This is a genomic window from Bradyrhizobium sp. HKCCYLS1011 (assembly GCF_051167795.1).
In the GTDB taxonomy this organism is placed as follows: Bacteria; Pseudomonadota; Alphaproteobacteria; order Rhizobiales; family Xanthobacteraceae; genus Bradyrhizobium.
Genome location: NZ_JBNPTT010000005.1, coordinates 336,474 through 567,159 on the forward strand (window position 1 = coordinate 336,474; position 230,686 = coordinate 567,159).

Annotated in this window: 189 protein-coding genes and 1 pseudogene (2 of these 190 only partly in view); 106 read left to right on the forward strand and 84 right to left on the reverse strand. The window is 63.7% G+C overall.

Features of this window, described 5'->3' with window-relative positions; genetic code table 11:
• Nucleotides 1-338: the 3' end of an ABC transporter ATP-binding protein gene (locus ACQR1W_RS18615; protein WP_434852151.1), read on the forward strand. The gene continues 1,507 nt to the left of window position 1, outside the view; only the last 338 of its 1,845 coding nucleotides appear in the window; its start codon lies off the left edge, out of view; its stop codon occupies nt 336-338.
• Here the strand turns inward: ACQR1W_RS18615 and ACQR1W_RS18620 are convergent.
• The 3 genes from ACQR1W_RS18620 to phnF all read right to left on the reverse strand — a co-directional run bounded on the left by ACQR1W_RS18620 (nt 281) and on the right by phnF (nt 3,661).
• Entirely contained in the window at nt 281-529 is a 249-nt protein-coding gene (locus tag ACQR1W_RS18620) for a hypothetical protein (protein WP_434852152.1), read from the reverse strand. The two genes, ACQR1W_RS18615 and ACQR1W_RS18620, sit on opposite strands and share 58 nt — an antisense overlap.
• 573 nt (nt 530-1,102) lie before the next feature.
• Nucleotides 1,103-2,161: a transporter substrate-binding domain-containing protein gene (locus tag ACQR1W_RS18625; protein ID WP_434852490.1), complete on the reverse strand. Its 1,059-nt coding sequence runs from the start codon at nt 2,159-2,161 to the stop codon at nt 1,103-1,105.
• Between the two features lie 735 nt (nt 2,162-2,896).
• Nucleotides 2,897-3,661 (reverse strand): phosphonate metabolism transcriptional regulator PhnF, encoded by a 765-nt coding sequence (gene phnF, locus ACQR1W_RS18630; protein WP_434852153.1) that lies wholly within the window; start codon nt 3,659-3,661, stop codon nt 2,897-2,899.
• Nucleotides 3,662-3,858: 197 nt separating this feature from the next.
• Between phnF and ACQR1W_RS18635 the strand changes: the two genes are divergently transcribed.
• From ACQR1W_RS18635 to ACQR1W_RS18660, 6 genes are read left to right on the forward strand one after another with little or no spacing between them, the layout of a single operon-like run.
• Nucleotides 3,859-5,058 (forward strand): ABC transporter ATP-binding protein, encoded by a 1,200-nt coding sequence (locus ACQR1W_RS18635; protein WP_434852154.1) that lies wholly within the window; start codon nt 3,859-3,861, stop codon nt 5,056-5,058.
• The gene (locus ACQR1W_RS18640; RefSeq protein WP_434852155.1) at nt 5,055-6,011 is read left to right on the forward strand and encodes a carbohydrate ABC transporter permease; all 957 of its coding nucleotides are present in this window, start codon (nt 5,055-5,057) and stop codon (nt 6,009-6,011) included. The genes ACQR1W_RS18635 and ACQR1W_RS18640 overlap by 4 nt, the downstream gene beginning before the upstream one ends.
• A complete protein-coding gene (locus tag ACQR1W_RS18645) occupies nt 6,008-6,850 on the forward strand; it encodes a carbohydrate ABC transporter permease (RefSeq protein WP_434852156.1) in 843 nt (280 codons plus the stop codon). Before ACQR1W_RS18640 ends, ACQR1W_RS18645 begins: the two co-directional genes overlap by 4 nt.
• Before the next feature lie 18 nt (nt 6,851-6,868).
• On the forward strand, nt 6,869-8,122 hold the full coding sequence (locus ACQR1W_RS18650) for an ABC transporter substrate-binding protein (RefSeq protein WP_434852157.1): 1,254 nt from the start codon (nt 6,869-6,871) through the stop codon (nt 8,120-8,122).
• A gap of 5 nt (nt 8,123-8,127) precedes the next feature.
• Entirely contained in the window at nt 8,128-8,940 is an 813-nt protein-coding gene (locus ACQR1W_RS18655; protein WP_434852158.1) for a class I SAM-dependent methyltransferase, read from the forward strand.
• Nucleotides 8,937-9,851, forward strand: coding sequence for a metallophosphoesterase family protein (locus ACQR1W_RS18660; protein WP_434852159.1), 915 nt, complete (start codon nt 8,937-8,939; stop codon nt 9,849-9,851). Before ACQR1W_RS18655 ends, ACQR1W_RS18660 begins: the two co-directional genes overlap by 4 nt.
• A gap of 821 nt (nt 9,852-10,672) precedes the next feature.
• Here ACQR1W_RS18660 and ACQR1W_RS18665 read toward each other — a convergent pair.
• Nucleotides 10,673-11,293 (reverse strand): response regulator transcription factor, encoded by a 621-nt coding sequence (locus ACQR1W_RS18665; RefSeq protein WP_434852160.1) that lies wholly within the window; start codon nt 11,291-11,293, stop codon nt 10,673-10,675.
• Between the two features lie 242 nt (nt 11,294-11,535).
• Between ACQR1W_RS18665 and ACQR1W_RS18670 the strand changes: the two genes are divergently transcribed.
• A complete protein-coding gene (locus tag ACQR1W_RS18670; protein ID WP_434852161.1) occupies nt 11,536-11,913 on the forward strand; it encodes a response regulator transcription factor in 378 nt (125 codons plus the stop codon).
• On the opposite strand, the gene ACQR1W_RS18675 is transcribed toward ACQR1W_RS18670, so the two are convergent.
• Nucleotides 11,908-14,562 carry a PAS domain S-box protein gene (locus tag ACQR1W_RS18675; RefSeq protein ID WP_434852162.1) on the reverse strand — a complete coding sequence of 885 codons (2,655 nt, stop codon included), beginning with the start codon at nt 14,560-14,562 and terminating at the stop codon, nt 11,908-11,910. The genes ACQR1W_RS18670 and ACQR1W_RS18675 overlap by 6 nt on opposite strands.
• 622 nt (nt 14,563-15,184) lie before the next feature.
• Between ACQR1W_RS18675 and ACQR1W_RS18680 the strand changes: the two genes are divergently transcribed.
• Nucleotides 15,185-16,363: a cytochrome d ubiquinol oxidase subunit II gene (locus ACQR1W_RS18680; RefSeq protein WP_434852163.1), complete on the forward strand. Its 1,179-nt coding sequence runs from the start codon at nt 15,185-15,187 to the stop codon at nt 16,361-16,363.
• Between the two features lie 114 nt (nt 16,364-16,477).
• A complete protein-coding gene (locus ACQR1W_RS18685) occupies nt 16,478-17,077 on the forward strand; it encodes an NYN domain-containing protein (RefSeq protein WP_434852164.1) in 600 nt (199 codons plus the stop codon).
• Between the two features lie 425 nt (nt 17,078-17,502).
• Here ACQR1W_RS18685 and ACQR1W_RS18690 read toward each other — a convergent pair whose 3' ends face one another.
• From ACQR1W_RS18690 to ACQR1W_RS18700, 3 genes are all read right to left on the reverse strand, one after another.
• The gene (locus ACQR1W_RS18690) at nt 17,503-17,931 is read right to left on the reverse strand and encodes a hypothetical protein (RefSeq protein WP_434852165.1); all 429 of its coding nucleotides are present in this window, start codon (nt 17,929-17,931) and stop codon (nt 17,503-17,505) included.
• 76 nt (nt 17,932-18,007) lie between these two features.
• Entirely contained in the window at nt 18,008-18,697 is a 690-nt protein-coding gene (locus tag ACQR1W_RS18695) for a response regulator (RefSeq protein WP_434852166.1), read from the reverse strand.
• The gene (locus ACQR1W_RS18700) at nt 18,694-20,094 is read right to left on the reverse strand and encodes a HAMP domain-containing sensor histidine kinase (protein WP_434852491.1); all 1,401 of its coding nucleotides are present in this window, start codon (nt 20,092-20,094) and stop codon (nt 18,694-18,696) included. Before ACQR1W_RS18700 ends, ACQR1W_RS18695 begins: the two co-directional genes overlap by 4 nt.
• Nucleotides 20,095-20,399: 305 nt before the next feature.
• Between ACQR1W_RS18700 and ACQR1W_RS18705 the strand changes: the two genes are divergently transcribed.
• The 11 genes from ACQR1W_RS18705 (at nt 20,400) to ACQR1W_RS18755 (ending at nt 32,683) form a co-directional block, all read left to right on the forward strand.
• Complete coding sequence (locus ACQR1W_RS18705) at nt 20,400-21,620, forward strand: DUF3047 domain-containing protein (protein ID WP_434852167.1); 1,221 nt, start codon at nt 20,400-20,402, stop codon at nt 21,618-21,620.
• Between the two features lie 873 nt (nt 21,621-22,493).
• Nucleotides 22,494-23,654 carry a transporter substrate-binding domain-containing protein gene (locus ACQR1W_RS18710; protein ID WP_434852168.1) on the forward strand — a complete coding sequence of 387 codons (1,161 nt, stop codon included), beginning with the start codon at nt 22,494-22,496 and terminating at the stop codon, nt 23,652-23,654.
• The gene (locus ACQR1W_RS18715; protein WP_434852169.1) at nt 23,651-24,316 is read left to right on the forward strand and encodes an ANTAR domain-containing response regulator; all 666 of its coding nucleotides are present in this window, start codon (nt 23,651-23,653) and stop codon (nt 24,314-24,316) included. The genes ACQR1W_RS18710 and ACQR1W_RS18715 overlap by 4 nt, the downstream gene beginning before the upstream one ends.
• Before the next feature lie 10 nt (nt 24,317-24,326).
• Entirely contained in the window at nt 24,327-25,565 is a 1,239-nt protein-coding gene (locus ACQR1W_RS18720) for an urea ABC transporter substrate-binding protein (protein WP_434852170.1), read from the forward strand.
• 98 nt (nt 25,566-25,663) lie between these two features.
• Nucleotides 25,664-26,536 (forward strand): ABC transporter permease subunit, encoded by an 873-nt coding sequence (locus tag ACQR1W_RS18725; protein ID WP_008969320.1) that lies wholly within the window; start codon nt 25,664-25,666, stop codon nt 26,534-26,536.
• A gap of 19 nt (nt 26,537-26,555) precedes the next feature.
• Nucleotides 26,556-27,611 (forward strand): branched-chain amino acid ABC transporter permease, encoded by a 1,056-nt coding sequence (locus ACQR1W_RS18730; protein WP_434852492.1) that lies wholly within the window; start codon nt 26,556-26,558, stop codon nt 27,609-27,611.
• Nucleotides 27,611-28,327 (forward strand): ABC transporter ATP-binding protein, encoded by a 717-nt coding sequence (locus tag ACQR1W_RS18735; RefSeq protein WP_008969318.1) that lies wholly within the window; start codon nt 27,611-27,613, stop codon nt 28,325-28,327. Before ACQR1W_RS18730 ends, ACQR1W_RS18735 begins: the two co-directional genes overlap by 1 nt.
• On the forward strand, nt 28,320-29,048 hold the full coding sequence (locus tag ACQR1W_RS18740) for an ABC transporter ATP-binding protein (RefSeq protein WP_434852171.1): 729 nt from the start codon (nt 28,320-28,322) through the stop codon (nt 29,046-29,048). Before ACQR1W_RS18735 ends, ACQR1W_RS18740 begins: the two co-directional genes overlap by 8 nt.
• Before the next feature lie 46 nt (nt 29,049-29,094).
• Nucleotides 29,095-30,084: an acetamidase/formamidase family protein gene (locus tag ACQR1W_RS18745; RefSeq protein WP_434852172.1), complete on the forward strand. Its 990-nt coding sequence runs from the start codon at nt 29,095-29,097 to the stop codon at nt 30,082-30,084.
• A gap of 13 nt (nt 30,085-30,097) precedes the next feature.
• Complete coding sequence (locus ACQR1W_RS18750) at nt 30,098-31,837, forward strand: nitrilase-related carbon-nitrogen hydrolase (RefSeq protein WP_434852173.1); 1,740 nt, start codon at nt 30,098-30,100, stop codon at nt 31,835-31,837.
• Between the two features lie 84 nt (nt 31,838-31,921).
• Nucleotides 31,922-32,683, forward strand: a complete 762-nt coding sequence (locus ACQR1W_RS18755) for an SDR family NAD(P)-dependent oxidoreductase (RefSeq protein WP_434852493.1) — start codon at nt 31,922-31,924, stop codon at nt 32,681-32,683.
• Between the two features lie 120 nt (nt 32,684-32,803).
• Here the strand turns inward: ACQR1W_RS18755 and ACQR1W_RS18760 are convergent, their stop codons facing one another.
• From ACQR1W_RS18760 to ACQR1W_RS18810, 11 genes are all read right to left on the reverse strand, one after another.
• Nucleotides 32,804-33,514, reverse strand: a complete 711-nt coding sequence (locus tag ACQR1W_RS18760; RefSeq protein ID WP_434852174.1) for a GntR family transcriptional regulator — start codon at nt 33,512-33,514, stop codon at nt 32,804-32,806.
• A 22-nt stretch (nt 33,515-33,536) separates the two neighbouring features.
• Nucleotides 33,537-34,277, reverse strand: coding sequence for an SDR family oxidoreductase (locus tag ACQR1W_RS18765; protein ID WP_434852175.1), 741 nt, complete (start codon nt 34,275-34,277; stop codon nt 33,537-33,539).
• 24 nt (nt 34,278-34,301) lie between these two features.
• Nucleotides 34,302-35,072 carry an SDR family oxidoreductase gene (locus ACQR1W_RS18770; RefSeq protein ID WP_434852176.1) on the reverse strand — a complete coding sequence of 257 codons (771 nt, stop codon included), beginning with the start codon at nt 35,070-35,072 and terminating at the stop codon, nt 34,302-34,304.
• Complete coding sequence (locus tag ACQR1W_RS18775) at nt 35,069-35,467, reverse strand: carboxymuconolactone decarboxylase family protein (RefSeq protein WP_434852177.1); 399 nt, start codon at nt 35,465-35,467, stop codon at nt 35,069-35,071. Before ACQR1W_RS18775 ends, ACQR1W_RS18770 begins: the two co-directional genes overlap by 4 nt.
• 29 nt (nt 35,468-35,496) lie before the next feature.
• The gene (locus ACQR1W_RS18780; RefSeq protein WP_434852178.1) at nt 35,497-36,732 is read right to left on the reverse strand and encodes an ABC transporter substrate-binding protein; all 1,236 of its coding nucleotides are present in this window, start codon (nt 36,730-36,732) and stop codon (nt 35,497-35,499) included.
• Nucleotides 36,733-36,765: 33 nt separating this feature from the next.
• A complete protein-coding gene (locus ACQR1W_RS18785) occupies nt 36,766-38,016 on the reverse strand; it encodes an ABC transporter substrate-binding protein (RefSeq protein WP_434852179.1) in 1,251 nt (416 codons plus the stop codon).
• Between the two features lie 34 nt (nt 38,017-38,050).
• Nucleotides 38,051-38,758: an ABC transporter ATP-binding protein gene (locus ACQR1W_RS18790; RefSeq protein ID WP_008969137.1), complete on the reverse strand. Its 708-nt coding sequence runs from the start codon at nt 38,756-38,758 to the stop codon at nt 38,051-38,053.
• Nucleotides 38,745-40,523 carry a branched-chain amino acid ABC transporter ATP-binding protein/permease gene (locus tag ACQR1W_RS18795; RefSeq protein WP_434852180.1) on the reverse strand — a complete coding sequence of 593 codons (1,779 nt, stop codon included), beginning with the start codon at nt 40,521-40,523 and terminating at the stop codon, nt 38,745-38,747. Before ACQR1W_RS18795 ends, ACQR1W_RS18790 begins: the two co-directional genes overlap by 14 nt.
• Entirely contained in the window at nt 40,520-41,455 is a 936-nt protein-coding gene (locus ACQR1W_RS18800) for a branched-chain amino acid ABC transporter permease (protein WP_434852181.1), read from the reverse strand. The genes ACQR1W_RS18795 and ACQR1W_RS18800 overlap by 4 nt, the downstream gene beginning before the upstream one ends.
• 112 nt (nt 41,456-41,567) lie before the next feature.
• Nucleotides 41,568-42,962, reverse strand: coding sequence for an MmgE/PrpD family protein (locus ACQR1W_RS18805; protein WP_434852182.1), 1,395 nt, complete (start codon nt 42,960-42,962; stop codon nt 41,568-41,570).
• A gap of 30 nt (nt 42,963-42,992) precedes the next feature.
• Nucleotides 42,993-43,886 carry an NAD(P)-dependent oxidoreductase gene (locus tag ACQR1W_RS18810; protein ID WP_434852183.1) on the reverse strand — a complete coding sequence of 298 codons (894 nt, stop codon included), beginning with the start codon at nt 43,884-43,886 and terminating at the stop codon, nt 42,993-42,995.
• A gap of 252 nt (nt 43,887-44,138) precedes the next feature.
• Here ACQR1W_RS18810 and ACQR1W_RS18815 point away from each other — a divergent pair, with 252 nt between their 5' ends.
• From ACQR1W_RS18815 to ACQR1W_RS18825, 3 genes are read left to right on the forward strand one after another with little or no spacing between them, the layout of a single operon-like run.
• On the forward strand, nt 44,139-45,488 hold the full coding sequence (locus tag ACQR1W_RS18815; RefSeq protein ID WP_434852184.1) for an MmgE/PrpD family protein: 1,350 nt from the start codon (nt 44,139-44,141) through the stop codon (nt 45,486-45,488).
• A 28-nt stretch (nt 45,489-45,516) separates the two neighbouring features.
• A complete protein-coding gene (locus ACQR1W_RS18820; protein WP_008969130.1) occupies nt 45,517-45,903 on the forward strand; it encodes a carboxymuconolactone decarboxylase family protein in 387 nt (128 codons plus the stop codon).
• Between the two features lie 28 nt (nt 45,904-45,931).
• Nucleotides 45,932-46,744: an N-acyl homoserine lactonase family protein gene (locus tag ACQR1W_RS18825; protein ID WP_434852185.1), complete on the forward strand. Its 813-nt coding sequence runs from the start codon at nt 45,932-45,934 to the stop codon at nt 46,742-46,744.
• Between the two features lie 229 nt (nt 46,745-46,973).
• Here the strand turns inward: ACQR1W_RS18825 and ACQR1W_RS18830 are convergent, their stop codons facing one another.
• From ACQR1W_RS18830 to ACQR1W_RS18865, 8 genes are all read right to left on the reverse strand, one after another.
• Nucleotides 46,974-47,540, reverse strand: a complete 567-nt coding sequence (locus ACQR1W_RS18830; RefSeq protein WP_434852186.1) for a hypothetical protein — start codon at nt 47,538-47,540, stop codon at nt 46,974-46,976.
• Nucleotides 47,541-47,961: 421 nt separating this feature from the next.
• Entirely contained in the window at nt 47,962-48,564 is a 603-nt protein-coding gene (locus ACQR1W_RS18835; protein WP_008969125.1) for a VOC family protein, read from the reverse strand.
• 82 nt (nt 48,565-48,646) lie between these two features.
• Nucleotides 48,647-49,501: an ATP-binding cassette domain-containing protein gene (locus ACQR1W_RS18840; RefSeq protein ID WP_434852187.1), complete on the reverse strand. Its 855-nt coding sequence runs from the start codon at nt 49,499-49,501 to the stop codon at nt 48,647-48,649.
• Nucleotides 49,498-50,373, reverse strand: coding sequence for an ABC transporter ATP-binding protein (locus ACQR1W_RS18845; RefSeq protein ID WP_434852188.1), 876 nt, complete (start codon nt 50,371-50,373; stop codon nt 49,498-49,500). Before ACQR1W_RS18845 ends, ACQR1W_RS18840 begins: the two co-directional genes overlap by 4 nt.
• Complete coding sequence (locus ACQR1W_RS18850; RefSeq protein WP_434852189.1) at nt 50,370-51,257, reverse strand: ABC transporter permease; 888 nt, start codon at nt 51,255-51,257, stop codon at nt 50,370-50,372. Before ACQR1W_RS18850 ends, ACQR1W_RS18845 begins: the two co-directional genes overlap by 4 nt.
• Complete coding sequence (locus tag ACQR1W_RS18855; RefSeq protein WP_434852190.1) at nt 51,250-52,257, reverse strand: ABC transporter permease; 1,008 nt, start codon at nt 52,255-52,257, stop codon at nt 51,250-51,252. Before ACQR1W_RS18855 ends, ACQR1W_RS18850 begins: the two co-directional genes overlap by 8 nt.
• 28 nt (nt 52,258-52,285) lie before the next feature.
• Nucleotides 52,286-53,830 (reverse strand): ABC transporter substrate-binding protein, encoded by a 1,545-nt coding sequence (locus ACQR1W_RS18860; RefSeq protein WP_434852191.1) that lies wholly within the window; start codon nt 53,828-53,830, stop codon nt 52,286-52,288.
• A 98-nt stretch (nt 53,831-53,928) separates the two neighbouring features.
• Nucleotides 53,929-55,161: a dienelactone hydrolase family protein gene (locus ACQR1W_RS18865; protein ID WP_434852192.1), complete on the reverse strand. Its 1,233-nt coding sequence runs from the start codon at nt 55,159-55,161 to the stop codon at nt 53,929-53,931.
• Between the two features lie 199 nt (nt 55,162-55,360).
• On the opposite strand from ACQR1W_RS18865, the gene ACQR1W_RS18870 reads away from it, so the two are divergent.
• From ACQR1W_RS18870 to ACQR1W_RS18915, 10 genes are all read left to right on the forward strand, one after another.
• Nucleotides 55,361-55,954, forward strand: coding sequence for a helix-turn-helix domain-containing protein (locus ACQR1W_RS18870; RefSeq protein ID WP_434852193.1), 594 nt, complete (start codon nt 55,361-55,363; stop codon nt 55,952-55,954).
• Nucleotides 55,955-56,178: 224 nt separating this feature from the next.
• On the forward strand, nt 56,179-56,928 hold the full coding sequence (locus ACQR1W_RS18875; RefSeq protein ID WP_434852194.1) for an IclR family transcriptional regulator: 750 nt from the start codon (nt 56,179-56,181) through the stop codon (nt 56,926-56,928).
• An 88-nt stretch (nt 56,929-57,016) separates the two neighbouring features.
• Nucleotides 57,017-57,964 carry an amidohydrolase family protein gene (locus tag ACQR1W_RS18880; protein ID WP_434852195.1) on the forward strand — a complete coding sequence of 316 codons (948 nt, stop codon included), beginning with the start codon at nt 57,017-57,019 and terminating at the stop codon, nt 57,962-57,964.
• Complete coding sequence (locus ACQR1W_RS18885; protein ID WP_434852196.1) at nt 57,961-58,884, forward strand: SMP-30/gluconolactonase/LRE family protein; 924 nt, start codon at nt 57,961-57,963, stop codon at nt 58,882-58,884. Before ACQR1W_RS18880 ends, ACQR1W_RS18885 begins: the two co-directional genes overlap by 4 nt.
• Before the next feature lie 203 nt (nt 58,885-59,087).
• Nucleotides 59,088-59,258: a hypothetical protein gene (locus tag ACQR1W_RS18890; RefSeq protein ID WP_434852197.1), complete on the forward strand. Its 171-nt coding sequence runs from the start codon at nt 59,088-59,090 to the stop codon at nt 59,256-59,258.
• 38 nt (nt 59,259-59,296) lie between these two features.
• Complete coding sequence (locus ACQR1W_RS18895; protein WP_434852198.1) at nt 59,297-60,661, forward strand: MFS transporter; 1,365 nt, start codon at nt 59,297-59,299, stop codon at nt 60,659-60,661.
• Nucleotides 60,662-60,663: 2 nt separating this feature from the next.
• A complete protein-coding gene (locus ACQR1W_RS18900) occupies nt 60,664-61,578 on the forward strand; it encodes a DUF1932 domain-containing protein (RefSeq protein WP_434852199.1) in 915 nt (304 codons plus the stop codon).
• Between the two features lie 43 nt (nt 61,579-61,621).
• Entirely contained in the window at nt 61,622-62,944 is a 1,323-nt protein-coding gene (locus ACQR1W_RS18905) for an MFS transporter (RefSeq protein WP_434852200.1), read from the forward strand.
• Nucleotides 62,941-63,900, forward strand: a complete 960-nt coding sequence (locus ACQR1W_RS18910) for an amidohydrolase family protein (protein WP_434852201.1) — start codon at nt 62,941-62,943, stop codon at nt 63,898-63,900. The genes ACQR1W_RS18905 and ACQR1W_RS18910 overlap by 4 nt, the downstream gene beginning before the upstream one ends.
• A gap of 74 nt (nt 63,901-63,974) precedes the next feature.
• On the forward strand, nt 63,975-64,652 hold the full coding sequence (locus tag ACQR1W_RS18915) for an RraA family protein (protein WP_434852202.1): 678 nt from the start codon (nt 63,975-63,977) through the stop codon (nt 64,650-64,652).
• Nucleotides 64,653-64,691: 39 nt separating this feature from the next.
• Here the strand turns inward: ACQR1W_RS18915 and ACQR1W_RS18920 are convergent, their stop codons facing one another.
• The 5 genes from ACQR1W_RS18920 to otnC form a co-directional block, all read right to left on the reverse strand.
• Nucleotides 64,692-65,594, reverse strand: a complete 903-nt coding sequence (locus tag ACQR1W_RS18920) for an ABC transporter permease (protein WP_434852203.1) — start codon at nt 65,592-65,594, stop codon at nt 64,692-64,694.
• Nucleotides 65,595-66,518: an ABC transporter permease gene (locus tag ACQR1W_RS18925; protein ID WP_434852494.1), complete on the reverse strand. Its 924-nt coding sequence runs from the start codon at nt 66,516-66,518 to the stop codon at nt 65,595-65,597. It abuts the gene before it with no gap.
• 119 nt (nt 66,519-66,637) lie between these two features.
• Nucleotides 66,638-67,930, reverse strand: coding sequence for an ABC transporter substrate-binding protein (locus ACQR1W_RS18930; RefSeq protein ID WP_434852204.1), 1,293 nt, complete (start codon nt 67,928-67,930; stop codon nt 66,638-66,640).
• A gap of 21 nt (nt 67,931-67,951) precedes the next feature.
• The gene (locus ACQR1W_RS18935) at nt 67,952-68,989 is read right to left on the reverse strand and encodes an ABC transporter ATP-binding protein (protein ID WP_434852205.1); all 1,038 of its coding nucleotides are present in this window, start codon (nt 68,987-68,989) and stop codon (nt 67,952-67,954) included.
• 376 nt (nt 68,990-69,365) lie between these two features.
• Nucleotides 69,366-70,028 (reverse strand): 3-oxo-tetronate 4-phosphate decarboxylase, encoded by a 663-nt coding sequence (gene otnC, locus ACQR1W_RS18940; protein WP_434852206.1) that lies wholly within the window; start codon nt 70,026-70,028, stop codon nt 69,366-69,368.
• A gap of 113 nt (nt 70,029-70,141) precedes the next feature.
• On the opposite strand from otnC, the gene ltnD reads away from it, so the two are divergent.
• The 8 genes from ltnD to ACQR1W_RS18980 all read left to right on the forward strand — a co-directional run bounded on the left by ltnD (nt 70,142) and on the right by ACQR1W_RS18980 (nt 83,683).
• A complete protein-coding gene (ltnD, locus tag ACQR1W_RS18945) occupies nt 70,142-71,053 on the forward strand; it encodes an L-threonate dehydrogenase (RefSeq protein ID WP_434852207.1) in 912 nt (303 codons plus the stop codon).
• Nucleotides 71,054-71,084: 31 nt separating this feature from the next.
• Nucleotides 71,085-71,867, forward strand: coding sequence for a 2-oxo-tetronate isomerase (gene otnI, locus ACQR1W_RS18950; protein ID WP_434852208.1), 783 nt, complete (start codon nt 71,085-71,087; stop codon nt 71,865-71,867).
• Nucleotides 71,864-73,138, forward strand: a complete 1,275-nt coding sequence (gene otnK, locus ACQR1W_RS18955; protein WP_434852209.1) for a 3-oxo-tetronate kinase — start codon at nt 71,864-71,866, stop codon at nt 73,136-73,138. Before otnI ends, otnK begins: the two co-directional genes overlap by 4 nt.
• Before the next feature lie 315 nt (nt 73,139-73,453).
• Nucleotides 73,454-75,145, forward strand: a complete 1,692-nt coding sequence (locus ACQR1W_RS18960) for a methyl-accepting chemotaxis protein (RefSeq protein ID WP_434852210.1) — start codon at nt 73,454-73,456, stop codon at nt 75,143-75,145.
• Between the two features lie 261 nt (nt 75,146-75,406).
• Nucleotides 75,407-77,098 (forward strand): methyl-accepting chemotaxis protein, encoded by a 1,692-nt coding sequence (locus ACQR1W_RS18965; RefSeq protein WP_434852211.1) that lies wholly within the window; start codon nt 75,407-75,409, stop codon nt 77,096-77,098.
• Between the two features lie 295 nt (nt 77,099-77,393).
• Complete coding sequence (locus ACQR1W_RS18970; RefSeq protein WP_434852212.1) at nt 77,394-79,079, forward strand: methyl-accepting chemotaxis protein; 1,686 nt, start codon at nt 77,394-77,396, stop codon at nt 79,077-79,079.
• A 235-nt stretch (nt 79,080-79,314) separates the two neighbouring features.
• Entirely contained in the window at nt 79,315-82,497 is a 3,183-nt protein-coding gene (locus tag ACQR1W_RS18975) for an efflux RND transporter permease subunit (RefSeq protein ID WP_434852213.1), read from the forward strand.
• On the forward strand, nt 82,487-83,683 hold the full coding sequence (locus ACQR1W_RS18980; protein ID WP_434852214.1) for an efflux RND transporter periplasmic adaptor subunit: 1,197 nt from the start codon (nt 82,487-82,489) through the stop codon (nt 83,681-83,683). The genes ACQR1W_RS18975 and ACQR1W_RS18980 overlap by 11 nt, the downstream gene beginning before the upstream one ends.
• A 218-nt stretch (nt 83,684-83,901) precedes the next feature.
• Here the strand turns inward: ACQR1W_RS18980 and ACQR1W_RS18985 are convergent, their stop codons facing one another.
• Entirely contained in the window at nt 83,902-84,480 is a 579-nt protein-coding gene (locus tag ACQR1W_RS18985) for a TetR/AcrR family transcriptional regulator (protein ID WP_434852215.1), read from the reverse strand.
• A gap of 289 nt (nt 84,481-84,769) precedes the next feature.
• Between ACQR1W_RS18985 and ACQR1W_RS18990 the strand changes: the two genes are divergently transcribed.
• From ACQR1W_RS18990 to ACQR1W_RS19010, 5 genes are all read left to right on the forward strand, one after another.
• Entirely contained in the window at nt 84,770-85,918 is a 1,149-nt protein-coding gene (locus tag ACQR1W_RS18990; protein ID WP_434852216.1) for an alpha/beta fold hydrolase, read from the forward strand.
• 416 nt (nt 85,919-86,334) lie between these two features.
• The gene (locus ACQR1W_RS18995; protein ID WP_434852217.1) at nt 86,335-88,527 is read left to right on the forward strand and encodes a methyl-accepting chemotaxis protein; all 2,193 of its coding nucleotides are present in this window, start codon (nt 86,335-86,337) and stop codon (nt 88,525-88,527) included.
• A gap of 514 nt (nt 88,528-89,041) precedes the next feature.
• Nucleotides 89,042-90,037, forward strand: a complete 996-nt coding sequence (locus ACQR1W_RS19000) for an MBL fold metallo-hydrolase (protein ID WP_434852218.1) — start codon at nt 89,042-89,044, stop codon at nt 90,035-90,037.
• 33 nt (nt 90,038-90,070) lie between these two features.
• The gene (locus tag ACQR1W_RS19005) at nt 90,071-91,222 is read left to right on the forward strand and encodes a J domain-containing protein (RefSeq protein WP_434852219.1); all 1,152 of its coding nucleotides are present in this window, start codon (nt 90,071-90,073) and stop codon (nt 91,220-91,222) included.
• Nucleotides 91,223-91,360: 138 nt separating this feature from the next.
• Nucleotides 91,361-91,699, forward strand: a complete 339-nt coding sequence (locus ACQR1W_RS19010; RefSeq protein ID WP_434852220.1) for a hypothetical protein — start codon at nt 91,361-91,363, stop codon at nt 91,697-91,699.
• A gap of 258 nt (nt 91,700-91,957) precedes the next feature.
• Here the strand turns inward: ACQR1W_RS19010 and ACQR1W_RS19015 are convergent, their stop codons facing one another.
• Nucleotides 91,958-93,469, reverse strand: a complete 1,512-nt coding sequence (locus tag ACQR1W_RS19015) for an acetyl-CoA acetyltransferase (RefSeq protein WP_434852221.1) — start codon at nt 93,467-93,469, stop codon at nt 91,958-91,960.
• A 175-nt stretch (nt 93,470-93,644) separates the two neighbouring features.
• Here ACQR1W_RS19015 and yghU point away from each other — a divergent pair, with 175 nt between their 5' ends.
• Nucleotides 93,645-94,526 carry a glutathione-dependent disulfide-bond oxidoreductase gene (yghU, locus tag ACQR1W_RS19020; RefSeq protein WP_434852222.1) on the forward strand — a complete coding sequence of 294 codons (882 nt, stop codon included), beginning with the start codon at nt 93,645-93,647 and terminating at the stop codon, nt 94,524-94,526.
• Between the two features lie 182 nt (nt 94,527-94,708).
• Here yghU and ACQR1W_RS19025 read toward each other — a convergent pair whose 3' ends face one another.
• A complete protein-coding gene (locus ACQR1W_RS19025) occupies nt 94,709-95,320 on the reverse strand; it encodes a flavin reductase family protein (protein ID WP_434852223.1) in 612 nt (203 codons plus the stop codon).
• Between the two features lie 177 nt (nt 95,321-95,497).
• Between ACQR1W_RS19025 and ACQR1W_RS19030 the strand changes: the two genes are divergently transcribed.
• Together ACQR1W_RS19030 and ACQR1W_RS19035 are read left to right on the forward strand one after the other, a co-directional pair.
• Complete coding sequence (locus tag ACQR1W_RS19030; RefSeq protein WP_434852224.1) at nt 95,498-95,785, forward strand: hypothetical protein; 288 nt, start codon at nt 95,498-95,500, stop codon at nt 95,783-95,785.
• A 154-nt stretch (nt 95,786-95,939) separates the two neighbouring features.
• Nucleotides 95,940-97,550, forward strand: coding sequence for an IS1182 family transposase (locus ACQR1W_RS19035; RefSeq protein ID WP_434852495.1), 1,611 nt, complete (start codon nt 95,940-95,942; stop codon nt 97,548-97,550).
• A 656-nt stretch (nt 97,551-98,206) separates the two neighbouring features.
• On the opposite strand, the gene ACQR1W_RS19040 is transcribed toward ACQR1W_RS19035, so the two are convergent.
• Both ACQR1W_RS19040 and ACQR1W_RS19045 read right to left on the reverse strand, forming a co-directional pair.
• The gene (locus ACQR1W_RS19040; RefSeq protein WP_434852225.1) at nt 98,207-99,049 is read right to left on the reverse strand and encodes an alpha/beta hydrolase; all 843 of its coding nucleotides are present in this window, start codon (nt 99,047-99,049) and stop codon (nt 98,207-98,209) included.
• A gap of 228 nt (nt 99,050-99,277) precedes the next feature.
• Nucleotides 99,278-100,057, reverse strand: coding sequence for an SDR family NAD(P)-dependent oxidoreductase (locus tag ACQR1W_RS19045; protein ID WP_434852226.1), 780 nt, complete (start codon nt 100,055-100,057; stop codon nt 99,278-99,280).
• A gap of 174 nt (nt 100,058-100,231) precedes the next feature.
• Here ACQR1W_RS19045 and ACQR1W_RS19050 point away from each other — a divergent pair, with 174 nt between their 5' ends.
• Genes ACQR1W_RS19050 through ACQR1W_RS19060 form a run of 3 tightly spaced genes read left to right on the forward strand, consistent with a single transcriptional unit; the run spans nt 100,232 to nt 102,459 of the window.
• Nucleotides 100,232-101,026, forward strand: a complete 795-nt coding sequence (locus ACQR1W_RS19050; protein WP_434852227.1) for an enoyl-CoA hydratase/isomerase — start codon at nt 100,232-100,234, stop codon at nt 101,024-101,026.
• Nucleotides 101,023-102,015 (forward strand): phosphotransferase family protein, encoded by a 993-nt coding sequence (locus tag ACQR1W_RS19055; RefSeq protein WP_434852228.1) that lies wholly within the window; start codon nt 101,023-101,025, stop codon nt 102,013-102,015. The genes ACQR1W_RS19050 and ACQR1W_RS19055 overlap by 4 nt, the downstream gene beginning before the upstream one ends.
• A gap of 57 nt (nt 102,016-102,072) precedes the next feature.
• Nucleotides 102,073-102,459, forward strand: coding sequence for a DUF6285 domain-containing protein (locus ACQR1W_RS19060; RefSeq protein WP_434852229.1), 387 nt, complete (start codon nt 102,073-102,075; stop codon nt 102,457-102,459).
• 241 nt (nt 102,460-102,700) lie between these two features.
• Here ACQR1W_RS19060 and ACQR1W_RS19065 read toward each other — a convergent pair whose 3' ends face one another.
• Nucleotides 102,701-103,480: an enoyl-CoA hydratase-related protein gene (locus tag ACQR1W_RS19065; RefSeq protein ID WP_434852230.1), complete on the reverse strand. Its 780-nt coding sequence runs from the start codon at nt 103,478-103,480 to the stop codon at nt 102,701-102,703.
• A 178-nt stretch (nt 103,481-103,658) separates the two neighbouring features.
• Here ACQR1W_RS19065 and ACQR1W_RS19070 point away from each other — a divergent pair, with 178 nt between their 5' ends.
• Complete coding sequence (locus ACQR1W_RS19070) at nt 103,659-104,936, forward strand: acyl-CoA dehydrogenase family protein (protein WP_434852231.1); 1,278 nt, start codon at nt 103,659-103,661, stop codon at nt 104,934-104,936.
• Between the two features lie 89 nt (nt 104,937-105,025).
• Here ACQR1W_RS19070 and ACQR1W_RS19075 read toward each other — a convergent pair whose 3' ends face one another.
• Nucleotides 105,026-106,627, reverse strand: a complete 1,602-nt coding sequence (locus tag ACQR1W_RS19075) for an esterase-like activity of phytase family protein (RefSeq protein WP_434852232.1) — start codon at nt 106,625-106,627, stop codon at nt 105,026-105,028.
• 297 nt (nt 106,628-106,924) lie between these two features.
• On the reverse strand, nt 106,925-107,800 hold the full coding sequence (locus tag ACQR1W_RS19080) for an SDR family oxidoreductase (protein ID WP_434852233.1): 876 nt from the start codon (nt 107,798-107,800) through the stop codon (nt 106,925-106,927).
• Between the two features lie 101 nt (nt 107,801-107,901).
• Between ACQR1W_RS19080 and ACQR1W_RS19085 the strand changes: the two genes are divergently transcribed.
• Nucleotides 107,902-108,714 (forward strand): crotonase/enoyl-CoA hydratase family protein, encoded by an 813-nt coding sequence (locus ACQR1W_RS19085; protein WP_434852234.1) that lies wholly within the window; start codon nt 107,902-107,904, stop codon nt 108,712-108,714.
• Nucleotides 108,715-108,819: 105 nt separating this feature from the next.
• Nucleotides 108,820-111,639 carry a phosphoenolpyruvate carboxylase gene (gene ppc, locus ACQR1W_RS19090; RefSeq protein ID WP_434852235.1) on the forward strand — a complete coding sequence of 940 codons (2,820 nt, stop codon included), beginning with the start codon at nt 108,820-108,822 and terminating at the stop codon, nt 111,637-111,639.
• 190 nt (nt 111,640-111,829) lie between these two features.
• Here the strand turns inward: ppc and ACQR1W_RS19095 are convergent, their stop codons facing one another.
• The 4 genes from ACQR1W_RS19095 to ACQR1W_RS19110 form a co-directional block, all read right to left on the reverse strand.
• Nucleotides 111,830-112,999 carry an SMP-30/gluconolactonase/LRE family protein gene (locus ACQR1W_RS19095; protein ID WP_008969084.1) on the reverse strand — a complete coding sequence of 390 codons (1,170 nt, stop codon included), beginning with the start codon at nt 112,997-112,999 and terminating at the stop codon, nt 111,830-111,832.
• Between the two features lie 141 nt (nt 113,000-113,140).
• Nucleotides 113,141-114,055: an SDR family oxidoreductase gene (locus ACQR1W_RS19100; RefSeq protein WP_434852236.1), complete on the reverse strand. Its 915-nt coding sequence runs from the start codon at nt 114,053-114,055 to the stop codon at nt 113,141-113,143.
• 99 nt (nt 114,056-114,154) lie between these two features.
• Nucleotides 114,155-115,294 carry a thiolase C-terminal domain-containing protein gene (locus ACQR1W_RS19105; protein WP_434852237.1) on the reverse strand — a complete coding sequence of 380 codons (1,140 nt, stop codon included), beginning with the start codon at nt 115,292-115,294 and terminating at the stop codon, nt 114,155-114,157.
• A gap of 5 nt (nt 115,295-115,299) precedes the next feature.
• On the reverse strand, nt 115,300-115,713 hold the full coding sequence (locus ACQR1W_RS19110) for a Zn-ribbon domain-containing OB-fold protein (protein WP_434852238.1): 414 nt from the start codon (nt 115,711-115,713) through the stop codon (nt 115,300-115,302).
• A 215-nt stretch (nt 115,714-115,928) separates the two neighbouring features.
• Between ACQR1W_RS19110 and ACQR1W_RS19115 the strand changes: the two genes are divergently transcribed.
• The 9 genes from ACQR1W_RS19115 (at nt 115,929) to ACQR1W_RS19155 (ending at nt 125,010) form a co-directional block, all read left to right on the forward strand.
• Nucleotides 115,929-117,176: an ABC transporter substrate-binding protein gene (locus ACQR1W_RS19115; RefSeq protein ID WP_434852239.1), complete on the forward strand. Its 1,248-nt coding sequence runs from the start codon at nt 115,929-115,931 to the stop codon at nt 117,174-117,176.
• Nucleotides 117,177-117,219: 43 nt separating this feature from the next.
• Complete coding sequence (locus ACQR1W_RS19120) at nt 117,220-118,146, forward strand: branched-chain amino acid ABC transporter permease (RefSeq protein WP_008969079.1); 927 nt, start codon at nt 117,220-117,222, stop codon at nt 118,144-118,146.
• Nucleotides 118,139-119,059: a branched-chain amino acid ABC transporter permease gene (locus ACQR1W_RS19125; protein WP_008969078.1), complete on the forward strand. Its 921-nt coding sequence runs from the start codon at nt 118,139-118,141 to the stop codon at nt 119,057-119,059. The genes ACQR1W_RS19120 and ACQR1W_RS19125 overlap by 8 nt, the downstream gene beginning before the upstream one ends.
• On the forward strand, nt 119,049-119,780 hold the full coding sequence (locus tag ACQR1W_RS19130) for an ABC transporter ATP-binding protein (RefSeq protein ID WP_434852240.1): 732 nt from the start codon (nt 119,049-119,051) through the stop codon (nt 119,778-119,780). Before ACQR1W_RS19125 ends, ACQR1W_RS19130 begins: the two co-directional genes overlap by 11 nt.
• Nucleotides 119,770-120,483, forward strand: a complete 714-nt coding sequence (locus ACQR1W_RS19135) for an ABC transporter ATP-binding protein (protein WP_434852241.1) — start codon at nt 119,770-119,772, stop codon at nt 120,481-120,483. Before ACQR1W_RS19130 ends, ACQR1W_RS19135 begins: the two co-directional genes overlap by 11 nt.
• Nucleotides 120,484-120,616: 133 nt before the next feature.
• On the forward strand, nt 120,617-121,969 hold the full coding sequence (locus ACQR1W_RS19140; RefSeq protein WP_434852242.1) for an amidase: 1,353 nt from the start codon (nt 120,617-120,619) through the stop codon (nt 121,967-121,969).
• A gap of 334 nt (nt 121,970-122,303) precedes the next feature.
• Nucleotides 122,304-123,044, forward strand: coding sequence for a 2OG-Fe(II) oxygenase (locus tag ACQR1W_RS19145; protein ID WP_434852243.1), 741 nt, complete (start codon nt 122,304-122,306; stop codon nt 123,042-123,044).
• Between the two features lie 6 nt (nt 123,045-123,050).
• Complete coding sequence (gene alkB, locus ACQR1W_RS19150; RefSeq protein ID WP_434852496.1) at nt 123,051-123,704, forward strand: DNA oxidative demethylase AlkB; 654 nt, start codon at nt 123,051-123,053, stop codon at nt 123,702-123,704.
• A gap of 79 nt (nt 123,705-123,783) precedes the next feature.
• Nucleotides 123,784-125,010, forward strand: a complete 1,227-nt coding sequence (locus ACQR1W_RS19155; RefSeq protein ID WP_434852244.1) for an MFS transporter — start codon at nt 123,784-123,786, stop codon at nt 125,008-125,010.
• Nucleotides 125,011-125,145: 135 nt separating this feature from the next.
• On the opposite strand, the gene ACQR1W_RS19160 is transcribed toward ACQR1W_RS19155, so the two are convergent.
• The 5 genes from ACQR1W_RS19160 to hpaH are packed head-to-tail and all read right to left on the reverse strand — an operon-like array spanning nt 125,146 to nt 130,438.
• On the reverse strand, nt 125,146-126,771 hold the full coding sequence (locus ACQR1W_RS19160) for a thiamine pyrophosphate-dependent enzyme (RefSeq protein ID WP_434852245.1): 1,626 nt from the start codon (nt 126,769-126,771) through the stop codon (nt 125,146-125,148).
• A gap of 21 nt (nt 126,772-126,792) precedes the next feature.
• Nucleotides 126,793-127,668, reverse strand: a complete 876-nt coding sequence (locus tag ACQR1W_RS19165; protein ID WP_434852246.1) for a fumarylacetoacetate hydrolase family protein — start codon at nt 127,666-127,668, stop codon at nt 126,793-126,795.
• A 10-nt stretch (nt 127,669-127,678) separates the two neighbouring features.
• Nucleotides 127,679-129,217, reverse strand: coding sequence for a 5-carboxymethyl-2-hydroxymuconate semialdehyde dehydrogenase (gene hpaE / locus ACQR1W_RS19170; RefSeq protein ID WP_434852247.1), 1,539 nt, complete (start codon nt 129,215-129,217; stop codon nt 127,679-127,681).
• Nucleotides 129,210-129,608: a 5-carboxymethyl-2-hydroxymuconate Delta-isomerase gene (locus tag ACQR1W_RS19175; RefSeq protein ID WP_434852497.1), complete on the reverse strand. Its 399-nt coding sequence runs from the start codon at nt 129,606-129,608 to the stop codon at nt 129,210-129,212. Before ACQR1W_RS19175 ends, hpaE begins: the two co-directional genes overlap by 8 nt.
• Before the next feature lie 23 nt (nt 129,609-129,631).
• The gene (gene hpaH / locus ACQR1W_RS19180) at nt 129,632-130,438 is read right to left on the reverse strand and encodes a 2-oxo-hept-4-ene-1,7-dioate hydratase (protein ID WP_434852248.1); all 807 of its coding nucleotides are present in this window, start codon (nt 130,436-130,438) and stop codon (nt 129,632-129,634) included.
• A gap of 114 nt (nt 130,439-130,552) precedes the next feature.
• On the opposite strand from hpaH, the gene hpaR reads away from it, so the two are divergent.
• From hpaR to ACQR1W_RS19220, 8 genes are all read left to right on the forward strand, one after another.
• Nucleotides 130,553-131,062 (forward strand): homoprotocatechuate degradation operon regulator HpaR, encoded by a 510-nt coding sequence (hpaR, locus tag ACQR1W_RS19185; protein WP_434852249.1) that lies wholly within the window; start codon nt 130,553-130,555, stop codon nt 131,060-131,062.
• A gap of 241 nt (nt 131,063-131,303) precedes the next feature.
• Nucleotides 131,304-132,449 (forward strand): ABC transporter substrate-binding protein, encoded by a 1,146-nt coding sequence (locus ACQR1W_RS19190; protein WP_434852250.1) that lies wholly within the window; start codon nt 131,304-131,306, stop codon nt 132,447-132,449.
• An 84-nt stretch (nt 132,450-132,533) separates the two neighbouring features.
• Nucleotides 132,534-133,409: a branched-chain amino acid ABC transporter permease gene (locus tag ACQR1W_RS19195; RefSeq protein ID WP_434852251.1), complete on the forward strand. Its 876-nt coding sequence runs from the start codon at nt 132,534-132,536 to the stop codon at nt 133,407-133,409.
• Nucleotides 133,406-135,187 (forward strand): branched-chain amino acid ABC transporter ATP-binding protein/permease, encoded by a 1,782-nt coding sequence (locus ACQR1W_RS19200; RefSeq protein ID WP_434852252.1) that lies wholly within the window; start codon nt 133,406-133,408, stop codon nt 135,185-135,187. The genes ACQR1W_RS19195 and ACQR1W_RS19200 overlap by 4 nt, the downstream gene beginning before the upstream one ends.
• Complete coding sequence (locus tag ACQR1W_RS19205) at nt 135,187-135,915, forward strand: ABC transporter ATP-binding protein (protein ID WP_434852253.1); 729 nt, start codon at nt 135,187-135,189, stop codon at nt 135,913-135,915. Before ACQR1W_RS19200 ends, ACQR1W_RS19205 begins: the two co-directional genes overlap by 1 nt.
• Nucleotides 135,916-135,933: 18 nt before the next feature.
• Nucleotides 135,934-137,019 carry a malate/lactate/ureidoglycolate dehydrogenase gene (locus ACQR1W_RS19210; RefSeq protein WP_434852254.1) on the forward strand — a complete coding sequence of 362 codons (1,086 nt, stop codon included), beginning with the start codon at nt 135,934-135,936 and terminating at the stop codon, nt 137,017-137,019.
• A 77-nt stretch (nt 137,020-137,096) separates the two neighbouring features.
• The gene (locus ACQR1W_RS19215; RefSeq protein WP_434852255.1) at nt 137,097-137,900 is read left to right on the forward strand and encodes an HpcH/HpaI aldolase family protein; all 804 of its coding nucleotides are present in this window, start codon (nt 137,097-137,099) and stop codon (nt 137,898-137,900) included.
• Nucleotides 137,901-138,012: 112 nt separating this feature from the next.
• Entirely contained in the window at nt 138,013-139,536 is a 1,524-nt protein-coding gene (locus tag ACQR1W_RS19220) for a UxaA family hydrolase (protein WP_434852256.1), read from the forward strand.
• A gap of 53 nt (nt 139,537-139,589) precedes the next feature.
• Here ACQR1W_RS19220 and ACQR1W_RS19225 read toward each other — a convergent pair whose 3' ends face one another.
• A complete protein-coding gene (locus ACQR1W_RS19225) occupies nt 139,590-139,784 on the reverse strand; it encodes a hypothetical protein (protein WP_008969057.1) in 195 nt (64 codons plus the stop codon).
• Nucleotides 139,785-140,366: 582 nt separating this feature from the next.
• Here ACQR1W_RS19225 and ACQR1W_RS19230 point away from each other — a divergent pair.
• The 4 genes from ACQR1W_RS19230 to ACQR1W_RS19245 all read left to right on the forward strand — a co-directional run bounded on the left by ACQR1W_RS19230 (nt 140,367) and on the right by ACQR1W_RS19245 (nt 147,634).
• Nucleotides 140,367-143,675, forward strand: a complete 3,309-nt coding sequence (locus ACQR1W_RS19230; protein ID WP_434852257.1) for a DUF2126 domain-containing protein — start codon at nt 140,367-140,369, stop codon at nt 143,673-143,675.
• Between the two features lie 30 nt (nt 143,676-143,705).
• Entirely contained in the window at nt 143,706-146,270 is a 2,565-nt protein-coding gene (locus ACQR1W_RS19235) for a circularly permuted type 2 ATP-grasp protein (RefSeq protein WP_434852258.1), read from the forward strand.
• Nucleotides 146,267-147,145: a transglutaminase family protein gene (locus ACQR1W_RS19240; protein ID WP_434852259.1), complete on the forward strand. Its 879-nt coding sequence runs from the start codon at nt 146,267-146,269 to the stop codon at nt 147,143-147,145. Before ACQR1W_RS19235 ends, ACQR1W_RS19240 begins: the two co-directional genes overlap by 4 nt.
• Nucleotides 147,146-147,253: 108 nt before the next feature.
• Entirely contained in the window at nt 147,254-147,634 is a 381-nt protein-coding gene (locus tag ACQR1W_RS19245; RefSeq protein WP_008969051.1) for a hypothetical protein, read from the forward strand.
• Between the two features lie 934 nt (nt 147,635-148,568).
• Here the strand turns inward: ACQR1W_RS19245 and ACQR1W_RS19250 are convergent.
• The 7 genes from ACQR1W_RS19250 to ACQR1W_RS19280 form a co-directional block, all read right to left on the reverse strand.
• Nucleotides 148,569-149,144: a methyltransferase family protein gene (locus tag ACQR1W_RS19250; protein ID WP_434852260.1), complete on the reverse strand. Its 576-nt coding sequence runs from the start codon at nt 149,142-149,144 to the stop codon at nt 148,569-148,571.
• Nucleotides 149,144-150,094, reverse strand: a complete 951-nt coding sequence (locus ACQR1W_RS19255) for an SMP-30/gluconolactonase/LRE family protein (protein WP_434852261.1) — start codon at nt 150,092-150,094, stop codon at nt 149,144-149,146. Before ACQR1W_RS19255 ends, ACQR1W_RS19250 begins: the two co-directional genes overlap by 1 nt.
• Nucleotides 150,054-152,120, reverse strand: coding sequence for a PQQ-dependent sugar dehydrogenase (locus ACQR1W_RS19260; protein WP_434852262.1), 2,067 nt, complete (start codon nt 152,118-152,120; stop codon nt 150,054-150,056). The genes ACQR1W_RS19255 and ACQR1W_RS19260 overlap by 41 nt, the downstream gene beginning before the upstream one ends.
• A gap of 138 nt (nt 152,121-152,258) precedes the next feature.
• Entirely contained in the window at nt 152,259-152,849 is a 591-nt protein-coding gene (locus tag ACQR1W_RS19265) for an RNA polymerase sigma factor (RefSeq protein ID WP_434852263.1), read from the reverse strand.
• A gap of 80 nt (nt 152,850-152,929) precedes the next feature.
• Entirely contained in the window at nt 152,930-153,580 is a 651-nt protein-coding gene (locus ACQR1W_RS19270) for a ChrR family anti-sigma-E factor (protein ID WP_434852264.1), read from the reverse strand.
• Nucleotides 153,577-154,122: a sigma-70 family RNA polymerase sigma factor gene (locus ACQR1W_RS19275; protein ID WP_434852265.1), complete on the reverse strand. Its 546-nt coding sequence runs from the start codon at nt 154,120-154,122 to the stop codon at nt 153,577-153,579. The genes ACQR1W_RS19270 and ACQR1W_RS19275 overlap by 4 nt, the downstream gene beginning before the upstream one ends.
• A gap of 246 nt (nt 154,123-154,368) precedes the next feature.
• Entirely contained in the window at nt 154,369-156,117 is a 1,749-nt protein-coding gene (locus tag ACQR1W_RS19280; RefSeq protein WP_434852266.1) for a methyl-accepting chemotaxis protein, read from the reverse strand.
• A gap of 339 nt (nt 156,118-156,456) precedes the next feature.
• Between ACQR1W_RS19280 and ACQR1W_RS19285 the strand changes: the two genes are divergently transcribed.
• The 4 genes from ACQR1W_RS19285 (at nt 156,457) to ACQR1W_RS19300 (ending at nt 163,011) form a co-directional block, all read left to right on the forward strand.
• Entirely contained in the window at nt 156,457-157,839 is a 1,383-nt protein-coding gene (locus ACQR1W_RS19285; protein WP_434852267.1) for an ethanolamine ammonia-lyase subunit EutB, read from the forward strand.
• Nucleotides 157,840-158,002: 163 nt separating this feature from the next.
• The gene (locus ACQR1W_RS19290) at nt 158,003-159,589 is read left to right on the forward strand and encodes a B12-binding domain-containing radical SAM protein (protein WP_434852268.1); all 1,587 of its coding nucleotides are present in this window, start codon (nt 158,003-158,005) and stop codon (nt 159,587-159,589) included.
• Between the two features lie 85 nt (nt 159,590-159,674).
• Nucleotides 159,675-160,409: an ethanolamine ammonia-lyase subunit EutC gene (gene eutC, locus ACQR1W_RS19295; protein ID WP_434852498.1), complete on the forward strand. Its 735-nt coding sequence runs from the start codon at nt 159,675-159,677 to the stop codon at nt 160,407-160,409.
• Nucleotides 160,410-160,653: 244 nt separating this feature from the next.
• Nucleotides 160,654-163,011: an efflux RND transporter permease subunit gene (locus tag ACQR1W_RS19300; RefSeq protein ID WP_008966625.1), complete on the forward strand. Its 2,358-nt coding sequence runs from the start codon at nt 160,654-160,656 to the stop codon at nt 163,009-163,011.
• Between the two features lie 110 nt (nt 163,012-163,121).
• Here ACQR1W_RS19300 and ACQR1W_RS19305 read toward each other — a convergent pair whose 3' ends face one another.
• The gene (locus tag ACQR1W_RS19305) at nt 163,122-163,619 is read right to left on the reverse strand and encodes a hypothetical protein (protein ID WP_008966624.1); all 498 of its coding nucleotides are present in this window, start codon (nt 163,617-163,619) and stop codon (nt 163,122-163,124) included.
• 413 nt (nt 163,620-164,032) lie between these two features.
• Here ACQR1W_RS19305 and ACQR1W_RS19310 point away from each other — a divergent pair, with 413 nt between their 5' ends.
• The 5 genes from ACQR1W_RS19310 to ACQR1W_RS19330 all read left to right on the forward strand — a co-directional run bounded on the left by ACQR1W_RS19310 (nt 164,033) and on the right by ACQR1W_RS19330 (nt 168,523).
• Entirely contained in the window at nt 164,033-164,272 is a 240-nt protein-coding gene (locus tag ACQR1W_RS19310; RefSeq protein WP_008966623.1) for a hypothetical protein, read from the forward strand.
• Between the two features lie 188 nt (nt 164,273-164,460).
• On the forward strand, nt 164,461-165,339 hold the full coding sequence (gene hpnC, locus ACQR1W_RS19315) for a squalene synthase HpnC (RefSeq protein WP_434852269.1): 879 nt from the start codon (nt 164,461-164,463) through the stop codon (nt 165,337-165,339).
• A complete protein-coding gene (hpnD, locus tag ACQR1W_RS19320) occupies nt 165,336-166,175 on the forward strand; it encodes a presqualene diphosphate synthase HpnD (protein ID WP_434852270.1) in 840 nt (279 codons plus the stop codon). The genes hpnC and hpnD overlap by 4 nt, the downstream gene beginning before the upstream one ends.
• Complete coding sequence (hpnE, locus tag ACQR1W_RS19325) at nt 166,175-167,437, forward strand: hydroxysqualene dehydroxylase HpnE (protein WP_434852271.1); 1,263 nt, start codon at nt 166,175-166,177, stop codon at nt 167,435-167,437. The genes hpnD and hpnE overlap by 1 nt, the downstream gene beginning before the upstream one ends.
• 321 nt (nt 167,438-167,758) lie before the next feature.
• Complete coding sequence (locus tag ACQR1W_RS19330) at nt 167,759-168,523, forward strand: phosphorylase (protein WP_434852272.1); 765 nt, start codon at nt 167,759-167,761, stop codon at nt 168,521-168,523.
• A gap of 28 nt (nt 168,524-168,551) precedes the next feature.
• On the opposite strand, the gene ACQR1W_RS19335 is transcribed toward ACQR1W_RS19330, so the two are convergent.
• From ACQR1W_RS19335 to ispH, 8 genes are all read right to left on the reverse strand, one after another.
• Complete coding sequence (locus ACQR1W_RS19335) at nt 168,552-169,289, reverse strand: energy transducer TonB (RefSeq protein WP_434852273.1); 738 nt, start codon at nt 169,287-169,289, stop codon at nt 168,552-168,554.
• 23 nt (nt 169,290-169,312) lie between these two features.
• Nucleotides 169,313-169,696 (reverse strand): ExbD/TolR family protein, encoded by a 384-nt coding sequence (locus ACQR1W_RS19340; protein ID WP_434852274.1) that lies wholly within the window; start codon nt 169,694-169,696, stop codon nt 169,313-169,315.
• Nucleotides 169,689-170,117: a TonB-system energizer ExbB gene (gene exbB, locus ACQR1W_RS19345; RefSeq protein ID WP_434852275.1), complete on the reverse strand. Its 429-nt coding sequence runs from the start codon at nt 170,115-170,117 to the stop codon at nt 169,689-169,691. The genes ACQR1W_RS19340 and exbB overlap by 8 nt, the downstream gene beginning before the upstream one ends.
• A gap of 30 nt (nt 170,118-170,147) precedes the next feature.
• Entirely contained in the window at nt 170,148-171,863 is a 1,716-nt protein-coding gene (locus ACQR1W_RS19350) for a ShlB/FhaC/HecB family hemolysin secretion/activation protein (RefSeq protein ID WP_434852276.1), read from the reverse strand.
• 61 nt (nt 171,864-171,924) lie between these two features.
• Nucleotides 171,925-175,278 (reverse strand): beta strand repeat-containing protein, encoded by a 3,354-nt coding sequence (locus tag ACQR1W_RS19355; protein WP_434852277.1) that lies wholly within the window; start codon nt 175,276-175,278, stop codon nt 171,925-171,927.
• A 275-nt stretch (nt 175,279-175,553) separates the two neighbouring features.
• Nucleotides 175,554-176,444 carry a molybdate ABC transporter substrate-binding protein gene (modA, locus tag ACQR1W_RS19360; protein WP_434852278.1) on the reverse strand — a complete coding sequence of 297 codons (891 nt, stop codon included), beginning with the start codon at nt 176,442-176,444 and terminating at the stop codon, nt 175,554-175,556.
• A 627-nt stretch (nt 176,445-177,071) separates the two neighbouring features.
• Nucleotides 177,072-178,232 (reverse strand): adenosyl-hopene transferase HpnH, encoded by a 1,161-nt coding sequence (gene hpnH, locus ACQR1W_RS19365; protein ID WP_008966617.1) that lies wholly within the window; start codon nt 178,230-178,232, stop codon nt 177,072-177,074.
• Nucleotides 178,233-178,266: 34 nt separating this feature from the next.
• Nucleotides 178,267-179,193: a 4-hydroxy-3-methylbut-2-enyl diphosphate reductase gene (ispH, locus tag ACQR1W_RS19370; RefSeq protein ID WP_008966616.1), complete on the reverse strand. Its 927-nt coding sequence runs from the start codon at nt 179,191-179,193 to the stop codon at nt 178,267-178,269.
• Between the two features lie 481 nt (nt 179,194-179,674).
• On the opposite strand from ispH, the gene ACQR1W_RS19375 reads away from it, so the two are divergent.
• Nucleotides 179,675-182,266 (forward strand): MMPL family transporter, encoded by a 2,592-nt coding sequence (locus ACQR1W_RS19375; protein WP_434852279.1) that lies wholly within the window; start codon nt 179,675-179,677, stop codon nt 182,264-182,266.
• A 60-nt stretch (nt 182,267-182,326) separates the two neighbouring features.
• On the opposite strand, the gene ACQR1W_RS19380 is transcribed toward ACQR1W_RS19375, so the two are convergent.
• Nucleotides 182,327-182,932: a DUF2147 domain-containing protein gene (locus ACQR1W_RS19380; protein WP_434852280.1), complete on the reverse strand. Its 606-nt coding sequence runs from the start codon at nt 182,930-182,932 to the stop codon at nt 182,327-182,329.
• Between the two features lie 101 nt (nt 182,933-183,033).
• Here ACQR1W_RS19380 and hpnO point away from each other — a divergent pair, with 101 nt between their 5' ends.
• On the forward strand, nt 183,034-184,425 hold the full coding sequence (gene hpnO / locus ACQR1W_RS19385; protein ID WP_035980407.1) for an aminobacteriohopanetriol synthase HpnO: 1,392 nt from the start codon (nt 183,034-183,036) through the stop codon (nt 184,423-184,425).
• Nucleotides 184,426-184,558: 133 nt separating this feature from the next.
• On the opposite strand, the gene ACQR1W_RS19390 is transcribed toward hpnO, so the two are convergent.
• The 4 genes from ACQR1W_RS19390 to ACQR1W_RS19405 all read right to left on the reverse strand — a co-directional run bounded on the left by ACQR1W_RS19390 (nt 184,559) and on the right by ACQR1W_RS19405 (nt 187,281).
• The gene (locus ACQR1W_RS19390) at nt 184,559-185,332 is read right to left on the reverse strand and encodes an anti-sigma factor family protein (protein WP_434852281.1); all 774 of its coding nucleotides are present in this window, start codon (nt 185,330-185,332) and stop codon (nt 184,559-184,561) included.
• Nucleotides 185,329-185,889 carry a sigma-70 family RNA polymerase sigma factor gene (locus tag ACQR1W_RS19395; protein ID WP_008966611.1) on the reverse strand — a complete coding sequence of 187 codons (561 nt, stop codon included), beginning with the start codon at nt 185,887-185,889 and terminating at the stop codon, nt 185,329-185,331. Before ACQR1W_RS19395 ends, ACQR1W_RS19390 begins: the two co-directional genes overlap by 4 nt.
• Nucleotides 185,890-185,980: 91 nt before the next feature.
• A complete protein-coding gene (locus tag ACQR1W_RS19400; RefSeq protein ID WP_434852282.1) occupies nt 185,981-186,313 on the reverse strand; it encodes a cupredoxin domain-containing protein in 333 nt (110 codons plus the stop codon).
• Nucleotides 186,314-186,327: 14 nt separating this feature from the next.
• Nucleotides 186,328-187,281, reverse strand: coding sequence for a metallophosphoesterase family protein (locus tag ACQR1W_RS19405; RefSeq protein WP_434852283.1), 954 nt, complete (start codon nt 187,279-187,281; stop codon nt 186,328-186,330).
• 522 nt (nt 187,282-187,803) lie between these two features.
• On the opposite strand from ACQR1W_RS19405, the gene ACQR1W_RS19410 reads away from it, so the two are divergent.
• A complete protein-coding gene (locus ACQR1W_RS19410) occupies nt 187,804-189,540 on the forward strand; it encodes an adenylate/guanylate cyclase domain-containing protein (protein ID WP_434852284.1) in 1,737 nt (578 codons plus the stop codon).
• A 149-nt stretch (nt 189,541-189,689) separates the two neighbouring features.
• Here ACQR1W_RS19410 and ACQR1W_RS19415 read toward each other — a convergent pair whose 3' ends face one another.
• Nucleotides 189,690-191,309 (reverse strand): GMC family oxidoreductase, encoded by a 1,620-nt coding sequence (locus tag ACQR1W_RS19415; protein WP_434852285.1) that lies wholly within the window; start codon nt 191,307-191,309, stop codon nt 189,690-189,692.
• Nucleotides 191,310-191,485: 176 nt separating this feature from the next.
• Between ACQR1W_RS19415 and ACQR1W_RS19420 the strand changes: the two genes are divergently transcribed.
• Nucleotides 191,486-192,655 (forward strand): M20 aminoacylase family protein, encoded by a 1,170-nt coding sequence (locus ACQR1W_RS19420; RefSeq protein ID WP_434852286.1) that lies wholly within the window; start codon nt 191,486-191,488, stop codon nt 192,653-192,655.
• Between the two features lie 88 nt (nt 192,656-192,743).
• Here the strand turns inward: ACQR1W_RS19420 and ACQR1W_RS19425 are convergent, their stop codons facing one another.
• From ACQR1W_RS19425 to ACQR1W_RS19435, 3 genes are all read right to left on the reverse strand, one after another.
• Complete coding sequence (locus ACQR1W_RS19425) at nt 192,744-194,366, reverse strand: inorganic phosphate transporter (RefSeq protein ID WP_434852287.1); 1,623 nt, start codon at nt 194,364-194,366, stop codon at nt 192,744-192,746.
• A 147-nt stretch (nt 194,367-194,513) separates the two neighbouring features.
• A complete protein-coding gene (locus tag ACQR1W_RS19430; protein ID WP_434852288.1) occupies nt 194,514-195,986 on the reverse strand; it encodes a UdgX family uracil-DNA binding protein in 1,473 nt (490 codons plus the stop codon).
• 111 nt (nt 195,987-196,097) lie between these two features.
• The gene (locus ACQR1W_RS19435; RefSeq protein WP_434852289.1) at nt 196,098-197,336 is read right to left on the reverse strand and encodes a putative DNA modification/repair radical SAM protein; all 1,239 of its coding nucleotides are present in this window, start codon (nt 197,334-197,336) and stop codon (nt 196,098-196,100) included.
• A gap of 176 nt (nt 197,337-197,512) precedes the next feature.
• Here ACQR1W_RS19435 and ACQR1W_RS19440 point away from each other — a divergent pair, with 176 nt between their 5' ends.
• From ACQR1W_RS19440 to ACQR1W_RS19460, 5 genes are all read left to right on the forward strand, one after another.
• Nucleotides 197,513-198,325 carry an ImuA family protein gene (locus tag ACQR1W_RS19440; RefSeq protein WP_434852290.1) on the forward strand — a complete coding sequence of 271 codons (813 nt, stop codon included), beginning with the start codon at nt 197,513-197,515 and terminating at the stop codon, nt 198,323-198,325.
• The gene (locus ACQR1W_RS19445; RefSeq protein WP_434852291.1) at nt 198,219-199,811 is read left to right on the forward strand and encodes a Y-family DNA polymerase; all 1,593 of its coding nucleotides are present in this window, start codon (nt 198,219-198,221) and stop codon (nt 199,809-199,811) included. Before ACQR1W_RS19440 ends, ACQR1W_RS19445 begins: the two co-directional genes overlap by 107 nt.
• A gap of 158 nt (nt 199,812-199,969) precedes the next feature.
• Nucleotides 199,970-203,542 (forward strand): error-prone DNA polymerase, encoded by a 3,573-nt coding sequence (locus ACQR1W_RS19450; RefSeq protein ID WP_434852292.1) that lies wholly within the window; start codon nt 199,970-199,972, stop codon nt 203,540-203,542.
• 162 nt (nt 203,543-203,704) lie between these two features.
• Nucleotides 203,705-205,219 carry an FAD-dependent monooxygenase gene (locus ACQR1W_RS19455; RefSeq protein WP_434852293.1) on the forward strand — a complete coding sequence of 505 codons (1,515 nt, stop codon included), beginning with the start codon at nt 203,705-203,707 and terminating at the stop codon, nt 205,217-205,219.
• 18 nt (nt 205,220-205,237) lie between these two features.
• Nucleotides 205,238-205,876, forward strand: coding sequence for a VOC family protein (locus ACQR1W_RS19460; protein ID WP_434852294.1), 639 nt, complete (start codon nt 205,238-205,240; stop codon nt 205,874-205,876).
• Nucleotides 205,877-205,903: 27 nt separating this feature from the next.
• Here the strand turns inward: ACQR1W_RS19460 and ACQR1W_RS19465 are convergent, their stop codons facing one another.
• Together ACQR1W_RS19465 and ACQR1W_RS19470 are read right to left on the reverse strand one after the other, a co-directional pair.
• Nucleotides 205,904-206,617 (reverse strand): hypothetical protein, encoded by a 714-nt coding sequence (locus ACQR1W_RS19465; protein ID WP_434852295.1) that lies wholly within the window; start codon nt 206,615-206,617, stop codon nt 205,904-205,906.
• A 445-nt stretch (nt 206,618-207,062) separates the two neighbouring features.
• Complete coding sequence (locus ACQR1W_RS19470) at nt 207,063-207,479, reverse strand: hypothetical protein (protein ID WP_434852296.1); 417 nt, start codon at nt 207,477-207,479, stop codon at nt 207,063-207,065.
• A 583-nt stretch (nt 207,480-208,062) separates the two neighbouring features.
• Here ACQR1W_RS19470 and ACQR1W_RS19475 point away from each other — a divergent pair.
• From ACQR1W_RS19475 to ACQR1W_RS19490, 4 genes are all read left to right on the forward strand, one after another.
• Nucleotides 208,063-209,313, forward strand: a complete 1,251-nt coding sequence (locus tag ACQR1W_RS19475) for an efflux RND transporter periplasmic adaptor subunit (protein ID WP_434852297.1) — start codon at nt 208,063-208,065, stop codon at nt 209,311-209,313.
• 42 nt (nt 209,314-209,355) lie between these two features.
• Entirely contained in the window at nt 209,356-212,478 is a 3,123-nt protein-coding gene (locus ACQR1W_RS19480) for an efflux RND transporter permease subunit (protein ID WP_008967332.1), read from the forward strand.
• Between the two features lie 117 nt (nt 212,479-212,595).
• Complete coding sequence (locus ACQR1W_RS19485) at nt 212,596-214,086, forward strand: hypothetical protein (RefSeq protein WP_434852298.1); 1,491 nt, start codon at nt 212,596-212,598, stop codon at nt 214,084-214,086.
• Between the two features lie 12 nt (nt 214,087-214,098).
• Entirely contained in the window at nt 214,099-214,995 is an 897-nt protein-coding gene (locus tag ACQR1W_RS19490; protein WP_434852299.1) for a hypothetical protein, read from the forward strand.
• A 128-nt stretch (nt 214,996-215,123) separates the two neighbouring features.
• Here the strand turns inward: ACQR1W_RS19490 and ACQR1W_RS19495 are convergent, their stop codons facing one another.
• A complete protein-coding gene (locus tag ACQR1W_RS19495; protein ID WP_434852300.1) occupies nt 215,124-216,773 on the reverse strand; it encodes a Na/Pi cotransporter family protein in 1,650 nt (549 codons plus the stop codon).
• Nucleotides 216,774-218,022: 1,249 nt separating this feature from the next.
• On the opposite strand from ACQR1W_RS19495, the gene ACQR1W_RS19500 reads away from it, so the two are divergent.
• Nucleotides 218,023-218,940, forward strand: coding sequence for an alpha/beta hydrolase (locus ACQR1W_RS19500; RefSeq protein ID WP_434852301.1), 918 nt, complete (start codon nt 218,023-218,025; stop codon nt 218,938-218,940).
• Nucleotides 218,941-219,045: 105 nt separating this feature from the next.
• Here the strand turns inward: ACQR1W_RS19500 and ACQR1W_RS19505 are convergent, their stop codons facing one another.
• The 5 genes and pseudogenes from ACQR1W_RS19505 to ACQR1W_RS19525 all read right to left on the reverse strand — a co-directional run bounded on the left by ACQR1W_RS19505 (nt 219,046) and on the right by ACQR1W_RS19525 (nt 223,700).
• Nucleotides 219,046-220,011 carry an amidohydrolase family protein gene (locus ACQR1W_RS19505; RefSeq protein ID WP_434852302.1) on the reverse strand — a complete coding sequence of 322 codons (966 nt, stop codon included), beginning with the start codon at nt 220,009-220,011 and terminating at the stop codon, nt 219,046-219,048.
• A 154-nt stretch (nt 220,012-220,165) separates the two neighbouring features.
• Nucleotides 220,166-220,694, reverse strand: a pseudogene (locus tag ACQR1W_RS19510) (hypothetical protein).
• A gap of 20 nt (nt 220,695-220,714) precedes the next feature.
• Nucleotides 220,715-222,064 (reverse strand): TolC family outer membrane protein, encoded by a 1,350-nt coding sequence (locus tag ACQR1W_RS19515; RefSeq protein WP_434852303.1) that lies wholly within the window; start codon nt 222,062-222,064, stop codon nt 220,715-220,717.
• Nucleotides 222,065-222,399: 335 nt separating this feature from the next.
• A complete protein-coding gene (locus ACQR1W_RS19520) occupies nt 222,400-223,179 on the reverse strand; it encodes an enoyl-CoA hydratase (RefSeq protein WP_434852304.1) in 780 nt (259 codons plus the stop codon).
• 107 nt (nt 223,180-223,286) lie between these two features.
• The gene (locus ACQR1W_RS19525; protein WP_434852305.1) at nt 223,287-223,700 is read right to left on the reverse strand and encodes a hypothetical protein; all 414 of its coding nucleotides are present in this window, start codon (nt 223,698-223,700) and stop codon (nt 223,287-223,289) included.
• Between the two features lie 412 nt (nt 223,701-224,112).
• Here ACQR1W_RS19525 and ACQR1W_RS19530 point away from each other — a divergent pair, with 412 nt between their 5' ends.
• Together ACQR1W_RS19530 and ACQR1W_RS19535 are read left to right on the forward strand one after the other, a co-directional pair.
• Nucleotides 224,113-224,679 carry a sigma-70 family RNA polymerase sigma factor gene (locus ACQR1W_RS19530; RefSeq protein WP_085967008.1) on the forward strand — a complete coding sequence of 189 codons (567 nt, stop codon included), beginning with the start codon at nt 224,113-224,115 and terminating at the stop codon, nt 224,677-224,679.
• Nucleotides 224,680-224,681: 2 nt separating this feature from the next.
• Entirely contained in the window at nt 224,682-225,320 is a 639-nt protein-coding gene (locus ACQR1W_RS19535) for an NrsF family protein (RefSeq protein ID WP_434852306.1), read from the forward strand.
• Here ACQR1W_RS19535 and ACQR1W_RS19540 read toward each other — a convergent pair.
• A complete protein-coding gene (locus ACQR1W_RS19540; RefSeq protein WP_434852307.1) occupies nt 225,314-226,438 on the reverse strand; it encodes a DUF2336 domain-containing protein in 1,125 nt (374 codons plus the stop codon). The two genes, ACQR1W_RS19535 and ACQR1W_RS19540, sit on opposite strands and share 7 nt — an antisense overlap.
• Nucleotides 226,439-226,954: 516 nt before the next feature.
• Between ACQR1W_RS19540 and ACQR1W_RS19545 the strand changes: the two genes are divergently transcribed.
• The 4 genes from ACQR1W_RS19545 to ACQR1W_RS19560 form a co-directional block, all read left to right on the forward strand.
• A complete protein-coding gene (locus ACQR1W_RS19545; protein ID WP_008971701.1) occupies nt 226,955-227,524 on the forward strand; it encodes a sigma-70 family RNA polymerase sigma factor in 570 nt (189 codons plus the stop codon).
• Nucleotides 227,521-228,237, forward strand: coding sequence for a hypothetical protein (locus ACQR1W_RS19550; RefSeq protein ID WP_434852308.1), 717 nt, complete (start codon nt 227,521-227,523; stop codon nt 228,235-228,237). Before ACQR1W_RS19545 ends, ACQR1W_RS19550 begins: the two co-directional genes overlap by 4 nt.
• Nucleotides 228,238-228,267: 30 nt before the next feature.
• Complete coding sequence (locus ACQR1W_RS19555) at nt 228,268-229,950, forward strand: S8 family serine peptidase (protein ID WP_434852309.1); 1,683 nt, start codon at nt 228,268-228,270, stop codon at nt 229,948-229,950.
• Between the two features lie 448 nt (nt 229,951-230,398).
• A protein-coding gene (locus tag ACQR1W_RS19560; protein ID WP_434852310.1) for a TIGR03809 family protein crosses the window boundary here: on the forward strand, nt 230,399-230,686 show its 5' portion. 258 nt of this gene lie beyond the right edge of the window; the window shows 288 of its 546 coding nt (coding positions 1-288); its start codon is at nt 230,399-230,401; its stop codon lies off the right edge, out of view.

The following is a 230,686-nucleotide window of genomic DNA, read 5'->3' on the forward strand; positions in this document are numbered from 1 at the left end:
TCGGCTATCTCTTCATCTCGCACGACATGGCCGTGGTGGAGCGGGTCAGCCATCGGGTCGCGGTGATGTATCTCGGGGAGATCGTCGAGATCGGGCCGCGCGACGCAGTGTTCCAGAACCCGCAGCACCCCTACACCAAACGCCTGCTGGCAGCCGTGCCGATCGCCGAACCGGCACGGCGTCGATTGAAGCGTCGGGTCTCGGACGAGGAGCTCATGAGCCCGGTGCGATCGCCTGATTACGCCCCGCCGGCGCGGCAGCACCGGGAGGTCTCGCCTGATCATGTTGTGACGGTCTGGGGCGAGGAGTGGGAGGGCAGGGAATCCGGTTCCGCGTGAGACCGGCGCTGTGCTGAAGCGAGCCTGCGCAACGGCATGTATTTTTCCACGATCTCTCGCGTGGCCTCGTCAATCCACTCGATCTGGTCAAACTCGGCGATTTCGTCGCGCAGCCTGCGAAAATCATCCGCGGACAAGGAGTGACCATCGGGGCGCAGCGGAGCTTCTTTGGGCCGGATGCGGTGGACCATGGACATCCTCCGACGCAGCCTAGATAACGACCCCGTGCAGCGGGGATGAAGCGCGGGGCCTGACAACAAGCTCCTGGGCACGGCCTGGATCTTGAAGATAACGTGACCCCCGCGCTTTCCATTCCTGACCTGTCGTACTCGGCTCCGTCTAATTCTTGCCGCACGATCTGAAATGAGAGCGCGTGAAATCGAAGTCAGGAAATCAACCTGCCGATCGGCAACTCAAGGGGGCACGACGCCCGGCATCGCCGTGCAGGACCAGATCGTTAGGAGGAATGCGCATGCAAGCTCGCGAGCATGTGGCCGACCCAGTGTCTAGTCACGAGACCGACGGTTTGCACCAAGCGCAATACGTGATTGGGCATACTGGTCGAGACGCCTTCATTGCCACCGAAGGACCGGACCAGCATCAAGCGAGACATGCTTCCGTACCCCGGGACCGGAACACATCGCCTGGGCGCAAAGCTGACGCGGTGGTCCGCGTTATCCTAACTCGAGTCCTTCACCAGCCGGATAGTAGTCTCAGCCTACGATCGCTGCCCACGTCGGGCCACTCGTGGAGCCCACGCCCGTTCAATTCATTGTCCGCCCGAGGTAACGGAACAAAACTTCCTTCCACGAGTCGGTCTCCTGCGTGTCAAGCAATACGACGTTGATCCGCTTGCGCAATGGGCTGTCGCGCCGCAATGCGATCGCGTAGTCCTGAGGCTCAAATGTCACCTCGCTGAGATCAGCTGTGAGTCCGCCTCGGCGGATCATCCATGCAAGAATAGGCCTGTCATAGACGAGGGCGTCGATCGAACCATTCTTTAGCGCGTCAAAGCCCTTTTGAGGTGAGATCACGGTCTTATACCTTATCCGCATTCCCATAAGGGCTTCCTCGGTCGCCGTTCCTTGCACGACTCCCACGCGTACGCTGGAAAGATCAGCGGCGCTGTTCACCATGCCGTGCAGCCGCTTCGTGGTGAGCGTCGAGGTGATACCGGCCGTGAAAACTGCGATTGCAATTACTGAGACCACCATCCAAATGACGGCCACCACTCGTCCGGCCAAAGTCATTGGAATCACGCTAGCGTCAGCGCGCTGCGTCATCGCATTGGCGGACCAGAACACTCCTGAGCTGAGTCCGCGTATCATCCCGCCGCCGAATCCTTCGTTGCTGCGACGCTCGAATAGCCAGATGAGAACCCCGGCGAGAAGAGCCAGGCCGAGTAGGGCGCCGATGGCCTGCAGAAAACTGTAGGATGTGATTGAATGAAAAACGGGTAGCCAGCTTGCGATACGGTCGCTCTGTACGGCTACGCCGGTCCCGGTGTGAAAATAGGGAGTCGTGAAATCCACCTTCCGCTCTCGCTCGGCTGTCACCGTGATAGCAGCTACGGCGACATCATATCGGCCCTCGTTCAGCCCATCGATCAGCGACTGAACGGTGTCGGTCTCTTCAAAGCGATATTGCAATCCCAGCTGGTTGGAGACTCGATTCCAAAGATCGATGCTGATGCCCGTCCATTTGCCACTTTGGTCTTTCATCGCGAAGGGAGGCGCCTCCTTTGTTCCCACAACTAATACCTGGGGTAATCCCATCGTCTCAGCTGAACTTCCGACAGTCTGCAGCGGCAAAGCGACCGCCAAGGCTATTGCGAAAAGCCCAGACTTGCACAGCCGTGGGATTGCAATGTGCCGATGCCGGCGCTGCCGATGATCAGAGTTCTTTGCCTCTGGCATCGGTGCGTGCCTGGCTAGTTTGCTGAGTTCCTCAGCCCGTCTGCGAAAATATCTTGGCGAGTGCATCCTTTCGATGTTCATGACAACGCTCCTAGCTGTCGTCCCTCCAGATTATAACAGCATGGCACGGCCACCAAAGGTTGCTATTCACGATTGGCAACACCGCCAGGCGGATACCGATTGGCCGATCTGAGACGGCCGTTTGTGGTCGGGCGCTTCGGCGCCGCGGTTGGGCACGGCTTTCGCAGCAGCGCGTAATCTTTGGCCGCGGCCGCACGGGTAGGGCCGAACAGGTGCCGCGCTGCTATCGAGCCATTCCACGAGTAGCGGTTCTATCGGAAGCGCAAGTGTCGCCACGCCTCTCCGCGGTTGGCAGCGTGATGCTTCTATACGCGATGCAGGCGCGTTTTGCGGGAAGATCTTGCGTTCGGCCTCCCGCTAATCGCAGGTCACAGAGTCCTCAAATCGGTTGAACCCCGCCGAACGCGCGCAGCACAACAGCATCCGAGAAATCTCCCAAGGAGGATAGCTGCGCTGGCGCTTGGGCGCTCAACGCCGTCAAGGTCCGCAGGACTATCATCGCTCATCACGAAGGATAGGGCGACGTAGTAGGTTTACGTCGGCCATTTGGGACTGAGGACGTCAGCCTTGCTTCTCGAAGCCTGACAGGTCTGCTTCGCCGTGCTTCACCACGAACTGAACACGTTCCCCTGCAAACCGAGTTTCGTGGTAGACGATCGGACGCCTGTCGCGATCGATGTCGACGCTTTCGACAGCAAGGATCGGCGTCACGACTGATTGTCGCAGATGCCGGACCTCCTCCTCAGAAGGGTTGCGCGCAATCACGCGGGTCATCTCGCGGGTATAATCGTGAACGTCGTAACGGGCGAGTGTCTTCGTGATCGACATGGTCTCGCGATACAACTCACCGAAGCCCTGAAACCGGCGGGCGGGAAGGTATGTGTCGCCAATGCTGATCGGGATGCCGTCCGCTTCGCCGATGACCCGAATAAAAATCGACATTTCCCCGTCGGCCATGGCCAGTGCCGAGCATGCCCGATCGTGAGCCTTGCGCTCGCTCACCTCCAGAAGCGTGCGGCTGGGCTCGCGACCCTGCAGGGCAACGTTGGTGCTGAAGCGCGTGCGCTCTCCGATCTCATAGTCGATCACGGCGGGGACGAGATAGGAGCCGCCACCCTTGCGCTTGAAGATGATCCCGCGCTGGACGAGGCCGGCGATGGCTTGACGTGCCGTATGGCGGTTGACGCCGAAGCGCTCGGCCAACTCGTGCTCGGACGGTAATCGTCCTGCACTGTCGAAGCGGCCGCCCCGAATATCCTGCAGCAGCTTGTGCTCAAGCCGCTTCCACAGGGGGTCTTGAGAGTCTGCCGACGGTTTGGGTCGCATCCGCACGTTCGCTCGAATCAGGATGGATCAGGCCTTGTAGCGATGATTCCCCAACAGGACCGGCACTGCCACAAGACGCCTGCTGAATCTTTGTTGGCATCAGCAGGTCTGAGTGTCATCCGCTTGTTGCAAAACCTGTCTAGACAGATTTTATCGCCAAGTCGAGAGGGACTTGAGCGCAGAGCGGAATATCAAGGATGGCAGCGATCAGCCTTGACAGGCTATCGAAAAGGTATGGCGGCAATCCCGTGCTGGATGCCGTTTCTCTCGATATCCAGGACGGGGAATTTCTCACGCTGCTCGGGCCGTCGGGCTGCGGAAAGTCCACGCTTCTGCGGGTCATCGCGGGTCTCGAGTCTCAGGATTCCGGTGGCGTCGCGATCGGCGGGCTTGCCGTCGACGGGCTGCGCCCGAAGCAGCGTGACGTCGCCATGGTCTTTCAGTCCTACGCGCTCTACCCGCACATGACGGTCGCGGCCAATATGGCGCTGCCGTTGAAGATGCGTCGGCTGACGCTGTTGCAGCGATTGCCAATCGTGGGCCGTCTTCTCGCGGGAACGCGAGCCGCGCTCCGTCAGATCGAGGAGGATGTGTGCCGAACGGCGGCCGCGCTCGAGATCGAGCATGTCCTTGACCGCAAGCCCGGTCAGCTCTCCGGCGGCCAACGCCAGCGTGTCGCGGTCGGCCGTGCGATGGTGCGCCGTCCGTCGGTATTCCTGATGGACGAGCCGCTCTCCAATCTCGATGCCAAGTTGCGCGTCACCATGCGCGCGGAAATCAAGGAGCTGCATCGCAGGCTCGGCATCACGTTTGTCTATGTCACGCATGACCAGGCCGAGGCGATGACACTCTCGGACCGCGTCGCCGTGATGCTCGACGGCAAGCTGCGGCAGGTCGGTCGACCCCTGGAGATCTACGCCGATCCGGCCGAGCGGCGCGTGGCCGAGTTCATCGGCTCGCCCAAGATCACCATGATCGAAGCTCGCGTCGGCGAGGGCGGGCAGGTTCATGTCGGCAGCCGTTTGCTTCCGATTGAAACGGCCCAGCCGCCGGGTAGCCCGGTTGTTCTCGGCATCCGGCCGGAAGCCTTCACGCTCGTGGCTCCGGGCGCGGAAGGGGAGTTGTTGGCCGGACGGGTGCGGTTCGTCGAACATCTGGGCTCCGATCTCTACATCCATCTCGAAGGAGCGGGACAGGCCGAACCTGTGATCGCGCGGCTCGATGCGGCGCAAGCGCCACATATCGGCATCGGCGAGCAGATCCATCTGGCGGTGCACGCCGAACGGATGTTGCTGTTTGCATCGGACGGACGGCGCATTCGCGCTGCTACCGACCGCCGACCTGTCGCCGTCGTCAGCGGCATGAGGGCCGTGGCCAGAGCCGAGTATGTGCGATGAGTGCGGTGAACGCTCCTTCATACGACGCGTCCTCGCGCCAGCCAGACGGTACACGACAGGTAAGGGCGCTCCCGAGGCGCAGGCCTGGCGAGGTGTTTGCAGCCGTCGCGCTCGCCGGTCCCGCGATGGCGCTGCTGCTCGTGCTCTTCATTCTGCCGGTGGTTGCGATCGTTGCCATCGCGGTGACTGACTGGCAGTTCGGCGCCAGGAGCTTGAACTTTATCGGCCTGGCGAATTTTAGGGCAATCTTCGCGGACGACATCTTTCTCGCTTCGCTGCGCAACACGGCCATCTATGTATCAATCGTGATGCCGGGCACCGTCCTCGGCGGCCTTGCCATCGCGCTGCTGATCGAGAGCGGTGATAGCCTGCGCGGCTTCTATCGCGCCGTCCACTTTCTGCCATTCATGGCCACGCTTGCGGCCATGGCGACCGTTTGGGAGGCGCTTCTTCATCCCACCATCGGCCTCGTCAACAACACGTTCGCGGCGGTCGGCTTGCCTACCGCCAACTGGCTGCGCGATGAGACGACGGTGCTGCCGGTGCTCGCCGTCATCGGCATCTGGCAGAATCTCGGCTTTGCCATGGTGCTGTTCCTCGCGGGCCTCAAGAGCATTCCGCAGGACCTCTATGACGCGGCCGACATCGACGGCGCCGACCAGTGGCTCGACCGGTTGATCACCGTGACCCTGCCGATGCTGGGTCCTATCGCCATGTTCGTCGTCGTTGTGGTGGCGCTCAGGGCCTTCGAAGCCTTCGATACTGTGCAGATCCTGACCCAGGGCGGCCCAGGCCATGCCTCCGAGCTGCTGCTCCATACCCTCTATCGGGAGAGCTTCGAATTCCTGCGAGCCGGCTATGGCGCCGCCATCACCGTGGTCTTTCTCGTCATCGCGATAACCCTTACGCTGATCCAGGCCCGCCTCATCGACAACAGGGTGCACTATCAATGAGCCGGGCCGATCATCGACTGTCGTGGCCGGTAGCGATGGCGCGTCATGCGTTGCTGCTTGCCGGCAGCGGGCTGATGCTCCTGCCATTCGTCTGGATGATCAGCCTGTCGCTGAAGCCTCCGGAAGAGATATTCCGAAGCTCCTTCTCGCTCCTGCCCCAGCACTGGTACGTAATCGAGAACTACGCGAAGGCACTGACGGCGGCGGCGCTGCCGCGCTACATGGCGAATGGCGTCCTCGTCTGCGCTTCGATCCTGGCGCTGCAGATCCTGATCTGCGCTCCCTGCGCCTATGCGGTCGCCAAGCTGGAATTCGCCGGTCGCGATCTCCTGTTCCGCCTCGTCCTGGTCGGCCTGCTGATTCCCCATCAGGTGCTGGCGGTGCCCCTCTTCATCCTCGGCTACCGCGTCGGCCTCCTCAACAGCTATGCCGCGCTGATCTTCCCCTTTGTCGTCTCCCCCTTCGGCATCTTCCTGTTCCGGCAGTTCTTCAGATTGATTCCCGATGAGATCGTCCATGCGGCGAGACTGGATGGTCTCTCCGAACTCGCGATCGTCTGGCGCATCATGCTGCCGATGGCGATGCCGGCCATCGTCGCCTTCTCGATCCTCTCCGTCGTCGCGCATTGGAACGACCTGTTCTGGCCCCTGATTGCGGTAAAGTCGCCGAAGCTGATGCCGCCGGCGCTCGGCGTCGTCATCTTCCGCGGCGGCGAGGCCAGCACCGAGTACGGCCCGCTGATGGCCGGAGCGGTGCTTGTGATCCTGCCGCTCGTGCTTGCCTTCATCGTCGCCCAGCGGTGGTTTATCGAGGGGCTGACCTCGGCTTCCCTGAAATAACGATCTGGCGGACGTGCGATGCGGACCTGTTTGGCGACCTTTGTTGTTTGCGGACTGATCGGATGGGCGACGAGCCTCGCCCACGCCACCAATCTACAGGTGCTCTATGCCTTCGACCGGACGACGGCTCAGGCGCATCAGGAGATCAAGGAGCGCTTTGAAAAGGAAAATCCTGATATCACCGTCGAGTTTCTCACCGCCGCGCAGAACTACGAAGACGCCTCGCAGAGCATCATCCGAAGCGCCATGATCGGCGACCTTCCGGACGTGACGTTTCAGGGACTCAATTTGTTACGCAGTCTGGTCGACCGCGACATCGCCGTTCCGCTCGATCCCTTCATCGCGCACGACGGTGGCGCGGGCAAGCTCGGCTACGATGCGGCCATGCTGCGGGCTGGAGGATTGAACGGCAAGACCTTTGGCATTCCCTTCGCGGTTTCGACGCCTCTCCTCTATCTGAATGCCGATCTGGTCAGAGCGGCCGGTGTCGACATCAACGCCTTCCCGACGCGTTGGCAGGATATCGTCGCACTCGGCGAGAAGATCGACGATCCCGGGCGGAACATCGTCGGCTTCTATTTCCAGTGGGACATCACCGGCAACTGGATGTTCCAGAGCCTGCTGTTCGCCAATGGCGGAAGCATGATGTCGCCGGATGAGAAGGCTATCGCCTTCGATCAGCCGCCGGGGAAGGCCGCGCTCGAAACGCTGGAGCTTTTCGCGAAGGCGAAGATGCCGAACCTGCCGACAAGCCAGTCGCGATCGGCATTCATGGCCGGCAGGATCGGCATCTTCGCCGACTCCAGCTCCAATCTTGGCACGGCGATACGACAGGTCGGCAAATCCTTCGAGCTGCGGACCTTGCGCTTTCCGCTTGGTGTGGCTGATGGACGGCTTCCGGCCGGGGGCAATCTCGCGGTCATGTTGACCAGGGATCCGCAGAAGCAGGCCGCGGCGTGGAAATATATCAGGTTTGCCACGGGCCCGGTCGGCCAGACCATCATGGCCCGACATACCGGCTATCTGCCGAGCAACAGCATCGCGATCAACACGCCCGAACTGCTCGGCGATTTCTACAAGGCCAATGCAAATTTTCAGGCCAACATCGCCCAGGTTCCGATCCTGACGGGTTGGTACGCCTTTCCGGGGCCGAACGCGGTCAAGATCATCGACGTGATCAAACGGCATACCGAGGCCGTGGTCACCGGCAAGAAGACCGCCGACGAGACGATGCCTGCTTTGACCGCCGATGTTCGCAAGCTACTGGAGTGATCGGGATGACGCAGGGCCACCTCAATCTGCAAAGCGAAAGCCCCTATGACGGGCTCGCCAATTGCTACGATCGCGCGCGGCCGCATTATCCGCCTGCCGCGCTTGCAATCTTATCGGCGCAAGCGGGTGACCTCGTGGCAGACGTCGGCGCCGGCACCGGCATCTTCAGCCGCCAACTGGCGCAAACGCTTTCTAAAGCTCGCGTCATCGGCGTCGAGCCCAGCGCGGATATGCGACGTGCAGCAGAAGCGGCCTCGCGCGACATCCCGAACCTGTCCTTCGTCGCTGGAGCCGCTGAAAACCTGCCATTCCCGGACCGCAGTCTCGCGCTCGTGACGGCAGCGACGGCGGCGCACTGGTTTGACCGGCCGGTGTTCTATGAGCAGGCGTTCCGATGCCTGCGCGAAGATGGCCAACTCGCGATCGTGCAGAATGTGCGGCGCTGGTGGGACAGTCCCTTTCTGGCCGCCTATGAGCAATTGCACGAAGACACGGTGCAAGGCTATCGGCGCAACACCTTTCCGGCTGGCAGCGGCCGCTATGCGACGCTGGATGTTGCGGACGAATTGCGGCGACTCGCACTCGCAAGCGACGTGCAGGAGCACGCTTTCGGCTGGCGGATGCCCATGGAACGCGACGTGTTCATTATCTTCAGTTTGTCGTCCACCATCACGCAACAGGCGATCCGCGAGATAGGCGAGACCGCTTATCTTTCTCGCCTCGCAGAGATACTGGATCGCTGGAACGGTTCCGGCTCCTTCGACGTGCTCTATGTCACGAAGCTGGTCGTGGCTTCGAAGGGAAGGCCATCGTCATGACGTCGCCGCTCGCATCACGCATCGTGCAGATTTCCGATACCCATCTGAGCCGCCGTCGTCCGTTCTTCCATCACAATTGGGAGCTGCTCGTCGACCTTCTGGCCGCGGAGGAATACGACCTCATCGTCTGCTCCGGCGACATGACGACCGACGGCTCCGATTTTGAGGACGAGCTCGCTTTCGCCGCAGAGCAATTCCGCCGGATCAAGCGAGGGGTCCTCTTCGTCCCAGGCAACCACGATATCGGAAACAGCCTGCCGGACGTCAGGGGCGGGGAGAGTGTCATCACGGCCGAGCGGCGCGAGGCCTTTATCCGCCATTTCGGCGCGGATTTCTGGGTACGGGAGTTCGGAACGTCATTGCGCCTTCTGGGGCTGAACTCGATGCTGTTCGGCAGCGGTCTGCCCGCCGAAGCCGAGCAGAACGAGATGATTCGAGCCGCAGCCAGCGCGAGGGACGGGCGGCGCCTCATGATCTTCCAGCACAAGCCGCTCTATCTCGCGAGCGCCACGGACGACAAGCCGACGCAAGGCTCGCTATATCCCGAGCATCGCAACCGGCTGCGCCAGATGTTGTCGACGGCCGGGGAGGTGACGATCTGCTCGGGACATATCCACGACTACAAGACCGATGTCTGGGACAACCTGCAGCAAATCTGGGCGCCGTCCACCGCTTTCGTGATCGATACATCGGGCCTGCTTTACCCGCGATATGGTGTCCGACGCGTCGGCTATCTGCGTCACGTCCTTGAGGGCGGTCGACTTGGCCAGGAATTCGTCGAACCCGATTGCTTCATCGGCATGGACCTCGGGAACTGGATGCGCGCGCCCGGCGGCTTCCACGCCCGCTACGCCAAGGAACCGCTGCGCGGCCTCGTACTCGAAGAGCGCGCCGCTTGCCGGACTGAATAGCGTCAAGGGATCCGGGAAGGACCGATTCCGTCGTGGGCAAAATCGGACGGGATTATTCGTCTAATTATGTTCAGGCGCAGGTTTGGAGAAGATATCGCAGGTTTGGTTCATGTGGGGAAAGCGGTAGCGCTCCAGCAACCCGAACCCCCGACGTTCTTGGAGTTTGTTCGAGGGGCTGCGAGCGAGCCGTTGAGACGCTCACGCTGCCCGTGTGCGGGAACACCCAATGTCGGTCATGTTCGCAGCGCGTCCTGAAGCGCTCGACGCATTTTTGGGAGCAGATTGCCGTCCCGCAGGAATAGTACCGGACGAGCCCGAATCGTCGGCCGCAGAACCTGCACGACTCGATAGCACCACGGCGATCGGAGCCTCGCATTGTATTGTCCATTTTGTCTCTCCTTTGGACGTCAGGCTGCGGGCGTTTTCGTCACGCGCTTTTCACTGGTCGGCCGCGTCGCAGAGTACGTCAATTCCGTCTCCGCCCTAGTGCCTCGGTGCTGATAAAAAAGCTGTGCCCGCTCAAAAATGAATCAGCACGGGGCGCTCATCATTGGCAACCGGTCCTCCGACGATCCCCGGAACCAGCATCCCTAGATCATTCGGTTCAACCGTGATGCAAGCTTTGCAACTTTATCCGCAGCAGTCGATTGCGCCCGGGTGCAGCGCAGCTGGCCGGTGGTTGAGGACCGTAAGCGAAGGTTTAGGGCGTAAAGCTGGTCAAGCGCGTGCACTGCCGGAGGAGATCAGAAACATAAGCGAAGGCTCAATCGGGCGGGCAGATGCAGAGCGGAAATGGTCTGGCCCGGCGCGGTGGTTGCTGGTCAATTTCCAAGCTTGAGTAAATCCGCCATACGGCTCAATTCCGGAAGCGAACGGGCCTTCATCTTGCGCATCAGGTTGCTTCGGTGAACTTTCACCGTCGATTCGGTGATGCCGATATCATTCGCGATCTGCTTGTTGAGACGGCCGGCCGTAGCCTGGATCATGATCTCTCGCTCCCGGTCACTGAGCTTCTCGAACCGGTCCCTGATCTCATGGAGCGCCTTCTCACTCTCGCGACGGGCGCGGTCGCGCTCGAGGCCGGTCGCGACCGCATCAAGAAGATCCTGATCACGAAACGGCTTGGTCAGGAACTCGATGGCGCCGTCCTTCATTGCCCGCACCGTCATCGGGATGTCGCCATGCGCAGTGATGAAGACGATGGGAAAATTCCTGTGGGCCGCCGCAAGTTCTCGCTGAAGATCGAACCCGCTCGGTCCCGGCATTCTCACGTCGACAACGAGGCAGGTCGGACCCTCGGGCTCGAGATTAGCGCTGAAAAAATCGGGTACAGACGAGAATTGACGAGCATTCAAGCCGACGGTCCGCAACAATCGGCCTACCGAGTCGCGAAACTCGGCATCATCGTCAATGATCAGGACACTGGGGCTTGTGTCCGGCATTCGCGGTACCCCAATCTGGAGAAAAGGTGTTACCTCTGCGTGCCAACAGGAGCCTAGTCGTATTCCATCGGGAAGAACAGCCCCATTCTGACCTGGTACGAAGGTTCGTTCGGCTAAGCCATGGCTTAGCAGCGTCACCATTGCTTTGTGGCAAAGCCCGGCAGAGACTTCCGGTTGCGCGCAAGGGCGCTGGCAGGGGCCCGGCGCGCGATGCGCTGGAAACTGCAATGCCGAGACCTGGATTGATCTCGATTGTCGACGATGACCAGCCCTTTCGCGAATCTCTGCGAAAGCTCGTCGGGCTGCTGGGCTACTCCGTCGAGGCGTTTCCGTCGGCTGCGAGCTTTCTGGCCTCAACCGTTCTCGCCAAAACGGCCTGCCTGGTCACCGATGTCAATATGCCTGACATGACCGGCGCTGAGCTCCATGCGCATCTGACCAATGCCGGCCGCAGGATTCCGACTATTCTGGTGACCGCGTACCCGGATGAAGTCGCAAGAACCCGCGCGCTCGCGAGCGGCGTGATCTGCTACCTCTGTAAGCCCGTGGACGACGATCAGCTAGAACGCTGTTTGCGTTCGGCACTCAATTCCGAGCAGCCGTCCGTGGACTATTCATGAGCCGGCTTCGGCCGCCGGCAAAGTCAGCCGGAACACGGCGCCGCGAGGGTGATTGGCCTCTGCCCAAAGTCGGCCGCCATGCGCATCGACGATCGATCTGCAGATCGACAGTCCCATTCCGATGCCGCTGGGCTTTGTGGTGTAGAACGCTTTGAAGATGTCCTGAAGTTGTTCCTGAGCAAGCCCTGGTCCGGAGTCACGCACCTCGACCAACAGACCGTCCGGCTCGCTGAAGTCGGTGCTGATCGATAACTGGCGTGATCCCTCCATTGAACTCATTGCCTCAGCCGCGTTCAGAAGAAGGTTGAGGATGACCTGTTGCACTTGGACGCGGTCACCCCAAAGGGCGGGCATCGGGTCCCTGAAGCTGGTCCGGACAGACACATGGTTCATGTCCACCACGTTTCGGGCCATCACGATCACCTCCGTGATCGCGTCATTGATCTCAAAGCGCTCCTTTCGAGGGGGCTTCTTTCTGATATGATCACGAATTCGCGCGACGATGTCTTTGGCCCTGTCGGCATCTCTGACAACACAGGCGAGTGCGTCCATCACTTCGGGGAGATTGGGCGGGTTCATGGCCAGGAAGCGCATTCCTGCACGAGCGTTATTGCGTGCGGTGGCGATCGGATGCAGGATTTCGTGGGCAAGCGAGGCCGTCAACTCTCCCATGATGCTCAGCCGATTGAGGTGCGCGAGATCGGCCTCCAACTCCCGCAGTCGCTGATGCTCCGCTTGTGCCCGTTTTCGCTCGGTCACATCGAGCGTGGTTCCGACAACTTCGACGAGATCTCCGGCAGCAGTATAAAAAGGGTGACCGATCGTTCGAAGGTGCTTGAGCGTGCCATCCGGAAGAACGATTCGGTACTCCATCGCAAAGTCGTGCCTTTCGCGCAATGCATTCTGGAGCTCTTGGCGGGCGTTGTCGCGATCGTCCGGATGCACTCTCTGCCACCAGGCGTCGCGGCTGGGAATTTCGTCTTCCGGATCGAATCCCCAGATCCTGTAGAGCTGTTCCGACCAATACAGAGAGCGTTCTTTGTTGAAAGCGAAAGCGCCGCTGTTGCTGAGCCTTTGCGCTTCGGCCAGATAGGCTTGGCTGCGTCGGAGAGCTTCCTCCGCTTTTTTTTGCTCCGTGATGTGACGCCCGACACCGCGGTAACCGACAAAACGTCCAGCTTCATCGAACACCGGCAGCCCGGACACGGACACGAAGCGTTTACCGCCGTCAGCTGTAGGACGAGCAAGCACGAAATCTCGAAAGGGCAGGTGAGCATCAAGCGTCTCGCGATGCTTGCGCCAAGCCTCCGCGTCAGGTTCGACGTAAGGAATTTCCCAGCGGGTCTTGCCGATCTCGGAGCCGGGGGCAGGGGCGTCCGTGAGCCTTTCGGTGAACTCCTGGCGAGTGAACCGATGCTGCGCGTCGCTTTCCCAATAGACATCGAACGAGAACTGAACGAGCGTACGAAACCGTTCTTCGCTAATGCGTAAGGCCTGCTCCGCGTGCTTGCGCTCCGTGATATCGCGCGCCACGCAGGAAAACCGATGTCCGCTCTCTTCAAAATGGCCGACGTGCGCCTCCACTGGGAAGGTGCTGCCGTCCTTGCGCCGATAGCGCGTCTCGAAAGTGACGGCTTCTCCGGCGACGACGCGGTCTTTGAGTCTCTCGATGGATGCCTCATCCAGCGCAACATCGAAGTCCCGCCGATGCATCCCGATCAGTTCTTGCCTTGTATAGCCAAGGTCTGCGCAGGCCTGGCGGTTCGCATCGATCACGGTCGACTGATCGTCAAGCAGGAAGAAGGCGTCGGTTGCGTGATCCACGAAGGTGCGGAAGCGCATCTCGCTCGCGCGGAGATCCTGCTTGGCCTGCCTCAGTTCGGTGATATCCTGCATCACGCCAAATTGACGGAGCGGGCGTCCCAAATCGTCCCAGCTGACGTCGCCCTGGCTGTGCACCAGGCGGAGCGAGCCGTCCGGACGAATGATCCGATATTCTATGTCGTAGCGCGGGCCCCCAGGTACGCGCGCCGCTGCTGCGGCCTCCGCTGCTCGCGAGCGGTCTTCGGGGTGGATCAGTTCCAGCCAGCGTCCATGCCATCCCGGCAGATCGACCCGTTGCACGCCGAAGATTCGGCAGGTCTCGTCCGAAAGTGAAACGCGGCGGGTCGCGAAGTCGCGCTCCCACCATCCGACATGTGCAATATGCTCGGCCTGGGCCAGATAAATCTCGCTTCGCCGCAAGGATTGCTGCGCTGCTTCGAGATCGGCGCGCTGCTCCGCCTGACGCAGGGCGCGCCAAGTCGCCGACACCAGGCGCGAGAGTCGCGTCTTCAGAACATAATCCGTTGCACCCCGTTTGAGCGCTTCGACTGCCGCGTCTTCACCGATGCTGCCAGAGACGAAGATGAACGGCACGTCGGGAGACCGGGCCAGCGCAAGCTCGAGCGCGGACAGCCCATCGAATGACGGCAAACTGTAATCGGCAAGGATCAGGTCGAAGCGAGTCCCGCCCAGAGCTGCGGCGAATTCTTCCCGCGTTCGAGCATGGGTAAGTTCAAAGGCAAATTGAGGGGTGAGAAGCTCCTGGATGAGCTTCGCATCGCCGGTATCGCTTTCAAGAAGCAGAATGTGAAGCGGCGACGTCACCGGTTCGACTACAAGAAATTAGATTCCAAGGCGCCATAGTATGTCCTGGAGCGCTGGATGTCACTCGCGGATCCAAGCCCAGAGCAGCAGAACTATGAGCAACACGGTCCAACCTGTCGGAGATAGTTCGAGAGATCGCCGATGTGCGGACGCTCTGAAAGGAGCCTGAGCGTCTGAGACCCCGTAGTTCTACTGGGTTTTGAGGAGGTGCGCGGGCCCGAAGCTCGCACTCCATCGTGCGCATCGCGTTCCGGGCCTGTTGCAAATTGTCCGCGGCTGGCCGGCACAGCCCCGCCCGATCGACAGCGTGAGCGCAGGTCCGAGGTAGATCGGCAGCGGGGTCAGACGATCTTCGGCGGCTGTCCGAAGCGGGCGACACACTAAGCCAAGGTTTACGAGCCGATCCCCTCGTTCAGTAGATTCCCGAGGTCGCATCAAAGAACAATCAGGACCGTGTCGCACGGCGATGGCGAAAATCTCGATCGCATCGTTCATGTCAGGACCAAACAAGTGTCGATGGAAACCGTCTCAGGCCCGGTTTGTGAGTAGCTGTCAACCAAATTTAGAGCCAAGGACCGAGCCCTGATCGGCGCAGGCGTGCGGGCTTGCAGGAGAGCAGCAGATGATCATGGTTTGGATTGCCGTGCTTGCGCTCAGTATCGTGACCTACGTATTGCTCGACGGTGTTGATCTTGGCATTGGAATCCTGATGGGACTGACGCCCAACGAGGGATGGCGGCAGCGGATGTTCAATGCCGTCGGCCCGCTTTGGGACGGCAATGAAGCATGGTTGATCGTTGCAGGCGCCGTGTTGTGGGGCGCGTTTCCGATCGTCTTTTCGACGTTGATCTCGGCTTTCCAGCTCCCGATATCGCTGATGCTGGCCTGCTTGATCGTGCGTCGCGTTGCCTGCGGATGCCGTTTCAAGATTGAAGCCGCCCGCTCGATCTGTGATGCGAGCTACTGCTGCAGCTCTCTCGTCGCGGCCTTCATGCAAGGTGCGATGGTTGGCGGCCTCGTCGAGGGACTTCCTTTGTCCAGCAGTGGCTACGTAGGCGGCGCGTTTGGCTGGATCAGTCCGTTCGCCGCGGTCTGCGGTATCGGTCTGTGTTTCGGTTATAGCCTGCTCGGCGCGGCCTGGATTTTCTATAAATCCGAAGGAGGTCTGCGGGACCAGGCGCGTCAGTTCGTCGAATATAGTGCCGGCGGGCTGCTGGCGTTCTTCACCTTTCTGTTCTTGTACGCCTTCGTGGGCGACATCAGGGTGATGAGCCGTTGGCTCGATCACACCTACCTCCTGGCCATACCGGCAACTGGTCCGGTCGCGTCGTTCCTGTTGTCGGCGACGATGCACTATCGCCGCGACGACCTGGCGTTGTACGCGGGCATGATGATCTTCGCAGTCGGGTTCGCGACCCTCGCGATCTCGTTCTGGCCCTACATGATTCCGTTCTCGATCACCATTGACGAGGGGGCTGCCGCGCCCGCGCGTCTTGCTGCGATGTCGTGGTTAGGCGTCTTCGCCCTGCCGCTGCTGGCGCTGTACACGGTCACCAGTCATTCCGTCTTCCGCGGTGTCGGCAGGCGCCGTCGGGCGAGGTCATCGAGCGAAAAGAGCCAGGATACGGAGAGGGGCTGTTCGCTGTTTGCGGTCTGCATCCCGCTCTTCCAGATCTCGGCAGGCGGAGCGCGGCACCGGACCGGCGAGCAAACGAAGGTTTACGACGGTGAGGTGGCTCACACTGGCACGAACGGCGCGCCGGACGGGGCGCGCCGCGTATCGGCGACGTCGGACTGCTAAGAACAAAAGGCATCTTCTATCGAACCAGGGGCACGCTCGCCTAAGCGCCGCCTGGGCGGCTGACAAAGAAACTGTTGCGTTGCCAATTTCCTTCCCCGGCACCAAGCGAGATCCATGAATACTCCCAAGATCGCGTTGTTCATCGATGGCGCCAATCTCCACGCCACAGCCAAGGCGCTTGGCTTTGACGTAGATTACAAGCGGTTGCTACAGGAGTTTCACAGCCGCGGCATGCTCCTGCGCGCGTTTTATTACACAACGATCGCAGAGGATCAGGATCACTGCTCGGTCCGACCCTTGGTGGACTGGCTCGACTACAACGGCTACACCGTCGTCACCAAGACTGCCAAGGAGTTCACGGACTCCAGCGGCCGCCGCAAGCGGACGGGGAGCATGGATGTCGAACTCGCAGTCGATGCCATGGAAATCGCCCGATGCATCGACCAGATGGTGCTCTTTTCCGGCGATGGTGATTTTCGCGCGCTGGTCGAGGCGGTCCAGCGCCGCGGTGTCCGCGTGACGGTCGTTTCCACAACGTCGAGCCAGCCATCGATGATAGCCGACGAACTGCGTCGCCAGGCCGACGTGTTCGTGGACCTCATGGAATTGCGGACCAAGGTCGCCCGTGAGGTGGTGGTTGAGCGGTCGACTCCGCCCGAGCCGCGCGCACGATCGGCCTTGGCTCCACTGCAACGGAGTCTCGGCGGCTCGTGACCCAGGCGGAGACGATACGCACCGTTTCATCAGGTAGGTCCAGGACCTCACGATCCAGGCCGCTTCCAGGCGTCCTGTATGCCACGCCCGATTATACCACGAGCGTCAGCCGCGTCTGGCATCTGCCCACATCATGGGAGTGTCGGGCGTTCCCGGCGTTCGCCGCGGATCAACTCAACGATGCCTTTTGATTGATCTGTCGCAATGCGACTTGCTCTTCCCAGAGCCGCAATTCTATGAAATTTCGCTCAATATCCGTGAGATAGGTCTTCAGTAATCGTTCGTAGCGGTTGATGTTGTTACGGTGACTTTGGCAACGTTGGCAGCACTCTACAAACGCCATCTTGATCCACCCTGTTATTCGTCCATTCGCACCATTGGCTTCTAATTTCCCTGAAGGCAGTCGTCGAAATGACCAGCGGCCTTCATTTACACGTATTAATACAGGGACTGATTAGTTGCGTCTGCCAGGAAGTGAGCATAGCGCTGCTGAAAAACAAGGTAAAAATGTGAAACTTTCGCGACAAAGATCGTGCAGATTCGTTTACTGCACCGAAATCGCGTGGTGCGAGTGCGAAAGCGAAAATGTCGAAGCTGAAACCGAAGATCATTTCGGCTGCAACCGAAGTTCCATTGTATGAGGTTCCCAAACGAAACTCTCTGCCATCGCCGTCGACACCAAGCTGGCCGAGCAGGGTGATGGGGTCGACGATCCGGTGGCGCCGAGCCGTTTGCTGATCTGCACGAGCAACTTGCCCGATGCCCCCGAAGCCGAATGGACGAGCGCCGTGGTAGCCGGTCCAAACCGGCCGAGATCGCAGGGGGGCAACCCGTGGGAACATCGCCGCCGACATCGACACCAGCGGCGAAAGCCTTCGGCCAGGCACAGCAACGTCGACACCTCGATTTCATCCGCGCTAGCAGGGAGGATCAGCCAGCCCGTGCCGTGCGCTGCACATGATCGACATCGAAACGGGCGTCGGCCATGCTGACGAGGCCCGCGCTGACGGCGAGCCAGACGAGATGCGCGTCGTTGTTTGCTCCGATCTTGCTCTTGATGGCGTAATGATGATTGCGGACCGTCTTTTGACTGAGATTGAGCAGGTCGGCGATCGCGTTGCTCGTCATTCCCGAGGCAAGCAGGCGCAGAATTTCTGTTTCGCGCGCGCCTAAGTGCTCCACCACGCTTCGCGGCCCGGCCAGCCGGTCGGCCGCGACGGCGCGCGCGATGTCCTCGCTCAAGAACCGTCCTCCGCCCGCGACGGTCCTCACCGCGCTCAGCAGGTCTTCCGGTTTGGTGCTCTTCGTCACGTATCCCGATGCGCCGGCCTCGAACGCCTTGAGCGCGAAAGCCGGGCCGGCGTGCATACTGAAAGCGAGCACCCGGGCGTCCCCGTCCCACTGCCGGATATGACGCACCGCCTCAAGGCCGCTGGCGCCGGGCAGGGCGATGTCCATGATCGCAACGTCTGGACGGTGGTCCTTGTAGGCGCAATAGGCCTGCATCGCGTCGTCGGCTTCGGCGCACACCTCAAATCCGGCCTGGCGCTCGAGCAGCCGGCGATAGCCTTCGCGGACCACAGGATGATCGTCGACGAGCAGGATGCGAACCGGGGTCATGGGCCGGCTCCGTGGAGGGCTTGCGCAGGCCCCGGTCCCATCAGCGGCATGACCGCCGACAGACGAAGGCCGCGGGCGGCCTTGCCGATCGACATGCTGCCGCCGCGGGCTGCGACCCTTTCCCGGATGCCGAGGATGCCATGGCCATGACGCGGATCGACGCACACCGCATCGCCGCCGCCATCGTCCTCCACCGTCAGGGCGATCGTTCCAGCGCCGACGGTAGCGCACTCGACGCTCAACGCCACCTCCGTCGGCGAGCCATGGCGCACCGCATTGGTCAGGCATTCCTGGGCGATGCGGTAGACGTCGATCGCCACTTGCTTCGGCAAGGCAGCTAGCTCGCCGATCACGTTCAGGCGAAACACTGCGCCGGCGGCCGCCCGCATGTTGTAGTCGCCTACGAGCTGCCGCAGGCTGGCTTCGAGCCCGATTTCCTCGACGTCCTGAGAACGCAGCCGCACCAGCGCGCTGCGTAGGTTCTCCATCATCTGGCGCTGGATGCGGGCGATGGCGCGGGCATCGTCGGCAAGGTCGGCGCGCGTGGGCGATGCACCGGCCTCGATGCTCGCCGCCAGTGCCGCCGTTGCCGTCAGGCATTGCCCGAACTCGTCGTGGAGATCCCGCGCCAGCGACCGGCGCTCCTCTTCCTGCACCTGGAACAGACGCGCGGTGAGCGCCGTGCGGGCCGCATTGGTGCGAGCCAGCGCAGCCGAGAGCTCGTTGACGGCGCGCGCGATCAGATTGAATTCGGCGGTGCGGAAGCCGGGCAGGCGCCAGCCGAGATCGCCCTGCTGCAGCCGGCGCAGCCCATCGATGATGGCGCGCGCCGGGATCAGCGCGTGTCCGATCGTCATCGCAGCGAACACGGCGATGGCTGCGGCCATCGCCGCGGCGACTCCGGTGACCACGGAAACCTGCCGCCATGCCAGCCGGAGCGCGGCCTCCGGCGCCGCCGCGGCGACGATGAAGCCGGCGTTCCAGTCGCGTACGGTCAAGGGCCGTCTCACTGGTGTTGGTGGGCCGAACAGCAGATCGAACGCGGCGGCAAACAGCCGCGGTGCCGGCGGCCCGAGCGCCTCGATCTGGCTACACAATTGCCGCGGCGCCTCGCCGGGCGAATCGAACGTGACGCAGTTTCCCGGCGAAACAACGCTCGCAATGGTCAGCGTCTGCCAGTCGGAAATCGGAAGGAGCATCTCCCGGCTCATGCCGTCGCGCCACAGCAGCTTCTGCCAGTAAAGGCTCTCCAGGCGCTGGCCGACCCGTTCTGCGGTAGCCGCGGCGTCGGCATCGATCGCGTGGTGCGCATCGATCATGACCCATGCCACCGCGATGCTAAGGCAGACGGCGACCACCGCAACGAGCCGTCCGATGAGGTGCAACAGGAGGTGCATGGTTGCGCTCCATATCCTCTGGTTACGCTCCGTGTTGGACTCGTCGATTTGGCGCCGATCTCCGCCTCGTTGGCAAGGGCGGAGATCGCGATCGGGCAAAATGCCCGGTCTCGCCGCGTGCCTCGTGAGGCGCGAACAAATCCGGGGCTGTATCGGATTGCGGCTGTCGGGGCAGCTGCCCACGCCAACCCGCTCCGTCACCCAGGGCACCATGCCCAGCCATATCGGGCAACGGTCTCAAGCCTTGCTGCGCCCGCTGCGCTAGGCCTCTGCGACGGCGCGAACGAATAGCCAGGGAGGCCCCGATGTGCGGATTGCTTGACCATGCCGGCTGCTCTCACGGTGCAGACGGACTCAATCGGCGTTACCTGCTGAAGCGGCTCGTGGCGCTGGGCCTGACGGTGCCGCTCGCGACCCTCGTCCTCGATCGCAGAGCAATGGCGGCGATCGGCTTTCTCGACCGCGCGGAGCTCGTTGATGGCGTGACGGCGCTCGTCGCCAGGGCCAAATCCCCCGAGCTCCGCGAGGCCCACGTCTTTGATCTCGTCGGCAGTGAGCTGCCGTGGAAGGATCTCGGGATCACCCTCGCCAAGGGGCAGGAGGTGACGTTCCTGATTGGCGGCCGGGTCTGGCTCGCCCGTGACCAGGACCTGTGGGTCGAGCCTGGGGTCGCGTTTCATGTCCGGACCCGGGGCACCCGCCCCATGTTCAATCCGATGAGTAACACCGGAACGATGACGGCGGCCGCCGACGGTCCGCTCGAAATGGCGCGCTCGCTCGTCGAGTTCAAGGATGCAGGCGGCGAGCTGGCAGTGCCGAAGGACGAGTACGCCAAGGCGGACGCGCACATCTATGGCGTCGCGCTCGTCTGGCGCGGCAGCGCAATCGCCGGCCTAACCAGCCTGCTCGGCCACGGCGACGTTGACGGCATCCTCGGCGCCGAGCTGGCGCGGATCCAGTCGCCTCGTAAGCTGCCCGCGGGCTGGCACAACTTCTTCATGCTGGGCGGCGGGCCGGTCATCTTCAATGACATCGGCAACGGGGCGATCTCCGTCGAGCCGCTGAAGAACGCGGGCATTCTGCAGCGTCCTGTCGGTATCGAGCTCAAGCCGCAGACCAAGCTGAGCTGGCGCTGGATCGTCGAGGAATTGCCGTCGCGGCTGCCGGAAAACCAGCTCACCTCGCACGACTATCTCTCGATCGCCGCGGAGTTTGATGACGGCCAGGACCTCACCTACTTCTGGAGCTCGAGCCTTCCGATCGGCACTGCGTTCCGCTGCCCGATCCCGCGCTGGACGCCGCTGGAGTCGCACATGGCGGTCCGCAGCGGTCTCGCCGATCTCGGCAAGTGGGTCAGTGACGAGCGCGACATTTATGCCGACTACAAGGAGCACATCGGTGGCGCAGCCAAGTCCGTCGTAAACGTGTGGCTGCTTGGTGTCTCTCTCTTCCAACGCCGCAGCGGCTCGTGTCGCTTCGCCAATATTCAAATCACCCAGCCAGGCGCTGAACCCCTGAAGCTCTAAGACATCGCGAGTGTGAATCGCGCTGCAAGGCTCTATGACATCAGCGACAGCGGCTGTTGCGCTCCACACCTATGCAGGCGAGGCGAGGGGCGGACCAGCTGCTGTGGCAAGCACGGGGCTTGCCAACCGTCCGAAAACACACCGTGCGTCAATGATCGATCTGCGCAGGACAAGTTGGCAAACTCGTTGAACCCTGAAGAATCGCTATGGTCCTGCTAGGGAGCGCCAGCCTTGATCTTGTCGTTCCCCAAACTCTCAAGCTTGCGAAAGCATAGGCTACGGCGAGAGTGTGTGGTGAGGGATGCGTCGGTTGGTTCGTCTCTTCAGATGTGGCGGGAGCGGTAGCTAGTATTCAGGCTCTTAAGTCAACTGGTGCACATATGGGCGAACTGATCCGATTTGTGCCAAAGTCTGAGCGCGACCGAGAGCGCCTCATTCGAGAAGCTCGCGCAATCTATGACAGCATCTTCCCGCCAGCTAATCCAACTGGCGAAAAGCAGAGAGATGCCCCGGAGAGTCCACCCTCGGCGGCGCTGGGACCGCCTCAGCTATGACGGCGGACGACGGCGATTAAAACATCATTACCTCGAGCTTCGAGGGGAGCTCGCTGCGGCATGCTGAAATTCAGCACTTCGCGCTATGCATAGTTTTGACGCATGGTGGTGCGATTTAATGCAGTTGTCGCTCTTAGAACAGTCTTGACAGATTGCTGGTTCTAGACGACCGTTGCAATACGCGTTGGGCAACGGTTGCCCGCTAACGCAATGAGTTCAGATCATTTCCAACACCGCGCCACTGAGGTGCGTTTGGTTGGTGGCGAGGGCGCCCTCGGCTTTACGGCCGGCGGGCGCTTTTTTCGTTTCGGGTTCAGGTATGGCGCGGAAGCAGCTTCGGATCGGTGTGATGTTCTCGACGACGGGGCCCTACAGCGTCGTCGCACGATCGATGCTGAATGGGGCACTGCTGGCGTTCCGCGAGGTCAATCAGTCTCAGGATGTCGTCGTGCTGGAGCCGGTCGTCGTCAACCCATCCGGCGATCTCACGCAATATCGCGAGCTCAGCCTCGACCTCCTGAAGGCAGGCATACGGCAAGTGGTCGGCTGTTATACCTCCTCGAGTCGGAAGGAGGTCATTCCCTGCTTTGAGAAGCACGACGGCCTGCTGTGGTACCCGTCGCACTATGAAGGCTTCGAAAGTTCCGACAACGTCATCTATACCGGCGCGGCTCCGAACCAGCACGTGCTGCCGCTGGTCGACTATCTCGTCTCCGGTGTCGGCAAGCGCGCTTTCTGCGTCGGCTCCAACTACATCTGGGCGTGGGAGAACAACCGGATATTCCGTGAGGCCTTGATCGCGCGGGGCGGGGCGGTTGTGGCCGAACGGTACCTCCCGGTCGGCGACACTGAGTTCGACCAGGTGATAGCTTCAATCCTGGAGCAGCGCCCGGACTTCGTGTTCAACAACCTGATCGGTACCAGTGCCTATGCGTTCTTCCGAAATTTCCGTGCGGCGTGCCGCAGCGCCGGTATCGACCAGGCCAACGAGATTCCGGTCGCAAGTTGCACATTGTCCGAGCCGGAACTTGGGGAAATCGGTTCCGACGCCGTCGACGGACACTTGTCGTCGAGCGTCTACTTTTCGTCGCTTAGAACGCCCGAAAACTTGCAGTTCATGCAGGCCTACTTGGAGAGTTTCCCGGACGGGCCGGTAGCATCGGCGGATGCGGAAGCGTCCTACATCGCGGTCAAGCTCCTGGCGGCAACGTTGGCGCAGGTCGGTAATGACGAAGCCCGCGCCGTGCGGGGAGCTGTCGCGAACCGGCGTCTGGCTGCGCCGCAAGGCGAAGTGAGGATCGATCCACAGACCTTCCACGCCTGGCTCACCCCGCGCATTGGACGTTCCTTGGCCAATGGTCAGTTCGAGCTGCTCCTGGAGGCGCGCCAGCCGATCGCGCCGGATCCCTATCTGGTTCAGTCCTCGCCGCGTTTTGCGACTGCGATGCATCCTCCATTGCTCCGAATGGTGAAGTCATGACCTTCCGACTGCTGCAGAACTTCAAGGGCAGCCGCGCGCTCGTGATTTCCCGGCTATCGGGACGGGAGAGCACGCTGGAGACGACGCTGGCCAAGCTCGGCGTGGCTTGCGAGTTTCCCGAGATTGCGGATGGTCGGGCACAAATCGATATCACGGCATTGTCGCCGGATCGCGATATTCTGTTCGTCGACGGCGATCTCGATGAGGCCATTGCGATCGATGTCGATCCTGCCTCGAAGCTGCCGCCGGTTCCGGTGATCGGGATTGTCGGTGTCGAGGCGCCGGGCCGGCTGAAGGCGCTGCTCAACCTCGGTGCGACCGCCTTCCTGCGCAAGCCGGTTCATGGGGGCGCGGTCTATACGGCGCTGTTCATGGGGATTAACCAGTTCCTCCTGCGCGCAGATGCGCACGCACGGTTGCTCGACCTCGAGGAACGTCGCCGCGGACGTCGCGCGGTGCTCCGCGCGACAATTCTCATGATGCGCGAGCAGGGCCTGGATGAAGACGCAGCCTATTCCCAGCTTCGTCGTGAGAGCATGCGCAGACGGCAGAGCTTGGAGCACTTCTGCGAGGAACTTCTGAGCAGATGGGCGAAGCCGCCCGACACCTCCGACCGCACGACCAGCATCACGCTGCAAGGCGGCAACAAGCAAGCGATGTAGGAGCATCATGATGACCAGATCTGTAGTGCGGGGGCTGCGTGCCGCAGCCCTCACGGGGACGCTTGTCCTTACGTCAGGCGCGTTCGCCGCGGAAAATCCGATCAAGCTCGGGGTGCTGGAGGACCAGTCCGGCGACTTCGCCGCGGCGACCATCGGCAAGGTCCATGCGATCCAGCTCGCGACCGACGAGATCAACAAGGCCGGCGGCATCATGGGCCGCCCCTTGGAGCTCGTGACCTACGATACCCAATCAGACAATACCCGCTACCAGGAGTTCATGCGGCGCGTGCTGCAGCGGGACAAGGTCGACGTGGTGTTTGCCGGCTTCTCCTCGGCGTCGCGGGAGGCTTACCGGCCGATCGTCGACCAGTTCAACGGTTTCGCGTTCTACAACAACCAGTATGAAGGCGGCGTCTGTGACGGACACATGATCGTCACCGGGGCGGTGCCGGAGCAGCAGTTCTCGACGCTCATTCCCTACATGATGCAGACCTACGGCAAAAAGGTCTACACGCTCGCCGCCGACTACAATTTCGGCCAGATCTCGGCCGAGTGGGTGCGCAAGATCGTCAAGGAGAACGGTGGCGAAATGGCGGGCGAAGAGTTCATCCCGCTCGGCGTGTCGCAGTTCTCGCAAAGCATCCAGAACATCCAGAAGGCCAAGCCGGACTTCGTCGTCACGCTGCTGGTCGGCACCGCGCAGGCCTCGTATTACGAGCAGGCAGCCGCGGCCAACGTCAACCTGCCGATGGCATCCTCAGTCAATGTCGGGCAGGGCTACGAGCACAAGCGCTTCAAGCCGCCGAGCCTGAAGGACATGTATGTCACCACCAACTACATCGAGGAAATCGACTCGCCGAAGAGCAAGGAGTTCTACGCCAAGTTCAAGGCCAAGTTTCCGAGCGAGCCCTATGTGAACCAGGAGGCCGAGAACTCCTATCTGGCGGTCTATCTGTACAAGCAGATGGTGGAGCGGGCGAAGTCGACCAAGCGCGATGAGATCCGCAAGGTGATCGCGCAAGGCGACGTCTGCATGGACGCGCCGGAGGGCAAAGTCTGCATCGACCCGAAGAGCCAGCACATGTCGCATACGATCTATCTTGCCAAGGTCGGCGCCGACCATTCGATCTCGTTCCCCAAGGTCTGGGAAGACATCAAGCCCTATTGGCTCGGCGAGGCCGGCTGCGACCTGACCAAGAAGGATCCGATGGCGCAATACACGCCGTCGAATCCGCCGCCGAAGCCCTGATCGGCGGAAGCATCGCCCCGGCGCCCCTCATGCCAGGGCGATGCTTGCATGCTGCGACGTCGTCGCCTCCCTTGACCCCCGCACAAACCGATCGAGACATGGATATCGCGACCCTGGCATTCTCCGCGCTCTATCAATTCGGCGACGCCTTCGCCTTCCTGGTGCTGTCGGCCTGCGGCCTCGCGGTCATCTTCGGCATGATGGGCGTGATCAATCTCGCGCATGGCGAGTTCATCATGTGCGGCGCCTATGTGACCGCAGCGACCGTGCATGCCGGGCTGCCGCTCCCGCTCGGCATTCTCTGCGGCACGCTGGTCGCCGCGCTGGTCGGCGTATTGGTCGAACTGCTGGTGATCCGGCATCTGTATGACCGTCCGCTTGATACCATCGTTGCCACCTGGGGGTTGAGCCTGATCGCCACGCAAGGCACGCTGATCTTGGTCGGGTCGACGATGGCCGGGGTCGGCACACCGTTCGGCAGCTTCCAGGTCGGCGCCTATTCCTATTCGGTCTATCGCATCGTGCTGTTCCTCGCAGCACTCGCGGTGCTCGGCGCGCTCTATGCGCTGTTCAATTGGACCCGCTTCGGCGTGCTGGCGCGCGCCACCATCCAGGTGCCGCACATGGCCGCTGCGCTGGGGGTCGACACCCGCCTGATCTACAGCCTCACGTTCGCCTGTGGGGCAGGGCTCGCCGGTCTCGCGGGTGGTCTCTATGCGCCGACCATGACCCTGGTGCCAACAATGGGCGCGACCTTCATCATGGAGGCGTTCGTCACCGTGGTCATCGGCGGTGCGGACGTGTTCCTCGGCACCGCGCCGGCCGGTGGCGTGCTCGCGGTGGTGAAATCGGCAATGACGTCCTGGCAGGGACAATTGTTCGGCCAGATCGGACTGCTGATCGCCGTCATCATCGTGGTCCGGGTGCTGCCCAAGGGCATCTCCGGCTTCGTCCTGCGCGAGCGGACCTGAGGAGGCGATCGTGAGTGCCATGGTCTCGCTGTTCCGCCGTCTCGAAGGTCCGCAGACCCTCGGTCGCGGTCGCGGCTTCTGGTCCCTGTTCGCACTGGTGCTGGCGGGCGCCGTTGCCTATCCGCTCTTCAGTGATGGTTACACGGTCGGCAACACGGTCTACTTCTTCGTCTGGGTGTTCATCGCGCTCAGCCTGAGCCTGATCTGGGGTTATGGCGGCTCGCTGTCCTTCGGCCAGACCGCCTTCTTCGGCATTGCGGGGTATGGCTACGGCATCCTGACCATCAACTTCGGTGCGGGCTATGGTTTCACCTGGGTCGCGCTGTTGCTCGCGATCGCTGTTGCGGCGCTGTTTGCGCTGCTGCTCGGCTATTTCATGTTCTTCGGCCGCATCGCCGGCGTGTTCCTGGGGATTGTCACCCTTGCGGTGACCCTGATGCTCGAGCGCTTCATGGCGCAGACGGCGGGTCCGGAGTGGCACATCGGCGCCGCGCGTCTGAATGGCTTCAACGGTATGAGCGCGATGCCGCCGCTGACGATTCCCTGGTTCGATGAGCCGATCGTGCTGTTTGCTGATGTCGGTCTCTATTACGTCGTGCTCGGCATGCTGGTTGTGGTCTATCTCGGTTTGCGCGTCCTGATGAACTCGTCGTTCGGCAATGTCATCGTCGCCATCCGCGAGAATCCCGAACGCGCGGAGATGCTGGGCTACGACATCAGGAAGTATCAGCTGATCACCTTCGTGATCGGCGCGGCGCTCGCCGGGCTGTCCGGCGTGCTCTACACGGTATGGGGCCAGTATATCACGCCCTCCAGCATGGGCATGACCGCAGCGGCGTTGCCGTTGATCTGGGTTGCGGTCGGCGGCCGCAGCGATCTCACCACCACGGTCATCGGCACGCTGGTGGTGCTATCTGGCTTCCAGGCGCTCACGATCTACGGCAGCCAATATGCGCTGGTGTTCATGGGCGTGCTGCTGGTTGCGACCGTCCTGGTCGCGCCCAACGGGCTGGTGCTCGGCATCATCAACTGGATCACTCGGCTCGCCAGGCGCCGCAAGCAGGAGGCGGCGTGATGGCGCTCCTGCAATTGCGTGACCTCAACAAGCATTTCGGTGGCCTGCACGTGACGAACTCCGTCAATCTCGTGCTGGAGCAGGGCGAGATCCATTGCCTGATCGGCCCGAACGGCGCCGGCAAGAGCACGCTGTTCCGGCTGATCCTCGGCGAGCATCAGCCCGGCAGCGGCCAGATCTGTTTCGCCGGAGAGGACATTACGGCGCTGAAGTCCTTCGCGCGAATCCGCCGCGGGCTGTCGGTCAAATTCCAGGTGCCGGGTGTGTTCAAGGGGCTCTCGGTGCGGCAGAATCTCGAGATCGCGTTGCAGAGCCGGCTTCATGGGGGCGAGCTCGTGCAGGAGATCGACCGGCTGCTTGCTTTTCTCGGGCTTGCCGCCGAGCAGGCGCAGACCGCTGGCAATCTCAGCCACGGCCAAAAGCAATGGCTGGAGATCGGCATGGCGATCGCGCTGAAGCCGCGCCTCTTACTGCTGGACGAGCCGACCGCCGGCATGTCGCCGGAGGAGACGCACATGACGGGTGAGATGGTGCGGCGGCTGAATGCGTTGGGCATGACCGTGCTTGCGATCGAGCACGACATGGCTTTCGTGCGCCAGGTCGCCCAGCGCGTCACGGTGCTACATCTCGGTCAGGTGTTCGCGCAGGGTTCGATCGACGAGATCGTGGCTGACGAACGCGTCGCGGCGATCTATCTGGGGCAGACCCATGCTTGAGGGTGCGCGCAAGGAAGTCATCCTCACTACGCTCGGCCTGCGCGCCGGCTATGGCGGCAAGCCGGTGCTGCAGGGATTGGAGATCGAGGTTCGCGAGGGCGAGATCGTTGCGGTGATCGGCCGCAACGGCGTCGGCAAGTCTACGCTGATGAAGAGCCTGATCGGTCTGGTGCCGGCGATGTCGGGGTCGATCGTCTATCGCGGCGAAGCGGTGGAATATCTGCCGGCGCACAAGCGGGCGCGGCTCGGAATGGGCTATGTGCCGCAGGGCCGTGACGTCTTTCCGCGACTGACTGTGGGCGAGAACATTGCGGTCGGCGCAGCCGTGAAACGCGGAGGGGTGCCCGAGCGGGGCAAGCAGCGCATCCTCGAAGCGTTTCCGATCCTGAGGGAGCGCTGGAACCAGCGCGCCGGCACCATGTCCGGCGGCCAGCAGCAGCAGCTTGCGATCGGCCGCGTCCTGATTGCTGATCCCCATCTGATCCTGCTGGACGAGCCATCGGAAGGCATCCAGCCCAACATTGTCCAGGACATCGCCCGTAACATGGTCGAGCTCAACCGCCAGACCGGCGTGACGATCATCCTGGTCGAACAGAATCTCGACATGATCCGCGCCATGGCGCAGCGTTGCTACGTCATGGACAAGGGTCGCATTACCGCGAGCCTCGCGCGCGAGGCTCTCGATGACGAGGTTGAGATGCGTCGTCATCTTGCAGTCTGATTTACCAAAGAGCCAGAACGAGAAGAGATCGAGAAGGAGCATGACAATGGCTTGGCAGACGGAGTCGATCATGGCGCGCAAGGGCGTGGCCAAGGGCGTGCGCGGTGCGCACCACGTGATCACCGAACGGGATCAAGGCAAGTACCATTATGTCTACGGCCCGTACGTCGATCCCATCCTGACCGTCGATCCGGGCGCTGTGGTCTCCGCCGAAACGCACGACGCATTCGAGGGCGCGATCAGGCATGAGACCGACAGCCCGTCGAAGATCCTCAACTTTCCATTCCTCAACCCGCAGAACGGCCCCGTATATGTCAATGGGGCGGAGAAGGGCGATACGCTTGCGGTCTATATCGAGAGCATCGTGCCTCGCGGGCCGCAGCCACGCGGCACCACCGTTGTCATGCCGGATTTCGGGGGCCTGGTCTCGACCGGCAATACGGCCTTGCTCAACCCTGCGCTGCCGGAAAGGGTCAAGAAGCTGGAGATCACGCTGGAAGGCGGCACCAAATGGAACGATAAGATCACGCTGCCCTATGAACCGTTCATCGGGACCATCGGCACCTCTCCGGAGATCGAGGCGATCTCTTCGCTGGTCCCGGACTATTATGGCGGCAACATGGATCTGCCGGACGTCGGCGTCGGCGCGGTGATCTACCTGCCGGTCAATACCAAAGGCGCGCTGCTCTATCTCGGCGACTGTCACGCCGCGCAGGGCGACGGCGAGCTTTGCGGTGTCGCCATCGAGCATCCGACCGTGACAACGGTTCAGGTCGATCTCATCAAGAACTGGACCATCGCCTGGCCGCGGCTGGAGACCAAGGATTTCATCATGACCATCGGCTCGGCGCGGCCGATGGAGGATGCCGCGCGGATCGCCTATCGCGAGCTGTGCCGGTGGATGGCGGCAGACTACGGGTTTGAAGAGATCGAGGCCTATATGCTGCTGACCCAGGCCGGACGCATCAGGCTCGGCAACATGGTCGATCCGAAATACACCCTCGGCGCTTCGATCAAGAAGTCGTTCCTGGTCTGACGGGAGCGGCGGGATGTCGTCGGAATACAAAGTTGCGGCGGTCCAGTTCGAACCTGTCATGTGCGAGAAGGAGCGCAACATCACGCGCCTGCTCGAACTATGCGAGCAGGCGGCCGCCGCAGGCGTGCGGCTGATTGTTACGCCTGAGATGGGGACGACCGGCTATTGCTGGCACGATCGCGCCGAGGTCGCGCCTTTCGTCGAGAAGATCCCAGGTTCGACCACGCATCGCTTCGCGGCATTCGCCCGCCGTCACAACTGCTACGTCGTGATTGGGATGCCTGAAGTCGATGACGACGACATCTATTACAATACGGCGGTGCTGATCGGTCCTGACGGCGTGATCGGCCGGCACCGCAAGACCCATCCGTATATTTCCGAGCCGAAATGGGCGGCTTCAGGCGATCTCCATAATCAGGTGTTCGAGACCGGGATCGGGCGTATCGCGCTCCTGATCTGCATGGACATCCACTTCCTCGAGACCGCGCGGCTGATGGCGCTCGGCGGTGCCGACATCATCTGCCACATCTCGAACTGGCTCGCCGAGCGGACCCCGGCACCTTACTGGATCAGCCGGGCGTTCGAGAACAGCTGCTATGTGATCGAGAGTAACCGCTGGGGGCTGGAGCGTACCGTGCAGTTCTCGGGCGGCAGCTGTGTCATCGCACCTGATGGCAGCATCGTCGCCGTGATCGACAAGGGCGACGGCATCGCTGCGGCCGAGGTCGATCTCGCGACAACACGCCAGAGACGTGTGCTCGGCGAAGCGGTGTTCGCCCAGCGACGGCCGGAGCTCTATGCGGAGCTGCTCACCAACACTTTTAGCTGGAACCCTCACGAGTTCTTCGGCCTTTATGGTCATCAGCCGTGGCCGGCGGGAAAGCGCTCGCGCGTGAGCGTCGCGCAATTTGCACCGAGGGCTGATGTCGACACGAACCTGGCCGAGATCGCTGTCCTCGCCCGCCAAGCCAAAGCTGACGGCGCCGAACTCGTGGTGTTTCCCGAACTCGCCGCAACTGGTCTGTCCGATCCGCCTGCCGCTGCGCAGCCCATCCCGGGACCCGTTACGGACCGATTGGCGGCCCTCGCGGCTGAGCTTGGGCTGTTCGTCGTGTGCGGCCTTGCGGAGCGTGCCGGCGATGATCTTTACAACAGCGCCTGTCTGGTGGCGCCGGACGGCGTTATTTCGGTGTATCGCAAGACGCATCCTGGTCACGAGGACCGGAGTTGGGCACGTGCCGGCGAGGGCTGGACGGTGGTCGATACGCCGCTTGGACGCATCGGCCTTTTGATCGGGCATGATGCGCTGTTTCCGGAAGCAGGGCGGGTGCTGGCGCTGCGCGGTTGTGATCTCATCGCGTGCCCCGCAGCCTTAACGGGCACTTTCACCGCGTCGCATGAGGGCACCATAGTGACGCAGCCTGCGCCGATCCCGACCGGCGCCGATCCCTATCACTGGCATCATTTCCGGGTGCGGGCAGGTGAGAACAATACATTCTTCGCGTTCGCCAATGTGCATGATCCGGAGCGCGGCTATCCCGGCTTGAGCGGCGTATTTGGCCCAGACACCTTCGCATTCCCGCGTCGGGAAGCCATCGTCGGCAACGGCGAGAGGATCGCGGCGGCGGAGATCGACACCGGCAATCTCGACAGTGTCTATCCGACCAATGTCGTCAGGCGGAAAGATCTCGTGGCCATGCGCATGCCTCACAGCTACCGAGACCTCGTGAGAACGCAGCCCGGTAATCGATGATATCGTTTGCAAGTTGTCGACGCGCGGAGTGACAACGACTCCGTTTGTCAGGGTTCGAAGACACCGAAACAAGAGGGGTTGATGATGGATCTGGGCCTGAAGGGAGCGAAAGCTCTGGTGACCGGTGCAACGAAGGGGATCGGCCGGGCAATCGCGGAAACGCTCGTGGCTGAGGGCGCCGATGTCGGCATTTGCGCGCGCAACGCAGCCGAGGTCGAAGCCACAGTGGCCAAATTGAAAACTGCCGGAGCGACGGCGGCCGGCAAGGCGCTCGACGTTGCCGACGGCCCAGCTTTGAAATCCTGGGTGACCGAGATGGCCGACGCGCTCGGCGGCATCGATATCGTCGTCGCCAGTGTGAGCGCGCTCGCGATCGGCCAGGACGACGAGAGCTGGAGCAAGGAATTTGCCACGGACATGATGGGCACGGTCCGGCTCGTCGACGCCGCCATGCCCTATCTCGAAAAGAGCAAGCAAGGCGCGATCGTGACGATTTCCAGCGTATCTGGACGCGAGATCGATTTCGCCGCCGGTCCCTATGGCACGTTCAAGGCGGCGATCATCCACTACACCCAAGGGCTCGCCTATCAGCTGGCGCCCAAGGGCATCCGAGCCAACACGGTCTCGCCGGGGAACACCTATTTCGAAGGTGGGGTGTGGAACAATATCAAGGACAACAACCCCGAGCTTTACAGCGCGGCGCTGGCGCTCAATCCGACCGGGCGCATGGGCACGCCGCAGGAGATGGCCAACGCGGCGGTCTTTCTGGCGAGCCGCGCCGCAAGCTTCATTTCCGGGACCAATGTCGTGGTCGACGGAGCCCTGACTCGAGGCGTGCAGTTTTGAGCTCGTTACGGTGCATGCGCCAATGTCAGTACTAGCAGATATGACGTTCGTCGATGTCAGGCGAGACAGGGTGATACGAGCGTGGGCGACGAACACATAATGAGTGTGAGTGCCAATCAATCAAGGATTGGCTATGTCGCTGGTCCCTTTCGACCGCTCGATCATGTCGAGCGCCGCCACCGCGGCCGCATTGATGTGATCGACGCAACATCGCTCGGCGAGATCGGGATCGCCGTTCTGGATCGCGCGCCAGATCGCGGTGACTTCGCGCAGGCTTTTGTTGATCCGCTTCGGCTGCGACATCGAGGTGATCCGCAGCAGTTGAATGCGGTCGTGCAGAGGCTTGAGCATGCGCTCGATGAAGGCGTTGCGGCAGCCGCCGATCAGCGCGGCGTAGAAGTCGGTCTTGGCCTGAAGGCATCCGACCAGGTCCTGCTTGGCCGCGGCCGCCTTCAGCCGTGTCAAAGCTTCCCCGATGCGGCGCGCCACCTCCGGATCATGAAGCCGGGCGCATTCGCGTCCCGCAAATCCTTCGAGAACCGCGCGCGCCGCGTAGAGCTGTCGTGCTTCCTCCAGGCTGATTGTCGAGACCACCGGGCCGCGATGCGGCACCGTCTTGACCAGCCCGTCAGCCTCCAGGGCGCGCAGCGCTTCGCGAATCGAGGGGCGGCTGACGCCCATCATCTCGCAGAGTTCGCGCTCGACAAGGCGCTGGCCCGGCTTGAGCGTGCCGGACATGATCGCCCCGCGCAGCTTTTGCGCGACCATCGCACGGACGGTCGGAACGTCCTCGATGCGGAGTGTCGACTGCAATTTGCCACGTCTTTCCATGTTCGGACCCTGGTTGGGAAATTCAGTACCGGTTTACAGGCAGAATCATCATTTCGGCAATTTGAACATGGGCGGGCTGGTCAAGGGCGAAGACGATCGAGCGTGCAATATCGGCAGGCTCGAGCGCCATCTTGAACTGGTCGAAATAGTCCTGTTCCTTCGACTTGTCGCCGCGATAGCGGGTGAGGATGATATTGGTCCGGGTCAGGCCGGGCTGGAGCTCGGTTACCCGGATCGCCGTTTCCGCCAGCTCGCCCCGGAGCGTTTCGGTGAACATGTGCACGCCCGCTTTGCTGGTGCTGTAGGCGGCCATGTCAGGGACGATCCGGACTGCATTGATGGAGCTGATGTTGACGACATGGCCGGCGTTGCGCCGGACCATGTCGGGCAGAATCGCGCGCGTCACACGCATCAAGCCGATCAGGTTGGTCTGGATAATGTTAGACCAGTCGTCGGCCGAGCCGACATCGAAGCGCGTTCGGCCGCCGATATCGTGGCCGGCATTGTTGATGAGGACGTCGACCGGCTTGAATGGCTTTGGAATCGCGTCCGGTAAGCGATCGACTGCCTGGGGATCGCTGACATCGAGCTGGATCGGAAACACGGCGCTGCCTGCTGTCGCCGCCAGCTCCTGAAGCGCCTTGGCATCGCGGTCGACCAGCACGACGCGGCGGCCGCTCTCCAGCAGGGCTTTGGTAATAGCGCGTCCCATGCCGCCGGCGGCGCCTGTCAGCAAGACAGTCTGACTCGATTGTTCAGGCATCGCTAAGCTCCTATTCCAATGCTTTCATGCGACCGACCAGCCGCCGTCGATGGGCAGGCTGGCCCCGGTGATGTCGTTTGCGGCCGGACCGCAGAGGAAGACTACGACGGCGGCAACAGCATCCATTCCGATGAAGCGCTGCGTGGGCTGGCGCTCGCCGAGATATTCGCGGGTCATGTCCTCGACCGGACGGCCGCTCCTCGACGCCATGGTTGCGATCTTGTTCAGGATCGCAGGCGTCGGCAGCGTACCGGGGCAGAGCGTGTTGCAGGTGATGCCGCTGCGCGCCGTCTCGATGGCGACGGCGCGGGTCATGCCCAGAATGGCCGTCTTGGTCGTGACGTAGTCGATCCGGTCCTCGACCGCGCGGTTCGAGTAGATCGAGCCGATGTTGATGATCCGGCCCCAACCGCGTTGCTTCATGGTCGGCAGGGCCAGGCGGATCAGATGAAATGGTGCCGAAAGGTTCACGGCCAGCGCCTGGTCCCAGTGCTCGGGAGCAAACTGCTCGACTGCCGCGAAATGCCGGACCACCGCATTGTTGACGAGGATGTCGATGGCCCCGCAGCGGTTCAGCAGGTCCGCCATCATGGCTTCGATGGCGTTGCGTTGAGAGAGATCGACGCCGGCCGCGATGACCTCGAGGCCGAAGCGGCTGCGCAGTGCATCCGCGGCTTGCTTCGGCGCAATGAGATCATGAAGGATGATATTGGCACCCGCGCTCGCCAAGCCTTCCGCAATGGCCAGTCCAAGGCCCGCAGTCGCACCGGTCACGAGTGCCCATTTGCCCTTCATCGCGGCGTCGCTTCGCTGTTCTTGTCGAGCTCTGCGAAGACTTCTTTCGCATTCCGGAACGCGTCCACGCCGGCCGGCACGCCGCAATAAATCGCGACCTGCATGAAGACCTCGCGGATCTCCTCGCGCGTTGCGCCGTTGGCAAGCGCGCCCCGGACATGGGTCTTCAGCTCATGCGGGCGGTTGAGCGCGCAGAGCATCGCCAGATTGAGGAAGCTGCGCGTCTTCCGCGTCAGCCCCTCACGTCCCCAGACGTAACCCCAGCAATATTCGGTGGTGAGGTCCTGCATCGGGCGGTTGAACTCGTCCGCGGACGCGATCGCTTTGTCGACGAATTCGCTGCCGAGCACGCTCTTGCGGATTTCGAGACCGCGTTCGTAGGTCGCCTTATCCATCTTGTTCTCCAATTCTCTTTGGGACGTTGTCAGCTCTTCGGCCAGAACGGCTGTGCCAGGGCAAGCTCGGGCGGGAACACGGTCACCGGGACGCCGGACTGCCACTGCACGATGGTCATCCCGGCGCCGACGCGCCGGCCTTTCTCGTCGAATTTGATCTCGCCCAGCGGATAATATTTGGAGGGGCCGCCATCCATGGTCCGCAGCGCTTCGCCCACGGCGACGCGATCAGCCTTGCCGGCCTTCTCCAGTGCGTCCTTGATCACCCACATGTCGCCATAGGTGGAGATCGCGTTCTGGGTCATCCACGGCTCCTTGTAGCGGGTCTTCAACTCGGCGATCAGGGCTTCATGGCCCTTGGCGCCCCAGCTGGCGACGCAGGTGAGCACACCCTGCAGCAGCTCGGGGCTCACCGTCTGCAGCATGTCCGGCTCGGCGATCGCGATGCCGAACGAGATGGTCGGCACCTTGCCCTGGCCGAGGCCGAACTCGTTCACCTTCTCCAGCAGCAGTTTTGCGTCCGAGATCACGGTCGGCAGGAAGAACAGCAGATCGGGCTTTGCCGAGCGGACCTTCTGGACCAGCGACGTCGCATCCGCCAGTGGAGGCGTGAAAGTCTCGTCGACGATCAGCTGCAACTGGTTCTCCGCCAGCAGGCCTTCGCGCATCGCCTTTGCTGAGGCAATCGAGGCCCCTGTGTTGTCGGTCAGGATCGCGACCGTCTTCGGCCGTTTGCCAGAGGCTGTCTCCGCCAGCTTGATGATCTGGGGCAACGCTTGCTTCGCCTGCGAACCCGCGGTGGCCGCGGTCTGGAACACGTATTTGAAGCCGCGATCCGTGATCAGGTCGGAATAGGAGAGCGTGAGGACGGGCAGGTTGGCGCGCTCGGTCACCTCAGTTACGGCGAGCGTGAACGAGGACAGATAGGCGCCGCTGGCCGCGACCAGGTCGGTCTCCTGCGCCACCATGCGCTGGGCGGCGTTCTTGGCCTTCTCCGTGGTATCGCCGGAATCGAGCACGACGAGCTTCAGCTTGGCGCCGCCGAGCGCCTTGATGCCGCCTTGCGCGTTGATGTGATCGACCGCCATCTCGGCGCCTTCGCGCATCACAGTCCCCGGGCGAGCGTAGAGTCCGGAGATCGGCACAAGCAGGCCGACCTTGATCTCGGCAGGCTGCTGTGCCCGGGCGCGGGCCGCGATCAGCGTGCCGGACGCGCCGGCCAGCAGCGTTCGCCTCGATATCGTGATCTTGCTCTTCGCAGTCATGACAATTTTCCTCCCTGAAAATCGCGCGACGTTTTAGGATTTTTTCGGCCAGAACGGCTCTGCCTGCGCGAGTTCGGGCGGATAAACGGTGACAGGCACGCCCGATTGCCATTGCACGATGACGACGCCGGCGCCGACGCGGCGGCCCTTCTCGTCGAATTTGAGTTGACCGCCTGGATAATATTTCGACGGGCCGGCATCCATGGTGCGGAAGGCTTCCGCGACCGCATTACGGTCGGCCTTGCCGGCCTTCTCCAATGCCTCCTTCATCAGCCACATGTCGCCATAGGTCGAGATGACGTTCTGCGTCATCCAGGGCTCCTTGTATTTGGCCTTGAGTTCAGTGATCAGGGCTTCGTGGCCTTTCGAACCCCAGTTGGCGACGATGGTCATGATGCCCTGCACGGTCTCCGGGCTCACGCTCTGGAGCATGTCGGGCTCGGCAATGGTGATGCTGAAGGACACCGTCGGGATCTTGCCCTGGCCGAGCCCGAACTCGCTGATCTTCTCTAGGCCGAGCTTGGCGTCGGACACCGCATTCGGCATGAACAGCAGCAGATCGGGCTTCGCGGAGCGAACCTTCTGAATCAGCGGTGTCGCGTCGGACAGCGGCGGAGTCCAGACTTCCTCGACCACGAGCTGCAGGCCTTCCTGTGCGAACAGTTTCTCCTTGAGCGCTTTGGCTGTGGCGACCGACGTTGCGGTGTTGTCCATCAGCATCGCCACGGTCTTCGGCTTCTTGCCCGATGCATTTTCGGCGAGCTTCATGAGCGTCGGCAGGCCGAGCTCGGACTGGCGGCTTGCGGTCGCGGCGGTCTGGAAGATGTATTTGAAGCCGCGGTCGGTCAGCAGGTCCGAATAGGACAGTGTCAGCATGGGAAGTTCGGCGCGTTCGGTCACCTCGGTCACGGCGAGCGTGAACGAAGAGAGATACGCGCCGGTGGCGGCGACGAGATCGGGCTCCTGCGCAACCATGCGCTGCGCCGCGTTTTTGGCCTTCTCGGTGGTGTCGCCGCAGTCGATCACGACCAGCTTCAGCTTGGCGCCACCGAGCGCCTTGACGCCGCCTTGCGCATTGATGTGGTCGAGGCCCAACTCGGCCCCCATCTTCATCACTTGGCCCGGGCGGGTGTAGATGCCCGAGAGCGGTACGATCAGTCCGACCTTGATCTCGCCAGGGGCCTGCGCGCGTGCAACGCCGGCAAGGCCCACGGCGGCGGCGCCGGACAGCACGGTCCGGCGGCTCAATCCTGTCGGTGTCACGCCTTTCGACGTCTTGTTCATTTTGTTTTCTCCCTGGTCTTTGTTTTTCCGTTCGTCACATTCCGAGATAGGCTTTTCGCACGCGATCGTCGGCGCGCAGCGTGTCGTTCGTGCCTTCGAGAACGACGTGTCCGGCTTCGAGGACGTAGCCGTGATCGGCGGATTCCAGCGCTTCCGCGACGCGCTGCTCGACCAGCAGCATGGTCAGCCCGGACTGGCGTCGGATCTCGATCAGCCGCTCGAAGATGAAGTCCGCGGTCGACGGCGCGAGCCCCATCGAGGGCTCGTCCAGCATCAGCAGCTTTGGCGAGGAGGCGAGGCCGCGGCCAATCGCGAGCATCTGCTGCTGGCCGCCGGACATCGTGCCGGCGAATTGATTGCGGCGCTCCTTCAGCACCGGCAGCCACTCGAAGATGCGCTCGATATTGGCCTGCCAATCGCGGCGGCCGCTTTCGGTCATTGCCCCCATTTCCAGGTTCTCCATCACCGTCAGTGACGGGAAGACCTGCCGGCCCTCGGGGACATGGGCGATGCCGAGATGGGCGCGCTGTGGCGGCGGGACGGCGAGCAAATCGACGCCATTGAACGAGATCGCTCCTCCGCTGGGCTTCACGATACCGGAGATCGTCTTGAACAGGGTGGTCTTGCCGGCGCCGTTGGGGCCGACGATCGCAACGAACTGGCCGGTGCCGACATTGATCGAGACGTCGTTCAGGACGGGTTTGGCCGAATATCCCGCGCTCAATCCCTCAATTCGCAGCATGGCCCACCCACTTCTTGCCGAGATAGGCCTCGATCACGCGGCTATCACGCGTCACCACCTCCGGGAGGCCCTCGGTGATCACGGCGCCGTGGTCGAGCACGAGGAAGCTGTCGACAAGGCGGACCATCGCCTGCATGGTGTGCTCGATGATGGCAATGGTCATGCCGTCGCGTGCAAGCTGCTGGATCACGGCGACGAGCTCGTCCGCCTCGCCATGGCCGAGGCCCGCGAGCGTCTCGTCAAGCAGCAGGATGCGCGGCTTGCCGGCGATCGCCCGGGCGAGCTCCATCAGTCGCAGTTCCTTGGTCGACAGCTCGCCGGCAACACGATCGGCGACGGCGGAAAGCCCGACACGGGCGACCGCATCCGCGGCAAGCTGGCGGGCTTCCTCGTCGGAGCGCGCGCGCACATAGGCGCCGATCACGACGTTGTCGAGGATCGACATCCGCAGGAACGGCCGCATCACCTGAAAGGTTCGGCCGATACCAGCCGCGCAGATCGTGTGTGGTCGCTGGCCGGACATGTTGCGGCCGTCGATCAGCACCTCGCCCTGGCTTGGCTTCAGGAAGCCGTTGAGAAGATTGAACAGCGTCGTCTTGCCAGCACCGTTCGGGCCGATGATGCCGAGGATCTCATTCCTGTGCAGCTTGAAACTGACGTCATGTACGGCCTTGAGGCCGCCGAAGGAGCGCGAGAGCCTGCGAACCTCGAGCACGATTTCGCCGGTCGGCGCGCGCTGCCGCCCGGCGGGCTTCAGTGCCGTGACGTTGGCGGCCGATCTTTCCGGGACAGTGGCGGCAGCCGCCTTGGGGGCGATCCGCTTGCGCGTGAGATCGCGCAGTTTCCAGAACAGCCCTTCCGGCGCCAACAGGATGACGCAGACAATGGCGAAGCCAAAGATCACGCCCTGAATGCCGGGGAAGCGCGCGCCGGCCTCGGCGTGCAGGATCTCGGCAAGCGGGATCAGGATCACCGAGCCGATGACCGGACCCCAGACCGTGCCAACACCGCCGAACATCGCGACCGTCAGCGCCTGTGCTGATACCAGCATGCCGAACACCGATTGCGGGGTCACGACCAGCAGCACTTGCGCGTAGAATCCGCCAATCGCGGCGGCGATCGCGCCGCTGAGCGTGATCGCGCGCAGCTTCCAGGCCAGCGTGTTGATGCCGGCTGCTTCGGCCGCAGCCTCGTTCTGCTTGATCGCGAGCAGCGCCATGCCGAATCGGGAGCGCTCAATCACCTGCGTCAGCACGATGGTGGCAAGCATGATGGCAAGTCCCAGCAGCGTGTAGAGGCGGGGATCGGTGAACTGCATATAGGCGATCGGCGCGTCGCGCTTGATCGGAAGCGTCACCTCCTGGAAGCCGAGCCACTCGAACACGTAGAGAATGGCGAGTGGGTAGGCGAGCATCGCCAGGGCAAAGTAGTGGCCCTGCAGGCGGAAGGTCGGAAATCCGATCAGCAGCCCGGCGATGCCGCCGAGCATGCCGGCGAGCGGGATCAGCAGCCAGGGAGAGATGTCGAAATAGATCTGGCCGAGCGCGGTCGCGTACGCGCCAATCCCGAAGAAGGCGGCGTGACCGAACGAGATCAGTCCGGTGTAGCCGCTGAGCAGATTCCAGGACAGACCGAACACCGCCCACACCGGCACCAGCGTCAGAATGAGCTGGTAGTAGGAGTTGGTGACGGTGAGCGAGATTCCCGCATAGGCAAGGGTGAAGAGGAGGGGCGGAAGGAAGGAACGCATCCGGAGCATGGTCATGTCCGCTCGACCATGCGCCCGAAGAAGCCTTGCGGGCGGAAGAAGATGATGAGGAGGAAGACAGCGAAGATCGCGGCGTTCTGCAATTGCGTCGGCAGGATCAGCGTCGACATCTGCTGCACGAGGCCGATCGTCATGCCGCCCCAGAAGGCGCCGATGATGCTGCCCATACCGCCAAGCACGACGCCAGCGTACATGACGATAACGTATTCAAGGCCGACGAAGGGATGGAATGGATAATTGGTGGCAAGCAGGCCGCCGGCAATTGCGGTGATGCCGGAGCCGAGGGCGAAGGCGGTGCGGTGCGCGCGGTCGACGTCGATCCCCATATAGGTCGCGGCGGTCGGATTGTCCGCGGCGGCGCGCAACGACTTTCCGATCCGCGTGCGCGTAATCAACAGCGAAAGCAGAATCATGATCGCCAGCGAGACGATCGCATCGATGCTGCGCGCCTTGTTGAGGAAGATGCTCATGTCGAAGAAGGGACCGAGCTCCCACGCTGAACTTGACAGCGGCGTGCGGATCGAGGCCAGCACTGAGCCGAAGACGATCAGGCCGCCATTCTGCAGGATCAGCGCGATGCCGAGCGTGAGGATGAGCTGGGCGTAGTGACCTTCGCCCTCGAGCGAGGCGGTGCGCGTGCCAGAAACGTGCGAGATCAGCGCCAGATGGACGAAATAGCCGAACACGGCGAGCACCGGTCCGGCCAGGAGAATGGCGACGAACGGACCGACCGTATTGCCGAACAACGCCTGGACACCGGCGGCGGTGAAGAGATAGAAGGCGACATACATGCCGAGCATCATGAAATCGCCATGGGCGAAGTTGATGACCCGCATGACGCCGAAGATGAGGCCCAGTCCGACGCACATCAGGCCGTAGACGGCTCCGATCAGAAGGCCCGCGGCGAGCGCTTGCAGAAATCCTTCCATCAGCCCCGCCTCCGCGCAACGGTCGTGCTGGCTTGCCAGCGATCGTTCACTGCTGACGATGCTCGGCTGGTCTCCCGGTCGACCATGTTTCCCCCGTAGTCCCTGGCATTTCTTATGATGCCGATCGCAAGGCCCGTTCCGGCGCGTCCAGACGACACTGCGCTGCGATCACGCTGACATCGCCGAGCCGTTCGCAATCCTCGATCAGCTGTTCGAGCCGGTGCGCCCGGTCGTCGCCGAGGACGCGGCTGGCGGCAGCGCGAAAACGCGCGCGAATATCTGAAGGCGTTGCGGCGATGACATCGGGCAGGACGTGCCTGATGGTCCGGCCGTCCCGCAAGTGCACGGTCACATCGGCGCCTTGCTTGCCCGGGAAGGCGGCGGTGAAGCCGGGATCTGCCCTGAGGTCGGTGACTGAGACGAGGCGGATGATGTCGGAATCGTCGAGCTCCGCGTAGTTCTCTTCTTCGATCTCGCCCCGCGCCAACGTCGCTGCGACGCTGAACGGAATGCTCATCTTGGCCTGGAGCGCGTTGCGATAGGGCCCCATCGAATCGCAGCCGGGATAGCAAACGGCGGCGTCGGGGGCACGAATGACGACGCGGTCGATCTCGTCGGTGTCCGCGATCTCGTGCGAGACACGGAGCGCCGCCTGTGCTGCGGTCTGCGCGAAATTGCAGGCCGGGACCGGCTTGTTGTAGACGGCCATGATCTCGCTCTGGCCGTCCGGAAAGAGCGTGATGCTGTCGGGTGCGGTCTGGCGCCGAAAGGCTGCGAACAGGCCGGCTTCACCCTCCAGGATCGTTTCCGAGCCGAAGGCGCCGGCCGCAGCGAGCCCGACCGCCTTGATCGCGTTGCTCGCCGCGAAGCCCGGGTGAAAATACATGTCGGAGCCGCCCGCATGCGGCCACTCGTTCAGTCCGCTGGAGGTATTGGCTGCGATCGCGATGGCGCTCGTTGCGGCGTCCTCGGACAGATCGAGCGCAAAGCTTCCCGCGAGCGCCGCGCCCGGCGGCGCCACGAGGCCGGTCGGGCGGTAGAGGCGCGCGAGGTCGGAGGTCAGGAGCGCGCGGCCGATCCGCGCACCGGTCTCGTAGCCGATGATGGCGGCAGCCAGCAGTTTCGTGCCGTGCAGCGGCGTCTGCTCCGACAATGCAAGCAGGGCCGGCCAGATCACGACGCCGTGGTGCGCGATGCTGGCTGCATGCATGTCTTCACGGACGAGACCGTGTCCCATGACTGCATTGGCGAAGGCGGCGTCGGCCGGCGAGGAGAGTTGCGAGGTTCCAATGATGGTTGCATCGCTGCCGGCCTGCGCAATTGCGATGGCTTGGCGGCTCCAGGGGTGATGGCCTGCCTCGAAGGCACACGACAAGAAGTCCAGCAGGCAAAGCTTTGTCTTGGTGATGACGTCAGGCCCGAAATCTCCGAAGTCGACGGCAAGTGCGCTCCGCGCCATCTGGCGTGCAAGCGATACCTTGCCGGAGCCGGTCGCGCCGATCGTCATCGCGAGTCTCTCTCCCAAAGGCTGGCGCGCTTAGCCGCGCATCTCGACCCCGGCCCATTCCTCGAGCACCTTGGCAATCGAGGTGAAATCGGATGAAGGGCCGTATTTGGCGTTGGTGATCGCGAGCATCTGCCGCACCACTGCGCCGCAGACCATCGGTACGCCCATGGCCTCGGCCTCGTCCACGCATAGCCGGACATCCTTGTAGGATAAGCCGGTCGTGAAACCGAAATCGAACGTGCCGGGCAGCACCGAGCGCGGGAATTTGTCTTCGGAAGCGCTGTTGCGGCCGCTGCTGGCGTTGATAATGTCGATCAGCACCTTCGCGTTGACGCCGCCCTTGACTCCCATCGCGACCGCCTCCGAGGTGATCACCAGCGCCGCGGCTGCCATCAGATTGTTGGCGAGCTTGGCAGTCTGTGCCACACCCGGCTTGTCGCCGGTGTAGAATAGCTTGCCGAAATTCTTCAGGATCGGCTGCACGGTGTCGTAGGTTGATTGCGGGCAGGAGACCATCACGGCCAGCGTGCCGTTGACCGCGCCCTTGATGCCGCCGCTCACGGGCGCATCGACCAGTGTCATCCCCTTGGCCTTCAGGCCTTCCGCAACCAGTTTCGCGGCGCCGGGACCCGAGGTCGACAAATCGATCATAATCTTCGCGCGGCTGCCGCTGCTGATGCCGTCCTTTCCGAGCGTGACCGCCTTGACGATGTCAGGTGTTGGCAGGCTTGCGAGCACGATGTCTGCGCGGGAAGCGACGTCCGCCGGCGAGGTGCCGAGCAGCGCACCGCGCTTGACCAGCGGCTGGGTCGCCTCGCTCTGCGTGTCGTACACGACGAGCGGATAGCCCGCATCCATCAATCGGCCCGCCATGGGACCGCCCATGCGGCCCGTGCCGACAAAGCCGAGCGTCTCTCCCGCCATCGTTCACTCCCTGTCGCGCGATCCCGTGATCGGGCGCGGCTTCTTCTCTTGTTCGTTGATCGTCTCTTCCGGCTGATCCCGTCGGCCACCGTCGTTGCGATCAGGGGCTCACTGCGCCAGCGGGCCGGATTGTTATGATTGTCAGACAAACTGTCAAGCATAACATTTAGGGTCGACAGTTTGCCGCAGATCGGCATAAGGTCCGGGAAAACGAGGAAGACGCCCCGCGTGCCGCAAGACCAGATTCCAAGCGTGAGCACGACGCTCGCCGATTTCGTGGCTGCTTCGTCATGGGCGGAAGTGGAGGCGCAAGCCCACCAGGCGCGGCGATCGATTCTCAATTTCTTCGCGACCACGCTCGGCTCCGCGCGAGATCCGGTGGTCACGGCTGCGATGCGGACCTTATCGCCGTTCAGCGGAGCCGCGACCGCGACGGTGATCGGCCATTCGGAGCGGCTCGACGCCTTGTGCGCGTCCTTTCTCAATGCCGTCGCGGCGAATCTTCTCGATTTCGACGACACCCATCCCGAGACGATCATTCATCCCGCCGCGCCGGTCGCTGCTCCCGTGCTGGCCCTGGCGGAGACGCGCGGGTTGTCGGGCCGCGACGTGCTGACCGCGTTCATCCTCGGTGGCGAGGTCACGTGTCGCATCGGCAACGCCGTCTCGCCGCATCACTATGCCCGCGGCTGGCACATCACTTCGACCTGCGGGATTTTCGGTGCGGCGGCGGCGTGCGCGAAACTATTGGGCTTGCCCGCGGAAGGGATCGCAAACGCCATGGGAATCGCGGCGAGCCAGTCGGCGGGCAACGTCGAGAACCTGCCGAGCGCCGCCAAGAATGTCAGCGTAGGCAATGCGGCCCGTAACGGATTGTTCGCCGCCTTGCTCGCGCAGCAGGGCTATGACGCCGCCCCTCGCGCTATCGAGGGCGCGCTCGGCTGGGCGCGCACCATGGGCGACGAGCCTGATCTTGCCCGCCTGCTCGACGGCCTCGGCAAGACCTGGGAGATCGCGAAGAACACCTACAAGCCTTATCCGGCTGGCATCGTGTTCCATTCGGTCATCGATGCGTGCCTCATCTTGCGCGAACGGATCGGCCGAAGGCTCGCCGAGATCGAGGAGGTGACCGTGCAAGGCTCGGCATTGCTGCTCGCGCGGGGCGATCGCGCCGTCAACAACGAGCGCGAGGCGCGTGTCAGCATCCATCACTGCGCGGCTTGCGGGCTCTTGCTGGGTGCGGCGGGCGTTGCCGAATTTACGCACGACACCGTGGTCCGGCCTGATGTCGCTCAATTTCGGAGCAAGGTGAAGGCGGAGCTCGACCCCGACTTGCCGGACGGCGCCGCGCGAGTCAGCTTGAGCCTGTCATCCGGTGAGATCTTCACCGAAACCGTGATCTCGCCCCGCGGCAGCCCTGCAGCGCCGCTCGCAGATCGCGACATCGAACAGAAGCTGCGTGAATGTGTGCGGACCGGCCGGAGCGATTGGGACGCAGACCGCGTCATCGAAGCGGTCTGGCGGCTCGATGCCTCGGATAACGCGGCCGAGCTCATGCAGTCGCTGCGACCAACGCCGCCAGACGATTTCACTCGCTCCTAAGCATATCTTCAGACCGGAAAGGACAACCATGAGCAAGACCGAACTGTTCGAAAAGGGCCTCCAAGTCCGCAAGGAAGTGCTCGGCGAGGACTACGTCAACAAGTCGATCGCCGGCGCCGACGAGTTCACGCGCACCATGGCGGAATGGTCGACGGAGTTCTGCTGGGGCGCGTTGTGGACGCGGCCCGGCGTCGACCGGCGTACGCGCTCGATCGTCAATCTGGCGATGCTCGGGGCGCTGAACCGGCCGCACGAACTGAAACTGCACGTCAAGGGCGCCTTGAAAAACGGACTGACCAAGGAGGAGATCAAGGAGATCCTGCTTCAGGTCGCCGTCTATTGCGGTGTTCCCGCCGGCATCGACGCATTCCGGAACGCCCGCGAGGCTTTCAACGAAGTCGACGCGGGTTCCTGAACACCGCGCCCGTTTGCTGGTGGAAGCGATGAGCGAGCCGGACTACGAGCTCTTTGCCATTCGTTACGCAACGCGTGAAGCGCAGCGGAGCGAGCATTTCATCGGTGGCGACCCGCATGACGGGCCGATGCCGATGGACTATTTCATATGGCTGGCACGGGGAGGCGGAAGCGTCTTCGTTATCGACACCGGTTTCAATGCTGCGATCGCCGAGCAGCGCAGGCGGACGTTCCTGCGCTGCCCGGTGGAGACGCTTCGCGCCTTCGATATCGACGCAGCTGACGTCAGGGATGTGATCCTCACGCATCTACACTATGACCACGTCGGGAATTTCGACCGGTTTCCGAATGCGCGATTTCATCTGCAGGAGCGCGAGCTCGCGTATGCCACCGGACGCTACATGCAGTATCCGAGGCTGTCGCATTCCTTCGAGGTCGAGGATGTCTGTGGGATCGTGCGCCTCAACTATGCGCGCCGCGTCTTGTTCTATGATGGCGACGCCGAGATTGCGCCGGGATTGACGGTCCATGCGGCCGGCGGGCATTCGGCCGGTCTACAATTCGTCCGCGTCAAGACCTGCCGGGGCTTTGTCGTACTCGCCTCCGACGTCAGTCATTTCTACGAGAACCTGACCAGCGAGCGTCCGTTCACGACCGCGTTTCATGTCGGCGACATGCTGGCGGGTTTCGACATGCTGCGGGCAGCCGCGCCTGATATGGATCACATCGTTCCAGGCCATGATCCGCTCGTCATGAAGCTCTATCCGTCACCAAGTCCGAACCTCAGCGGTGTCGCGGTTCGGCTCGATGTCGCGCCGTCCGAAGCCGCTCCTACCCGGTAGGACATCCAGCATGGCGGAGGATGCGATTCCAAACGTCGCTAGTCAGCTACTTGCTTCGGCGGACTATTGTCTACACGTGAGCCGCAGCTTTGGTGCCGTATGTGCCGGTCGCGGCCTTGTCAGCCATCTCGGTGAGCCCGACGCCGCGCAGAGCTGCCTGGCGCCGCCGTCGTCGTTCGAGGGAGCTAATAGGAGCCACCTGAGCCTCCGTTCGCGTTGTGGAAGGTGGCTAGATCGTCCCGCCGCCGGCGAAGATTTCGACGACCACGGCGCGATTGGCGGCCCTGTTCATCGCGGTCGTGTTGTCTTTCAGATACTCGTGGGGTGAAGCGGGCTTGACGGAGAAGACGCGAGAGCGGGCGCTTGGGCCGAACAGGTGAAAGACGTTCCTGGCCCGGCCCGTGCGCAGGAAGATGTTGTTCCGTTCGCCGCCGGTGCTGTCGCTGTATCCGACGATCTGGAACTGCAACGACTTGTCGGTCTCGAATCGGATGAGCTGCGCTGCCAGCAGCGGATCGCGCTTGGCGATGTTCTTGAGATGCCGCCAGTCGACGCCGAAATCCCAGATCACGAGATATTGGCAGGTGCCGACCGGCGGGACCAGACTGACGTCCGCACCGAGATGGCCGACTTCGGTGCGCGACGTCGCGACTTCATTGGCCTGGTAGGGAAAGACGTCGGCGCTGTGAACCTTGGCAAGCGCCAAGCACTGAAATTGCGGCGCCGCCATATTCGGCATCTGGTCCACCGGGCCCGGCGGTGTGTATTGCGGCAGTGGCTGCGGCGCGCGTCCCATGGCAATTTCTCCCGTTGCTGGCGTGGCCTGTCCAAAGCTGAGCACTGGTGGGAGCCTCGGCTCCCAGCACGGCTATGACCAGTAGTGACGCGAGCGGTCGGGGAAGTTCAAAGGCGAGGTGCGGGCGCCTCAACAGTCATTCCGGGGCGATGCGCAGCATCGAGCTATTGTTCCAATGCTGACGAATGGTTCTCTCGGTGTCATTCCGGGGCGCCCAAACAGCGAATCCAGAATTTCGCTCCCCAATCTCGAGAGTCCGGGCTCGCCGCTGATGCGGAGCCCCGGAATGACGGAATGAAGCGTCAGCGTCACAAGGCCAGTGGCTTGCGGGTGAATAGACGAAAGTTTGCGTCTGCGCCGTCGCAGTCGAGAGCGCTGTTGACTGTGATGCACGTACGATTGGCTTAGTCTGTGCGAGTGCTCATTTCATCGGATCGGTCGTCGACCACAGCACAGTCTTGGCACTCTTCTCATAGGCCATGCCCCTGGGATAACTGATCAGCTCCATTTGCATCCCCCACGGCGTCAGGAAATAGAGAATGGATTGTCCAGCCGCGGGCCCTTCGTTGACGGGGATCGGACCTTGCATGGTCGTGACGTTCTTCGATCGCAGATAATCCGCCGCCTTGGCGATATCATCGACATAGAGCGCGATGTGGTGGCCGCCGATGTCGCTGTTCTTCGGCAGCGTCTTGGCTTGATCGGGCGACCGGTACTGGAACAACTCGATATTCGAGCCATAGCCGCAGCGAATCATGCTGATCTCGTCGATCACCGCGCGTGGGTTTACGTTGACAACATCCTGCATGAACGTGCCCTTGTCGTCCGAGAACGGCCCGAATGACATGGCATGTGAGCAGCCGAGCACGTCGGTAAAGAAGGCGGTTGCCGCCTTCACGTCAGGTACGGTGATGCCGGTATGGTCGTGGCCGCGCAGACCCGGAATTGAATCGGCGGCAGCCGGCAAGACCGAGGGACCGAGCGACAGTACGGTGGAGGCTAGCAGCACTTTCAACCTGTTCATGATCGCATCCTTCTGCTTCGCAACAAACTCGACGTCCGACGTAGGGCTCAGCCTGGCGACGACTGACCCTTGATTGTCTCGGTCATGCGGCTGATCCTTGCGGCTGGGGAGTGACAACCGGCGAGGGATCGAGCCAACCTGGCTCGACATCGGGCAACGGGATCGCGGCGAGCAATTGCCGCGTATAGGCGTGCAGCGGCGCGCCGAACACCTTTGCGACGGGCCCATATTCGACGACCTCGCCATGGTGCAGGATCGCGACGTCGTCGCAGAGCACGCGCACCACCGAGAGATCATGACTGATGAACACCATGGTGAGGCCCAGCCGCGCACGCAGCTCCTTTAGCAACAGCAGGATGTGCGCCTGGGTCGAGACATCCAGTCCGGACACGATCTCGTCGGCAACGATGAAATCCGGCTCGAGCGCGAGCGCCCGGGCAATGCCGGCGCGCTGGCGCTGGCCGCCCGACAATTCATGCGGATAGCGATCGGCAAATTCGGCCGGCAAACCGACCAGGTCGAGCAGCGCCGCCGCGCGCTCCCGCTGATCCTGTCGTCCCCTCAGCCGGCCGTGCACGCCGAGGGGGCGCGTCAAGGTGGTGCCGAGCCGCAGCCGCGGATTGAGCGAAGATTGCGGATCCTGGAAAATCATCTGGATGCGCGCGCGGAGCCGGCTGAGTTCCGCCTCGTCGGGCCCGCCGATCTCGACACCGTCGAAATGGATGCCGCCGGACGTCGGCTTCAGGAGCCGCACCAGCAGGCGGCCGAGCGTGGTCTTGCCCGAGCCGGATTCGCCGACCAGGCCGAGCACCGAGCCGCGCGGCACGGCAAGATCGACGCCTCGGATCACCTCGCGCAGACGCGGCTTGCGAAACAGGCCGGTGCGCTCCGGATATCCAAAGCTCAGATTTCCGGTGCGGAGCAGGATGTCGTTCATGTCGGCCCCGCAATCGTCAGACGGTCAAGGCGGCGCGCCTCCGACCACAATTGCTCGATCAGCGCCGGAGGGACCGGACGCAGCGCCTCGGCCGGCCGGTCCGCGCGCGGGGTCGCCGCGAGCAGCGCGCGTGTATAGGCGTGGCGCGGTCGGGCCAGCACGTCCGCCGTCTCGCCGTCCTCGAGCACGCGGCCGCCATGGAGCACGGTCATGCTGCCGCAGATCTTTGCCACCACGCCGAGGTCGTGGGTGACGAACAGCACCGCGCTGCCGTGGCGCTGTCGCAATCGCTCGACGAGCTGCAGCACCTGACGCTGCACGGTGACATCGAGCGCCGTGGTCGGCTCGTCGGCGATCACGAGCGCGGGATCGCAGGCAAAGGCCATCGCAATCAGTACGCGCTGGCGCATGCCGCCCGAAATCTCATGGGGATAGAGCGAGAGCACCCGCGCAGGCTCGCGGATCGCGACCTCGGCGAGAAGCTCTGTCGCGCGCGCGAGCGCCACCCGCTTCGAGACGCCGAGATGATGGCGCAGCAAGTTGCCGATCTGCACACCCACGCGCTTGACCGGATTGAGCGAGGTCATCGGGTCCTGCGGGATCAACGCGATGCGGCGGCCGAGAAGCTTTCGCCGCTCCGTCTCGTGCATCGCCAGGAGATTTCGCCCCTCGAAGGTGATGCTGCCCGAGATGATCGTCGCGTTCGCCGGCAGCAGGCCGAGCACGGCGCGACCCAGCATCGATTTGCCGGCCCCGGATTCCCCGACAAGTCCACGGACCTCGCGCGGTTGCAGTGTGAGGCTCACGCCACGCAGCACGTTGGCCGCGCCGATTGCGACCCTCAGCCCGTCGATTTCGAGCGTGGCGGTCATGAGCGCTGCACCGGGTCGAGAGCAAGGCGGAGACCGTCGCCGAGCAGGTTGAAGCCGATCACGCTTGTGATGATGCAGCCGATCGGCAGCGCCATGATCCACGGCGCCTGATAGACGATCTGGCGGCCCTCGGCGATCATGCTGCCCCAGGTCGGCGTGTCGCCGGAGACCGAGATCCCGACGAAGGACAGGATCACCTCGACGAGGATGGCGATACCCATCTCGACGGCGAGCAGCGTGGCCAGGAGCGGAACGAGATTGGGCAGGATCTCCAGCCGCAGCAGTTTCGCGCGGCTCAAGCCGATCACGCGGGCCGCCGCAGCATAGTCGCGCGTCAACTGCACCATGGTCTCGGCGCGCACAACGCGCGCGAACCGGGTCCAGTCGACCACGACGATCGCGGCGATCACCGAGGTCAAGCCGGCGCCGATGACGGCCGCCAGCACGATCGAGAGCAGTACCGGCGGAAACGCCATCCAGACATCGATCAGGCGTGAGATCGCCTGATCGACCCAGCCGCCAAAACTGCCGGCGAACAGCCCGAGCGCCACGCCGATCAGCGCCGCCAGCGTCGCCGCGACCAGCGCCACCATCACCGCCGTGCGCGCCGAATAGATCAGCCGCGACAGCACGCAGCGGCCAAGGCTGTCGGTGCCGAGCAGATAGGCGCGATCGCCGCCGACGATCCAGGACGGCGGCAATTGCGCGGACATCAGGTCCTGCTCGAGCGGATCGTGCGGCGCGAGGACGGGCGCCAGCACCGCGACCAGCACCAGCAGCGCAACCACGACCGCGCCGACCCACAGCCGGGCGCCGCCGCGCTTCAACGCGGCGAGGAGGCGCGATCGGCGTACGACGGGAGAGGACAGCGCAAGGTCAGCCATGGCGCAGCCTCGGATCGAGCACGGTGACAATGAGATCGATGGCGAGGTTGAGCGCGATGAACAGCACCGCGAAGGTTAGCACGAGGCCCTGGATCAGCGGGAAGTCGCGGTTGATCACCGCGTCGATCGCCATGTTGCCGATGCCCTCGTAGGAGAAGATGCGCTCGACCAGGACGGTGCCGCCGAGCAGCAGCGTGACCTGGACGCCGCCGAGCGCGACGGTCGGGATCAGCGCGTTCGGCAGCACCTCATGCAGCAGGATGTCGGGCCGCGAATAGCCGCGGGCCCGCGCGATCTGGGCGTAATCCTGGTCCTCGGCCTCGGTGAGCGACGCTTTCAGGATACGCGCCACCAGCGCTGCGAACGGCAGCGCCAGCGCGAGTGCCGGCAGGATCATATGATGCAGCAGGGCTAAGGCGATCGCGAAACGGCCGGTGAGGAGGCTTTCGAGCAGATAGAAATTGCTGTGGAGATGGACATCGATCTGCGGATCGACGCGGCCGGAGATCGGCAGCCACGGCAGCAACACGCCGAAGGCGAGCAGCAGGATCAAGGCCCAGAGGAAATCGGGAATCGCAAGCAGCACACTGATGCCGCCATCGACCGCCCATTCTGCGCGCCGGCCGCGCAACAGGATCCCGGCAAGCGCAGTGAGAACACCCAACACGACGGCAATGAGGGTTGCCAGCAGCGCGAGCTCGATGGTGGCCGGCAGGCGCTCCAGCAAGAGCTCGAGAACGCCCTGATGCACGCTGATGGACCTGCCAAAGTCGCCTCTGGCGACCTGTCCCAGCCAAGTCGAAAACTGTTGCAGGATCGGCTGATCGAGCCCGTAGAGCGCGCGCAGCCGCGCGATGTCGGCTTCGGACGCGCCGGGCGGAATCATCATCGCGATGGGATCGCCCGGCACCACGCGCAACAGCACGAAGACGATCACCGCCACGCCGAATAGCGTGGGCGGCACGAGGACGAGTCGCCGGATGATCTCGTCCCATCGCATCGCTCGATCGCCCCCCTGGTTTCGCCGCTCAGGCCGGCGTGATGAGTTGCGGGAGGATCATGCCGTTGGACTGCGACACGACCTTCAGGCCCTTCTTGTGGATGATCGGCTGTACATACTGGAACAGCGGGATCACCTCGCCTTCCTCGGCGATGTATTTGTCGACCGCCTTGTAGCCGGCGATGCGCTTGGCCTCATCCTTTTCGCCCCACAGCGGCCCGATGCGCTCGACGAGGTCCTTGCCCTTCCAGGCACAATGCGGCGACGGACCGAACATCGCAAAGCCGGTCGAGGTCGAGGGATCGCCGATCGCATTGCCCCAGTTGTAGAAGGCGGCGGGCGCCAGCGCGTGGCGCGCGCGCAATTCGAAGTGCTTGGCGATCTCGTATATCTCGATATTGGCGTCGATGCCGACCTTGCGCCACATGCCGACGATCGCCTGGATCATCTCGTAATCCTTCGGCTTGAAGCCGCGCGTGGTCTGGATCGTGAACTTCACCGGCTTCTCCGGCGAATACCCGCTCTTGGCGAGCAGGCTTTTTGCAAGCTCGGGATCGTAGGACACTTTGATCGAGGGATCGAAGGCCGCATAGCCGGGCGCTTCCAGCGTCGAGATCGGCACGCCGTAACCCTTGAGAAGGCGGTCGACGATCGCCTTCTTGTCGATCGCGTGGTGGGCGGCGAGCCGCACGTTGCGGTCGAGCATCGGGTCGATGTCGGTGATGAAGATCATTGCGATGTCGGACACCGGCTTGGTCTGTCCCGCCAACCCCGGCTTGTCTTTCAGACGGTCGAACTCCTCGTAAGGAATCTCGAAGGTCAGGTCGGAGCCGCCGGACTCCATCTCGGCGACGCGGCTCGTCGGATCGGTGATGAACTTGAACACCACGGTCTCGAACGCCGGCTTGCCGCCCCAGTAGCCGGGATGCGCCTTCAGCCGCAGAAAGGCGTTGCGCTCGAAGGCATCGACCTTGTAGGGGCCAGATCCGATCGGCGCCTTCTCGAAGCCCTCCGCGCCGACCTTCTCGTAATAGGCCTTCGGCAGGATATAGCCGGTGAGAAACGCCATCCATTTGAACAGCGTCGGCTCGAATTCGAGCACGTCGCCGGTGATGGTGTTGCCGTCGATCTTGTAGTTGCCGACCTTGGACCAGACGAATTGGATCGGGTTGGCGCCTTTCGGATCGGCCGCGCGGGTGAGCGACCACACGACGTCCTCCGGCGTCACCGGCGAGCCGTCATGCCAGGTCGCGTCCTTGCGCAATTCCAGGGTGATCTTGCTGCGGTCCTCGTTCCAGCCCCACTTGGTCAGCAGACCCGACTTGAACGAGAGGTCCGCGGCCTGGCCGATATAGGGATCGAACACCGACTGGTAGATCGACTGGATGGTCGGATTGACCGCGGAGACGCCGATTGTCGGATCGAATGACGGCAGATTGACGTTGTAGGCGATGGTCAACGTACCCGGTGCCGCGGCATGCGCGGCACCGATGCCGGGAAGAGCTGAGGCGAAGGGCAGGGCGGCGGCACCGCCGGCGAGCTGCAGGATCGAACGGCGCGACAGGGAAGACATGCTTGTTACCCCTACGATATGAGCCAGGTACGATGAATCAGGTTTCGGCGAACATGTACGAAGACGGCGCCGGGTGCTGCGCCGTCAGTCGGTTCTGATTATTTGCCGGCGCTCTCGGACCAGCGCGCCATCAAGGTGTTCGATGGCAGCGCTTCATCGACCAGCTTCTTCGCCGTCTCGATGCCCGCGATCGGGAGCTTCGCAGGATCGAGCAGCCCGATCTGCGCCAGCACCGAGGCCTGATCCCAATAGATGTGCTCGTTGTAGAGCTTGTCGCCACGGAAGCGCACGATCGCCACCAGCGGTATCTCGACATATTTGCCGGTTGGCGGAACGCCCGGCAGCATCCAGTCGATCTCGATGTCGTGGGTGAAGCAGAACAGCATCTCGTCCACGATCCGATCGGCGCCGATGGTGCGCGAGATCGGCACGAGCTTGGTGTCCTGCGGCGTCTTGGGGATGAAATGGTGCTTATAGAAGCGCAGCAGGTCGCGATAGCCGACGCCGCCGGTCATGGTCGGGATGTGATTGACGTAAGGCTCTGCGACCATGGTGGTCATGGTCTCTTCCGCCGAGCGCGTGGCGAATTCGAGCTCGGTGTGCCGGTCCCACAGCGTCGAAAGGTCGTAGTGCGGACCCAGCGCCTTCCGGAACAGCGCGATCGAGCGCGAATGCGCCATCAAGGTCGCGGGCTTGTTGAAGCTCGCGCGCTCAGGCGCGGCAAACGCATGATCGCAGCCGGGGTAGAGATAGAATTCGACGTCGGAGCGCCCCTTGAACGCTGTCTTGATCTGCTCGCGTGCTTCGGCGGGCGCGAAGCGGTCGAGCTCGGCGAAGTGGAAGACCATCGGGCACTTCGCGTTGCCGGCTTCCGCCAGATCGGCCTCGATGCCGACGCCGTAATAGCTGACGGCGCAATCGACGTCGGTGCGGGCTGCGACGAGATAAGCGAGCTTGCCGCCGAGACAGAAGCCGAGCGCGCCGACCTTGCCCTTGCATTCGGGCCGGGCCCGCAGGACTTCTAATGCGTCGGCGGCATCCTTGATCGACTGATTGGCGTCGAAGCGCTGATAATAGCCCATCGCCTTGCCGAAATCGGCCTCGGTGTAGCCGAGCTCGATCCCGGGCTCCAGGCGCCAGAACAGGTCGGGCGCCAGCACGACATAGCCTTCTTCAGCATAGTAGTCGGCGACATCGCGCATCGATTTGTTGACGCCGAAGATCTCCTGCAACAGCAGGATGCCGGGACCAGAGCCCGAGGCGGGAACGGCGAGATAACCCCTGAAGCTGCCGCCATCCTTCGCGGCGATATCGATCCATTGTCCCGCCATGCGCGATCCCCCCTCGTCGTTGAGTCCTTGAGCTGCTTCCGTCCCTTGCGCGCGTCTGCGACGCGTCCCGCATGAGGTCAAGACCTTTGCCTTTTCATCATGCTTTCTTAATTGTATTTTTAATGTAAGAATCGAACTTGTAAATAGCATTGATTGGGCACGCCCTGCCCAGGTAGTGAGCGAGGGCGGTAACCAGGAGATGATTTTGAGGAAGACGAAGCCTGCGACGAAGAGAACCGGCGAAACGGCAAAGCCGAAGCAACAGCCGGCTACCGGCGAGCGACTGGGCTCCTGGCACCTGGCGCGCACCGAGACCGAGCGGCGACTTTCCGAATTCGAGTTTAGGCTGGAGCGCCTGGCGCAGGCCTACTACCGCTGGAAGGCCGCCTGCCTCGCGGCCGTCTGCGACGTGCCGCTGACCGGCGACGACGTCGCCGTGCTCAACGTCATCCGTATGGGCGACGAGCCGAAGCGGCTTTCCGAGATCGGCCAACTGCTTAACCGCGTCGATGTCCCGAATCTACAATACGCCACGCGAAAACTGGTGAAGGCCGCTCTGATCGAGACCGAAGGCTCGTCGTCGCGCAAGGAGACGCGCTACCGTGCGACCATGCATGGGCGCGAGGTTACCGAAGCCTATGCAAGCCTTCGCGCCGCGACGTTGCCGCCAATGCTCGAGTCCCTAGACGGCTGGTCGGAAAAATCGGAAGCAGCAGGCAGCCATCTCGAATTGGTGTCCGGCCTCTATACTCAGGCAGCCCAAGTCGCCATCACGCGGCGGCATCAGCCGTAAGGCTCCAAACAGGAGAATCTGCTTCACGGCAGCCGCCATGAACCGCATTGACCATCGCGGCGCTGGTAGCTCATGCCAATGGCTCGGTGACGAGCAAATACGCTGATGAGAGCTTCGAGCAGGCTCTCGTGCAATTCCTTGCCCTCCAACTCTCTGTACGCGCACCGTAGCCCTTCTACCTGCAGGAAGAATAACGTAAGAATCTGCAGGGAAGAGGTTTTGAGATGGCAAAGCAGACCGAGAAAAAGCAGCCTGCACTTAAAGGCGTATCAGCCGCCGAACGGGCGTTGGCAGTATTGACGGCGTTCCGTCGGGGTGACGGTGCCTTGAGCCTGGCGGAGTTGGCCGAGCGGACCGGCTTGGTCAAGAGCACGATCCTACGGCTGGCTTTGTCCCTGCAACAATACCGGCTGCTCGCGCGCTTGTCGGATGGCTCTTACCGGCTCGATGCGGAGACCTTGCGTCTCGGTACCGCCTATCAGCAGGCGTTTCGTCTTTCCGACCACGTCATGCCCGTGCTCGAGCAACTCGCGGCGAAGACCGGCGAGACGACCTCCTTCTACGTTCGCAATGGCGAAGAGAGGCTGTGTCTTTTCCGAGTAGAGAGTACCAATCGCATCCGGATGACCGTGCAGCCGGGTGACACCCGTCCGATGGACAAATCCGCGATCGCACAAACGCTCCGCCGGTACGCGTCCGGACCACCTGGGCCAGACGACGAACTGCCGCTCTTCACCTCCGGCATCACGGATCCGCATGCAGCCGCGCTCGCGATGCCTGTGTTCGGCATCGATGGGTCCCTGGTCGGCGCGCTGGCGATCTCGGGGCCGGTCAGCCGCCTCACGACCGCGCGGGCAGAGCAGATCAAGGGAGCGTTGGTGGAAGCCGCCACCAAGCTCACCTTGGCGTGCGGCGGAACCCCATCCTCAAGCACCGGAAAAGGCACGCGCAAGCGGTCCAGCGCGATCGCGTAAAACGAAACTTCGTTTCATTTTTATTGCCGAGGCTGGCTTCATCGGATTATATGCCTCCCCATAACAGACGATGGGGAGGACGAACGTCGTGGCAGCAGCAACGCTCACGCGCAGGACGGTTCTGGCTGGACTGAGCGCATCAGCTTTTCCCCACGCTCCCACGGCACGGGCGCAGGAGGTGCGCTGGTCAACTGGCTCCGAGAAGCCGCGCTTCGTTGCGCCGGCCGGTGCGACGGATTGCCATTTCCACACCTATGACAAGACCTATCCCACCATGAAGGGCGCAACTCTGCTGCCCGAGGACGCTTTGCCCGACGATTATCGGGCCCTGCAACGCCGGATCGGCACGACGCGGGGCGTGATCATCCAGCCGTCTACTTACGGGACTGACAACCGGCTTCAGATTGCATCGCGGCAGGCGCTCGGTGCAGAGAACTTTCGCGTGGTCGCTGTGGTGCCGGAGGATATATCGGATAGCGACCTGCGCCGGCTCGACGAACAAGGTGTTCGTGGTGTTCGTTTCAACCTCGGCTTTCCCGGTGTGCTGACCGTGGAGTCTCTCAAGTTGCTCGCTCCGCGGCTCGCCGATCTCGGCTGGCACTGTCAGATCAATATGCGCCCGAAGCAGATCGAGGACCACGCGGATTTGCTGGCTTCGCTGCCGGGGCGGCTCGTGTTTGACCATTTGGCACAGGTGCCGCAGCCGGCCGGCGTCGAGAGCGCTCCGTACAAGATCGTTCGCAGCTTGCTCGACCGCGGCAAGACCTGGGTGAAACTGTCAGGCCCGTACGTGTCGAGCAAGCAGGGCGCCCCGGGCTACGCGGATGCGGGGGCGATTGTTGCGGCCTACGTCAAGGCTGCGCCGGAACGGATGGTCTGGGGCAGTGACTGGCCGCACCCTTCGGAAAGGGACAACAAGCCAGATGATGCGCGCCTGTTCGATCTTTTCGCCGAATGGGCGGCAAGCCAAGCTTTCATGCGCATTCTCGCCGACAACCCTGCTGAACTCTACGGCTTTCCGCGAGTCAATCCATGACCTTCTTCAGCCCGCCACGCCGGATCGAGACCAGCATCTTCACGCGGCTTCCGGACCAGTTTCGCAAGCCGCGCCGCACCGCCTGGGCGGATGCCAACCAGGGCGGACGTGAGATCGACTCGTTTCTCGAAGGGCCTTCGTTCGATCGGCAGGGCCGGCTGTACATCACCGACATTCCCTATGGGCGCATCTTCCGTGTCAGCCCTGGGGGTGAATGGGAGCTCGTGTCCGAATACGATGGATGGCCGAACGGGCTGAAGATTCATGGCGATGGCCGTGTGTTCATCACCGACTACAAGCGCGGCATCATGTTGCTGGACCCAACCAGCGGCAACGTGACGCCGTTTCTCGAAACCGCCGCGAGCGAAAGCTTCAAGGGCGTGAACGACCTGATCTTTGGGCCATCGGGCAATCTCTACTTCACCGACCAGGGGCAGACCGGCATGCATGATCCCACCGGCCGGGTCTGGAAGCTCACACCCGACGGGCGGCTCACCTGCCTGCTCAACACGATCCCGAGTCCGAACGGCATCGTCGTCGACCAGGCCGAGAGCTTTCTGCTCGTCGCGGTGACACGGGCTAACCAGATCTGGCGCGTACCGCTGCCGGCCAGCGGCCTGACAACGAAAGTCGGGATATTTTCACATTTGCACGGCGGTCCCGGTGGCCCGGACGGACTTGCGCTGGATAGCGGCGGCAATCTGCTGATCTGTCATGCCGGCTTTGGCTCAATTTGGCGGCTCTCGCCTCTGGCTGAGCCGCTCGATCGTATCGTCTCCTGCGCCGATGTCGGCACGACCAATCTCGCCTTTGGAGGACCGGAGCGAAAGAGCCTCTTCATCACTGAAAGCCGGACCGGAACGTTGCTGCGCGCCGAGCTCGAGACATCGGGCATGCCGATGTTCTCGCACGCCGGTTAGTTCAGGGCCTGCCAGCAACGCCTGAGGACGGGCACATCGCTTCGTTCGGATCCGAGGAGGAGCAGGCTCCATTGCCGTTGCAGTGAAGCGCCTGGTCATAGGTGGCACCAAGGCTGCCGCCAAATCTCCTTCGAGCCCGCGCAAACGCAGTTCCGCGGTCAATTCGGTATGCAGCGGAGCGGGGGCCCGCATATCGGAAGCGCGTGGCAGCAAGTGTCTCTCCAGTTCTTCCGGACACCGTAACAGACGGTCAGCACTCCGTTTTTCCGTGGGAGCGCGCCATTCACGGCGGCGCAAGCGTCATTGATGCTTGTTCTAAAAATGAAACGCAGTTTCATAAAAAATTGCAACGCCGTTCTGTTTTTGCTATTTGACGCCATGGCCGGGGAAACACCGGCGTCGGAGGAAACCCATGGCCAATGTCACCGCCGCCTCGGCCGGCACCGGCTTCACACCGGAGCAGGAGAAGATCCTCTCGAAGGTGATGTGGCGGATCGTGCCCTTCCTGCTGCTCTGCTACGTCATCGCCTATCTCGACCGGGTGAATGTCGGCATCGCCAGCCTGACGATGAACCGCGATATCGGCATCTCGCCATCGGAATTCGGTTGGAGCGCTGGGCTGTTCTTCTTCGGCTATTTCCTGGCGGAAGTACCGAGCAATCTGGCCTTGCTGGCGATCGGCGCCCGCAGATGGATTGCCCGCATTCTGATCACCTGGGGCCTGATCTCGGCCGCAACTGCCTTCGTCGTCGGTCCGGTGAGCTTCGGCGTGATGCGCTTCCTGCTCGGGCTCGGTGAGGCGGGCTTCACGCCCGGCGTGTTCCTCTATTTTACCTACTGGTTTCCGGCGCGCATCCGGGGCACCGCGACCGCAGCTTTCCTGCTTGGCATTCCGATCGCGAACATCGTTGGCGCACCGATATCGAGTTCGCTGCTCACCCTCGACGGCCTGGGCGGCCTGCATGGCTGGCAGTGGCTGCTGGTCCTTGAAGGTCTGCCGGCGACACTGCTCGGATTTGTGTGCTTCTTCACGCTCACCGACAAACCCGAGCAGGCCAAGTGGCTGACCGCCGAGGAGCGGAACTGGCTCGCAAGCGTGCTGTCCGCGGAGCGCGCGGCAATTGCCGCCAAGCATTCGTCCCGGCTCAGGGATGTCTTCACCAATTGGCGCGTCCTCGTCTGTGCGACGGTCAACTTCTGCGCCATCATTGGCTCCATCGGCCTGGGCCTCTGGATGCCGCAAATAATCAAGGGTCTCGGCTTCGGTGTCGTTGCCGTCGGCTTCATCGCGGCCGTTCCCTACATCTGTGGCGGCATTGCCATGATGCTGTGGGCGCGGCTATCAGACAAAGGCGGTGAGCGGAGCTGGTTTGTGGCATCCGCGCTGCTCGTGGGCGCTGCGTCGCTGATCGTCTGCGGTTACGCGACATCGTCCGCGCCGGTTTCGATCATCGCACTCTGTGGCGCCGTGATCGGGATCATGTGCTACCAGTCCACCTTTTGGCCGATCCCGTCGAGCTTCCTGACCGGCAGCGCGGCCGCCGGCGGCCTCGCAATGATCGTCTCGATTGGAAACCTCGGCGGCTTTGTCGGCCCTTATCTCATCGGCGTGATCCGGCAGGCGACCGACAGCTTCTCCTGGGCCCTGATCTCGGTGGCCGCGTTTCTCACCCTGGCTGCCATCCTGATCCGCGTGGTCGGCGCCAGCCTGCAGCGACAGGCTGGGGCGGCAGACGGCCGCACCAGCCCGGTCGCAACTCTCTCGAAAGGAATCTGAAGATGGGCGAACGACGGCAATTTCGTCTCGGTCTGGTCGGCTATGGCGAGATCGGCAGCACGTTGGGCAAAGGCCTGCGCGACGCCGGGCTCGAGCAGATCTTCTGCTACGACAAATACGCTTTCGATGGTCCTTATGCCGATCTGATCCAAAGCCGCGCCAAGGCAGCGGGCGTCACGCTGGTCAGGTCCAACAAGGAATTGGCTGACGTCGCTGAGCTGATCTTCAGCGTCACGCCGGGCTCCGCCTCGCTCGAAAGCGCGACTGCGTTTGCAGCGGTCCTCAACGGTCGCCACACATTCCTCGACTTCGCTTCCGCCACACCGAAGGTGAAATACGGCGTGGCCGAGCGGCTCGCCAAGACGGGCGCCACGCTCGGCGACGGCTCCATCATGGGCACGCCGAAGAACGGCTATTCGATGCACATGCTGTCGAGCGGCCCCGCCGGGCAGCGCGTCATCGATCTGCTCGTGCCTTGGGGCATGAGCATCGAATACGCCGGCGAAAAGCTCGGAACGGCGTCGGGCATCAAGATCCTTCGTTCCGTCCTGATCAAGGGGATCGAGGCCTTGATCGACGAGACGCTGTTGGCAGCCCGATCCTATGGCCTGGACGAAACTGTGCTCGCTTCTGCGTCGAAGACGCTCACGCGCCCCTTCATGGACACGGTCGAAAGCCTGATTCCGTCCGGTGTCATCCATGCCAAGCGACGCACCGAAGAGGTCGAGATGGCTGCCGAAGCGGTCGAAGATGCCGGCGTCGAGCCGTTGATGGCGCGTGCGACGGTGGCGCGGCTCCGCTGGAAGGAGAACCTCGGCCTGAAGGAGCACTTCAAGGGCGTCGTTCCCGAAAACCACAAGATTGCGATCGACGCGATCGTCGCCAAGATGCAGGCAGGGGCAAAAGCGGCCGAGTAGAGCCCGCACGACGAGACAACACAAGACAACAGGGAGGAGAGACGTGACGGCCGCTCCAACAGACCTCGACCAGCTTGAGAAGGTGACGATGCGCCGGGTCATCCTGCGCCTCGTGCCGTTCCTGATGGTCTGCTATTTCTTCGCGCTGCTCGACCGCGTGAACGTCGGCTTCGCGGCATTGCAGATGAACAAGGATCTCGGGCTCACGCCCGCGATGTTCGGCTTTGCGGCCAGCCTGTTCTTTGTTTCCTACTTCCTGGTGGAAGTGCCGAGCAATCTTGCACTGCAAAGGTTCGGTGCCCGGCGTTGGATCGCCCGGATCATGATCACCTGGGGGCTGGTGACGGCCTGCATGGCGTTCGTGGTCGGACCGTACTCGCTCTATGCGATGCGCTTCATCCTCGGCGCGGCCGAGGCCGGCTTCTTCCCGGGCGCGATCCTCTATCTGACCTACTGGCTGCCATCGCAATATCGGGCGCGCATCCTGGCGACGTTCACAGTATCGATCCCGCTGGCCACCTTCCTTGGCTCACCGCTGTCGGTGGGATTGCTTGAGCTCGATGGCGCGCTTGGTCTGCGTGGATGGCAGTGGCTGTTCGTTCTGGAAGGACTGCCGACCGTTCTGCTGGGCTTTGCCTGCCTGTTCGTTCTGACTGACAAGCCCGCGCAGGCGTCATGGCTGACCCTCGACCAGCGCGAGTGGCTGACGGGACGCATGGAGGCGGAGGCGGCCGCGCGCAAGCCGGTCGGACATCTCTCGCTATGGCAGCTCGCCACCAACAAATATTTCCTGGTCATGGCTCTGGTCTGCTCCGGCGCCTCCGCCACCGGCAGCGTGCTGTCGGTGTGGCAGCCACAGTTGCTGAAGTCGTTTGGCCTGACCAACCTGCAGACCGGCTTTGTCAATGCAATCCCCTACGGCATCGCGACCGTGCTCATGGTCCTGTGGGGGCGTCATTCCGACAAGACCGGTGAGCGCCGCTGGCACACCGCCATTCCGCTCCTGCTCTCGGCAGGCGGATTCACCGCGTTGGGAATGACCGGGACTGCGGTCGTGCCGACGATTGTCATGGTCAGCTGCTGCCTCGTCGGCGCGTATGCCTTCAAGGGCCCGTTCTGGGCGCTATCGGCAAGCTGGCTCTCGGCAAGCACGCTCGCGGCGGGCCTTGCGGGGATCAACGCGATCTCCAACCTGATCGGCGGCGGCTTGATGGTCAACGTGGTCGGCATCGTCAAGGAATGGACCGGCAGCTTCGTGATCGGAATGATCCCGCTGGCGCTGCTTTGCGCGGTGAGTTCGGTTTGTGTCCTTATGCTTGGCCGCAGCGCGGCGCGCTCAACCAACATGGCGGCGGTGAAACCATGAGCGCGCGTAGCAGGATGCCGAAGCACGCCGTCAGCCGACGCAGCGTTCTCGCGGGGATGCTGGCTTTGAGCACGGGGGCGCGGGCCGCCGGAGTCGAGCAGGTGGTGCCCAACAGCACAGGATCGGCGCCGCCGCGCTTGGACGCGCCGACGGGCGCGTGCGACTGCCATCATCACATCTACGACGGAAGGTTTCCGGTCTCGCCGCATTGGCGCCAGGGCTTTCCGCCTGGAGCTGCCGTCGCCGACTATCGGCTGTTGCAGCGACGGCTTGGCACCCAGCGGAGCGTGGTCGTGCAGCCGTCGACCTATGGCATCGACAACCGCTGTCTGGTGGACGCGCTCGGCCAGCTCGGCGGCGCGTCGCGCGGCGTTGCCGTCGTCGACACTGAGGTCAAGGATGCCGAGCTGCGAACGCTTGCCGATGCCGGCGTGCGCGCCATCCGCGTCAATTTCGTTTCTCCCCAGACGTGGGGGACGACGACAGCCGAGATGCTGACGACGCTCGCGAAGCGGGTGAGCCCACTCGGCTGGCACGTTCAACTGCTGATGACAGGGGACCGGATCGTCACCCATGAGAGCGTGATCCGGTCGCTCCCGACCGAGGTCGTCATCGATCACCTCGGGCGCATCCCACAGCCGGATGGCATCAAGCATCCCGCGTTCGCCGTGGTCCGTCGCATGCTGGATGGAGGCCGCACCTGGGTGAAGGTCACCGAACCCTATGAGGACAGCAAGCTCGGACCGCCCTACGCGGATTCCAGCGATCTCGCGCGTGCCTACGTGCGGGCGGCGCCTGAGCGCATCTTGTGGGGCACGGACTGGCCGCATCCGACTCAGCGCGGCACCAAGCCGGATGATGCTCTCCTGCTCGATCTGCTCGCGGACTGGGCGCCGGACGAACGCACACGGCGGCGCATCCTTGTCGAAAACCCCGCACAGCTGTTCGGCTTCTAAGATCTCTCGGCGTTACCGGAACAAGAGCTAATACACACCCCTTCACTTTCTGAAACATGGAGAAGGATAAACGCATGTCGGTCGGGTTCAGAATTCAAAAGCGCCGGAGAAAAGTGGCGCCCGAGGTCGTTGAACGCTTTGCCAAGCTGCCGGTAGCAAACGTCAGTGACAGCATGTCCCGGATGACCGCAGCCGGTGCGCGGCTTCGGCCCAGGCATCAGTCCGGAGGGATGGCAGGCCCGGCACTGACCGTGAAGACACGGCCAGGAGACAACCTGATGATTCACAAGGCGATGGCAATGGCCGAACCCGGCGATGTCATCGTTGTCGATGCAGGGGGCGATCTCACCAACGCGCTCATCGGCGAGATGATGCTGATGCGAATCATCAAGAGTGGACTTGCGGGCATCGTCATCGATGGTGCGGTCCGGGACGCCAGCTTCATCCGAGGTCAGAAGTTTCCCGTTTTTGCGGCAGGTGTCACCCATCGCGGCCCTTACAAGAATGGGCCCGGCGAGATCAACGTTCCGATAGCGATCGATGGCATGGTGATCGAGCCAGGCGATCTCATCATCGGAGACGATGACGGGCTGCTCTGCGTACCGTTTGATGATGTGGACGAGGTATTAAAAGCTGCCACAGCGAAGTATCAGGCTGAGCAGAAGCAGATCGAGAACATCAAGGCGGGCACGCACGATGCGTCCTGGGTAGACAAGGCGCTGCGCGAGATGAATTGTGGAGGTCTGGATTGAACGTCGGGTTGTTCCGTCAAGATGACGGCTCAGCGCGGCCTACACCGTACCCTTGCCGGCGTCGGAGCCGTGGCGGCGCTGGCGGGCCTGCAGCACCAGGATCACGGACAGCGCCGCGAAGATGACGAGGAACGAGACCGCCGAGGTCAGCGTGCCGAGCGCGTAGATGTCGGGCTTGGTCACGGTCGTGGTCAGGCCCTGCAATTCCAGCGGCAGCGTGTTGACCGAGCCGATCGCCTGGCTCGAGCGCGCCAGCTCATCCCACGACAGCGTGAAGCCGAACAGGCCGATGCCGACCACCGACGGTGCGATGATCGGCAGCACGACGTAGCGAAACGTTTGCCAGGGCGTGGCGCCGAGGTCGCGCGCGGCCTCTTCGAGCCGGCCGTCGAAGCGATTGAAGATCGCGAACATGATCAGGAGCCCGAACGGCAGCGTCCAGGTCAGATGCGCCCCCAAGCCGGAGGTGAACAGCCCCATGCCGGTGGTCCAGCCGTCGGCCAGCCATCCGAGCCCGACATCGGCGCCGTGCTTGTTGATGAAGTCGTCGAGCAGGCGGAATTCCAGCGCGATGCCGAGCGAGGTGATGATCGAGGGCATGATCAGGCTTGCGATCGCGGTGTAGAACAGCGCCGACGAGCCACGAAACGGCTTTCGGAAGGCCATGCCGGCCGCCACCGAGAGCACGACAGTGACGACCATCACGACCAGGCCGAGCGCGAGCGAGCGCTTGAATGCCGCGCCGATGTCGACGATCCCGGCGCCGGAAAACACCTTGCCGAACCAGGTCAGGGACACTCCGTTCATCGGGAAGGTGAGGCCGCCGTCGGGGCCCTGGAACGACAGGATGTAGATCGCGATCATCGGCCCGTACAGGAACAGCACATAGGCCGCGAAGAACGCCGCCAGGATGTAGAAGGAGCGCGGCCGTTTGTCGCCCATCTACAGCTCCTTGCGCACGTCGACGATCCGCGTCAGCGCCGAGATGATCAGGATGGTGATGCCGAGCAGGATGACCGCGTTTGCCGCCGCCGCCGGAAACTGCAGCGCTGACAGCCTTGACTCGATGATCTTGCCGGCGGACGCGATCTGCTGGCCGCCCATCACGCCGACCGTGACGAAGTCGCCCATCACGATGGTGATCACGAAGATCGAGCCGATCACGATGCCGGGTTTGGACAGGGGAATGACGATGTTGACCAGGGTTTGCCAGCCGCTCGCGCCGGCGTCATAGGCGGCCTCGATCAGCCGCTTGTCGATGCGGATCATCGAATTGAAGATCGGCACCACCATGAAGAAGGTGAAGAGGTGCACCAGCGCCAGCACGACGGAGAATTCGGAGAACAGCAGCCATTCGACCGGCTGCGTGGTCAGGCCGCTGCCGATCAGGCCCTGGTTGACCAGCCCGTTGCGGCCGAGCAGCGGAATCCAAGCGATCATGCGGATCACGTTCGAGGTCCAGAACGGGATGGTGCAGAGCAGGGACAGCACGATCTGCCAAGTCTTCGAGCGGACGTGGAAGGCGAGGAAGTAGGCCACCCAGAAGCCGATGAAGAGCGTCAGCCCCCAGGTGAGCAGGCACAGCTTCAGCGTCTTCAGATAGGTCTTGAGGATGGTGCAGAGCTCTGGAAGCCCGGAGATGCAGCCCTCGAACGTATCGGTGTAGCCGCGTAGGCTGAACGCCGGGATCATCTCATATTCATTGTAGTCCCAGGCGCTGACGATGATGACGAGAACGAGCGGGAGCAGAAAAAACAGTGCAAACACCAGCATCATCGGACCGGCCTGCAGCCAGGCGATCGACCGCGCGGCAGCCTTGCGCAACCGACCGCCGGATGTCGCCTGGTCCGAACTGCAGGCGGTCATCGGTGCGAGCGGCGAGGTCAGATCGGCGGCCCCGGTGTCCTGCGTCATGAATGCGATCTTTGACTAATTTGCAAACCAGCGTGCCGCGCCTGATGGCGCGACACGCCTCTCGAGCATGATCAGGCCGCGATGAACTCGTTCCACTTGCGGACCATGTAGTCGTTCTCGTCCATCACGGCGTTCCAGCACACCACCGCGCCCATGCGGTCGTCATAGGAGCCGCCATCGCGCACCGCGCCGGCCTTTTCGAGCACGGTGCCGTCCGGCGCCTTGATGTCGGTCTGAGCCGGCTTGCCTTCCATCCAGTAGCCCCATTCGTCCGCGCTCATATTGGCCTTGGCGGTCGAGAGCACCGCGGAGTAGTAGCCCTGGCGGTTGAGATAGGCGCCAGCCCAGCCGGACAGATACCAGTTGACGAACTCGTAGGCCCAGTCGAGCTTCGGCCCGCCGGCAACGGCCTTCGAGACGCAGAAGCCGGACGCCCAGGAGCGGTAGCCTTCCTTGAGCGGCTGGAAGATGCAGGGGATGCCCATCGAACGCACCTTGGTCACCGCCGGCGACCACATCGACTGGATCACGGTCTCGCCCGAGGCCATCAGGTTGACGGACTCGTTGAAGTCCTTCCAGAAGGCGCGGAACTGGCCGGCCTTCTTGGCTTCGGTCAGGACTTTCATCGTGAGGTCGATCTCGGCCCGGGTCATGTTGCCCTTGTCGCCATATTTGTATTGGCCGGTGGCTTCGACCACCAGCGCGGCATCCATGATGCCGATCGAGGGGATGTTGAGGATCGAGGCCTTGCCCTTGAATTCGGGATTGAGCAGCTCGGCCCAGGAGTTGATCGGACGCTTGATCAGGTCGGGGCGGATGCCGAGCGTGTCGGCATTATAGACGGTCGGGATCAGCGTGATGTACTCGGTCGGCGTCGCCGAGAAGGTCTTCGAATTCGCTCCATCGAGATAGAGCACCTTCCACGGTGCTGTACCCTGGCCGCCGATCTTCTTGCCATTCGGCAATTCACCCTTGGTGAACACGGGCGTGATGTTGTCGAATTCCTTGATCTTCTTGGCGTCGAGCGGAAAGATGTTGCCGGACGGGACCAGCTTCTTCAGCGAGAAGTATTCGGTGTCGAGCACGTCGAACGAGTTCGGCTGGGTGATGACGCGCTTGGTCACGTCGTCGGTCGTCGCCGTGATGTATTCGATCTTGATGCCGGTGTCGGCGAGGCACTTCTTCGAGATCTCGTCGCCCTCATTCACGGCGGTGCCGAGATAGCGCAGCACCTTGGCGTCCGCGGCGTGAACGTAAGGGGCGCCGAGCAGGGTGCCCGAACCGGCGGCGAGGCCGGCGACGCCGGCTGCGCCCTTGAGCAACGTGCGGCGGCTGATGGTCTTCTTCTTGGTCCGATCGGTCATGGTCATCTCCATGGGGGATTATCAAGCGACAAGTTCAGGTGATGTGACGGTGGCGGGATCGCGCGGCGGCGTCAGCGGATCGGCGAGCGCGGGATTCCAGGTCGCGACCACGCGCTCGCCGATGTTGTAAGTCGTGCCGTCGAACTGATCATCGGTGAGCTGGGCGGAGATCTCGCGACCGCCGTCGGCGACGATGGCGACGAGCACATATGTGCCCTGATATTCGATCTTGCTGATCGTGCCCGCGACCTGCGGCCCGTCGATCGGCTGTCCCGGCTTTCTCAGGAGAATACGGTCGATCCGCACCGCATAGCTGGTGTCGCCGAGCGCAATCACATTGTGCCCGCCGATGAACTTCGCGGCGAATTCGGTGCGCGGATGGTTGAAGATCTCGCGCGGGCTGCCCTGCTGCTCGATCCGGCCGCCATTCATCAGCACCACGAGGTCGGACAGCGCCATCGCCTCGTCCTGGCCGTGGGTGACGTGGATGAAGGTCAGCCCCAGCTCGCGCTGCAGCCGCTTCAGCTCGGCGCGCATGCGCAGGCGCAGGAAAGGGTCCAACGCCGACAGCGGTTCGTCCAGCAGCAGCACCTGCGGCGAGGTGATCAGCGCCCGTGCCAGCGCGACGCGCTGCTGCTGGCCGCCGGAGAGCTGGGCGGGCAGCCGCGCCTCATAAGTCTGCATGTCGACGAGCTCGAGCAGCTTGCGCGCCTCAGCATGGCGCTCGGCCTTGGCCACGCCTTTCATCTTCAAGGCGAAGGCGACATTGTCGATCACCGATAGATGCGGAAACAGCGCATAGGATTGGAACATCATCGCGGTGCCGCGCCCTGCCGGCGGCAGATCGGTGACGTTCTTCGCGCCGACGATGATATCGCCTGCGGATACCGATTCATGGCCGGCGATCATCCGCAAGGTCGAGGTCTTGCCGCAGCCGGAGGGTCCGAGCAGGCAGCAGTAGGAGCCCGCTTGTATCCTCAGGTCGATCGCGTCGACGGCGGTGACGTGGCCGTACATTTTCGTCACCTTGACCAGTTCCAAGCTCGCGCCTGCCGCCATCCGTATTCCGCCCCTGTGATGGTGAGGCTGGAGGCGCGGCCGGCGATTCCTTGGCCACCGCGCTCCAACCGGCAAATATCTGCAACGGATATGCCAGCTGCCGCAGTGGAGGTGCTGGCGTGCCCCTCATGCACTCAGATCGGTCGTGTCCGCCAATAAGGTCCGGGGCAGCTCGTGAGGCTGCAGTTGCGCAAACCCGGCGCCCGTGCCGATCGTCAGCCCCGAGCAAAATTGACGCTGCCTTAATTCTAGGCAGTTTTCCTCATTTGAGGCAAACCTTTGCTGGCCTGCATGCAGGACGGTGCGTCAGGCGCTTCACCGCCTGCGTCGACATCATCGGCTGTCTTGCACCGCAGCGCGCGAAACTCCGTTCGCCTCACTCGTGGACGTGCGGTGCCGGCAGCGTCAGGCCGAAGGTCTTGACGAGGTCCGCCACCTGCTGCGGCGACAGATGGCGCGGGTTCAGTCCGCGCAGCAGCAGATAGAGTTTTGCGGTCTCCTCCAGCTCTTCCATCGCGAACACGGCGGCTTCCAGCGTGTCGCCGGAGACGACCGGCCCGTGATTGGCGAGCAGCACCGAGGCATATTGCCCGGCCAGGCCCTTGATCGCATCGGCCACCGCGGGATCGCCCGGCCGGTAATAGGGCAGGAGCGCGGTCTGGCCGCAGCGCATCAGATAATAAGGTGTCATCGGCGGTAGTGCCGCACACGGATCGATCTCGGGCAGCATCGTGAGCGCCACCGAATGGGTTGAATGCAGATGCACCACCGCGCGCGCTGCATCGCGGGTCTGATAGAGCGCGCTGTGCAGTGGCACTTCCTTGGTCGGCGCATCGCCGGATACGAGCTTGCCGTCGGCATCGAGCCGCGACAGCCGGGCCGGATCGAGAAAGCCGAGCGAGGCATTGGTCGGCGTCACCAGCCAGCCGCCATCATCGAGCCTCACGCTGATATTGCCCGACGATCCCGGCGTCAGCCCGCGCTCGAACAGCGAACGGCCGAAGCGGCAAATGGCCTCGCGTATCTCGGTATCGCCCATGCGTCTCCCTCATACCCTTTGTCTCACGCTTTGGCAGCGCGGCCAAGCCGTGATACCGAAAGGTGAGCCGGGGCAACCGGACGTGATCAGGAAACGCCTTAAGGATTTGCCGTATGTCATCGCCATCTCAAACGAAAGTCGCCGTGATCGGGCTCGGCTCGATGGGCTTTGGCATGGCCACCTCGCTGCGGCGCAAAGGCTTCGATGTGACCGGTTGCGACGTGTCGGCGGATGCGGTCGCGCGCTTCGTGGCCGAGGGCGGCAAGGGCGCGAAGACGCCGGCCGAAGCGGCTGAAGGTGCCGAGATCGTGGTCAGCGTCGTCGTCAATGCCGCGCAGACCGAGGCGATCCTGTTTCGTCCCAAAGGCGTCGCGGAGACGCTGCCCAAGGACGCCGTGTTCATCTCCTCCGCAACCATGGACCCCGAGGTCGCGCGCCGGCTTGCGCAGCAGCTCGAGGCCACGGGACGGCACTATCTCGATGCGCCGATCTCTGGCGGCGCGCAGCGCGCCGCTCAGGGCGAGCTGACCATTCTCGCCTCCGGCAGCGCGGCCGCCTTCGCCAAGGCGCGGCCGGCATTGGATGCGATGGCCGCAAAACTCTATGAGCTCGGCGATGCGCCGGGGCAGGGTGCCGCGTTTAAAATGATCAATCAATTGCTCGCCGGTGTGCATATCGCCGCGGCCTGCGAGGCCATCGCCTTCGCCGCCAAGCAAGGGCTCGACATCAGGAAGGTGTATGAGGTGATCACGGCCTCCGCCGGCAATTCCTGGATGTTCGAGAACCGCATGCCGCATGTGCTCGACGGCGACTATGCGCCGCGCAGCGCGGTCGAGATCTTCGTCAAGGATCTCGGTATCATCCAGGACATGGCGCGATCGGCGCGCTTCCCGGTGCCGGTCTCGGCTGCGGCCTTGCAGATGTTTTTGATGACGTCGGCCGCCGGCATGGGCCGCGACGATGATGCCTCGGTGGCGCGGATGTATGCGCAGGTCACCGGCACCAAGCTGCCGGGTGCCAAATAACGAGTGCCAAGTAAGCAGCAGGTCGAGTTCCATGCCCCGTTTCGCCGCTAACCTCACCATGATGTTCACCGAACATCCGTTCCTCGACCGCTTCGCGGCGGCCGCGAACGCCGGCTTCACCGCGGTGGAATTCCTGTTTCCCTATGCTCATCCCGCCGAGGACGTCGGCCGGCGGTTGCGCGACAACGGCCTGACGCAGGCGCTGTTCAACCTGCCGCCGGGCGACTGGGACGCCGGCGAGAAGGGCTTTGCGGCGCTGCCGGACCGCTTCGACGACCTCAAGGCGAGCCTGGAGACCGCGTTGCCCTATGCACAGGCGACCGGCGTCAAGCGCGTGCATCTGATGGCCGGGATCGCCAGCCGCGGCGACGCCAAGGCGGTCGAAGCCTTCTACAAATCAGTGGCCTGGGCGGCTGAGTTCTTCAGCCCCCACGGGCTCGACGTGGTGATCGAGCCGATCAATTCGCGCAACGTGCCCGGCTATTTCCTCAACGACTTCACCTTTGCGCGCGACCTGATCCGCGAGCTGAAGATTTCGAACCTGAAGCTGCAGTTCGACATCTATCACTGCCAGATCATCCATGGCGACGTGACGATGCGGCTGCGCGAGATGATGGACATCATCGGCCATGTCCAGATCGCCAGCATTCCGTCGCGCCACGAGCCCGATGATGAGGAGCTGAACTATCCGTTCCTGTTCGCTGAGCTCGACCGGCTCGGCTATGCCGGCTTTGTCGGCTGCGAATACAATCCGCGCGGGCGGACGGAGGAGGGCCTCGGCTGGTTCGCGCCGTATAAAGGAGTGAGGCCGTGACCATCAAACTCGGCTGCATCGCCGACGACTATACCGGCGCCTCCGACCTCGCCAACACGCTGACGCGTGCAGGGCTTCGCACCGTGCAGACCATCGGCGTGCCCGCCGACAATCTTGCGCTGCCCGAGGTCGATGCCGTCGTGGTCTCGCTCAAGAGCCGCTCGATCGAGGCTCATCTTGCGGTGGCCCGCTCGCGCGAGGCCGAGCGGTGGCTGCGCGGCCGCGGTGCCGATCACGTGCTGTTCAAGATCTGCTCCACCTTCGATTCCACCGACGCCGGCAATATCGGTCCGGTGATGGATGCGCTGCGGGCGGATTGCGGCGAGACAATCTTGCTGGTGACGCCGGCTTTCCCCGAAACCGGGCGCACCGTCTACCAGGGCCATCTGTTCGTAGGCCATGTGCCGCTGAACGAGAGCCCGTTGAAGGACCATCCGCTCAACCCGATGCACGACGCCAATCTGGTGCGGGTGTTGTCGCGTCAGAGTCGCACCAAGATCGGGCTGGTCGATCTCGCCACGGTGGTGCGCGGGCCGGAGGCGGTGCGCGACCGCCTGGCCGAGCTTGCCGGCCAGGGCGTCGGTGCCGCCATCATCGATGCGGTGTTCGATGCAGATCTCACGACGGTCGGCACCGTGGCGTTGACCCATCGCGTCTCGGTCGGCGCCTCCGGCATCGGGCTGGGGCTGGCGCGGGCGCTGGTCGAATCCGGTGGTGCGAACACGGGGACCGCCGATGCCGCAGATGGCGCGCCGGTCGGCGGACCGGCCGCGTGCCTGGCCGGCAGCTGCTCCCAGGCGACGCTTGGGCAGATCGCGCATGCCGAAAAGATCATGCCGGTGCTCCGCCTCGATCCCGAGCAGCTTGTCGCCGGCAAGGACGAAGTGCATCGCGCGCTCGCCTGGGCGGGGGAGTGCCTCGGTGATGGCCCGGTGCTGATTGCCTCGAGCGCGGCGCCTGACCAGGTCGCGGCAGTGCAGGCGCGCCATGGTCGCGACGCGGCGGGACATGCGATCGAACAGGCCATGGCCGATATCGCCGAGGGCCTCGTGCAGACCGGCGTGCGTCGGCTCGTCGTCGCCGGCGGTGAGACCTCCGGCGCCGTGGTCGATCGCCTGAAGATCCCCGCCTTCCTGGTCGGACCCGAAATCGCGCCCGGCGTGCCGGTGCTGCGCACCGTCGGAACGACGTCAGAGATGCTGCTCGCACTCAAGTCCGGCAATTTCGGCGGCCCGCACTTCTTCTTGGATGCGCTCGGGCTGATGCGGTAGCCCTTTGGGCCTGCGGGCGGCCGGTTTCGACGCCAAATGTCAGCGCGGGTCTTGCGGATCTGAGAAACTGGAGATTCCGGGTTGAGCCCTGACGGGCCGCTCCGGAAAGACGGCGCTCGTGGTGGAGAAAGATTAACGGCCTCCCGTCCGCTTAATTCGATTTAAATTGTTTTGGCTTTCCGTAGGACTACGGGGCGATTCTTGATTCACGTTTCAATTCTTGTGGTCGGAAACGTCTTGAACCGTCGGGTCGGACGTGTCGGCCACCGACGGCTGCTGCCTGCGCACCCAGCTTGAAAGTGAAGAGATATCGCCATGTTTGCCCAATATTCGATCCGTGCGAAGATCGTCACGGTCGTCGCCTTCCTGCTGCTTGCGGTGACCGGCACCGGACTGTTTGCCGTGAACAATATGCGCGCGATCAACGCGGCCACGGTCGATGTCGCGACCAACTGGCTGCCGAGCGTTCGCGTCCTTGGCGAGCTGCAGCAGGGCGTGGTCATGAACCGCAATATTGTGCGCGCTCATCTCCTGGCCGAGCAGCTGGAGGACAAGCTCAAGGTCGAGAAGGCGCTGAACGCGAATTTTGAGGAGATCGCCCGGACCATCCAGGCCTATCAGCCGCTGATCACCTCGCCGGAAGAGCGCGCGCTGTACAATGACTGGTCGCGGATCTGGGAGGACTATAAGCAGGGCGTGCAAGAGGTGCTGGCGCTGTCGCGCAAGGAGTCCGGCCAGGTCCCGCACGAGGCGAGCGAGCTCAACAGCAAGAAGGTCAACCGCCTGCTCACGGACGCTGATGTCATCCTCAAGCGGGACATCGAGCTGAACAACAAGGGGGCCGACAAGGCCTACAAGGATTCGGCTGACAACTATACGTCGACCCTGACGTGGGTCGCGGTCATCCTGGTCATGACCCTGATCGTCGGCATCGCGCTCAGCGTCTACCTGGTGCGGGACGTGTCCGCCGGCATTGCCTCGATCGTGAGCCCGATGCAGTCGCTCAGCGACGGCGATCTGTCGGCGGAGGTGCCGCACCGCGGCGAGAAGACCGAGATCGGCACGATGGCCGATGCCTTGCAGCTGTTCAAGGAAGCGCTGATCGCGAAGAAGGCCGCCGACGCAGCCGCAGCGCGTGACGCCGAAGACAAGATCGCGCGTGGCCACCGGGTCGACGACATCACCCGCAACTTCGAAGCGATGATCAGCGAGATCGTCAACACGGTGTCGTCGGCATCCTCCCAGCTCGAGAGCTCGGCCGGAACGCTGACGTCGACCGCGGAGCGGTCGAAGCAGCTCGCCACCGCGGTCTCCGCCGCATCGGAAGAGGCCACCACCAATGTGCAGTCGGTGGCGTCGGCCACCGAACAGATGGCGTCCTCGGTCACCGAGATCAGCCGCCAGGTGCAGGAGTCCGCGCGCATGGCCGGCGAAGCGGTCGGGCAGGCCCGGACCACCACAGGCCGGGTCAGCGAACTGTCGAAGGCCGCGACCCGCATCGGCGATGTCGTCGAGCTGATCAACACCATCGCCGGCCAGACCAATCTGTTGGCGCTGAACGCCACCATCGAGGCGGCGCGCGCCGGCGATGCCGGCCGCGGCTTTGCCGTGGTGGCATCCGAGGTGAAAGCGCTGGCCGAGCAGACCGCAAAGGCAACCGGCGAGATCGGCCAGCAGATCTCCGGCATTCAGGCCGCGACCCAGGAATCCGTGAACGCGATCCGGGACATCTCCTCCACGATCGAGAAGCTCTCGGAGATCTCGTCCACGATTGCTGCTGCTGTCGAGGAGCAGGGCGCGGCAACCCAGGAAATCTCGCGCAACGTTCAGCAGGCCGCGCAGGGCACGCAACAGGTGTCGTCCAACATCAGCGACGTCGAGCGCGGCGCCGCCGAGACCGGCTCGGCGTCGAGCCAGGTGTTCTCGGCCGCGCAAGCCTTGTCGGTCGAAAGCCAGCGGCTGCGGGTCGAGGTCGGCAAGTTCTTGGGTTCGGTTCGCGCCGCTTAGCCCGGCGGATTTGCCACCAAATTTCTGTCTCGCACGGAGGGAGCTTGGCTCGACGCCACAGCTCCCTCCGAGCTTTATGCGGGCACTGAGCTCGCACCGATCAGACTCAATCTCTGCGGGTATTCCGTAGTTGTACGGTGCGACAAGTTAACTCGGATTAAGCGTGCAGTGCGGTCTGATCGGGACGGAAGATTCTGTCCGCGCGCCCTCCGCACAGTTGCGGCGCGCCGTTGCAACGCCGCAAGCCGAAGAGATTTGCCCATGCTCGCCTCGATGTCGATCCGCGCCAAGATCATTACGGCCGTGGCGTTCCTGCTCGTTGTCATGACCGGCGTGGGCCTGCTCGCCCTGAAGAACATGCGGTCGATCAATGCCAATACGGTCGACATCACGACCAATTGGCTGCCAAGCGTGCGCGTGCTCGGTGAGCTGCGCGCCAATGCCATCACCTACCGCAACGTGGTCCGCGAGCACATGCTCGCCGAGACGCAGGACGAAAAGATCGCGCAGGAAAAGACCGCAGCGACCGTCAACGAGATGATCGCCAAGTCCCGGCAGAGCTACGAGCCGATGATCACGACGGCGGAGGAGCGGTCCATGTATACCGAATGGGCCCGGCTCTGGGGCGACTACCTCAAAGGCACCGAGCAGGTCATGGCGCTATCGCGTAAGGAGGCCGGGAAGATCGCACACGAGGCGCATGAGCTGAACCAGCAGACGGTCAACAAGATCGGGCTGCAGGCCGACGAGATCTTGAAGAAGGATATCGACGTCAACAATACGGGGGCGGACAAGGCCTCCACCGATGCTGCGGACACCTATTCGTCTTCCTTCATGCTGCTGGTCGTGATCATCGGCATTGCGGCAGTCGCAGGCATCGCGGTCGGCCTCTATATGGTGCAGGACGTCTCGAAGGGGATCGCGTCGATCGTGACGCCGATGCAGGCGCTGGGCCAGGGTGATCTTGCGGCCGAAGTGCCGCATCGCGGCGAGAAGACCGAAATGGGCGCGATGGCGGACGCGCTGCAGATCTTCAAGGACGCGTTGATTGCCAAGAAGGCCGCGGACGAGGCGGCGGCGCGCGACGCCGAAGCCAAGATCGAACGCGGCCGGCGCGTCGACGGCATCACGCGCGAATTCGAGGCGATGATCGGCGAGATCGTCAGCACGGTCTCCGCCGCGTCGACGCAGCTGGAGGCCTCCGCCGGCAAGCTGACCTCGACGGCCAACCGCTCTCAGCAGCTCGCCACCACCGTGGCCGCGGCTTCCGAAGAGGCGTCCGCCAATGTCCAGTCGGTTGCGACTGCGACCGAGGAGATGGCCTCCTCGGTCAACGAGATCAGCCGCCAGGTGCAGGAATCGGCGCGGATGGCGAGCGAGGCCGTGGGCCAGGCGCGCAGCACCACCGATCGCGTCAGCGAGCTGTCGCGGGCGGCGACGCGGATCGGCGATGTCGTCGAGCTCATCAACACCATCGCAGGCCAAACTAATCTGTTGGCGCTGAACGCCACCATCGAAGCGGCGCGTGCCGGCGAAGCCGGCCGCGGCTTCGCCGTCGTCGCCACCGAAGTGAAGGCGCTCGCCGAGCAGACCGCGAAGGCGACCGGCGAGATCGGACAGCAGATCTCCGGCATCCAGGCGGCCACGCATGAATCCGTCAGTGCGATCCGGGATATCTCCTCGACGATCGAGAAGCTGTCGGAGATCGCCTCGACCATCGCCGCCGCCGTCGAAGAGCAGGGCGCTGCCACCCAGGAAATTTCGCGCAACGTGCAGCAGGCTGCCCGCGGCACCCAGGACGTCTCGTCCAACATCACCGACGTGCAGCGCGGCGCGACCGAGACCGGATCAGCATCGTCGCAGGTGTTGTCGGCCGCCCAGACCCTGTCCGGCGACAGCACCCGTCTGCGCCAGGAGGTCAGCAAATTCCTGACCTCGGTGCGGGCGGCTTAGAACGGCGTCGGTCCGACAAGGGACCGCTATCCAATGGTTTCAAGGGAGCCCGGCGGCAGCCGCGGCTCCCTTCGCATTTAAATTTGTATTTGAACATGAGTTGTAGTTGCGGCTGCGTCGGCATGCGGCATCTGATCGATCCGTGATTTCCCGGCGCGGCAATTTAACGCGATACTAGCCAGCCTGTTAAATTCTTAGCCGCTCGCCGCCGAAAAAGACGGCACATGATTCGCGGTCCTGGCGATGCACGCATTTGTGCGGTTGCCGGCTGTGACTATCTTTCGAGGTCCTCAGAATGCGCAAAAATTTTCCCGTCACCACCGTCGAATATCCCGTCACTGACGAAACTCTTATCGTCTCGCAGACCGACGCCAAGGGAAAGCTCACGTTCTTCAACGACGACTTCATCGCGGCCGCCGGCTTTGCGCCGGCGGAACTGATGGGCCAGCCGCATAACATCATCCGCCATCCGGACATGCCGCCGGAGGCGTTCGAAAATCTCTGGAGCACGCTCAAGACCGGCAAGCCCTGGGTCGGCGCGGTGAAGAACCGGCGCAAGAACGGCGACTTCTATTGGGTGCTGGCGACGGCCTCGCCGATCCGGCAGAACGGGCAGGTGACGGGCTACACCTCGGTTCGCACCAAGCTGCCTGCCGACCAGCGCGCCGAGGCCGAACAGGTCTACGCGGCGATCCGCGAGAAGCGCTCGCACAACTACAAGATCGCGGCCGGCGTGATCCGTCGCCGCTCGATCTTCGATGTTTTCGAGATGTTCACGCGCACGCTCAACGCGCGCCTTCTGACGCTGCTTGCCGTGCAGACGGCGCTTATGCTCGCGATCGCGGGCAGCGCTCTGTTGGGTCCTGCGGGCGCCGTGGTACCGACGCTGGCACTGTTCGGCGCCGCCTTCGCCGGTTTGCTGGTGATGCAACTGCTCCAGGCGATCGGTGCGCCACTGCAGCATGTCAACGAGACGATGGGCAACATCGTGCAGGGCAAGCTTGATACCCGCATCAGGATCGAACGCGACGACGAAATCGGCGAGGTGCTGCGCAATCTGCAGAGTGTGCAGACCGTCGTCCGCTTCAGCAAGGAGGAGCTGAAGGCCTCCGAGCACCGCGCTGCTGTGCAGCGCCGCACCGAAATGACCAAATTGGCCGACACGTTCGAAAGCGCGGTCGGCGAGATCGTCGAGACCGTTTCCTCGGCCTCGACCGAACTGGAAGCATCGGCCACGACGCTGTCGTCGACCGCCGACCGCGGGCAGGAGCTGGCGAGCGTGGTCGCGTCGGCCTCCGAGGAGGCGTCCACCAATGTCCAGTCGGTGGCCTCCGCCAGCGAGGAGATGGCGTCCTCGATCCAGGAGATCGGCCGGCGCGTGCAGGAATCCGCCAAGATGGCAGGCGAGGCAGTTCATCAGGCCCGCGCCACCAACGATCGCGTCGGCGAGTTGTCGAAGGCTGCGACCCGCATCGGCGATGTCGTCGAGCTGATCAACACCATCGCCGGCCAGACCAACCTCTTGGCGCTGAATGCCACGATCGAGGCGGCGCGTGCCGGCGAAGCCGGACGCGGCTTCGCCGTGGTGGCCTCCGAGGTCAAGGCGCTCGCGGAGCAGACGGCGAAGGCGACCGGCGAGATCGGCCAGCAGATTTCGAGCATCCAGGCCGCAACGCAGGAATCGGTCAGCGCCATCCAGGCGATCAGCGTCACCATCGAGCGGCTGTCGGAAATCTCGTCGGCGATTGCGGCCGCGGTGGAGCAGCAGGGCGCGGCGACCCAGGAGATTTCCCGCAGCGTCCAGCAGGCGGCGATCGGCACCCAGGAGGTCTCCTCCAACATCACCGACGTCCAGCACGGCGCCACCGAAACGGGCTCGGCCTCGGTGCAGGTGCTGAGCGCCGCCAAATCCCTGTCCGACGAGAGCAACCGTCTCAAGCTGGAAGTGGACAAATTCCTGCATTCAGTGCGCGCCGCCTAAGGCCCGCATCGGCGGTCGCCCGCGAGCTTCTGGCTTCCGGTGACGGCGTTTCGGCATGGCTGCCCTTCGCGCAGCCATGCCGAAGCTCGTTGCAGGCCTTCGCGGGCGCCGGTCATGCAGAAGTGAGAGGGGAGCATTCCGCTGCCCTCTTTTCTATTTTGCTGCAGTTGCGCTAGATCAATGCGAATGCTTCCAAATGGGGTCCGCGCAGGTGTGGCCCGGAAAAGCTTGATCGATGATCGCACTGGTCCGCATCGCCCTGAGCCGGCCGTACACCTTTGTCGTGCTCGCGCTCCTCCTCCTGATCGTCGGGCCGCTGGCGGCGCTGCGTACCCCGACCGACATCTTTCCGGACATTCGCATTCCCGTAATCGGCGTGGTCTGGCAGTACACCGGCCTGCCGCCGGACCAGATGTCCGGCCGCATCACCACGCCGTTCCAGCGGGCGCTGACCACGACCGTCAACGACATCGAGCATATCGTCGCCAATTCCTATAACGGCTTCGGCATCATCAAGATCTTCTTCCAGCCGGGCGTCGATATCCGCACCGCGAACGCCCAGGTCACCGCGATCTCGCAGACGCTGCTGAAGCAGATGCCGCCGGGCGCGACGCCGCCTTTGATCTTAAACTACAGCGCCTCTACCGTACCGATCATCCAGGTGGCGCTGTCCGGCGAGGGGCTGACCGAGCAGAACCTCGCCGATATCGGCATCAACCAGCTGCGCACGCCGCTGGTCACGGTTCCCGGTGCGGCAATTCCGTATCCATTCGGCGGCAAGCAGCGCCAGGTGCAGATCGACCTCGATCCGATCGCGCTGCAGGCCCGCGCCCTGTCGGGCCAGGACGTCGCCAATGCGCTCGCCGCGCAAAACCTGATCACCCCGGTCGGCACCCAGAAGATCGGCGAGTTCGAGTACAACATCCAGCTCAACAACTCGCCTTTGAAGCTGGAGGATCTCGGCAACCTGCCGATCAAGGCCGTGAACGGGGCCATGGTCTATATCCGCGACGTCGCCAGCGTCCGCGACGGCAACCCGCCGCAGACCAACATCGTCCATGTGAACGGCAGCCGCTCGGTGCTGATGATGGTGCTGAAGGCCGGCGCCACCTCGACGCTCGACATCATCTCCGGCATCAAGCAGAAGGTGATCGACGTTCGCGATCAATTGCCCGACGCCTTGCGGATCGGCTTCATCGGCGACCAGTCGGTGTTCGTACGCTCCGCCATCTCGGGCGTTGCCTTCGAGGGCGTGATCGCCGCGCTGCTGACCAGCGTGATGATCCTGTTGTTCCTCGGCAGCTGGCGCTCGACCGTCATCATCGCGGTCTCGATCCCGCTGTCGGTGCTCGGCGCCATCATCATGCTGGCTGCGATCGGCGAGACGCTCAACATCATGACGCTCGGCGGGCTCGCGCTCGCGGTCGGCATCCTCGTCGACGACGCCACGGTGACGATCGAGAACATCAACTGGCACCTGGAGCAGGGCAAGGCTGTCGAGCCCGCGATCATGGACGGCGCCAACCAGATCGTGACACCGGCCTTCGTCTCGCTGCTCTGCATCTGCATCGTGTTCGTGCCGATGTTCTTCCTGACCGGTGTCGCCCGCTTCCTGTTCGTGCCGATGGCGGAAGCGGTGATGTTCGCGATGGTCTGGTCGTTCATCCTGTCGCGCACTTTGGTGCCGACCATGGCGAAATATCTCTTGAAGCCGCATGTCGCCCATAGCGAGCATGGGCCGGCGCCGACGCGCAATCCGTTCGCGCTGTTTCAGCGCGGCTTCGAGGCGCGGTTCGAGCGCATCCGTTCCGGCTATCGCGGGCTGTTGACACTGGCGATGCAGGGCCGCGCCCTGTTCCTGCTCGGCTTTCTCGGCTTCGTCGGCCTCTCATTCCTTCTGGTACCCTATCTCGGCCGCAACTTCTTCCCGTCGGTGGACGCCGGCGCGATCCTGATGCATGTGCGCACCCAGGTCGGCACCCGCATCGAGGAGAGCGCCAACCAGTTCGCCGACGTGCAGAAGGCAATCCGCAGGATCGTCCCGCCATCGGAGATCGAGACGCTCGCCGACAATATCGGCATGCCGATCTCCGGCATCAACATGACCTATAACAACACCGGCGTGATCGGCGCCCAGGACGGCGACATCCAGATCAAGCTGAAGGAGGGGCATCGCCCGACCGAGGAGTATGTCCAGGCGCTGCGCGAGCAGTTGCCGCGGCAGTTTCCCGGCATGAGCTTCGCGTTCCTCCCCGCGGACATCGTCAGCCAAATCCTCAATTTCGGCGCGCCGGCGCCGATCGATTTGCAGGTGCGCGGTGCCAATGTTGCGGCGAACTTCGCCTATGCCAACAAGCTGCTCGCCCGCATCAGACACATCCCGGGCATTGCGGACGCGCGTATCCAGCAATCGCCGAGCAATCCGACCTTCAACATCGATGTCGACCGCACCCGCGCGCAATATGTCGGCCTGACCGAGCGCGACGTCACCAACAGTCTCGTGGTCAACCTTGCCGGCTCCTCGCAGGTCGCGCCGACCTATTATCTCAATCCCGACAATGGCGTGTCCTACTCGATCGTGATGCAGACGCCGCAATTTGCGATCGACTCCTTGAGCAAGCTGGAGACCTTGCCGATCTCTGCGACCAATTCGCCGTCGGCGCCGATCCTGGGCGGCATCGCTGACATCAAGCGCTCGACCTCGAGCGCGGTGGTCTCGCAATACGACATCCAGTCGATGGTGCAGATCTACGCCACCACGCAGGGCCGCGACCTCGGCGCGGTCAGCAACGACGTGCGCGCCGTGATCGCCGACACCGCCAAGGAGGTGCCGAAGGGCTCCTCGGTAGTGCTGCTGGGCCAGGTGCAGACCATGAACAGCGCCTTCTCGGGGCTCCTGTTTGGCCTGCTCGGCGCGGTCGTGCTGATCTATCTCTTGATCGTCGTCAACTTCCAGTCCTGGTCCGATCCGTTCGTGATCATCACCGCGCTGCCGGCGGCGCTCGCCGGCATCGTCTGGATGCTGTTCGTCAGCCACACCACGCTGTCAGTGCCGGCGCTGACCGGGGCCATCATGTGCATGGGCGTCGCCACCGCGAACAGCGTGCTGGTGATCAGCTTCGCCCGCGAGCGCTACGAGGAGCTCGGCGATCCCGTGGCCGCCGCGATCGAGGCCGGCTTCGTCCGCTTCCGCCCGGTGCTGATGACGGCGCTCGCCATGATCATCGGCATGACGCCGATGGCGCTGGCGCTGGGCGAGGGCGGCGAGCAGAATGCGCCGCTCGGCCGCGCCGTGGTCGGCGGATTGATTTTCGCGACGTTCGCGACGTTGATGTTCGTTCCCGTCGTGTTCAGTTTGGTGCATAAGAAGCAGGCCGGCAAAGACGCCGCCGCATTGGAGACAGCGCATGTCCACTGAAACGCACGAGCCGGTCTCGCGCTTGAAGTTCGGCCTGTTCGCGCTGGTGGCGGGCGCCGGCCTGGTGTTTGCCGTGGTCACCGGCATCCGCGCCCGCGAGGACAGCGATGCCAAGCTGAAGGAATGGACCGACGACCAGGCGGTCCCGACGGTGGCGGTGACCAACCCCGATGCGAAGGTGCTGAACAATACGATCGATCTGCCGGGCCGGCTGGAAGCCTATTATCGTGCGCCGATCTTCGCCCGCGTCAGCGGCTATCTGAAGAGCTGGAGCGCCGATATCGGCACGCCGGTCAAGGCCGGGCAGGTGATCGCCGAGATCGAGGCGCCCGACCTCGATCAGCAGCTGTTGCAGGCGCGCGCCGACCTGACCAGCGCGCAGGCCTCAGCCGTGCTGTCGGAAGCGACATTGAACCGGCGCAAGACCCTGCTGGCCTCGAACTTCGTGTCGATGCAGGAGATCGACGAGCGCACCGCCGACCTCGACAACAAGAAGGCGGCGGTGAAGTCGGGTCAGGCCAATGTCGAGCGGCTGGAGGTGCTGGCCGGCTACAAGAAGATCACGGCTCCCTTCGGTGGCGTCGTCACGGCGCGCGATACCGATGTCGGCGCGCTGATCAATGCCGGTGGCGGCTCGACGCCGATGTTCGTGATCTCGGATATCAAGAAGCTGCGCGTCTATGTCAACGTGCCGCAGAACTACGTGCCGGCGGTGAAGATCGGCGCCAAGGCCACGATATCGGTGCCGGAATATCCGACGCGGAGCTTCGAGGCGACGGTGGAAGCCTCGGCCCAGGCCGTCGACGTCGCCTCCGGCACCACGCGGATGCAGCTCGGCCTCGATAATGCCAAGGGCGAGCTGATGCCAGGCGGCTATGCCAGCGTGAAGCTGAACCTGCAGCGCGACACCGTGCCGCTCTACATTCCCGCGAGCGCGCTGATGTTCGATCAGAACGGCCTGCGCGTGGCCACCGTCGGCGCGGACGACAAAGTGAAGTTCAAGACTGTGACGATCGCGCGCGACCTCGGCCGCAACATCGAGCTCGGCTCCGGGCTCACGGTGGACGACCGCGTCATCGTCGCGCCGCCTGATGGTCTGGCCGATGGCGATCCGGTCCACATCGCCGGACCCAAGAAGGACGCCAAGCCCGAGAAGGTCTCGGCCGCGCAGGACGGCAAGGGCTGATAGTAAAAGCTGACGTCGAGCCAGGCTCCGGCGTTGCCTCGTCTGGCGCGTTGTCGCCAGCGCAACGAGTGCGCTGTCAGCTAGGGCATGTACTCATTAGGCGGCCGGCCGACTGATGTCCGGTCAACCCCCGACAGCACCCAAGAGCGGACATTCTCCGAGGTCGCAGGGTGAGCCAAGAGCCGACATGAGTTGATCGCGACGGCGAACCGTCCCCGTCATTCCGGTGGTGAGCACCTTTGGCGGCTAACATCCGCCAGCGCCTCAAATACAGCAGGCGTGCGCTCCAAGCGGGCAATCGTTCGCGCGCCTTCGAGGGCGGCTACCAATGCGGCTGCGGTGGAGGATGCGCGCGCCGGAGCGAAGCCGCACCTCCTAAAATGCTCCGCAATAATCTCGGTCGAATCAACAAATCCGCGCGCGACCCGTTTGGTCAGCTCAGCGTCGAGCGCGGGCAGCTCATTCGCCAGATTCTGCATGAGACATCCGTACTGGAAATCAGAGGCGACCATTTCGGCGGCGAATGTGCCGAAGAGCTGATGAACAAAATTCAGAGCATCACCCGCCGTATTCGCGGAGATACTCCGCAATACCGCAATCCTACTCGCAACGTAATGATCGATTGCTTCTTCTGCGAGCTGTGCCTTGCCGCGTGGAAAGTGAAAATAGAACGACCCTTTCGGCGCACCGCTTTCTTCAATGATCTGGGTCAATCCGGTCGCAGTGTAGCCTTGGATGCGAAACAGCCGTTCGGCCGTGGCAATCGCGCGAGCGCGGGCGTCAGTCTTACGTGGCATGCCGTGAACCTAACACCTTTCGCTTGACGTTACTATGGCGATCGACATAGTATGGTGATCGCCATAGAACAGCGGGGATGTCCCTCTCCCCAGGCGGACTCAGCGTTTCGTCATGAATGATCCAGTGAGTTTCAAGCCATCGGCGTCCCGACGAGCCATCTTAGCGATGGGCGCGGCCGGCTTGGCTGCGGCTTCACTTCGACCGGCCCGCGCAAACCTCCTAGGAGGAACTGATTTGACCACATCAACGTATCGCGAGGGCACGCTTCCCAAGGAGGTCCGCTCGCGCATGATCCATGGGGTCAACGGCCTCGATGTCCATATTCTCGAGGCCGGTTACGAAAGCCCCGGCCGGCCGCTCGCGCTGCTTCTGCACGGCTTTCCGGATTTGGCTTACGGCTGGCGCGACCTGATCCCAATTTTGGCTGACGCCGGGTACCATGTCGTGGCGCCCGACCAGCGGGGTTTTGGCCGCACCACCGGTTGGGTGAACGGCTATGACGCCCCGCTAGAGCCCTTCAGCCTCCTGAACATGACGCGCGACGCCCTCGGGTTGGTTTCGGCGCTGGGGTATCGGCGCACGACGATGCTCGTTGGGCACGACTTCGGCTCGCCCGTGGCGGCCTATTGTGCGCTCGCTCGACCTGACGTCTTTCCGTCGGTGGTGCTGATGAGCGCACCGTTCCCCGGTCCGCCGGCGTTTCCGTTCAACATTGCGGAAAGCGAGGCATCGCCGCTTCAACCGAACACTGAAAATCAAAAGTTGGCGGCCGCGCTGGGGGCGCTCGATCCGCCCAGAGTGTACTACCAACAATATTTGAGCACACGGGAAGCGAACGATGACATGTGGCATCCCCTTCAAGGTCTACACGCGTTTCTTCGCGCGTTCTTCCACGTCAAGAGCGCCGACTGGCCGGGAAATAAGCCGCATCCGTTGAAGGCGCGAACCGCCATCGAACTTGCACAAATGCCCACCTATTACGTCATGGATCTCGGCAAGACGATGCCCCAGACCGTCGCTCCATTCCAACCTTCCGCCGCCGAGGTCCAATCCTGCAAATGGCTCACCGAGCCGGAACTTGGAGTGTACACGGAGGAGTATGGCCGCACTGGATTTCAAGGCGCCCTGCAGGCTTATCGCGTCTATTCCGATCCTGACCTAAACGCTGAGTTGGGCCTGTTTTCGGGCAAGACGATCGATGTCCCGTCGCTCTTCATCGGCGGGACGAGCGACTGGGGCACCTATGCGGCGCCGGGCGCGGTCGATCTTATGAGGACGAAGGCGACGACGAGGATGGCTGGCATCGAACTGATCGACGGCGCTGGTCACTGGATCCAACAGGAGCAGCCGGTTCGGCTCGGCACGCTCCTGCTCGCCTTCATCAAGGATGTCGGTGGGGCGGATCACTCCAGCGATTTTGGACTTGGTGGCCGTTAGCCCGGGTGACGCGACCGTTTTTTGTCTTGCCGATCACACAACCCGCCAACTTGCGTCGCGCCCATCCTGGCGCCTCGGGCGCGTCCCAACGTGTTGTAAGAAACGAGTCTGCTCTGGGTCAAACTCGTCGCGCCCGCAATCGAGTTGAGCGGCTCTTCAACAGGGTCAAGCAATGTCGGTGGCGACGCGTTACGACAAATCGGCGCTAATGAGGCCCGTGTCCTAGTCTTCGTCCGCGATGACGGCCGGGCGTCCTCTGCTGGCATGTAACAAGAGGCTCATGCGAGGCATTGGCGACAAGACCCGTAAGTTTAGCCCTCCGGCATGCTCCCAGCCGGGTTACTACGGAAGCTGAACTTTATAGTTTGGCAATGCAGCAAGAATAATTCCGTGCCCGATTTATGAGGGCCACCATCATGACGTTCTCGTTTGCTGCCATTCGATCCGTTCAACTCAAGATCGCAGCGATTTCAGGTCTGTGTCTTGTCGCAACGTCCTTGATACTGATCGGCTACAGCGTTTTTTCAACGCGTAGCATGAACCAATATGTCGCCGGCGAGGTGATGCAACTGGTCGATCGCCAGACCAAGGAAAGCCTTCTGAACCGGGCCTCGACCGAGGCCAATGCCATCAAGGCCGAGCTCGAAGTCGGCTTCGATGCCGCGCGCACCATGGCGCATGCGTTCGCGGTGCTGGCCGACGACAAGGATGGCCGCACCCCGAAAGACGCGCGCCGCAGCCAGTTGAGCGGGCTGCTTCGCAACGTGCTGCAGCACAATCCCGCCTTCAACGGCACCTATTCGGCATGGGAGCCGGATGCTCTCGACGGCAACGACACTGCGTTCAAGGGACGCAAGGAGCAGGGATCGGACAATACTGGCCGCTTTCTGCCCTATTGGACTCGGGATGCCGGCGGCAAGATCGATGTCCAGCCGCTCGTCGAATATGACAGCAACGATCGTCATCCCAATGGCCTGGTGAAGGGCGCGTGGTACATCAATCCGTCCACGACGGGGCGGGAGAATATTCTCGGTCCGCTGCCCTACATCGTCCAGGGCAAGCCGGTGTTCCTGGCCACGATGTCGGTCCCGGTCATGATCCAGGGCAAATTTCACGGCGTCGCCGGCGCCGACTACAATCTGGATTTCGTTCAGAAGCTTGCGGTCAAGATCAACGCCTCGCTCTTCGAGGGCAAAGGCAAGGTGGCGATCCTGAACGATACGGGCCTTGTGGTCGCCGACAGCGCCAATCAGGACGTGATCGGAAAGCCGGCATCGCAAGCCGATCCGCGCTGGAGCGAAAGTGCCGCGACCATTCGGGCAGGGAAGGCCGAGGTCCAGGACGATCCGAAGTTCGCCAATGTGGATGTCTATTCGCCGATCAAGCTGGGCTTGACTGATACGCCCTGGTCGGTGGTCATTTCGGTGCCGCGCGAGGTCGTTCTGGCATCGGCGCGTCAGCTCGACGCGACGCTCAGCGCCCGCGCGACATCGGGCGTGTTCTGGCAGATCGGGGTCGGTCTCGTGGTGATCGCCGCCGCGATCTTCCTGATTTCGATTGCCGCCCGCAGCGTGGCGCGGCCCATTCGCGATTGCGCGAACTTCGCCAACGGCATTGCCAAGGGGGATTTCAATCAAGAGCTCAAGATCGCGCAGGCCGATGAGGTGGGCGTCCTCGCCGACTCGCTGCGAACGATGCAGGGCGATCTGAAGCAAGGCATCGAGCAACGCGCCCAGGACCAGGCGAATGCGGACAAGGAGCGCCGTCGCGTCATGAACGACATGGCCGACAGCTTCGAGGCCTCGATCGGCGGTATCGTCGAGACCGTGTCCGCGGCCTCGGGCGCGCTCGAAGGCTCGGCCACGACGCTGAGCTCGACCGCAGAACGGGCCCAGCAATTGGCGGCAACCGTCGCCACCGCGTCGGAACACGCGTCGAGCAACGTGCAGTCGGTCGCATCCGCGGCCGAGGAGATGGCCTCGTCGATCAGCGAAATCAGCCGGCGGGTCCAGGAATCGGCGCGCATGGCGAACGAGGCCGTCGATCAGGCGCGCGCGACGACGGACCGTGTCAGCCAGCTGTCCAAGGCAGCCACCCGCATCGGCGACGTCGTCGAGCTGATCAATACGATCGCGGGCCAGACCAATCTCCTGGCACTCAATGCGACCATCGAGGCGGCGCGCGCCGGCGAAGCAGGCCGCGGGTTCGCCGTGGTGGCGTCCGAGGTGAAGGCGCTGGCCGAGCAGACTGCGAAGGCCACCGGCGAGATCGGTCAGCAGATCGGCAGCATCCAATCGGCAACCCAGGAATCGGTCGGCGCCATCCGGGAGATTTCCGGAACGATCGAACGGCTGTCGGAAATCTCGGCGGCGATTGCGGCTGCGGTCGAGCAGCAGGGCGCCGCGACCCAGGAGATCTCGCGCAATGTCCAGCAGGCCGCTCACGGCACCCAGGAGGTCTCCACGAACGTCGCCGACGTCAAGCGCGGCGCGACCGAGACCGGATCGGCCTCGTCTCAAGTGCTGTCGGCAGCCCAGATGCTTTCGGGCGACAGCGGCCGGTTGAAGCAGGAGGTCAGCAAATTCCTGAATTCGGTGCGGACGGCGTAGCACCGCCGCGCTGAACTCGCGGATTCACCCTCAGGTCAAAATCGTTCAGAGGGCTTCGGATCGAAGCGGCATTGACCGGTCATCAAGCGCTTGATGGCCGGGCGATCCATGTCTTGCACACGCTTGAAGGAAAAAGGCGGAGGCGCCGGCGTTCGGCCTCAACGGGCTCCCGCCAATAGACTGGCCATTCGGCCGCTGCCCCACGCACACGCTATGGTAGTCTCCGAAAAACACCATCGTGCGGTGTCCGGAGCTCGCGGGCGACCAATTGGCCTGGTCGCGCGGCTAATCAGAAAATCCCGCCGATTTGAAGGCGGTTGCGGCTTTGCCGCCCCAGAGGTGCAGTGAGATCGCAACGATCAACCTGCGCATGCATTTGCGCGGTACGTGCACACAGCCGGGAGGCAAGTTCGGCCGAGGGCCGCCGTGGCGCCATATTCCCCATTACGTTCACACAGACCTCGCGAGCGAGGCCTATTCGACTGACGGTCCAATATTCGTGGTGAATACGCTCATGACATATTCTCCGTCCCGGCGGACGCTGGTGCTGTCGGCGGCCACCGCCGCGGCCGCATTCGGGCTCGACGCAGAGCTTGCCGTCGTCGCGGCGCGGCCGCATCGCCGCACCGAGGATCCGGAGCGCGGCTTTTTCCGTGTCCGGATCGGTGAGGCCGAAGTCATCACACTCTATGATGGCATCTGGGAGAAGCCGCATGAAGCCGGCTTCATCAGCAATGCCAGCGTGAGCGAGACCAAACAGGCGCTCGCTGCCGCCGGGCTGCCGTCCGCCTTCGTCACCATTCCGATCGCGACCTATGTCGTCCGGTTCAAGGGCAAGACCGTGCTGTGCGATGCCGGCGGCGGCGGCCAGGTGCAGGGTTATAATCCCGACTCCATCTTCATCTCCGGTCGCATGCTCGGCAATCTGAAGGCCGCTGGCATCCAGCCGGGCGAGATCGACACGATCCTGGTCTCGCATTTCCATCCCGATCATATCTTCGGACTGCTTGGCGAGGACACCAATGCGCCGGTGTTTCCCAATGCCGAGATCATCGTCGCCGCGGCCGAATACAAATGGTGGACCGATCCGTCTTTGACCGGCCGGCTGCCGCCGGGGCGACAGCCACTGGCCCACCGCATCCAGACCGTGATCCCAAACTGGAAGAACGTCCTGCCGGTGGACGGCGAAGACGAAGTCGTTGCCGGCATCCGCTTCGTCAGCGTGCCCGGTCATACGCCGGGCCACACCGCCTTTCATCTCTCCTCCGGTTCGGAGCAGCTGATGATCTCGAACGATACCGCCTATCTGCCGGCGCTGTGCGCGCGGCATCCTGGCTGGCACGGCGCGTTCGATCAGGACGGGCCGCTCGCGGAAGCGAGCCGCCGCAAGCTGCTCGATCGCGTGGCGGCGGAGCAGATGCTGATCTGTGGGACCCATTTCCCCTGGCCCGGCTTCGGCCGGCTCACCCGTGACGGCGGCAGCTATGCGCTCGATATGCTCCACGCCTGACCCCACGCGGGTCCTGGGAGCAGGGGGCCGCGCATGGCCGTGAGGACGCATTATGAGATTCTCGGCGTCTCGCCATGTGCCGACGTCGAGATCATCAAGCAGGCCTTCCGCAAGGCGGTGAAGGCGCATCACCCGGACCTGCGCGGCGGCCCTGACGCTGCAGCCGACCGGCACGTCAAGATGATCATTGCGGCCTATCGGGTGCTGCGCGACCCCGATCTACGCGCCGAATACGACGCCCTTCTCGCCGAGGCACGCGATCGCGCGAGGTCCGAGCGATGGAATGCGATCTTCCAGTTCACTGCGATGACGGCGGTGCTGAGCGTGATCCTGATCGGGGTGGAGCTCCTGTTCTTGCCGGAAATCCACGGCTGGATGTCGACCGCCTCGCTCCGATCGATCGCGATGCGGATGCGGCCGCGCGCGCCCGAGCCCGCGCCTGCGCCCAAGCCTGCTGCTACGCCTGAGAGCCGTGCCGACACCGCGCCGGTTGCGACCGGTCGACCGGCCGGCTCGCCGATGGCATTTGACGCCGGCCCCGATGATCGCGACATTCCGCCGATTCCACCAGCTGCTGCCGCGGCGCATGGGGAGATCACGAGTCCCGCCGACGAGGAACAGACAGCCACAGTCGCCAGTCTCGATCACGGTCTTGATCTCAACCGCCGCGACGATCTCGATCGCGCGATCGCTGATTTCGACGCGGCCATCCGGCTCTGGCCCGACAATGCGCAAGCCTACCGTTATCGAGGCCGCATCTGGAGCCGCAAAGGCGACCTGGATCGCGCAATCGCCGATCTCAATGCGGCGATCCGGCTCGATCCCAAGAATCCGGGGCTGCTTCACGACCGCGGCCTGATCCGGCAGCAGCGGGGCGAGTTCGACGAAGCCCTGGTCGATCTCGACCACGCCGTGCGAATGAGCTTCAGCGATGCCGAGATCTATAGTGATCGCGCGGCGGTGTGGCTTGCGAAGGGAAGCTACGATCGCGCGCTGGCCGACCTGGATCAGGCGCTCAAGCTCAACCCGCAGCTTCTGAGCGCGGTGCGGCGCCGCGATGAGGCGCTCGAGCGCAAGCACGAACGCGACCACGCCAGCGAAAGCGGCAATGTCCCACCGGCGCTTCGCGATGATATCACCGGCGCGCTGCCGACCCCTCCGGCGCCGCCGAGCGGCACGCGCTGAGCGATCATCGGCGGCGAATCTGTTGATCGTGGCGGACCGAAGATCCAAGCCGCTCTTTCCGTCGTTCTGATCGGGCGAGGCGAGATCGAGGCGATGTCTGTGAAATGACGAGCTTCGGCCCCCGACGGAGCGGCGGTCATGAGCGTCTATATATCGGCCACCGGATTTCGCCCGAAGCGCGGAGCCGTCCGCTTCTTGCGCTTCTGGTGGCACACGTGGCGATCCCTGCGGCAGGCGCGTCGTGCCCCGGGGCTCATCGCGGTGATGCTGCGCCCGGTCGCTGGCTTCTATCACACCGTGACTGTCTGGAGGGATGAGGCCAGCATGCGCGCCTATGTGCGCAGCGGCGCGCATCGCCGGGCGATGATCGGATTTCGCGATCTCGGCAGCGGTCGAACGTTCGGATTTGTCTCCGATGACGATCCCGGCTGGGACGCCGCCTATGCCCGCTGGCAGCGCGAGGCGCGGGAAGTGTGAGTGCGTTCTGGCCCCGATTGTCTTGACGTGAGGCGATGATCTGCTTGCCGGGATGAGGGTTCACCCTCTCCCCCTGCGGGAGAGGGTGGCATGATGGCGCGAAGCGCGATCATGCCGGGTGAGGGGTCTGTCTCCGCAGGGACGAGGCTCCTGTGGAGCCAAACCCCGAGTGAGTATGAGGCTGACGTCGGCGTAGCCTCAAGGGGAGAGGGCGCAGTCATCGGCGCTGTGCATCTCAGACGCGAGCCGAAGCTGCCCCTACCTCGCTTGCCACTCCGGCACGCCGTCCTCCGCCATCATGATCTCGCCGCGCGTGCCCACCGGCGTGCGATCCATGTTCAGCAGAGCGGCGAGCGTGATCTTGTCCCGCGCGGGCACGCGGGCCAGCGTGCGTGCATTGGCTTCGGTGCGCAGCATCACCACGCCATGCTCGACTTCGCCATCGCGATCGTACAGCACCGTGTAGCTCTCGACCCGGCCTTGGCCTGAGGCCTCGGTGACGAACTCCGGCACGTCGCCACGGCTGCGATCGGCGACCGCCTGCACGCTCGTCTCCTGCGAGAGCGGTGCCTCTGGCGCCTGGCGCGACAGCACCAGCGCATGATGCTTGGTGACGAAGCCGCCCTGGCCATAGAGCAGACCACGCCTGGCACCGCCGCCGCGCAGCCGCCGCACCATCGCGCAGGCCGCATGCGTCATGTAGCTGTTGAGCGGCGCGCCGAAGAAGGTCAGACCACCGGTCACGGTCGGCTCGACGTCGGCACTCAGGCCGAGCGTTCGCCGCGCCATCTTCGGCACGCAGGGAAAGCAGCTGTAGAGCTCGATGACGTCGAACGCGTGCCCCTTGCCGCCGACCAGATCCATCGCCGCTTGCAGCACGGCATTCTGCGGATGACTTGCGGCGAACTGGTCGCGTGCGAGATAGTCCCGCGGGTCCTCGGCCGCGGCGCCGCCGAGCGGATAGATCATGCGCACGTCGGCAATGCCGGCCGCACGCGCGCGTGCCAGGCTGGTGAGGATCAGCGCCGCGCCCATGTTGACCATGGGATTGGCGACCATCAGCTTGGTATAGGGCCAGGCGATCGGGCGGTTCTCGGCCGAGGGCGTGATGATTTCGTCCGACGAAAAATGCCGCTTCAGCCATGCATTCGGGCTGTACGCCGCCACGGCCGAATAGCGCGACCACAACTCGCCGGATTCCTCCAGCGCCTGGCGCGGCGTCTGGCCCCAGGCCGCCGAGGTCGCGGCCTCGTAGAACGGGTAGACCGACACCGGGCGGAACACGCCGAGCTTGACTGCGAGTGGCTTCTGGAACGCAGCGCCGCGCTTCGGCTCCTCGACGTCATGCGCGAACGGCGTCCAGGGCAGGGCGAGCCCGGCGCGCTCGGCTTTGGTCGCCGTCGATTGCGCCTCGGCGCCGCAGACCACCGCCACCTCGCATTCGCCGCGCGCGATGCGTAAGCCCGCCTCGTGGAGGAAGCGGATCGGGCTCTCGCCGCCGACCGGGCCGTAGTGACAATGCGCCGGGTGAGCGCCAAGCCGCTGCGCCAGCAGCTTCTCCGGGTCGCGATAGCGCCAGCTCAGGAAATTGACCACGTCGAGCGAGCCGATGTCGTCCAGCAGTTTCGCCCCGGAATCGAGCTCGGCGCGCCGCACCGCCTGTTCGAGCAAGGCCAGCGGCTCGAGCCCGTCCATGAGATCCTTTGGCCGATCGACGATCTCGCCGACCCCGACGATGACGGGAATGCGTTCTGCGGGCAGTGAAGTCATGGCGTTTCCGAGGGTGCAGCCCATTGAGGGCCGTTATGTTCTGTGGGATCGTTCTGTCATCGCAACGCGGCGCAGGCAATGCAGAAATGCGCAACGCAGACGCGCAGGCTGGACTTCCGCTTGGCCCGCCCAGCGCATAGAACCGGCTTCGCGCCCGTGATGTTCGGAGGATGCCGTGTCTGACGAAACCGCCTATACGCCACCTAAGGTCTGGACCTGGAACAAGCCGAGCGGCGGCCAATTCGCCAGCATCAACCGTCCGATCGCAGGCCCGACGCATGAGAAGGAATTGCCGGTCGGCCGTCATCCTTTGCAGCTCTACTCGCTGGCAACGCCCAACGGCGTCAAGGTGACGGTGATGCTGGAGGAGCTGCTCGCGCTCGGCCATTCCGGTGCGGAATACGATGCCTGGCTGATCCGCATCAGTGAGGGCGACCAGTTCGGCTCGGGCTTCGTCGCGATCAATCCGAACTCGAAGATTCCGGCGCTGATGGATCGCAGCGGCGAGGTGCCGATCCGCGTGTTCGAATCGGGGTCGATCCTGGTCTATCTCGCCGAGAAGTTCGGCAATGCATTCCTGCCGACCGCGCCGGCGCAGCGCGCCGAATGCTTGTCCTGGCTGTTCTGGCAGATGGGGGCCGCGCCCTATCTCGGTGGCGGCTTCGGGCATTTCTACGCCTATGCGCCGAGCAAGATCGAATATGCGATCGACCGGTTCGCGATGGAGGTGAAGCGCCAGCTCGACGTGCTCGACCGGCGCCTGGCGGAGAGCGAATATCTCGCGGGCGCGGACTACACGATCGCCGACATCGCGGTGTGGCCGTGGTACGGCGCGCTCGCCAAGGGACTGATCTACGGGGCCGGCGAATTCCTGTCGGTCGATGACTACAAGAACGTGCAGCGCTGGACCGACCAGATCGCGCAACGGCCCGCGGTGAAGCGCGGCCGCATGGTCAACCGCGTCTTCGGCGATCCCAAGAACCAGCTGCACGAGCGGCACGACGCATCCGACTTCGAGACCAAGACGCAGGACAAGATCGGGGAGGAGACGAAGTGACCGTGTGACGGACGGACTGCCGGCAGGCACGCTGTCGTCCCGGCCTCGAGCCGGGACCCATACTCCGCGGCTTTCATGTTACGATGATTGGTCACTCCCGCCTTGCCGCCACGCTTGGCCGGTGGTTATGGGTCCCGGGTCGCGCTGCGCTTGCCCGGGACGACGGGGATGTTGACCTAGTCTCACCCTAATCCCTTCGCCGGCGGGAAATCCATCCGGTCGTTGGTGCGGCAATAGCGGTCGGCGAACATGCGCCCGACCGGGTGGAACAGCTCCATGTGGACCCGCATCTTCTCGCGGTCCCATAATTCGTCGCGGATGTGGAAGTTGACACCCTCACCGAACACCAGCTGGCGGTCGCCGTTGACGTCGATGATCTTCCAGGTCCTGCATTCCATTGCGAAGGGCGCCCCCGCAAGCCGCGGCACCAGCACCGTGCTGGAGGGCGCGAGTGTCAGCCCGAGATGATCGGGCTCGCTGACATCGGAGGGAAAGTCGCCGCCGGTGTCGTGCATCGCCTGCGCCAGCGGCTCGTCGGTGATGTGCACCACGAACTCGCCTGAGCGGCGAATGTTGACCAGCGTGTCCTTGGTGCGGCCGTCCGGGCGCAGGTTGATCGCGAACACGCAGAGCGGCGGATCCTCGCCGAGCACGTTGAAGAATGAGAATGGCGCCGCGTTGACGACGCCGGTCTCGCCCATGCTGGTGACCCAGGCGATCGGCCGCGGCAGGACGAAGGAGGTCAGGATCTTGTAGCGCTCGCGCGGGGACAGATCGGCGGGAAGATATTCCATGGACGGGTCCTGCTTGTTTGCTTGATCGCCGAGCGTAGTGCGACGCAGCGTGACCATAAAGCCGATAAAGCGGGCAGGAGCCGAGCGGAACGGGGCAGCTTTAATTTGCCGGTTGTCGGAACGCCGCGGCTGCCGCGACGTTCGAACTGCACAAAAATACTCGTTTGGAGGTACGCCATGAAAGCGATGGTCAGTGCAGTTGCGATCGCGTGTCTGCTGTCGGCAAGTGCGGCATCGGCGCAAAGCGGGGCTCAGAACAATCCGCCGAGCGCGCAGAATTCCGGCGCCGGTATCCAGGGCGCCCCGGGGAACAAGAACGGCCCGCCCACCGACAAGGGCACGGTCGGCTCCAGCTCGTCGATGAGCCGGCAGAACCCTGATGTCAGCGCGCAGGATCCGTCCAACATCAAGGGCATGCCCGGGAACAAGAATGGCCCCGCGGTGAAGTCGCCCTCAAAGAAGTGAGCTGCTGCACGGACGCGGTTTGTCTTGATCGTCATTCCGGGCTTGCGAACTCTCGCGCCCCGGAATGACGGCGAGCTTGGCCCAAGGCGTAAATGCTGCCTGTCGAGGCTGGGCAAGAACTGAGGATTGCCTGTACGATTCGGGATTATGACGAATCGTCCGTTCAAGAGCGGCGAGACAAGAGAGCCTGCTGCCGCCCCGGGTCGAGGATTATGTCGAACCGGACAACCCGGTTCGGGCGATCGAGGGCTACGTTTGTGCGCTCGATCTGGCCAAACTTGGTTTCCGGCACGCCAAACGGCGCGGATCAGGAGCCGGGCAGCCGCCGTACGATCCGGCGGATCTGTTGAAGCTCTATCTCTATGGCTATCTGAACCAGATCAGATCGTCGCGAAGGCTGGAACGGGAATCCAGCCGTAATCTGGAGCTGATCTGGCTGCTGAAGAACCTTAGGCCCGGCTATCGGACGATTGCGAACTTCCGCAAGGAGAACTGGGCTGCCCTGAAGGCTGCGAACCGCAGTTTCGTCCTATTACTGAAGGAGATCGGGCTGATCAGCGGAAGCGTAGTGGCGGTCGACGGCGCCCTCTTTCATGGCAATGCGAGCAAGGGGAGCATCTTCACGCAGAACAAGCTGACCAAGCAGATTGCCGAACTAGACAAGGAGATCGAGGCATACGGCAAGGCTCTCGAAGCCAATGATGCGGCCGAGGCCAAGCAGCGGAGCAGCGATGGCTCGGACAGTGGATCTGGTGGCGGCGACGTTGGCGAGAAGATGAAGCTTCTGATGGCGAGGCGCGAGCGGGCCAAGGCCGACCTCGAAGAGTTGAAGACGAGCGACAAGGGGCAGATTTCGAAGACCGATCCAAACGCAAGGCTTCTCAGCAAGGGCGACCAGACCATCGCGGGCTACAATGTGCAGAGCGTGGTCGACGACAAGCACATGCTCATCATTGCGAGCGAGGTCGTCAATCGCAGCGACGCAGGCCAGCTTCATAAAATGGCAAAGGCAGCAAAGGAGGCGCTGGGCGTCAAGACCCTGCAGATCTTGGCAGATGCCGGCTACTTCAACAGCGAGGACGTGAAGGCCTGTGAAGACGACGGAGTTACAGCCTATGTTCCAGTGCACGAAGGCAACGATAAGCTCAAGAACCAGGGCCGCTTCACCCGCAAGGATTTTACCTACGATGCCCGGAGCAACACCTACTGCTGCCCGGCCAAACAGCTGCTCCGTCCAACAAAGACGCCCGTGAAGAATGTGAGCGGTCGGATCGAGACACGCTATCTAGGCTCGAAGGCGACCTGCGGAGCTTGTTCACTCCAAGCTTCCTGCCTCGGTCCAAAAGCAAAGTACCGAACTGTGTTCCGCTGGGAGCACGAGATTGTTCTCGACCGCCTCCGTCAAAGGATGGCAAGCGAAGACGCCGGCAAACTGATGCGTCGTCGTTCAGCCATCGTTGAACACCCCTTCGGCACGCTCAAGTGCCGCGCGGGCTATCGCCACTTCCTTGTCCGCGGCTTCGACAAGGTTGGCGGTGAGTGGAGCCTCATGGCGCTTTCCTACAACTTCGCCCGCGTCATCAACATTCTCGGCTTCAACGGCTTCCTCGCCCGGATCGCTGAATGGGCTCTCGCAACTTTACGCGCCACTTCCCGCGAGGGCAGGAGCGCGTGGACTTTGATTTTGCTTCCACTGACCCGATTCCGGGCGAAAATCTCGTTATCGCTCGAAGTCGCACCGCGCCGAGCCCACCCAGCCTTGTAACTCACATTCTTGCCCAGCCTCGTCGGGCAAATCACTTCCGCTGCGAAGGGGGGCGGCCCGGCGTGGACGCGCCCCTTCGGATCTGAAATCGACGTGCGCGGAAAAACTTATTTGTCCAAATGCTTCAACCGGATCGCCTCACATACGCCGGTCAGCGAAAATATTTCAGTTTCGTTTTTTCGGAAATCGTGCTTAGTTTGCGCCATCCTGCCCCGATGAGAGGGGCGTACGCGCGGTCGTCACGATACGCGGGGCAGGGATGCGGTGGGCGCTTCGGGTTGCAGCGTGATGTCACGCGGACGAACAACTCGATGCGCACGGCGAAATCGTGTGGTCCTGGCGCCCCGGTGCTGGCGCCCAGCGCAACGCATTCCACGTTGTCGCTGACGCGACGAAGCTTCGCTTCGCGCGGATTGGGGGCAAGAAAGCCGGTCCCCAAGGAGAGCGCGTATAAGCTGTCAACCATCGCGCAGGGAATGCCGGATGTTCGGCTGAACCTGTGGTGACTGCCGCCTGCTTTCTCTGTTGCAGGCGGGCCATGGGCGAGGCCTGCGCCCGGCATTCCCTGCGCCCTCTCACTGTCGGGAGGGACTCGACCAGGACAACTCGGACGCCAGCAGCGCCGCGAGGAGGTGAACGCACATCTGCGTGTCACTTCACGGCAGCGCAGCTCCGCCGTTGTTGACAAGCAGGCTGTTGGGGTCGGTCGGCGCCGGCGCAAGGTCGCTCGACGAGTCGCCGCCAAGGAAGCTGTCGAGCGTCGCCTGGATCCGCTCCTTGACGGCGTCCGGACCGCGGTCACTCATCCAGGTGTGCTGGAAATGGGTCTTGACGATATCGATCCCGTCCTTCTTCGCCACTTGCGGCGTAGGCAGTACGCCGGGGTCGGTCTTGAACACGGGGTCGTCGGAGCGGAAGGACAGGATCTTGAGCTTGTCGCGGATCACGAAGGGAACGCGCAGATTGTCCAGCGTCACGACTTGCGACACCAGGTCCGGATGTTCCTTGGCGAAATACATCGCGGTATCGCCGCCGTTGGAATGGCCGACCAGGGTCAGATGCGCGTAGTCGGCATTCGGATGTTGCTTCTTCAACTCGCCCAGCACAAACAGGATGTTGGCCTCGCCTTTCTCGTAGACGGGGAGCCGTCCGACATAGGGCATGCCGACCTTGGTCACGAGCGGTGGATCGGTCGGCAAGTCCTGCTGGATGCTGGCGACGAGATAGCCGCGCGCGGCAAACACGTTGGCGAGGAACGAATACTCGGTGTTCCTGACCGTGTTGCCATTGCTGATGACGGCAACCGGCAGCCGCCAGATGCCGGCATCAGCCTTCATCTCATAATCCCTGCGCACGGCGACATCGACCGTCACCGGGCGTTGCCGCGCGGCGTCGTAGAGGTCGAGACTATCGTGTTCGATTCCCCATTTGCTCATCGCGACATAGCCCGCGACGGCCAAGGCAGACACGCACGCCAGAACCGTTATTCCCCGTTTCATCGCTTCCGTCCCGATCAACTTTTCGAGTTATCTAAAACGAAGCAACGCACGTTTCATCACCCTGTCGCAGAGACGTGGCCATTAAATTTCAGAAACGTGACAGAACGCCGCGGGAACGGAACCCTGTTCCACGCAAGGCGAGCTGAACGGCGGGAGCTTGCAGACATTGGTGCGCGCGACGAAGAGCCGCGATCCGCTCGCACTCCGCGCCGCGCGTCCAGGCTCCTCTCAGAAGGCCGTATAGCCGCCGTCGATCACGAAGCAATCCGCGGTGTGATAGGACGAGGCCTTGCTCATCAGGTACACCGCGATGCCACCGAAATCGGAGGGCTCGCCGAAGCGGCGCATCGGAATGCGCGGCATCACATTGGCGACGAACTTGTCGTTCGCCATCAGGCCTGCGGTCATGTCACTCTTGATCCAGCCCGGCAGGATCGCATTGGCGGTGATGCCATAGCGCGCCAGTTCGACAGCGAGCGCCCGGCACAGCGCGTTGATCGCGGCCTTGGTCGCGGCATAGTGCTCGTTGCGGGCGGTGCCGAACAGCGAAGCCAGGCTCGAGGTGGCCACCAGCCGGCCGAACGCGTCGCCATTTTGCGCGCGCTCGGTCATGTGCTTCGCGGCGGCCTGGAAGGCATGGAAGACGCCGTCGAGATTGGTCGAAAACATCGTGCGCCACTCCTCCTCGCTGCGCTCGATGAAGGATCTGCGACCGCCGCCGCCGATGCCGGCATTGGCAAAGCAGCCGTCAACGCGGCCGAACCGGTCGAGCGTCGCCTTCATCGCCTCGTTCACGGAGGCAGGATTGGTGACATCGCAGATGCGGGTATCGACCTTTCCGGGGGCGGCCGCCATGGAGCTGGCAGCAGCCTGGTTCTTCTCGGCATTGCGGCCCCAGATCGAAACGTTGCAGCCACTGGACGCAAGTGCCTGGGCGATGCCGAGGCCTATGCCCCCATTGCCGCCGGTGACGACGGCCACGCGGCCGGTGAGATCGAAAATGGTCATGGGCGTTTCCGTATGTTGTGCCGCGCAGCCGCTGTGCGCTTTTGGCAGATCCTTCCGATCCGGCAAGCATGGACAAGGCGCCTGCAAAAATCAAATATGTCACGACGACGCACGCCGCCGGTGAAATTTCCACGCCAAAGAATGCCGGCCTCGGCGAGCGCTTGAGAGGAAACCATGCAGTTCAAACACGTCACGCTGGATATTGAAGGATCGGTCGCCGTTCTGACGCTCGACCATCAGGAGGTCATGAACGCGGTCTCGATCGACATGCTCGGTGGCCTCGCCGAGGCGCTCGACGAGATCGAGGAGAGGAAGGCCGAGGTGCGCTGCCTGGTGCTCACCGGCGCCGGCCGCGCGTTCTGCACCGGCGCCAATCTGCAGGGCCGCAACGCGCAGGCCAAGCCGGGTCGCAGCAATGCTGGCGCGGCGCTGGAGACCGCGTTTCATCCGTTCCTGCGTCGGCTGCGCAACCTGCATTGCCCAATCGTCACCGCCGTGAACGGCCCCGCCGCCGGCGCCGGGATGAGCTTTGCGCTGATGGGCGACATGATCCTGTGCGCGAAGTCCGCCTACTTCCTGCAGGCGTTCCGCCGCATCGGCCTGGTGCCGGATTGTGGCTCGACCTGGCTGCTGCCGCGCCTCGTCGGCAAGGCGCGCGCGATCGAACTGTCGCTCATGGGCGAGAAGCTGCCGGCCGAGACGGCGCTGCAATGGGGGCTCGTCAACCGCGTCTACGACGACGGCGCGCTGATGGAGGAGGCGATGAAGCTCGCCCGTGAGCTCGCCAGCGGCCCGACGGTGGCGCTGTCGCTGATCCGCAGGCTCTATTGGGACAGTCCGGAGAACTCGTTCGAGGACCAGCTTAACCTGGAATTCCAGCTCCAGCGCGTCGCCGGGAGGACCGAGGATTTCAAGGAGGGCGTCGGCGCGTTTCTGGAAAAGCGTCCCGCCAAGTTTCGGGGCCAATGATCGAGGCGGCGCTGTCCCGTTGCGTCGCGCGATTCATGCCGGGTGCGACCGGCGTGACGGGGGCTGCAATGCTGTCGGGCGGCGCCAGCCAGGAGACCTGGCGCTTCGACATCGTTCATCCCGATGGTGCTATCGGCGCCATCCTGCGCCGCGCGCCGAAGGGCTACGGCGCAGCACCGGGACGCGCGGCGGGCCTCGACAACGAGGCGGCGCTGATGCAGCTGGCTTATGAGGCCGGCGTGCCGTCGCCGCGCGTGCTGCATCAGTTGACGCCGGACGACGAGCTCGGCACCGGCTTCATCATGCAGCGGATCGAAGGCGAGACCATCGCGCGCAAGATCCTGCGCGATGCTGATTTCGCCGATGTGCGGCCGCATCTGGCGCGGCAGCTCGGCGGCATCGCCGCGGGCATTCACGGCGTTGCCCGCGACAAACTGCCGACGAGCCTGCGCGAGATGAGCGCGACAAAGGAGATCGCCGAGCTCACGCGCGAATACCGCAGCTTCGGCTGGCCGCGGCCGGTGTTCGAGCTGGCGCTGCGCTGGCTGGCCGAGCACGATCCCGGTCCGCCCGCGGAGGTGACGTTGGTGCATGGCGATTTCCGCCACGGCAACCTGATCATCGGCCGGGATGGCGTCCGCGCCGTGCTCGACTGGGAGCTCGCCCATACCGGTGATCCCATGGAGGATCTCGGCTGGATCTGCGTCAACTCCTGGCGCTTCGGCGAGATCGACAAGCCGGTCGGAGGCTTCGGCGCGCGTGAAGACCTGTTTGCTGGTTACGAGGCGGCGGGCCGCAAGGTCGATCCTGCGCGGGTGATGTTCTGGGAGGTGATGGGCACGTTGCGCTGGGGCGTGATGTGCTGCGGCATGATGCAGCGCTTCCGCGAAGCGCCGGATCATTCGATGGAGCGCGCGATGATCGGCCGCCGCGCCTCGGAGACCGAGATCGATCTGCTGCGGCTGCTTGTGCCGAGGGGAGCGGCATGATCCCGAAAAGTAGATACCGGTTTTCGGAATCAGATCATCCCAAGAAGGGAGAGCCTCATGCAGGATGAACCGACACCGGCAGAACTGACCAAGGCCGTCGCCGATTTCCTGCGCAACGACATCGCGCCGCTGATCTCGGGCCATCAGGCGTTCAAGCTGCGCGTCGGCATCAACGCACTGGATCTGGTGGTGCGGCAGCTGACGTTGGCAGAGCAGGGCGAGTTCGCCGAGCTGGCACGGCTGAAGGCGTTGCTCGCCGCGGATGGGTCACTTTCCGACTTGAACCGCGCGCTCGCCGACAAGATCGCCAAGGGCGCCATGGATCTTTCAACGCCGGGCCTGAAGGAGCATCTCTGGCAGACCACGCTCGACAAGCTCGCCGTCGACCAGCCGAACTATACGTCCTACCGGCGCGAAGCGGGAAGGACGGATGGTGATGCCTAGTCCTCCGTCCTTGCGAGGCGCGTCAGCGAGCGGAGCATGTTGCGCACGCCGTTTCCTGTCGTCGTCCCGGCGAACGCCGGGACCCATACCGCGTGATGTCAGTTGGAGGAACGCTGGGAGAGACCGACCGTCAGCACGTCCGCCAGTGGCTATGGGTCCCGGCGTTCGCGGGGACGACAGACGAAAGTGGAGGGCGAGCGGACGTCCCATCACGATCATGCCGCGGAATGACAATGGATTGTTACTTCCCCACCCATTTCGGCGGGCGCTTCTCGGCAAAGGCTTTTGGCCCTTCGATATAGTCCTGCGAGTTGAGCATCGCCTGCACGGCGGGATAGTCGCGCTGCTCCATAACCGCCTGCTGCAGCGACACCGCGAGTCCCTTTTCGATCGCCTGCTTGGAGGCGCGGATCGACATCGGCGAGTTCTTGGCAATCATCTCGGCCCAGCGCATTGCGGCGGCCAGCGCCTCGCCCTGCGGCACCACCTCGTTGACGAAGCCGAGCTCGAGTCCTTCCTTCGCGCTGACATGGCGTGCGGTCAGGATCATGCCCATCGCGCGCTTGAGCCCGATCTGCCGCGGCAGCCGCTGCAGGCCGCCGGCGAGCGCGGCCAGCCCAACGCGCGGCTCGGGCAGGGCGAAGGTCGCGTTCTCCGAGGCGATGATCAGATCGCAAGCCAGCGCGATCTCGAAGCCGCCACCCATCGCCACGCCGTTGACCGCCGCGATCAGCGGCTTGTCGCAGTCGAAGCGCGAGGTCAGACCGGCGAAGCCGCCCTTGTCCCAGCCGCGCGCGCCGCCCGCCGCCTGCCATTTCAGATCGTTGCCGGCGCAGAAAGCCTTGTCGCCCTCGCCGGTGACGATCGCGACCCACTGCTCGGGATCGGCTGCGAACTGATCGAACACCTTGTTGAGCTCGTAATGCGCCTCGATATGCAGCGCGTTGTAGACCTCGGGCCGCGCCAAGGTGACGACCGTGATCGGGCCGTTGCGGGTGATCTTCGAATATTTCAGCTCCATCGGCGGTCCCTCCAGTTTTTCGTTGATGTGGAATGTTCGCGCGCGAGACTAGCGCAAGCTCAGCTCGCGCGCTGCCTCAAATACGCAGGGACGGCGCGCGTCGCAAGCAGACCGCCGATCACGGCGAGATGTGTCGCGCGTGCGGTACGACAAACAACAAAATGCCGGGAGAGATGCCATGGACTTTTCCTTGCCCCAGGAGCTCGTCGCCTATCTCGCCGAGCTCGATCGTTTCATCGATGCCGAGATCGAGCCTTTGGAGCAGGCCGACGACAACATCCGCTTCTTCGACCATCGCCGCGAATGGGCCCGCACCGATTTCGATAATGGCGGACTGCCGCGGCATGAGTGGGAGGCGCTGCTGCGCCAGGCCAAGGATCGCGCCGACCGAGCCGGCCACCTGCGCTTTGCGATCCCGAAGCGCTATGGCGGCAGGGATGGCTCGAACCTCTGGATGGCCGTGATCCGCGAGCACTTCGCCTCCAAGGGGCTCGGCCTGCACAACGATCTGCAGAACGAGCATTCGATCGTCGGCAATTTTCCTGTCGTCACCATGCTCGACCGCTATGGCAGCGAACGCCAGAAGGAGATGATCGACGGGACGATCACCGGCAAATACCGCATCACGTTCGGCCTGACCGAGCCACATCATGGCTCCGACGCCACGCATATGGAGACCAAGGCGGTGCCGGCGACCCGCGATAACACAAGGGGCTGGCTGATCAATGGCGAGAAGATGTGGACGACCGGTATGCATGTCGCCACGCATTGCGCGCTGTTCGCCCGCACTTCCGGCAATGACGGCGATGCCCGCGGCATCAGCTGTTTCCTGGTGCCGGCGAAGAGCGAGGGCGTGAAGGTCGAGGAATATCTCTGGACCTTCAACATGCCGACCGATCATCCGCGCGTCAGCTTTAACGACGTGTTCGTGCCTGAAGACGCCGTGTTCGGCGAGGTCGGGCGCGGTCTGTCGCTGGCGCAGTGCTTCGTGCATGAGAATCGCATTCGCCAGGCTGCGAGCTCGCTGGGGGCAGCTGTCTACTGCATCAATGAGAGTGTGAACTACGCACGCGAACGGAAACCCTTCGGCAAGGCGCTGGCCGAGAACCAGGCGATCCAATGGCCGCTGGTGGAACTCGCGACGCAGGCGGAAATGCTACGGCTTCTGATCCGCAAGACGGCCTGGCAAATGGATCAGATGACCCAGGCGGAGGTCGAGCACACGCTCTCCGACAAGGTCTCGATGTGTAACTACTGGGCCAACCGGCTCTGCTGCGAGGCCGCGGACCGCGCGATCCAGGTGCATGGCGGTATGGGCTATTCGCGGCACAAGCCGTTCGAGCACATCTACCGCCATCACCGCCGCTACCGTATCACCGAGGGCAGCGAAGAGATCCAGATGCGCAAGGTGGCGGGATTCCTGTTCGGCTATATGGGAGCGGGCAAGCGCGCGTGAGAGCTCGATCGATTCGTTGCGACGTGGCATCAGCAAAAACCGCCGGCCTTGGGCAGGCCGGCGGTCGGATCGCTGCACTTTCGGCGAGATCAGTGATGATCGTCGAAATCGAAGCCGAACCCGAAACCCGCAAAATGCTCGAACCGATTGGTCTGCGGACGCACATAGGTCGGCAGCGTCACGCGATACACCAGCACCAGCGTATCGACATTGGCGCCCGTGGCATCGGCGTAGGCTTGCCCGACCATATGGCCGTCCTGGGTGATGAAGTCGTTGTCGCTGCCGACGAACAGGAAGTAATCGTGCGGCGCCCTGGGATCGCCGACGGGCACCACCGCCATGCTTTCCCACTTTTCGTACAGGTCATTGCTGTCGTTCGGCGCGCCGTTGTGCAGGCCGAAGCGGTTCAGCTGGGTGTTGTCGTTGATATCGAGAAATTTCTGATAGGTTGCGGGCGTGATCGTGCTGAGGAGCGCGCCTTTCGGCGCGACCGGCGTAGTGGGGCTGTCATACGCGGTACCGGCGATGTTGGTCGCTCCGGAAATGTCGAGCAGGTCCACGCTGCGATAGACCGAACCGGCGCTCTTCGCTGTAAAGCCGCCACTGCTGTCGCGGGCGAGCACCAGGAACTGATGATCGTTGAGCGCAAGCAGCTCGCTCTGAGCCGCCGTGAGCAGGGTCGGCGTCGTCGTGGTCTGATCCTGATAATGCGGCAGTTGCACGACATATTCGCCGACCAGCTTGGGCTGGCGGTGGCGCAGGTCATAGGCCAGCAGACGGGTGTTGTTGCGGGTCAGCTTGATGGTCTTCGAGCTGGTCGCATCCAGGTCCTGGATCAGCGCACTCTGCAGCAGGATGAACAGGGTCTTGCGGTCGGGGCTCATGGCCAGACCTTCGAAGCCCTGATTGTTCTGCCGGCCCGAGACTGGATTGCCCTTGTCGTAGGTCGCGCCGATCGGCGGGCTATTGGCGGAGAAGTCCTCGATCAGGTTGCCCGAGCTATCGCGGCGCATCGGGATGAAGGCATCCGGCGGCCGGATCACGTTCAACAGCGCGCCGTGGTGATCATAGTGATAAACGTAGGCGCCGTACTCATCGCTGACCCAGTAGGTGCCGTCGCCGACATGCACCACGGCTTCGTTGTCGAGGCTGATGTTCTTGTTGGAGGCGATCGGCAGATCGGGGAAGATGAGATCCGCCGGCTGCACACCCGCCGGATCGAGGCCCGTAGTCTGCTGGCCACCCCAGCGATGAAACAGGATCGAGCCCTTGTAGTTCAGCTGCAGCTGGTTCTGGCTGGAGGTCGAGCCGGAATAGAGCGGATTGAGCGTGAGCTCGAAGCGATGCAGCCGGCCGCGGAAGTCGACCGTTCCTTGTGTATTCCAGCCGCGGTCCGGCAGCATGTACAAGGTGCCGCCATAGCTGCCGTCGCGATTCTTGTGCCAACTGTCGAGATTCATCGCCATGCCGGAGCCGAAGCCGCCGAGCGTGTCGCCGAACTGATCGATCGCATTCGACGGAACGCGGGCGACGCCGACCAGGCCCTTGTTGACGTAGGTCTGTCCCTGGAAAGTGACGGAGGAATCGGCGCAGGCGGCGCCGGTCATCAGCAGCAGCGCGGTCGCACCGGCTGCGAGAGACGTCCAGGCGTCATGGCGCGAAGCCCTCAGCGAAGAGAGATTTGTGATCATTTATGTCTATCCAATCTTGGGGCGCATAAAATTATGCCGACGAACGAAGCAGAAATGTCTTCTCGTCAGGGGAAGGAAGGAGACGATCGTCGAATTTCAGATGAATCCGAATTTGATGACACTGCGATGACGCGTCGCAGTTTCGCACGCGTGGTCAACAGCAGAGTGCAACGCTTCACTTGCGTCGCGGATCGTGCCGCGATGAGGCGATTGGCACCACAACCGAGGTCCGCGTTATCTCACCGTGGCCGCACAAACTGCGCTGCGATTGGCGCTGGCTTCGCTGGGGCGAGCGTGTCAGCTCGCGCGGGTCGCGCGATCCTTCTCGTTCTGCGCCTTGATCGAATCCTTCGCCTTGGCCCAGTCCTCGTCGGTCCAATCGCGCAGCTGATAGAAATTGCCGCCCATCGCCAGCGCTTGGCCGCCATCCATCGCGATCGTCTCGCCGTTGATCCAGTCGCAGCCGCCGGAGATCAGGAACACCGCGAGGTTCTGCAATTCCTCCATGGTGCCGACCCGGCCCATCGGGTTCATCGCCTTGGTTCGTGCGCCGGCCTCGTCGCCGGGCTTGATGCGCTTGCTCATGCCTTCCGTTGGGATTTCGCCGGGTGCGATCGTGTTCAGCCGAATGCCATAGCGGCCCCATTCGGCCGCAAGCGACATCGTCATGGCGTGGATCGCCGACTTGCTCATCGCCGACGGAACCACATAGGGCGAGCCGTTGCGCACCCAGGTGACCGTGATCGACACGACATTGCCGGGCTGCTTGGCTGCGATCCAGCGTCGGCCGACGGCGTGCGTCACGTAGAAGGTGCCGTGCATGACGATGTTCGCCACGGCATCGAAACCGCGCGGACTGAGGTCCTCGGTGCGCGAGATGAAATTGCCGGCGGCATTGTTGATGAGATCGGTGAGGCCGCCTTCGCGGAAGATGTTCTCGACCATCTCCTCGACGGCTTGGGCGCTTCTGATATCGACGCCGTGGCTGGTGACCTGGCCGCCATGGAGATCCATCAGCTCGGTCGCGGTCTCGTCGCAAACGATTTTCCGCCGCCCGCAAATATGTACTTCAGCGCCGAGCTGCAGGAAGCGCGCGGCCATCGCCTTGCCGAGTCCTGTCCCGCCACCTGTCACCAGAATCCGTCGGCCTGCGAGGAGATTGTCCTGGAACATGTGCTGTACCTCAGAATCCTGTCGTTCATCGGTTGATTGACTAAATCGCTCTGCCGGTTTCCTGTAAAGCCGGAAAGAAGAGGGCCAGGGAGAACCTTTCGATGGAAAGCCGGATAGCAATCGAGATCAAGAACGGGGTTGCCGACGTCCGCCTCGTCAGGGCCGACAAGATGAATGCGCTCGACATGGCGATGTTCGAGGCGCTGGTTAAGGCGACCGAGCGGCTGTCCAAGGAGAAGGGCCTCCGCGCCGTCGTGCTCTCGGGTGAGGGGCGCGCATTCTGTGCGGGTCTCGATATGGGACGCTTTGCGGCGATGAACGACAGCGGCGGCAACGGTATTCCCGGCGGTGGGGCGCGCGATCTGACCATCCGCACCCACGGTCAGGCCAATTTCGCCCAGCAAGCGGTGTGGGGCTGGCGACAGTTGCCGGTGCCGGTGATTGCTGCGGTGCATGGTGTTGCGTTCGGCGGCGGTTTCCAGCTCGCGCTGGGCGCGGACATGCGTTACGCCGCCCCCGATACCAGGATGTCGATCATGGAGATCAAATGGGGCCTAGTGCCCGACATGGCGGGAACTCCAATTCTGGCGACGCTCATGCGCGACGATATCCTGCGCGAGCTGACCTATACGGGACGCGTCTTCTCCGCTCAGGAAGGGCAGTCTTACGGCCTGGTCACCCGCATCTGCGATGATCCGCGCGCCGCTGCCTTGGAGACAGCGTTGGATATCGCCGGCAAGAGCCCCGATGCGATCCGCGCCGCCAAGCGGATGCTGAACAACCTATCTGTCGATCCCGGTCCGGCGCTGCTGGCCGAGTCGGTCGAGCAGCAGAAGCTGATCGGCAGTCCGAACCAGCTCGAGGCCGTGCGTGCCAATATCGAGAAGCGGGCGCCGCGATTTGTCGATGTTTGACGTCTCGCCTCGTCCCGGAGCGGCACCGCCCGCATCTTCATCTTGCGCTGCGGCAAAAAACTTGCAGACTGACGGGTTGCCGGGCAGCTTCTGGGGAGAAGAGCCATGTCGCCGCAGCCGAAGCCTTCCGACATCACGCCTTCCGACGTCCAGCCTTCCGACGCCGACACGAGATCAAATCGCGCTGCTGAGGCGCAGGCGATGGAGGAGGATGTACGGCTCCGGGAGGACATCCGCCTGTTGGGCCGGATCCTCGGCGACACCGTCCGCGACCAGGAAGGCGCCGACGTGTTCGAGCTGGTCGAACGCATCCGGCAGACCTCGGTGCGGTTCCACCGCGATGAGGATCGTTCGGCGCGGCGGGAGCTGGAGCAGATCCTCGACGGCATGACGATCGCGGAGACCGTGCGTATCGTCCGCGCCTTCAGCTATTTCTCGCATCTCGCCAATATCGCCGAGGACCAGAACAATATCCGCCGCATGCGGGCGCGCACGGATGCAAATGGCGGCAGCGGAATGCTGGCCGCGACCCTGTCACATGCCAAAGCGGCCGGCTTCGGCGCCGCCGACCTGCGCAAGTTTTTTGCGACCGCTTTGGTCAGCCCCGTGCTGACCGCGCATCCGACCGAAGTGCGCCGCAGGAGCACGATGGATCGCGAATGGGAGATCGCCGCGCTGCTCGACCGCCGCGAGCGCGTGCAGCTCACGCCGGAAGAGCGCGAGGCAAGCGACGAGGCACTGCGGCGGGCGGTACTGACGTTGTGGCAGACCAACCTGTTGCGCCGGACCAAGCTGACGGTGCTCGACGAGGTCACCAACGGCCTGTCGTTCTACGACTACACCTTCCTCCGCGAGGTGCCGGCGCTGCTGTGCGCGCTGGAGGACCGGCTCAATGACGGCGAGGAGGTCGCTGGCGATCTCGCGTCCTTCTTGCGGATGGGGAGCTGGATCGGCGGCGACCGCGACGGCAATCCTTTCGTGACCGCCGACGTGATGCGAGGCACCTTGAAGCTGCAATCCAGCCTCGTCCTGCATTACTATCTGGAGGAATTGCATCTGCTCGGCGGCGAGCTGTCGATCGCCGCTCATCTGGCGGACATTTCCGACGAGCTGCGCGCGCTGGCCGAGCGCTCGCCGGACACCTCGCCGCATCGCAGCGGCGAGCCCTACAGGCTTGCTGTCTCCGGCATCTATGCGCGGCTGACCGCGACCGCGAAGAAGCTCGGCATTCAGATCAGCCGGCCGCCGGTCGGCGAGGGCGCGCCCTACAAGAGCGTGCGGGAATTGCAGGACGATCTCGATGTCCTGCATCGGTCGCTGATCGCCAACAATGCGGGGGTCATCGCGCGCGGGCGCTTGCGCATGCTGCGTCGCGCGGTGGATTGCTTCGGCTTCCATCTGGCGCGGCTCGATATCCGGCAGAACTCGGCCGTGCACGAGCGGACTGTCGCTGAACTGCTCGACACCGCGATGCCCGGCATGTCCTATCTCGCCCTCGGCGAAGAAGCGCGGATCGCCCTCTTGACTGGCGAGTTGCGTAACGCGCGTCCGCTGGTCTCGCATTTCGTTAAATATAGCGATGAGACGATCGGCGAGTTGGAATTGTTCCGGGCTGCTGCCGAGGCGCACGCGACGTTCGGCGCCGACGCCATCCCCCAATGCATCATCTCGATGTGCAAGGGGATGTCGGACATGCTGGAAGTCGCGCTGCTGTTGAAGGAGGTCGGGCTGATCGACCCGTCGGGGCGCAGCGGCGTCAATATCGTGCCGCTGTTTGAGACGATCGAGGACCTGCAGGCCTCGAGCGGCATCATGGATCGGATGCTGGCCCTGCACGACTATCGGCGGCTGGTCGACAGCCGCGGCGCGGTGCAGGAAGTGATGCTCGGCTATTCCGACAGCAACAAGGATGGCGGCTTCGTCACTTCGGGCTGGGAGCTCTACAAGGCCGAGATCGGCCTCGTTGAGATCTTCGAGCGCCACGGCGTAAGGCTGCGGCTGTTTCATGGTCGCGGCGGGTCGGTCGGTCGCGGCGGTGGTCCGAGTTATGACGCGATCATCGCCCAGCCGGGAGGCGCGGTGAACGGGCAGATCCGGATCACCGAGCAGGGCGAGATCATCTCCAGCAAATATTCCAACGCGGAGGTCGGCCGCAACAATCTGGAAATTCTCGCCGCTGCGACGTTGGAGGCGAGTCTGTTGCATCCGCGGCAGCCGGCGCCGAAGCGGGAGTATCTCACCGCGATGGATCGGTTGTCGGAGCTCGCCTTCAACGCCTATCGCGGCCTGGTCTACGAGACCGACGGCTTCGTCGAATATTTCTGGGCTTCGACCGTCATTAACGAGATCGCGACGCTCAACATCGGCAGCCGGCCGGCCTCACGCAAGAAGACGCGCGCGATCGAGGATCTGCGCGCGATTCCATGGGTGTTCTCCTGGGCGCAGTGCCGGCTGATGCTGCCGGGGTGGTACGGATTCGGCAGCGCGGTGGAAGCCTGGATCGCGGAACATCCGGACCAGGGCATGCCGTTCCTGAAGGAGCTCTATCGCGAATGGCCGTTCTTCCGCATGCTGTTGTCGAACATGGACATGGTGCTGGCGAAGAGCTCGATCGCGATCGCCTCGCGCTATGCCGAACTGGTGCCGGACGAGGCGTTGCGCGAGAAGATCTTCGGCCGCATTCGTCGTGAATACCACCTGGCGATCGAAACGCTGCTCGACATCATGGGGCAGGACCGGCTGTTGCAGGGCAACCCGCTGCTCGAGCGCTCGGTGCGCAACCGTTTTCCCTATCTCGATCCGCTCAACCACGTGCAGGTCGAGCTTTTGAAGGAGCACCGCGCGCAAAATCCGGACGAGCAGATTCTGCGCGGCATTCAGCTGACGATCAATGGCATTTCGGCGGGGCTGAGAAATACGGGCTGAGCTGTTGTCCTGGGCGTTCAACTGCGACTGAAGCGCTTCTTCCTACTCCGCGGTCATGCCCGGGCTTGACCCGGGCTCCACGATCTTCCTACGGCAAGACGTGGATGGCCGGGACGAGCCCGGCCATGACGCTGTGGAGACAGGGCATCGCATCAACAAATATGCTGGCGCTCTGTCACAACCAGGCCAGTTATGGCTTCATCGCACCCTGCACGCTGGTGTAGACCGCATACAGCGATGACGAGCCGCAGATATAAAGTCTGTTTCGCTGCTGGCCGCCGAAACACAGGTTGGCGACGGTTTCCGGGATGTGGATCTTGCCGAGGAGATCGCCGTCTGCCGTGTAGCAGCGCACGCCGTCCTCGTTCGGATCACCCCAACCCACCGAGCACCAGACACGCCCGTCTCTGTCGGTGCGCAGGCCATCGGTAATGCTGGGTTTCGGCATCTCGGCGAAGACCTTGCTGTTCGACAGCTTTCCGGCCGCAAGATCTACATCGAACACGCGGATATGCGACGGGTTGTCCGGCCCGTCGGTGAAGCCGGTGTCGATGATATAGATCTTCTTCTCGTCCGGCGCGAAGGCGAGGCCGTTCGGCTCCACGAAGTCATCGACGACCACTTTGATGTCGCCGGATTTGGGATCGACCCGGTAGACGTTGTGCTTTTCCTGCTCGGGATTGGCTTTGACGCCCTCATAGAATCCGCCGATGCCGTAGACGGGATCGGTGAACCAGATCGAACCATCGGACGCGACCACCACGTCGTTTGGCGAGTTCAGCCTCTTGCCGTTGTATTTGTCGGCGACGATGGTGATCGAGCCGTCGAGCTCGGTCCGGGTGACTCGTCGGCCACTATGTTCGCACGTCAGCAGGCGTCCTTCCCGATCGATGGTGTTGCCGTTCGAGTTCATCGACGGCTGGCGATAGACGCTGACGTGACCGTCATCTTCTGAGAAACGCATGATGCGGTTATTGGGAATGTCACTGAACAGCACATAGCGTCCGGCCGGGAAGTAGACCGGGCCCTCGGCCCAGCGGAAACCGGTTGCGACGCGCTCGACCGCCATCGTGCCTGCGAACGCCGGGAATCCGGCGGGCCCGAATGACGTCTTGGGATGCGCTGACTCCAGATGGGAATCCGGATAGCGGCTCCCTGGGAGCGGGCCCAGGGGCAACGGCGCAGTGGACCTCGTTGGAGTGCCTGTTTGGCCAAACGGCGGTACGGTCTCGCCAGACGCCGCTTGCGTCGTCACCGCCGCCGCGGCGAGCGCCGCCGCGCCCTTCAGGAGTTTGCGTCGGTCAAAGCCATGAGCTTCGACCGGCGAGGCATTGTCAGGACTATGGCGTAGATCTGTCATATGCGTCCTCCCAGGTTTTTGTTGGAAGGACGGCATACGCCATAATCTGGGCACAATGCGGGCAAGTTGTTTGTAAAACAACTTGCGATTGTTGCAGTGCAAGCAGCCGTGCCGCGACGCAAATGGATGCGGACCGTCGGCTCAGATCGGATCCCAGCTGAAGATGTCGGCGGAACGGTCGAGCTTGTAGAACGAGGGCTTCAGAGCCGGCATCGCGTGTTCCGCGACCGTCTGCGGTGTCCAGCCTTCGCCGCGATGGACCGAGCGGATCGGCCGCGACTGGCCCATCAGCACAATCTCGTTCATGCGCACCGCAAACACCTGCCCGGTGACGTCTTTCGCTGCGTCGCTCAGAAGATAAGCGACAACCGGCGCGATCTTTTCCGGTCCCATCTGCTTCATCCGCTCGACGCGTTCCCGCTCGGCTTCGGTTTCGGTCGGGATGGTCCCGATCATGCGGCTCCAGGCAAAGGGCGACACGCAGTTCGAACGCACGTTGAAGCGATGCATATCGAGCGCAATCGACTTGGAGAGGCCGACGATGCCGAGCTTAGCGGCGGCATAATTGGCCTGCCCGTAATTGCCGATCAGGCCGGAGGTCGAGGTGAAGTGGACGAAGGAACCGCTTTCCTGTTCCCGGAACAGACGCGCTGCAGCATGGGCGACGTAGAATGAGCCCAACAGATGCACCTTGATGACGGCCTCGAAGGCCTCGACGCTCATCTTATGGAAGATCATGTCGCGCAGGATGCCGGCATTGTTGACGACGCCGTCGAGCCGCCCGAAGTGATCGGTGGCGGTCTTGACGATCCGGCTCGCCGGAATGGCTTCGGCGACCGACTCGAAGTTCGCAACCGCTGTGCCGCCGCGCTTCTTGATCTCCTCGACCACTTCCTCGGCGGGCGCGGCGCTGGTGCCGGAGCCGTCGGAGGCGACGCCGGGGTCGTTGACGACCACCTTGGCACCTTCGGCTGCGCAGAGCAGGGCGATCTCGCGGCCGATGCCGCGGCCCGCGCCGGTGACGATAATGACTTTGTCCTGAAGTAGTTTGCTCAATGCTGCCTCCTGCTGTCATTCCGGGGCAAGCGAAGCTTGGACCCGGAATCTCGAGATTCCGGTTCGGTCCTGCGGACCGCCCCGGAATGACGAGCCTCGTTATTTCTCGTTCGTAAAAATGATCGTGCCCGACGCAGCGAACATGCCGCCGACGCCGTGACATACCGAGATCTTCGCGTTCGGCACTTGCGCTGGCGCAATGCCGCGCATCTGCCGTACGCTCTCCTGCAGCGCATACATTCCGTACATTCCGGAATGCATGTAGGAGAGGCCGCCGCCGTTGGTGTTGAGCGGGAGCCTGCCGCCGGGCCGCGTATGGCCTGCTGCGATGAAAGGACCTGTCTCTGCATGCGGCATGAAGCCGAGATCGCCGAGCCCGAACAAAGGCAGGTGCGCGAATGCGTCGTAAATCATCAGGTGATCGACGTCTGAATGCGTGATGCCGGCCTCCTTGAAGGCGAGGGGACCCGCGACCTTGAAGGCGCGCGACGAGGTGAAGGTCTCCATCTGGCTCACCATCGGCGTCTCCACGCTCTCGCCGGTGCCGAGAATGTAAACCGGCTTCTGCGGAAAGTCCTTGGCGCGGTCGGCCGATGTCAGGATCAGGGCGCCGCCGCCATCCGTCACCAGACAGCATTGCAGCAGCCGGAACGGATAGGCGATCATGCGCGAGTTGAGCACGTCGTCGACCGTGATCGGCTCCTTCATCATGGCGCGCGGATTTTTCGCCGCCCATTCGCGCTGCACCACGGCGACCATCGCAAGCTGCTCATGCGTGATGCCGTAGGTCTTCATGTAGCGCAGCACTGGAATCGGAAACATGCTGGGCGGGCCGAACACGCCGAACGGCGCCTCGAACTGACCCTGCAGGCTGTCGGCCGCAATCGAACGCGGCGGCTTCCCGATCATCGACTTGCCGCTTTCGGCATGGGTGATCAGCACCGTCTTGCAAAGGCCCGCTTCGATCGCAGCGGCCGCATGGCGCACATGCAGCATGAACGAGCAGCCACCGACTGAAGTCCCGTCGACCCAGGTCGGCGTGATGCCGAGATAGTGGCAGACCTGCTGCGGCGTCTCGACCGCGGTGGCGAAGCCGTCGATATCGGAGAGTTTCAAGCCGGCGTCGGCCATCGCGTTCAGCGCCGCATCCGCATGCAGCTGGAGCTGCGACATGTCGGGGATCACGCCGAGCTTGGTGGTCTCGGCCGCACCGACCACGGCGACCTGATTTCTGCGCATGCGCTCTATCCCTTCGCCGGCTGGAACAAGGGCAGGGTGATATGGTCATCCAGTTTTTCGAAGGTGACTTCCAGCTTCATGTCGAGCTCGAGCGCCTCCGGCGTCTGCGGGCAGCCCGTGATGTTGCTCATCATCCGCGGGCCCTCATCGAGCGCGACAACCGCGATGGCATAGGGCGGCGTGAAGCCGGGCGCCGCGGGGCGGTGATTGATGACGTAGCTATAGAGCGTGCCCTTGCCGGATGCCTTGAACACACTCACCTTGCGGCTGGCGCAGGACGGGCAGAACGGACGCGGTGGGAAATAGACATGCGCGCAAGAGTCGCAGCGCTGCAGCCGTAGCTCGCCGGCTCGCGTTCCATCCCAAAAATGCTGCGTCTCGGGTGTCGGTTTGGGGCGTGCACGCGCTGCCTCGGCCATTGCTGTTGTCCTCCCGGAAGGCGGGCGCGGCCGCCCCTGATTTGCAGAAGTGATGCGCCATTTGACTATTTGGCGTCAACGGTCCATCACTGCCTGCATGCCGGTCGACGGCATGCGCATAAGCAAGGGGCGACATGGCGCGCTTGTCATCTGACGAGGGCGCGGTCAATTGCCGCCATACGAAAAAAGACGAAAAAAGACCCAGGGAGGAACGGATGTTCAGGCTGACGGGTGCGGTCATGGCCGCGGCTTTGGCGTTTGGTGGCGCGGCCTTCGCTGCGGATGCTCCCGCCGAAATCAAGATCGGCACCCTCTATGCTTCCTCCGGCCGCTATGCCTCGATCTCGATGCCCGTGCACAGCGCGCTGAAGCTCTGGACGGACCAGAAGAACGCCGAGGGCGGCGTCTATGTGAAGGCGTTCGACAAGAAGATCCCGGTCAAGCTGGTTGCCTATGACGATCAGAGCAATACGGCCACGGCCTCCACGCTGTACAATCAGCTCGTCACCCAGGATAAGGTCGACCTTCTGGTCGCCGATTCCGGCTCGGTTCTGACTGCGCCTGCGGTGACGATCGCCCGCGATCACAAGATGTTCCTGTTCGACCAGACCGGCACGGGGGCGAGCTTCTTCTCCAAGGACAATCCCTACATCGCGCTGATCGCCGATCCGGTCTCGACCGTCTGGCCGAAGCCGGTCGCCGATTTCATCACCCATGATGGGCCGGGCCTCGGCATCAAGAAGATCGCGATCCTCTATGCGACCAATGAGTTCACGGGGACGCAGGCCAACGCCTTCCGCAAGTTCGTCAAGGAGTCGGGGGCGCCGATCGAGATCGTCTATGACCAGGGCGTGCCGACCGAGACCACCAACTACACGGTGATCATCAACAACATCAACAATGCCAATCCGGATGCCGTGATCCATTTCGGCTACGCGCCGAACGACATCGCCTTCCTGCGCAACGTTCAGGATGTCGGCGTCAAGTTCAATATGCTGTTTGCGATCTATGCCGGATTGGAAACCGAGCTCCTGGAGAAGAACATCGGCGCCAAGGGGCTCGAACACATCTGGACCTATGTGCCGCCGTCCGAGATCGACTATCCCGTCAATTTCGGGATGCCCATGAAGGACTACAAGGCGGCCTGGGACAAGAAATATACCGACGGCAAGATCGAGTTCGGATTCAACGCAGTCGCGGGCTACACCACAGGCCTCGTGATCGAGAAGACGCTCTCGGTTGCGACCTCGCTCGACCAGATGGAGCTGCGGCGCGCGGTGTTCTCGCTCTCCGGCCAGCTGAAGACGCTCGACGGCACCTTCGCGCTCGACGAGATGGGCGGCCAGATCGGCGAGTTGACGCCGCTCGGCCAGCTCACGCTGGATGACCACGGCCATATCAAGTTCGTGTCGATCTATCCGCACGAAACCGCCACCGGCAAGCCGGTCTATCCGGCGCCGTAGTGTTGCAACAGCGAGGGGAGGAACTCCGGGGGCAGGGCTGGAGATGCTGAGTTACGCGCTGATTGCCGGCGTTCTGTTCGGCCTCTATTTCAGCCTGGTCGGTATCGGCCTCAATCTGGTGTTCGGCGTCATGCGCATCGTCAATCTCGCGCATGGCGATACCATCATGCTGGGTGCGTTCATCGCGCTCGGCGTGGTGACGCTGGCCGGCATCGATCCCCTGTTCGCGGTGCCGCTCGCTTTTGTCGTGTTCCTGCTCGCCGGCGTCTTGCTGTATTGGGTTCTGGTGCCGCGGCTGCAGGGCTCGTCCAACCCCGAGATGTTGTCGATCATCCTGTTCTTCGGCCTGTCCCAGGTGATCGAGGCCGTCACCACGATCTTCGCCGGCACCAGCGAACGGTCGATCCAGAGCCGGCTGCTCGGTACCGTCTTCACCACGATCAAGGTCAAATGGTTCGGCGGCACGCCGGGCCGCGGGGGGCCGATCCAGATTCTCGGCCAAGGTTTTCCGGCGCCATGGGTGATCGCTGCCGTCACCAGCCTGATCGCGATCGCTCTCGTCTATCTCTATCTCTACCGGACCCGGCTCGGCACCTTGACCCGCGCGGTGATGTCGCGGCGCGATGAGGCTTTCGCGACTGGGATCGACGTCGATCGTGTGTCGGCTGTCGCTTTCGGCATCGGGCTCGGGCTCGCCGCCATTTCTGGCGTGTTCGCGCCGTTCATGTTCGGCTCGATCACACCGGCCTTCGGTGCCGATGCGACCGTGACATCCTTTGCCATCGTCGTGCTGGGTTCGCTCGGCAATCCGCTGGGCACCGCGCTCGGCGGCATCGTCTATGGCGTCTGCTACATGCTGGTGCAGACCTATTTGAGCTCATGGGCCGACCTGCTGCCCTATGTGCTCCTGATCCTCATTCTTCTGTTGCGTCCGAGCGGCCTGCTCGGAAGGCGGGTGCGCGTTGCATAACGGCTTCAAGCACACCTTGATCATCCTGGTGCCGCTGCTGATCGTGTTCGCGGCTCTGCCCGGCGTGTATCAGAATCACCTTCTGCTGTTCAACTTTGTGATCTTCCTGATCCTCGCGCAGGGCGTGAACATCATCTACGGGTTCACCGGCTATCTGCCGTTCGGTTATGTCGGCTTCTTCGGCGCTGGCGCCTATGGCTTCGCGGTCATGGTGATGCATTTCCAGACTCCTGCGGTGGCGGCCGTGCTGGTCGCAGGTCTCGTTGGCATAGCGCTCGGGCTGCTGCTGACGCCGCTGCTGCGGCTCACGGGCGCCTATTTTGCGATCGCCAATCTGGCAGCCTCGCTCGCCGTGCTTCACCTCGTCGCCAATCCGGCGCTGGAAAACATCACCAAGGGGCCGTACGGCGTCTCGCTGACCGGCACCTTCAATCCGTCATTTGCCTACGATGCCGCACTGGTGGTGTTGGCGATCACACTGGGCGGTGTCATCTATCTGCGCAATTCGAGCTTCGGCCTCGCGCTGCAGGCGGTGCGCGAGGATGCCGTCAGCGCCGCCATGGCCGGCGTGGACGTCGTGAAGATGCGCGTCATCGCCTGGCTGGCGTCGGCGCTGGTCGCCGGTCTCGCCGGTGGCGTGTACGCCTGGTATGTCTCGGTGTTCTATCCCGACAACGTGTTCTCCGGCGAGTTCTCGATCTTCGCCATTGTGTTCGCGCTGTTCGGCGGCGTGGCCACGATCCTGGGGCCCATCGTCGGCGTGATCATCCTCTATGGCATCTACAACCTGATCGGCTTCACCACGCCGCAATATTTCCAGCTCGTCTACGGCCTCTTGATCATGGGGCTGGTGCTGTTCCTGCCGGCCGGCCTCATGTCGCTGGCGACAAGGAGAGGCTGGCATGTCCCTTGAGACCACGCCGATCCTCGACGTCAACAGGCTGGTGAAGCGCTTTGGCGGCTTCACGGCGCTCGATGGTCTGAGCTTTCACGTTGTGCCCGGCGAAATCCTGGGGCTCGTCGGGCCAAACGGCTCGGGGAAGACCACCGCGATCAACGTGATTTCCGGGCTTTATTCGCCCGATGGCGGCGGCGTCATCTTCGAGGGACGCGCGGTCGGTGGCGTCGCCTCGCATAGGCTGGTTCATCGCGGCATCAACCGCACCTTCCAGGTGCCGAAGCCCTTCATGTCGCTCTCGGTGCGCGAGAATGTCGAGGTTGCGCTAGCTTATGGCCGGGCCGATGGCGTGCCGCCCGCGATCGATGCGCTGCTTGAGGAATACCGGCTGGCGGATGTCGCCGGGCGGCCCGCCGCCGATCTCAACAGCGCGCAGCAGAAGATGCTGGATCTCACCCGCGCGCTCGCCACCGCGCCGCGCCTGCTGCTGCTCGACGAACTCGCGGCCGGCCTCAACCCGGCCGAGCTCGACTGGATCGCAGACCGCATCAAGGCCCTCGCGGCAAAGGGGATGGCGATCATCGTGGTCGAGCATCTGATGGGCTTCATCGAGCACATCACCGACCGCATCATCGTGATGAATGCCGGCAAGGAGATCTTCGAAGGCAAGCTCGCCGCGGCGGTGAAGGAGCCGCAGGTGATCGAGGTGTTCCTGGGAGGCGAGCATGCCGCCTGACGCGACGGCGCTGTTGCACGCAGCCGGCGTCGATGCCGGCTATGGCACCATGCAGGTGCTGTGGAGCGTCGATCTGGACGTGCGCGCCGGCGAGACCGTGCTGCTGCTGGGAGCCAATGGCGCGGGCAAGACCACGTTCCTGAAATCGCTGGTCGGCCTGATCGAGACGCGCCATGGCAGCATCCGGCTTGGTGGCGACGATATCACGCGCATGCGTTCCAGCGACCGCATGCGCCGCGGCATGACCTACATGTCGGAGCTTGCGGTGTTCCCGGATCTCTCGGTCGAGGAGAATATCCGCATCGGCGCGCAGGCGCTCGGTCACCGCGATGCCGATGTGGACGATCTGTATGCGCTGTTCCCGGTTTTGCGCGACAAGCGCAAGGATCCCGCATCGAGCCTGTCGGGCGGCCAGCGCAAGATGCTCGGCATGGCCAAGGCGCTCGCGGCAGACCCGAAGCTGTTGGTGCTGGACGAGCCGTCCGCCGGCCTGTCGCCGCTGTTCGTCAAGGAGGTGATCCGGATCCTGAAAGGTCTGCAGAGCCGCGGCATCGCGCTCCTGGTGGCCGAGCAGAACATCGGCTTCCTGGAGGTCGCGACCCGCGTGTTCGTGCTGGAGGGCGGACGAATCCGCTTTTCCGGCACCGTGGCGGAGATGACCGACAACGAGGCGCTGCGGCGGGCCTATTTCGGGCTGAAGTGATCCGGGCCTATCGGTGGTGGCCGCGCGGGGCAGGCCCGTCTCGCCGGCAATTGTCGTGGCAGCGCTGGTCAGCTATGAGCTGTCTCACCCCCTGAGATTGCGGCTCCGGTCGCAGATGGAGCGATGAGGCATCATGAGCGCAGCACGTCCGACCCTTGGTTCCTTGGCTGACGATCTCGCAAGCGGCCGGACCACATCGCGAAAGCTGGTCGAGGACTGCCTGACGCGGATCGCTGATCCAAACGGGGAAGGGCAGCGCACCTTCATTCACGTCGACAAGGATGCGGCACTGGCGGCCGCCGATGCCATGGATGGTCTGCGCAAGGCCAATGCGGCGCTGTCGCACTTTGCCGGCATTCCGGTCTCGGTCAAGGACCTGTTCGACATCAAGGGGCAAGTGACCCGTGCCGGCTCGCGCGCGCTGGAGGATTCCGCGCCGGCGGACGCCGACGCGCCGGTCGTGGCGCGGCTGCGCCGGGCCGGCTTTGTGGTGATCGGCCGCACCAACATGACCGAGTTCGCCTATTCCGGCATCGGCATCAATCCGCATTACGGCACGCCAAAGAGCGCCTGGAAGCGCGAGGTCGGCTATGTGCCGGGCGGTTCGTCGTCCGGCGCCGCGGTCTCGATCGCCGACCGCATGGCCTATGGCGCGCTCGGCACCGACACCGGCGGCTCCTGCCGGATTCCGGCGGCCTTCAACGGCATCGTCGGCTACAAGCCGACCCAGCGCCGCGTGCCGCTGGAAGGCGGCGTGCCGCTGTCGACCACGCTCGACAGTTTCGGGCCGCTCGCCAACACCGTCGAATGCTGCGCGATCCTCGATGCCGTGCTGGCCGATGAGCCGATCAAGCCGCTGCAGCCGCGCGCCGTCAAAGGCCTGCGGCTCGCAGTGCCCACCACCGTTGTACTCGATCAGCTCGATGCGGAGGTGGCGCAGACCTTTGATCGCGCACTGGAGACGCTGTCGAAGCTTGGCGCGCTGGTCGAGCGCATCGAATTTCCGGAGTTCCTCGATGTCGGCATCATCGGCATGAAGGGCGGCTTTGCCGCCGCCGAGAGCTATGCCTGGCACCGCTTCCTGATCACCAGCAAGGGCGACGTCTATGATCCGCGTGTTGCGGTCCGCATCATGCGCGGCGAGGCGATCACCGTGCCGGAATATATCGAGATCCATGCCGGCCGCCGTTCGCTGGTCGCCCGCGCCGCCGCGCGCATCGCGCCTTACGATGCACTGGTGATGCCGACCACGGCCAATGCGCCGTCCAGGATCGTCGATCTCGATGACGACGAAGCGTTTGGCCGCGAGAATATCCGCGCGCTTCGCAACTGCACCATGATCAACATGATGGACGGCTGCGCCATCTCGCTGCCGGCCCATCGCGCCGGCGAGGTACCGGTCGGCCTGATGCTGGCGCAGTCCGGAGGCCAAGACCGCAAGCTGTTCGAGATCGCGGCCGGAATCGAGGGCGTGATCCGGGGGTAGGGCAGGTCAGACGGGAACTCTCGGTCCTCCGTGAGTTCGAGCGAAGCGACGCAATCGAGTCTTGGAAAACCGGATCGCTTCGTCGCGGAGCCTGCCCTCGGGCTCGCCAAAGGCGAGACCCGGGGGCTCCTCGTGATGACGAACAGCCCGCTGCCTCCAACTGAAGCTCACATTTCGCGGAAATCGGGTGGCGAACTGCGTGCTTTTGTAGCACCGTCGTCAGTCCGGGATGCGCGCTCTTGCGTGCAGGCCCGGAATCCATAACCACCATCGTGAGTATGGATTCCGGGCTCGCGCTACGCGCGCCCCGGAATGACAAACTTGGATTCTCGGAATGGCCAATCTCAAGCCAGCAGCTTTTCGCGCCGCCACTCCTGCCTCGCGGGTCGATGCGATCGACTGGGCGCAGGTCGAGCGTGACCTCGACGCGCAGGGCTGCGCGATCCTGGAGGGTCTGCTTTCGCCGGATCAATGCCGTGCGCTGGCCGCGCTCTATCCTGGTGATGCGCATTTCCGCAGCCGGGTCGTGATGGCGCGGCACGGATTCGGGCGCGGTGAATACAAGTATTTTTCTTATCCTTTGCCCGAACCGATCGCGCAGCTGCGCCCGCAGCTTTATGCCCGTCTCGTCGGGGTCGCCAATCGCTGGAACCAGACCATGGGCATCGACATCAGCTATCCCGAGGGCCATGACGCGTTTCTGCAGCGCTGCCAGGCGGCCGGGCAGGCGCGGCCGACGCCACTGTTGTTGCAGTATGAGGAAGGCGACTACAACTGCCTGCATCAGGACCTCTATGGCGAACACGTGTTTCCGATCCAGGTTGCGATCCTGCTGTCGGAGCCGGGGCGCGATTTCGAGGGCGGCGAGTTCGTCCTGACCGAGCAGCGCCCGCGCATGCAGTCGCGCGCCGAGGTGGTGCCGCTCCGCCGCGGCGATGCGGTGGCCTTCGCGGTGCATGTCCGCCCGGTGCAGGGCACCCGCGGCAGCTACCGCGTCAATATGCGCCACGGCGTGAGCCGGCTCCGGTCCGGTCGTCGCCACACGCTGGGTGTGATTTTCCATGATGCAAAGTGACCTGTGTTGACGGCCGATCTGTTTGACAACATCGATGCGATGGTGCCGGCGCGAGAGCAGCTTGCCGCGGGTGCGATGCTCCTGCGTGGTTTCGCGCGGCCGCAACAGCATGAGCTGATCGCAGCGATCGAAGCCATCATCGCGCAAGCGCCGTTCCGCCGCATGTTTACGCCCGGCGGACACCAGATGTCGGTGGCGATGACCAATTGCGGGGACGTCGGCTGGGTGACGGATCGCAGCGGCTATCGCTATGACGCGATCGATCCGGAAAGTGGCCAGCCATGGCCGGCGATGCCGGCGCTGTTTCGCGAGCTCGCCGAACACGCTGCAGCCGAGGCCGGCTTTGCCGGTTTCGCGCCGGATGCCTGCCTGATCAACCGCTATGAGCCGGGCGCGAAGATGTCGCCGCACCAGGATCGTGACGAACGTAACATGGGCGCGCCGATCGTCTCGGTTTCGCTGGGGCTGCCGGCGATCTTTCTGTTCGGCGGGTTGAAGCGCAGCGACAAGCCGCAGCGCTATCGCCTGCAGCATGGCGATGTCGTGGTCTGGGGCGGCCCGGCGCGGCTCGCCTTTCACGGCGTTATGCCGCTTGCCGACGGCGAGCACGGCCTTATTGGCCGCAAACGCATCAACCTGACCTTCCGCCGCGCGCGTTAGCCGGCTGGCGAAACCGTGATGTTGGCCGCATGTTGATCGGCTTCCGCTTCGCGCTATGCTCCCGGACGGGAGAGAGCGAATGAGCGCGATCGAGCTGTCAGCCGATGAGGAAGTGGAGACGGGCGCAAGCCGGCTCGGGCTCTATCTCGCTTTTCTGCAACTCGTGTTCACGCTGCTGTGGACCACCTACGTGATCTTTCTGCCGAAGCTCGCGGCCGGCGTCGGCATTCGGCCCTCGTCGGTGATCTTCATCTTGATGGTGGACCAGGCGATCTTCACGGTCACCGACACCGCGATGGGCATCGCCGCCGACAGAATCGCGCGACTGACCAAATGGCTTGGACCGTTGATCGGACTTCTGACGGCGCTGTCCTGCGCGGCCTTCGTCGCTTTGCCGTTCGTCGCGGCGACCGGCATGCCAGCCGTCTTCATTGCGCTGATCGTGACCTGGGCCATCACATCGTCGGCCCTGCGCGCGCCACCCTTGATTTTGCTCGGGCAGCACGCCGCCAAACCCCGGGTCCCGTTTCTTGCTGCCCTGGTCATGCTGGGCTATGGCGTTGCGGGCGCGCTGGCGCCCTATCTCGGTGTCGTTCTGCGTGATTACGACGCACGACTGCCCTTCATCATCTCCTCAGCCGTGCTGTTGCTGACGGCGCTTGGTCTTTCGCGCGTCGCTGATCTCGGGCAAGGCGCGAAGCAGGTGCAGGCCGCGGTCAAGCCGGTCCGGCTGAACGGTCTGCCAATGCTCTTCATCGCCGCGATGGTGATCCTTGCGCTCGGCTATCAGCTGCATTTCAGCATCAACAGCGAGGCGTTCTATCTGCGCTTCGCCAAGCCGGCCGACCTGCAATGGCTGATGCCCGTGTTCTGGATCGGCTTCAACATCGCGATGTTTCCGGCGAGCGTCATCGTCAAGCATCGCGGTGCTGTGGTCGTCATGGGGATTGCGGGTCTGCTCGGCGCAGCCGCAATCGTGATCGCCGAGATCGCCGGGGCGCTGAACGTGCTGATCGTCGCGCAGTTCATCGCGGGCGCGGCCTGGGGCTGCATGATGATGAGTGCCATTTCCGCAGCGCTCTGGATCGGCATGCGCGGTGCCGAGGGCAAGGTCACCGGGCTCGTGTTCTCGGCGCTCGCGCTAGCGACCTTCGCGCGGATGGCCGCGGTTGCCGGTGGCCTGCAGAAGCTCCCGGACTACGCGCCTCTGGTGCGTTGGGCGCCGGTGGCCTGCTGGCTCGTCGCGGGCACAGGGCTGCTGGTGATCGCGGCGGCCAGGATGCAGGGGAGGCGAAGTGAGCTCTAAACCCTCATCCTGAGGAGCTTGGCGTGAGCCAAGCGTCTCGAAGGATGAGGCCTCTGCCGGACCTCATGGTTCTCCCGGCGATGCGAAGCATCGTCCGGAGACGGCGCTTTCGCACCTCCTCACCATGACTGTGCCTCAAGGCTTCGCCGGATGGATGAACGCCCATGGCGAGACCTCGCTGTCCCTGGGCACCTCGATGTCGATCAGATAGGGCCCGCCATGCGCCAGCGCCTTCTCGAGCGCGGGACGGAAATGATCCGGCGCAGTAACGCGGCTCGCGGCCACCCCGAAGGACTCCGCCAGCTTGACGAAATCGGGATTGACCAGGTCAGAGGCGACCACGCGGCCGTCGAAGCGCTCGCGCTGGTCGCGCCGCACGTTGCCGTAGGCGTTGTTGTTGAACACCAGCGTCACCACGCCGATGTTGTATTGCACGGCGGTGGCGAGCTCCTGCACCCCGAACATGAAGCCGCCGTCGCCTGTGATCGCGACCACCGGCTTGTCGGGGCGGGCGACCTTGGCGCCGAGCGCGGTCGGAAAGCCCGAGCCGAGCGTGCCCTGATAGCCTGAGGTGATGAAAGTGCGGGGCTCATAGACCGGAAAGCCGTACCAGGAGGCGAAGCCGACCTGCGACAGCTCGTCGGTGACGACAGCGTCGTGCGGCAGCACCTCGCGCAGCACGTTCAGATAGGCCATCTGCGGCTGCACTTTCTGGATCTCCTGCAAGCTCGCGGCGGTGGCCTCGCGAATGGCGACACGGCGGCCTGCGGTCTTCTTATGAGCGGCCTTGCCGACGGCGCTGATCAGCGCCGCCGTGCCGGCTTTGGCATCGCTGACGACGCCGACATCCACGGTGATCCGCCGCATCTCGGCCGGGTCGATATCGATGCGGATCGACTTCAGCCCGTCGGGCCGGAATGGCCAGCGGAACGTGGTCGGCAGCTCCATGCGGGAGCCGATGCCGATCATCAGATCGGTCGTGGGCCACAGCTTGTAGGCGGCCGCCATGGTGAGCCCGAGCTCATGCGCATTGGAAACGATACCGCGCCCGGAGCGGAAGGCGACGACGGGCGCATCGATCATCTCGGCGAGCTCCAGGATCTCCTCACGCGCATCGATCGCGCCGCCGCCGACGAAGATCATCGGCGCTCTCGAGCCTGCAATCAGCGCTGCCGCCTTTGCGATACGGTCGGGATCAGGCAGCGGCGCCGGGAACGGCGCGAATGGCTTGGCGGCGGCGGTCTCGCCGGCTTGCGTGAACACGTCCCAGGGCATCTCCAGCGCGGCCGGTCCGCGCCGGCCGGACATCATCTCCTGGAAGGCGCGCGAGACCAGCGTCGGCGCGGCATCGGGATATTCGATCCGCTCGGTCCACTTGATAAAAGTGCGCAAAGTCGCAAGCTGATCCGGCATCTCGTGGAGATGACCGCGGCCCTTGCCGAGATAATCGGTCGGCACCTGGCCGGTCAGGCACAGCACCGGCTCGTTGCAGCCGAACGCCGTGAGCATCGCCGCACCCGCATTGAGCACGCCCGGGCCGGGCACCACGCTGAACACGCCCGGCCTGCCGCTCGCGCGCGCATAGCCGAACGCCATGTAGCCGCAGGCCTGCTCGTGGCGAGCGCCGATCACCTTCAGCTGCGCCTGATGGAATGCGTCGAACAGGCCATAGATTTGCGCGCCCGGCAGGCCGAACACAGTATCGACGCCGTGGGCGACAAGGCCGCTGACGATGGCTTCGCCGCCGGTCATGATGGTCATTGGCAGTTCCAATTTCCGGAGTTACAGAGCTTCGTCGATGACGCCGTTGCGCAAGACGCCGATGCCTTCGGCCTCGACCTCGATCACGTCGCCGGGCTTCAGATAGCGCGGCGGATCGAACCGCGCACCGGCGCCGGTCGGCGTCCCCGTCACGATCACGTCACCGGGCACCAGCGTGGTGAAGGTCGAGATGTAATTGATCAGATAGCGGAAGCCGAATATCAGCCGCGAGGTGCGATCGTCCTGGCGCAGCTCGCCATTGACGTGCGTGGTTAACCGGATATCGGCGATCTGCGCCTCATCCGCATAGGGCACGATCCACGGACCGAGGCTGCCGGTCGAATCGAAATTCTTGCCCTGGGTGACGTTGAACTTGGCGTGCCGCACCCAGTCGCGGATGGTGCCTTCGTTGCAGAGCGTAAGCGCGGCGATGTGGCCCAGCGCATCCTTCTCGGCGATGTGGCGTCCGGCCTTGCCGATGATGATGACGAGCTCGCCTTCATAATCGAGCTGCGGCGAGGCGCGGGGACGCACCAAGGGCGTATTGTGGCCGACGAAGGAGCGCGGCGTCCGCATGAACATCGACGGATATTTCGGCGCGTCCTGGCCGTCCTTGTACTCGGCGTTGCGGTCGGGATAGTTGACGCCGATGCAGATGATCTTTTCCGGGGCCGGGATCGGCGGCAGCCAGGTGATCGCGTCCAGCGCGTGATCCGGCGCGCGCCCTGCGGCGGCCTCGGCCAGCCGTGGTAACGCGCCTGCGGCGATCACCTCGCGCAAGCTCGGATAGTCCTTGGCAAAGTGCGATGACAGATCGACGATGCCGCGATCAGTGACGGCACCGTAACGGACGGCGCCGTCGATTGCATAGGTCGCGAAACGGGCAGGGGCGGGCATGAGCGTCTCCTTACACACCGAGTCGCTGGATCTTGTGGGTGCCGCGCGCCAGGGAGACGTGCTTGGTCTCCATGTAGAAGTCGAACGAGTAGTCGCCGCCATCGCGGCCGATTCCGGACGCCTTCATGCCGCCGAACGGCGTCGGCAGATGACGGACGTTCTCCGAATTCAGCCAGATCATGCCGGCCTCCAGTGCGTCGGCGACGCGCAAGGCGCGGCCCATGTCGTTGGTCCAGATATAACCGGTCAGCCCGTAGGGCACGTCATTCGCGATCTCGATCGCCTCCGCTTCGTCACCGAACGGGATCACCGTGAGGAATGGGCCGAACACCTCTTCCTGCGCGACGCGCATCTTGCTGTTGGCGCCCGTAACCAGGGTCGGCTGCACATAATGCCCGCCGCCGGGCCCGTCATGCGGCTGACCGCCGGCCGCAATCACGGCGCCGTCCTGCCGCGCGATGTCGAAATAGGAGCAGACTTTCGCCAGGTGCCGCTCATGGATCAGCGGCCCGATCTCGGTTGCCGGGTCGAGCGGATGGCCGACCTTCAAAGCCTTGACCCGCGCGGCCAGCTTTTCAACGAAGCTGTCGGCAATGCTCCGCTGCACCAGCAGCCGGCTCGAGGAGGTGCAGCGCTCGCCATTCAGCGAGTAGATCATGAACACGACCGCGTCCAATGCGCGATCGAGATCGGCGTCATCGAACACAATGACCGGGTTCTTGCCGCCGAGCTCGAAATGCACGCGCTTCAGGGTCGGCGCGCCCTGCGCCATGATGGCCGAGCCCGTGGCGCTTTCGCCGACGAAGCCGATCGCCTTGATGGCGGGATGCTGCGTCAACGCCTTGCCGGCGTCTTCGCCGAAACCGTGAACCGTGTTGAGCACGCCGTCGGGGATGCCGGCCTCCTTGGCGATCTTCGCGAGCCAATGTGCCGTGATCGGCGACCATTCCGCCGGCTTGTGCACGACCGTGCAACCGGCGGCGAGGGCAGGCGCGATCTTCCAGGTCGACAGCATGAACGGCGTATTCCACGGCGTGATCACGCCGACCGGGCCGATCGGCACGCGCGTCGAAATGTTCCAATGCTCCTCGCTCGGCATGTTGAGGCCGTCGCGGGCCTCCGTGCATCTGTCGGCGAAGAAGCGGAAATTCTCCGCGGCGCGGATCGCGGCCTTGGCCATGAAGCGATAGGCCTGGCCGGTATCGATGCATTCAAGCACAGCGATATCTTCGGCATGATCTTCGATCGCATCCGCGACCCGATGCAGGAGCTTTCGCCGTAAGGAGGGCGACATCTCGCGCCAGCTCCTGAACGCCAGTGCTGCCGCCGTCGCGGCGCGGTCGATATCCTCGGCATTGCCGCGCGCCACCGTTGCAAGCTGCGCACCGTCGATCGGCGAGCGCGTCTCGAACGTCGCGCCCGAGATCGACGGCACGATCCGGCCGTCGATCATGTGGCCGATGCCGTCCTCCTTCAGCTTGGCGAGCAGAGGCGCCGCGCGATCGAGATTGGCCTTGAAGATGTCTTGTTTGGGCGTGGCCTTATCCATTTGCAGCCTCCGCTTTCAGGGCGTTGTGGATGTTGTTGCGCTTCCAGCTCGTCGCGGCATCGTTGATCTGCATGTCGAATGACAGTGCGAACTTGCTGTTGGCGAAGACGGGATCGAGATAGCTGGAGAGCGCTCCGAACACATGCTCGCCGGCTTTCTGTCGTGCGGGAAGATCGCGGCCTTCGCCGAGCCGCAGCAGCATCGCGAGGAAGCCGTAATCCGTCTTGCCGTCGGCGATCGCGTAGTGCTCGCAACGTATGGCGCGGACGCGAATGCCGCCGATCGGGAAGATGCCGGTCTCGGCCGCCGCCTTGCGGACGACCTCGCAGAGCTCCTTGATATCGACGCGCGGCTCGAGATTGGCGGAGTATTCGATGCTGAAATGCGGCATGATCGGATCGTCCGGCAGAATGTTCAAGCGAAGTAGCAACTGACGGTCCCATAGGGACCATAGTCGGCCTGGATCGTGTCGCCCTTGCGGGCCTCGATCGGGCGGATGAACGAACCCGCCAGCACCACCTGGCCCGGCTCCAGCGCGAGCCCCAGGGCTGCGACCTTGTTGGCCAGCCAGGCCACGGCCGTCGCCGGATGATTGAGCACGCCGGCGGCGAGCCCCGTCTCTTCCAGCTGCCCGTTCTTGTAACAAAGCGCGCCGATCCAGCGCAGATCGGCGTCCAGCGGCCGCAGCGGTCGGCCGCCGAGCACGATGCCGGCATTGGCAGCGTTGTCGGCGATGGTGTCGAAGATCTTGCGTGTGGCCTTGGTCTCTGAGTCCACCCGTTCAATGCGGGTGTCCAGGATCTCCAGCGCCGGCACCACGAAATCGGTCGCATTGAGGACGTCAAACAAGGTGCAGTCGGGTCCTGACAGCCGCTGTTTCATGACAAAGGCCAGCTCCGCCTCGATCCGGGTCGCGATGAAACGATCCGAGGGAACGGTCCCGCCATCTGCAAAGAACATGTCGTCCAGCAGCACGCCGGAATCCGGCTCGTCGATATTGAGGGCGCTCTGCATCGCCTTCGAGGTCAGCCCGATCTTGTGGCCCTTGATGATGCGCCCTTCGGCGACCTTGAGCGCGATCCACTCCTTCTGAATCGCATAGGCGTCCTCGATCGTAATCTCCGGAAAGTCCTGCGACAATTGCCTGATCTGCACGCGGCTCCGCTCGGCCTCGTGCAGGCGTGTGGCGCATCGGCGAATGTCAGCGTCGGAAAGAGTCATGGTGCAAGCACATTTGGGATGTTGCCACAAATGATTAACATGTTAAGTTTCGGCGCGCAAACCGGATGACGTTTGCTGCATTGCAAACATTTGAATGGGCGGTCGGCGATCGATATGGCGCAGAAACGGGCGGCGAGCGGCAAGCAAAGAGCAGGGGACGCGCATCCGGTTCCGATGCGGGGCTTTTCGCAATCCTTGCCGATGGCGCTGCTTCGCGCTCGCGAAGCCGTGATGCGCCAGTTCCGCCCCAACTTGCGCAAGCATGACCTTACTGAACAGCAATGGCGCATCCTGCGTGCATTGGCCGCAGTCGATGCGATCGATGCGACCGAGCTGGCGCGGGCAGCTTTTCTGCTGGGCCCCAGCCTGTCGCGCATCCTGCGGGATCTCGACGCGCGCGGCTTGATCGAGCGCCAGACTGACACAAACGATCTCAGGCGCGGTCTCCTTTCGATTTCGCCGAAAGGCCTGAAGCTGATTGCCCAGGTTGCTCCCACGTCGGAGGCCATCTACGCGGCGATTGCGGCCCGCTACGGGGTACGCAGATTGGACGAGCTGCAAAGGATGTTGGTCGATCTGGAGGCCAGTCTTGCGGGAGACCTTCTTGTCGCGGAGAGAGAGTGAGCGCAGTTTTGCATGACGCTCCGGCTTAGTTGCATAACTTGATCAAGAGCTAGGCAGATGGAATGCGGAAGCCTCAGCGGCGTTAATCATTTTGAGGCGGCGTGACTACGCACAGGATCGATATCGTCGCGATTGCAATTTACTCGGGCCGAAAGAGCCCTTAAACAGCCATGGTTCTGCGGACGAAGATCCGCAAGCACGAGCAGGGCCGCTCACAACAGGCGGTCAGGGAGGACTATAGATGAGTTTGACGAGACGCGATTTCGCGGCCGGCATCGTCGCCGGACTTGCTGCACCTTCCATCATCAGCAGCGCCCGTGCGCAGGCCTCGACGATCAAGATCGGCATGTGCGCACCCGTGACTGGTCCGGCAGCGGAATCGGGCGGCTACGCCATCAAGGGCGCGAAGCTCGCCCTCGACGCGGTCAACAAGGCCGGCGGTATTCTCGGCAAGCAGGCCGAACTCATCGTCGAGGATGACCAGACCACCAATCCGGGTATTGTGCTGGCCTTCTCCAAGCTCGCTGCCCAGTCCGACATCGTGGCCTTCCTCGGCTCGATCCGTTCGACCCAGGTGCATGCGATGGCGCCCGACGTGCTTAAGCTCGGCAAGCCCGTGATGATCGGCGGCACCGATCCGAACCTCACCCATATGGGCAACCAATGGCTGTTCCGCTTCCGTCCTAACGACAGCTACTCCGGCCGTGTCATCGCCGAATATGGCGTCAATACGCTCGGCAAGAAGAAGTGGGCAATTCTGCATTCGACCGACGCGTTCGGCACCGCGGGCGGCAAGGCGCTCTCGGCCGCGCTGGAGAAGCTTGGCTCCCCGGCCGTGCTCGATCAGGGCTATGCCAACCAGAGCCAGGACTTCACGCCGGTCGTGCTCGCGATCAAGCAGTCGGGTGCTGACATCCTTGGCTCCTATTTCACCTTCGAGAACGATCTTGGCATCTTTGCGCGCCAGTTGCGCCAGCTTGGCGTCAATATTCCCTGGGTGGGCTCGCCCTCGATCGTCAACATCACGGCGTTGAAACTCGCCGGTCCGGCTCTCTACAATACCTATGGAGTCGCGGATTACGCCGAGGACTCGAGCGAGGCCTCGAAGGCGTTCGGCAAGGCGTATCGCGAGGTAGCCAAGGTTGCACCCGACAACCAGAGCTCGTGGACCTACGACGCTATCAATGTGCTTGCGGCCGCGATCAACAAGGCCGGCTCGACCGAGCCCGGCAAAATCCGCGAGGCGATTCTTGCGATCAAGAAATTTCCGGGCGCCGAGGGCGAATACAATTTCGACCAGAATGGCGACGGCCTGCACGGCTACAACATCGTGAAGAACGATAAGGGCAACATCGCCTTCGACAAGCATATCGAGTTCACGGACTGACCGTGCGCAGCGACCTCTCCGCATCGGCGGGGAGGTCGCCATCGCTTCATCGCAAGCGCTTCCCTCAAGGGGTCTCCGGCCGTCATGGATCTCGTTCTTCAACTGCTGTTCACGGGTATCGGGATCGGTGCCGTCTATGCGCTGGTCGCGCTCGGCTTTGTTCTGATCTTCCGTGCCACCAATGTGGTGAACTTCGCGCAAGGCGAGTTCTCGATGGTCGCGGCCTATCTGATGGTGGTCTTCGCGGTCGATCTCGGCTGGCCCTACTGGCTGTCGTTCCTGATTGCTCTTGCGGGCATGGCGCTCCTCGGCGTGATCTTCAATCTCGGTGTGTATTATCCGCTGCGTCATCGCAGCTATCTGCCGGTCATCATCGCGACGATCGGCGCCTCGATCCTGCTTGCAAATTCGGTGCTCGCGATCTACGGCCCGCAGCCGCAGGTGCTGCAGGGCTGGTTTGAGACGCCGGGAATTCAGCTTGGACCGGTCTATCTCGACAGCCAGTATCTTCTGATCATCGCGGTGACGATCGCGCTCGTCATCTTCAACTACTGGTTCTTCGAGCACACGCTGCTTGGCAAGAAGCTTCAGGCCACCTCGCAAGACAAGGAGATGGCGTCGTTGCTCGGAATTTCCGTGTCGACGATGATCATGATCACCTTCATCTATTCCGCCGTCCTTGGCGGGCTCGCGGGCATCCTGGTCGCGCCAGTTCTGTTCGTCTCGATCCAGATGGGTTCGACGATCGCGCTGAAGGCCTTCGCGGCGACCATCATCGGTGGCTTCGGCGATGTGGCCGGTGCGATCATCGGCGGTCTTGCGCTCGGCGTGATCGAGACGTTTGGCGCGGCCTACATTTCTGTCCCGTACAAGGACGGTTTCGCCTTTCTGGTGCTGGTCGCCTTCCTGATCTTCCGGCCGCAGGGCATTTTTGGCGAACGCGTGGCGGAGAAGGCATGAGCGTAGGAAGCGACAACATGCGGGCTATCGCATCGACGGCGCGTACAAGACCCGCCGTGCTGAGACACATTCCTTATTTCATCGCCGCCGCAGTTCTGGTGATGCTCGCCGCGTCGATGCAGTTCGATGGTTATGTCCTCAACATCCTGTTGCAGGCGACGACCTTCTCGATCGCGGTCTTCGGGCTTTCCGTTGTGCTCGGTCTGTGCGGTCAGATCAATCTGGCACAAGCGGCCTTCTTCGGCCTGGGCGCCTATGCCGTGGGTCTCGGCACCACTGACCTGCAGATGAGCTATTGGCTCTGCCTGGTCGCTGGCTGTCTGGTCGCGATCGTCGCGGGCGCATTTTTGGGCATGTCGACCTTGCGGCTCGGCGGACACTATCTCGCGATGGTGACGATCTCGTTCCAGCAGATCATGACGCTGGTCATGATCAATGCCATCTGGCTGACGCATGGGCCCGACGGCGTGTCCCGGATCGGCCGTCCATCGCTGTTTGCGAGCTCCCAGAGCTATCTTGCCTTCTGCGTCGCGGCGCTGGCAATCGTGGGCTACATCGTCTGGCATCTGCCGGACACCAAGCTCGGCCGCGCCATGCGAGCGGTGCGCGACAACGAGCTCGCGGCCGGCGTGAACGGCATCGACATCTTCAAAACCAAGGTCTACGCCTTCGCGATCTGTGCCATGCTCGGCGGGCTCGCCGGTGGCTTGTTCGCCGGCGGTTTCGCCTATGTCAGTCCGGATCAGTTCTCCTTTGCCGAGTCGATCGTGTTCCTGACGATGTCGCTGCTTGGCGGCGTGGCGTCTCCGATCGGGTCGGTGATCGGCACCGGTCTTCTGATCCTCATCCCGGAATGGCTGCGCTTCCTCAAAAGCGTGCCGGGACTTTATTTGGCAATCTACGGTCTGTTCGTGATCCTGATCATTCGCTTCATGCCCGAGGGCATTTGGGGCTTTGTCACCGCGGGGTTCGACCGCTGGCGGACGAAGACCAAGGCGCCGCCGGCCGTCAAGCCGCTGCAGCTGAAGCCCGCGACAACAGGCGGCGATATCGTGCTGGAAGTCAAAGGCCTGTCGAAGCACTTCGGCGGCCTCAAAGCGGTCGACAGTGTCGATATTGCGGTGAGGCGCGGGGGCGTGCACGCTTTGATCGGGCCGAACGGATCAGGCAAGACCACCACGCTCAACGTGCTCTCGGGCCTGTATAAGGCCACGTCGGGCACGATCCTGCTCGACGGGACTGATATCACCAACATGCCGCCGCATCAGCGCACGGCGGCAGGGCTCGGGCGGACGTTCCAGAACATTCGGCTGTTCCGGTCGATGACGGCGCTTGAGAACGTCGAGATCGGCGCCGAGCGATCCGGCAACACGATGATCGGAACCGGCGGCCATGCGGCCCTGACGGAGCGGGCCATGGAGGCGCTGACCTTCGTCGGACTCGGCAACCGTGCCAACGAACTGATCACGAGCTTCTCCTACGGGCACCAGCGGCTGATCGAGATCGCACGCGCGCTGGCGGCAAACCCGACGCTGCTTCTGCTCGACGAGCCGGCGGCCGGGCTGAACTCGACCGAGAAGCTCGAACTGCATGAGCTGCTGAAGCGGATCGCCGCGCAAGGCCTCACGATCCTGATCATCGATCACGACATGACCTTGGTCAGTGAAGCCGCGCAGCACATCACGGTGCTCAATTTCGGTCGCCGCATCGCGGACGGTGAATCGATGGCCGTGCTGCGGCATCCCGATGTCGTCTCCGCCTATCTCGGGAGCGAATGATGCCGCTACTCGAAGTCCGTAACCTTGTCGTGCGCTACGGCGAGATCGAAGCGCTGCGCGGCGTTTCATTCAGCGTGGAGGAGGGCAAGGTCGTAACCCTGCTCGGCGCCAATGGTGCCGGCAAGTCGACTACCTTGCGGGCAATATCGGGCCTGTCAAAGCCGGCGTCGGGCGAGATCGTCTTCGATGGCGAACCAATTTCGGGACTTGGGCCTGAGACGATCGTGCGCCGCGGCATTTCGCACGTGCCGGAGGGGCGGCGGGTGTTCCCGGGCCTGACGGTGAAGGAGAACATCATGCTCGGCGCCTCGAACCGCCGAGCGCCGAAAGCGCAGCTGTCGCGCGAGGCGGACGCCATGTTCGACCTGTTTCCGGACATCCGGAAGTTCTCCAATGCGCTGGGCTGGACGCTCTCCGGCGGCCAGCTGCAGATGGTGGCGGTGGCGCGCGGACTGATGGCCAAGCCGAAGCTGCTGCTGTTGGATGAGCCATCACTCGGCCTCGCGCCCGTGATCGTGCAGGCGGTGTTCCGGATCATCTCGGAAATTCGCCGATCAACGACGGTCTTGCTTGTCGAGCAGAATGCGCGCATGGGGCTATCTGTTGCCGACTATGGCTATGTGCTGGAAACCGGGCGTATTGTGCTCGGCGGCAAGCCCGACGAGTTGTGGGGCAACGAAGCCATTCGCGCCGCCTATCTGGGCGGTCATGCGAAAGTTCCTGCCTGATCGTATCTGCGAGTTGTCATGGTCACCATCAAGGTCGCAAATCTCATCGATTTCGTTGCCGACATTTTCGAGCATGCCGAATCCTCATCCGAGGAGGCGCGTCGGATCGCAACCTATCTCACCACGGCGAACCTCACGGGGCATGACAGCCACGGCGTGATCCGCGTGCCGGTCTACATCCGATGGAAGAAGATGGGCTCGATCGTGCCGAACCAGACCCCTGAGGTCGTGATCGACACGCCTTCGCTCGTCGTGGTCGACGGCAAGTTCGGCTACGGTCAGACGGTGACGCCCCAGGCGGTGAAGCTCGGCATCGAGAAATGCAAGACGGCGGGCCTTGCCGCGCTTGCTCTGCGCAATTCCGGTCATCTCGGCCGGGTTGGTGATTGGGCGGAGATGGCGGCCGCCGAGGGCCTGGTGTCGGTGCATTTCGTCACCGCCGCCGGCTCGCTTCTGGTCGCGCCGTTTGGCGGCGTCGAGAAACGGTTCTCGACCGCACCTTATTGCGTCGGCATCCCGCGCCAGGGGCAAGATCCGATCGTGCTGGATTTTGCTACCTCGATCGTTGCCGAAGGCAAGGTCCTGGTCGCAAGCCGTGGCGGCAAGAAGCTACCGAAGGGCGCGCTGATCGATGCCGACGGCAGCCTGAGTGAAGATCCCGCCGTGCTCTACGGTCCCTATGAGGCTGAGGGGGCGCGCGACCACACCAAGGGAACGGGCGCGATCCGTGCTTTCGGCGAGCACAAGGGCTCGGGGCTCGCGTTCATCTGCGAGCTGTTGGGGGGAGCGTTGACCGGCACCGGCGCGACCTCGGCCAATCGGCGCTTCGCCAACGGCATGCTGGCGTTCTATATCGATCCCAAGGTGGTCGATCCCTCGGACTTCTTCGACGACGAAGTCACGCGCTACACGGACTTCATCCGTGCGACCAAGCCGGTTGCCGGCGTCGATCAGGTGCTGGTGCCCGGCGATCCCGAGCGAAAGATGCGTGCCGAGCGCACCGCGAACGGCGTACCCTTGCCGGATGACACGTGGGCGGCGATAGTAGGCACAGCGCGCGAGGTTGGCGTCAGCGAGGCAAGCATTCAGCGGGCAACCGCCTGATCATACCGGCCTTGCAATGCAGGCGATACGACCAGACATGATCGCTCGACCGCCTTGCTGGCAACGGTGAGAGCGGGATGGATAAAGGGGAAGGAAACGAAGTGGCAAACAACAAGGTCAAGCAACTCTGGGCGCAAGGCAAGGCCGTGGTGAACGCGTGGCTTGCGATCCCCTCCGGCTTCTCCGCCGAGGTGGTAGCGCAATGCGGCTTCGACAGCGTCACGGTCGATATGCAGCACGGCGTGCAGGACTATCTGTCGATGGTGCAATGTTTCCAGGCCATGCATGGCCATCCGGTGACGCCGATGGTGCGCGTGCCCTGGAACGAACCCGGCATCATTGGCAAGGTGCTCGACGGCGGTGCCTATGGCGTGATCTGCCCGATGGTCAATACACCCGACGAAGCCAGGAACCTTGTCTCTTATTCCAAATATCCGCCGAAGGGCACCCGCTCGAACGGGCCGATCCGGTCCGGGCTGTATGGCGCGGCCGGCGAATATCAGAAGACGGCCAACGACGAGATCGTGCTGCTGCCGATGATGGAAACCAAGACGGCGGTCGAGAACATGGAAGCGATCCTGGATGTGGAGGGTATCGACGGCGTCTATATCGGTCCGTCCGATCTCGGCTTCTCCTACGGTCTGGTGCCCAAGCTTGACCGCGAGGAGCCGGAGATCCTGGCCATCTACGAAAAGATCGTGAAGGAATGCGGCAAGCGCGGCCTCAATCCCGGCATTCACTGCAGCGGCGCCGAAGGCGCGGTGCGTGCGATCAACATGGGCTTCAAGCTCGTCACCCTGTCGAACGAGGTCGGGCTGATGGCGACCTACGCGAAGATGCAGGTGGCACAGACCCGCAAGGATTCCGCGGGCAAGGCGTGAGGTGTGCGAATAGCGGACAGGGAGTAGCGAGAAGGGATTGATCCATTCGCTATTCGCCAGGTGCTATTCGCCCATCTCGCTCGATCTTCAACTAAACCAGAGAGACTCCGCCATGACTCCCGCTCCCGTCATCCGTCTGCATCCCGACGATAGCGTGCTGATCGCGCGGGCGAGCTTGCCAGCGGGATTGGCGGTTACCGATGGAGTCACGACCTCGGAACGCATCCCGGCCGGTCACAAGGTTGCCATCAGGCCGATTGCGAAAGGAGAGCCGATCCGGCGTTATGGCCAGATCATCGGCTTTGCGACTGCGCCGATCGCGCCGGGCCAGCATATCCACACCCAGAACTGCGGCATGGGCGATTTTGCCAAGGACTATGCCTTCGGCGTCGACGTCAAGCCGACACCGAATTTCGATTTGCCGGCGACCTTCGACGGCATCCGCCGTCCGGACGGGCGGGTCGCCACCCGCAACTACATCGGCATTCTCACCTCCGTGAATTGCAGCGCCCATGTCGCGGGTCTCATTGCTGACGTCTTCAAGAAGAACCCGTTCACCGGCGACAATCCGCTGGCGGACTATCCGAATGTGGATGGCGTGGTGGCGCTGACGCACAAGACCGGCTGCGGCATGACGCTCGATGAGCCGTTGAGACTGCTGCGGCGGACGCTCGGCGGCTATGCACGGCACCCCAACTTCGCCGCCGTGATCGTGCTGGGGCTGGGCTGCGAGGCCAATCAGATCGGCGGCTTGATGGAGGAGCAGAAGCTTGCGGGCCGTCTCCGCGCCATGGACATCCAGGAGGTCGGCGGCACCCGCAAGACCGTCGAAGCCGGGATCGCGTTCGTCAAGGAGGCGCTCGCCGACGCCAACAAGGTCAGGCGTGAGCCGGTGTCGGCCAGCGAACTGACGGTGGCACTCCAATGCGGCGGCTCCGATGGCTATTCCGGTATTTCGGCCAATCCGGCGCTGGGCGCGGCGAGCGATCTGCTGGTCCGCCATGGTGGGACCGTGATCCTGTCCGAAACGCCGGAAACCTATGGCGCGGAACATCTGTTGACGCGACGCGCGGTGAGCCCCGAGGTCGGTGAGAAGCTGGTCTCGCTGATGCGCTGGTGGGAGGAGTATACCGCGCGCGAGGGCGCGGAGATGAACGCCAATCCGAGTCCCGGTAACAAGGCCGGCGGCCTCACGACCATTCTGGAGAAATCGCTCGGTGCGATGGCCAAGGCCGGCAGCACCAACCTGGTTGACGTGCTGCGCTACGCCGAGCCCATCACCAAGAAGGGTTTCGTGTTCATGGACACGCCAGGCTACGACCCGGTCGCAGCAACGGGCCAGGTGGCCGGCGGAGCCAACCTGGTCTGCTTCACGACCGGACGTGGCAGTGTATTCGGCTGCAAGCCTGCGCCGTCGATCAAGCTCGCAACCAACACGCCGATGTACAAGCGGATGGAAGACGACATGGACGTCAACTGCGGCACCATCCTCGATGGCGGGGAGACGGTGCAGGAGTGCGGCCAGCGCATCTTCGAGCTGATGCTGAAGACGGCCTCCGGTCAGCCGACCAAGAGCGAGAGCTTCGACTTCGGCGGTGCCGAATTTGCCCCGTGGGTGTTAGGGGCGACAATGTAAGCCAGCGCAGCCCGGCACGATGTCCGGGCTGTCGTGCGCGCCCCGCCAACGCGTCAGCGCTGGTGACCCAAGCCGATCCCGAGCGCAAGGGCCTTTTGCCGCAGCGAGCCTTCGGTCCGCTTCATCTGCTTCGCGATCTTCGCGACCGGCGTCTTCGACTTCGAATGCTGCTTCAACAGCTTGATGTCAGCTGCCGTGTAGGGCTTGCGCGCCAGTTTCTTCGGTGCCTTCTTAGTTGCCTTAGCCACATGATTCTCCTTTGGTGAGGTTTGCCCTAAATAGCACGCGGGGGCCAGCTATCAAGCAACTGCGGCGCGTGAAACCGCGATTAGTTGCAGTTAGTTAGTGGTATAGTTGTTGATATAACAACGGGAGGCGAGGTCAATCTTACGTGACAGAGCGGCCTTGCCGCCTGTGGACAACTGGCCCTGCGGCGGGGACTGGTAATTCCATCTTCAAATTAGATCAACTCCAATATGTTACCATAGGTGTCATGGTCTGGCATGACGGACGCGCGTGCCTGGTCAGGAAAGACGGGAACCGAGACGGAATACACGCCGTTGTCGAGCCTTGGCGCTTCGTTACGAGCCTCCCTCATATCCGGTCGCAACTACGCCGCTATCAGGATTTCGGGACGTGGATACTAGCAAGCTCATGATTCTAGTAACGCTTTCGATCTGACCTGCCTGGAAGCGAGTGTGTACTCCAGGAACTGACACCTCCGGCGGTACCAGGGCGGGTAGTTCATAGGCACGATTGCCGTTTGTTAATGCTTGATCCTGCGGCACAGCAATGTTCTGCTCAAAAAAGCCGCTGGAGCAATCAGTCCCGTGTCAATCTACGTCGCGTTACATCACGTTACTCATTATAAGTACGACCGCCCCGTCGACCTCGGCCCACAGACCATCCGATTGCGGCCGGCGCCCCACACCCGCACGCCGATTCTGAGCTATTCGCTCAAGGTCACGCCGCCGAACCACTTCGTGAACTGGCAGCAGGACCCCCAGGGCAACTGGTTGGCGCGCTATATCTTCCCGGAAAGGGTGAACGAACTCAAAATCGAGGTGGATTTCACGGCGCAGATGACCGTGATCAATCCCTTCGACTTTTTCGTGGAGCCCTATGCGGACAGCTTTCCGTTCAACTATCCGGACGGGCTGAAGGCGGAGCTTGCGCCTTACCTCGAGACGACCGAGCCAGGTCCGTTGTTGGCTGATTACTTGAAGTCGATTCCGCGCGAGGCCACCAATACGGTCAACTTCCTGGTCGACCTCAATGCGCAATTGCAAAAAAAGATTCGCTACATCATCAGGATGGAGCCGGGCGTTCAGGCCCCGGAGGAGACGCTGTCGAGCGCTGCGGGTTCCTGTCGGGACTCCGCCTGGCTCCTGATCCAGATCTTGCGGCATCTCGGCTTGGCGGCGCGATTTGTTTCTGGATATTTGATTCAGTTGCGCCCGGACATTGACCCGGTCGAGGGGCCGCGGGAGGTCGAGAACGACTTTACTGATCTGCACGCCTGGGCGGAGGTCTATCTGCCCGGTGCCGGCTGGATCGGCTTTGATGTCACCTCGGGCATGCTGGCGGGCGAAGGCCACATTCCGGTAGCTGCGACGCCGCATTATCGATCCGCGGCGCCGATCTCGGGCAGTGCTGGCGCTGCCGAGGTCGAGTTCGGCTTCGAGATGAATGTGAGGCGCATCCGCGAGGCGCCCCGGATTACCAAGCCGTTCTCCGATGACGCCTGGGCCAAGCTCGACCGGCTGGGCGAGGCGGTCGATGCCGACCTCGCCGCACATGACGTGCGCCTCACCATGGGCGGCGAGCCGACCTTCGTCTCGATCGACGACATGGAAACGCCCGAATGGAATACGGCTGCGGTCGGCCCGGCCAAGCGCGGGCTCGCCGACGATCTCATCAGGCGGCTGCGGACCCGCTTCGCGCCTGGCGGCCTGCTGCATTATGGCCAGGGCAAATGGTATCCGGGCGAAAGCCTGCCGCGCTGGGCCTTCGGGCTCTATTGGCGCAAGGATGGTGAACCGATCTGGCGGAATGGCGACCTGATCGCGAGCGTCGATGGGCCGCGCAATGTCACGATCGAAGACGCCGAGCGGTTCCTTGATACGACCGCGCAGTCGCTCGGGCTCGGCACTGATTATGTGCTGCCCGCGTTCGAGGATCCTACGCACTGGCTGCAGAAGGAAGCCGCACTGCCAGAGAATGTCGACGTCGTCGATTCCAAGCTCGCCGATCCCGAGGAACGCGCCCGCATGGCGCGGGTGTTCGACGAAGGCCTGCACATTCCGCGTGGCTTCGTACTCCCGATCCAGCGCTGGAATGCGGAGGCGCGCCGCTGGCGCAGTGAGCGTTGGAAGCTGCGGCGTGGACGGCTGTTCCTGGTGCCGGGCGACTCGCCGCTCGGCCTGCGTCTGCCGATCGCCTCCCTGATCTACATCCCGCCGGAGGACTATCCCTATATCCACCCGCAGGACCCGCTCGAGCCGCGCGGTCCGCTGCCGGTGTTTGCACCCGGCCGCACCGTGATCGTTCCGCAGGTGGCGCCGCTTGAAAAGCGCGACCGCGTGCCGCCGCAGGACGTGCAATATCAGTCCGGGAGCGGGCCGGGGATACGCACCGCGATCTCGGTCGAAATCCGCGATGGCGTCCTCTGCGTGTTCATGCCGCCGGTCGAAAATGTCCAGGATTACTTGGAGTTGATCGCCACTGTCGAAGCGACGGCTGAGGCGATGCAGATCAAGGTTCATGTCGAAGGTTATGCGCCGCCTTACGACCCGCGCATCGAAGTGATCAAGGTGACGCCCGATCCCGGCGTGATCGAGGTCAACATCCAGCCGGCGCAAAACTGGCGGCAGGCGGTCGATATCACCTTCGGCCTTTATGAGGACGCGGCCAAGATCCGGCTCGGCGCCAACCGTTTCCTGATCGACGGCCGGCACACCGGCACCGGCGGCGGCAATCATGTCGTGGTCGGCGGCGTGAGCCCGCCGGACTCGCCGTTCCTGCGCCGGCCCGATCTCCTGAAGAGTCTTGTCTTGTACTGGCAGCGCCACCCGTCGCTGTCGTATCTGTTCTCCGGCATGTTTATCGGGCCGACCAGCCAGGCGCCGCGGATCGATGAGGCCCGGCATGACAGCCTTTATGAGCTTGAGATCGCGCTGGCCCAGGTGCCGCCGGCCGGTCAGAGCGTGCCGCTGTGGTTGGTTGACCGTCTGTTCCGGAATTTGTTGGTCGATATTACCGGCAACACCCATCGCGCCGAGATCTGCATCGACAAGCTCTATTCGCCGGAAGGGCCGACTGGCCGGCTCGGTCTGGTCGAGTTCCGGGCATTGGAAATGCCGCCGGATCCGCGGATGTCGCTGGCGCAGCAGCTGCTGATCCGGGCGCTGATCGCAAAGCTCTGGCGCGAGCCGCAGGAGGGCAAGTTTGTCCGCTGGGGCACCGCGTTGCACGACCGATTCATGCTGCCGCATTTCATCTGGGAAGACTTTCTTGATGTGTTGGATGAGCTGCGGCTGTCCGGCTATGAGTTTTCGCCCGAATGGTATCTGGCGCAGCTGGAGTTCCGTTTTCCGACCTTCGGCCGGGTGCAGCATGGCGGCGTGACGTTGGAGCTTCGCCAGGCGCTCGAGCCCTGGCATGTGCTGGGTGAGGAGGGCATGGCCGGCGGTACGGTCCGCTTCGTGGATTCCTCGGTCGAACGACTGCAAGTCAAGGCCGAGGGCTTCATCGAAGGGCGCCACGTCGTGACTTGCAATGGCCGGCGCCTGCCGATGACCCCGACCGGACGCTCGGCCGAGGCGGTTGCCGCGGTTCGTTTCAAGGCGTGGCAGCCGGCCTCGGGCCTGCATCCGACGATTCCGGTGCATTCGCCGCTGACATTTGACCTGATCGACACCTGGAATGGCCGTTCGCTCGGCGGCTGTGTCTATTACGTCGCTCATCCCGGCGGTCGCAACTACGACACCAAACCGATCAATTCCTACGAGGCGGAGGCGCGCAGGCTGGCCCGCTTCCAGGATCACGGCCACACACCCGGCAAGATCGATCCGCCGGGCGAGGAACGCACAATTGAATTCCCGATGACCCTCGACTTGCGGCGTCCGCTCCGTCATTGAAAATGGGAGAAGTGGGGCAGGAGAGCAGGGATGGCGGACGCAACCAGCCAAAACACCGGCCAAGAGACCGGCCGGGAGCAGGCGGGTAGCCGGGCCGCGACGAGCGTAGCAGCCGAGCCGCGGCCTGCCTCGCGGCGGGTGGCGCAATGGATGCGTGACTATCATCCGCTGCCTGGAATTCCTGATGAGTTCATTGCCGCGGATGGCACGCCGCGCCCGGTCTGGTCCCGCTTCGTCGATACGTTCGCTGCGCTCGCACCGACTGACATCGAACGGCGCTTCGCCTCCGCCGACCGCCATCTGCGGGAGGCCGGCGTCACCTACCGGGCACCCGGTGAGGGGACCGAGCGGCTGTGGCCGCTCAGCCATCTGCCGCTTCTGATCGACGAGACGGAATGGGCCCAGCTCTCCGCCGGCATCATCCAGCGCGCCGAATTGCTCGATCGAGTCCTGCAGGATCTGTATGGCGAGGGGCGGCTGGTCGCGGAAGGTGCGATCCCTGCCGCCGCGATCGCGGGCTCGACTGAATATCTGCGTCCGATTGCGGGTATGAAGCCACCGGGCGGCCGCTTTCTCGGCATTTACGCCGCCGATATCGGCCGCGGGCCCGACGGCCGGTGGTGGGTGCTGAGCGACCGCACGCAGGCGCCATCGGGCATGGGTTATGCGCTGGAAAATCGCCTGGTGCTGTCGCGCGCCTTCTCCTCGCTCTACAAGTCCATGAACGTCGCGCGTCTTGCGCCGTTCTTCGAGTCCTTCCGCGATTCCTTGCGTGCCAGCGCCGACCGCGACGAACCGCGCATCGGCGTGCTGACGCCGGGCGCGTTCAGCGAGACCTATTTCGAGCACACCACCCTGGCGCGCTATCTCGGCTTCCTCCTGGTCGAGGGAGAAGATCTCACCGTCACAGGTGATCGCGTTCATGTCCGCACCGTCGCCGGGCTCAAGCGCGTCGACCTGCTGCTGCGGCGGGTCGATTCCAACTCGCTCGATCCGCTCGAACTCGATGCCGCCTCGCGGCTCGGCGTGCCCGGGCTGATCGATGTGTTGCGCAAGAGCGGCGTCGTGGTCGCGAACATGCCGGGCTCCGGCGTCCTGGAAGCGCGCGCGCTGCTCGGCTTTTTGCCGAGCCTGTGCCAGCGCGTGCTCGGCGAGGAACTCAAGATCCCGCATATCGCCACCTGGTGGTGCGGACAGAAGGCCGCGCGCGAAGAGGTGCTGTCGCGACTCGACGAGTTCGCGATCGCCGGCGCCTATGGCCGTGACGTGCCGGGTTTTGCCGGCGAGGGGCCGCTGCTTCCGAGCGAGCTGTCCTCCGCGGAGCGCGAGCGGTTGCGCGTAGCGATGGCCGAGCGCGGCGTCGACTACGTCGCCCAGGAGGTGGTGCGGCTGTCGACGACGCCGGTGTGGGAGCAAGGTAAGATCACGCCACGGCCCTTCGTGCTGCGGGTGTTCGCGGCCGCCACCCCCGACGGCTGGGCGATCATGCCCGGTGGCTTCTGCCGCATCGCCGACAAGCTCGATGCGCGCGCGGTGTCGATGGGCGACGGCGCCCGCGCCGCCGACGTCTGGGTGGTCGCCGACAAGGCTGTGCCCGCGCATACGCTGCTGCCGGGCTCCGACAGCGTGCGCATCCGGCGCATCGCCGGCGTGTTGCCGAGCCGCGCTGCCGACAATCTGTTCTGGCTCGGCCGCTATCTCGAACGCGCCGAGGCGACCTTGCGGCTGATCCGTGCGCTGGCCGCCCAGCAGCGCGATCCCGGCAGGGGCTCGCCTGCAATGCTTGCCGCGGCCGAACGCATCCGCCGGCTGCTGCTCGCCTGGGGCGCGATCGCGCAAGGTCCGCGTGGGCAGGATCCGCGTGCCGCCGTCGAGGCGCTGCAGGCCGAGGCGCAGTTCGGCTCGGCGCTGTCGCTGCTGCGCGCGGCGCAGCGCACCGCGACGTCGCTGCGTGAACGGCTGTCGCCGGATGCCTGGCAGATCATCGCGGAGATGCCGACCCGGCTTGCGCAACCGATCGACGACGATGATGGCCTCATCAGCGCGGCAGAGACAGGGCTTAGCGCATTGTCGAGCTTCGCGGGGCTTGCGCAGGAGAACATGAATCGCGCCGCCGGCTGGCGCTTCCTCGAGATCGGCCGCCGCGTCGAGCGCGGCATCAATACGCTGCGTTTCGCCCGCCAGTTCGGCTACGACGAGGCCAGCCCTGAGGACCTCGACATTCTGCTCACGCTGGTGGACTGCCAGATCACCTACCGCTCGCGCTATCTGATCGGACCGTTGCTCGCGCCGATCCGCGACCTCGTCGTGCTCGATCCCTATAATCCGCGCTCCATCGCATTCCAGGTCGAAGCGCTGAACGAGCACATCGCAAGCCTCCCGGTGCTGAAGGAGAACGGGTTGATCGAGCGCCCGCAGCGTCTGGCGGTGTCCCTGCAGGCCGCGCTGACCACGGCGGAGGCCGCGCATCTCGACACCAAGACGATGTTCGCGCTGGAACAGGATCTGCTCAACCTGTCGGACGCGATCGGGCAGCACTATTTCCCCCACGGGGCCCATGCCAGCCGGCCGGAAAAGCTGACGGGCCTGGCGTGATCTACGACATCCAGCACGTTACGACCTACGAGTATGAGAGCGCGGTGAGCTTCGCGCGCTGCACGCTGCGGCTCGAACCTCTCAATGGGGGCGGCCAGGAGCTGATCTCGCACAGCGTCGACATCCGTCCGCGCCCAGTCGAGCGCACCGCGCGCCGTGATTTCTACGGCACGCTGACCGAAAGCATCGTGATCGACAAATCGCATCGCAATTTGCGCATCGATTCGCGCTCGCGCGTGAAGCTGTCGCGCAAGCCGCCGGAGCGCAGCGCTTCGAGCCCAGCCTGGGAGAACGTACGCGAGGCGGCGTTTGCGGCGAGCAGCCTCGGCCCGTCCTCGCCGATCGGCTATGTCTTCGCCAGTGCGCTGGTGCCGATCCTGAAGCCTGCCACCGACTATGCGGCGGCGAGCTTTCCGGCATCGGCCGGCATTCTCACCAGCGCGGCCGATCTGATGCGCCGGATCCGCAATGAGTTCAGGTATGACCCCAAGGCGACCGTGATCTCGACACCGCTGACCGAAGTGTTCGGCAATCGCGCGGGCGTCTGCCAGGACTTTGCGCATGTCATGATCGCCGGCCTGCGCGGCCTCGGCCTGCCGGCCGCTTATGTCAGCGGCTATCTGCGTACGATCCCGCCGGAGGGACAGCAGCGGCTGCAGGGCGCGGACGCGACGCATGCCTGGGTGTCGCTGTGGTGTGGCGATGAGCTCGGCTGGATCGGCTTCGACCCGACCAATGATCTCATCGTCGCCAATGATCATATCATCCTCGGCATGGGCCGTGACTTCGCCGACGTTTCGCCAGTCGACGGCATCATCGTCGGCTCGCCGAAGCAGAAGCTCGGCGTCGCGGTCGACGTCATCCTGGTCGCGTGAGTTGCCGAGCAGGTTCCGATGTCGGGAACCTGCGGAACGATTTGCTGCAGTCGCGCTTTGATCACGCCGAGGGCAGGGGGACTGCTTGTTCCCTTTCCGAGCAATGGAGTGATCGACATGACACGTGTATCGGTTGTAGTTGGCTTGTTGGCCGCCTGTGTTGCCGGCAGTGCATCCGCGCAACCCCTTCCCAACCTCACCGGCACCTACCGCTGCATCCAGATGTGCCGCGACGGCATGATCGGCGCGCCGGCCTTCGTGACTCAGAACGGCGATGCCGTGAACCTGACCACCGAGACCGGCGAGTCCTATCGTGCCTGGCCGGACTGGAACGCCCCGTACAGTCGGTTGTGGATCGATGCGCGCGACGAAAGCGTGGTCTATTCGCCTGACGGCATGCGCATGCAGTTCGATGACGGCCGCGTCTGGCAACGTGAACTGCCGCCGCCGGTGATCGTGCGCCGGGCGCCGGTGGTGTACGGGCGGTAGTCCAATTTCTGACGTCATGCGGGGAGCGATGGCGACGACGCAATCCGGAGCTTCGCGCGAAGCTCTGGCTCGCTTCGCGGCGCTCGCGATGACGGGTGAGTTAGGTCTATGTCTCGGCACATCTCATCACCTGATGCTGGTGCATCGCCTATTCACCGCCGTCATCGTCCGCGAAGGCGGACGATCGAGTAACCACCGGCGGCGGTGATGATCGAGAGGCCACGGCGTACTGGATGCCCCGCATTCGCGGGGCATGACACCGGGTGTGCGGATATGTTCTCGCGACATGATATTGTCCGAGTCATGCTCATCGGCTCGACCCTCTTGTTAGCGAGAGGGCGCAGGGAACGCCGGGTGAGGGCCTCACCCATGGCCCGCCTGCGAAAAAAATGCAGGCGGCAGGTACCACAGGTGCAGCCGCAATCAACCCGGCATTCCCTGCGCGATGGTCTGACGGCTTATACGTGGTCTCCCTGGTGCGCCGGGCTTTCTGGCCACCATAGCCCATGCAATGCGAAGCATTGTCACGCGCGTAATACCAGCGTCGGGGTATCAGGACATCACGACTTCACCGTGCGCACCATGCTGTTCGTCGGCGCGATTGATCCCGCTGCAGCCTGATGCGCCCACCGCTCCCCGCGCTCCACGTTCGTGACGATCGCGATCCGCCCCTCTCAATGAGCACGGGAATGCCCAACAGAAGCACGATTTCTGGAAAAAAGAAATCTAATAATTTCGCGTCGGCGGCTTGACTGCGATGATCGAATTGATCGGCTTGGATAAATTAGTTTTTCGGCGTGGGACAATTGAAGAGCTCGGCGGCCGCTCACAAGCTAGCTTCGCGCTTCACTCGAACAAATCCGTCCGGCATCGATTTGCCTGACGGGCAATCGGAAAACACGGTCTCGTCCAGCGGAGCGCGCCCCAACGGCCATCATAGCAGGAACGGCAGCAGCATCTTTGTCCGCCGCTTGTAAGCTGGATATTGCGCGGGAAACTGCTCGCACATCAGCGCTTCCTCGCGGCGTGCGCAATAGATGAAGTAGGGCACCGACAACAGCAGCACGGGCAGCCACATCAGGCTGTATCCGATCACCGAGCCGAGCAACGCGACGAGGATGCCGGTGTAGATCGGGTGCCGGACAAACGCGTAGGGGCCGCCGGTCACCAATTCCGGATCTTCCTTCCGCGACATCGGCATGCCCCAGTTGCGTCCGATATAGAGCCGCGCCGCAATCGCGAAGCCGATGCCTAGTCCGGTCAACAACACACCAGTTGCCTGCACCAGCATGCTGCTCGGATGTTGGCTCAGCGCGGCCTGCAGCGCATGGCGAATGCCGGGGATTTGGACTGCGATGATAATCAGCGGGGCGATCGCCAATCGAATGGCCAGGTGCCGCCACCACCAGCCAGCGTCCCGGATACTGCGCTTGGCGTTCAGGGCCGAGATCCCCCAGTAGACGATGAAGACGAGCCAGAGCGCGGGGATGATCCAATGAAAAATCGGCATCAGCACGCGCCGCGCTGCAGGCAATGCTCGCGGCCCTCGACGTCGGTGCGGAAGGATTCGATGAAGCCGCCCTGGCGCTGGCTGACGAACACCGTCTTGCCGTCCTCGCCGCCGAAGGCGAGGTTGGTCGGCTGTTTCGCCTTCAATGCAATGTCGCGCTGGAGGCGCCCATCCGGCGTCAGCACCGCGATGGTGCCTTTGAGGATGCGGGCCACGAACAACCGGCCGCTGACATCGGTGCGCAGACCATCGATCGTATCAGGCTCGAACGTTTTGATCAGCTTCGGCTCGGTGAGCCTGTCGCCTGCGATGGCGTAGGACCAGATCTCGCCGCTGTTGGATTCCCCGACATACAGCGTCCGTCCGTCGGGACTGAGATCGATGCCGTTGGTGGTACCCATCGCGCGTGGCGCGGCCATGACGACCCCCTGCATGTTGCCGCTTGCGTCTCTCATGATCCGCCAGATCTGGCCGCTGCGGCCTTTCCAGTTCGGATCGCTCGCATAGATGGTGCCGTCGCGTGCCAGCGTGATGTCATTCGGCTGGTTCATCTGGTCGGAGTGGAACACCAGCCGCGGCTCGGCGCTGCCGCTCGCGATCGCGAAGATATTGTGCCTCTTATAGTCGGCGACGAACATCGTGCCGCCGGCATCGATGCGGATCGCATTGCCGATGCTGCCGTCGGGCAGTCCGGTGAACAGCTCCGAGGCGGTCGCTTCCGGGGCGAGCTTCCCGATCGTGCCGGGCTTGCCGAGATTGACGACGAACAGATTGCCGTCGCGATCGGCCGCGGGGCCTTCGATGCCGAACGTATATTCGCCTGCCGGCGTGATCTGCCTGCTCTCGAACAGTCTGGTCTGCACAGGCGCCGCGAGCACCGGCGCCAGTGCAATCAGGAGAGCAGCACCGCTACAGCGGAACCAGAAACTGCTGTTGGATGTAGTAGCCATCATCGTCCGTGCAGGTGCCGTTCAGGTACGTGTCGGCCGGCCGGAAGAACCGGCTGAAGCCGGGCTTACCGACAGCGTCCTTTTGTGTCACTACGACGACTTTACCGAACGGAATGTCTCCGCATTCCCGGCCATCGCGTGCGAAGAATTTTCGATGCGGCGGGCCGCCCGATTTGACCCGCATCGGGGTGCCCGGAACCATCTTGGCGACCATCTGGTCAGCCTGGTCAAGCAGTTTGGCGTAGTCCGGTTCCGTTTTGGGGAGATTTTCGCCACCAGGCGGCATCAGCCGCTCGGCACCGAGCCCGCGCAGCCGTTGGCGCAACCTGCCAGCCTCGGGATCTCCGGGATAGATCCAGCCATCCTGGGCCAGCATGAAGCGCAGCGCCGCCTGGTCCTTTTCCTGATCGGATTGGCCGGCCTTCAGGCCGAAATCGGAATGGCAGCTCATACAGTGCTTCTCGATCAGTCCCTTGCGCACGGATGTCAGTCGTGCCCGGCTGGCCGCATCGTCGGCGACAAAGCGCGCGAGCTGATCGATCAGCGCCGCACTCCTGGTGTCGCAAGGGAGCGCCGCCGGTGGATCGCCGCTGGTGCGATCGATCCGGATCACGGTCTGGTTCTTGTCCTCGACCAGCCAGATCGCGCCATCAGCGGCGACGGTCATCCCGACCGGCGCACCTTGTGGCCTGATGCCGTTGACGCGGTGCCAGCCCGAGATGATCTCGTCAAAGGCCGCCGCGGGCACGGGACCGGCCTCGGTCTGGAAGGCGCGCGTCGGCTCGGCGGCGCAACTGACGTGATAGCGCACCGGCGCTGCGCTCGGCTTCGGAAAGCCGTGATCATCGACCTCATAGGCCAAGAGCCGGCTGCCGGTCGGGCGATAGCCATGCAGGCCGATCAGCAGCCTGCCATCGAGCTCGGGGAATTTGTCGCCCTTGTAATAGAGCATGCCGAGCGGCGCGCCGTGCGGCGGCAGCAGCGAGAACGGTCGTTTGTAGGTCGCGTTGGTTTTGCAGAAATCCTTGTAGGGCCCCGATTGCAGCACCCGCTTGAATTCGGGGCTCGGCGTCGCGAGGTCGTAGCAATACGGCCAGCCATAATGCCGCCCCCGCTCGAGCGCGTTGATCTCCTCGTTCGGTGAAAAAACGTCCTGCAGGTCGCGGGCGTTCTCGCCTTGCAGGAAGGCGTAGCCGGACTCTGGAAAACGCGGATGCAGCGCCAGCGCCATCGAGTTGCGCAAGCCGCGCGCATAGACCTCATGCGACGGATTGGGATCGTCGGCTTTGAGCGCCGGAAAGATGCCGCCTTGCGGCGGTGTGAACATCCAGATTGCCGCCAGCGGCGCGTTGCCTTCGGCCGGCGCGCAGGGGCTCGTGATCGGCGCCGGCGTGAGGCAATTGTCGCTGTGCGAACCGACATTGACGAACAGGCGTCCGGTCCGGTCGAACACGAACTGCTTGAGCGAATGCGCGCTTTCCTCGATCTGGGTGCCGTCGGGCGGGGTCAGCCGGCGACCGGGGAGATCGTGAATGATGGTCTCGATCGTCGTCCTGGGTTGTGCGGCGAGCGGATCGAAGCGGAAAATGCTGGTGTCGGTCGAGCCATAGATTTTTCCGTCCGGACCGATCGCCAGCGCAAAGGGATAAGACAGCCGGGTGATGAGCTCCTTGATGCGGCTGCCCTCTGGCGCGGTCGGATCGAGCAGCAGCAGCCGGCCGTCCTCATGGCCCCAGCCGCCCATGTCGGCGACCACGAACTGCTCCCGTCCCGGGATCTGGACGATCGCGCGTGGGAATTTCAGCCCGTCATCGCGGCTTGCGACCAGGCCGGCGCAGAAACCGGCTTTCATGTCGAGCTGCAGCCTGGGGAATGACGACGCGCCGCTGCCGCATTGCCCGGGGCCAAGGGCATAGCCGCTTTTCAGGTCGGGTTGCGCCGAAGCGCTATCGACGACGGCTAGAAGCGCGACGATCAATGTACAAACCTTGATCATGATCGTGCGGGCAACGTTCGGCCGGACCAAGCAGACCTCCGCGAATCACCATGTGATGAGCGCAGATTGTATGTCGATCCGACCAGACCATTGCGACATCGCAGCCGCAACGGCGCGATCAGGGCCAAGTTGCCGTGATCTCATCGGCGCGATTGCGAATGCCGGGGCTCACGCCGCGGTCAGCTCGGGCGCCTGGCCCAGGCAATCCTTCCGCACCGCAAGCAGGCTGCGATGCAGCCAGGTCTTGATGGTCCCGACCGGGACGCCGAAGCGCTGCGATAGCCGGGTCCGGCTTTCACCCTCGAGATAGGCAAGTGTGAGCAGCCGCTGCCGCTGCTCCGGCAGCCGTGCCAAGGCTTCGCGCGCGATCGGCTCGGCCCGCGCATAGTCGAAATCGTCAGCGCTCGAGTCGGTCGGATCGGGCACCGATAGCGCCTCGTCCAATTCGGACATCGGCGCTGCCGCGGCGCGTAACGCATCGATGGCGGTGTTGCGCATGATCGTGCACATCCAGGTGATCGGGGAGGCGCGGGCCGGATCGAAGCTCTTGGCGTGGCGCCAGACCTTCAAATAGCCGTCCTGCAGCACGTCATCGATGTCGGTCGAGGCGGGCAGCAGCGCGCGCACCGTCTTGCGCATCTTGGTCCTGGTCTGCGCGTGGAGCTCGGCGAAGGCCAGTTCATCATGGGCCGCCACGGCCGCCAGCAGCGCACTGAGATGCGCGACACCGCCGCGCCGCTCCAAGAGCTGGGATTGCATCATCCTCTCCCTCGATTCCTGATGGGAAACGCGGAAGGAGAGGCGGTGGATCACCGCGGCAGTCGCGCCGTCATTCCTAGCTAGAGCCGGACGAACGGGCTGATCAGGCGGCCGAGCAGGCCGTGCATGCGCAAGTCACCGGTCATGGCGACCAGGCAGAGACAGGGGCCTTCATCGCCGACGACGGGACGATGGTCGACCTCGTCGTCGCCATAGTCGAAATCGCCAGGACCGTACCGGCCGCCATCGTGGCTGAAGCTGCCGTGCAGCACCAGAGTGAGCTCGGTGCTGGAATGGGAATGCTCCAACATCCGCGTGCCCGGCTCGGCACGCAGCAGGAACGCCCGCGATGGGCCGGCCCCGGAGAGCAGGATCGGCCGCATGCTCAGCCCGGGCGCAACGCGCCGACGCTTGCCGATCTTGCAGCGTTTGACCAGCTCCGGGAGATCGGCCAGCTCGGGATCGGCGCCGGCGGCTTTGTTGACTTGCGGCGCAGTCTTCGGCCTGCTGTCGATGCGCGCCATCACCGCGTCGAATGCGCCGCCCGCCATCGCGACCGGTGGGATCGCCTCGAGCGATGCTCCCGCGAGCTGCTCCATGGCGCGAACGAAGCGGCGGCATCGCGGGCAGTCCGCGACATGGACGCCGACGACCAGCTGCTCGGCCGCATCGAGCGCGCCCGTGGCGAAGTCGGCCAGCAGGTCTTCCGGCGGGTGATGGCTGATCGTCATGTCGCGTCGTCCAACAGCTCTCTCAGGCGATTCATCGCCAGTCTGATCCTCGATTTCACCGTGCCCATCGGCAGACCGAGCGCGGCGGCGATCTCCGAATGAGGCCGCTCCTCGATGAACGACAGGCGGATCACCGTGGATTGCTCGGCCGACAATCTTTCGATCGCGGCCGCCACCCGCGCGGTGTCCTCGACCCGCGACACGATCAGATCTGATGCCAGGTTCGGATCGGTCTCATCATCGCGCGCGCTCTCTTGACCGAGGCGGCCGTCGCGGGCCGCGCGCCGTGCGGCATCGATCCGCAGGTTGCGCGCAATGGTGAAGATCCATGCCGCCGCCCCGGCGCTGGCCGGATCGAACTGGGCGGCCTTGGTCCAGACAGCGACCATGGTTGACTGCGCAATCTCCTCGGCATCATCGGCGTTAGAGCCGGTTTTGATCAGAAATCCCTTGATCCGCGGTCCGAAGTACTCGAACAGGGCCTTGAACGCCGCACGGTCGCCGCGCGATGCGACGCGTCCAATCAATTCCGCCCAGTCCACGTTCGCGTTCGGCCTTCTGTTCGCGCAGCCCGACCTCACGCCGACCCGCGCCCGCAATGCTCCCCGCCGGGAGGATGCCAGGTTCCATCGCGCGACTCTAGCAGCTCGAATCCCTGTGGTCATCGTCCCGGTATGCCTGTTTCAGGACCGGAACGAATGAGCGCCAAGCTTGGATCACTTTGCCGGCAGAATTTTGTGGCTCGGGCCCGGATCGCCGGGCCAAGCCTATGTCTCGCCGCCTTATTGTCAGCCGGCCTTCCGCCGGTCCTGCTGCCCGGACGCGCCGGCGCGTAAATTCTGGAAGAACTTCTCGACCTCGCGCGCCAGGCTCGCGGCGGTCGTGTCAAGGTCGCCGGATGCCGCAAGCACGGAAGCCGCGGCGCTGCTGGTCTCGCCGATCGCATCGCGCAGCGAGCCGATATTGACCACCAAGGTCTGGTTGCCCTGTGCGGTCGACTGCGCATTGACCGAGATCTCGCGCGTCGCGGTGTCCTGTTGTGCGACCGCGTTGGCGATGTTGGAGGTGATCTCGTTGATGCCGCGCACCGCGCCGCCGATCTCGCGCACGGCCTCGACCGCGGTCTTGGTCGAGGTCTGGATCTGGCCGATATTGGCGCTGATCTCCTCGGTCGCCTTGGCGGTTTGTCCGGCCAAGGCCTTGACCTCGTGGGCGACGACCGCAAAGCCACGCCCGGCGTCGCCGGCGCGTGCCGCCTCGATGGTGGCGTTCAGCGCCAAGAGGTTGGTCTGCTCGGCGATGGTCTGGATCAGGGTCAGCACCCCGTCGATGCGCTGCGTCGCAGCGGCTAATCCCTCGATCTCCGAAATCGACCGCTCGGTGCGCTGCCCGGTCTGCTCGACCGCGCCGGCCGATTGCCGGATCTGCCGGCCGATCTCCTCGACCGAGGCCGACAGCTCCTCGGCGGCGCTGGCCACGGCCGAGACGTTGCCGGAGGCCTGCGTGGTGGCGCCGGCTGCGGCCAGCGCACGTTCATTGGCCTCGGTGGTCAGCCGGCTGATGGTCTCGGCGGTCCGGCGCATCGCAACCGCGTTCTGGTTCACTGTCTGCATCACGGCGCCGATCGCCTGGCGGAATTCCTCGACCGCCTGCTCGATGTGGCGGGCGCGCGCTTCGCGGACCTCGGCGTCGTCAGAGACTTGCGCATTGAGGTCGCGGTTATGCGCCATCGCCTCCTGGAACACGCAGATGGCGCGGGCGAGCTCGCCGATTTCGTCGGCGCGCTCGGCATGCGGCACCGTGACGTTCTCGGTGCCGGTCGCGACGTTGCGGATGGTCGCCGTAATCACCGACAGCGGCTTGGCGATCGCGCGCGAGATGATGATGACGCCGGCCACCACCAGCAGCATGGCGAGACCGCCGAGGCCGGTCAGCAGCAGCGAGAATTTCCGGTTGGTCTCGGTGTCCTCGGCAATGCGGCGACCGCGCTCGGCATAGACCTTGGACAGCGATTCAAGATCCTTGTTGAGCGCCGAGCGCACCGAACGATTGGCGTCGTTGTCGCCCCATTCGCGCCCCGCTGCCGGGCTGATCTCGTTGGCGCGGCGCACCAGCTCGGTGCGGAATTCGACGAACTGCTCGATGCGCTTCTTGAAGGTGGCGAATTGCTCGGCGTCATCAGCCTGCACGATGGCGTGCCATTTGGCGACGACGTCGAGAATCTCCTTGTTGAACTTCATCAGCCCCTCGCCGTATTTGCGCACGACGGCGGCATCGGTCGACATATAGACGCCGCGCGATTCCATCACGACGGCATAGACCAGCGAGTTCACGCGCTCGACGTTCAGCGCGGCGAGGTTCGCGGTCTGGATCGCTTGCGTCAGCTCGGACGCCCGACGCGAATTGTAGTCCGACAGCCATGTGATGGCGGCGGTCAAGAACGCAAACAGGGCGAAGATCGCGTAGAGCTTCACCGCAACCGAGTGGCGGCGAGTCATGGCTGGAGTCGACGGGTCGGACATCTTGGGGGCGGACATGCGGGCTCCTGTTCCGAGGCCGCAGGCGAGCTCGGGGCGTTGAGCAAAATATGCAATGTGGTCATGGAAAAAACGTTAAGGTGGGTCGTCGCTACCATACAACCGTCGTAAGATTGCTTATTAATTTCAAATGATTGTGGACTGCTGAGCTCTGGATCAGGGCTCGACGGCCGGGACGGAAACGGAGGCCGAGGGTGCGGTCATGCATACGGCGTCGGCCGAAAAGGACGGGGGTGCCCTGCGCGTCTTGTTTTGCCAAAGCCTTGTTCCGCCATCTCTTGTTCCGGCAAGGCTGATAGGTTTTGAATGCGAAGTCGTCCAAAGACGGATTGAGAGCCAATGGCCTATCGCCACGTCATCGCGTCCACCGTTTACGTCTTCCATGATCTGCGCGATCTCCTGGCCAAGGCGACCCCGCCGCGGTCCGGCGACCGGCTCGCCGGCCTCGCCGCCGACAGTGCCGAGCAGATGATCGCGGCGCGCATGGCTTTGGCCGACCTGCCGCTCGCACAGTTCCTGCAGGAGCAGGTGATCCCTTATGAAGATGATGAGGTGACGCGGCTGATCGTCGACAGTCACAATGCAGCCGCCTTTGCGCCGCTCGCATCGATGACGGTGGGCGGCTTTCGCGATTTCCTGCTGTCGGATGCGGCGACGTCGGACATGCTGGCGCGGCTGGCACCGGGCATCACGCCGGAGATGGCGGCGGCCGTCTCCAAGCTGATGCGCAACCAGGACCTGCTCCTGGCGGCAAAGAAGTGCCGGGTGAAGGCGGCGTTCCGCAACACGATCGGCCTGCCTGGCCGGATGAGTGTGCGCCTGCAGCCGAACCATCCCTTCGATGATGCCAAGGGCATCACCGCCTCGATCCTCGACGGCCTGCTGCTCGGCGCGGGCGACGCCTGCATCGGCATCAATCCCGCAAGCGACGATCCCGCTGTCATCGGTGGCCTGCTGCGCCTGTTGGACGAGATCATCGCGCGCGGCGCAATTCCGACCCAAGGCTGCGTGCTGACGCATGTGACGACCACCTTGCGGCTGATCGAGCAGGGCCTGCCGGTCGATCTGGTATTCCAGTCGATCGCCGGCACGGAGGCCGCCAATGCGAGCTTCGGCATCAATCTCGCGCTTCTGCGCGAGGGCTGTGAGGCCGGGCGCGCGCTGCACCGCGGCACCATCGGCGACAATGTCATGTATTTCGAGACCGGGCAGGGCTCGGCGCTGTCGGCCAATGCGCATCACGGTGTCGACCAGCAGACCTGTGAAGCCCGGGCCTACGCGGTGGCGCGCGCCTATCAGCCGCTGCTCGTCAACAGCGTGGTCGGCTTCATCGGGCCGGAATATCTCTATGACGGCAAGGAAATCATCCGCGCCGGCCTGGAGGATCATTTCTGCGGCAAACTGCTTGGCCTGCCGCTCGGGGTCGACATCTGCTACACCAACCATGCCGAGGCCGATCAGGACGACATGGACGTGCTCCTGACCTTGCTCGCCGCCGCCGGCGTCGCCTTCATCATGGGGGTTCCAGGCGCCGATGACGTGATGCTGAACTACCAGTCGACCTCGTTCCAGGACGCACTCTATGTGCGTGATTTGTTCGGTCTCAAGCGCGCCCCAGAATTCGAGGAGTGGCTGGTGCGGATCGGCCTTTGCGATCGAGAGGGCCGGCCTGCGGCTGGCAGCGGGCTGCTACCCGATTTTGCCGCGCGCCTGATCGCCTGATCCCGAGCGAGACCGGTCATCGTTCCACGCGGCATGAACATAAGTTATCCGCCGCGCGTCAAAGCGTCGCGAGATGATCGTCAAATATCCACGAAGAGGTGGCGCGTCGGGCAGCACGGCTTTATGCTGGCCCTGCTTTGCATGATGTCGCAAGGGACGATCGATGAGATTTGAAGGCATCGAGACCGCACGTCGTATTCTTTGCGTGTTTCCGCGCTATACGTCTTCGTTCGGCACGTTCGAATATGCCTATCCGCTGACGGATGGCGTGCAGGCCTTCATGCCGCCGCAGGGGCTGCTTCTGATCGCGGCCTATCTTCCGGAAGCATGGCAGGTCCGCTTCATCGACGAGAACATCCGGCCCGCGAGCAGGGACGACTTCGAATGGGCCGAAGTCGTGTTCGTCAGCGGCATGCACATCCAGCGTCAGCAGATCAATGACGTCGGCCGCCGCGCGCATGAATTCAATCTGCCGGTCGCGCTCGGCGGGCCCTCGGTCAGCGCCTGTCCGGACTACTACCCGAGCTTCGACTATCTTCATGTCGGCGAGCTCGGCGATGCCACCGACGATCTGATCCGGCTACTGTCGCGCGACGTGTCGCGGCCAGCGCAGCAGGTCGTCTTCACGACCAAAGAGCGCGTGGCCATGACCGATTTCCCGGTCCCGGCCTATGAGCTTGCGGAGGTGAAGAAGTACTTCCTCGGTAGCATCCAGTATTCCAGCGGCTGTCCGTATCAGTGTGAGTTCTGCGATATCCCGGGCCTCTACGGCCGCAATCCCCGGATCAAGGCGCCGCAGCAGATCATCGCCGAGCTCGACAAGCTCCGGGAGTGCGGCGTCAGCGGCTCGGTCTATTTCGTCGACGACAATTTCATCGGCAACCGCAAGGCGACGCTGGACCTGCTCCCGCATTTGATCGAGTGGCAGAAGCGCACCGGCTACGTGATGCGGCTCGCCTGCGAAGCGACGCTCAACATCGCCAAGCGGCCCGAGATCCTGGAGAAGATGAAGGAAGCCTATTTCATCACCATCTTCTGCGGCATCGAGACACCCGATCCCGATGCGCTGACGGCGATGCAGAAGGACCACAACATGATGGTCCCGATCCTGGAGGGCATCAAGACCATCAACAGCTACGGCATGGAGGTGGTGTCCGGCATCATCATGGGGCTCGACACCGACACGCCTGAGACCACGGATGCGCTGCTGCAGTTCATCGCGCAGTCGCACATTCCGCTGCTCACGATCAACCTGCTGCAGGCGCTCCCGAAGACGCCGCTCTGGGATCGCCTGGCGCGGGAGGGCAGGCTGGTCGATGACGACAGCCGCGATTCCAACGTCAAATTCCTGCTGCCCTATGAACAGGTGCTCGAGTCCTGGCGGCGCTGCATGGAGGAGGCCTACGAGCCGGAGAAATTGTTCGCGCGCTTCCAGCACCAGTGCGACCACACCTATTCCAATCGCATCAAGGTCCCCGTCAGTGACGAGATGAAGAGCTGGCCGAATGTCAGGCGCGGCCTGGTCATGATCGCCAAGATCTTCTGGAAGGTCGGCGTGCTCGGCGACTACAAGCGGCCGTTCTGGAGGTTCGCTCTCGGCCAGCTCAAGCGCGGCGAGATCGAAAACTTCATCGCGGTGTCGCTGATCGCGCACCATCTGATCATGTTCGCGCGCGCTGCCTCGCACGGCGACCAGAACGCCTCGAACTATTCGATCCGGCTGCGCGAGGCCTCGGTTCCCGCCGAATGAGCCGTCCGTGACAGAACCCGTATCAACCCCGGACAAACCGGGGTCGGTCACCCCGGCCTCCGAGCCGTCGCCGGGCAAGCCGCTTTTGTTGGCCGATCTGCGGGCCCTGACGCCGGCGCGTCTGGCGCTCGGACGTGCCGGCGCCAGCATGCCAACCCGTCCCTGGCTCGAATTCACCCTCGATCACGCGCGCGCCCGCGATGCGGTGCATGCGGCCTTCGAGCCTGCTCCGATCGTCGAAGGGCTATCGCAGCTCGATCTGGCCACGCTCACCGTCGCAAGCCGCGCGACGAATCGCAGGGATTATCTGAGCCGGCCCGATCTCGGTCGCAGGCTCGATTCGCTCTCAGCGCAGCGGCTCGCGTCGGCGGAGCAGGGTCGTGATGTCGTGATCGTGATCGGCGACGGGCTGTCGCCGAAGGGCGTTCATGCCCATGCAACTCCGCTGGTGCGCGCGCTGCTGCCGCGGCTTGCCGCCGCCGAGATCGCGGTGGGGCCGGTCGTTATCGCGAGCGGCGCCCGGGTCGCGCTCGGCGACGAGATCGGTGAGCTGCTCGGCGCGCGGCTGGTCGCGATGCTGATCGGAGAGCGGCCCGGGCTGTCGGCGCCCGACAGCCTCGGTGCCTACCTCACCTTCGCGCCGCGGATTGGCCGCAGCGATGCCGAGCGGAACTGCGTCTCCAACATCCATCGCGCCGGGCTGAGCTACGACGAGGCCGCGGCCAAGATCGCCTGGCTCGCGCGCGAGGGTTTGAAGCGACAGCTGACCGGGGTGGCGTTGAAAGACGAGAGCGATGGTACGCCGCAACTGCCGGTATGAAAAACGTCGTGGCAGAATCACGACGTATGCGGAAATTATGGGCTCTCTCCGACTTGTGTCACGTTGTGCGCTTGCGAGCGGCGCGACAGACCTGCTAGACGGGCGAAAGAATTTACGTATGTTTTCAAGGCTTAACATCGGCTTTGGGCCATAATGCGGCCAATCAATCTGCGCTGAGCGGCCGCATTTTTGCCATCTCCGCTCAGGCTTGAGCCAGGACCGAGCTTCAACAACTGGACAGGGCATGCTCGAAGTCAGACGCGACAATGAAGTCCATGTCGAAAAGGTCGAGACTCGGCCGCTCGGCAGCATCGCCTTCGGCCTGGAGCGGATCGGCCTGTTCGCCGTCAAGGCCCCGATCATCTCCTGCATCGTGCTGGTCGCCCTGATCATCGGCGCGGTGTTCGGCATCCAGCGCATCAAGATCGACGATTCGCTCAGCCAGCTGTTCCGCTCCGACAGCAAGGAATTCCACCAATATGAAGAGGTGACCAAGAAATTCCCGGCCGAGGAGTTCGACGTCCTGGTCGTGGTCGAAGGCAAGAACCTGCTGACGCGCGACAATCTGCAGAAGCTGCGGGACTTCGTGACTGACCTGCAGCTGGTCGACGGCACCCGCGGCCTGGTCTCGCTGTTCTCGGCCCGTCAGGCGCCGGCGCCCGGCAAGCTGCCGGCGGCGCTGTTTCCGTCCGAGCTTCCCGAAGGCGACGCCTACGACAAATTCATCGAGACGGTGAAATCCAACGAGATCATTCGTGGCAAGCTGCTGTCCGAAGACGGCACGCTCGCGCTGATCGTGCTGTCGCTCGACCCGAAAGTGGTTGCCAGCAGCGAGCTCGGCAAAGTCGTCGGCGACATCCGCAAGCTGATGACCGAGGATCTCGCCGATACCGGCCTCAACGTGCAGCTCTCCGGCGTCCCGGTGATGCAGCTCGAAATCCGCAACGCGGTCGAGCGCGACGGGCTGACCTACAACATCCTCGGCATTCTCGCCGGCTGCATCATCGCCATCATCTTCTTCCGTAAGATCTCCTTCATGGTCGTGGCGGCGTTTCCGCCCATGATCGCAATCCTGCTGGCGCTGGGGGCGCTCGGCTGGGCCAATTTCAATCTCAACATGTTCCTGAACGTGATGACCCCGCTCATCATGGTCATCAGCTTCTCGGACTCGATGCAGCTTACCTTTGCCGCACGCGACCGGCTGATTGCGGGACAGGACAAATACACCGCGTTCAAGAACGCGGTGCTCGTCGTCGGGCCGGCCTGCGTGCTGACCCATGCGACCGCCGGCATTTCCTTCATCGCGCTGCAATTCTCCGATTCCGACCTGATCCGCAAATTCGGCGAGGCGGGGCTCGCCGCGACCATCATCGCGCTGCTCGCGGTGCTGTCGCTGGTGCCGGTGTTCGGCGTGCTGTTCGTGCGCAACGAGCGTATCTTCGCGGTCAAATTCCAGAGCGCAGATGCCGGCGTGCAGGCGCTGCGCAATTTCTGCTACTGGATCGCGGTACGCATGGTCGGCCGGCCCGGCCTGTTCAGCCTGATCGCGGTCGTGTTCGTCGGCTCGCTCGCCGTGATCTACGCCAATCTCGAGCCGCGCTATCGGCTGGCCGACCAGGTGCCGGACAAGCGGCAGGCGGTGGCAGCCAGCGACCGGCTCGATGCCAAGCTGACCGGTGCCAATCCGGTGAACGTGCTGATCCAGTTTCCGAAGGGCGCCTCGCTCTACGCGCCGGAGACCTTGCAGACGATCGCCGACGTGCATGCCACGGTGGAGAAGACGGCCGGCGTCGGCAATGTGTGGTCGGTGGAGACGTTGCGGCGCTGGCTCGCCGAAAAGGCGGGAAGCGACGACGTCGCGACGCTGAAGGAATACGTCAACCTGATCCCCGAGCATCTGGTGCGTCGCTTCATCGACGCCGAGCAGGACGCGGTCGTGGTCGCAGGCCGTGTGCCTGACCTCGATTCCAGCCAGTTGCTGCCGGTGGTCGACAAGCTCGACCACGAGCTCGATGCAGTCCGGAAGGCACATCCCGGCTATGAGATCGCAGTCACCGGCCTCGCCGCAATCGCCGCGCGCAACTCGGCCAGCATGATCGAGAAGCTGAACCGCGGCCTCACGGTGGAGTTCGCGCTGGTGGCGATGTTCATCGGGCTCGCCTTCCGCTCCTGGGTGGTGATGTTCGCCTGCATCCTGCCGGGCATCTTCCCGGTGGTGATGTCCGGCACCCTGCTATGGGCGATGGGGGAGGGCCTGCAATTCGCTAGCGTGGTGGCGCTGACCGTCTCGTTCGGCCTCGGCCTCTCGGCGACGATCCACTTCCTCAACCGGCTAAGGCTGGAAAGCACGCCGGATGTGAGCGCGGCGGTGGCCGTCGAGCGCGCCACCGTGCTGGTCGGCCCCGCGCTGATCCTGACCACCGTGGTGCTGGCCTGCGGCCTCGTGGTGACGGTGTTTTCCGACCTGCCGTCGCTGCGCCTATTCGGCTGGCTCAGCGCGTTCTCGATGGTGGCGGCACTGGTCGCCGACCTCTTCATCCTGCGCCCGACCGCGATGTTCCTGATCAACATCGCGCAGAAGTTCAATCGCAAGGCGGTTTAGGGCGGCAGCCGAGCGACAGTCTCGGCCTCTGTTTGCGAATCTTGAAAGAGAAGCGGCTCCGACGATATCGGAGCCGCTGTTGCGAGACGTCTTGATGGTCGACCGACCGCTCAGGTCTTCGTCATCGTGATGTTGACGCCGCGGATCTCGCCCTTCGAGCTGATGCTCACGGTCTGCTTGTTGCCGTTGGTCCGCAGCGACAGGCTGGCGGCAAAGCCGGCGGCTTGCACGAACACCTCGATCTGGCCGTGGCCGGCGGTGCCCTGCAGCTCGCCGTTGACGTTACGGCTGGACTCGCTCCAATTGCCGGAGATGCGATCGCCCTGGCTGGTCACGTCGCTGGAGAGAATGAACTTGTAGCTGTCGCTGGCGCATTGCAGGCTCTGCTTCAGGTTTATGCCATCGACCTTGTAGTTGGCCTTGCAGCGGATGCGCTCGGTGGTCCCATCCGACAGCGCAACGGTACCTGTGCCCGACCAGTTGCCGTCGAAGCCGACAAAGGGGCCGCCGGATTGGGCATGGCCGGCGGACACCGACATCATGAGCGCAGCCGAAAGACCTGCTGCCTTGATGGTGCGTCCAGAGAGACTTGAGCCAAACAGTTTCATATCGAGTTTCCCATCCTAAATGACGCTCTTCCGCAAGACATGTCTCGCCGCATCGACCACTTAGTGTCTCCGCCGTGTGTGAGGTTCAAATGACAGCCGGACGGCACGCCGCGATCCGCAAAGCCGCAACACGCCCTCATGGTTCCGGCGGCGGCGCATCTAACGGTCTGCGCGGCATGCTTGCAACAGCCAAATGCGAAAAACCGCGCCTGTAAAATAATGCCCTAGTATCAAAAGCTTGTTTGTGCGAAAGGATCGACCCCCGAGCCGGTTTGGTTCGGAACTTTTGGGCGCAAATCTGGCCGCATTGGGCAGCGTTTCGGGCGCTGGGAGGGCTTGCGGCTCTTGCAAACCGAACGGTCGTTCCCGGACTCTGCGTCGGGCAATGGCCTGCTGTCGAATGAAGGAACACGATGCGTAAGATTTGTCTGGCACTTTCCCTGCTGTCGCTCTCCCTCTCCACCGGCGCTTATGCTCAGGGCGCTGGGCGCAGCGGTACGCCCGAGGAGCAGGCCGCCTGTACGCGTGACGTGCAGAAGTTCTGCCGGCCGGTGATGGATCAGGGCGATTTCACCGTTTTGGCGTGCCTGAAGGAAAACCGCGCCAAGATCAGCCAAGCCTGCGATCAGGTGCTGAAGAACCACAACCAATAAGCCTTAACTCTCCGAGCTTGGGTTAACGACCGCCGGCACGTTCGAAGTGCCGGCGGAGCCGCCCGCGCGCAGTTTGCATTGGTTTTGGCGGAATCTTCGCCTATATGAGACCGGCAAATCCTTCGCGATCGGCGAGGGACGGGCATTGTTGGCCCCCACGCCTGTCAACCTGATAGTTTGTTGTCCCTATGACCACCGCGAGCGATTTGCGATCCGGCAAGACACACCGGGACGAGAACTTTCCGGTGGCCTCCTGGATCATCCGTCCGGAGCACCGGCCGCTGATCCTCGCTTTCTACAATTTCGTCCGCACTGCCGACGACATCGCCGATCATCCCTCGCTTGCGGCGAATGAAAAGCTGCGACTGCTCGACCTGCTCGAGGCTGAGCTTGCGGGGCAGGGCGACACTCAGGACGTGGCGGTCGCGTTGCGCCGCGCCTTCGCTGCTCGCGCAATGCCGCCGCGCCATGCGCTCGATCTCTTGGCCGCCTTCCGCATGGATGTGACGAAGCTGCGCTACGAGAACTGGGACGAGCTCATCCACTACTGCCGCTATTCGGCGATGCCGGTCGGGCGTTTCCTGCTCGATGTGCATGGCGAGAGCATTGCGACCTGGCCTGCCTCCGACGCGATCTGTGCCGGTTTGCAGATCAACAACCATCTTCAGGATTGCGGCAAGGACTACAAGGCACTCAACCGCGTCTATCTGCCGCGCGACACGCTTGCCGAATTTGGCGCCACGGTCGAGATGCTTGGCGAGCCCAAGGCGTCGGCACCGCTGCTCGCCTGTCTGCACAAGCTTGCCGCGCGCAATGCGGCCTTGCTCGATGAGGGCCGGGACTTGAACAGCGGCGTCAAGGATTTCCGCCTCGGGCTTGAGATTGCTCTGATCCAGGCCTTCGCGGATCGCATCGTGCGCATGTTACGGGAGCGCGACCCCTTGAGCGAACGCGTCCATCTCAGTCCGCTCGAACTGCTCGGCTGCAGCATCAGCGCCGTCGCAGGCGAAACTGGCCGCCGCATGGTCGGACGTCATCCTGCGTCGAAATCGGCGGCCGGCGCATGACCCTCGAAGCCACGGCCGAAACCACCGACTACGAAGCCGCCGCCTCCGGCAGCTCGTTCTACGCCGCAATGCGGATCCTGCCGCGCGCGCAGCGCCAGGCGATGCTGCAGATCTACAGCTTCTGCCGCCAAGTCGACGACATCGCCGATTCCGACGGACCGCGCGAGGAGCGGCTGGCCGCGCTGCAGCACTGGCGCGACGATATCGACGCGCTGTATCAGGGCCATCCGCCGCAGCGGCTGCGCGACTTCGTCGATACTGTCAGGACGTTTGGGCTGAAGCGCGAGGACTTTCTGGCCATCATCGACGGCATGGAAATGGACGTGCCGCAGGACATCCGCGCGCCGGACTTCGCCACACTTGATCTCTATTGCGATCGGGTGGCCAGTGCGGTCGGGCGCTTGTCGGTGCGTGTGTTCGGCATGCCTGAGGAGGACGGCATCCTGCTCGCGCACCATCTTGGGCGCGCGCTGCAGCTCACCAACATCCTGCGCGACATCGATGAGGATGCGCAACTCGGCAGGCTCTATCTGCCGCGCGAGGCGCTGCTGCATGCCGGCATCACCGGTAACGATCCCGCCAAGGTGACCGCCGACCGCGCGCTGCCAAAGGTCTGCAATTCGCTTGCGGTGCACGCCAAGGCGCATTTCGAGAAATCCGACGAGATCATGAAGCGCAACCGCCGCCGCGCGGTGCGGGCGCCGCGGATCATGTCGAAATATTATCGCGCCGTGCTCGATCTCTTGCTGGCCCGCGGCTTTGCGCTCCCGCGCGAGCCGGTGCGCGTGAGCAAGGCCACCAAGCTCGGCATCATCCTCCGCTATGCTTTGATCTGATGCAGAAAACCGCCCACATCATCGGCGCCGGGATCTCCGGCCTTTCCGCCGGCGTGCGGCTCGCCAACTCCGGCTATGTCGTGCATGTCCACGAGGCGACGCAGCAGATCGGCGGCCGCTGCCGCTCCTATTACGACGCCGCGACCGATCTCGTGATCGACAACGGCAACCACCTGCTGCTGTCCGCCAACCATCATGTGCTCGCTTACGCCAGGACGATCGGGTCTGAGGCCGGCCTGGTTGGGCCAAAGCAGGCGCAGTTTGCCTTCGTCGATATCAGGACCGGTCAGCGCTGGCTGCTCGATCTCGGCAACGGCCGGCTGCCGCTCTGGGTGTTCGACGAGAGCCGGCGCGTGCCGGATACCGCCTTGCGCGATTATCTCGCGCTGTCTCCGCTGATCTGGGCCGGCACGGACAAGACGATCGGCAGCACCATCGCCTGCAAGGGTACGCTGTATGACCGCCTGGTGCAGCCGCTGCTGCTGGCGGCGCTCAACTGCGATCCGCCGGAGGGCTCGGCGGGGCTGGCCGGCGCGATCGTCCGCGAGACCCTGCTCGCCGGCGGGCAGGCCTGCCGGCCGCTGATCGCGCGTGACGGTCTGTCCGGTGTCCTGATTGATCCGGCGGTGAAGTATCTCGAAGGGAAGGGCGGCAGCGTTCGCATCGGTCGCGAACTGCGGGGCTTGCAGAGTTCTGGCGGCAGCGTCACGGGACTCACCTTCGGCGGCGACGAGACGATCGCTTTGGGGCCGGACGATGTGGTCGTGCTGGCGGTGCCGCCGCGCTCGGCCGCGACCTTGCTGCCGGGGCTGACGGTGCCGACTAAATTCCGCGCCATCGTCAACGCGCATTTCAGGATCGACCCGCCGCGCGATGCGCCGCCGATTCTCGGTGTGATCGGGGGATTGGTCGAATGGCTGTTCGCATTCCCGCAGCGGCTGTCGGTGACCATCAGCAATGGCGACCGCTTGGTTGATCAGCCGCGCGAGGAGCTTGCCTCCGCGATCTGGGCTGACGTCCGCAAGGCCGCCGGGGGTCCGGCAGAGCTGCCGGCCCAACTGCCGCCCTGGCAGATCGTGCGCGAGCGGCGGGCCACCTTCGAGGCGACGCCGGAGCAGCATGCGCTCCGGCCTGGCCCGAAGACGGCGTTCAAGAATCTGGCTCTGGCCGGCGATTGGACCGATACTGGGTTACCGGCCACCATCGAGGGTTCGGTGCGTTCCGGCGACCGTGCCGCGGACCTCATCCTGGCAAGCCGCTGAACCGTCGGCGCGGCTGCGCCACATTGGGGTCGATTCGGTCTCGTAAATGCACGGCAGGGCAGGCCGCGGCGGCATGAGCTTTGCTTGGTTCCACAACGGGGCGAGGCTAGCTGCCGCAATCCCGGGCTTTCGTGGAAGCGCAGGACCAAATGGCAACACCGGACGAAAAACGCATGTCGGATAACCGCACTGCGGCGTAAACGGGGTTTCCTGGCGGATTTTTTCTGCGTAATTCTCAGGTTTGTGAATGCTTTCCCGCGTCGGACGCCGCCGCGGTCGAGAGCTTGGGATGAGAGATAGCAGGGTGTCAGGGGTCGGATTGTGAAGTTGGGGATGGGGGACAGAACGTCCGCGGATCGCCCGATTGATCCGCGACCGGTCTTGGTTGTGACTGGTCTGGTGCAGGAAGCCCGCATTGCGGCCGGTCCTGGAATGATGGTCATCTGCAGCTCGAGCGATCCGCAGCAATTGCGCTCGCTGCTAACCGTGTTCGACCCGACCTCGATCCGCGGCGTCATCAGTTTTGGCGTGGCCGGGGGCCTCGACCCGTCGTTGAAGGCCGGTGACATCGTGGTGGCGACGGAGGTCACCGCAGGCGACGCACGCTGGCTGGCCGGGCTGTCCTTGAGCGAGGCTCATATCGCGCGCGCGGCCTTGGGTCGGCGCCGGGTGGTGCGCGGTGTGCTGGCGGGAGCGGAAGAGGTCGTGGTGGCGCAGGCCCGCAAGGCGGCGTTGCGGAGGAGCACCGGCGCCGCTGCTGTCGATATGGAGAGCCATATCGCCGCCGCTTACGCCACCGAATGCGGCCTGCCGTTCGCGGCGCTGCGGGTGATCTCTGATCCCGCCCATCGGACGCTGCCGTCGCTGGCCAAGGATGCGATCAAGCCCAACGGGGACATCGACCTGCCCTTGATCCTGCGCGGGGTGGCGCGCAATCCGCGGGTGCTTCGTGGATTGGTCTCGACCGGCATCGAGTTCAATCTCGCGCTGCGGTCGCTGCGCGGGGCCCGCGACTTCCTGCTGAGCAGCCTGTTGGGGGCTGACGCATTTGCCGAGACCGAGGCGCTGGCCGCCGCAGAGGTGTGACATCCTTCCCGGACTTTGGAGCAAGACATCAGCGCTTGCGGCCGAAGTCGACCGCGATGACGACGGTCATCTCCTTCGGCGCAGGGTCGAAAGGAACGCTGGCGCGAATGGTCTTCAGCGCGCTGGCGTCGAGCCGGGGCTCGCCACTGCTGGTGACGATCTTCAGCGTTTCCGGGCGGATCTCGCCGCTGCGCAGGATCGCAAACGACACCGTTGCGGTGCCCTGAAGCCCGGCCCGGCGGCCGTCGTCGGGGTAGACCAGATGGACCTGCACCTTCTTCGACAATAGTTTGACGTAGTCCCGCAGCAGCTCGATCTCGGTCGGGCGATCGGGCTGAATGGTCTGGGCGGTCTGTTGTTGCTCGGTGCCGGTCATGGTGTTGACGCCGGTGCCGGCCGACTTTGCCTCGGCTGGTGGCTGCGGCTTCTGCTCCGTCGGCTGCGGCGCGGGTGGCGGCAGCGCCGCCTCCGGATTGTCGACAGGATGCTGCTCAGCCGTCTCTGCAGGAGGCGCCTGCACCGGCTGTGGCGGGGCGGACTTGTCCTGCTCAGCGGCACCCTTGATCTCCTGTTGAACCTGCTGCTCGGTCTGGCTGTCCGCAATGGCGCCCTGCAACTCGACCACCAGGGTCGGTGGCTCATCCGGTGGAGTGGCCAGGGTGTACCAAACGAACGGCGCGGCTGGCGCCGCATGGATCAGCAGCGATGCGGCGATGCCATGCCAGATCGTGAAGCGCGACCTCCGGCTTGTGCTCGTCTTGGGCATGGCGCCTGTCCCGGACAACGCCGTTACCGGGACGTGCTTTGGGTCTGCACGGCGATCTTTGAGAAGTTGAGCCGCCTGAGGAGATCGGCGACGTCGACGAAGTTCTGGAATTGGGTGGTACGGTCTGCGCGGACCAGGAACGACGTATCGGCCGGCAGCGCCTTGATCCGGCCCTCCAGTTCGTCCTTCTCCACCGGCGCGCCGTCGAACGCGAGCGCACCACTGGCGGAGATTTCGATGGCGATGTCCTTGTGCTTTTCGACCTTGGTCTGTGACGCCTGAGGCAGGGCAAGCGGGATGCGGCCGGTGGCGATGAAGTTCGCCGTGGTCAGCACCATGGTCAGCAGCACCAGCATGATGTCGACGAACGGAATGACGTTGAGGGTCTCGAACGGCTCGTCATCCACGCGCGATCTCCCACTGCATCAGCATCACCTTGGCCTTGCGCAGCAGCGCATTGTAGGAAACCACCGACACCAGCGCCACCACGAGACCGACCGCGGTGGCCTTCAACGCCAGCGCCAGGCCGACCATGATCTTGCTGGCATCCGCGGAGGCATCGAGGCCCATGTTGTAGAAGGTCAGCATGATGCCGAGCACGGTGCCGAGCAGGCCGATATAAGGCGCGTTGGAGGCGACCGAGGCGACGACGGTGAGGCGCCGGGTCAACTCCAGCTCGAGCGCCTTGATGTTCGTGAAGCTGTGCACATCAACGGCACGGTAGAACAAGATCCGTTCGAGGACGATGGCGACGACGATAACGCTCAAGGCGATCAGAAGCCCGATGACGCCGAAATCAATCGCGGCCGACAGCCATTGCATCTCCATGCCGATAGTCCCGCACGTTGATCGGTTGCTTCAGAAGGTCACGCCCACCTGCACCAGCGCCTTGGTGCCACGATCGTAGCTTTGCGCGCCGTCGTTCGACCCGTAGCTATGAGCGACCTGGGCCTTGAGCAGCAACAGCCGCGCCGGCGAATATTCGTAACTGGCGTAGTAGCCGATGCCGACGGCGTTGAGCTGGGTGTAGCCCTTCTGCAAGGTCGTGAACGCAGGGTTCTCCAGCCAGACCGCGCCGACATCGGTGAACAGGCCGACCGAATGACTATAGCGCTGGATGCTGGGCAACGCGTATTTCAGCTCCGGCGTGAACAGATAGCCGCTGTCGCCGGCCAATCCCTCGTCATAGGACCGCACGCCGTAATAGCCGGTCAGGCCGAGCTGCTCGCTGGAATCCAGATTGCCGGACAAAGATTTCTGCGCCCGGATGCTGGTCGCGAGCGACAGTTTCTCGGTGAAGGCCAGGGTGGCATTGAAGGTCAGATTGATCTTGGCGAAATCGCCTGCGGTGTGGACGCCCGCGAGATTCGCGGCGCGTTGCGCCGGATCGGGGAAATCCACCGTACCTCCAGAGATGGAGAAGGTTGTGCTCGTGACTACTGGTAGCCCGGCGAGCGCGCCCACGGTGTCGCGGATGACGCTGACGAATCCAAGATCCATGTTGCGGTCGGCGATGGACGCGCCGAGGACGTTGTCATTCAGCTTCTTGTGGGTGTAGCCGCCCGAAAGATAGATGCTGTCGTCGCGCCGGCGTAGCAGCGGATAGCTCAGGGTGGCGCTGACCGCATCCGCCGTGCCGGTGGCATCAAGGCCTTGGTAGATACCTCCCAGCGTGTAGGTGGTGCGGTAGGCCGAGATTTCACCTCGCAGCCCGCTAGTGCTGAGCGGGGCGGAGTAGGCGATCCGCCCATTCAAGAGATGCGCGTCATCGGTCACGATTCCGAACGCCGAGAGCCGGTCGCCGAATCCGAGCGGGGAGTTCAAATTGATGCCGCCGGTGAGCCGGTCCCGGCCGGTATAGGGCGAGCCGAAATTATCGGCGAGCACGTAGCCGTCGACGCGCCGCGCTTCCGGCACGTTGAATGTGAAATCAGAAGTTTCCGGCTGTTGTCCGCGCCCGATCGCAACCCGCGGCATGGCGGCGCCCGGCAAATCGGATGTCAGCAGCATGGCCCGTTCGAGCTCATCCTGGTGAATGAATGGCGAGGCAGCCAGTGCCTGATCGATCACCCCGCGCAGAAAACTATCGCGAACCAGCGACTCGTTCTTCAGGGTGACGGTGCCATATTTGCCGACGACGATCTTCAATCGCAGCTCGCCCTTGCGCGCATCCTGCGCCGGCACGTAAGCCTTGGCGACCAGATAGCCGCGGCTGCGGTACAGCGTGGTCACCTTGTCCGCGGCCTCGTAGATGTCGGCGAGGGTCAGGTTGCGGTTTTCATATGGCGCCAGGATCGCGCGCACCTCGGTCTGATCCACCAGGTCCGGGCCGTCGACCTGGATTGCGCGGATGAGCAGCCTTGTATTGTCCTTGAGCGTGAACGGCGGTTCGACCAGCCGCGGCAGCACCGGCTCGGCACCGGTGGCCGGTTGCGGAGCGTTCCTGAGCGTCTCGTCGGACTGACGGATCGCGTCGCCAATGTTGGGCAACGGCGCAGTCTGCGCATGTGCCGAGGAGATGGACAGCGTGACGGGGAGCACTGCGCAACAAGCCAGGAAAACGCCGAACTTCATGAACCAAACAACCTTTGGACTACGCGAATTGACAGGACGGCCGCTTTGCAGAAGCTATGCATCAGGGTTTTGGTGACGGCGCGTTTTTCTTGCCGCCTTCTTGCAGGTCGAAACGCTGACCATCGATGTCGATGCTGCGGATGGTGGCGCCCAGATCCGAGCCACCATTGCCATTGTTGCCACGGCTGCGGCGTGTAGCTGACGCGGCGGCGACTGCCGCGGTCACGCGGCGGCGGGCGCGCTCGTCATCGGCCTTGACGCTGTCCCTGATCGTCTTGAGGCTGTCGTCCATCCTAGCGGCGGCCGGCGAGCTTATTTTCTGCGTGCCGGCCGTGGAAGACGCCGGGTCCGGCGGTGTTGCGGCGGACGTCGCTGCATTGCTCGCCACTGTATTGGCGGATCGCGAAGCCGCCTGGGCAGTTTGCGCGGCTGCTTCCTTGGCGGCAGCTGCTCTAGCGGCTGCCTCTGCCGCCGCCGCAGCAGCATCTGCCGCATCCTGCGCTCTGCTGGCAACGGTCGACACGCGCCCCGATCCGGCCGAGTTGGTGACCGTTGTGTTGTCAGCCAAGCCGATGAGGCTACCGGTATTGGCGCTGTTCGGATCGTTCGAGGTGACGTTTCCAGAGGCGTGATCGCCGCTGAATACGCTACCCTTGCCGCTCGGGAAAGCTAAGCCGGTGCTTCGGCCAACCAGACCGCCGACTGCCGATCGCCCGACGACATTCCCTGTCGCATACGAATTCACGATGGTGGATCCACCGGTGTCGCCCACCAGGCCGCCGACGGAACTGCTGTCTGGTGCCGTCACGTTGCCAGTGGCGTGCGAGCCCGATATGGTACCGCCGCCCCCCAAGAAGCCCACAAGTCCGCCAATGCCGCAACGGTCGTTCGGACAAGATCCCGCGGCGGCGCCTGTGACGGTGACGTTGCCGGTCGCATAGGAATCGGAGATGGACGTGGAGCCCATGCTCGTCCCGACCAACCCGCCGATTCCTGTACCACCGGACGCTGCGGCCACGACGGTGATGTCGCCGGTCGCGTGCGAGCCTGTGATCGTACTTGAGTTGATGCCGACGAGCCCTCCGACATTGAGGCTGTTCGTTGCAGCAATGGCGGTGTCGGCATAAGAATTGTCGATCGAACCAAATGAGATTCCAACGAGTCCGCCCACGCCGTTGGCGCCCGTGACGCTGAGCTGTGTCACGCCGGAATGAGAATTCGAGATCGTGCCGGCGTTGGCTCCAGCAACCCCGCCGATGTATTGGATGTTTGAACCGATGGCGGCGACACTGCCGTTGGCATAGCCGTTTGTGAGTTTGCCGGCGGTGGACCCGACCAGCCCACCGACAGATTGTGTGCCGGACACCGTCACGCCGATAGCGGAGACATTCTGGAGAGTCGTGGTCTGATTACTGGCTCCAACGAGGCCGCCAATGTTGGTAGAACCCACAGAGCCGGAAACGACAACATTGACCGCGTAGGAATCGCGGATGACAGCCGGAACAGGGTTGAAGGTGGTCCAATTCGTGCCGCCGTTGAGGCCCACCAGACCACCAAGGATGGTGCCGCCCGTAATCGTGCTGTCCTTCACATAGGCATTGCTCACCGTTCCCAGGTTCTGACCAACGAGCGCGCCAGCAGTGCCGGACGGCGCCGTGATCGTGGCATTCGTTATGCCGATGTCGCGCACGACCGCCGTCGGGACGACCGTTATTCCGAGATCGGCAGTTCCAACGAATCCGATCAGCCCGGTAAAGCCGCCATTGTTGCCAATGTTGTTGTTGTAGACGCTGACGACATGCGGATCCTCATGGATGACGAGACCGCTGATTGAGTGTCCGAGCCCGGTTAGCGTGCCGGTCAAAGCCCCGATCACGGGGCCCGTGAAGTTATAGTTGGATGTAGGATCTGATGTCGGGCTGAGATCCTGCGCCAGGGCGTAGTGGCCCGACGCGGTGCTGAGAAATCGGCCGGAGGCGTCGTCGAGGGAAGAGGACGGACTCAGCGCCGCCAGCTGATCCATCGTGTGGATCAGCGTGTAGTTGATGCCGTTCATGTTCAGCGTGGCGTTGGCGCCTGACAGGGTGACCGATCCGCCGCTGGCCATGTTGATATTGTAGTTGCCGCCGTAGTTCAGTACCAGCCCGGCGCTAGTGCCGGTCGCGGTGATCGGCGCGTTGATGTTGATGTTGTTGGTCGCCTGCAGCGTGAGGATCGTATTCGCGGCCCAGCTCACGGCGTCGTTGACGTTGATGTTACCGTCGCTCCCGCTCCCGCTGGTCGAGGCCAACGTTACGTTGGTCGACGTGAGATTGCTGCTGAGCGTCGCGCCGCTGATGTCGCCGCCGCTCGCAGCGATGGTGAAACCGTCTGGATCGATGGTCCAAGTGCCGTTGTTGCCGTTGGCGGGCTTGGTGGTGATCACCGCGCTGTCGGCGATCTTCACCTTGTTGCCGCTGGTCTCGACGGTGCCGCCGTCGCCGCCTTTCGGCGCCGAGGCGTCGAGCTTGCCTGAGACAGTGGTGGTGCCGCCATCGGCGATCAGCTTGATCGAGCCGGTTTTGGCCGCGCGGGTCTTGCCTGAGCCGCCGGTGAGGGCGGCCATGGTGCGTGCCTGGATGATGCCGGAATTGTTGACCTGCGCCGACAGCACGCCATCTGCCGCCTTGGCGGTCATGATGACCTGGCCGCCATTGGCGATGATGGCGCGCTTGTTCTCGACCAGCGCGTTCAGGGTGCCGCGGTCGATGGTGACGTCGAGCAGCGAATTGCCGCCGAAATTCAAGTTGATTTGGCTGCCTGCTGCCATGGCCACGGTGCCGAGCCTTGCGGAGATGACGCCGTCGTTCGAAACCGTGTTGCCGAGCAGCGCGACGTAGCCGCCGCCATGAGCGTGGATCCTGCCCTGATTGACGACCGACGCGGGCGAGTTGCCGGAGAACGTGTAGTTGCCTGCCATGAAGTTGGCGTTGGAGATATCGAGCGTCGAGGCGACCAAGCCGCCGACATTCACCTGGGCGTTCTTGCCGAACAGGACGCCCGCCGAATTGACGATGAAGACCTGTCCATTGGCGTTGAGCGCGCCCGAAATGACGCTGGTCTCGTTGCCGATCACGCGGTTCAGGGTGACGGACGAGGCGCCCGGCTGGTTGAAATTGACGGTTTCGCTCGCGCCGACCGAAAAGCTCTGCCAGTTGATGATGGCTTTGTTAGTGGACTGATTGACGTTGGTGACGCTGCCGGATTGAGAAATGCCAGCCGAGCCTTCGACCACGGAGCCGCCGAGAGGGGCGGCAAGCGCCGCGCGTTGGCCGATCAGTAGTGCCGCAATCGCGGTCATGGTCGCGGAGCAAGCGGGAGAACGGCGGTCATGCGCTGTCCGTGCGATGCGGACAGTCAGCAACTGATCAAACATCACGGCAAAACTCTCAACTGACGCTACGCGTTATATATGCGTAAATATATCGTTAAATTGCGCATGCGGGTAAGTCAATACACAGTCGGCAACACATGATTGGACATTTGCCCTTTCAGTTTGCGATCAACGCCTGCTCAATAGGAGGGCAGGCGTGCGTGCGACCATGCCGCACCAAGTCTCGAATCCGATCTATGGCGTTGTCGGAGCTACGCCATAGATCAGGTCGGCCGAGTGGTTTGCATGAGAGGTGGTTTGCGTCGGGGGCTCGTTCGCTACGGAACGCTGTAGCAATAGTTCGTCAGAGTCGTGATCATCTGCGACGGCGGCGATGTCGTATGATCTGTCAGATAGGCGACAAAGGCGTTGAGTACGGCGTTCTGCGCCGGCGTGCGGGTATGAGCGATCGTGATTCCGGCTTGCACGATCGGATTGTAGTTGAAGACGACAGGTGACACGCTGGTATCGGTCGGCGGATAGACCAGGGCGCTTCCCGATGTCGGATAGGTCCCCCCTTGGCAGATTTGCGACAAAGCCACGAAACCAACTGTCACGGTCTGGTTCTTCACGGCGGCAAAGGTCGTGTCGATATTGCTGAATTCGCTGACTAGGGGGTTGGTGGAAAGCGGCGGGTGCAAACCGTATCGACCGGTCAGCAGCGTATTGGCGGCGACCCCATAGGGTGCCGTGCTGGGATCGGCGATCGCGACATTGAGGTAGGTGCTGGAATTGTAGCCGCAACTCCCGCCGCCGCTGCAGGTGACGTTGATGCCGCTCGTATTGCTCCAGAACACGAGGGTGCCGACGGCATAGTTGAAAGGACTGGCAGTCACCAGGCTCGGGAAATTGGTCGCCAGATCCTGGGGATGAGCGGTGTCGGCCGCCAGGAAGAGATCAACTCCTAGGCCGTTGCCGCCCGTGATCTGACTTTCGAGCGTTCCCGTTGATCCGTTCTGGACGACGGTGACCGTACTTCCGGGGTTGGCGGTCTGAAAGGCGGCGATGAGATCCGCGATCGCGCTGCTGCCGGCGGTGCCCGTATTGTAGAAGTTCGATGCGACCGAAACATTGATATTGGCCGCGTGTGCCGCGAACATCGGTGTCGCCAACAAGGCCGCCGTGAGAGTGCCTTGCACGAGACGCCTTGTATTGTCTTTGCCTAACACGATTTTCCTCCATTCTTTCCGTGCGTCCAGGCCATCGTCTGACGCGGACACCAAACCAAGAGCAGGCTCAACCTGAAATCCTACCCGACAGACAATGTATACCGTTATAGTTGAGTGTATATGACGAAATGGATGAAGCGCCGCCAGACACACCGTTATATACACAGATATAGATCGCTCATTCCGAGCCGCGTGTCGTGACAGGGGCGCGCCAGCTTCGATGGTGGGGGATGGATCGGCAGGATGATGATCGCCTTGGGGCGGGGGGCGCTGAGCGCCGGTTACGCTCCGCTATCGGCGATGCGTCGCTCGCGACCTTTCGCTGAGCGGCTTGCTCGTCGTGGAGGCATTTTCCCGGGACCGCGGCGCTGGCTGCCGCCGATGCGCGAGCCGGTGGCTACGCGCTGAAGCGTTGCGTGCCCCCTCGGTGAAAGCGCTGTCTCTCACCGAGTTCGATCGGCCGGTCCCGAAGGATCTCGCAGGGAGGAGGGGAGGCCGCTCGCGGTCACCCGCGGACGATCTGCTATTCACCGATAAACAAACCGGCAAACAAAAGGGCCGCCGGCGTGCCGAGATCATCTCGACGCGCCGGCGGCCCCGTGTGTCTTGCGGACCGTTTCGTCGGTGTTAGGCGGCCGTGGACGCCTTGCGCTGCTGGGCGTTCTGCGCTTCCAGCTCTTCGTCCTTGCGGATCTCGGACAGGCGCTTCTGCACCTCCGCCGAGAACACATATTGTGCCGGGCGCTGCTTGGAGAGGTCGATCTCCGGGGCCATCGGGCCCTCGGTCTTGATACCGCGCAAGCTGACCCACATCGCCTTCAGCGGGTTGGTGAGCGCGGCATTCGCCGCGGTGGCCTCATAGCCGCAATGGGCCATGCAGTCGGCGCACTTTTCATACTTGCCGGTGCCGTAGGTGTCCCAGTCGGTGGTCTCCATCAGCTCCTTGAAGGTCTTGGTGTAGCCTTCACCGAGCAAATAGCAGGGCTTCTGCCAGCCGAAGATGTTGCGGGCAGGCATGCCCCAGGGCGTGCACTCGAATTCCTGGTTGCCGGCGAGGAAGTCCAGGAACAGGCCGGAATGCATGAAATTCCACTTCTTGCCCTTGCCGCGCGCGAACACGTCGCGGAACAGCTGCTTGGTCTTGGTCCGGTTCAGGAAGTGCTCCTGGTCGGGCGCGCGCTCATAGGCATAGCCGGGCGACATCGTCACGCCGACGCCGAGCTCGGTGGTGAAGTCGAGGAATTTCGCGATCTCCTCGGCCGGATGGCCGTCGAAGACGGTGGCATTGACGTTGACGGTGAAGCCGCGCGCCTTGGCCGCCTTGATCGCGGACACGGCGCGGTCGAACACGCCCTTCTGCGACACGGCTTTGTCATGGTGCTCGCGCAGGCCGTCCAGATGGACCGAGAAGAACAAATAGGGCGAGGGCTCGAACAGATCGAGCTTCTTCTCGAGCAGCAGCGCGTTGGTGCACAGCGAGACGAACTTCTTGCGCGCCACCAGGCCACGCACGATCTCGCCGATCTCCTTGTGGATCAGCGGTTCGCCGCCCGGGATCGCCACCATCGGTGCGCCGCATTCGTCGGCGGCGTCCCAGCACTCCTGCGCGGTCATGCGACGGTTCAGGATCGCGTCCGGGTAGTCGATCTTGCCGCAGCCGGCGCAGGCGAGATTGCAGCGGAAGAGCGGCTCCAGCATGAGGACCAGCGGATACCGTTTGCGGCCGAGAAGCTTCTGCTTCATCAGATAGGCCCCGATACGCAGTTCCTTGTGAAAGGGGATTGCCATTACGTGTCTTCTTTCTGGACCAAACCGATTAGGATCAGCCCGCGACCAGCTCGGCCGGCAGGCGGAATTCGATGTTTTCTTCCCGTCCCGGGAGCACCGAGACCTCGACCGGTCCGATGCGCCGCAGGGCCTCGATAACGTCGTCGACAAGGACCTCTGGCGCCGAGGCGCCGGCGGTGATGCCGACAGCCCTGGCTTCCTTCAGCCATTCAGGATTGAGTTCGCTCCCGTCCGCGATCAGATAGCTGGCGACACCGGCCTCGGAGCCTATCTCGCGCAGTCTGTTCGAGTTGGAGCTATTGGCGGCGCCCACCACCAAAATCACATCCACCAGCTTAGATAGGTCCCTTACCGCAGATTGGCGGTTCTGTGTCGCATAGCAGATATCCCGGATATCCGGGCCTTGAATGTCTGTAAAGCGCGCTTGCAGGGCGGCGATGATGTCTTTGGTGTCATCAACGCTGAGTGTGGTTTGCGTGATATAGGCCATTGGCCGATCGGTGGGCATCGGCAGGGCCGCCACATCCGCCTCGTTCTGGACCAGGTAGACCGGTCCGGGAACCTGTCCCATGGTGCCTTCGACTTCGGGATGGCCGGCGTGGCCGATCAGCACCAGGGTACGGCCCTTGGACATGTATCGTTTGCCCTGGTTGTGGACCTTCGTTACAAGCGGGCAAGTTGCATTGAGCACCGGCAGTCCGCGCGCTGCCGCTTCCTCCTCCACCGAGCGCGCGACGCCATGGGCGCTGAACACGGTCACCGCGAGCGGCGGCACCTCGGAGAGATCCTCGACGAAGATCGCGCCTTTGTTCTTCAGGCTCTCGACCACGTATTTGTTGTGCACGATCTCGTGGCGCACATAGACGGGCGGCCCGTACTTCTCCAGCGCGCGCTCCACGATCTCGATCGCGCGCACAACTCCTGCGCAAAACCCGCGCGGCTGCGCGAGATACACCTGCATCGGACGTCCGTTAGCCACGTTGCCTCACTTTCAACAACCGGTCACCTCTGTACGCCCGTGGCGATGCTGCCGAACTGACGCCGACCGAAAGTGCAATATCCGCACCAGTCGGACACGCCCCAGTTCTGCCATTCACCGGCCACCTAAGCGCATGGAAGCACAGGGCTTGTGTCAAAATTTCAGGAAAGAGGAAAGGCCGATTGCAAATCGGTCGCATGTGATCAAAAACACACAGCGACGATTGTGGTATTATATTAAGTAGAAATATTATAAGCAAATAGAAGTCTTTAGGGCCTCACCCGTTCGTCACTTTACCGCCGAACATCGCCGCTATATCAGCCGCCCCGGCGACCCCATCCGTTCGTGCTGATCCGGTCCGCCTTCCGCAACAGAACCTCGTCCTGTTGGGCTAGCTCAGACCGTGGAACTCCGATAGGCAGCGGACGTTTCCGCCGAGCTCAAAACATGAGAAAGTCAAGAAGTGCTGACAAGTATTGTCGTCTCGATCGTTAGGGCCTGCACGCGCTTCGCATGGCCGACACTGATTGCGGGACTCGTCCTTGCGGTGGCAGCCGGATTTTACACGGCGCATCATTTCGTCATCAATACCGACATCAACACGTTGATCTCGTCCAATCTGGATTGGCGGCAGCGCGACCAGCAATATGAGCAGGCCTTCGATCGCGATCGGACCATCCTTGCCGTCGTTGAGGCGGCCACGCCTGAGCTGACCGGTGTTGCGGCCAACGCGCTGGTGCAGAAGCTGAAGGACGACACCACCCACTTCTCCTCGGTCGAGCCGCTCGGCACCGGCGAATTCTTTGCCAAGAATGGCCTGTTGTTTCTGCCAACCGACGAGGTCAAGCAGATCACAGAGCAGTTCACTTCGGCCGCGCCGCTGATCGAGATCATGGCCGGCGATCCGTCGATCCGTGGCCTCACCGGCGCGCTGGAGACGGGTCTTGCCGGCGTCAAGCGCGGCCAGGTCAAGCTCGACAGCACGGCACGGCCGTTCGACTACATCTCCGAAACGGTGGAAACCGTGCTGAACAAGGGAGACGCCACGTTCTCCTGGCGCCAGCTGGTCAGCGACAAGCCGCTCTCGGACAGCGACAAGCGCGCCTTCATCCAGTTCAAACCGGTCCTCGACTATCAGGCCCTGGAGCCAGGGAAAGCGGCCACCGACGCCATTCGCCAGGCCGCGGCCGAGCTCGATTTCGCCGGCAAGTACAAGGCGCGGGTGCGCCTGACCGGGCCGGTGCCCATCGCCAACGAGGAATACGCGACTGTACAAGAGGGCGCCGTCACCAACGGGATCGGCACGATCGTGGTGGTGCTGGTCATCCTCTGGCTGGCGCTGCACTCGGCCAAGATCATCTCGGCCGTGTTCGTCAACCTGTTCATCGGGCTGTCCCTCACCACAGCGGTCGGGCTGATGATGGTGGGGTCGCTGAACCTCTTGTCGGTGGCGTTTGCGGTGCTGTTCATCGGTCTCGGCGTCGATTTCGGCATCCAGTTCAGCGTGCGCTACCGCTCCGAGCGCTACAAGAACGACGATCTGCCGGAGGCACTGGCGGAAGCTGCGCGACGCTCGGCGGTGCCGCTGTCGCTGGCGGCGATGGCCACCGCCGCCGGCTTCCTCTGCTTCCTGCCGACCGACTACAAGGGCATTTCCGAGCTCGGCGAGATCGCCGGCGCCGGCATGCTGATCGCGTTCCTCTCCTCGATCACGGTCCTGCCGGCGCTCTTGAAGATCCTGAATCCGCCAGGCGAGAAAGAGCCGGTGGGCTATGCCTTCCTGGCGCCGCTCGACAATTTCCTGGAGAAGCACAGGGTGCCGATCATCGTCGGTACCCTGGCGGTGGTGATCGCGGGCCTGCCGCTGCTCTACTTCATGAAGTTCGACTTCAACCCGATGAACCTGCGCAACCCCAACGCGGAATCGATCGCGACCTATCTCGACCTGCGCAAGGATCCGAACACCGGGGCCAACGCGATCGACGTGCTGACGCGCTCGGAGGCCGACGCCAAGGCGATCGAGGCTAGGCTGTCGAAGCTGCCCGAAGTGGCACGCGTGACCTCGCTCAACAGTTTCGTGCCCGAGGATCAGCCAACCAAGTTGAAGCTGATCGCGCAGGGCGCGAAGGTGTTGGGGCCTGCCATCAATCCTGATCAGATCGATGCCCCGCCGACCGACCAGGAGAACGTCGAGGCGCTCAACTCGACGGTCGATAATCTGCGGCGGACCGCAGGCGATGGCAAAGGACCGGGCGCGGTGGCGTCCCGCCGTCTGGCCGACGCGCTGGCGAAGCTCGCATCCGGCAATGAGGCGGTGCGCAACAAGGCGCAGGCGGTGTTCGTCGAGCCGCTCCACATCGTGCTGGAGCAGCTGAAGATGTCGCTCCAGGCCCAGCCCGTCAGCCTCAACAACCTGCCTCCCGAACTGGTCTCGCAGTGGAAGAGCAAGGACGGCCTGATCCGGGTCGAGGCAGAGCCGAAGGGCGATCCGAACGACAATGACAATCTGCGGCGCTTCGCCAATGCAGTTCTTGCCGCGGAGCCGACCGCGATCGGCGGTCCGGTGTCGATCCTTAAATCCGGCGACACCATCGTGAGGGCGTTCATCCACGCCGGCATCTATGCGCTGGTCGTGATCAGCCTGCTGCTATGGGTCACGCTGCGGCGCTTCGCCGACGTGCTGATGACGATCGTGCCGCTGCTGGTCGCGGGGGCGGTCACGCTCGAGATCTGCGTGCTGATTCGGCTGCCGCTCAATTTCGCCAATATCGTCGCGCTGCCGCTGTTGCTCGGCATCGGCGTGGCGTTCAAGATTTATTACGTGGTGGCGTGGCGGTCGGGCCGGACCAACCTGTTGCAGACCAGCCTCACGCGCGCGATCTTCTTCAGCGCACTGACGACGGCGACGGCCTTCGGCAGCCTGTGGCTGTCGAGCCATCCCGGCACGTCCAGCATGGGCAAGCTGCTGGCGCTGTCGCTGCTGACCACGCTGGCCGCGGTGCTGCTGTTCCAGCCGGCGCTGATGGGCAAGCCGCGCGTGATCAAAGAACATTAGCGGCAAAGATAAGCGGCCGAGGTCCTCGGCCGCTCATCTTGGTTGCGGAATTGGCCCGCGCTAATGAGCGTGGGCGACCTCCGGCAGCACGCAGATATCGCCGACCTGATCGCCGGGCTTCTTGGCGGCTGCCGCCGCCGCGACGGCCGTCTTCGGGGCCGGAGCGATCGGTTTCTGTGTACCTTTCGCCATGCTGTTGACGGGACTCGAGGGGATCGGCGGAGCGACGCGCGTCCAGGTCTCGCCGCCGCAGAGGAAGCCGAGCACGCACCCTTTGATTTCAAGGTGATCGGAATCAAGCGGCGTGATTGTGGAGCTGTAGAGTTGCCCGTCTTTGGCGTTGTAGACTTGGCCTTCCCACTGATCGGCGCCAGCCTTCTTCTTCATGTCGATCAGGATCGCCATGCCGAGCGTCGGCCGGCTCTGCTTGGCGGAATCCGGATTATGGGTATCGCGCCCGCCAGGCGTCTTCTCCCAGGCCACGACGCCCCACATGCTGCCATTACATTGTGCTACGCGGATGTTGGCGACACCATCGGCCACCCGCCAGTCTCCGGTCGGGTCGGCGGCGAAGGCAGGCGAGAGATGGGAAGAAAATCCTACTGCGAACAGCACACCAGAACATGATATGACTGTCCGCATGAGAGATTTGGGGCGGTGCAACATTGGCTGAAACCCGTGCTTGCTTTGATGGTGCGAATGGGGGCAAAACGCCGCATTGCGCGTTTTCAGTTGACGAAACGTCCATCAACCGAAGTATGTAGCCGATGCTAAAATCCAATCTAGACGTTTCCGAGATGTTTGTGGAGCGCCAGGCGCAGCGCAGTTCCATGCATTCTCGGCATCTGAACGAGCAGCTGGTCCGCGTCCTCAAGACGATCGGCTACGACGTGGGCTTTCAGAAGGGGCAGGGGCAGTACCTCTACGACCGTGAGGGCGCTCGTTATCTCGATCTGTTGAGCGGATTTGGCGTCTTCGCGATCGGCCGCAATCACCCGACATTGCGTGACGCTCTCAAAAGCGTCCTCGACAGCGACCTGCCGAATCTGGTGCAGCTCGACGTCTCGACCTTGGCCGGGGTGCTCGCCGAGCGGCTGCTCGAATATGTGCCATATCTGGACAAGGTGTTCTTCGCCAATTCTGGCGCCGAGACGGTTGAAGCCGCGATCAAGATCGCGCGTGGCGCGACCGGGCGCCCCGGGATCGTCTATTGCAGCCATTCCTATCACGGCCTGACCTATGGCGCGCTGTCGCTGACCGATGATTCGAACTTCCGTGCCGGCTTCGAGCCGCTGCTGCCCGGTTGCACCGCGATTCCTTTCAACGATCTTGCCGCGCTCGAACAGGCGCTGTCGTCGCGCGAGATTGCAGCCTTCATCGTCGAGCCGATCCAGGGCAAGGGCGTCAACATGCCCACCGACGAGTTCCTGCCCGGCGCGGCCGCGCTCTGCAAGAAATACGGCACGATCTTCATCGCCGACGAGATCCAGACCGGCATGGGGCGCACCGGCCGGTTCCTGGCGGTGGAACACTGGAATGTCGAGCCCGACATGGTGCTGCTGTCGAAGGCGCTGTCCGGCGGGCATGTCCCGGTCGGGGCGCTGCTGACGCGCAAGGCGATCTTCGACAAGATCTTCAACCGCATGGATCGGGCGCTGGTTCATGGCTCGACCTTTGCGAAGAATGACCTGGCGATGGCAGCCGGCATCGCCACGCTGGAGGTGATGAAGGCCGAGAAGCTGATCGAGGCTGCCGCGAAACGCGGCGCCGAGTTACGGCTGGCCCTGACGCGGATGGTGCCCGGCTACGAGCTGCTGAAAGAGGTTCGCGGCAAGGGGCTGATGATCGGCGTCGAGTTCGGCCCGCCCAAATCGCTGCGGCTGAAGGCGTCCTGGAACGTGCTGGAGAGCGCGAACAAGGGTCTGTTCGTGCAGCTGATCACCGTGCCCTTGTTCAAGGATCATAAGATCCTGACCCAGGTGGCCGGTCACGGCCTGCATACGGTGAAGCTGCTGCCGCCGCTCACCATTACGGAAGAGGACTGCGCCTGGATCGAGCGCGCCTTCGACGACGTGATCGCGCAAAGCCACAAGGTGCCCGGCGCAATCTGGTCGCTCGGAAAGACCCTGGTCGACAACGCCATCCGCAAATCGGCGTGAGGCGGATTCGACCTTAGGGTGGGCAAAGGCGCGAAGCGCTGTGCCCACCGATTCAACGGCTTCAAAAGATTGGTGGGCGCGCGTTCGCGCTTTGGGCTAGGGCGCAAAAGTCGCTTTGCCGATCCCGCGCGCATTATCCCTCCTTGTTCACGCGCATTGCGGTCTCGAACTTCTCTCCGAACTCGTTGAGCTCGTCGGCGCCGATGTCGCTGATCGCCCAGAAGTTCAGCCCGCGCTCGCTCCAGCTTCGGATGTTGAAGCCCTGGATCGTATCCATCCGCGTCGTCCGCCGTTCTGTGCTCGACGTCTGCGCCACGAACAGATTGATGATGTGCTGACGACGGCGATAGACAACGGCGCCGATCGGGCGGGCATCGACATAATCGAGCCGGCCGCCGATCAGGGTGAAGCCCAGCGCGGTGAGGTCGATCACCGGCGGCGCCACGTCGAGCCTGCCGTTGAACCAGGGCTTGACGGTGTGCTGATCGGTCGACAGCACGTCGGTGAGGTGGCCGGCCTGCAGCGAGCGTAGATGCGCCGAGACGATTTCGGCTTCGATGCGCTGCTGATCGTCCTTGCTGATCACGATCGCGACCAGTCCGGTCGCGGCCAGTGCCGAGACCACCGACCCCATGGCAAAGCCCTTCAGCACCGAGCGGCGACTCGGCTGCGCGGTCACTGCCGGCAGCGCGGGCAGCGCATCTTCGATGCGCCGACGCAGTTGCGGCGGTGCCTTGAAGCCGAGATCCGCGCGGGCGAGCGCCTCTGTCATCTCTCTGATGGTCGCCAGCTCGGCCGTGCAGTGCGGACAGCTCGCGACATGCGCTTCCACCTCGCTGGCGTGGCCGGCATCGAGCTCGCCATCGGCGAGCGCATGGATCAGGATGTTGGCCTCCTCGCAGGTCATTCCGAAGACTCCTCTTCCGCCAGCCAGGCGGCGCGCAGCATCGCGCGGGCGCGGGCGAGGCGGGACATCACCGTGCCGACCGGCACGCCGGCGCTGTCGGCGATCTCGCGATACGACAGGTTGTTGACCTCGCGCAGCACGAAGGTCTCGCGAAACGGCTCGGCGAGCCGGTCGATCAGCTTGCGGATCGCCGAAGCGTCGCGCTCGCGCAGGATCGCGCCTTCCGGCGTCTCCTGGCTCTCGTGCCACAGCGGCGGCTTGTCGGCTGCTTCCGGCGCGTCGTCGATCGCCTTGAGCTTTGCACTGCTGCGCCGGGCAAATTCGGTGTGGCAGACATTGCGCAGGATCGCAAACAGCCAGGGCTTCATCGCCGGGCCGCGATAGGTGTGGAAATGCTTGAACGCGCGCAGGTAGCACTCCTGCACCGCGTCCTCCGCATCGGTTGGATCGCGCAGGAGATAGCGCGCCAGCGTGTAGACGTCGTCGAGATAGGGGAGCGCCAACTCGCGGAAGCGTCTGTTACGCTCGGCATCCTCGTCGGACCTGTTCAGCGGCATCGTCTGCGGACCAGCTTTCGTGGAAGCGGGAGGCACCCGGCCGGGGGCGAGCCTCCGGCCGGGAGATATGCTGATGCCTTGATTTGGCGCGCTACTCAACCTTGATCATCCCGGTCATGTGCGGGTGCAGCGAGCAGAAATATTTGTAATCGCCAGCCGCCGCGAAGGTGAAGGAGAAGCTGTCGTCGCTGTCGAGTGCCTTGGAGCGGAACTTCCCGGCCGACACCACCGTGTGCGGAATGTCGTCATGGTTGGTCCAGGTCACGGTGTCGCCGATCTTCACCTTCACCTCCGGCGGATTGAAGGTGAAGTTATCGATGACGACGGCAGCCGTTTGGGCCTGCGCCTTCCGGGCCGTCGGGGGCAGCAGAACGGCGACCGCGGTGAGGCGGACGCCATGGAGGAGAATATCGCGTCGATTCATCTCGTAAGCGTCCCTTAGCCCTGCAGCGGTGTGTCGATGATGGCGAGCCGCTCGTCACCCAGCTTGAAATTGACGCTGGCGATGCCGAGGAGGCTGCGCAGCCTGGCGTCCTCGACCTTCATCGGTCCGGGCGAGGGCGCGCTGCCCGGGGCCGGTTGCGGGAAGGCGGTGGAGCGCGCGGTGTGGAAGGTGACGTTGCCTTCGACCTTCTGCATCACCTGATGGATATGGCCGTTCAGCACGGTGACGGAGCCGAAGCCCTTCATATAGTCGAGCGCACGGGCGCCATCCTCGGTGCCCCAGCCCCATTGCGGATACACAGTCCACAGCGGGATATGCGCGAACACCACGATCGGCGTCGACTTCGAGCGCCCCTTGAGATCCTCCTCCAGCCACTCAAGCTGCTCGGCGCCGAGATTGCCGAGGCCGCCGGCCTTCAGATCCACCACGTTGACGAGCCCGATGAAATGCACGCCATTGGCGTCGAAGGAATACCAGCCGGCGCCGCGGGTGCCCTTGCCGTAGCGCTCCTTGTAGAGCTTGACCTCCTCATCGAGGAAATCATGTTCGCCCGGCACATAATGCACGTCGAGCCTGGCCTGCGAGATGATGCGGTCGGCATCGTCGAATTCGGCCGCCTTGGACAGATGCGAGATGTCGCCGGTGTGGATCATGAAAGAGGGCTTCACCGGGATGGTGCTGACCTTCTGGATCGCCTCTTCAAGCGTGCCGAGCGCGTTCGGATTGGCCGGCTTGTCGAAGCCGACATGGCTGTCGCTGATCTGCAGGAAGGTGAGGCCGGAGGTCTGCGCGGCTTTCTCGGCAGCTTGTGCCGCATCGACCAATCCGAGTGAGCGGGGCACGCCGCCCGCGATGGTCCAGAGCACGCCGGTGCCGGCCCAGGTCATGCATTCCAGCACTTTACGGCGGCTGACGCCGCTGTCCTCATCGTGATCGTGATGACTCATCGCGCTCTCCTTTCGGCCCGTAATTGGGCTTGCGGGCGAGGAGATCGGGGAGGGCGGCGGTTTATTCCCGGCCCATCGCTTGGACAGGACCGATGACGCTTTCGTGAGATCCGAAGATGGCTGGGGCGGCCGCGGAGGTCGCAAGGTGCGTGGGCCAAGGCACGTTCGGGTGACAGGCCGACAACGGGCGCGGTCTTGTCCCCGATCTTCTCGAAGCGGCTGCGTGCCACCGTTCCGTCTTGCAACCGTCAGCCGATTGTCAGCTCCGCCCGCTAACCTTGTCCCGTTCAGAGCTTCAGTATCGCGTCGTGCCGCCCGCATCCCGCGGGCGGCATTGTCGTATGGTTCGGGCCATTACGCTCATTTGGCGCCGATGGCTCGATCGCCAAGGGAGCCGCTGCGAACACTCGGCTCAAGCCGATTTTCCTTAGCGATCAAGGGTTTGTTAGTGCTTTTCGATTCCGAAGCCCGCAAACGGCTTTGCCGCGATACGATGCGAACGACGGAATCGGGGCTCTCATCATGTTTCGGAAATCGATCAGGCAGAAGATCATCGGCATTGCGGCCGGACTGATCATCCTGGCAGTGATCACATCCATCCTGTCGATGGTGCTGGCCGGCAGGGTCGGTCATCTGCTCGATGAGCTGACCGGTAGATATATTCCGGCCTACGGCCACCTGGCGCGGGTGAACATCAAGTCGCTCGAACGCTCAGTCGCACTCCGTCGCATGATGGGTGCCCGGATGATGGAGGCCGCGCCGGACCAGGCGGCCTATACCGAGCAGCTGAAGCGATTCCAGGACCTCGATGCCGATGTCGCTCGTGAAGCGACGGCAGCGCGCCAGCTCATCAATGCGATCATCGAGGATCCCAGCACGCCGTCGGACAATGCCGCGCTAGGCCGGCTCGACGCCCGGATCGAAGCGACGACGACCGATCTGCGCCGTCGCGTGAACGAAGAGAGTGCCCGGGTGATCCAGCGGCTCGATGCGCGGGATTTTCCCGACGCCGCCCGCATGATGGCGGGGGTCGACCAGTTGCGGGACGAGTTCGACGACCGGATCGACGGCATTCGCGCTGACATGCTGCGCCAGGTCGAAGCCAGTGCGAGCACGGTGGTCGGTCAACAGCGGCACGCGATCGCGATTTCGGCCGCGGTGACGGGGATCGCCTCGGTGCTGGGCTTCGTGTTCGCGATGCTGGTCGGCACCGGCATCACCCGGCCCGTGCTGCGGCTGCTCGAAGGAACGCGAGAGGTCGAGGCTGGCCGCCTCGACCAGCCGATCAGCATCACGACCAGGGACGAGATCGGCCAGCTTTCGGCGGCCTTCAACCGCATGATCGAACGTCTCAGGCAGAACCAGCGGATCAGGGAGACGTTCGGCAGATATATCGATCCGCGGGTCGCTGAGGGCTTGCTCGATCAGCCGGCGCTCGCGGCCGCCGACGGCCAGCGCCGCACCATGACGGTGATGTTCTGCGACATGAAGGGGTTTACGACGCTCAGCGAAGGCGTGACGCCGCAGGGGCTGGTCAAGATCATGAACCTGTATCTGTCGACCATGTCGGAGCCGATCCATGCGCATCACGGCATCATCGACAAATATATCGGCGACGCGATCATGGCCTATTGGGGACCGCCTTTCGTCGATGAGGCCCAGCAGGCGGATCTCGCTTGTCTGGCGGCGGTCGAGATGGTGGGACGCATCGCTGGCCTGCGCAAGGCGCTCCCCGAACTGCTCGGCGTCCGCACGATTCCGGCTGAATGCGACCTCCGGATCGGGATCGCGACCGGGGAGGCCCTGGTCGGCAGCATCGGCTCGGCGTTCATGATGAACTACACCGTCATGGGCGCCACGGTGAATCTGGCGTCGCGCCTGGAAGGCGCCAACAAGCTCTATGGCAGCCGCTGCCTGATATCGCAGGCGACAGCTGAAGCGGGGGCGGCGGTGATCGAGGTGCGAGAGATCGACAGCATCGTCGTGCTTGGTCAGACGCAAGCCCAGACCGTGTTCGAGATCATGGGCGCGAAAGGCCGGTTGACGCCGGAGCAGGAGCTGCTGCGCGATCGTTATGGTGAAGGCCTCGCCGCCTATCGCGCGCAGCGCTGGGACGAGGCGCGCGCGGGCTTTGCGGCGGCGCTCGAAGTGTCGCCCGGAGACGGTCCGTCGCTGGCGTTGGTCGCGCGCATCGAAGGCATGAAGCAAAATCCGCCGGCCGCGGACTGGGACGGGGCGTGGAAGCTGGAGCGGAAGTAGGAGCTTGTGAGACCGTCATTCCGGCGCGCGTAGCGCGAGCCCGGAATCCATTTCGCAGCATGGTAAGATGCTTGACGAATTCCGGGTTCGATGCTGCGCATCGCCCCGGAATGACGATAGAGGGAGAGGCGAACTTTAATCCCCGCTCGTCAGTGCCCATCCTCCAAAATCATCGAAGCCGCTTTCTCCGCGATCATCGCGGTCGGGGTGTTGGTGTTGCCCGAGGTGATGGTCGGCATGATCGAGGCGTCGGCGACCCGCAGGCCCTCGATGCCATAGAAGCGCAGGCGCTCGTCGACCACGGCCATGGGATCGTCGGCCGTGCCCATCTTGGCCGTACCGACCGGGTGGAAGATCGTGGTGCCGATGTCGCCGGCCGCTTTCGCCAGCGCGGCGTCATCGTCGCCGACGGCGGGGCCGGGGAGGAATTCGACCGGATTGAAACGCGCCAGCGCCTTCTGCTTCATCAGCCGGCGCGTCACGCGGATGGCATCGGCGGCGACCTGGCGGTCTTCCTCCGTCGCCAGATAGTTCGGTGCGATCGATGGTGCCTCTTCCAGCTTGGCGGAGCGGATGCGCACGGTGCCACGCGAGGTCGGGCGCAGGTTGCAGGCGCTGACGGTGATCGCGGGAAAGCGGTGCAGCGGATCGCCGAACTTGTCGAGCGACAGCGGCTGCACATGGAATTGGATGTTGGCGCGGTCGCGCGTCGTGTCGGAGCGGGTGAAGATGCCGAGCTGCGACGGCGCCATGGTCAGCGGGCCGCGCCGGCGGAAGGCGTAATCGAGCCCCATCAGGCCGCGGCGGACCATCGAATAATAGGTCTCGTTCAGTGTGCGGACGCCCGAGACCTGGTAGATCGCGCGCTGCTGCAGATGGTCCTGCAGGTTGCGGCCGACGCCGGGCTTATCGAGCACGACGTCGATGCCGAGCGAGCTGAGCCAGTCGGCCGGCCCAATGCCGGAGCGGTGCAGCACCTGCACCGAACCGATCGAGCCGGCGCTCAGGATCACTTCGCCACTGGTGCGCGCCTCGATCATCTCGCCGTTCTGCTGGAATCGCACGCCGACCGCGCGGCCGTTCTCGATAACCAGCCGCTCCACCAGCACATGCGTCTCCAGCCGCAGGTTCGGCCGCTTCAGCGCCGGCTTGAGAAAGCCGCGCGCCGATGACCAGCGCCGGCCACGCTTCTGGTTGACGTGGAAGTAACTGATGCCCTCGTTGTCGCCGGTGTTGAAGTCGGGAATCCGGCGGATGCCCATTTCCTCCGCGGCGTCGCCGACCGCGTCGAGGACGGCCCAGGACAGGCGCGGCGCCTCGATGCGCCAGCCGCCGCCGACGCCATGGTGCTCGCTTTCGCCAAGGAAATGGTCCTCCAGCCGCCGGAATACCGGCAGCACGTCCTGGTAGGACCAGCCGGCCAGACCCAACTGGCGCCAGTGATCATAGTCGGCGGCCTGGCCGCGCATCGAAATCATGGCGTTGATGGCGGAGCAGCCGCCGATCACCTTGCCGCGGGGGTAGGCCAGCGAGCGGCCGTTGAGGCCGGGCTCGGCCTCGGTGCGGAACATCCAGTCGGAGCGGGGATTGCCGATCGCGAAGAGGTAGCCGACCGGAATATGGAACCAGATCCAGTTGTCGTTGCCCCCGGCCTCCAGGATCAACACGCGCTTGGTCGGGTCGGCCGAGAGCCGGTTGGCGAGGATGCAGCCGGCCGTCCCGGCGCCCACGACGATATAGTTGAAATCTCCCTCGAGCTGCCTTGGCATCGGCGTCCTTCCCTGGTCCCTTTGCAGGGGGTTTTAGTCAGCGGAGCGTCGGGGGGACAAGCCTTTCGTCCAGTTGATGGCTGACCTGCATGGATGCTGCGCCCCGGGCCGGTTAGGCGGTGCATCTTTTGCATGCTACACAGGCCTTAACGCCAACAGAGGTCACGAGAATTTTTATGCCTATCGTCAACCGCGTCGCCGATCTGCAGCCCGATATCCAGGCCTGGAGGCGGGATATCCATTCTCATCCGGAGCTGCTCTATGACGTGCACCGGACGGCGGCCTTCGTGGCCGAACGGCTGCGCGAGTTCGGCTGTGACGAGGTCGCCACCGGGCTCGGCAAGACCGGTGTGGTGGGCGTGATCAAGGGCAAGACGCCCGGCAATGGCGAAGTCAAGGTGCTCGGCCTGCGCGCCGACATGGATGCGCTGCCGATCGAGGAGGCCACCGGCCTGCCTTATGCCTCCAAGAACCCGGGCATGATGCATGCGTGCGGCCATGACGGCCACACGGCCATGCTCCTGGGTGCGGCGCGCTATCTGGCCGAGACCCGCAATTTCGCCGGCGAGGTGGCGGTGATCTTCCAGCCGGCCGAAGAGGGCGGCGGCGGCGCACATGCCATGATCAAGGACGGGTTGATGGAGCGCTTCAAGATCGACCAGGTCTATGGCATGCACAACGGACCCGGTCTTCCGGTCGGCGCGTTCGCGATCCGGCCGGGTCCGCTGATGGCGGCGACCGATAACATCGACATCACTATCGAAGGGCATGGCGGCCACGCCGCCAAGCCGCACAACTGTATCGACTCGCTTCTGGTCGGGGCGCAGCTGGTCACGGTCCTGCAGCAGATCGTGTCGCGCAATGTGGATCCGCTGGAATCGGCGGTGGTCTCGATCTGCGAATTCCACGCCGGCAATGCCCGCAACGTGATTGCGCAGAGCGCGACGCTGCGAGGCACGGTGCGGACCCTGACGCCGAAAATCCGCGACCTCGTCGAGCAGCGGGTGCGCGAGGTGGTGGCAGGCACGGCCCAGATCACCGGCGCCAAGATCGATTTGAGCTACACCCGCGGCTATCCGGTCACGGTCAACCATGCCGAGCAGACCGAGATCGCGCTGCAAGCGGCAAGAGAGGTGGCAGGCGAGGCCAATGTGCATGAGATGCCGCCGATGATGGGCGCGGAGGATTTCTCCTACATGCTGGAAGCGCGGCCCGGCGCCTTCATCTTTATCGGCAACGGCGATTCCGCCGGCCTGCATCACCCAGCCTACAATTTCAACGATGAGGCGATCGTCTACGGCACGTCCTACTTCATCAAGCTGGTCGAGAATACGCTCGCGGCCTAGTCGGCAACAGCTGCGAGTCCCGCACCCGCCAACAAAAAGCCCGCGCCGATGGCGCGGGCTTTCGTTTTTAGGCGTTGATCGCCGCCGCTCAGAACAGCTGCACGAAGATGAAGTAAAGGAAGCCCGACAGCATCATCGCGATCGGCAGGGTCAGCACCCAGGCCATCGCGATGTTGCGGATCGTCGACCATTGCAGGCCCGAGCCATTGGCTGCCATGGTGCCGGCGATGCCGGACGACAGCACATGCGTGGTGGACACCGGCAGGCCGTAGCCGTCCGCCGCCGCGATGGTGGCGGCCGCGGTGATCTCCGCGCAGGCGCCCTGGGCATAGGTCAGGTGGGTCTTGCCGATCTTCTCGCCGACCGTGATCACGATGCGCTTCCAGCCCACCATGGTGCCGAGGCCGAGCGCGATGGCGACCGCAATCTTCACCCAGGTCGGGATGAACTTGGTCGCGTTGTCGAGCGAGCCCTTGTAGGCGTTGAAGGTGGCGATGTCGGCGGCTGAGAGATCGGCCTCCTTGTCCTTCATCAGGAAGCGGATGGCTTCGGATGTCAAATACATGTCGTTGCGGGTGTTGCCGACCGCTTCAGCCGGCAATTTCGCCAGCGAGCCATACTCCTTGACCTGCTTGGCGATGTCGCGGACCAGCACCGCCAGCGACGGAAAGGTGCCCTCGTTGATCTGGCGCGCCGCGACATAGTTGGTGACCGCCGGGCGCGGGTCGCCGAGCACGTTGTAGCCGGTGGCCTTGGCCTCGATCACCTTGCTCGCGGCCTCCGAATTGCTGATGAACTGCTCGATCTTGCTATCAGCCATCGTGCGATTGAGGGCATAGGCGGTGGGCACGGTGCCGATCAGGATCAGCATGATCAGGCCCATGCCTTTCTGACCGTCATTGGAGCCGTGAAAGAAGCTCACCAGGGTGCAGGTCAGGATCAGGATGCCGCGGATCCACCACGGCGGCAGCTGATTGCCGACCGGCTCGCCGAACAGCGCCGGCGTCACCCGTGTCAGCACCAGCCGGAGGATGTAGAGCAGCACCGCGGCGAGGGCGAAGCCGAACAGCGGCGACAGCAGCAGCGCCTTGCCGACCGTGGCGGCCTGCGTCCAGTCGACGCCCGAGGTGCCGTCGCGACCGCGCATCAGCGCGTTGGCAATGCCGACGCCGATGATCGAGCCGATCAGCGTGTGGGAGGAGGAGGCCGGCAGGCCGAGATACCAGGTGCCGAGATTCCAGATGATGGCGGCGATCAATAGCGCGAACACCATGGCGAAGCCGGCGCTGGAGCCGACCTGGAGGATCAATTCCACCGGCAGCAGCGACACGATGCCGAAGGCCACCGCGCCGGTCGAGAGCAGCACGCCGGTCAGGTTGCACAGGCCCGACCAGACCACGGCGACATGGGCCGGCAGCGAGCGGGTGTAGATGACGGTGGCCACCGCGTTGGCGGTGTCGTGGAAGCCGTTCACGAACTCGAAGCCGAGCGCAATCAGGAGAGCCACGAACAACAGAATATATGGCAGGAAGGTCGTGACCCGCGTGCCGGTGGCCTGGACGTCCGCGTAAATGCTGTAGGCGACGAACAGCAGCGCAGCTGCGACCACGCCCAAATAGATGATGCCCGTCAGCGGATGAAAGCCGCGATCGAGATCAGGTCCCTTCTTCAGGGCGGGTTCGATCGAACCCGGCAACGCCATATCGGTCATTGGAATACTCCTCTCCCCAACGATCCGATCTTGCGCGATGCATATGACAAGCGGTTGAACCAAGGGCGCAAATGAGCGCGCGGCAGTTTCAGAATCCGTGCGGTTCCTGAGGCGACAACGGTTCAGCTTTAGAATGATTCGAAGGATTCACGCGGCCCGCGCGGAACGCTTCATTGTGGCGCCTGCGAGTTTCAGGTCCTCGACGAAGCGCTCATATTCGCGCGCCTTGGCGTCGGCGTCCGGCAGGCGCAGCAGATAGGATGGGTGCACCGTCACCATCGCCTTGATCCCGTCGGGCAGCTCCACCACGTGGCCGCGGCTCTTGTTGACCGGCGTGATCTTGCCGAACACGGATTGCGCGGCGGTGGCGCCGAGCGCGACGACCAGGGCCGGGCGGATCGCGGCCACCTCGCGCTCGTACCACTGGCGGCAGGCCTTGATCTCCGGCGTCGCCGGCTTCTGGTGCAGGCGGATCTTGCCGCGCGGGACGAATTTGAAGTGCTTCACCGCATTGGTGACATAGACCTTGGTTCGCTCGATGCCGGCTTCTTCCAGCGCGCGGTCGAGCATCTGCCCGGCGGGACCGACGAAGGGGTGGCCGGCGAGGTCTTCCTTGTCGCCGGGCTGCTCGCCGACCAGCATGAGCGGGGCGTGCGGCGGGCCTTCGCCGAACACGGTCTGGGTGGCGTTCTTCCACAAAGGGCAGGCGCGGCAGTGGGCTGCTTCTTCACGTAACGTCTCAAGATCGCCAGCGTCGTCATGGGCTTTGGATTCCTTGGCTTTGGGCTTGCGCGTCATCGCGGTCTCCTCAACCCGTTTCTGCGGTTTGTGCGGCTCGGTGCCGGGCTCGGCGATCATCGCGCCCGTGCGCTGGGTGGCGGAGGCGATCAGCGGCTTGATCAGGGAGGCCTCGGGCAGGTTCTGCCAATATTTCTTCGGCATCTCCTTTTCCATCGCCTTCACTTTCAGCCGTGCCGGATTGAAAATGCTGGCATAATAGCGCCGCCAGACCTCCTCCAGCCGATCTTCAGACGGCGCTTCAGCTTTGGCGACGCCGGGCGTGAAGCTGACCCGGCTGCCATCCCAATGGGCGCAGAGATCGGGGGTGAGGATCGACCACGGCATGTCGGCGAAGCGGCGGGCGAAGAACGGCGCGGCGAGCTCGACGATGTGGTGCTCCGGCTCGAACCAGGCGACATAGCGCGTCTCGCGCTCGCGGCCGATCTCGCGAAAGCGGACGAAGGCATGCATCTTGTGCTCGTCCCGGCGCACCGCGCGTGCCATCGCATGGGCCTGCGCGACGTCGGGATCGGTCGCGATCGTCATCAGGTCATGGTTCGACCGCAGCCGCCACAACAGCCGATACAGCAGGCCGAAGCGGCTTCGATCCCGATGCAGGATGACGGATTGTGCCAGCTCGACGAAGGACGCCGGCACCGAGAACGTCCCTTCGGGGACCTCCGGCAGCGTCGTCTCGGCCTGGTCATCGAACAGATCGGCCGTCTCGCCCTGCACACGCCAGGTCACGTCCGCCGGCTTGACGTTGTTCATCGCCAACGCTCGCGCCGCTTGGCGCCAGCCGTCGAAATCGGTGTCGCTGTCGAGCGTGACGATGTGCATGTGGCGCTTGCTCTCCACTTCGTCATTGCGAGGAGCCGAAGGCAACGAAGCAATCCAAAATCGTCGTCTGGCTCCTGGATTGCTTCGGGGCTTCGCCCCTCGCAATGACGGCTAAAATCCAAATCCCAATTGCTGCGGCTTCGGCCGAAGCCGTGTCCGCAAGCCAGCGGCATCGAGAGTGGCCGGTGCCGGACGGTGGTCTGAGAGAACGATGAACGGCAGCGCCTTGTTCCGGATCACATGCAGCCGGGCAAGGTCGGCGAGCCGGATCGAGGTCGAACGGCGCGTGGCAATGATGCGCTCGACCGTGCGGGTGCCGAAGCCCGGCACCCGCAACAGCTCCTCGCGGCTGGCTTTGTTCACATCGAGCGGAAAGCGGTCGCGGTGGCGCAGGGCCCAGGCGAGCTTGGGATCGATGTCGAGCGGCAGCATGCCGGCGCCCTCGTCGACGATCTCCTCGGCGTCGAAGCCATAGAAGCGCATCAGCCAGTCGGCCTGATAGAGCCGATGCTCGCGCACCAGAGGCGGCGCCTGCAGGGGCAGCGCGCGGCTCGCATCGGGGATCGGGCTGAAAGCCGAATAGTAGACGCGCCTGAGCTTGTAGGCGCCGTAGAGATTGGCTGACGTCGATAAGATCGTGCGATCGTCCGCGCTGTCGGCGCCGATGATCATCTGCGTGCTCTGGCCTGCGGGGGCAAAGCGCGGCGGCCTGGCTTTGCGGACCGTCTTCTTCGCATCATCGGCTTCATCGAGCTTGAGGCGGAGCCGTCCCATGGTGCGGCGGATCGCGCGCTGGTCTTTTTCCGGCGCGAGTTGTGTCAGGCTTGTTTCCAGCGGCGTCTCGATATTGATGCTGAGCCTGTCGGCATATTTGCCGGCGTCCGCGATCAGCGCGTCATCGGCCTCGGGGATGGTCTTGAGATGGATATAGCCGCGGAAGTGATGCTCCTCGCGCAGTTTGCGCGCGACTGAGACCACTTGCTCCATCGTGTAGTCGGGGCTGCGAATGATGCCGGAAGAAAGGAACAGGCCTTCGATGTAGTTGCGGCGATAGAAGTCGATCGTGAGCTTCACGACCTCGTCCACCGTGAAGCGTGCGCGCGGCACGTTGGACGAGGCGCGATTGACGCAATAGAGGCAATCGTAATTGCAGGCATTGGTCAGCAGGATCTTGAGCAGCGAAATGCAGCGGCCGTCCGGCGCATAGGAATGGCAGATGCCCATGCCGGGCGCGGTCGAGCCGAGACCCTTGCCGTCACTGGAATCCCGCATCTCGGTACCGCTGGAGGCGCAGGAGGCATCGTACTTTGCCGCATCGGCCAGGATCTCCAGTTTACGCGTCAGCTCCATCCTTCTGAATCCCTTTGATTCTCTTAGATGAATCCCATCCGGGGTAATCCCGATTGACTCATCCCGTGACGTTAGCTTTATATTAGAACGTATCATGAACAAAGAGGTTCGTTGCGGGTTCAACTGCCAGGGACTGCAGAGGCTCGTAACGACAAGGATGTGAGGAACGGCGACGCATGACCGGCGCACGCATGGACACGCTTGCGCGTTTGCGCAGCCGCATCGCTCGCCTTGAGGCGGGCGAGGGCGCGCTGGACACGCGCCGTGCCGCGCTCGGCCATCACGAGGTCGACGCGACCTTGCAGGGCGGGCTCGCCCTTGGTGCGCTGCACGAGGTGTTTGCGCCGAGCGGAGCGCAGGCTGTGGCCGCGACCGGTTTTGTCTTTGGTCTTGCGGCGCGCGTCTCGGCACAGCGGCCGCTGGTCTTTATCCGGCAGGATTTTGCCGAGCGCGAAAGTGGCGCGCTGTCGCCATGCGGGCTGGCCGAGCTCGGGCTTGATCCGCGCGCGCTCGTCATTGTGCGCGCGCCCGATCTCGACACTGCGCTCCGCACATCAGCCGATGCGCTCGCCTGCGATGCGCTGGGTGCGGTGCTGCTGGAGGTGTGGGGCGAGACCAAAAAGCTCGATCTCGTCGCCAGCCGCAAACTGACGCTCGCGGCCCAAGCTTCAGGGGTTACCGGGCTGGTGCTGCGGACCGCCGCCGAACCCATCCCTTCGACCGCGGAGACGCGCTGGATCGTGCGCACCGCGCCCTCGTTGGCCTCTGCACCTTTGATGCCTGCGGCGCCTTGGGCCGCCTGGGGCGCGCCGTGCTTCGACGTCGAACTCATTCGCAACCGTCACGGCCAGACCGGGCGATGGATCATGGAGTGGAGCTGCGATGACCAGTGTTTCAGCCAGCCGGCGGCGGATTCTCAGCCTGTGGCTGCCACGCCTGCCGATCGACCGCATCAAGCGAAAGCTGTCATCCACAAGCGCTACGCCTGATGACGGCAAGCCGAATGTCGTCGTCATCAAGGAGGGCAACGCATGGCTGATCCATTCGCTGGACGACGTCGCGGCGCGCTATGGGCTCTCACACGCTCTCCCGCTCGCCAATGCGCGCGCGATCTGTCCCGACCTCGTGGTGCACGAGGCCGACACGGCCGCCGACGCCAAGACCCTGGAGGACATCGCCGATTGGTGCGACCGTTTCACGCCGCTGGTGGCGCTCGATCCGCCGCATGGTCTTGCGCTCGACATCACCGGCTGTGCCCATCTGTTCGGCGGCGAGGCCATGCTGATGAAGCTGTTGTGCGACGCGCTGACCGCGCGCGGCTTCACGGTGTCAGCCGCGATCGCCTCGAATGCGATCTGCGCCCGTACATTGAACCACCATGTCCATGGTCGCATCGTACCCGAGGGCGAGGAGGCGGCGCTCGTCAGTCCGCTGCCGGTGGCCGCGCTCGGCGCCGGCGAAGCGATCACGCTGGGCCTGCGTCGCGCCGGGCTGAAGACCATCGGCGATGTCGCATCCCGCGGCCGCCACGAGATATCAGCGCGTTTCGGTAGCGCCTTCACCCGCATCCTGGCGCAGGCGCTGGGCGAGGGCGATGCGCCGATCAGCCCGCGGAAAGCCCCGCCCGACTACATCGTTGAAAAGCGCTTTGCCGAGCCGGTGGCGACCGACACCGTGATTGCCGCCAGCCTCTCCAGCCTTGCCGCCATGCTGGTGGCGGCGATGGCGCAGCAGGGCAAGGGCGCGCGGCGGCTGGAAGCTTATTTCTTCCGCACCGACGGCGTGGTGCGCATGATCGCGGTCGACACCGGCCGGCCGGTGACGGAGACGCGCGTGATCGACCGGCTGTTTCGCGAGCGGCTGGACGCGTTGAGCGATCCGCTCGATCCCGGCTTCGGCTTCGACCTGATCCGGCTGTGTGCCAGCCGCAGCGAGATCGTGGTGCAGGAGCAGCGCGATCTCGACGCCCATGTCCATGACAATGACGAGCTCGCCGCGCTGATCGACCGCATCGCCGCACGGATCGGGGGCAAGCGCGTCGTCGTGCATCTGCCGGAGGATACCCACATTCCGGAACGTGCGGCGCTGCCGGTGCCGGCGCAGCAGCACCTCGCCGCTGCCTTGCACGCGGACTGGCCAGCGCGCGTCGAGAGCGAGCCGCCGCTGCGGCCCTTGCGCCTTTTTGATCGTCCAGAAGAAATCCAGGTGGTCGCCCAAGTGCCTGATGGTCCGCCCGCGCGCTTCGTCTGGCGGCGTGCCGCGCATGCGGTGGTGCGCGCCGAGGGGCCGGAACGGATCGCGATGGAATGGTGGCGGCCGGAGGGGCAGGGGCTGACGCGGGATTATTTCCGCATCGAGGACGAGCATGGCCTGCGGTTCTGGCTCTACCGCGACGGGCTCTATGATCGCGAGATCGATCCGAAGACGGGCGAGCCGGTGCAGCCCGCCTGGTACATGCATGGTCTGTTCGCATGAGCGTCAGGGCGGTCGCACATATCTCGCGGCGCACTCGCTGCTCACCCTCCCCTGGAGGGGGAGGGTGAGCGACCTGTGCAAGTCTATCCATCGGGACAGATCATTTTGATGGACCGGGGATGCGCCGTCGCCGAAGCAGCTTCTGGGATAGCTCTGCCATGAAAGCCGTCGATTATGCCGAGATCGGCATCACCACCAATTTCTCCTTCCTGCGCGGCGGCTCGCATCCGCAGGATTATGTGCAGCAGGCCGCCATCTATGGCCTCAAGGCGATCGGGATCGCCGACCACAACACGCTCGCCGGCATCGTGCGCGCCTATAGCGAGCTCGACAATGACAAGCTGCCTTACCGGCCGAAGCTGCTCTATGGCGCGCGTATCGTCTTCACCTGCGGCACGCCCGATATCCTGGTCTATCCGCGCGACCGCGCCGCTTACGGCCGGCTGTGCCAGCTGCTCACGCGCGGTAAGCGCGGTGACGACAGCGACAAGGTCGAGAAGGGCGCCTGTTATCTGACATTCCAGGATCTGTTGGACTTTGTCGAAGGCCAGCTTCTGGTGCTGATGCCGCCGCATCGTTTCGAGGAGGCGGGCTTGCGCACGATCCTGGCACGCCTACGCGAGAGCCAGGCCGAGGGCGTATGGCTTGCCGCCAGTCTGCTTTATCGCGGCGACGATCGCCGGCGACTGGCGCGGCTTGCGCGCCTCGCTGCATCGGTCAAGGTGCCGCTGCTCGCGACCAATGATGTGCTCTATCATCACCCCGAACGGCGCCCGCTGCAGGACGTGCTGACCTGCATCCGCGAGAAGACCACGATCGATGCGGTCGGCCGCAAGCTCGAAGCCAATGCCGAGCGTCATCTCAAGCCTGCGCACGAAATGGCGCGGCTGTTTCGCGACCATCCGCAGGCGATCGCGGAGACCATGCGCTTCGCTGACCGCATCACCTTCTCGCTCGATCAGCTCAAATACCAGTATCCGGACGAGCCGGTGCCGCCCGGCAAGACAGCTCAGCAGCATCTGGAGGACCTGACCTGGGCCGGCGTGAAGAAATATTTTGGCGATGACCCTGACGAGACGCTGCGCGCGACCTTGAAAAAAGAACTCGCGCTGATCGCCGAGCTCAACTACGCGCATTACTTCCTGACCGTCCACGACATCGTGCGCTATGCCCGCAGCCAGAACATCCTGTGCCAGGGCCGGGGTTCGGCGGCCAATTCCGCGGTTTGCTATGTGCTCGGCGTCACCTCGGTCGATCCGACCAAGGTCGATCTCTTGTTCGAGCGCTTCATCTCCAAGGAGCGGCTGGAGCCGCCGGACATCGACGTCGACTTCGAGCATTCGCGGCGCGAGGAGGTGATGCAATATGTCTATCGCCGCTACGGCCGTCACCGCGCCGCGATCATCGCCACCGTCATTCATTACCGGCCGCGCAGCGCCATTCGCGATGTCGGCAAGGCGCTGGGACTGACCGAGGACGTCACGTCTGTTCTCGCCGACACCGTGTGGGGCAGCTGGGGCGACGGGCTGTCGGAGATGCAGGTGCGGCAGGCCGGGCTCGATCCCACCAATCCGATGATCGGCCTTGCGGTGGCGCTCGCCGCCGAGCTGATCGAATTTCCCCGCCATCTCTCCCAGCATGTCGGCGGCTATGTGCTGACCCAGGATCGGCTCGACACCTACGTGCCGATCGGTAATGCCGCGATGGAGGACCGCACCTTCATCGAATGGGACAAGGACGATGTCGACGCGCTGTCCATGATGAAGGTCGACGTGCTGGCGCTGGGCATGTTGACCTGCATCCGCAAGAGCTTTGACCTGATCGCGCGGCATAAGGGCGAGCGTTACGAGCTTGCCGACATCAAGTCGAAGGATGATGACGAGGTCTACCAGATGCTGCAGCGGGGCGAGTCGCTCGGCGTGTTCCAGGTCGAGAGCCGCGCCCAGATGAACATGCTGCCGCGGCTCAAGCCGCGCACCTTCTACGATCTCGTGATCGAGGTCGCGATCGTACGCCCAGGGCCGATCCAGGGCGACATGGTGCATCCTTATCTGCGCCGACGAAACAAGCTGGAGAAAGTCAGCTATCCGTCGCCCTCACCGGAGCACGGTCCACCGGACGAGCTCTACAAGGTGCTGCACAAGACGCTCGGCGTGCCCTTGTTCCAGGAGCAGGCGATGCGGATCGCGATCGAAGCTGCGCAATTTTCCTCCGAAGAGGCTAACGGCCTGCGCCGTTCGATGGCGACCTTCCGCAATGTCGGCACCATTGGTTCCTATGAGGAGAAGATGGTCGGCAACATGATCGCGCGCGGCTATGATCCGCAATTCGCCAAAAGCTGTTTCGACCAGATCAAGGGCTTCGGCTCCTACGGCTTTCCGGAGAGCCATGCGGCGAGCTTCGCTCAGCTGGTTTACATCTCGTCCTGGCTGAAATGCTTTCATCCCGATGCGTTCTGCTGCGCGCTACTCAACTCGCAGCCGATGGGATTCTACGCGCCGGCGCAGATCGTCGGCGATGCCCGCAAGAACGGCGTCGAGGTGCGCGACGTCGACGTGTCCTACAGTTTTGCGCAGAACACGCTGGAGGAGGGCAGCGGCAAATATTGCGCCGTGCGCTTGGGCTTCCGCCAGATCGACGGCTTCCGCTGGATCGACCCGGACGAGGAGGGGGTGAAAAGATCGAAGCGGCTTCAGGTGTCATCGCACAGCGATGTGTGCGTTGCTGCACCCTCATTCGGGACCGAAGAGCTTTCTGCCTCCACTTCGTCATTCCGGGGCGTCGCGATAGCGACGAACCCTGAATCCATACCCCCTAACCGTGGTTTTGGATTCCGGGCCTGCGCCCAAGAGGGCCCATCCCGGAATGACGGCGGAGAGATTGCGATTCCACTCTCCCATAACGACAACCATGACGCCGACGATTGGGGCGAGCGCATCGTCAAGGCCCGCGCGCGGCGGCCGTTCACGTCGCTGGAGGATTTCGCCCGCGACACCGGCCTGCCGAAGCGCGCGCTGTTGCTGCTCGCCGATGCCGATGCGTTCCGTTCGCTCGGGCTCGACCGCCGGGCTGCGCTCTGGGCGGTCCGGCGTCTGCCGGATGATGTGCCGCTGCCGCTGTTCGAAGCGGCGATCGCACGCGAACAGCCTGATGAGAACGCAAGACCCTTGCCCGAGATGCCGCTGTCGGAGCAGGTGGTCGCCGATTATCAGACCATCCGCCTGTCGTTGAAAGGGCATCCGATGGAGTTCTTGCGGCAACGCTTCACACGCGAGGGCGTGCTCGCCTGCCGCGATGTCAACGATGCCAACGACAAGCGTTTCGTCCGCTGCGCCGGCGTGGTGCTGGTGCGCCAGCGGCCCGGCAGTTCCAAGGGCGTCGTGTTCATGACCTTGGAGGACGAGACCGGCATTGCCAATATCGTGGTTTGGCCGAAGGTGATGGAGCGCTTCCGCAAAGAGGTGATGGGCGCGCGGCTCGTGCTGGTGGAAGGGCATATCCAGAGCAGCCCGGAGAAGGTCGTGCATCTGGTTGCTGAACGGCTGATCGACCGATCGAGCGATCTGTCATTGCTGTCCGACGATCGCCTCGGCTCGCAAGCCGCGCCGCATGGCCCCATTCCGGCCGAGTCGCTGAATGACGACCGCAGGCAGCATCCGGACAGTCCTGCGCAAAAGGTCGGCCATCCCCGCAACGTCCGCATCCTGCCGCGCTCGCGCGACTTTCATTGATGCTCGATGGTCATTACGAGACACCTTAGTGCTGCAATGACGCCACCGAAGAACGCCCGCACCGTTCCCCCAGCTTGATATAGGGCGCCCAAGGGGCTTGCTTCAAGACCCCGCTCATCCCGTACAACCGCCGGCCCAAGCCACGATCCACGGGGTGACGACATGATGACATTGATATCCACGTCGGCGGAGCGCGCGACCGACCCGAGCGCGGTTGACCACGCGGTGGTGATCGCCGGCGCAGGTCCGACAGGGCTGATGCTCGCAGGCGAGTTGGCGCTGGCGGGCATCGATGTCGCCATTGTCGAGCGACGCGAAAGCCAGGATCTCGTCGGGTCGCGTGCGGGCGGATTGCATGCGCGCACGATCGAGGTTCTCGATCAGCGCGGGCTGGCCGACCGATTCCTGGCGGAAGGAAAGATGGCCCAGATCGCGGGGTTCGCCTGGAATCGGCTTGATATCAGCGACTTCCCGACCCGGCATAATTATGGGCTCGCGCTGTGGCAGAACCACATCGAGCGCATCCTCGCCGGCTGGATCGAAGAGCTGGCGGTGCCGATCTATCGCGGACGGGAGGTCATCGGTTTTGCGCAGGACGAAACCGGCATCGACGTCGAACTCTCCAACAGCCAGTCGCTCCGGGCGGCCTATCTCGTCGGGTGTGACGGCGGACGCAGCCTGATACGAAAAGCAGCCGGCATCGCATTTCCCGGCTGGGATCCGACCATCAGCAACATCATTGCCGAGGTCGAAATCGCCGAAGAGCCGGAATGGGGGCTTCGCCATGACGCGCTCGGCTTTCATGGGTTCAGCAGGCAGGAGAATGAGCCCGTGCGGGTGCTCGTGACTGAGCGAGATCTGAACCGCAGCGGCGAGCCGACGTTGCGCGACCTCAGCGAAGCGCTCATCGCCGTGTACGGGACCGATTATGGCGTCCACAGTCCAACCTGGATTTCGAGATTCACCGACATGAGCCGGCAGGCAGCATCTTATCGCGCAGGACGGGTGCTGCTCGCCGGCGATGCCGCGCATGTCCATCATTCGTCCGGCGGACAAGGTCTCAACACCGGCGTGCAGGATGCCGTCAATCTCGGATGGAAGCTGGCCCAGGTGGTCAAAGGAATCTCACCCGAAAGCCTGCTGGATACCTATCATGCCGAGCGGCATCCGGTCGCGGCCCGCGTGCTGTGCCAGACCATGGCGCAAGTCGCGCTGCTTCGCCGCGCCGACGACCGCCTCAAGGTCGTGCGCGACATCATTTCCGAGCTCCTCACGATGGACGAGCCTCGCAAACGCTTCGCGGCAACGATGTCGGGTCTGGACATTCGTTACGACCTCGGCGAAGCGCATCCGCTGCTCGGGCGTCGCATGCCTGACCTCGATCTCGTCACTGCCAATGGTCAGCGCCGGGTCTTTGCTCTTCTGCACAATGCACGGCCGGTCCTGCTCAACTTCGGTGAGCCCGGCACTCTCGACATCATGCCATGGGCGGATCGGGTGCAGCAGATCGATGCGACATATTCCGGTGCGTGGGAGCTTCCGGCGCTCGGGCCTGTGGTGGCGCCGGCCGCCGTGCTGGTTCGGCCCGACGGCTATGTCGCGTGGGTGGGAGACAAGGCCCGGCTCGGGCTTGCCGAGGCGCTGACCAAATGGTTTGGACCGCCGAGCGCGGCATAACGAGGTGTCTGCGTCCACATGCTCAAGCTCGACCATCTCACCGTCATCGCGCCGACTTTGGCGGAAGGCGTCCTGCACGTTCGAAATTGCCTGGATCTCGATGTCCCATTTGGACAGCGCCATAGCTACATGGGCACCTATAATCATCTGCTTCAACTGGGCGGGACGGTTTATCTGGAGATCGTGGCCGTTGACCCCGAGGCCGATCCGCCGGGCCGCCGACGCTGGTTCGGGCTGGACGACCAGACCAAGGTCAGGTCGGATTGGGAGGAAGGCCGGCGCTTGCGCGGCTGGGTCGCGCGAACGGATGCGATCGACGCGATGATCGCGACGCACGGAAACATCTTCGGGGAGAAAGTCCCGCTTCCGGCTGCTGACCCGTCCTTCGACTTCGCCATTCCGAACGACGGCTCCCTTCCGCTCGACGGGGCCGCGCCTTCCATCATCGACCGTCGCGGCAAGTCCCGCGCGATGGCGACAATTGCGGATCTCGGCGCACGGCTGCAATCCTTCACGCTCGAGCACCCGGACGGTCCCGCCATGGAGGCGCTGTACCGCGCGCTGGCCGTGGATCATGCGCCTGAAATCGCGGAGGGTCCCAAGCTGCGCTATCGTGCGCGGATCGAAACGCCGGCCGGACCAAGAGAGCTGACGTGAGCCCGGCACCGATGCGAGCGGCGGCGTCTATCTGACTTCGATCTGCAACTGATCGAGTTTGCTGCAATAGATCGCCGACTCCATCAAAAGCCTCAGTGCGATGTCGGGCGCCAGCACGCTTTTCACGTCTTGAATCGGGCGGCTCGCCGCCTGAGCCGCAATCGCCGACCACCATGCGACGGGGGCGGCTCCGAAGTCGCGGTCGGAGCCCGGAAATTTCCCCGAGAAACAGATGAGTGCCGTCGGCCAAACTGCCCTGAGAAGGTCTCGCGCCGGCAGTTGGGCCTGGTGATTGGAAGGGACGGAGGAACTGCCTTCGTTCGCTTGGCCGATCGTCGATGCGACGTGTCTGAACATGGGCTCGAGCTCAGGCAATTGTTGAGGCTGGATGCCGGCCCTTACCGCGCCTCCGGCTGCTACCGACCAGACACATCGATTTCCGTCAGCCTCGGTCTTGGGCACCAGCATTCTGTTCAGCGCATCGCCAAACCAATATTGTTCGCCTGAGGCCGCGGCAACGCGATTGAGGTCGACGCCCATTTTAGGTGAGCAGACAAAGAGCGTCCGCTGCGCGGCGTAGCCGGCGATTGCGCCGACTGCTGAAATATATGTCTCCGCGTGGATGCGACCGTTCAAGGTCATCCGATGTGACAGGTTTTGGACAAGATGACCGAGAGCGAAATTGCACGCCGCGGCATCCGGTTCGTTCTTCCACGGCAGTTGATTGGGGACGGTTTTCATAAGCCACCCTTACCAGAGTCCGTCACAGCATCGAAGCCGGCTATGCCGATCGTGCGGCAGGAAATACGTCGCCTTGCTTCTGTTCAAGCGTCAAAAGTGATCAACGCTTCCGCTCAAAACAGAGCTGGAAGCAGAGCAATAGTCTCGCGACGTTACATCTTCCTCAACGATCGACGTTTGGAAGGAAAGAATTGGCGTTGGGGACAGGTTCAGCCGGGGCTGAAACCGATCATCAAATTAGTCAGTTCGATCACGATAGGCATCGCTGCGCTCAACTCTTCGTAGGATCTCTGTTGGGATGATGCGTACTCCGGCTCGGGCCAGTCTCGCGCCCGTCGTTAAGGGGTATATCAGGGAGCGGCGATGCCGAGGCGTACCACTCAGTCTCATGGGGGTCTAAGTGGCCGCCCAACAACCGCGCGACATCGCCGCCCCAACGTGTCTGTCAATAAGGATAATTCGGGCAGACCCACTGGCCATAGGTGTTGTAGTGGCAGCCGTTATTGTAGCTGTTGTTGTAGTAGCCGTAGGAGCCGTAGGCCGCTGCGGCCCCGACCGCTCCCACGGCCGCGGCACCATAGGCGGCGCGCCGAGCACCGCGATAGGCTGCGGTCCGGTACGCTCCTCGACGCACCGCCGTGCGGGCCACGGGCCGACCGGGAATGGGCCGGTACCCATAACCACGTCCGGCGACACCGACGCGACCCGCGCCACCGACACGGGCAACGCGTGCACCTCCGCCGTGGAAACCGCCGCCGCCCCTGTAACCACCACCGCCGCGACGCGCCAGCGCCTCCTGCGGAACCAACGTCGCGCAGACCAGCACGAGGGCGGCGAGGATTGTGAGAGCATATCGAAGCATGACGTTCCTCCTCTCGTTTCGGACGCCACAATTCTCGGTCGAACTCAGCTTCACCCAAGATGCCGCGTCGACCGAGCAAACAAAGGCACCCGTCGCGAGTCTCGCTCCGGCGAGTCATTGCGATTGAGATAAATCAATGGAACTTGCAGTTAATGTCGAAGCGGTCGTCCGCGCCGCGCCGCAAATGATGACCGCGCTCCTGATCGGCCGACCCTTCGCCAACAAAGGCATGGATGCAACGCGATCACCTCGCGCCGTTCTCTCGCAGAGGGCGAGTTGAGAGACGCTTCCCCGGGCACGTCGCGCGCTGGAATGCGTTCGGGCGTCATCTTGGCATGCTACGCCATTGGGGGCGCGGACGCCGGACGCGCCCATGATGCGCCGCAGAGGGGCCCCAGGCTCAACGGAATGAACTGAACGCAAGCTGAACGGGGGTCGTTGAAGTTTCAAATTTTTAACGCAAAACTGAGGCGATTTCGGCGATTTTTAGGTTGTTTAAAGCTCCAGTTCCGCACTATTAGCGCAGCAAAATGAACGGTCATCGCCGGGCGCTCCCGTAAGGCGAGCGTAAGGTGGATAGGCCATGGCGTCTGACATGAACCAATCTCCGCAGAAGCTGAGCAAAAAACGGCTGATCATCGTCTTGGCGGCGCTGGCCGTTGCCGGCGCAGGCGGCTATGGCTACGTGCAATCGCAGCCGGGGCTGGCCGCAAAGGACGATATTGAGCTCTCCAGCCAGTCGCGGAAGGGTGGCCAGACCTTCACGCCGTCGCCGTCCGAATGGGCCACCCTGACCGTCGAACCGGTCTGCGAGAAGGTTTTTCGCGCCGAACACGTCACCGAGGGCAAGGTCGCGGTCGATGAGGATCGCTCCACCCCCGTATTTTCCCCGTATGCCGGTCGCGTGACAAGACTGCTCGCCAAGCCCGGGGAGACCGTCAAGCAGGGCCAGCCGCTGTTCGTGATCGAGGCCGCCGATACGGTGCAGGCCCAGAACGACTTCATCACTGCGATCACGGGGATGAACAAGGCCAAGTCCGCGCAGGATCTGGCCGAAATCCAGTACAAGCGGGCCAAGGACCTGTTCGAGGGCCGGGCCATTCCGCTGAAGGATTTCCAGCAGGCGGAAGCGACCTTTGTCCAGGCCCAGAACGATATGCGTTCGGCTCAGACCGCGCTGGAGGCCGCCCGCAACAAGCTGCGAATCCTCGGCCTGACCGATGCGGCGATCACGGAGTTCCAGGCCAAGGGGACGATTGACCGCGAGATCACCATCAACGCGCCGCTCGGCGGCACCGTCGTGCAGCGCAAGGTCGGCCCCGGTCAGTATGTCCAGGCCGGCGCGAGCGATCCCGTATTTGTGATCGGCGACCTCTCGACCGTCTGGCTGATCGCCTATGTCCGCGAGAGCGACGCGGCGCTGGTCAATGTGGGCCAGGAGATTTCGGTCAACGTGCTCGCGCTGCCCGGCCGCCCGCTCAAGGCGAACATCAACTATGTCGCTGCGGCGATCGACCCGGCCACCCGCCGGCTCCTGGTTCGCGCCACCATCGACAACAAGGACGGCCTGCTCAAGCCCGAAATGTTCGCCAATGTCACGATCTATTCGCCGGGCGATCAACCGGCCGCGGCGGTGCCCCGGCAGGCCCTGATCTACGAAGGTAGTCAGGTGCGCGTCTGGGTCGCGCATCCCGACAAATCGATCGAGCTGCGCAAGATCAAGACCGGCCTCGTCAATGGCGATCTGGTCGCCGTCGAAGGCAACCTGAAGGCCGGTGAGCAGATCGTCACCAAGGGCAGCCTGTTCATCGATCGCGCCGCGTCCGGGAGCTGACGTGCGCGTGCGTTGCTCCCTGAAGCCGAAAGCCTGACCTGAATGGATCGCCTGGTCGCCATCGCCGTTCAGCGGCGCTTCCTGATGGTGGGGATGTTCGTCGCGATCCTGGCCGGCGGCCTGATCGCGTTCAAGCAGCTCAACATCGAGGCCTATCCCGATCCGACCCCGCCGATGGTCGACATCGTGACGCAAAGCCCGGGCCTGTCGGCCGAGGAAATCGAGCGCTACATCACGATTCCGATCGAGACCCAGGTCGCCGGCATCAAGAACCTGCGCACCATCCGCACGATCTCGCTGTACGGTCTCTCCGACGTCAAGCTGCAGTTCTCCTTTGACTATACTTATGACGAGGCGCTGCAGCAGGTCTTGAACCGGCTGTCCCAGCTGGCGCCGCTGCCGGGCAATGTCACGCCGCAGATCTCGCCCTTGAGCGCGATCGGCGAGATCTACCGCTATCGGCTGAAGGGCCCGCCCGGCTACAGCGTGCTCGATCTCAAGACCCTGCAGGACTGGGTGCTGCAGCGGCGCTTCCGCGCCGTGCCCGGGGTGATCGACGTCACGGGCTGGGGCGGCAAGACCAAGACCTATGAGATCCAGGTCGATATCAACAAGCTGGTCGCCAACGGCCTGACCCTGCCACAGCTGTTGCAGGCGGTCAGCAACTCCAACATCAATGTCGGCGGCAACACCGTCGAGATCGGCACGCAGTCGGCGGTGGTGCGCGGCGTCGGCCTGATCCGCTCGATGGACGACCTCGCCAACACCATGGTCTCGCAGACCAATGGCAATCCGGTGCTGGTCAAGGATGTCGCCAGCGTCACCGTCGGCGAGAAGCCGCGGCTCGGCATCGCCGGCCTCAACGACAATGACGACATCGTCCAGGGCATCGTGCTGATGCGGCGCGGTGAGCAGAGCTCGCCGACCATCGCGCGGGTCGAGCAGCTGGTCGAGCAGATCAATCATTCGACCATCCTGCCGCCGGGCGTCCATATCGAGCGCATCTACGACCGCAAGGACCTGATCGACACCACCACCCACACCGTGCTGCACAACATGGTGGTCGGCATTCTGCTGATCGTGCTGTTGCAGTGGATCTTCCTGGGGGATCTCCGCAGCGCGCTGATCGTCGGCGCCACCATTCCGTTCGCGCTGTTCTTCGCCGTCATTATCCTGGTGCTGCGCGGCGAATCCGCGAACCTGCTCTCGGTCGGCGCGATCGATTTCGGCCTGATCGTGGATGCCACCGTGATCATGGTGGAGGCGATCTTCCGGCGGCTGACGCAGACGACGCCGTTGTCGGCAGCCGAGGAGAGCCACATCTCGCCCGAGACGATGATGGGCATCAAGAGCCACGCGATCCTCAGCGCGTCCGCCGACGTCTCGCGCTCGATCTTCTTTGCCGCCGCCATCATCATCGCGGCCTTCCTGCCGCTGTTCACCTTGAGCGGGGTCGAGGGCAACATCTTCGGCCCGATGGCGCGCACCTATGCCTATGCGCTGGCCGGCGGTTTGCTCGCGACCTTCACGGTGACGCCGGCGTTGAGCGCGATCATCCTGCCTGCGCATGTCGAGGAGACCGAAACCCGGCTGATGCATCTCCTGCACGGCCTTTACCGGCCGGCGTTGCGCTGGGCTGTCGCCAATCGCGGCCTGGTGATGGCTGGTGCGGTCGGACTCGTGATCATGACGGGTGTGGTCGGCCGGCTGCTTGGCCTCGAATTCCTGCCCAAGCTGGAAGAGGGCAATCTCTGGATCCGTGCCACGCTGCCGCCGACCATCTCGCTGCAGGAGGGCAATCAATACGTCAACGAGATGCGCAAGCTGATCGGATCGCGGCCCGAGGTCGAGGCGGTGGTGTCGCAGCACGGCCGCCCGGATGACGGCACCGATGCGGCCGGGTTCTTCAATGCCGAGTTCTTTGCGCCGCTCAAGCCGGTCAGCGAGTGGCCGGGCACGCATGACAAGGAGCAGCTGACGGCCGAGCTCTTGAAGCAGCTCGACGACCGCTTCCCCGGCGTCGAGTTCAACTTCTCGCAATATCTGCAGGACAACGTCTCCGAAGCGGTGTCGGGCGTGAAGGGCGAGAACTCGATCAAGCTGTTCGGCAATGATCTGCAGGCGCTGACCGATACCGCCAACAAGATCAAGCAGGTGCTGTCGACCGTTCAGGGCATCACCGACCTTGCCGTCTTCACCTCGCTCGGCCAGCCGACGGTGCAGATCGACATCGACCGTGCCAAGGCGGCCCGCTATGGGCTTGCCCCCGGCGACATCAACGCCACCATCAAGGTCGCGGTTGGCGGCGACACCGCGGGCGATCTCTACGAGCCGGGCTCCGACCGGCATTTCCCGATCATCGTGCGGCTCGCGCCGGAATATCGCAAGAGCGCGGAGGCGATCGAGAATTTGCGCATCGGCGCGCAGGGACCGAACGGCATCACCCAGATTCCGTTGAACGAGGTTGCCACCATCAAGCTGGTCTCTGGCGCAGCCTATATCTATCGCGAGCAGCAGGAGCGCTATCTGCCGATCAAATTCTCGGTGCGCGAGCGCGACCTCGGCAGCGCCATCCAGGAAGCGCAGCAGAAGATCGCCGAGCAGGTGCAGCTGCCGCCGGGATCGCATCTCGAATGGGTCGGTGAATTCGGCAATCTGCAGGATGCGATCAAACGGCTGTCGATCGTGGTGCCGATCAGCCTGGCGCTGATCGCGGTCCTGTTGTGGTTCAATTTCGGCTCGATGGTCGACACGCTGCTCGCCATGAGCGTGATCCCGATGGCGATCTTCGGCGGCGTCGTTGGCCTGGTGATCTCCGGCATTCCGTTCAGCGTGTCGGCGGCAATCGGCTTCATTGCGCTGTTCGGCATCGCCGTGATGGACGGCATCATCATCCTCTCGCAGTTCAACCAGCTGATCGACGAAGGCTATGACCGGATCGCCGCGGTGATCCGCACCGGCGAATTGCAGCTGCGTCCGGTGCTGATGACCTGCGTCGTCGCCGGCGTCGGCCTGTTGCCGGCGGCGCTGTCGACCGGCATCGGCTCGCAGGTGCAGAAGCCGCTCGCGATCGTCGTGGTGACCGGCATGATGCTGGCGCCGCTGGTGATCCTGATCACCTTGCCGGTGTTGATCTCGTTCTTCTCGCGCCGGGGCGCGAGGTAGGCGCTGCATCCTGTGGGCGTGTGCCCACAGATTCTGCCCACTCTGTTTGTGGTTGACGACCTCCGGCCGGCACGCCTTGATTGAAGCCAATCGAGAGTGACTGCCTGGGAGGTCGCGATGCGCGACGAGCAGCGCCCGGAGAGTGACCAGACAACCGACAACGCGCCCGTTGCCGGCGCGTCGGTCGTGCACGCCAAAGCGGGCCAGGCGCGGATCGAGCTCGGCACCTCGGAGCAGGTGCTCGCCGAGATCCGGGAGTTTTGCCGCGCAACCAAGACCTCGGAATCGACCTTCGGCCGGCTCGTGGTCAATGACGGCAAGCTGGTGTCGCGGCTGCGCGACGGCGCCCGCATCACCACCGGCACGCTGGACAAGGTCCGCAGCTATCTGGCGATCCATGGGCCGAGCGAAAGCCCGACCTGCGATCAGCCGCCGGTTCCGACCGCTCCGCAGCGCGGGGCGGGGGCCAGGACGGACGCGCCGCCCTCGGGCTTCCGGTTTTTCGACAACCGCCAGAAATATCTGCTGTTCGTTTCCACCTGCAGCGAGAAGACCGAGGTCGCCAACCGGATTTCGCTGGAGATTTCCAACCTGCAGCCGGCCCCGCCGGCGCTGCGCCTGTTCGACGCCGGCGTCGGCGACGGCACGGTGCTGTCGCGGGTGATGCGGGCGCTGCATGCGCGCTTTCCCATCATGCCGCTCTATGTCGTTGCCAAGGAGATCTCCTACGAAGACGTGCGGATGATGCTGGAGAAGATGGCCGACCGGCTGTTCGAACATCCGGCGACCGTCGTTGTCGTCACCAATCTCTATTACGGCGAGGCGCCATGGCTGACGCCGCGGTCGGCCACCGCCGCCCAAAGCCTGCTCTGGAAGGACGTCGCGCTCTCCGGCAACACGGCCCACGGCTTCGCCGAGCAGATCAACGCGCTGGAGCCGTTCCTGGCCGAGAACTGGCGCGCCGGCATCAGTCCGACCACCGGCAACCCGGTCTACAAGCGGCCGGTGATCCTCACGCTGTGGCGCGAGGATCATTCGTTCCTGCTGGATCCGATCATGCCGCGACCGGGGCGGGTGAGGGCGGATTATGATCTCGTCATCGCCTCGCAGCCCTACCGCGCCCGCGCCAGCGTCGAATTCAAGGCCTCCAAGGTGGTGACGCCGCTGGTGCGTTCGCTGCGTCCGGGCGGACGGCTGATCGGCATCCATTCCCACGGCCACGATCCCGGCATGGAGATCATCGATCAGGTCTGGCCGGGCGACAATCCGTTCACCACCGACCGCTACGCCATCCTGCGCGAGGTCAAGCACGAGCTCGGCTCGGCTGCGCGCCACTACAACTTCAATGCCTCTGCGGATGCGCGGTCGATCTTCCGCTATCGCATGCACACGCTGCCCGACGAGGTCTCCGGCCCGATCGGCACCTCGACGCTGTTTGCGGCCTGGAATGCGGCGATCTATGTCGCCCAGATCGAGGACAACAGGCTGTCCGAGGTGGTGCGCGACGGCCGCTATCTCGAGGCCACCGACCGCGTGCTGAAGAAGCATGGCGGGCTCTGGTTCAATGACGAGACCTATGTGATCTCGCGCCGGCGCGCGCCGGCCTGATGGAGCGGATCGATGCTTGCGCAGACCTCCGTCGTGTCCCACAGGCTTTCGCAAATGCTGCCCTCGGCCTCGGTCGAGATCTCCTCGCGCGGCCATCAGACCGGCGAGCTCAGCGACAATTTTGCGCCCGGCACGGGCGTCTCGATTACGTTCCTGCCCGGCGATAATTATCATCACAACATTGAAACGGCCGCGGCCGTGCGCCGAGCAGGCTTCAATCCTGTTCCCCATCTCGCTGCGCGCGAAATCCATTCGCGCGATGCGCTTGCGGATTTCCTGGCCCGTTTGCGGGGCGAGGCCGATGCAACATCGCTGCTGCTGATCGCGGGTGACGTGCTGGCTGCCAGGGGGCCGTTCAAGGCGAGCCGCGACATCGCCGAGTCCGGCCTGATCGAGCGACACGGCTTTGTCAGCGTCAACATCGCGGGCCATCCGGAAGGTCATCCGTTTCTCGACGGCAATGGCGCCTTGAAGCTGGTTGCGGACTGGCAGGATTGGAGTGCCCGCAGCGGAGTCGCGGTCGGTGTGACAACCCAGTTCTGCTTCGAGAGCGCGCCGATCCTGGACTGGTTGCGGCAGCTTCGGACCCGTGGCGTGTCGCTGCCGGTCACCATCGGGCTGGCGGGGCCCGCCAGCCCGGCAACCCTGGTGAAGTTCGCCCTGCGTTGTGGGGTTGGCAATTCCCTGCGCGCCGCGCGCAACCAGATCGGCCGCTATGGCCGGCTGCTGACCGACACTGGTCCGGACGAGGTCATGCACGGGCTCGAGACCGCGCCGCCCGCAGATACGGACGCTGTCATCGGCTTCCATCTGTTTCCCTTCGGCGGACTGCGCAAGGCCTGCCGCTGGCTGCGCGATTATGAGAACGGCGCAACATCGGTTGCTGCGCAGCTGCATCAGAAGCCGTAGCTCGCAGAGGGAGCGAGAGCGGGCGTGTCGGGAGCGCATCGCGATGAGTGCGAGAATGCGGACCTCATCGGCGTGATCGTCGCCTCCAACACGCAGGACGCACATCTGCAGCCTCGCGAGCCCCGTTGCTACGTCTCGCGGCCGACGAGATGCACCGCGCAGCGCCATGCGTGCCGCGTGAGCGCCTGCAGGCTCCTTAATGTATCGACGCGAGCGATCGCCACGTCAGCCGTCAATGTTCCGTGGGCGACCGCGCGCAGGGTCGCGCTGCGATGAGTCCGCTGCAACGTTTCCAGCTCTGCGGCAAAATGCTCGAGTTGCAGCAGCAACTCATGGGTGGACGTCATTTCTTTCGCCGAAGGGTCGGTCCCGGCCGGCGCTCCGAGGTTGTCCGCGATCGAGATCGCGAGTCCCATCGCATGGGCGCATAACCCGTCCGCGCGCAAATCATCCGGTCCGGCGTGCACTGTCTTGAAGTCGGTGGCTGCCGCCGCCTCTGCCAACCGTGACGCATGGTCGAGTGCGTGCAAGGTGCTTGTGAGCCGCTGCTGCTCATCCTCGGTTTCTGGCGGCCCGGCGACATCCGACAAGAAGACTTGCGCCTGGCGCAATGCGTCGCTGGCTTCACGCACCGAAACGGCATCCTGCTTCCGCAGGGGTTCGTTCCGGATCTCGCTGACCAGCGTCGTCTCGATCGAATCACACACTGCGGCCAACGCGCGTGCGGTGGTGCGTCTCACGGCCTCAACAGCAACGATCGGTGTGGAAAGCGCGGAAGGATCGAGGTAGCGCATGAGCGGCGAGCCGCGCTCGGGCAGAATGCGCTCCACCAATTGCGTGAACCGGTCGACGAGCGGCAGCAGAACCACGACGCCGACGACATTATAGGCGGTGTGATAGGCCGCCAGCAGGGTGACGCCATCGATCGTCTTCGAGGCCTGGATGAGCAGGGGCGTGACGATGGGAAACAGCAGCAGCGCAATGACGGCCGCGATCAGCTTGAACAGCACATAGGCGACGGCCAGTCGCTTGGCGGTGGTACTGGCGCCGATGGCCGCCAGTGCGGAGCTGGTGGCTGTTCCGATGTTCTGTCCGATGATCAATGCGCAACCCTGGTCAAGTCCGATCGCGTTGGCGAAGTAGGCCGACAGCGTCACGGCGACCGCTGCGGTCGACGATTGCATGATCGCGGTCATCACCAGCCCGGCCACGACCAACGCCAGCGCGCCGAGCATGCCGCGCCACCATGGGCCATCCGTCCCCGCGAGAACGGCCGGGAAGTCCTGTGGGTGCAATCGCTCGGCCAGCCCGCCCATTCCCTGCTGCAGGGTCGTCAGCCCAAAAAGCACGAGTCCAAATCCGGCAAGTGCTGCACCTGCTCCGGACACTCGTCCACTCGCCAGCAGCTTGATCAGCGCGCCGACGAAGATCATCGGCATGGCCGCTGCCGTGAGCGAGACGCGAACGCCGATGAGCGCAACCAGCCAGCCGGTGCCGGTGGTGCCGACATTCGCACCGAACACGAGGCCGAGCCCCTGCGGGAAGGTCAACAGGCCGGCGCTGACGAGTCCGATCGTCGTCATGATCGTGGCGCTCGACGATTGGACCAGCAGGGTGACGAGTGCGCCCCAGAATGAGCCGCGCAGCGGTGTCGCTGCGGCCTTGCTCAGCACTGCGCGCAGCCCGGAGCCCGCCAATGCCTTCAGGCCTTCCGTCATGACGGTCATGCCGAGGAGAAAGAGACCAACGCCGCCAAGTGCCGAGATCGCGGTTGACATGCGCGCTTCCCGCAAGGTGATTGGGCCAGCTTTCGAACATAACCCAGCTACTCGATCCTTCAACTTGTCAAACGGCTCGAACTGGCAAGCTTCGATGGTCCCGCGGCACGTTGTGCCCGAGTGATGGCTCGATATGGACCCTCATGAATTGATGAGGGCGCAGGGAATACCGGGTGAAGGCCTCACCCATGGCCCGCCTGCAGAAGAGAAAGCAGGCGGCAGTCACCACAGGATCAGCCGGATCATCCGGCATTCCCTGCGCGGTCGTTTACGGCTTATACGCGCTCTCCTCGGGGACCGGCTTGATTGCCCCCGTCCGCGCGAAGCGAAGCTTCGTCGCGTCAGCGACAACGCGCTAAGCGCGTTGCGCTGGGCGTCAGCACCGGGACGCCAGGACCACACGATTTCGCCGTCCGCGATCACATCCTCGTCCGCGCATGACGCGCTTCGATGCTCTCACGTCCACCGCATTGCCGGCCCAACGTATCGTGACGACGCGTACGCCCCTCATCCGGACCGGAACAAGCGGAGCCTACAACTGATTTTAGGATTTTCGGAAGGGATTTATTTTGGCGCGTGCTCTTGAAACGAGCGTTGGCGTTGAGATCGCAAGCGAAATGACTTTTTCAGCGCGATGAGCCCGGAAATCGTGAAGGATCCGGTCGCACTCATATTCGGTTTGAAACGCGTGGCGCGTGCTGAGGATTTGGGCTCGCCACTCCCGTGTCCCGGGCGCGGTGCGGCACAAAGTGCTGTACGGCAGAGCCGGGACCCCGTCACGCTTCTTACACGCTCGGCATGTCCATGCGGCCGTTAGGCGAAGAGCGCTGCCTCAAATTGCATCTCTTCTCCAGGGGTGCGTCTCGTCAGAGCGCCGCCGGGCCGTTCTGGGTCCCGGCTCTGCCGTACAGCACTTTGTGCCGCACTGCGTCCGGGACAAGAGACCGGTCACTCGGTTCGAGATCGGTCCTTCAGCTCGCAGCACCACGTCTTTCATACCGATCGGAATACGGACAAGGTGATCAATCCAAGCCAGCAAATCCCGGCAGTCGAATAGATATGGCGTCAGGTCGCAGTGTTGATCGAAGGGCATGGACGCAGTCGCAAATCAAGCAGCCGCTTCGCATTCGGGCGGAAGCGCGAAATGAGGTTACGGCCGCAACATTGCGCATCGCGTGCGTGAAGCGTGAATGGACCGTGATTGCAGCGCGCGCGTAGTTTCCGGTCTTGCCCGAGACCGGAGATAGGCATGGTGCATCACGATCCCGACGTTGAACAGCTGCGCAGGACGGCCCCGGCATTCCTTGCGGGGCTGCGCGCAAAATCCTATCCGGAACAGCGCGCGACGTTCGATGCGGCCATGGGCGGCGAGCCGTTGCTCGATGGCGTGGAATTGCAGGGCCTCGATCTATCGGGAGTCCCGGCTGAGAAGATTATTCATCGCAGCGCGGCCGCGGACAAGGCGCTGCTCTTCCTGCACGGCGGCGGCTACGTCATCGGCAGTATCAAGACCAACCGCTGCCTGCTGTCGCGGCTCGTGATCGCTGCCGGCGTGACTGGCTATCACATCGACTACCGGCTGGCGCCCGAGCATCCTTATCCGGCGGCGCTGGAGGATGCCCTCTCAGCCTATCGCGCGATACTGGCGTCCGGCATCAAACCTGAGAACCTCATCGTAGGCGGCGAGTCGGCTGGCGGCAATCTCGCAACGGCCTTGCTGTTGAAGGCGAGGGACAGCGGCCTGCCACAACCGGCCGGGCTCTACCTGCTGAGCCCCTGGCTCGACATGAGTACCGCTGGCGAATCCTACGACCAGGTCGGTGCACGCGACCCGATCACCTCGCGTGACGCGATGCGGGTGTACGCAGCCAACTTTCTGGGTGACCGGCGCGACGATGCCTATACCTCGCCGGTGCGCGCGGATCTCTCGGGGCTTCCGCTGATCATGATCCAGGTCGGGACCGAGGAGGTGCTGCTCTCGGACTCGCTGGCCTTCGTGAATCGCGCAGCGCTCGCGGGGCAGGGCGTCCGTCTCGACGTCTGGGCCGGGATGACGCATTCCTGGCCATTTTTTCACGCGGTCGTTCGCGCCGGGATCACCGCCATCGAGGAGGCCGCGGAATGGATGCGCGGCCGCCTCGGCATTGGCATAACACCTAATAATTAGTGTGTAGTCGTGTGTAGGATGGGTTGAGCGCAGCGAAACCCATCGCTTGCCGCGCGCATGTTCGCGATGGGTTTCGCCTTCGGCTCTACCCATCCTACGAACTCATCAAAATCCGTACAGCTGCGCCGGATTGTCGACCAGGATCTTCTTGCGGATTGCGGCGTCAGGGGCCCAGACCGGCAGCTGGTTCATCAGGCGTCCGTCGTCGATCTGATAGAGCGGAGCGATGTCGGTCAGCTTGCGGTCGGGACGGATGGTCGAGTCCGGATGCGGCCAGTCGGTGCCCCAGATGATGCGGTCCGGATTGGCCTCGATCAGCGCCTTGGCGAAGGGAACGACGTCAGGATAATCCGGCGCCAGCTTGGAGGCGCGGTAGGCGCCGGAGATTTTCACATAGGCCTTGCCGCTCTTGACGAGCTCAAGCAGCTCCGGAAAGCCCGGCTGCTCGAGCCCGAGCGCAGCCTCCGCGCCGCCGAAATGATCGAACACCGCCGGCACCGGCGAGGCCGCGACCAGATCCTTGATCGCCGCGATCATCGGCGTGTTGGTGTAGAGCTGGACGTGCCAGCCGCGCGCCTTGACGCGATCGACGGCGGCGGAGAAACGTGCGCGTCCCACGGACGGATCGTTGATGCCGCCAGTGGCGAGATTGATGCGGATGCCGCGGAAGCCATCCTGCTGCATCCGATCGAGGTCGGCCTCTGGCGTCTTGTCGTCGATCACAGCCACGCCCCGCGCATTGTTGCCGCGTGCCTTCATGCCGAACAGCGTCGCCGAATTGTCGGTGCCGTAGACGCTGGGCGTCACGATCACGACGCGCTCGATGTGCAAGGCCTTGTGCAGCGCGGCCATCTCCTCGGGCGAGGCGGGTTCCGGCGTATAGACGCGGCCCGCGAAGAAGGGGAATTTCTCGGGATCGCCGTGAATGTGGGTGTGGCAATCGCAGGCCTGCGGCGGCATGTCGAAGTCGACCGGCGTCGACGGCTGTGCTGCTTTGGCCCGCGCGTCTCGATGGCTCATGGTGACTCCGGCTGCGATGGACGCAAGCAAAAGGGTGCGGCGGTTGAGCATCGTCAATCCTCCCTGAGGGCGTCGGGCGTTTCGGCCTGCGCCTTGTTATCTGCAACGAGCGGGAGACTATCTGCAGCCTGGGATGGGCGAAAGCATGGAGGTGCCCGCGTACGGTGCAGGCCGGATATGCAAGCGCTTCAGCCTTCGAGCGCCGTCACGATATCAGTGACGAGATCACTGACCGGTCGTGCCCATCGACGCGCAAGACCGGGCAGGGCAGGGTCGAGAGCCAGGCCTCGTGCTTTGCGAGGTTGCGGCCTTCGCGCGTGCCGTCCTCATAATGCGACGCCCATTCGACGAAGGACTCGGTTTCGTCGTGGCGCCAGCCCCCCGGCGCGACGGCGTCGCGGCCGAAATGCGCGGCCTCGCGCGCGCAGTCGCTGCAGGCGGACATCGCGCGCCGTCTGCACGAACACGACGAGATCGAAATACGGGATCAGATCGTCGCCCCAGCCGACTACCGATCCGCTCAGCAGCCAGTCGGCGCGCGGCAGAAACATCTCGGTCATCAGCCGCAGGCGGTCCGTCCGCGCGCGCTGTGTCTGGTAGGGCGGCACGGTCGGCAGCCAGAAATAATCATCGCTGTCGTGCTGCGGCAGCGCCAGGCGGTCGGCCAGCGCCCGGCCGAGCGTGGTCACGCCCGAGCCCGACGCGCCCAGCAGATGGATACGGCGGCTTTTCATCGTCGGCTCCGGAGGGCTGCTTACTGCCCGGACGGGGTCCGCAGTCCGTGCCAGGCGTCGCGCACTTGATGGTAGTGCACTTCCGGCAGGTAATCCGGCGTGTTCAGGTTGAGATTCTTGACGTCGAGCCGGCCGGCCGCGCTGAGCAGCGTGTAGGAGGCGATCACGCGGTCGCGCTGGGCGCCGATCAGCCGCGCCTTGGCCTGGATCAGGTCGGCCTGCGAGTTCAGCACATCGACCGTGGTGCGCTGGCCGCCTTGCGCCTCGCGGGAGACGCCCTGCAGCGCGACGGTGGCTGCGCGCACCTCGGCTTCCGAGGCACTGACGGCGATCTTGGCGCCTTCATTGGCCACCCAGGCGCTGACCGCAGCGGTGCGCGCCTGATTGCGGACCTGATCGAGCACCAGCCGGCTTTGCGCGGCGACCTCCTTGGCCTGCCGGGTTTGAGATGCGGCCATGCCGCCGTCATAGATCGGGGCGTTGACGTTGGCGATGATCGAGGCCTGGTCGGTGGCGCGGGTGCCGAGCGTCGGGTCCGAATCGCGGCTCTTGCTCGCGCTGCCCTGCAAGGTGACCGTGGGCAGCAGGCTGCTCTCCGCGACGCTGATCGAGGTCGAGGCGGTATCAACATCGAAGCTGGCCGCCGTGACGGCCGGATTTTCCTTGATGGCGAGCGCGATGGCGTCTTCGCGGCTGCGCGGCAACAGGCGATCGATCGGATCGGCGGCCTTCAACGTCCCCGGAGGCATGCCGATCACCTGCGCATAGGTGGCCTGGCTGATCGCGAGATTGACCTCGGCGCTGTTGAGGTCAGACAGCCCGCGCTGCAGCCGCGCCTCGGCCTGCGAAGCGTCGGTCGGCGTCACATCGCCGGCATTGAGTCGCCGCTGCGTCACCGCCTGCGTCTCGCGCAGGAAGGCGACGTTGGAGCGCTGCGCTTCGACCAGCGACTGATTCGCCAGCACATTGGTGTAGGCCGTCACCGCATCGAGCAGCACGCCCTGTCCGACATTGCGCAGCGCCTCGCGGCCGGACTGCACCTGCAGCTCCGCGACGCGGACGCTGTTGGCGGTCTTGTTGCCGTTGAACAGCGTCTGGGTCACGGTGACGCCGATCTGCCATGGTTTCAGACTGGCCGATTGCACGATGTTGCCGGGCAACAGGTCGCGCACGGCCTGCAGGCCGGCGCTGAGACTCGCGACGAGCTGCGGCCGATAGCCGGACAATGCCTGCGGGACATTTTCGTCAGTGGCGCGCTGGCGCGCCCGCTCGGCGTTGAGCTGGGGGCTGGTCTGATAGGCTTTCGCCAGCGCGGTCGCGAGATCCTCGGCGCGCGCCGGCGTTGCCGCGCCGGCGAGCCATGCAATCATTGCGAAAGACAGGCCTCCGCAAAATACATGTCCCCGGCCGCCGCCAAGTTCTTTGGCTCGCCTCACCATCCGGACTCCGCCGCATCCCCGTTTATTGTTCCGCCTGTTTACATGTTTAGGCCGCAGCATAGCCACAGGCAAAGCGTGGGTGTGAAAAACCCCAGGTATTTCCGTGTCTTCTTGTTGCGATGGCGCCACAGACCAATTGTCGCGCCGCTGCGTCATAGCGGCGCGATTGTGTCAGGTGCGGAGGTCAGGGAGTCGTAATCAATCGAGACACGCAGCCACGCCAGAAAACGCGCTAAGAATCGGGCGAGGATGCATAGCGAGCACGGCTATTTGTTCTTGTTCACCGGCTTGCGCTTCTCGATGAAGGCCGCCATCCCCTCGGCGCGGTCCTCCAGCGCGAAGGTCGCGTGGAAGAGGTTGCGCTCGACATTCAATCCTTCCGCCAGCGTGGTCTCGAGCGCGCGATTGACGGCTTCCTTGGCCATGGCGGCAGCCGGGCGCGACATCGACGCGATTTTGTCCGCGGCTGCCATCGCCTCTTCCATAAGCTTGTCGGCCGGCACCACGCGGCTGACCAGGCCGCTGCGCTCGGCCTCCTGGGCGTCCATCATCCGTCCGGTGAGGCACAAATCCATCGCCTTGGCCTTGCCGATCGCGCGCGTCAGCCGCTGGGTGCCGCCAATGCCTGGGATGGTGCCCAGCGTGATTTCCGGCTGGCCGAACTTGGCCGTGTCGGCGGCGATGATGAAGTCGCACATCATCGCGAGTTCGCAACCGCCGCCCAGGGCATAACCCGCCACGGCCGCGATCGTCGGCTTGCGGCACTTGGCGACGCGATCGCCGCCGATCGCGGTGAAATCCTCGGAAAACATCCCGATGAAGCTCTTCGGCTGCATCTCCTTGATGTCGGCTCCGGCCGCGAACGCCTTGTCGCTGCCGGTGATGACGATGCAGCCGATCGCATCGTCGGCTTCGAGGTCCTCGACTGCCGCGGCGATTTCCCGGAACACGCCGAACGACAGAGCATTGAGCAGCTTCGGGCGGTTGAGGGTGATCACCCCGACCGCGCCCTTGCCTTCGACGATGATGTGCTCGAATACGCTCATGGTCCCACCCCGCAAAGCTTTCAGGGGCGCAATTTGCCCCCTGCCGCCATGCGCATCAAGTGGGAGGTCGCGACGAACAGCGCCTGCCGTACAGGTGCCGCGGGGCCTCAGATCATGAACATGCGGGCGGCCGAGCCCAGGGTGAGCAGGGTGCCGCAAGCGATGAAGATCTTGCCGATGATGGACGCCTTGTCCCAGCCTGAACTGTCGTCGCTGCTTGCGGCCACCGTCGTGGCCGGCGCATCCTCGGCCGGAGCCGCCGCGGTGGTGGCATTGTCGGCGGTCATTGCGGCATCGGTCGATTGAGCCGCAGGAGCGGCCTGCATCTCGGCCTGGGGCAGGGCGGACGCATTGTTGCCGTCGGCGGGTGTTGCGGCCGCGGTGCTGTCCGAGGTGGTCATTGGCGCGACGCCGACCACGCCCCATTCGGTCGCGCGCGACGGAGCCGAGCCGATGACACTCAGGACGAACGCGGCTACCAGAATCGACGCTGAACGTGCACCACCGGCTTGGATCGTCATTCGCCTTCTCCCCGTCCCGCCAGCCCGGCGGAAGTGAGACCCTGATGCGTGTCGAGAACGGGGCGGAAAAGGGGAATCTTCTCGCCGCGCCGAGGCGAAAGCTGGGCATCCCTGCGGCTTTGCTCCGCGAAGCCAAAGTTCCGGACCTGGGCGGTGGCCCCAATCTCTCCAGCAACTTGAGACCAGGTCGGCGCTGGAACGATTGCCCCAGACTTTCCCCAAGAGTTTCCAAACTCTGCGAAAAAGAGTGTGGCGGTGCGTGGATTTCGGAGGCGGGCGCCAGCTGCCCCGGCGCCAATTCGATGCTAAGAGCCGAACGGAGCGAGCTTGCTGGGATTTGTCATGAAGGGATTACCGTCACGCCTTTGTGATTTTTGCGGCGACCGGTGTAACAAATTGAAAGTTCGGCCGAATGGCTGTTGTGGGTGCGCGCGTGCGCGGACGTGACGACGAGTGGACCGGCTTGATGCGGCAGGCCATCGCCGGCGACGACGAGGCCTATCATCGCCTGCTGAAAGCCGTCACGCCGGTGTTGCGGGCCGCCGCGCGGCGCGGTTTGGCGCGGGCCGGGCAGCCCGCCGATCAGTCCGAGGACATCGTGCAAGAGATTTTGCTGGCGGTGCATTTGAAGCGACATACCTGGGACGTGAACGCTCCGTTCGCGCCGTGGCTGTTTGCGATCGCGCGCAACAAGCTGATCGATACACTGCGTCGCAGGGGGCGGCGGATCTTCGTCAATGTCGATGATTTTGCCGAGACGCTGGCCGATGAGCCGCCGGCACCGACCGTCTCGGCCAGCGAGGTCGAGACGCAGCTGAAGACCTTGCCGCAGCGCCAGCGCGAGGTGTTGCAGTCGATTGCCGTCGAGGCCAGCTCGATCAAGCAGACCGCCGCAAGATTTTCGATGACCGAGGGCGCCGTCCGGGTGGCGCTGCACCGGGCGTTGACCAGCCTCACCGCCAAGCTACGGGAACAATGACGATGGAAACCGATCAGCTGATCCGGACCTTGGCCGCCGACAATGGGCAGCGTTCCCTCCCAGTGGGCATCATGCTCGCACTGGCGCTGCTTGCGGCGACGCCGCTCTCCACCGCGATGCTGCTGCTTGGGCTCGGCATCCGGCCGGACATCATGGTTGCGATGCGCAATCCGTTCTTCGACCTGAAATTCGTGGTGACCCTGGCGCTCGCAATTCCCGCCACGGTGATCAGCCTGCATCTGTCCCGGCCCGAGGCCTCGCTGCACGGCTGGGTCTGGCTGTTGCTCGCGCCCGTCCTCGTGCTGGCCGGTGCCATCATGAGTGAGATGATGCTGCCGCAGCGGCTGCCGATGCTGGCGCGGCTGGTCGGTCACAATTCGATGCTTTGCATGAGCGCAATTCCGATTCTGTCGTTGCCGCTGCTGGCGGCTGCCATGCTCGGCCTGCGCCATGGCGCGCCGAGCCGCCCTGCGCTGGCGGGAGCGATCGCGGGCCTGCTCTCGGCGGGATTTGCCGCGACGCTTTATGCCGCCCATTGTACCGACGACTCGCCCCTGTTCGTGGCGACCTGGTACACGATCGCGGCAGCCGGCGTCGCCGGGCTAGGGGCGCTGATCGGCGCGAGAGTGCTGCGCTATTGAGATGAGCGTTCAGGCGGCGGCACGCTGAGCTGCTGCACGCGATGAAAGCGCAGCACCTGCTGCGCGGTCGAGGGGCGCAGCCTCTCATAGGTCGCCTTTGAGGCGGACAGATCGAGCGGTGTGCTGCCGTTGAGCGTATCGCGCATGTTGATGAGCAACTTGACCGTGGACCATGGCAGGCCCGCGACCTTGCCCAGAATCATTACCCCTTCTGCATGCCCCTCGATCATGATCGTCTCGGCCACGTCCACCGACACGTTGGCCAGCGCCGCGACGGCGGCATTGGCCTCGTCGAACTTCTGGTGTTCAGCGAACTGCTCGATCAGCTGGCCGTCGAGCCGGCCGTCCTGGTGCAGCGAGCGGACCAGGGCATGGGCGATTTCGGTCTGGCTGGTCTGTGCGACGGGGGCTGAACGGGCCCGCCGCGCGCCGGCTTGCACCGCGTAGGAAATCTGGTTGGCCTTGTCGGGGTGGGCAGCCTCAAGCCGCTGCCGAACGGTCTCCGAGGCCTTGGTCACCAGCTTCAGATAAAGATGGCGCGGCAGGTCCGGTCGCAGCGCGAGACCGGCTGCGAGCTCCGCGTCCTGCGCGGCCCGGTCGGCGAGGTGATCAAAACCGCCATCCGAGAACTCCGCGCCCGGATTGGCGGCGGTGCTGCGGACCACCTCCTCATTGCCCCGCAACAGCAGCACGTCGGTGACCGCCCGGCTCAGCACGCGCCGAAGCGAGATCGCCAGAAGATGCGCCTGGCTCTTGGTTCGGGCGGTCTCGATCAGCAAATCGTCCGGAAGCCGTTCGGATTTGGACAGCACGGGACCGGCGACTTCGATGGCATCATCGCTGGCGAGCCTGCGCATGGTCTGGGGCGGCGCCGTGTCGATCGGCGCCAGCCGCTGCGCCAGCAAGGCTTTGGCCGAGACTTCGATATGCTCGATGAGACATTGGAAGACGTCATCGAACAGCACGATCTGTTCCTGGGAAAAATCCAGCCCGTTGTGGACGAAGAGATCGGTCACGCGCCGCAATGTCTCGACCCGCCGCGCGACCGTCCCATGCGCCAGCGTGGTTTCGAGCTCGTCGAGCAGGCTCTCGGTGTGGCGGGCCGGTTTCGTACTCATCACCAAAAGAACCTGACTCATCCTGTGAGCCGTCAAGGCTCCAATTCAAGTCGAAATACAAACTGGCCTTCAGCGCCCGCGACGCTTCCCGGAAACAATGCCCCTCGCGCCGCCAAGCCCATTGTCTTGCCAATCATTGAACTCAGGCCGAAAACTAGGCGGCAAGCCTTTCCTTTTGGTATCCATGGAACCACAGGGCACCAACCCCCGGTTGGTTCCCGGAGCCGGTAGCGCGATGCGGTCGCCGGTCGTGGGACGCCGATGCGAAAGGATGGGCCCTCACCGGGCGGGGCTGGCTGCCGGACACCCCGTTTCGGGCGCGGAGTTTTGGGGAGAATTCACCAGACTGTGCTAAGTCCTTCCGGCTAAAGCGATCCCGCAGCCAAGCGGGCGGAAAAATGCTGTAATGTGCGGTAATTCACAGAGCCGACCGTACCTTTCCGGTAAGTTGAAGATTTTTGCGGACCCGATCGAACCGCGGGCGCCTTCCCCCCGACCAAACTTGCGAGACGGCCATTGAGCGTGACACAGGCGGCATCGGATGAAACCCTGATCGCCCGGATCGCTCAAGGCGACCGGCTCGCCATGCAGGTGCTGTATGGACGGCACCATGTCAGGGTGTACCGTTTCGGGCTCCGGCTCGTGCGGGACGAACAGGTCGCGGAGGACCTCATCAGCGAGGTGTTCCTCGATGTCTGGCGTCAGGCTGGCAAGTTCGAAGGCCGATCCGCCGTCTCGACCTGGCTCCTGGCGATCACGAGATTCAAGGCCCTTTCGGCGCTGCGCCGCCGCAAGGATGTTGAATTGGAAGACGAGGCCGCGAACGCGATCGAGGACACGTCCGATGATCCGGAAGTGGCGACACAGAAGAAGAATACCGGGGAAGCCTTGCGGAAGTGCCTGACCGGCCTTTCGTCAGACCACCGGGAGATCGTCGATCTCGTCTACTACCACGAGAAGTCCGTGGAAGAGGTGGCCGAGATCATCGGAATCCCGGAAAACACCGTCAAGACGCGCCTGTTCTATGCGCGCAAGAAATTGGCCGAACTCTTGAAAGCGGCCGGCATTGAGCGAGGCTGGCCATGATGGCTTTGAGCAGAAAAATGCTGGACCACGAGCCCAGTGACATCGAACTCCTATTGCCCTGGTACGCCGCCGGCACCTTGAATCTGCCGGACACCCGGCGCGTGGAGGAGGCGCTGGCCCGGGATCCCGAGCTTGCCAGGCAGTATGCCGTGATCCAGCAGGAATATGCCGAGACCATCGGACTCAACGAAAGCCTCGGCGCGCCGTCGATGCGGGCCATGCAGAAGCTTTTCGCCGCGATCGAGGCCGAGCCGGCGCAAAGCCCCGCGATATCGCGGGGCCTCATTGGGCGGCTATTGGGCTTTTTCGACAGCCTGTCGCCGCGCACGCTGGCCTTGTCGGGGAGCCTTGGTGCGCTGCTCGTGCTGCTGCAGGCCGGCGTGATCGGCACCTTCTTGATGAAGGAGCAGACGGCCACCTATCAGACGGCGTCTCTGAGCCCGAACGAGAGGGTGGACGACGGCGCGCCTGTGACGCGGTCCTTGGAGCCGCAGACGGGGGTACCCGTGCATGCGCTGGTGCGCTTTGCTCCGGATGCGCGCATCTCCGACATAACGACGCTGCTGGACAGCTATCACGCCTCGATCGTCGATGGCGCCAAGGGCGGCATGTTCAAGCTGCAATTTGGCGCGATGTCCAAGGCTGATGCGGACAACCTGCTCAGCCGGCTGCAGCATGAAAAGCTCGTCAGCCTCGCGGTGGCCGCGCCGTAACCGGCATTGCGAGAACGAGCTTCGAGGTCCATGGTCCATCCCGCACCGAAGCTGTCAGGGCAAATCCGCCGCGCCATCGCCATCGTGGCCTTGCCGTTGCTCATGGGCGGATCGGCGCATGCCCAGGCCATGCTGCGCACCCCCAGCATCAATATTCAGAGCCGGGTCCCCAGCATCAATCCGAACATCGGGCGCACGCCGACGCCCCATCTGACCGGCGGCATGGCGGTGCGGCCGGTGTTGCCCAATGTGCGCTATTCGCCGAACCTGTCGTCCACATGCAGCGCTGCCAACCGCGACGCGGACGGCGCGTGCATCGACAAGTCGGCCTCGACGGCTGATGGCGGGAAGGGCGGCGGCAAGGGCAAGACCAGCAAGACTGCGCAACGGCGCAAGGACAACGCTGCGCCGGCGGGGACGGCAGATCTCAACACATTCCCCGGCGAAATCGTCGCCGAGATCGACGGCGCGCTCTCCGCCCAGCAGGCCGATGAACTCGCCCGCCGTCACCGGCTGCGACGCCTCGACTCGCGCGAGTTTCCCCTGATCGGGACCACGATCGGGCTGTTCCGCATCACCGATCGCCGCTCGGTCGAGGCGGCAAGCCGCGACCTGGCTGCCGACGCCAGCGTGCGCGGCGTGCAGCCGAACTATCGCTACAGGCTGCAGGATCAGAAGCCGCCTTCGGCCGAGGGAGACCCCGCGCAATATGCGCTGGCGAAATTGCGGCTCCCGGAAGCACATAGCGTGGCCCAGGGCGCCAATGTGACCATCGCCGTGATCGACTCCGGCGTGGATCTCAAGCATCCGGAATTCGTCGACGCCGCGCTTGATGCTTTCGACGCGCTCGGCAGCCAGGAAGGGCCGCACGTGCACGGCACCGGTATCGTCGGCGCGATCGTATCGCATGCGCGGCTGATGGGCAGCGCGCCGTTCGCGCGCGTCCTCGCCATCCGCGCCTTCGGCGTGAGCGCGAAAGCAGGCGGGAAAGGGCCCGAGAGCAGCTCCTACGTGATCCTGAAGGCACTGGATTATGCTGCGGTGCACGGTGCACAGATCGTCAACATGAGCTTTGCGGGGCCTCAGGATCCGCTCATTGAGCGAGCGATTGCGGCCGTCGCGGCCAAGGACGTCGTGTTGGTGGCGGCGGCGGGCAATGCAGGGGCGAAATCGCCGCCGCTTTATCCGGCTGCCAATCCGAATGTGATCGCGGTCAGCGCGACCGACGCGAAGGATCAGCTGCTGCCGGCCTCGAACCGCGGCACCTATATCGCCATCGCCGCGCCGGGCGCGGACATCTTCCTTCCGGCGCCCGACGGCAAGTATCAGATCACGTCCGGTACGTCGTTTTCCGCCGCTTACGTCACCGGAGTTGTCGCGCTGATCTTGGAGCGCAATGCTGTGCTCAAGCCGGAAAAGGTGCGAGCCGTGCTGGCGGCGACCGCGCGCGATCTCGGGACACCCGGACGTGATGATCTGTTCGGTGCGGGCGAGGCGGATGCCTATGCCGCGGTGCAGGCAGCAGCGCCGGAGCCGCCGGCAGCCATGTCCGCCACCCCGAGCGAGCCGAAGCCTGATGATGCAACGGACTCGGTGCAGACGCGCGACTTGCGCGCGCCGCCGCCGGTCTCAGCCATGGCAACCGGCATGGCAACCGGGATGGCAACCGAGCCATCCCCGGGCGGTGCTTCGGTTCGTCCGGCCCAGCAATAGGGCGCCGACGCCCGGGCCAACGTTTTCGTGAATGGCCGAAAAATCCGCCCCCTTGCTTGAACGTGCATCAGATCGATGGCGACAAATAAGCGTGGGAGCGGAAATCCCTCCCCAGGGCTATATGCGGGCGCGAGCGCCCATCCACCCCTAGCGCCCATATGGCTTTGACCCGTCCGGTTGTCCCCCCGGACGGGTCTTCCGCTTTGGCGAAACAGCTTTGCTGGCCGGAAAATCTGCAATTGATCGTTGTTTGTTGCGGATGCGCCGACGGCTGAGTTGTAATTTGAGAGATGTTCTAGCGCTCGCATCGCCCGCGCGACTACGGCCGTCCCGGCAAAAATAGTGGCGTTAGCTAGACTTTTTTAACCTTCTCCACAAAATATTGCCGTCACGTTGTGTTGAGTCGTGCCGAGTAAGTCGCGTCCGTCCCTCTTTTTGCGGGCTCCTTATGACACATCGACCAGACGTGGCGTGCAGCCGCGAGCTGTCCGAACGTTGGTGCGCGCTCGCGCAGCGGCGTTTGGATCATCTCACCGAGCTGTTCGAGAGCGGCCGCTGGCGCCGCTACTACACCGAACGATCCCTTCTCGAGAACATCCGGGAAGCCAAGGCGGCTGTGAAGACCTGGCGAGCGCTGTCGCTCGGCGAGAGCCCGGCTCGGGAGGCTGCCGCTCCCCGCATGAATGCCGTCGTTCCGCGCCTGAATATCGAGCCCGCACCACTCCCGTCGCCGCGG

What these genes read in the sequence shown, in the direction of transcription:
- ACQR1W_RS18620 (WP_434852152.1), bottom strand. Translation starts at nt 529, where the DNA reads ATGGTCCACCGCATCCGGCCCAAAGAAGCTCCGCTGCGCCCCGATGGT.
- phnF (WP_434852153.1), bottom strand. Translation starts at nt 3,661, where the DNA reads ATGCGACCCAAACCGTCGGCAGACTCTCAAGACCCCCTGTGGAAGCGG.
- ACQR1W_RS18635 (WP_434852154.1), top strand. Translation starts at nt 3,859, where the DNA reads ATGGCAGCGATCAGCCTTGACAGGCTATCGAAAAGGTATGGCGGCAAT.
- ACQR1W_RS18640 (WP_434852155.1), top strand. Translation starts at nt 5,055, where the DNA reads ATGAGTGCGGTGAACGCTCCTTCATACGACGCGTCCTCGCGCCAGCCA.
- ACQR1W_RS18645 (WP_434852156.1), top strand. Translation starts at nt 6,008, where the DNA reads ATGAGCCGGGCCGATCATCGACTGTCGTGGCCGGTAGCGATGGCGCGT.
- ACQR1W_RS18650 (WP_434852157.1), top strand. Translation starts at nt 6,869, where the DNA reads ATGCGGACCTGTTTGGCGACCTTTGTTGTTTGCGGACTGATCGGATGG.
- ACQR1W_RS18655 (WP_434852158.1), top strand. Translation starts at nt 8,128, where the DNA reads ATGACGCAGGGCCACCTCAATCTGCAAAGCGAAAGCCCCTATGACGGG.
- ACQR1W_RS18660 (WP_434852159.1), top strand. Translation starts at nt 8,937, where the DNA reads ATGACGTCGCCGCTCGCATCACGCATCGTGCAGATTTCCGATACCCAT.
- ACQR1W_RS18665 (WP_434852160.1), bottom strand. Translation starts at nt 11,293, where the DNA reads ATGCCGGACACAAGCCCCAGTGTCCTGATCATTGACGATGATGCCGAG.
- ACQR1W_RS18680 (WP_434852163.1), top strand. Translation starts at nt 15,185, where the DNA reads ATGATCATGGTTTGGATTGCCGTGCTTGCGCTCAGTATCGTGACCTAC.
- ACQR1W_RS18685 (WP_434852164.1), top strand. Translation starts at nt 16,478, where the DNA reads ATGAATACTCCCAAGATCGCGTTGTTCATCGATGGCGCCAATCTCCAC.
- ACQR1W_RS18690 (WP_434852165.1), bottom strand. Translation starts at nt 17,931, where the DNA reads ATGTCGGCGGCGATGTTCCCACGGGTTGCCCCCCTGCGATCTCGGCCG.
- ACQR1W_RS18695 (WP_434852166.1), bottom strand. Translation starts at nt 18,697, where the DNA reads ATGACCCCGGTTCGCATCCTGCTCGTCGACGATCATCCTGTGGTCCGC.
- ACQR1W_RS18700 (WP_434852491.1), bottom strand. Translation starts at nt 20,094, where the DNA reads ATGCACCTCCTGTTGCACCTCATCGGACGGCTCGTTGCGGTGGTCGCC.
- ACQR1W_RS18705 (WP_434852167.1), top strand. Translation starts at nt 20,400, where the DNA reads ATGTGCGGATTGCTTGACCATGCCGGCTGCTCTCACGGTGCAGACGGA.
- ACQR1W_RS18710 (WP_434852168.1), top strand. Translation starts at nt 22,494, where the DNA reads ATGGCGCGGAAGCAGCTTCGGATCGGTGTGATGTTCTCGACGACGGGG.
- ACQR1W_RS18715 (WP_434852169.1), top strand. Translation starts at nt 23,651, where the DNA reads ATGACCTTCCGACTGCTGCAGAACTTCAAGGGCAGCCGCGCGCTCGTG.
- ACQR1W_RS18720 (WP_434852170.1), top strand. Translation starts at nt 24,327, where the DNA reads ATGACCAGATCTGTAGTGCGGGGGCTGCGTGCCGCAGCCCTCACGGGG.
- ACQR1W_RS18725 (WP_008969320.1), top strand. Translation starts at nt 25,664, where the DNA reads ATGGATATCGCGACCCTGGCATTCTCCGCGCTCTATCAATTCGGCGAC.
- ACQR1W_RS18730 (WP_434852492.1), top strand. Translation starts at nt 26,556, where the DNA reads ATGGTCTCGCTGTTCCGCCGTCTCGAAGGTCCGCAGACCCTCGGTCGC.
- ACQR1W_RS18735 (WP_008969318.1), top strand. Translation starts at nt 27,611, where the DNA reads ATGGCGCTCCTGCAATTGCGTGACCTCAACAAGCATTTCGGTGGCCTG.
- ACQR1W_RS18740 (WP_434852171.1), top strand. Translation starts at nt 28,320, where the DNA reads ATGCTTGAGGGTGCGCGCAAGGAAGTCATCCTCACTACGCTCGGCCTG.
- ACQR1W_RS18745 (WP_434852172.1), top strand. Translation starts at nt 29,095, where the DNA reads ATGGCTTGGCAGACGGAGTCGATCATGGCGCGCAAGGGCGTGGCCAAG.
- ACQR1W_RS18750 (WP_434852173.1), top strand. Translation starts at nt 30,098, where the DNA reads ATGTCGTCGGAATACAAAGTTGCGGCGGTCCAGTTCGAACCTGTCATG.
- ACQR1W_RS18755 (WP_434852493.1), top strand. Translation starts at nt 31,922, where the DNA reads ATGGATCTGGGCCTGAAGGGAGCGAAAGCTCTGGTGACCGGTGCAACG.
- ACQR1W_RS18760 (WP_434852174.1), bottom strand. Translation starts at nt 33,514, where the DNA reads ATGGAAAGACGTGGCAAATTGCAGTCGACACTCCGCATCGAGGACGTT.
- ACQR1W_RS18765 (WP_434852175.1), bottom strand. Translation starts at nt 34,277, where the DNA reads ATGCCTGAACAATCGAGTCAGACTGTCTTGCTGACAGGCGCCGCCGGC.
- ACQR1W_RS18770 (WP_434852176.1), bottom strand. Translation starts at nt 35,072, where the DNA reads ATGAAGGGCAAATGGGCACTCGTGACCGGTGCGACTGCGGGCCTTGGA.
- ACQR1W_RS18775 (WP_434852177.1), bottom strand. Translation starts at nt 35,467, where the DNA reads ATGGATAAGGCGACCTACGAACGCGGTCTCGAAATCCGCAAGAGCGTG.
- ACQR1W_RS18780 (WP_434852178.1), bottom strand. Translation starts at nt 36,732, where the DNA reads ATGACTGCGAAGAGCAAGATCACGATATCGAGGCGAACGCTGCTGGCC.
- ACQR1W_RS18785 (WP_434852179.1), bottom strand. Translation starts at nt 38,016, where the DNA reads ATGAACAAGACGTCGAAAGGCGTGACACCGACAGGATTGAGCCGCCGG.
- ACQR1W_RS18790 (WP_008969137.1), bottom strand. Translation starts at nt 38,758, where the DNA reads ATGCTGCGAATTGAGGGATTGAGCGCGGGATATTCGGCCAAACCCGTC.
- ACQR1W_RS18795 (WP_434852180.1), bottom strand. Translation starts at nt 40,523, where the DNA reads ATGACCATGCTCCGGATGCGTTCCTTCCTTCCGCCCCTCCTCTTCACC.
- ACQR1W_RS18800 (WP_434852181.1), bottom strand. Translation starts at nt 41,455, where the DNA reads ATGGAAGGATTTCTGCAAGCGCTCGCCGCGGGCCTTCTGATCGGAGCC.
- ACQR1W_RS18805 (WP_434852182.1), bottom strand. Translation starts at nt 42,962, where the DNA reads ATGACGATCGGCGCGACCGGCTCCGGCAAGGTATCGCTTGCACGCCAG.
- ACQR1W_RS18810 (WP_434852183.1), bottom strand. Translation starts at nt 43,886, where the DNA reads ATGGCGGGAGAGACGCTCGGCTTTGTCGGCACGGGCCGCATGGGCGGT.
- ACQR1W_RS18820 (WP_008969130.1), top strand. Translation starts at nt 45,517, where the DNA reads ATGAGCAAGACCGAACTGTTCGAAAAGGGCCTCCAAGTCCGCAAGGAA.
- ACQR1W_RS18825 (WP_434852185.1), top strand. Translation starts at nt 45,932, where the DNA reads ATGAGCGAGCCGGACTACGAGCTCTTTGCCATTCGTTACGCAACGCGT.
- ACQR1W_RS18830 (WP_434852186.1), bottom strand. Translation starts at nt 47,540, where the DNA reads ATGGGACGCGCGCCGCAGCCACTGCCGCAATACACACCGCCGGGCCCG.
- ACQR1W_RS18835 (WP_008969125.1), bottom strand. Translation starts at nt 48,564, where the DNA reads ATGAACAGGTTGAAAGTGCTGCTAGCCTCCACCGTACTGTCGCTCGGT.
- ACQR1W_RS18840 (WP_434852187.1), bottom strand. Translation starts at nt 49,501, where the DNA reads ATGAACGACATCCTGCTCCGCACCGGAAATCTGAGCTTTGGATATCCG.
- ACQR1W_RS18845 (WP_434852188.1), bottom strand. Translation starts at nt 50,373, where the DNA reads ATGACCGCCACGCTCGAAATCGACGGGCTGAGGGTCGCAATCGGCGCG.
- ACQR1W_RS18850 (WP_434852189.1), bottom strand. Translation starts at nt 51,257, where the DNA reads ATGGCTGACCTTGCGCTGTCCTCTCCCGTCGTACGCCGATCGCGCCTC.
- ACQR1W_RS18855 (WP_434852190.1), bottom strand. Translation starts at nt 52,257, where the DNA reads ATGCGATGGGACGAGATCATCCGGCGACTCGTCCTCGTGCCGCCCACG.
- ACQR1W_RS18860 (WP_434852191.1), bottom strand. Translation starts at nt 53,830, where the DNA reads ATGTCTTCCCTGTCGCGCCGTTCGATCCTGCAGCTCGCCGGCGGTGCC.
- ACQR1W_RS18865 (WP_434852192.1), bottom strand. Translation starts at nt 55,161, where the DNA reads ATGGCGGGACAATGGATCGATATCGCCGCGAAGGATGGCGGCAGCTTC.
- ACQR1W_RS18870 (WP_434852193.1), top strand. Translation starts at nt 55,361, where the DNA reads ATGATTTTGAGGAAGACGAAGCCTGCGACGAAGAGAACCGGCGAAACG.
- ACQR1W_RS18875 (WP_434852194.1), top strand. Translation starts at nt 56,179, where the DNA reads ATGGCAAAGCAGACCGAGAAAAAGCAGCCTGCACTTAAAGGCGTATCA.
- ACQR1W_RS18885 (WP_434852196.1), top strand. Translation starts at nt 57,961, where the DNA reads ATGACCTTCTTCAGCCCGCCACGCCGGATCGAGACCAGCATCTTCACG.
- ACQR1W_RS18895 (WP_434852198.1), top strand. Translation starts at nt 59,297, where the DNA reads ATGGCCAATGTCACCGCCGCCTCGGCCGGCACCGGCTTCACACCGGAG.
- ACQR1W_RS18900 (WP_434852199.1), top strand. Translation starts at nt 60,664, where the DNA reads ATGGGCGAACGACGGCAATTTCGTCTCGGTCTGGTCGGCTATGGCGAG.
- ACQR1W_RS18910 (WP_434852201.1), top strand. Translation starts at nt 62,941, where the DNA reads ATGAGCGCGCGTAGCAGGATGCCGAAGCACGCCGTCAGCCGACGCAGC.
- ACQR1W_RS18915 (WP_434852202.1), top strand. Translation starts at nt 63,975, where the DNA reads ATGTCGGTCGGGTTCAGAATTCAAAAGCGCCGGAGAAAAGTGGCGCCC.
- ACQR1W_RS18920 (WP_434852203.1), bottom strand. Translation starts at nt 65,594, where the DNA reads ATGGGCGACAAACGGCCGCGCTCCTTCTACATCCTGGCGGCGTTCTTC.
- ACQR1W_RS18925 (WP_434852494.1), bottom strand. Translation starts at nt 66,518, where the DNA reads ATGACCGCCTGCAGTTCGGACCAGGCGACATCCGGCGGTCGGTTGCGC.
- ACQR1W_RS18930 (WP_434852204.1), bottom strand. Translation starts at nt 67,930, where the DNA reads ATGACCGATCGGACCAAGAAGAAGACCATCAGCCGCCGCACGTTGCTC.
- ACQR1W_RS18935 (WP_434852205.1), bottom strand. Translation starts at nt 68,989, where the DNA reads ATGGCGGCAGGCGCGAGCTTGGAACTGGTCAAGGTGACGAAAATGTAC.
- otnC (WP_434852206.1), bottom strand. Translation starts at nt 70,028, where the DNA reads ATGGGCGATACCGAGATACGCGAGGCCATTTGCCGCTTCGGCCGTTCG.
- ltnD (WP_434852207.1), top strand. Translation starts at nt 70,142, where the DNA reads ATGTCATCGCCATCTCAAACGAAAGTCGCCGTGATCGGGCTCGGCTCG.
- otnI (WP_434852208.1), top strand. Translation starts at nt 71,085, where the DNA reads ATGCCCCGTTTCGCCGCTAACCTCACCATGATGTTCACCGAACATCCG.
- ACQR1W_RS18960 (WP_434852210.1), top strand. Translation starts at nt 73,454, where the DNA reads ATGTTTGCCCAATATTCGATCCGTGCGAAGATCGTCACGGTCGTCGCC.
- ACQR1W_RS18965 (WP_434852211.1), top strand. Translation starts at nt 75,407, where the DNA reads ATGCTCGCCTCGATGTCGATCCGCGCCAAGATCATTACGGCCGTGGCG.
- ACQR1W_RS18970 (WP_434852212.1), top strand. Translation starts at nt 77,394, where the DNA reads ATGCGCAAAAATTTTCCCGTCACCACCGTCGAATATCCCGTCACTGAC.
- ACQR1W_RS18975 (WP_434852213.1), top strand. Translation starts at nt 79,315, where the DNA reads ATGATCGCACTGGTCCGCATCGCCCTGAGCCGGCCGTACACCTTTGTC.
- ACQR1W_RS18980 (WP_434852214.1), top strand. Translation starts at nt 82,487, where the DNA reads ATGTCCACTGAAACGCACGAGCCGGTCTCGCGCTTGAAGTTCGGCCTG.
- ACQR1W_RS18985 (WP_434852215.1), bottom strand. Translation starts at nt 84,480, where the DNA reads ATGCCACGTAAGACTGACGCCCGCGCTCGCGCGATTGCCACGGCCGAA.
- ACQR1W_RS18990 (WP_434852216.1), top strand. Translation starts at nt 84,770, where the DNA reads ATGATCCATGGGGTCAACGGCCTCGATGTCCATATTCTCGAGGCCGGT.
- ACQR1W_RS18995 (WP_434852217.1), top strand. Translation starts at nt 86,335, where the DNA reads ATGACGTTCTCGTTTGCTGCCATTCGATCCGTTCAACTCAAGATCGCA.
- ACQR1W_RS19000 (WP_434852218.1), top strand. Translation starts at nt 89,042, where the DNA reads ATGACATATTCTCCGTCCCGGCGGACGCTGGTGCTGTCGGCGGCCACC.
- ACQR1W_RS19005 (WP_434852219.1), top strand. Translation starts at nt 90,071, where the DNA reads ATGGCCGTGAGGACGCATTATGAGATTCTCGGCGTCTCGCCATGTGCC.
- ACQR1W_RS19010 (WP_434852220.1), top strand. Translation starts at nt 91,361, where the DNA reads ATGAGCGTCTATATATCGGCCACCGGATTTCGCCCGAAGCGCGGAGCC.
- ACQR1W_RS19015 (WP_434852221.1), bottom strand. Translation starts at nt 93,469, where the DNA reads ATGACTTCACTGCCCGCAGAACGCATTCCCGTCATCGTCGGGGTCGGC.
- ACQR1W_RS19025 (WP_434852223.1), bottom strand. Translation starts at nt 95,320, where the DNA reads ATGGAATATCTTCCCGCCGATCTGTCCCCGCGCGAGCGCTACAAGATC.
- ACQR1W_RS19030 (WP_434852224.1), top strand. Translation starts at nt 95,498, where the DNA reads ATGAAAGCGATGGTCAGTGCAGTTGCGATCGCGTGTCTGCTGTCGGCA.
- ACQR1W_RS19040 (WP_434852225.1), bottom strand. Translation starts at nt 99,049, where the DNA reads ATGAAACGGGGAATAACGGTTCTGGCGTGCGTGTCTGCCTTGGCCGTC.
- ACQR1W_RS19045 (WP_434852226.1), bottom strand. Translation starts at nt 100,057, where the DNA reads ATGACCATTTTCGATCTCACCGGCCGCGTGGCCGTCGTCACCGGCGGC.
- ACQR1W_RS19050 (WP_434852227.1), top strand. Translation starts at nt 100,232, where the DNA reads ATGCAGTTCAAACACGTCACGCTGGATATTGAAGGATCGGTCGCCGTT.
- ACQR1W_RS19055 (WP_434852228.1), top strand. Translation starts at nt 101,023, where the DNA reads ATGATCGAGGCGGCGCTGTCCCGTTGCGTCGCGCGATTCATGCCGGGT.
- ACQR1W_RS19060 (WP_434852229.1), top strand. Translation starts at nt 102,073, where the DNA reads ATGCAGGATGAACCGACACCGGCAGAACTGACCAAGGCCGTCGCCGAT.
- ACQR1W_RS19065 (WP_434852230.1), bottom strand. Translation starts at nt 103,480, where the DNA reads ATGGAGCTGAAATATTCGAAGATCACCCGCAACGGCCCGATCACGGTC.
- ACQR1W_RS19070 (WP_434852231.1), top strand. Translation starts at nt 103,659, where the DNA reads ATGGACTTTTCCTTGCCCCAGGAGCTCGTCGCCTATCTCGCCGAGCTC.
- ACQR1W_RS19075 (WP_434852232.1), bottom strand. Translation starts at nt 106,627, where the DNA reads ATGATCACAAATCTCTCTTCGCTGAGGGCTTCGCGCCATGACGCCTGG.
- ACQR1W_RS19080 (WP_434852233.1), bottom strand. Translation starts at nt 107,800, where the DNA reads ATGTTCCAGGACAATCTCCTCGCAGGCCGACGGATTCTGGTGACAGGT.
- ACQR1W_RS19085 (WP_434852234.1), top strand. Translation starts at nt 107,902, where the DNA reads ATGGAAAGCCGGATAGCAATCGAGATCAAGAACGGGGTTGCCGACGTC.
- ppc (WP_434852235.1), top strand. Translation starts at nt 108,820, where the DNA reads ATGTCGCCGCAGCCGAAGCCTTCCGACATCACGCCTTCCGACGTCCAG.
- ACQR1W_RS19095 (WP_008969084.1), bottom strand. Translation starts at nt 112,999, where the DNA reads ATGACAGATCTACGCCATAGTCCTGACAATGCCTCGCCGGTCGAAGCT.
- ACQR1W_RS19105 (WP_434852237.1), bottom strand. Translation starts at nt 115,294, where the DNA reads ATGCGCAGAAATCAGGTCGCCGTGGTCGGTGCGGCCGAGACCACCAAG.
- ACQR1W_RS19110 (WP_434852238.1), bottom strand. Translation starts at nt 115,713, where the DNA reads ATGGCCGAGGCAGCGCGTGCACGCCCCAAACCGACACCCGAGACGCAG.
- ACQR1W_RS19115 (WP_434852239.1), top strand. Translation starts at nt 115,929, where the DNA reads ATGTTCAGGCTGACGGGTGCGGTCATGGCCGCGGCTTTGGCGTTTGGT.
- ACQR1W_RS19120 (WP_008969079.1), top strand. Translation starts at nt 117,220, where the DNA reads ATGCTGAGTTACGCGCTGATTGCCGGCGTTCTGTTCGGCCTCTATTTC.
- ACQR1W_RS19130 (WP_434852240.1), top strand. Translation starts at nt 119,049, where the DNA reads ATGTCCCTTGAGACCACGCCGATCCTCGACGTCAACAGGCTGGTGAAG.
- ACQR1W_RS19135 (WP_434852241.1), top strand. Translation starts at nt 119,770, where the DNA reads ATGCCGCCTGACGCGACGGCGCTGTTGCACGCAGCCGGCGTCGATGCC.
- ACQR1W_RS19140 (WP_434852242.1), top strand. Translation starts at nt 120,617, where the DNA reads ATGAGCGCAGCACGTCCGACCCTTGGTTCCTTGGCTGACGATCTCGCA.
- ACQR1W_RS19145 (WP_434852243.1), top strand. Translation starts at nt 122,304, where the DNA reads ATGGCCAATCTCAAGCCAGCAGCTTTTCGCGCCGCCACTCCTGCCTCG.
- ACQR1W_RS19155 (WP_434852244.1), top strand. Translation starts at nt 123,784, where the DNA reads ATGAGCGCGATCGAGCTGTCAGCCGATGAGGAAGTGGAGACGGGCGCA.
- ACQR1W_RS19160 (WP_434852245.1), bottom strand. Translation starts at nt 126,771, where the DNA reads ATGACCATCATGACCGGCGGCGAAGCCATCGTCAGCGGCCTTGTCGCC.
- ACQR1W_RS19165 (WP_434852246.1), bottom strand. Translation starts at nt 127,668, where the DNA reads ATGCCCGCCCCTGCCCGTTTCGCGACCTATGCAATCGACGGCGCCGTC.
- hpaE (WP_434852247.1), bottom strand. Translation starts at nt 129,217, where the DNA reads ATGGATAAGGCCACGCCCAAACAAGACATCTTCAAGGCCAATCTCGAT.
- ACQR1W_RS19175 (WP_434852497.1), bottom strand. Translation starts at nt 129,608, where the DNA reads ATGCCGCATTTCAGCATCGAATACTCCGCCAATCTCGAGCCGCGCGTC.
- hpaH (WP_434852248.1), bottom strand. Translation starts at nt 130,438, where the DNA reads ATGACTCTTTCCGACGCTGACATTCGCCGATGCGCCACACGCCTGCAC.
- hpaR (WP_434852249.1), top strand. Translation starts at nt 130,553, where the DNA reads ATGGCGCAGAAACGGGCGGCGAGCGGCAAGCAAAGAGCAGGGGACGCG.
- ACQR1W_RS19190 (WP_434852250.1), top strand. Translation starts at nt 131,304, where the DNA reads ATGAGTTTGACGAGACGCGATTTCGCGGCCGGCATCGTCGCCGGACTT.
- ACQR1W_RS19195 (WP_434852251.1), top strand. Translation starts at nt 132,534, where the DNA reads ATGGATCTCGTTCTTCAACTGCTGTTCACGGGTATCGGGATCGGTGCC.
- ACQR1W_RS19200 (WP_434852252.1), top strand. Translation starts at nt 133,406, where the DNA reads ATGAGCGTAGGAAGCGACAACATGCGGGCTATCGCATCGACGGCGCGT.
- ACQR1W_RS19205 (WP_434852253.1), top strand. Translation starts at nt 135,187, where the DNA reads ATGCCGCTACTCGAAGTCCGTAACCTTGTCGTGCGCTACGGCGAGATC.
- ACQR1W_RS19210 (WP_434852254.1), top strand. Translation starts at nt 135,934, where the DNA reads ATGGTCACCATCAAGGTCGCAAATCTCATCGATTTCGTTGCCGACATT.
- ACQR1W_RS19215 (WP_434852255.1), top strand. Translation starts at nt 137,097, where the DNA reads ATGGATAAAGGGGAAGGAAACGAAGTGGCAAACAACAAGGTCAAGCAA.
- ACQR1W_RS19220 (WP_434852256.1), top strand. Translation starts at nt 138,013, where the DNA reads ATGACTCCCGCTCCCGTCATCCGTCTGCATCCCGACGATAGCGTGCTG.
- ACQR1W_RS19235 (WP_434852258.1), top strand. Translation starts at nt 143,706, where the DNA reads ATGGCGGACGCAACCAGCCAAAACACCGGCCAAGAGACCGGCCGGGAG.
- ACQR1W_RS19250 (WP_434852260.1), bottom strand. Translation starts at nt 149,144, where the DNA reads ATGCCGATTTTTCATTGGATCATCCCCGCGCTCTGGCTCGTCTTCATC.
- ACQR1W_RS19255 (WP_434852261.1), bottom strand. Translation starts at nt 150,094, where the DNA reads ATGGCTACTACATCCAACAGCAGTTTCTGGTTCCGCTGTAGCGGTGCT.
- ACQR1W_RS19265 (WP_434852263.1), bottom strand. Translation starts at nt 152,849, where the DNA reads ATGCAATCCCAGCTCTTGGAGCGGCGCGGCGGTGTCGCGCATCTCAGT.
- ACQR1W_RS19270 (WP_434852264.1), bottom strand. Translation starts at nt 153,580, where the DNA reads ATGACGATCAGCCATCACCCGCCGGAAGACCTGCTGGCCGACTTCGCC.
- ACQR1W_RS19280 (WP_434852266.1), bottom strand. Translation starts at nt 156,117, where the DNA reads ATGTCCGCCCCCAAGATGTCCGACCCGTCGACTCCAGCCATGACTCGC.
- ACQR1W_RS19285 (WP_434852267.1), top strand. Translation starts at nt 156,457, where the DNA reads ATGGCCTATCGCCACGTCATCGCGTCCACCGTTTACGTCTTCCATGAT.
- ACQR1W_RS19290 (WP_434852268.1), top strand. Translation starts at nt 158,003, where the DNA reads ATGAGATTTGAAGGCATCGAGACCGCACGTCGTATTCTTTGCGTGTTT.
- ACQR1W_RS19300 (WP_008966625.1), top strand. Translation starts at nt 160,654, where the DNA reads ATGCTCGAAGTCAGACGCGACAATGAAGTCCATGTCGAAAAGGTCGAG.
- ACQR1W_RS19305 (WP_008966624.1), bottom strand. Translation starts at nt 163,619, where the DNA reads ATGAAACTGTTTGGCTCAAGTCTCTCTGGACGCACCATCAAGGCAGCA.
- ACQR1W_RS19310 (WP_008966623.1), top strand. Translation starts at nt 164,033, where the DNA reads ATGCGTAAGATTTGTCTGGCACTTTCCCTGCTGTCGCTCTCCCTCTCC.
- hpnC (WP_434852269.1), top strand. Translation starts at nt 164,461, where the DNA reads ATGACCACCGCGAGCGATTTGCGATCCGGCAAGACACACCGGGACGAG.
- hpnD (WP_434852270.1), top strand. Translation starts at nt 165,336, where the DNA reads ATGACCCTCGAAGCCACGGCCGAAACCACCGACTACGAAGCCGCCGCC.
- hpnE (WP_434852271.1), top strand. Translation starts at nt 166,175, where the DNA reads ATGCAGAAAACCGCCCACATCATCGGCGCCGGGATCTCCGGCCTTTCC.
- ACQR1W_RS19335 (WP_434852273.1), bottom strand. Translation starts at nt 169,289, where the DNA reads ATGCCCAAGACGAGCACAAGCCGGAGGTCGCGCTTCACGATCTGGCAT.
- exbB (WP_434852275.1), bottom strand. Translation starts at nt 170,117, where the DNA reads ATGGAGATGCAATGGCTGTCGGCCGCGATTGATTTCGGCGTCATCGGG.
- ACQR1W_RS19350 (WP_434852276.1), bottom strand. Translation starts at nt 171,863, where the DNA reads ATGAAGTTCGGCGTTTTCCTGGCTTGTTGCGCAGTGCTCCCCGTCACG.
- ACQR1W_RS19355 (WP_434852277.1), bottom strand. Translation starts at nt 175,278, where the DNA reads ATGTTTGATCAGTTGCTGACTGTCCGCATCGCACGGACAGCGCATGAC.
- hpnH (WP_008966617.1), bottom strand. Translation starts at nt 178,232, where the DNA reads ATGGCAATCCCCTTTCACAAGGAACTGCGTATCGGGGCCTATCTGATG.
- ispH (WP_008966616.1), bottom strand. Translation starts at nt 179,193, where the DNA reads ATGCAGGTGTATCTCGCGCAGCCGCGCGGGTTTTGCGCAGGAGTTGTG.
- ACQR1W_RS19380 (WP_434852280.1), bottom strand. Translation starts at nt 182,932, where the DNA reads ATGTTGCACCGCCCCAAATCTCTCATGCGGACAGTCATATCATGTTCT.
- hpnO (WP_035980407.1), top strand. Translation starts at nt 183,034, where the DNA reads ATGCTAAAATCCAATCTAGACGTTTCCGAGATGTTTGTGGAGCGCCAG.
- ACQR1W_RS19390 (WP_434852281.1), bottom strand. Translation starts at nt 185,332, where the DNA reads ATGACCTGCGAGGAGGCCAACATCCTGATCCATGCGCTCGCCGATGGC.
- ACQR1W_RS19395 (WP_008966611.1), bottom strand. Translation starts at nt 185,889, where the DNA reads ATGCCGCTGAACAGGTCCGACGAGGATGCCGAGCGTAACAGACGCTTC.
- ACQR1W_RS19400 (WP_434852282.1), bottom strand. Translation starts at nt 186,313, where the DNA reads ATGAATCGACGCGATATTCTCCTCCATGGCGTCCGCCTCACCGCGGTC.
- ACQR1W_RS19405 (WP_434852283.1), bottom strand. Translation starts at nt 187,281, where the DNA reads ATGAGTCATCACGATCACGATGAGGACAGCGGCGTCAGCCGCCGTAAA.
- ACQR1W_RS19410 (WP_434852284.1), top strand. Translation starts at nt 187,804, where the DNA reads ATGTTTCGGAAATCGATCAGGCAGAAGATCATCGGCATTGCGGCCGGA.
- ACQR1W_RS19415 (WP_434852285.1), bottom strand. Translation starts at nt 191,309, where the DNA reads ATGCCAAGGCAGCTCGAGGGAGATTTCAACTATATCGTCGTGGGCGCC.
- ACQR1W_RS19420 (WP_434852286.1), top strand. Translation starts at nt 191,486, where the DNA reads ATGCCTATCGTCAACCGCGTCGCCGATCTGCAGCCCGATATCCAGGCC.
- ACQR1W_RS19425 (WP_434852287.1), bottom strand. Translation starts at nt 194,366, where the DNA reads ATGACCGATATGGCGTTGCCGGGTTCGATCGAACCCGCCCTGAAGAAG.
- ACQR1W_RS19430 (WP_434852288.1), bottom strand. Translation starts at nt 195,986, where the DNA reads ATGCACATCGTCACGCTCGACAGCGACACCGATTTCGACGGCTGGCGC.
- ACQR1W_RS19435 (WP_434852289.1), bottom strand. Translation starts at nt 197,336, where the DNA reads ATGGAGCTGACGCGTAAACTGGAGATCCTGGCCGATGCGGCAAAGTAC.
- ACQR1W_RS19440 (WP_434852290.1), top strand. Translation starts at nt 197,513, where the DNA reads ATGACCGGCGCACGCATGGACACGCTTGCGCGTTTGCGCAGCCGCATC.
- ACQR1W_RS19445 (WP_434852291.1), top strand. Translation starts at nt 198,219, where the DNA reads ATGACCAGTGTTTCAGCCAGCCGGCGGCGGATTCTCAGCCTGTGGCTG.
- ACQR1W_RS19450 (WP_434852292.1), top strand. Translation starts at nt 199,970, where the DNA reads ATGAAAGCCGTCGATTATGCCGAGATCGGCATCACCACCAATTTCTCC.
- ACQR1W_RS19455 (WP_434852293.1), top strand. Translation starts at nt 203,705, where the DNA reads ATGATGACATTGATATCCACGTCGGCGGAGCGCGCGACCGACCCGAGC.
- ACQR1W_RS19460 (WP_434852294.1), top strand. Translation starts at nt 205,238, where the DNA reads ATGCTCAAGCTCGACCATCTCACCGTCATCGCGCCGACTTTGGCGGAA.
- ACQR1W_RS19465 (WP_434852295.1), bottom strand. Translation starts at nt 206,617, where the DNA reads ATGAAAACCGTCCCCAATCAACTGCCGTGGAAGAACGAACCGGATGCC.
- ACQR1W_RS19470 (WP_434852296.1), bottom strand. Translation starts at nt 207,479, where the DNA reads ATGCTTCGATATGCTCTCACAATCCTCGCCGCCCTCGTGCTGGTCTGC.
- ACQR1W_RS19475 (WP_434852297.1), top strand. Translation starts at nt 208,063, where the DNA reads ATGGCGTCTGACATGAACCAATCTCCGCAGAAGCTGAGCAAAAAACGG.
- ACQR1W_RS19480 (WP_008967332.1), top strand. Translation starts at nt 209,356, where the DNA reads ATGGATCGCCTGGTCGCCATCGCCGTTCAGCGGCGCTTCCTGATGGTG.
- ACQR1W_RS19485 (WP_434852298.1), top strand. Translation starts at nt 212,596, where the DNA reads ATGCGCGACGAGCAGCGCCCGGAGAGTGACCAGACAACCGACAACGCG.
- ACQR1W_RS19490 (WP_434852299.1), top strand. Translation starts at nt 214,099, where the DNA reads ATGCTTGCGCAGACCTCCGTCGTGTCCCACAGGCTTTCGCAAATGCTG.
- ACQR1W_RS19495 (WP_434852300.1), bottom strand. Translation starts at nt 216,773, where the DNA reads ATGTCAACCGCGATCTCGGCACTTGGCGGCGTTGGTCTCTTTCTCCTC.
- ACQR1W_RS19500 (WP_434852301.1), top strand. Translation starts at nt 218,023, where the DNA reads ATGGTGCATCACGATCCCGACGTTGAACAGCTGCGCAGGACGGCCCCG.
- ACQR1W_RS19505 (WP_434852302.1), bottom strand. Translation starts at nt 220,011, where the DNA reads ATGCTCAACCGCCGCACCCTTTTGCTTGCGTCCATCGCAGCCGGAGTC.
- ACQR1W_RS19515 (WP_434852303.1), bottom strand. Translation starts at nt 222,064, where the DNA reads ATGATTGCATGGCTCGCCGGCGCGGCAACGCCGGCGCGCGCCGAGGAT.
- ACQR1W_RS19520 (WP_434852304.1), bottom strand. Translation starts at nt 223,179, where the DNA reads ATGAGCGTATTCGAGCACATCATCGTCGAAGGCAAGGGCGCGGTCGGG.
- ACQR1W_RS19525 (WP_434852305.1), bottom strand. Translation starts at nt 223,700, where the DNA reads ATGACGATCCAAGCCGGTGGTGCACGTTCAGCGTCGATTCTGGTAGCC.
- ACQR1W_RS19530 (WP_085967008.1), top strand. Translation starts at nt 224,113, where the DNA reads ATGGCTGTTGTGGGTGCGCGCGTGCGCGGACGTGACGACGAGTGGACC.
- ACQR1W_RS19535 (WP_434852306.1), top strand. Translation starts at nt 224,682, where the DNA reads ATGGAAACCGATCAGCTGATCCGGACCTTGGCCGCCGACAATGGGCAG.
- ACQR1W_RS19540 (WP_434852307.1), bottom strand. Translation starts at nt 226,438, where the DNA reads ATGAGTACGAAACCGGCCCGCCACACCGAGAGCCTGCTCGACGAGCTC.
- ACQR1W_RS19550 (WP_434852308.1), top strand. Translation starts at nt 227,521, where the DNA reads ATGATGGCTTTGAGCAGAAAAATGCTGGACCACGAGCCCAGTGACATC.
- ACQR1W_RS19555 (WP_434852309.1), top strand. Translation starts at nt 228,268, where the DNA reads ATGGTCCATCCCGCACCGAAGCTGTCAGGGCAAATCCGCCGCGCCATC.